This window comes from Treponema socranskii subsp. buccale, from assembly GCF_024181585.1.
GTDB classification, from domain to species: Bacteria; Spirochaetota; Spirochaetia; order Treponematales; family Treponemataceae; genus Treponema_D; species Treponema_D buccale.
This window is the reverse complement of the sequence record NZ_CP054258.1, coordinates 806,856-1,037,541: the sequence shown is the minus strand read 5'-3', so window position 1 is coordinate 1,037,541 and position 230,686 is coordinate 806,856. Positions and strand designations below refer to the sequence as shown.

The window sequence follows — 230,686 nt, the reverse complement described above, 5'->3', positions numbered from 1 at the left end:
CCCGTCGTCATATAGACGATAAAGCGGAAGGCTTCTTCGGCGTGCTTCGAATCTTTATTGATGCCGAAACTTTGTGCTCCGAAATTGTTCGCTTCCGTACCGTCGCCCGTCGGCGCAATTGCCGGCCATGCAAATTCTCCCCAGTTCATATCGGGCGCATTCCCTTTGATTTCATTCGGAAGCCATGTACCGTTGAGATACATCGCGGCCTTTCCCGTCGCAATATCTTCAACCTGTCCCGCAGGAAAAATATTCGATGCGGCTTTCGGAATGATATAGCCCTTTTTCGCCATGTTTTCCCAAATCTTTCCGAACTCAAGCACTTGCGGTCCGGTAAAATCGTTGTTTTTTACCATCGCAAGCGCGGCGTCTTTACCGACAAGCCTGTCCATGCAGTAGCCGAACAGAGCCGCCATATATGCGTCGTCGACGGTGATACCGTATACGCCGATCGCTTTCAACTTTGCGCACGCGTCGAGCATTTCATCCCATGTTGCAGGCGGAGAAGCGATGCCGGCTTTTGCAAAGAGGTCTTTGTTGTACAGAGTGACGAATGCCGACGGCTGGTACGGAATGTTTTTTACCGTACCGTCGCTCAAATCGCGAACGACGGAAAGCAGCATCGTATTGACGACATCCTTATACGCTTTGCCGCCCGTCGTCGGATAGCTTTTATCGATAAATGAATCCAGCGGTAAAAGGTATTTTCCCCATGACTTGGCGACTCGTTCGATATCTTCATCGAAAAGGTCGATCGTTTCTCCCGCGTCGAGCGCCGGTTGAAGCGTTTTTCTGATTTCCCTGCCGTTGAAATTGACGTCAATTTTGATGCCCGTTTCTTTTTCGAATTCCCGAGCCGCTTCGGCGATGACTTGCCCCTGCGGCTCCGCTTCGTTCCACATGCTCCAATACACAAGCTTTTCGTTTTTTTTGCCGCCGCAGCTTATAAAAAGCGCCGCGCACACAAAAATCGCACATACCGCTGCAATCGATTTTTTCATACATCCCCCTATTGCAAATCCTTAAAATTCGTGCCGGAATCAACGACTTCCACACAACACGACAGAAAACGTCGATATTCGAAGATACCGTATCGATAAAAGTGTATCATGTGAATTTCCCGTTGTATTTGCACAATACGGTGTAAAATTTGTTATTTTCGGAAAATCGATGTATAATCGAGTCATGAATACCGACAACACCGCATACTATACGCCGTTTTATCCGCAAAAATTGATTTCGATCGATGCGATCGTAACGGTTCATTATTTCGAATACCGAAGTACGTTTTCGTTTGCGGGAGAGCGTCACGATTTTTGGGAACTCGTCTGCGTCGACAAGGGCGAAATCGAAATATACGACGGAAAAGCATGGTCGATTCTTCGCCGCGGGCAGATCAGATTTCACAAGCCGAACGAATTCCATGCGCTGAAAGCGAACGGTATCGTTTCCCCGAACGTCATCGTCATTTCGTTTATCTGCGCGTCTTGTGCGATTGATTTTTTCAGAGACAAAACGCTTTCATATACGCAAAGCGAACAATCGCTGCTCGCCGAAATCATCGCGCACGCGAGGAATTTGTTTAACACGCCGCTCGACGATCCCTATGTGCCGAAGATGGAAGCGCGGACGGACGCTCTCCCGTGGGAAGCACAGCTCGTCGTAAGTAATCTCGAACTGCTGTTACTGTCGCTCTATCGGACGCATACCGAATACGCACCTGCCAAAAAGACACGCGTGAGCTCTTACGCACGCTTATCGTACGAAGACGAAATCGTCAAAGCGACGCTCGATTATTTTATGAAAAATATGTTTCGGATGCTCCGTTCCGACGAAGTCTGCGGAGTCGTACATGTCAGCTACGATTTACTCAAAAGCATTTTTTCCAAAAGGTTCGGCTGCGGCCCGATGAAATACTTTATGCGTATGCGCATCGATGAAATAAAGACGCTCATACGCAATTCGGTTATGAACGTTTCGGAACTCGCATCGCATTTCGGCTATTCGTCGATCCATTATCTTTCGCGCCAGTTTAAAAACGAAACGGGTATGTCGCCGACGGAATATGCGACATCGATTAAAGCGAAAACGGAAAAGAAATTCGGCTGAGCGTACCGTTTCAGCACCGTCCCGAGTGCACAGAGAGCCATCAATACGCTTCGATGCTCTCGTACACCGCCGTGTACCCTGCCTGCTTCCCGTTCCTGCCGAACGGTTTTACATCGTTTCGAGAAGCTCCATGCACTCCATATACATACGAGGAATGTGGAACGGTCCCTTATACATATTGCCTTTGACGTCGGTGGAAAGAGTGCCGTCGCGGTGAAAATAGCCGAAACATTCGCCGTATGTTTTGTCGGGGAAACGCTCGTGAAAATAATTATGCATGAGGACAAAGCGCTTTCGATATTCGGCGTCTCCGGTGATCTTATACGCGTACAGCGATGCGATCAATGCTTCGCACTGCGGCCACCAGAATTTCATATCGTGCCAATATTCGTTTCCGCTCTTTCCCTCGATGTCGCGGAAGTAGATGATGCCGCCGTATTTTTTATCCCAGCCGCGAGTCCACATCCAGTCGAACATTCGTACGCCGAGCGTTTTAAGCTTTTCGTCGCCGCGTAAAATCCCCTCTTTCATGATAAACCACGCGCCTTCGATCGCGTGTCCGGGATTGAGCAATCTGCCTTCGAAGTGTTCGCTCTGCACGCTCCCGTCGAGTGCGCACTGTTCAAGCACCGCCTGCAAGTCGGGACGGATAAAATACGTTTGAATCTCTTTTAAAAGCGCATCGATTTTTTTTTCACAAAACGATTTTTTTGCATTCGCTGCGAGACGGAGCTCGGAAAGCGTATTGAGCAAAATCATCGGCTCGCCGAAAGAACGTGCGCTCCGCGTTTTCGCATCGAACTTCGGAACGAGGACGCCGCTTTTTTTTATCGCTTCGATTCTATTGAAATAGGAAAACGCTTTTTCTTCGCAGTCGGCATTTTTTGCCGCACGCGCAAAAGCCGCAAAACCGATCGCGGCAAAGGTTTCGCTGAAATAATAGCGGATCCGTTTTATGACGGGCTTTCCGTCTTTTGCAACGCGGAAATACATACGCCCGTCGCTTTTATCCGTACCGAAACGTTCGATAAAATCCGAAAGCGAGCGGCACGCATCGATATATTCTTCACGTATTTCTCCGCGCGAGGCAAGCATTTCATAGGCACGTGCAAATGTCCACAGCGCGCGTCCCTGGAACCATATCGATTTATCCGTTTCGATGACGTTTCCTTTACGGTCGAGTCCCGTGCAGATGCCGCCGTACGTTTTATCGATACCGTGCAAAAGCCAAAATTCGAGCACATCGTTTACGAGAGTATCTTTGTATTCGGCCGCGAGAGCTGCGGGAGAAAATCTGTTCGTTATACGTTTTGTCACGGCACTATCCGCCTCGAGCGGCGAAGCCGCTCATAAAAATTACAGAATCGAATCTATTACGCAAAAAGCGATTTGATTTCCTTTGCGTAGATCTTCGTGATCTTATAGCGCATCATTTCGCCTTTTGCGTTGACTTCTTTGCCTGTTTCAAAACTGTTCGGAAGCAGTACGAAGCGGTTGATCCGCTCGCAGGTGCGGAAGCCCGTCTTTTCGTTTACGCGGCGTTCGATCTCTTCGCGGAAAAACATCTGCACTTCGTTCGATTCGAGAAGGCTTTCCCACGAACTGTACATGACTAGCGTTGTGTTCGCCCATTCGATGAGCGCGTCTTTTGCCGGAACGATGAGCGCTGCGATGTATTTTTTATCCTGCCCAACGATCATAACGCGTTCGATGTAGGGACTGTTCAAAAGAGAGGCTTCGATAACCGAGGGCTCGATATTTTCTCCGCCGAGCAATACGATCGTATCTTTTGCGCGGCCGGTGATTTTGATTTCGTTGTCCTGCGTCATCATGCCGATGTCGCCCGTGTTGAGCCAGCCGTCTTTATCGATAACCTGAGCCGTCAAATCGGGACGCTCGTAGTAGCCTTTCATGATTTGGCGGCCTCTCGCTTCGACGATACCTTTTTTGCCGGGCGGAAGCGCTTCGGTACCGAGAGAGCCGTCTTCGTTGATCGAAACGACGCGCACTTCGGCCGCAGGAAAGACGACGCCGACGCAGCCCGAACGCGGCTTTAAAGGATTGCGTACCGAAAGAACGGGAGCCGCTTCGGTAATGCCGTAGCCTTCGAGGAGATTGAAACCGATCGCATGGTAGAACGAATCGATATCGCTTTGCAGCGCCCCTCCTCCGGAAATCGCCGCGACCATGTGACCGCCGAGCACTGCGCGGATCTTTTTAAAGACGACGACTTTGCAAATCCCGTACCACGGGGCGAGCAGGATAAACGGAACGATGCCGTATAAAACGTCGAAGATGCGCGTGCCGTTTCTGTAGCGGCACACGCGGCCTCTCACGCGGTCGCTCGCCCACGAAAACGCTTTTCCGATTTTGATCGCAAGGTTGAACGAAAACTGCGTAACGCTGTTTTCTTTTTTCATCTGGCGGAAAATACCGTTTGCAAGCGATTCCCACAGGCGGGGGACACCGCACATCCACGTCGGATGAACTTTCGCCATATCGGAAAGCATGATAGCGGCCGACGGTTTCGAATACGCGATGCTGCTTTTGAGCGCGACGATAAAATATTGAAACGCGCGCTCGAAACTGTGCCATACGGGAAGTACCGACAGCCAGATGTCTTCATCCTTCGTCGTCGGAAGGGCGAGCTTTACCGCTTCGCACTGCGCGATATAGTTGTCGTGCGTAAGCATAACGCCTTTGGGAGTCCCTGTCGTTCCCGACGTAAAGATGATCGTCGCCGTTTCGTCGGCGCCCGTTTTATCCATTTCAGCTTCAACCGCTTTTCGCTCTTTTTCGGAAGCGTGGCGTCCTTTATCCTCAAGATCGATGTATTTCCAAATTTTGATTTCGCGCGCTTTCGCCTGTTTTTTTATCTCATCGTCCGTAGGCGAATCGATGAGGATAACGGTTTTCAGAGTCGGCACGTCCGTTCCGCAATCGAAGAGCTTTTGCAGCTGCTTTTGATTTTCAAAAATACAGATTTCGCATTTGACGAAATTCAATATAAAAGCCATTTCGGTTCCCGTCGAATCGAGCCCGCGGGGAATATCGGTTGCGCCGAGAGACAAAATCGCGTGATCGAGGATAAACCATTCGCGCCGATTGTCGCACATGAGGCCGATAAAAGCTCCGCGCGTTACGCCGATCTTTTGCAGCGCACACGCCGTTTCGACGACGCGGTTGTAAACGCGCTTGTAACTGTAGTGCTCGTATTCGCCGACTTCGTTTTTTACGATCTGCAGCGTATAGTCGGGATAAGCTTCGGCACGCGCGCGAAGCAAAAGCGGTATATTATGCGGCAGCTTTTCCGCCGCATCTTTTTCAAAAAGCGATTTAATCTTTTCAATCGTTTTACTCGTGTTCATCGGTTACTCCCATAAAAACTTTTGCAGATGCTTGCAGCGAAATTCCAAGCAAAGTGCAAGTTCCGAAAAAGTTTTTAGACGTGCGCCCGAACGGATATACCGTCCGCAAAAGCGCGTTTATGTGATTTTTTTTATTCTGACAAAAACGGTTGATTGTGTCAAGAATGATAGTTTTTTGTAATTATTTTATAAAAAAAATATGTCCAAAGTTGTTTTTTTCTCTAAAATCTTATATACTCTATAAGTATAAGTTTCTTATAACAATATACAATAAGAGGAAAAAATATGAACAAACTATGCACACACAAAAAAATTGCCGTACCGACTGCGGTATTCGCACTTGCCGCAGCGCTCATCCTTAGCGCATGTGCCAATCCGTCGGACAGTTCGAACGGAAACGGAGGTACACCCGAAACGCCGAAATATGAAATAAAATTTAAAACTGCCGCTTCGGTCGGAAAAATCATTGCAAAACTTGACAACGGAACCGAAATCAATAATGGCGATACGGTGGAAAAAGGACAAACCGTAACTTTTACGGCGGAAGTTACCGTAGCCTCTCCGAAATATCTCATTGCAGGGTGGCTGCAAGGCGGCGAACCCATAGCGGAAGCCGGAATAGAACGTTCTTACAGTATTATTATAACAAAGCCGGTTGACATTTCGGTCGTCTTCGAAAAAGCGCAACAGATCACGATAAAAGGCGATGAGCGCGTAGAGACCTCTTCAATCGATATACCGGAAAATACGGTATGGAAAGTGATAAAATCCGATGTATCGAAAAAATTGCAATTAAAGAGCGGATATCAAGCCGACGACTACGGAATTTACGAATGGAAAATAGCAGACAAAAACGGCGAAGCTATAACGGATGATCGTAAGCTTGCCGCAGGCGACACCGTCTACGCCGTTACGAATTATACGAAGTTTAATATTGACGCCGGCGCGCTTAAAGGCTATACGGGAGGCAAGCCGAAAGGAAATATAATTCTGCCGAGCGATATTACGAAAATCGATGAAAACGCTTTTAAAGAGTGTACCGAATTAACGGGAACATTGGATTTATCTAAATGCGTAAATTTGACCTTAATCAGGTATAACGCCTTTTATAAGTGCAGCGGTTTAACAGGATTGATTTTACCCGAAAATCTTACGACTATTGACATAAATGCTTTTGCCGAATGTGAAAATCTTACGGGAAAATTAAATCTGCCGGAAAGTCTCAAATCCGTTAACGACTATGCATTTAATAACTGCAAGAAATTAAACGGAGAACTCTCATTACCCCAAAATTTGGAAACTATCGGTAAGCTTGCTTTTAAGTTTTGTAACGGTATTACTTCGGTAAAAATACGTTCCGCTAAATTGAAGCTTATCGGAGAACAAGCTTTTGTTAATATGAAGCCCGGCATTCCTTTTACCGTTAAAACAGATGAGGTAAAAGGAATGCTTGAAAACAGCAACAGCAATATCACCGGCACACAAATAACGGTAGACTCCTCCATCTAAACCGCAGGTCCCGCTTTACGCGGGGAGAAGCCTGTTTACGCGGGGAGCGGCTGTTCGACACGGCGCTTCGGCGCTTTATGAACGCGAAACAAAACCGTTTCGTACAATTCAAACTGTTTCCGCACAGCGTTCTATGCGTTGTGCGGAAAGCCGCTTTAAATCTTCACCGTATTTTTTTATCAAAAGAGACGCTTTATCGTTTTCGCTTTCACAGCGCTTGAGTATTTCGAAAAGCGGAACGAGCACAAAGGCTCTTTCGCGCATTCTCGGGTGCGGAATCGTAAGAGTTTCGTCGTCAATTTCCATGTCGCCGAAAAGTTCGATATCGATGTCGAGGGAACGAGGTCCGAAGCGTACTTCTTTTTTCCGGTTGCGTCCGTACTTCGCTTCAATCTTGTGAATTTCGGCAAGGAGATCGTGCGGCGTAAGTCCTTCGCGGACGGCGCCTTGCACGACCATATTGTAAAAATCGCTTTGATCGGCAATGTAGAGCGCCTGTGTACGGTACAGCGAAGAAGCGGCAAACGAAACGAAAAGCGGGCGCAGTTCATTGCACGCAGCTTTTACGATATCGATCGGCGGCATGGAGCGGTACGGCATATTCGAGCCGATGCCGAGCGTCGCTTCACGCAATCAAAAAAGCTCCTCTTCGTTCGCAGCGGGTTTTGCACCCGCCTTCCCCCCGTCGCTTTTTTTCGCATCGGCGGCAGGGCGAGCATCCGCTTTTTGTGCGGCGGGTTTTGCCGCATCGGATTTTACGTCGGCTTTTCCCGCATCGCTCTTTGCCGCGCCGTCTTTCATCTTGAGCGCTTGCCCGGGAAACAGTTCGGCGCGCAATTTTTTTTCGATGTTTGCGGCATACTCTTTATTCGTTTCGAGGAACTGCACCGCGTTTTCTTTTCCCTGTCCGATTTTATCGTCTCCCGCCGAATACCACGCGCCTCTCTTTTCGATGAGACCGTGCTTTACCGCGGAATCAAGCAGGCTCGCCGCCGCGGACACGCCTTTTCCGAAATAGATGTCGAGTTCGACTTTGCGGAACGGAGGAGCGACTTTGTTTTTGACGACTTTTACGCGCACGCGGTTTCCCATCGCTTCTTCATCGCCCTTCCCTTCGATCGATTCGATGCGGCGGATTTCGAGGCGCACCGACGAATAAAATTTAAGCGCGTTGCCGCCCGTCGTCGTTTCGGGATTTCCGAACATGATGCCGATCTTCATGCGGATCTGGTTGATAAACACAAGGATCGCGTTCGACTTGCCGATGATCGCCGTAAGCTTTCTGAGCGCTTGGCTCATAAGGCGCGCCTGCAAACCCATGTGGCTGTCGCCCATATCGCCTTCGATTTCGGCCTGCGGAGTCAAAGCTGCGACCGAGTCGATGACGATGATATCGACCGCACCCGAGCGGATCAAATCCTCTGCGATTTCAAGCGCCTGTTCTCCCGTATCCGGCTGCGATACCCAAAGGTCGTCGATATTGACGCCGAGGCTTTTCGCATACTGAGGATCGAGGGCGTGCTCCGCGTCGATAAAAGCTGCGATGCCGCCGAGCTTTTGCGCTTCGGCGATCGCGTGGAGAGCGAGCGTCGTCTTTCCCGAAGACTCAGGTCCGTACATTTCGATGATACGCCCGCGAGGATAGCCTCCGATGCCGAGCGCTTCGTCAAGCAAAATCGAACCGGACGGAACCACGTCGAAACCCGCAGTGTCCGCTTTCGTGCCGAGCTTCATCAGAGAACCCGCGCCGTATTGCTTTTCGATCTGGAGCCGAGCGGCTTCCAAAGCCTTTAATTTTTCCGACTTATCCGCCATCTGGTTTACAGCTGCCGTTGCCATTACACACCTTCCTTTATCAATTTTTTTCCGCACCGCTTTCGCACAAAACGGGGCGCCGCAAAACTCGGACAGGCTCCAAAAACCGAATCGATTTTTTAGAGCTGCCCTCTATAATATCGCCGAAACTTTGCCATTTTACGCGGAAATCACATAAAAAACTACAGTCTACGGCGTTTCGAGAAAATCCTTTACGCTTTGATACACCGACCGTCCTTCCAGATTCATCTTTCCGTTTTCGAATACGATCTTTCCGAGCACTTTCACCGGAAGCGAGCTCGTAATTCCCGGATCGGATTGGAATTGCACCGGAACGATGCCGACGACTTTTTCCATCGTTTCGTAGCCGACAAGCAAATCGAAACGGTATGAAGTACCCTGCACGGCGGCATTTGAAACGCGCCCCGACCATGAGGCATAGCAGTCTTCGTAGAGCACGGGATTTTTCACCGCATCTTCATACGAGGGATTGTCGGTAATCGTGTCGAAAGTCGGAGGCGAAAGATAACTCATCAAAACGCGCGCTTTTTGTTTGATCGAAAGCGATGCGTTCGAATGTAAAATCCGGTTGATTTCGATCTGCGCCGCGTTGTCGCGGTAAGCTTGAAAATAGCGCTGAGAGCGCGCATAGCTTTCGGTTATCTCTTTGTTCGACAGGATAAACGCATAGGCGGAAGACGCCATATCCTTTTCCTGCGCGTATTTCGCTTCGTCGGAAGAAAGTGCGAGTGCCGACAAGTCCGCCCGCTCGCCCTGAGGCGAAGCGCGAGGTGTGCGGATAATGAGCAGAGCGAAAAGAACGCCGAGAACACAGGCAGCCGCGGGAACGGCAATTCCTAAAATCTTTCCGATATTCATGCCGATCGGCGGATAAAACCGTTCGATCTTTCCGTTGTCGATCCATCGGCAAATCGTATCGTAGTCGCCCTGCGTACGGATAAATTCGAGCGCATTTTTTGCGATTTTATTTTCGGGATCGCCGTCGAGCACTTCCAGATAATACTGCAGCGCGCGATCGGTATTGCCGCGGCGCAAAAAAAGCGCGGCTTGTCCCAAAAGCAAGCCCGTATCGGTGAGTTTTATCTCCCGCGCCTTTTGATAATACATCGAAGCCGTACCCGCGTCCCCCGCATAGAGGCACGCATTTGCGAGCAAAATGTAATAAGCAAAATTACCTTCGTAGATTTCGCTCCGCCCTTCGAGGAGTTTTATTGCAGACGGAAAATCCCTGCGCGAGAGCATTTTGGAAGCGACATCGAGAACATCGCGCGGCATAGTCTTACTGCCGCCTCAGCTGCGCGAGAATCACATCGAGCTCGGCGTTAAGCTCGGCAAGTTCATCCGCATCCGCATCGTAATCGCTCAAAGCATATATTCTTTGCAAAAGAGATGTAACGTATGCTTTGTTGAGTTTCCATTCGGGAACCGCCCTCTCGTCCGCAATCTTCGTTCCCGCATCATCGGACGGAAGCGTTTTATCGAAAGAAGCGATATACGCATCTCCCTTGGGTACGCCCCCGTCGGCGGAAAGCGCGATATAAAAAATAACGGCCGCTTCCGCTCCGCTTTCGAGCGTCGTTTCCGGCCAATGTACGGCGAGAGCGGAATTGTTGTAGGAAGTCACGCTGTCGAAAGAACGCGAAGGAACGAAAAGCGGACGCCGCATCGGCAGAGAAAGCAAATCTTTATTGCCGAGCGTCACCGATTCTATCTTTGTCGTATCCGCACCGTACAATAAAAACTGCACGGCGGCTCCCTGCCCTTGCGACAAAATCCAGCGGGATGCGCTCATATCGTAAAACTGCGTTTCGGAATTGATCGATTGTATATTTGCCGTCGAAAAATGTTTTTGCGTCTTTTCTCCGAGCACCGTGTCGAATACGCCCTCGAGCGCAAAGGTGTTCCGCTTTTTTCCTTTATTGACGACGGAAATGCGCACTTTTACGATATCGTCGAAATCGCTTCCGGGTGATTTCACAAACGAAAAATCGATCACGGCGTCCGCAATTTTATTAATTTTGTATACGAGCGACGCTTTGTCGGCGTTCAGAGCCGCACCCGTTGCGCCTCCTCCCGACGCGCTTAAACGATATTCTTTTTTTCCGGCAAAAAGCGAAAAATACGTAGATGTAAAAGCATCCGCTCCCGAAAAAACCGCCGTTTCCTTTCCGTCCGCGCTTCGGGCGTAAATCTGAAAAGTTCCCTTTTCGCCCCGAAGCACGAGCTTGACGCATCCTGAAGATACGGTGACGGTCTTCGCTTCAGGCCCCTCTTTTGCAAAAATATTTCCGGACAGGGATACAATGAAGCAGACTACAAAGGCGGCGGCGCGCAAAAAAAATCGTCTTTTCACTGTGTACCCTCCCTCATCAGCGCTTCTGCTTCCTTCGCTTTCGCTTTGAGGCGGAGTACGCGTTCGTTCGCTTCGGCTTTTTGGGCGGCAAGTTTATTTTGCAAATCGGAAACTTCGGTATGCAAGCGTTCGTTTTCCGCAGCAAGCGCTTCGTTTTTTTTCTGCAGATCGGCCGCTTTTTTTTCGCTTCCGGAAGAAGTGATGCTTACCGTATCGTACATGTGCAGCTGCTTTTCGTAATCTTCTTTTGCCGCCAAATACGCTTCTCCCGTTTTTTTCAGGAGGTACAATAATTTTTCTTCGCGTGTGCGCTGAGCGATCACTTCGATGCGCTGCTCGGCCGCCTTCGCTTTTGCATCCGACGGAAATTCGTTTACGATGCGTCTGTAAAGGACGAGCGCTTCATCGTAATTATAGCCGGCATAAAACGATTCGGCGATCCAAAAGAGAGACGACGCATACATTTCGTGATCGGCATATTGGTGACAAAAATCGCTCAAAAGTAAAACGGATTTTTCGTACTCACCGAGATAAAAAAATGCGCGTCCTTTTTGATATTGCACATAGGGCTCGTATATACCGCCCTGAAAATTCCTAAGATAATAATCGCAGTCGGCGACGGCTTCCGCGTATGCACCCGAATACATTTCAGCCGCGATGAGCATATAGCGCGTTTCGCCCGTATCATTTTCAGGATAGGTCGAAGCTTGGCGGAGCGAAATCATCGCCGAATACCAATCGCCCGATTTAAATGCGGTACAGCCCTGAGTGAAAGCGGCTTGCCCTTCACGGGATGCGGGAAAAAGCGCCGCCGCGCAAAAAACGAGAGCGGCAACTGCGGATGCAAAACGTTTTACGCTCGCAATCATACACACTCCAAATCGAACTCGCCTTTAAAAAACGCGGAACCCGACACGACGATATCGGCGCCCGCACCGATGACCAGGGGCGCCGTCGCTTTATTGACGCCGCCGTCGACGGAAATATCGAATGAAAGATTTTTTTCTTTTTTGATTGCAGCGAGCTCTTCGATTTTGTGAATACACGACGGAATAAAGGTTTGACCGCCGAAGCCGGGATTTACCGTCATGACGAGCACGAGGTCGACAAAGGGCAAAATCTCGGAAAGTGCGGAAACGGGTGTCGAAGGTACGAAAGCGATGCCCGCCTTTTTCCCGAGCGATTTTATATACTCGACGAGGCGATGAACGTGAATCGTCCCTTCGATATGAAACGTAATCCAATCGGCGCCGCAATCGACAAAAGAATCGACTTGCCTCTCGGGATGTTCAACCATGAGGTGTACATCGAAAGGCAGCTTCGTGCACGGTCTGAGAGAAGCGATAACCGGCTGCCCGTACGAAATTTGCGGCACAAAGCTTCCGTCCATCACGTCGATGTGCACGGAAGAAGCGCGTTTTTGTTCGATCAATTTGAACGCCGCTTCCAAATGTGCAAAATCGGCCGAAAGCAGCGACGGAGAAAGCCTAATCGTACTCATTTTATTCAGTATACCGAAATACGGCTAAGCTGTCTATTATCGATAATTATTCCTCCGGCTGATGCGAGGTAATTTACAAAATCCGCCGTTCATACTACTATGCTCCTATGATCGGAATCGTCGATTACAATGCGGGCAATATCAAAAGCGTCGAACACGCCCTCGAATCGCTGGGCTTTCCGTTTACGGTTTCCAAGCGTCCGAGCGAACTCGCGCACTGCAGCCGTCTCATCGTTCCGGGAGTCGGAGAAGCCGCTTATGCGATGCACGAGCTTTCGCGTACGGGCTTCGATTCTTTTTTAAAAGATTGGAGCGGTGCGAAAAAACCGATCCTCGGCATCTGTCTCGGCTCGCAGATCATCTTCGATTATTCCGAAGAAGGAGATACCGCCTGTCTCGGTCTCGTCAAAGGGAAAATTATTAAATTTTCATCGCTGTGGCAAGCCTCGCACGACGAAGTGCCGCGCCTCAAAGTGCCGCACATGGGATGGAACGATTTGACGTATGCAAACGGCGCTTCTCCCCTCCTTGACGGCGTCGCAGAGCACTCCGATTTTTATTTCGTACACTCCTATGTCATGCAGAGCGAGGATGCTTCCGTCGTCAAAGCTTACACGAACTACGGCGGCATCGTTCCCGCAGTCGTCGAAAGCGGCAGCGTCGCGGCTTTTCAATTTCATCCGGAAAAATCCGGAGCGCCCGGGCTTCGGCTCCTTGCAAATTACTGCCGCGGAGATGTGCCATGCTGAAAAAACGGATCATCGTCTGCCTCGACGTTAAAGACGGGCGTACGACAAAGGGTATCAAATTTCAAAACAACCGCGATATCGGAGACCCCGTTGCGATGTCCGCAGAATACTGGCGACAAGGCGCGGACGAACTCGTCTTTTACGATATCATGGCGTCGGCAAACGGGAGAGGCCCCATACTCGACCTCGTCGCGCGCGTTGCACGCGAAGTGTTTATTCCCTTTTGTGTCGGAGGCGGCATCGCGACGATCGACGACATACGCTCGACAATCCTTGCAGGAGCGGAAAAAGTGAGTCTCAATTCGCAAGCGGTAAAAAATCCCGACCTTATCCGGGAAGGCGCCCGCGTTTTCGGAAATCAGTGCATCGTACTCGGCATGGACGCTTCGCACGACGAGGCGATGCCGAGCGGCTACCGCGTATTCATCAACGGCGGAAGGACGAAGACGGATTTGGATGCAAAAGAATGGGCGCAAAAAGCCGTTTCGCTCGGAGCGGGCGAAATCGTTTTAAACGCGATCGATACCGACGGCGTACAAAACGGCTACGAACTTTCGCTCACGCGCATGATTTCCGAAAGCGTTTCCGTTCCGGTCATCGCATCGGGCGGCGCGGGATGCGTGCAGCACATCGCCGATGCGTTTACGGAAGGAAAAGCAGACGCGGCGCTCATCGCAACGATGGTGCATTCGGGAAACTATACGATCGCCCGCATCAAACGGGAACTCGATGCGCAGCATATTCCGGTGAGGTTATAATGAGCACACCCCGATGGCATGAACCGACTCCTGAGGACGCCGAACAATTATTTTTGGCGGCGTGCGGCGAAGACCTCATGAGCAGTACCGATTCGTACGCAAACATCATCTTATACCGCAAAAAATATAAAACGCAAGTGTGCTATTGCGGAGGAATCGTTTTGCGAAAATACGGTGCGCTCGAAGCGCCCGAACGCGATATCGCATCGACTCGAACGCTCTACGGTTTTCCGCTCGGAAAGGGCGATATGCGCAAAACGATCGATTTTTTAACAAAAGACGCCGAACAAAACGGCATGCCGCTCGCCTTCCCGCTTCTTACCGACAGACAAAAATTATATCTCGAAACGAAGATGCCGAACCGATTTACTTTTACCGAGCGGAGAGCCGACAGCGATTATCTTTATTTAACGAAATCCCTTGCCGAGCTTCCGGGCGGCAAATATCACAAAAAGAAAAATCACATTTCGCAGTTTATGAGAAAGCACCCCGATACGGAGTACCGCCCCCTTTCAAAAGAACTCGCTCCCGATGCGCTTTCGGTCGAAAACGAGTGGTTTAAAGCAAACGGCGGAGACGGCGACTACGACAAAGAAATCGAATCGGAAATTATTAAAGAAGCGCTCGATCTCTTCGATGAATTGAATCTTTCAGGCGGAATTTTATATGCCGACGGAAAGCCGGTCGCCATGACAATCGCTTCGGCCGTTACGGGATATACTGCAGACGTCCACTTTGAAAAGGCCGTACCCGAATACGATCGGGACGGCGCCTATGCGGTGATTAACAGGGAATTGGCAAAAGCGATGATACGATTCGATTATTTAAATCGGGAAGAAGATTTGGGAATCGAAGGATTGCGCAAAGCGAAACTTTCGTATCACCCCGATATACTTTTGGCAAAGTGGAGAGCCGAACAGTAAAAATTTCAAGGAAGCAAAACATGACGACATTCACATTTCATAATTTACCGATTTCCTCATGAATTATTCACACGAAGCGAAAAAGGCAACACGATAACGATGTTCGCGGCTTTTGACGATGAGACAAAAAAGATAACCGTTGTCGGAAAACAAAAAAACGCGACGTGCTTTGAAAGCGAATTGTATTATTAATTAATAGGAAGTAATGAGCAATTTAAAAGACTCGGAATTAAAGAGTCTTAATAAAATGCGCAGTGCAATAACACGGAGGAAAGTATGAAAGCATCTATCGGTGTCATCGGTCTTGCCGTAATGGGTGAAAATCTCGTATTGAATATGGAACGCAACGGTTTTACCGTCGCCGTCTTTAACAGAACTCCCGAACGGGTCGACGCTTTTGCAAGCGGCAGGGCAAAAGGAAAACGCATCATCCCTGCGCACAGCTTGGAAGATTTTATCGCATCCCTTGAAAGACCGCGAAAAGTCCTCATGATGATAAAAGCGGGAGAACCCGTCGACGCAATGATCCGCTCGCTCATTCCCCTTATGGAAAAAGGCGATATCATCATCGATGCGGGAAACTCATACTTCGAAGATACCGAACGCCGCGAAAAAGAAGCGGAGGCGAAGGGGCTGCTTTATATCGGTACGGGCGTTTCGGGCGGTGAAGAAGGTGCTCTCAACGGACCGTCCATTATGCCGGGCGGAAACGAAGCGGCATGGCCCGAAGTAAAAGCGCTTTTTCAAAGCATTGCGGCAAAAGCCGAAGACGGCGAGCCGTGCTGCGATTGGATCGGCAAAGGAGGAGCGGGACATTTTGTTAAGATGGTGCACAACGGCATCGAATACGGCGACATGCAGCTCATTTCCGAAGTGTACGACATCATGCGGAAATACGGCGGCATGGACGCTTCCGAAATAAGCGAAGTTTTTACCGGTTGGAACAAGGGAGACCTCGGCTCGTATTTGATAGAGATTACGGGAAAGCTTTTGGCATACAAAGACAAAGATTCAAGCTTCCTCGTCGACAATATTCTCGATGCGGCGGGACAAAAAGGTACCGGTAAGTGGACGGGCATTACCGCCCTCAACGAAAGCGTACCGCTCACGCTCATAACCGAATCGGTGTTCGCCCGCTGCCTGAGCGCGGAAAAAGACGAGCGCATACAGTGCGAAAAACTGTTCCCGTCACAAAAACTTCACACGCCGACTGCGGAAGAAAAAAGCGATATGATTACATCGCTGCACGATGCATTGTATGCGGCAAAGATAATTTCATACGCACAGGGCTTCGAGCTCATCCGAAAAACGGGATTACACCGCACATGGAATTTAAACCTCGGAAATATCGCAATGCTGTGGCGGGGCGGCTGCATTATTCGTTCGGTGTTTTTGGATAAAATCAAAAATGCCTACGCCCGAAACGGCAATCTGCAAAACCTCATCATGGATCCGTATTTCAGCACAATCTTAAACGATTCGCACGACGCATTGAGAAAGACGGTTGCGCTTGCGGCAATGAACGGCATCCCCGTTCCTTCCCTTTCAGCCGCTCTTTCGTGGTTCGACGGCATCCGCTGCAATAAGCTGCCGGCAAATCTGCTGCAGGCGCAGCGCGATTATTTCGGTGCTCACACCTATGAGCGCACGGATAAAGAGCGCGGTAATTTCTTTCACACGGATTGGACGGGACACGGCGGAAGTACGGCATCGACGACGTATTCCGTATGAAACTGCTCATCCTCGAATCGAGTACGACATCCGCAAAAGCGATGCTCTACGATGCAGAAAGCGATACGTGGCGCATCACAACGAAGCCGTACGGCTTTGCCCATGACTCAAACGGGACGCATGACGGAGAAGCGGTATTTTTAAAAACCGCGCAGGCGGCAAAAGAAATCGCAGACGGCATACAGGTCGATATCATTCTGCAAAGCACGACGTGGCACAGCCTAGCGCTCACCGACAAGGACGGCGCTCTTTTATCCCCCGTCGAATTATGGTCGTATACGGGTGCGGGCGAACTGTGCAAAAGACTTCGCGAAAACGGATTTGAAAAAACGTATTACCGAAAAACCGGCTGCCTTGTCAATTCTACGTATCCGTATTTTAAGCTCATGCACAAAAAGGAAAACGGAACGCTTTTATCGCATGTGAAAATCGGCGGACAGGGCGAATACAATACATACCGTCTAACAGGCGCATGGGTTACGACGCTTGCCATGGCGTCGGGAACGGGACTGGTCAATATCGATTCGCGCACATACGATGCCGAACTGCTCTCTTCACTCGATATCGATGAGTCGGTTTTGCCGAAAATCGTCGGCACGGAAAAAACGTTTCCGCTTTCAAAAGAAGGCGCGCTGCTTTTCGGACAAAAAGAAGGAACGCCCGTAGTCCCCGCATACCCCGACGGAGCGCTCAATCAAATCGGCGCGGGAGCGCTGAAAGAAGGCATTATGACTTTTTCCGTCGGCACGAGCGCGGCCATCCGCATGACGACAGAAGGGCCGCTCCTTCCCGAAACGCCCAGTTTGTGGAGCTATTTTACGCTTTCGTCTCACTTGCTCGGAGCTGCGGTGAGCGGCGCATGCAATTGCCAAGACTGGTGCAAAAAAACCTTTTTTCCGAACGATGCGCACTATACCGATATCGAAAAAGAATTGTCGCATACAAACGATACCCCCGTATTTTTACCGTTTTTATTCGGCGAACGATGCCCCGGCTGGAATGAAAAACGACACGGCGGATTTTTGTCCGTCAAACCGGAACACAGTGTCTATAACCTGTATCAATCCGTATTGGAAGGCGTATTGTTCAGCGTCTATCACTGTTATGAAATACTCGCCGATACGGCGGGCTATCCGAAATCAATAAAATTATCCGGTGGGATTCTACGTTCCGAATTTTGGATGCAAATATGCGCATCGCTTTTCGGCATGCCGATGACGATCGACGAATCGGAACAGAGCTCCGTTATGGGCTGCGCCGTAATCGGTTTGTATCTGCTCGGAAAAATCGATTCACCCCTGTCCTTTCAACCGCAAGTCCGGCACGTCGTAAAACCCGATCCTGCATTGACCGATATATATCGAAAAAAATATCGCGCATACAGGGAGTGCTATCGGAATTATTAAACACGGAAAACACGATGCGGTTTTTTAAATATGCGACATAAATATGCGATATGTTGAAAAAGCGCATATTTATCGCTACAATCGCTGTATCATGGAAAAACTCTTGTCACAGTTGCTGCTTTCTTTTGCGCACAAAGCGCTTGCAGCCGACGGGATCAGCCCCGTCGAAACAGTCGATATCATGAATATTCCGATCACGAATCTCGCATTCGATTCGCGCGATGTAAAAGAGGGTTCGCTTTTTTTTGCGCTTCCCGGAATACACCGCAATGGAAACGATTTTATATCCCAAGCGCTTGAAGCGGGCGCGAACGCAGTCGTCTATCAGGGAGATATTCCGTACGAAGTTCGGCGGGAGTGTGCAAACGTCATCGCGCGCCGTGCGATCGAAAGCGCCGTCGGTAAAACGAAACGATATCTTCCGGCCTTTTTGCGCGTGAGCGACGCGCGTTTTGCCATGGCGCCCGTTTCCGACGCTTTTTACGACTCCCCGTCGAAGCGCCTCATCGTCATAGGAGTGACGGGTACGGAAGGGAAAAGCAGCACGGTTTCGTTTATCTGGCAGCTCTTGCGCCTGTGCGGAGAAAAAGCGGGCTTTATTTCGACAGTCGAATATTCGCTCGGAGGGGATGCCCTCCCCAACCCCGAACATCAGACGACGCCGGAAGCACCGATTATCCAAAACCGTCTCAACGCAATGCTCGAAAACGGCTGTACGTATGCGGTCGTCGAAGCCTCTTCGCACGGGCTTTCCGTCCTGACAAACAGACTCGGCAATGTCCAATTCGACTGCGCGGTTTTTATGAACGTCACGCTCGAACACCTCGAATTTCACAAAACCTTCGAGCAGTACCGAAGCGATAAAGCGAATCTTTTCCGCGCGCTCGACAAGTGCGACCACGTAAAAACGATCGCCGGCACTCCGATGAAAATTCCTTCCATCGGCGTCGTCAACGCCGAAGATCCGTCGGCAGTCTATTGCATCAATTCGACAAAGCATCCCGTCTATGCGTTTACGACCGAAGGCCAGGCGGGAAAAGCCGCAGCGGAAACGGGAGCCGACGCGGTCGCTCTTCCGCCCGTACCCGAAGGAGTTCGCTGCATGACGGCTCGGAATATCGCAGCGGCGAGATTCGGCATTTCGTTTACGATCGACGCGGACGGAGAAGACGCCGTTTTCCGAGCGAACGACGATCCCGCCTTTCCGAGAAAGAGAGCCGTCATCCACGTTACGGCTCCGCTTCCCGGCGCGTTCAACGCATACAACCTCATGGCGTCCCTCATCGCGGTGAGCAGCGTTACGCAAAAAACCTTTGAAGAAGTCGCGCATCACTTTCCGTCACTCACTCCCGTCAAAGGGCGCATGACGGTCATCGACAGGGGGCAGCCCTTTGAAGTCATCGTCGACTACGCGCACACGCCTTCGTCGTTTGAAACGATATTTCCTCCGATTCGAAAAAGATGTACGGGAAGGCTTTTCGCCCTCTTCGGTTCGGGAGGAGAGCGCGATTTGACGAAGCGGCCGCTGCAGGGAGAAATCGCCGCAAAGTTCTGCGACGTCATCGTGCTCGCCGATGAAGATCCACGGGGAGAAGATCCCGTAGCGCTGCTCGAAATGATCGCAAAAGGCGCCGAAAAGCGCGGCAAAAAAAAAGGCGTCGATCTCTTTATCATCCACGAGCGGCCGAAAGCGATCCGCGAAACTTTTAAAATGGCGGCAAGCGGAGACATCGTGCTGCTCCTCGGAAAGTCGCATGAAAATTCGATCATCTACAAGGACAAAACCGTAGCCTACGATGAAATACGCGAAGCGCTCGCCGCCCTGTCCGAACTGGGCTACGCATAAACCGTGCGCTCCGCGTTTATCAGGTCGAATGCCGAGTTTGGAAAGTATCAGCTAATCGCGTCGTGTCTACGGCGAGGATGATCGACGTACAATCTTTATAGACCTATGCGAACGCGGCTCTCACAGCGGGTACCCCGTTTAAAAAGCACAACCGGTTCCGTACATGGATACCGCGAGTTTGCGTCGCAAACTCGTCAGTGAGGCGAAGCCGAACGTCGCTTCCGCAAGCTGAACGCACAAAGTCGCACGCGTGTCTTCCGCTGCTACGCCGCATCGTACACACGTCAAGATGTTTCGGTATACGGTCGGAACCTCGCCGTATGCATAATTGTATTTACTTTCCAAACTCGCCCTTATTAAATCTTCCAGCTGACGGCGAGCTTTCGCGCATCGACGAAGCGGCGGTATATGCCGTTTTTTCTCATAAGCGATGCGTGAGTTCCCTGCTCTGCGATTTTGCCCTGATCGACTACGACGATCTGATCCGCATCGCGCACCGTTTTTAATCGATGCGCTATCATCAAAATCGTCTTCTTTTTCGTCAGCGCGTCTATCGCTTCCATAAGCTCTTTTTCGTTTTCGGGATCGACGTTCGCAGTCGCTTCGTCGAGTACGATTATCGGAGCGTCTTTCATAATCGCACGCGCAATGGAAATACGCTGTTTTTCTCCGCCCGAAAGGCTCGCCCCTCCCTCGCCGATGACCGTATCGTAGCCGTCCGGGAGGGCTGAGATAAATTCGTGGCAGCACGCTTTTTTTGCCGCGGCGATAACTTTCGACATGGGCGCGTCGCTCTGCCCGAAACGTATATTGTTCGCGATCGTATCGTGAAAGAGGTAGACGTTTTGAAACACGAAACTGAAATTTTTCATAAGGCTGTCCATGCTGTACGCTTTTACGTCTTTGCCGCCCAAAAGCACGCGCCCTTCCTGCACGTCCCAAAAGCGCGAAATAAGGCTGCACAGCGTCGTCTTTCCGCCGCCCGAAGGTCCGACAAAAGCCGTCGTCGTTTTTTCGGGGATATGCAGCGACACGCCGTCGATGATCTTCCGCGTATCGTATGAAAAGCCGATATCTTCAACGTCGATATCGCATTTTTTCGGCGCAATGTCTTCCCCGCTCGTATCCATCGGCTGCAAATCGAGGATGGCTTTCGCTTTATCGATACTCGCGTCGATGATGCGAAGCAGTGCGGAATAATTTCCCGCCGAATCGAGATGTGCGTAGATCATAAACGAGCTTATGATCATGACAATCGCGACGAGCAGATCCATAGAGCCCGCGATATACAATGCGATCGAAAGCGCGCTCATCGCAACGCCGAGCGCTTTGGTGATAAAATTCTGCACGGTCATGTAGCCGATAAATTGCTTCTCCATCCGAATGTTGATATCGGCGTTGCCGTCGATCGCTTTGACGAGTTTTTTCGCGGTCGTTCCGGTGAGATTGTACGCTTTTACTTCCGCAATACCTTGAATATATTCGAGGATGCCTTCGACAAGGGCGGTATCGGCTCTCATCTTTTGCGGAGCAAGCATCGCCGCCCGGCGCTGCATCATCGAGTTTACGACGGAATAAAGCGCAAGCCCCAAAACGACGACGATGCCGATTCTCCAATCGTAAAACAGAATCATCGCCGCGACAAGCACCGTATTTAAAATACCCTGAGTCGTCATCATCACCACACGAGAGGCAATATCTCCGAGACTTTCCATCGTATTCGTCGTTACGGACGTGATGGAGCCGAGACTGTTATTGTTAAAATAGCCCATCGGAAGATAGCGCAAGTGCTCGGCGATTTCGATGCGCTTGTCCGCACATGCTGTATAGCCCGCTTCCGTTTGCAGCATCGTCGACGTATAGCGCACGAAAAAATTGACAACCATACTGCCGAGCATGATGGCGGTACAGGTAAAAATCGTCCGAACGGTAATCTCGCCCGAAATTATCGCCGAAATCATAACGGCAATTGCGGGAATTTTCATCGCGTCGCACATCGCCATGACGACGCCGAGCGCGATCGATATATGGAATTTCTTTTTATTGATACCGCCCGCAAAATCAAAAAACTTAAATAATATTTTAAACATCTGTCGTATCTCCTAGCCTTTTACCGCGCTCAAGCCGTCTTTGACCGATATGTGCGCTTCCCACATCTTCGCATACAAACCGCCGCGCGAAAGAAGTTCGCGGTGCGTCCCTTCGTCGTCGAGTGTTCCGTCTTTGATGACGAAGATTTTGTCCGAGTCTTTGATCGTCGAAAGGCGGTGCGCGATGACGAGCAGCGTTTTTCCTTTTACAAGCTTTGCAACCGACGACTGGATGACCGCTTCGTTTTCGGGGTCGGTGTACGACGTCGCTTCGTCGAGGATGACGACGGGCGCGTCTTTAAGCATGGCGCGCGCGATCGCGATGCGCTGCCGCTCGCCGCCTGAAAGGTGACCGCCGGAATCTCCGACGATCGTATCGTAGCCGTGTTCGAGGCTTTCGATGAATTCATGGCAGCCGCTTTTTTTCGCAGCTTCTTCGACTTCTTTATCGCTCGCGCCCTCTTTTCCCATGCGGATATTTTCGCGCACGCTTTCATTGAAAAGATAATTGTCCTGCGATACGAAAGCGATACGTCTGTTGTACGCTTCGAGCGGAATCTTCCGGATATCGACGCCGCCTAAAGAGATGCCTCCTTCATCGACGTCCCACAAAGACGCGATGAGCTTTGCGATCGTCGATTTACCGCTTCCCGAAGGCCCGACCAAAGCGCACACCGAACCGTCGGGAATTTCGAGGGAAATACCGTGCAGCACTTCTTTTTCGCGGTATGCGAAGCGAACGCCGTCGAGACGGATCGCATTTCCCCGAGGCTCTTCCGTTATTTTGTCCGGACGCGCCAGTTCTTTCCGTTCGAGAATATCCGAAACTTCACCGATAACGACGCTCACTTTTGCCATATCGTCGGTATACGACATTGCGGTGATGAGCGGCGTTATCAGTCCGATGCTCAAAATGATTATTTGAATAAAATCGCTCGCGGCAAGTGATCCGTTTTTAACAAAAAATCCTCCTGCGGGCAGAATAAATAAAAGCGTCGCGGGCGTGATCACCATCGTCAGCGTGAAAAATATATTGGCTCTCCTCATCCAATCGATAAAACAGGCCGCGCCCTCTTTCGCCGCAACGACAAAGCGGTCGTATGAACTTTTCACTTTGCCGAACACTTTGATAACTTCGATGCCGTTGATGTATTCGACAGCGGTATCGTTGAGCGCTTTCGTCTTATCGATAACCCGCTTCCATGAGGCTTCATAGCCTATCCACATGCACGAAGCGAAGATAATACCGATCGGGAGCGAGATGAGCGACACGAGCGCCATGCGCCAATCGATAAAGAAAATATAAACGAGCACACACAACGGCGCAAAGAGGTTTCCCGTAAACTCGGGCACGACATGCGCAAGCGTCGTTTCGATGCTGTCGATTCTTTCGACGAGCGTGTTTTTGAGAGAACCCGACGGGATATCGAGTACGCTGCCGAGCGGCAATCGAGCAAGTTTATCGCAGCAACGCGTTCTGATTTCGGCGAGCACGCGGAATGTCGCTTTATGAGAAAGAGAAGTCGATACGGCGTGCAGAACGACGCGCAGTGCCCAAAACAACATTATTAAAATAAGATCCGCGGCGAACACGCCGAAAACGCGTGTGCCCGCCAAAAGCTTTTTTATGATATCGGCGATAAAAAAATACGGAGCGATACCGCATAAAACACCGAGTACCGCCGTAAGCACGCTCAACGCATAGTACGTTTTCCGATCTTCCGCAAATTCTGCGATCCAAGAAACTGCGGAACGTTTTTTGTCTTTCATCGATTATACCTTTCCTTTGCGTATCGGTCTTCTGCCGGTACGCGCGCGGCAATGCCGTTTTAATTAGCTTAGGCTAACAAAAAAAATTATAGCGCATCGCATCGGAATCTGCAAGACGGACAAGACGGACGGCGTATTTGCACTTTATGCGTTTTTCTGTTACTCTTTATCGATTATGAATTTTAAAAATACAGAAAGCGCTCCTCACGTATATCCCGAAGGCTGCGTGTTTTCATCCCTCGCCGATATAAAAAACAAACACATCACCGTCATGGGACTCGGTTTAAACGGCGGCGGTGAAGCGGCCGTCAGATTTTTTTTGAAGTACGGAGCATACGTCGTTGCGACCGATATGAAAACCGCCCGCGAATTGAAACCGACCGTCGATTCGCTCAACAACGACCCCTCGCTCAATCGGACACGGCTTACCTATCGGCTCGGTGAACACAAGATCGACGATTTCCGCTTTGCGGACTGCATTATTAAAAATCCCGGAATAAAATATGAAGGCAATGCCTATCTCGCCTGTGCAAAAGCGATCGAAACCGATATGAGCGTCTTCCTCGCGTTTACGAAAGCGCCGATTATCGCGGTGACGGGCAGCAAAGGAAAATCTTCGACTGCAAGTGCGATCTATTTCGGTCTTTCGCAGGCGGGTCTCATGGCCTTCCTCGGCGGAAACATCACCGTGAGCCCGCTTTCGTTTTTGGAAAAGACGAATCAAACGACGCCTGTCGTACTCGAACTTTCGAGCTGGCAGCTCGCGGATCTGCGCGGAAGAAAATTATTAAAACCGCGCATTTCACTCATCACGAAGATCGTACCCGACCATCAAAACTGGTACGGCGACATGGCATCCTACGTCGCCGATAAGCGTCTCATCTACGCCGATCAGGGAAAAGACAGCTGTTCCATTTTCGATGCGGATCCCGACGATAAAGAAACGCCCGAACCCGAAGCGGGTCTTTCGTGGGGCGATTTTTTTGCACGCGAATCGAAAGCGACGGTCTTCCGCTACAGTACGAAAGCCCTTCCTTCTGGCGTATACGGCGTTTGGCAGGAGGCGGATGCGGACGGAAAATTTTTGGGAAAGGCGCGCCTTCCGGGAAACGATATGCCTGTAATCCTCCTCCGCTCGATATCCGTTCCGGGACTCCACATGAGAGCGAACGTTTTGAATGCGGCGCTCGTCATGGCGCTTTCGGGAATCAGAGCTGAAAATATTTCAAATATTTTAAGCCGATGGAAAGGCATACCGCACCGCTTGCAGTACTTCCACGTATGGAATCGAAACCGCATGAGATTTCACTTTTACAACGACTCGTGTGCGACCGTTCCCGAAGCCGCCGTCGCCGCCGTCAGGTCGTTTAAAGTGCCGGTGATTTTGATCGCAGGCGGAACCGACAAAGGTCTTTCTCAAAACTCGCTTTCCGAAGCGCTTTCGCACGATGCGCGAAAACGGGTAAAAGCGCTGTACTTGCTTTCGGGAACGGCAACCGATAAATTGACGGAATTGCTCCGTGCCGACGTTATCCCGTTTTACGGTCCCTACGATTCTCTCGGCGAACTGCTCGCTGCACTCAAAGCGAACGAATGCGCCGACGACGAGCGGGGCGGAAACGAAGTCGTCCTCTTTTCTCCCGGCGCGACATCGTTCGGTATGTTTACGAACGAATTCGAACGCGGTTCGAAATTTATGGAAGAAGTAAAACGCATATTTCCGTAAGTCCGAGCCTAAGCGCGGAACTCATGCCGCGAAGTACAAAGCGGCGATTGCAACAAATTAAACCTTGTCTTTTCTCAAAAATGATGTATAATATTATCGTATGATATCGCGAGTCCATACTGCAGTTAATCAGTGTTTTTCAAAAAAATATTCACAAAAGGCCGGTCAAGTACTTGACACGCTCAAACGCACTCCCATAATTACTCGCAACTCGCAACTCGCAACTCGCAACTCGCAACTCGCAACTCGCAACTCGCAACTCGCAACTCGCAACTCGCAACTCGCAACTCGCAACTCGCGCTAAAAGCGTCCTCCGCCCGTAAGCTCATTTTTTTAACTGTCGTCTCCGAACAAAACGGCGGCAATATGCAATCTATCTCTCTTAGAAAACGCACGAAAGGATGCCGCTTTCCGTGCGTTTTTTTATATACCCGCCCGTTTTTTATGACCGGTACTATACATAAAAAAATAATCGGATGTCTTACAAATTGAGACGAATCAATTCGCACAGATAAATTTACTTGGAGGACTGTAATGAACCTACGAAAGTCGAAAACAAATGTTCTTTTACGGATGGCGATAGTTGCCGTATCGGCAGCATCGATCGGGATTTTTACCGGATGTCCGAATCCGTCAGCGGAGGAACAGACACGAACAATAATAGTGGCTGTACAAAGAGACAGTCATGTAGAAAGTGTCGATCCGAAATTTCTATACGTTGACAGGGGTACACAATGGAGCGAGATAAAGAATAAGATCCGTGTAAACTATAAAGACGGATACGAATTCGACGCATGGCGACTTGACGATATATGGGGGGACAGACTTAGCGACGGTTACCGTTTTCAAATCAACACAACTGTTTTTGTCTCCTCAAAAGAAAAGGCAAAAGCTTTGTATAAGGTGCAGCATTTTCAGCAAAATCTTAGCGCTGACGGCTATGAGCTGAAAGACACGGAGTCTCTATACGGAATTATCGGAGAACAAACAAAAGCACAGGCAAAAACGTATGAAGGTTTTACGGAAAAACCCTTTACGCAACAAACAATAAAAAACGACGGATCTGTCGTAGTAAAAATCGAATACGACAGAAAAGAAATCACACTCACATTCGATCTTAAAGGCGGAACTACGGAAACGCCTCTTGAAGAAGGAACCAAACTGAAAGGCAGGTTCGGCGCGTCGTTCAGTATTAAAAATCCGACTCAAGAGGATATGATTTTTGAAAAATGGGAACCTGCTGTACCCGCATCCTTTCCTTCATCCGATGCCGTTTATACTGCAAAATTCCGAGCGCCCCGTCTTACAATAAAGGGCGACGAACGCATAAAAAATAAATCCGATAATTTTATCGAAGCGGGTAAAGGCAAAACATGGAAAGATATAAAGACTGAAGCCGCAAAAAAGGCGGTTTTTCAATTTTCTTGGGATACGGGTGATTACGGTATTCATGAGTGGCATCTCGACGATGAAAACGGGCACCTCTTAACCGACAATGACCGCTTTGCACAAGATACGACCGTCTACGCCGTAACAAACTATACGAAATTCAAGTGGAGCGGTACTAAGATCACAGGCGTCACCGGAAGCAAACCGAAAGGCAAAATCATTATTCCCGACGGATGCACCGAAATAGATGCATTTACTTTCGTGTGGTCGTACTTGACTCAGGTGAGTCTGCCCGCAAGTCTTATCTCAATCGGTGAAAGCGCTTTTGGAAACTGCAGCTCTTTACAACAGGTAAACTTTTCTGAAAATCTTATCTCTATCGGTAAAAGCGCTTTTGAAGGCTGCAGCTCTTTGCAACAGGTAAACTTTCCTGAAAATCTTACTGCAATCGGAATACGAGCCTTTCAGAATTGCAGCAATTTGAAACAGGTAGACCTTTCTACGTGTACCGCTCTTACCAAAATCAGTGAAAGAACTTTTTCAATGTGCAGCAAATTAGAAGAGGTTAAATTTCCTAAAAATCTTACGGTAATAGAAAAAGAAGCCTTTTTCTCTTGTACAAATTTGACACAGGCGGTTTTGGTCGGATGTACCGCGCTTTCCGAAATCGGAGTCAATGCTTTTAATAGCTGCCAAAATTTGACGTACGTAACTATGCCCGAAAATCTCAGTATAATCGGACACAATGCCTTTTCAAGCTGCTCCGGAGTAAGTGTGTTCGATTTTTATAGATGTACCGCCATTACCGCAATCGGACACGACGCTTTTTCATCCTGCGATAGTGCGCAGTTTAAGGTCAAATACATGACAACCGTAAAGGATAAACTTATAGCAGCAGGCGTTAATGCCGGAAAAATAGACGAAATATACTAAAAAAGGGGTAGAAAAGTCAGAGCGCCGAAAACGTCATCGCCCCGTCCCCGCACCGGAAAAGGAAAAAATCGTTTTCTTTATCTTCCCGAAAGCGATTTTTTCCAGCGGGCGACGGACTGCAGTGCGGCAAGAGGGGTCATATTGTCGGTGTCGGCTGAAAGTATTTCGTCGATTACGATCTCTTCGTCGCTGAAAAGACCGGGCGCATCGGAAGGGGTGTGAACATCGGGAACGGAATCGAGTACGGGTTTGTTCGCCGCAAGATTTTGGATATGCGCGAGGATGACGCTCGCGCGGTCGATCACCGACTGCGGAACGCCCGCCAAGCGCGCGACGTGGATGCCGTACGAGTTTTCGGCAGCGCCCTCTTTTACTTTCCGCAAAAACACAACCGTCCCGTTTTCTTCCGACACGTCCATACAGAGCATTTCGAGCGACGGATGTTCCATGCGGGTAAGCTCGTGGTAGTGCGTCGCAAAGAGCGTTTTGCATCCGATACTGTCGAGCAGATATTCCGACACCGCCTGAGCGATCGAAAGCCCGTCTTCCGTAGAAGTGCCGCGCCCGACTTCGTCCATAATGACAAGCGATTTTTTCGTCGCCGAACGGAGGATATTCGCGGTTTCAGTCATCTCCACGAGAAAGGTCGATTCTCCGCGTGCGAGGTTGTCCGTCGCACCGACGCGGCAAAAAATTCTGTCGACGATGCCGAGCTTCGCCTTTTTTGCCGGCACAAAGGAGCCCGTCTGCGCGAGCAGCGCGATGAGCGCGTTTTGCCTGAGAAATGTAGACTTACCGGCCATGTTCGGTCCCGTGATAAGCGCAAACGAAGGCGAACCGTCATCTCCGATCGTCAAATCGTTCGGTACGAACTCGCCCGCCCCCATGTGCGCTTCAACGACGGGATGCCTGCCCTGCTCCACTTCGAACGCGCATCCGTCGTTGATTTCAGGCTTCGTCCAAGCGTGCAAAACGGCGGCGTGCGCAAAAGAGGATGACGCATCGGTATAGGCGATTTCGCCTGCAAGCTGCATGAGATACGGTACGTATTCGTGCAGAGAGTTTCTGATTTTAATAAAAAGATCGCGTTCGAGCTCGAGCACTTTCGTATCGGATTCGGTAAGCTCGTGTTCGAGCTCCTGCAGCTTTTCGGTCGTATAGCGGTCGCCGTTTACGAGCGCACGGCGCATGATAAAGTGAGGCGGAACCGCCGAAAGCTTTCCCTTGCTCACTTCGATAAAATAGCCGAACGCATTCGTATATTTTATTTTCAGATTGGCGATCCCCGTGTTCCGCCGCTCTTCTTCTTCGTAGCGGGAAAGTATTTTGTCGAAATTGTCGTGAACGCTTCTCCAGTGATCGAGTTCTTCCGACCAAGCGCTTTTTATGATCTTCCCTTCAGTAAGAGTCGTCGGAGGATCGTCGTTTATCGCATTTTTAATAATTTCGATGATGCGCTCCGCACTTGAAAAATCGATGAGCGAAAAATCCCGCTCTTGGAGTATCGCGCGCGCATCCCGCCATCCCTCAAGACTTGCGCGAAGAGCCTGCAAATCTTTCGGATGCGCTCTGTCCATCGCGATGCGGCCGGCAAGCCGCTCGATGTCGAGTATGGGCTCGAGACGGTTCCGTATATCGCCGAGTAGTTTTCTGTCGTCCGTAAAAAGGGATACGTGCTCCTGCCGTGCGGAAATTTTTTTCAGATCGGTAAGCGGATACAAAAGCCACGATCGGAGCATACGGTTTCCCATCGCGGTTTTCGTATAGTTGACGCATTCGAGCAGACTGTACTGTGCGCTTCCGTCGCGGAGATTCGCCGTAACTTCGAGATTGCGCATAGAAGAGTCATCGATGACGACGTATTCGCTGTCCCGGTACACGCGTATGCCGTCCACGTGCGGAACGGCGGTGTTCGTCGTCTTTTCAAGGTAGTCGAGCAAAAAACCCGCAGGCGCGACTTCGGCAGAATCTTCGTTCAGTCCGAATGGCGCGAGGTTCGCCGTTTTAAATTGCGCCGTCAATTTTTTATACGCCGTATTCGCGTTGAAATGCCAATCGGGATAATACGAGAGTGAGAGAGAAGGAAACGCGGAAAGAGCTTCCCGGACGACGGAAGACGATTTCAGCGATTCGGGCAAAAGCAGTTCGCGCGGAGACGAGCGAGAAAGCTCTTTCGGAAAATGCTCCGCCATCTGTGACGCCGGCCAAGAGGTCGCGCTGAACGAAGAAGTCGTCACGTCGATAAACGCGAATCCCGCTTTGCCGTGAGACACGGAGAGGGCGGCCGCATAGTTCGCGACGCTTCCGTCGAGATATTCCGCTTCGACCGCCGTTCCCGGCGTGATGATTTCGACGACTTTGCGTTCGGTCAAGCCTTTGCCGTGCGCAACTTCCCCGACCTGTTCGCAGATGACGATTTTTTTTCCGAGCCGCAAAAGGCGGGCGATATACACTTTCGCCGCGTGATACGGGATGCCGCACATCGGAGCGTCTCCTCTGTGCGTCAGCGTCAGATTCAAAAGACGCGATACTTCTATCGCATCCTTGTTGAACATTTCGTAAAAATCGCCGAGCCGGAAAAACAGCACTTCGTTTTTATACTTCGATTTTATGGAAGCATATTGCGCCATGAGCGGCGTCGGCGAGTTTTCCGTCTTCATGCCGCTAATTTTTTCCGAGTTCCGAAATCACTTGGTCGGTAACATCGACCGAAGGGCTGTACCATAAAATTGCATTATTTTGCTGCAGACTTAAAATCATGCTGTAACCGCCGGCTTCCGCGATTTTGGCAAGCACGCCGTAAAGCTTGCGATAAAACGAATCGGAATCCTGCAGCGATTTCTGCATCGTCGCAAGTTCGATATTTTTCGCATTCGTGTATTCGCGGAGGTATTCCGTCTTTTGCGTAATTTGGCTTTCGATGCGCACCGCGTTCGATTCGTCGCCCGAATCTTCGTAGGAGAGCTTTTTCTGTTGCAATGCGCGGATCTCTTCCGTCCGTTTATTGATTTCTTCCTGATACTCGGCTTTTTTTCGTTCGTAATTGCGCACCGCCGAAGAATTGCGGAAATACGCGTTATACACTTTCGCCGTATCGACCACTCCGAATTTCGTAATCTGCTGTGCCGAAAGATATGCTGCGGAAAAAACGGTACAGAGTGAAGACGCTATCAGTATTTTTTGTAAACGATGCATCATTTTATTCTCCAAAATTATTAAAATATATCAACGGTTCGTTATGTTGAACGAAAGCACGAACACGCCGTTCGGATCGTTGAAATACCAGCCTTTGGCATCGCTGTGTTTAAACGTCCACGCGTACAAAAGGTGCAGCGGGAACTGCGGCAAAAGGAAGCGCAAGCCCGGGCCGAAGCTGAAATAAAAATCGTTTACCGACAGACTGTTGAACATCGTTTTTACGTCCGTCGTAACGGCGGCGGCATCGAAAAAGCCGTCCACGCCGACGATATTCGGAAATATCGGGATGCGCAGTTCGACTCGATTGCTGAGCATCGCTTTGCCGCGCACTTTGTTATAGATGCTCGTCCATCCGCGCCCGTTGAACATGCCGTCGATATAGGCTTTGTTCGAATCGCCGAGGAGCGTACCGGGAATGGGGAATATCGCCGTAAGTCCCGTATACGCGGCGAATACCGCTTTCAGCGACCAGGCTTTCGTAATGGGAATATTGAACAGTGTAAAATAACCTTCGAGTTTCGTATCGCTTTTAAGGAAAAACTCTTTTTCAAGACCGGGGATAAGGCCGTACCAGCCGATGCGCTGGCTGACGAACCAGCCGCGCGAGGGATCGTAGCTGATATTGCGATTGTCGAGCGATACGCTGCCCCACACGGAATTGGTTAAACCGAGCCGGTTCGCATTTTGATTGATGCTCGAATCGTGCGGTACATAAATTCCCTGATCGTATACGTTGCTGTTGAGCAGCGTCGAAAGCCCGCCGTTCAGCTGCAAAATTGCAAAATCGGGGAGCCAGCGGCGGCCGATCGAAGAGCTGAACGTAACGCCCCACGATTCAAACTGCATATAATATTCGTCGTCCGAAACCGTTCCGTCGTTGAGCACCTGCAGGCGCAGAGAAGATTCTTTGGAATGCGAAAACGAAATCGACTCGCTGATACCGATCGGCAAATCGAACAGCCAGTTTTGGCCGTAAGATGCGTTGACGGTTTGCGCCGTATTCGAAATATTCGTGCCCGTGGAAATCGATCGTCCTTCGCCCCGCAAATTCGAATTCTGCCAGCGCGCAAAAAGCGATATCGGAAAATCGTCGGGATCGGAAACACCCGAAAACGTCATGCCGAATTCGAGCGTCGTCGTCGATTGTTCTTCGACGGTAAACACCAAATCGACGAGATTGTTTTCACTCCCGGGCATCGGCTCGGGCACGACGCTCGAAAAATACTGGAGGTTGTACAGGTTTCGTATACCCTGCATGACTTTATCGCGCGAAAAAACGTCGCCCGGCTCGAGCGGAATTTCCCGTCTGATAACGTAATCCTTCGTTTTGGTATTGCCTTTGATGATAATATTTTCGATGTGGCTTCTCGGCCGCTCGACGATCGAAAGCGAAACGGAAATAGTGCGCCGCTCGACGTCTTTATTGACTGCAGGCGCGTATTGATTGGTCATATAGCCGTTTTCGGCATAGAGGCTCGTAATACCCTGCAAACCTTCCTGATACTTCGTCTGATTGAAGACGGCACCCGGTTTCAATTTGATATACGACAAAAGCGTTTCTTTTGAAAATATTTCGTTGCCGCTTATCGTCGTTCCGGCGTACGTGTACTGCGGTCCTTCCTGTACGACAAAGGTAAGCGTCAATTCGTTGCGGCCTTTTTTTTCGTTAAAAACCGATTCCTGTACGACGTCGAGCACGCGGGCATCCGCATAACCGCGGTCCTGATAATATAAAACGACAGCCTGTTTGTCCGCCTCAAGCGCTGAACGCTGAAACGCGCCGCCTTTCATAAAACCCGCTTCTTTGAGCGTCATTTTGCTTTTGAGCGTCCGCTCGGAAACGAGAGCGTTTCCGGAAAAACGTATCGCCGCGATTACAGTGCTTGCCCCTTCGTTTATGACAAAGGTAATGCGGATTCCGTCGGAAAGCTCTTCCGTCGTATGCGAAATCGTCGCATCGGTATAGCCTTTTTTCAAATACACGTCGCGGAGCGCGCGTTCATCGAGGAGCACTTTGCTTTCGACAAATATATCACCGGTCTTTACCGTGACGGCATCGCGCAGTTCTCCGTTTCTGATTTTCGAGTTACCCGAAAAGCGTATCGATTGGATGACGGGGCGCTCTTTTACCTGAAAGACGAGCAGAATTTTATCCGCCGTTTTCGGATCGTGTTTTGCAAACGGTGTAATATCGTCGAACATATCGAGCGCGTAAAGGCGGTCGGTCAAATCGGTATACACTTCTTCGGTAAACGGCCGTCCGACAAAAGCGTTCGTAATACCCGTAAGTTCGGAACGTTTGACGTTTTTTAATCCTTCAAATGAAATTTCGGAAATCGTTTTACCCCAAAACCAGCCGTCATCTTCACTTTCTTCGGCGGACACGGCTAAGGATGCACTGAGTGCAATGAAAAGCGAAAGCACGAAACGAATATACATCCTGCGGTTAAAACGCATATCATCTCCCATAAAAACTTTTGCAGAAAGCTGGAGCCTCCGGCTCGTTCTGCAAAGAACCGATTCTACGTGTCCGCTTTCGCGGACTTCGAATCGGCTTTCGAAAGGCTCAAAATGAAAATCGCCACGAAAGCGTCAGCGACGTCGAAGGAACAATGACATTATTGAGCATCGCAGTGATATCGGGTGCCATATCCCATCGAATGTTCGCAAACGGCGCTTCAAGTTCGAAACCGAATTCCGGCTGGAATGTAATCCCCTGCGCCGTCGAGCTGTCGTCAACCCTCGTCTTATCGTACACCAAATGCATGAGCGCATCGGCATACAATACGCTTCCGAAGTATTTACCAATATAAACAGTCGAATTGTCGAGAAAGTTACCTGCCGATAAATCTCTCCGGGTTAAATCGCCTGAAAAACCCATCCGCAGCGTATTCTGCAAAACGGTCGTTCTAATCGAAAATATATCAAATTTCAGCCAATCGCGCAACTTGTTTTCGACGGCGCGCCCGATCGTCGATTGAATGGCGTAATCGGTCGTCGCGATAAGGATGTCGCGCATGTTTCCCGAATCGGCGGCGACGATCTGCCCCAAAAGCGTACGGATTTCCGCCTCCGATTTTGCGGGAATCGATGAAAATTGCGGATTAAAATCGAGCAGGGGCTGATTTTCCGCCGAAAGGATGATTCGTATATCGCTTCCGTTCGAGTCGCGTTCTCTCGTTTCGGCTTTCACCGTAATGCGCGGATTGAATCGATCGTCCGTATCGCTGAAACGGATCGTTCCTTGCCGCAGATAAAAGCTGCGGTTCAAATACGCGATATCGCCGGAACGCAAGTGCATATCGCCGTCAATCGAATACGAATTGTCCGTCTGGTCGAATTTTACTTTGATTGCATCGCCGGGTGCAAAGACGCACCTGAGCAGCGGATCGAAGACGAGGCTGACGTGCGGACCGAAGACGACATCGACATTTGCCCTCGTCGGAACGATATAATTCATTTCGCGTTCTCCGAGCAATTCTGCCATACGGAATTTCGCTTTTACGTCTTCGACATATACTTTCCCGGTCACATCGAAAATTTTATCCTGAAGGATGAGATTCAAATCGACGCCCGCCCGTCCGCTGAAATCCGCCATATCGACATCCAAATCCGCAGGAACGGTTTTATTCGGCGGAGTGCGGACGGTCGCTTCAAGCCGGTCGAATGTCCAGCGATCAAGGTAAAGTGACGAAGCGACATCGAAAGTACTCCCGCGTATGTCCATCGTTACCGACGGAATCGTCATGACATTATGATCCATCAGCACAAAAAAACGCTCCGAAGTGATGTGATACGGGAGAACCTTAGTCAAACTGAAGTCGGGCTGCTCGACGGAAAAACCGGCATTGAATTCGGGATCGGAAAGGAGCCCCGTGATCTTCGCCGAACCGATAAGCGTACCGTTGTATATCGTGAGGAACTCATTCGAAACATGCGACATAAGAGCGGCCAAATCGGCACTGACATCGGAGATGCGTATGTCAAGATTTTTCGTTTCGATTTTTCCGCCGATACTGCAGTGAAACGGTCTTGTTTCCGAAATCTTCAAATCGATATCGCCTTTATCGGTGATAATTCCCGAAACGCCGAGTGACGAAGATGAAGAGATAAGCGCCTTTCCTTCGGCATACGAAAAGGAAAGCGAAAACGGAAACGGTCTTACAAAAAGCGACCCCGAAGCGCCTCGAGACGAAAGCGTCGCCGAAAAAAAAGCGGGATACCGTTTTTTTTCGGAAAACACCGTATCTGAGATTTTCAGCAGGAGCGGAAGCTTTACGTCTTTTTTCAGCACCCGTGTCGTTATGTCCGCCGATGCGCTCCCGGTAAAAGACTCAAGAGAAAAATCCGCCTTTACGTTATCGACAAGAAATCTGCCGTATGAGATGTGCATTTCATTTACGGAGAGATTGCGCTCTTCGAGTATGAGACTGCCCGTTGCCGAAAGCGGTATACCCGCAAACATCACATCGGCGTCATCTACGGAAACGATCACATAGGGATTTTCAAATGTACCGGTCGCGCTCACCGATGCGGCCATTCGATTGTTTTCGCTCTGCTCCGCCGCAAAGCGATTCAAATCGATATTAGCGCATAAAATCCGGGCGTTGAAGTACAGATTGTTTTTAAGCATTTCGACGGAAAACGGCGCTTCATCCGGATTGCTGATTTCAGCGCTCGCCGTTATCGATTCTTTTGAAATCGGATTTGTCATCGTCATATCGAAATGCGCGGAATCCAATCGTCCTTCACGCAAATTGACGGTACACTGAGAGGAACCCGTGAGCGCGGAAAACGAATCCGTATATGAAACGGAATCGAAAATCGCTCCGTACTTCGATACCGTTCCCGACAAAAACACACGAGGGGAAAAAGGAAATTTTCCGCCGGCATCTTCGGATTCGAATCGCGCGATGTGTACGGCAAAACCTTCGTCTTCGGTATATGCAAAACCGGTTTCGGCGGAAAGCGTCCATATCGTACCGGCTGCATGCAGCGGAAAATTTTTCATCGTAAACGAACCTTCCATGCTGCCGTTATCGTAGCGCCGGAACTCTGCGGCAAGGTTGTAATCGCCCGAAACGCTGATAAAATTATGCATGATGTTTCCGGTAAAATGATACGGAACCGATTTATATTGCACGTCAAACGTAAAAAACGATCCCGACGAATCGGGAGCGCGGTCGATTTCGGCCGAAGCGGAAAAGGTATCGCCTTTGTATACGACGTTGAGCTGCGACACTTGGAGAGAAGATTCGTTTCCGTCAAACGACAAAAAGAGCGCTTCGTTTTCTTTTTGCGTATTTACAAAAAGCGCATAGGGCGCGTTGTAGGAAACCGATTTCAAATCGGATGAAACGAAGAACTCGCCGGTGAACACGTAAGGCGCGAGGCGCGGCGAAAAAGAGGATAAGGTTGCGGAATTGTTTTTTGTCAAAAAGAACGCTCCCGCTTCCGCCGCGCTGTCGAGGTAAAAATTGTTGATATTGATTCCCGCCTGAATATAATTCGTACGGGTAAGCCAGCTTCCGTCTATGCGCAGCGAGCCGGGGGAATCGGCTTCGGCGTGCGCGTAGTCGAAAAGCTCGAAACTGTAATCGACGGAATTTCCGTTCGGCATTACGCGCGCTTCGAGTGCGGTAAAGGTTTTTTCTCCGAGGCGGACTTCGGGTGCAAAGCATACAAAACCCTTATCGAGCGGATCGAAATACAGTTCCGTCGAAAGCTCGTTTCCGTTCGGAAGGGCGACGCGGCGGGCATCGACGGTGCCCGAAAGACGCATACCGTTGAAGCGATATAAAAGCGAAGCTTCGGCATCGCAGTTTTTTCCCGAAGCGACGAGGCGCGGAATCGAAACTTCGTCTTTCGTTCCTGCAGCGTCGAAGCGCACGGAAAGAGAGCCTTTCACAAGCGTTTCGGGAACGAAAAGGCTGCCGCCGCTTGTATACGAAAGCGATTTTTGTTCGACATCGTATTCGGCGGATGCCCTCGCCGTAAGCGATACCGCTCCTATGCGCTGCATAATATCCGCACGGCTGCGGGATGTGATAAACGATGAAAGCGTAAAGTGTTCGGCGGCAAAAGACGCTTCGGCTTTTTTCGAATCGATGCCGTAGGAAGCCCTCACCATAAAGGGAAACGCAGATTGAAAAGTGCGCACGGAAATGACGCGGTCGTCGTAGGATGCGCGGAAGTTCAGTCTGCCGAATGAAAAATCACCGCCTGTCATATTCGAAAAGCGTGCGACAAAGGAGCTTCCGTTCAGGCCGTGACGGACGGAGCTCGAAAGCGAATACTTTCCCGAAATGCGTATGCCGTTTGCGCCGTGCAAAACGACGTCCGCACCGCCGCGCACATTCACGCCGAGCGATCGGGAAGCTTCATTATACACGGCATCCGCCGAGCGTATCGTAAACGATGCATCCGCTTTCGCGCTCCGATAGCGGATGCGCACGTTTTTTATTAAAAGCGAAAACGGCAAGTCGACGCTGATGCGCGAAAAGTCCGTCCGCCTTGCTCCGCCCTTCGCATTCGAAGTCTTTACAAAGGAAGCCAGTTTTTCGATAATCGCTCTGTCGACTTCATCGTCGTACTCGAGAGTGATCCCGTCTATTACAAGGCTTTTAAATGCGCTGTCTATATCGCCTCGGAGCAATTTCAGCAATCGATAGCGGAGCGTGATCCGCCTGATCGATGCGAGCGGTTTTCCGTCGGCGGCGGAACCGAGGACTATACCTTTTATATTGAAAACGGTTAAAATGGACGGCGACAGCGACGCATACGAAAAGGTAAGCCCCGTACGGTTTTCAAGCATTGTCCGTACCGTTTGCGCACGATGTGAAATATTTTCGGTGAGCGCCCTATATATCGGACGAACGCATGCGAACGACGCGAGCAGTATGGTGAGAAAAATCAAAATATATAAACCGCGGATAACCGATTTTTTACTCATGCAGCCGCCGAATCCTCAAAGCGAAATCACCGATGTCATCATATCAGAATATCGGAAAAAATGCAGGCGTTTTCTATGATATTGCATAATTTTATCGTTTTCGAAGGCATCGACGGGTCGGGCACGTCGACACAACTCGGTATCCTCAAAAAAAAGCTCGGCGATAAAATCTTTGCGACGGCGGAACCGACGGAACTCCCGACGGGGCTTTTTTTACGTCGTATGCTCAAAGGCGAATTTCCGGTCGATGAGCGGACGGCGGCCTTTCTCTTTGCCGCCGACAGGTGCGAACACATCTACGGAAAGGGCGGCATCACGGAGCACGTGCAAAACGGCAAAATCGCCGTAAGCGACCGCTACATCTTTTCGACGCTCGCCTATCAGTCGGCTTCGTTCGGAGACGACATCCCTCACCTCGTAAACAGCGCCTTTCCGCTTCCCGAAGCGCTTTTTTATTTCCGTATCGACCCTTCCCTTTCGTTCGAACGCGTCGTACATCGCGCAGGGCAAAAAGAAATCTACGAAAAAGCCGATTTTCAAAAAAATACCGCCCGCCGCTACGATGCGGTCATCGAAGAGTTTGCAAAAAAAGAAGCGATGAACATAATTACGCTCGACGCATCGCGTCCCATAGAAGAAACAGCGGAAAAGATATGGAGTTACTTTGAAAATCTGCCGATATTGAAATCGTGAAAAAGTATTTTCCGCATATCGTGCGCATCGTCGCCGTTTTGCTCCTCTTTTCCTTCGGCATACCTGTGCCCCTAAGCGCGTATATGGTCAAATATAAAGAGGATTTTTACCGCCTCTATCACATCCACTACCAGCAATATCCCGACGACTGCCTCGAAAATATCTATTGGCTTGAAAAAGCGGTACAAGCGGACTTTTGCAATCCGCTCTACGCCGGCTTAAAAATCGAAACGAAAAAAGAATGGGAAAAATACCGCTACCTCTTTCAAATGCATTTGAATCTCAAACTCATCGAACAGCACTTGAGACTCGGCAGAACCTACGATAAAAAAGCCGCATATTTTTACGACGCGCCGTGGAAAGACGAATACGTGCGTGATTTGGAAAAAGCGCTTTCGTGCTATACGGCCGGTCTCTATTATTGGAAAGAAGCCGAACTGTGGGCGGAAAAAGCGAATGCCGTTTCGTTCGATTTTTTATTTATCACCGAACGACAGTTTTGGGAAGACGAACGCGAACGCATAAAAAACGGCAGTCTCGATTACGGAAAAATGCTCGCACGGGAAATTGCGCGCGTGCAAAAAGTGCGCGACGCTTTTCTTGCAATGGACACGAAAAGCTATTAAAATATCTTCTATGGATACTATCGTACGCATCTCCTATCCGCCCGTTCACCCGGGAACGGATGCTACCGGCATCGTCTTTGCGGAAACAGCTCCCGACTTTATCGATCTCTTTAAGCCCGGAGAAAAAACGGGCCGCCGTCGCTTTTTCGTCACCGACGCAAAAGTCGCAACGCTCCCGCTCTTCGCGCCTTTTATCGCAAGGTTCGACGACGGAATCTGCGGAGACGACAGACTTGCCATACTCGGTTCGGGCGAAGGATACAAAACGATCGAAAGTGTCCTTACCATCGTAAAAAATGCGATCGATGCGGAATTTTCGCGAAAGGATAGTTTCGTCGCCGTCGGAGGAGGCGTCATTTCGGATATAACGGGTTTTGCGGCATCCCTTTTTAAACGGGGCGCATCGTGCGCGTTCGTGCCGACGACGCTGCTTTCGATGGTCGATGCGGCGATCGGCGGAAAAACCGGATGCGATTTCAACAATTATAAAAATATGATCGGTTCGTTTTACCCCGCCGAATCGATATACATTTTTCCCGAATTCGTACAATCGCTTTCCGAAGACCAGTATCGATCCGGACTCGCCGAAGCTTTAAAAACCGCGCTTTTGTACGACGCCGAACTCTACGACGTATTTAAAAACGAAAGCGAAAAGATATGTTCGCGCGATAAAGCGACGGTAAACTTTATTATTAAAAAATGCGCCGCGGCAAAGGCTTCCGTCGTCGAGCGGGATTTTACCGAACAAAATATCCGCACGTATTTGAATTACGGGCACACTTTCGGCCACGCACTCGAATCGCTTGCGGGTTTCGGGAGCGTCACGCACGGAGATGCGGTCGCGTGGGGCATATCGCGCGCCGTCACTCTCAGCTGCAACATCGGTTTGTGCAGCCGAGCGTATAAAGACGAAGTATTCTCCGTCCTCGAGCGCTACGGCTGGGAAACGGATCCCGTGCCTTCGATTATAAAAGGAGGTGCTGCGGGAACGAGGCTCCTTTCGATCATGCACAAAGACAAAAAAAATACCGGCGGCGGCATCCGCCTCGTTTTACAAAAAGGTCTGACCGAAACGGTTTCCGAAACCGTCGGCGACGATGTCATCTTGAACGTTTTAAAATAGTGCGTATGGAACAAAACGATATCGATCGGTATTTTGACTGGGCGGCAACCGCACCCTCCGATAAAGATATTTTGGAAGCCTCTCTTGCGGAAACTTTTTCGGCGTGGGGAAATCCTTCGAGCGTGCATTCCGTCGGAAAAGAAGCGAAACGGCTTTTGGAAAAAGCGCGCGCACTATGTGCCGCATCTTTGGGCGTACCGTCCGAAACGATTTACTTTACGTCGGGCGGAACCGAAAGCGACTGCATTCCCCTCCTTTCCGTATTGAACCGTCCGCAAAAAGGCACCGTACTCGTAAGTTCCATCGAGCATCCGGCAGTCCGCGAACAGGCGGAATCCTTGACAAAATGCGGATGGCGCGTCGTCCGCATTCCGGCGACAACGGGCGGCATCATAACGAAAGAAGCGGTGCTGTCAAAACTCACCGACGATACCGCCCTCGTCTGTGTTATGGCGGTCAACAACGAAACGGGCGCTATTCAGCCGATCAAAGACATAGCGGATGCGCTTGCAAAAGCGGCGGAAAACAAACGAAAAGCGAAACTGCACGTCGACTGCGTTCAGGCTGCAGGAAAAATTCCGCTCGATCTTTCGCATGCAGGGATTGCGAGCGCGGCTTTCAGCGCCCACAAAATCGGAGGCCCCAGGGGTATCGGCATACTCTACCTTGCCGACACGATCGAATCTTTTTTCCGCGGCGGCGGACAGGAAAAAAATATACGAAGCGGAACGGAAAACGTATACGGTGCGCTCGCATTTGCGCGCTGTCTCGAACGCTACTGCATTTCGAATACAAACGAAAAAGCACGCGCGCGTTTTGAAACGCAAAAAAAATTAACAAAATCTTTTATACAAAGCCTTTCCGAAATCGCAGGCTGTACGATTATCCCCGAAGCGCGGCTCGACGCCCGGCATGAAGACGAATATTCTCCGTGGATCGTGCAGGCGTCTTTTAAAAACATTCCGGGACAAGTGATGCTCCGCGCGCTCGACGCCGAAGGATTTTGCGTTTCGACCGGAAGCGCATGCTCTTCGCACAAGGGACAGCATACAGGCGGAAGCGCCGTTTTACGGGCGATGAACGTGAGCGCATCCGTCCGCGAAGGTGCGGTCCGCTTCAGCTTCGGCCCCCGTACGAGCGAAAGCGCGATGAAAGCGCTTGCAGTAAAGGCGGCCGAAATCGCCGCAAAATTCGCATAATCGACTGATGCCTGGAGTGCAGCCGATTTTTTTCGTTACACGTGATTTTTTAGAGAATACGGTTTCCGGCGCAGTTGCCCAAGCGCTCTTTTTATGATACTGTGAAGCCAACAGAGGACGGATTATGGGCGCACGCGGAGAACTCTTTACAACGCAAGTATATTTGGACAACCGGTCGTATTTTTTTAACGTCAAAGAAAACAGAACGGGCGATATATTTCTTCAAATCGTCGAAAGCAAAAGCCGCGACGGCGCGGACTTCGACCGGCATCAGATTGCGATTTTCGCCGAAGATATGCAGAAATTTTTACAGGGCATGGATAAATCGCTTTCGTTTATCGACAAAGCGCGCAGAGCCCGCGTCAAAGCCGCACGCGAAAAAAAAGCCGAAAAAGAAGCGAAGTACGCAAAAAAACTGTATTACGTAAAAGACGGCGAAAAAGAAGCGAAGCGCGACGACGGCATCAAGCGCACGGGCAGAGTTCACATCGTATCGAAGCGGAGCGATGCTGAAAAAGCGAACGATGCCGCGCGGACGAGCGGCGCAGAAATCGATTAATAATTATTAAAACCGAATCTTAATAATGAAAGGTCAGCCTCTGAATCGGAGAAGGACCGATTTCACGGCAAATGCGTCTGTGCTCGGCAGTCGGATAGCCTTTGTGGCGCGCGTATCCGTAAGCGGGGTATTTTTTATCCATTTCGATCATGATCGCATCTCTGTACGTTTTTGCGAGTATGCTCGCCGCCATGACGGGAGCGTATTTTGCGTCCGCTTTTACTTCGCTGCGGCATTCGCATCCGATATCGGGGCAAAACGTTCCGTCGGCAACGGCGCATATCGTTCTGCCCGAAAGGGCTGACGCCTTCAACCATACATCGAATTTTTCCGAAAGCGCTTCATACGCTTTTTTCATTGCAAGGAGGCTCGCTTCGAGGATATTGATTTCGTCGATGAGGGTATGAGAGACGATGCCGATACCCCAGCACGCTTTTTCTTTAATAATTTTTTCGGCAAGACCGCGTTTTTTTGCGGAAAGTTTTTTCGAATCATTTAAAATAGCTTGAGGAAAATCGTCCGGTAAAATCACGGCGGAAGCGACGACGGGACCTGCAAGCGGGCCTCTTCCGGCCTCGTCGAGGCCGCATAAAAAAACATCCGCCTTATTTTCCGCGGACGGCGCTGTCGAACAATTTGCAAGAGCCGGCATGAGCCCTTCTCCTAGTAGCCGCTTTCGGTATTGCCGCCGTATTCGAGGGAAATATTTTGCGCATCGGTATAGACCGCAGCGGCGGATCTTTCCGGATATCGCAGATCGGCGACAAACGAATTTTCGACGATTTTGCTTTTTCCGCCGAAGAGTTCGGCCGCTCTGCCGTAGCTTCCGGCAACCCTGCATGAAGACGAACGCATCTCAAATTCTCCGCCGTGCACGGAAAAATTTACGGCTGCGGAAGCCGCCGTCGAAATGCGCGAATCGCTTATCTTCAGTTTGGAGCCGACGGACGATATACACGACGAATAGCGTTTTGCCGAAGAGGTAATGCCGCAAAAGCGTATCGTAACGACGGATGTATCGGCGCTTACAACATTACCGCTTTCGGCAAACGATACGGCGATTTCACAGTTTTCCGAAGTAAGCACCGAATGTTCCAAGCGTATAAGAGGATTATTAATTTTATTGGGCGAATCCGTATCGTCGCGTTTGACGATAAGATTTATAAGGGAAAGACTTGCGCTCCGTACGGTAAAAAAACCGCCTGACGCAAAGACGAGGCGCGCATCATCTTCGCCTCGGATGACACAGTTCGAATCGATAAGCGTTTCTCCTTCGGGCATAACGAGCGTGCCTTTGATCGTAATATTCGCAAAGCGGTTTTCTTCGGCAGCGGCAAAGCATTCGGCGAGAGTCGTATAGGGATTGTCCCTCGTTCCGTCGGCGCTCTCTTTATCGGCGGATGCATCGACATAATAATTATATTTGTCGATCAAAACATCGTATGAAACAAGCGCACTTTTGTTACCGCTTCGATCGACCGCATAGGCGCAGATTTTATAATAAACCGCATCGTCGGAAGGCGAATCAAGGACAAGAGGAGCGGTGAACGGCAAAAACGAATCCGCATGCACGACGTCGAAAAGAGAAGCGGCGTCTTCTTTTGTCATCGTTCCGAACAGCATCACCGGATTGCTCACGGCGACAAAGAGATCGGACTCCCCGTCCCCAGAAAGCGAAAGTTCGACCGCCTTTCTCGAATAAAAAGATTTTGCCGACGAAACGAAAGTCGGCACCGAAGGAGAACGCCGGTCGACAGTGTACGGAAAAGAAAGCCGTCCCTGATACACCGAATCGTAATAGACGTCCGCATCAAATGTGCCCGACACTTCATCTCCGAAAAACGTATCGATTCCCGCCGCTTCAAAAAGCATCGTCTCCTCTCCGTTTTCAATTCTGCTGCCGAATCGGAAGCCTTCTCCCCGAAGCGCAAGCGAAATCGAACCGTCTTCACGCCGCTCGACAAGAGTTTCGGGTTTTGGCGGAAGCACAAAGGAGCTTACGGGATTGGCGGGAGCAAAGGCAACGCTCTGCCAAAAAATCGTGTGCGGCACGGTTCTGTCAAGGACGGCGCTTTCGTTTCCGCTCACCCAATATGCATCGTCAATGCGGTAAATCAGCGCATCGCTCGTAAAAGACAGCGTATCCCAATCGGTGATTTTAAACGGAACGTCGCGGACTGCAAAAGAACCGGAAAGAGAAGGTTTCGTTTTTATAATAAAACGCCACTTCGCAGTCCCGTCCGAGAGAACGCACGGAATAAAACGCGAGAGAATGCAATCGGCGCTGTATGAAATCGCGCGTCCCTTTTGAAAGGATTCGGGCAGACCGCCGAGACTGTATTCGAGTTCGGACGGAAGAGAGAGCACGTCCCCTGCAGTGTATTCCAAGATACCGTCCGAAACGGCATCGGCGATTTCACCTATCGAATACGCGGACGGAAACGGAACGGGCGCGACGGTATATGAAACGCGGTATTCACGAGAGAGTCCGCGTGAATCGACGGCAACGATACGAACTTCGACATCGCCTGAAACATCGAGCGCTACGGGACCGTCATATGCAAAACCCGAATCGAGCGGATCGGAGCCGTTGAGCGAATAGTATGCGTTTTCACCTTCGGAAAGTTCAAGCACGAGCAGCTGCTTATTCGCCCATACACCCTGTACGGGATTAATAATTTTCACAGTTGCCGAAGCGGCTGCCGAAATCAAAACCGCCAAAGCGATAAGGCATACGCGTTTTTTCATCGCCGGTTTTCCTGTTACATCAGACTTTCCCCAAAAGCGGCTCGAGCACGGGACGCAGTTCGGGATCATCTTTAAAATAATACTCTTCGAGTTCTTCTTTTGAAAGCCCGACGAGTTCATGGCTCAAATAGTGAATCCAGCGATCCTCTTCCGGCTTTGTGATTTCCAAAAGCCTGCACCAATAATCGGGCTGAATGGACTGCTGTTCTTTGTGATACGTAAAGCGCTTATAATCGTGCACGACGATTTTGATATTGCTGCGGGGAACTCCTCTCTGTAAAAATATTTCGACAAGCGAATTGATCGTACGGCCGGAATCGAAGATATCGTCGACGAGCATGATTTTATCGCCGGGACGAAGATATTCGGGCGCATACGTCCATCCGTCGACGTACACTTTTTCGTGCTGCTGAACGTCGGTATACGATCTTGCAACGACGGACGCATACAAGACGGGATGATAATCCTTCCGTACGAGTTTGTAATATTCGCTGATAACGTTTGCCATATACGCGCCTCCGCGCAGCGAACAATAAATCACATCCGGTACAAATCCGTCGGAGTGCATTTTATGCGCAATTTTAAGCGCATCGTTTCGAACAACATCGAACGGAAGAAATTCCTTTATCATCGTGATAACCTCATTTCGTCATTATAATCGTAATCAAAGGAATGCTCAACACGGAGAACACGAAAAAGAGGTATCCGTACATCGCTTCGGATAAAGCTTTCGGGAAAATATTTTATCTTTTAGAAGCCGGCTGTTTCCGCCCGTCTTGCGTCAGGGAATTAAAGTTTGATTTTTTTACCGTTGACGGTTAAAGATCCGTTCACATCATCATACTGAACGTTCGGAACTTTTGTCATATCGTCCGTATTCGAAGATGCCCCCGTAATGCAGATATGACAATTCTTTTTGCCCCGCACTATCTTTCCCGAAAGAACGGGTACCAAAACACACGGCGCCATACAGTTCAAATTAGGTGAAGGCATTACATACGACGCTTCCCTCTTGCCGGACGGATCGGCTATATAAGAAAAGCCCCACGGAAATATCAATGAAATATCGGATATTCCTTTTGACTCCGCAAATATAGGCAGTTCAGGATCGAAATCCTTGTAACGCGCAATCGCAAAGCCGCCCTCTTTTGTCAATAAATCCCTATCCGACATGATAATGTGAATCCGTATATGAAAATATCCTGCCGGTATCAGATAGGTACATATTTCCGTATCGTCATACGGCTTCCAAATGCTTTTACAGTAATCGGAATACATTTCGACGCTATCGCTCTTTCGCCTTTGCCGCCAATAGCCGTCTCCCGTCCCGATATAGAGCATGGAATCGCAGCCTGTTTTTTCGAAATCGTAATTACTCAGCGAACATGAAAAACCGAATTTTGCACTGTACGCAAATTTTGCATATTTATCGGCGGCATGATTCATCTGATAGTCGGGATACTGCCCTCCGTTGAGCAAAACCACATCTTCGGGAGTTCGGGAAAAAAGTATATGCGGAACCGGAAGACACACCGTTTCGGGCAAACCGGGCAGCGCTTGTTCTTCAGCCGTCCAAAACGGATGCTCGGAAGGCAGTGCAAGCATGAGATAGGTTTTACACGCCCAATAAGGAGAACCCTGTCCGTTATATTGTTCGGCGATCATAAGATTCGGATAACGATAACCGACTGTGAGCATACCGTCGCGATCGAAGATCGGCTGCCGGAACCACCACCGCATATTTCTCAAAACGATGCCTTTCATAATTCCCCACGGCAAAACTTCAATTCCGGCAAAAGCACAAGCTGAATAAAAACTTACCACGGCAAAACGATACGTCAGACTTCTTCCGTAGGGAACGAAAAGCCCGTCATTTGTGAAATAGTGAATATGCTGACGGGCAAACAGTTTTACCCGCCGTTCATATCGCTTGCAACGTTCCGTATCTTTGTCTTTTCTGAAACGGTAATAAATCATCGAATAGAACTGAATTGCAAAGGGATTGTAATTATCAAAAGGAACGGCATCTTTATACCAGCCGTCCTCTACATAAAAACTTTCAATAAGGGCAAGATCTTTTTCAAGTACGCTTTCATTCGGAGGACGCCCGACTTGTTCAAAAAAAAGATTCACCAAAATACGAAAAAATTTCCAATTGTTTTCGCTGAATGTACGATCATTTACCGAGTTCAGCCACGTATAAATTCTGTTCTGTTCCGTTTCGGTATATTGTTCCCACAGAACTTTTTTATTGAGTATCATAGCCAATGCGATTGCCGCAGTTTCAACGATACGCTGATCAAAATCCTTAATATCGCCCCAATAAAACGGAGAATCGGGATTCGTTCCGTTGGAGAGCCCCTCTTGATATATCGACAATCCTTCCCATACATAACCGCCGGCAAGCAAAGGTCCGATCCCCCACAAAAGCCTGCTCCACCCTTCAAAAAGTCCTACTCTGTCGCAATAGGTCGTGCTTCCGTTATAATTGAATAAGCCGGTATTACCCATGATAAATTTATCCGAACACGGCATGAGTAATTGAAAAAGACTTTGGGCAACATCATCGCGGGTTTTCAATGGATTTTCAGTTATTGCCGATTTATACGTTTGCATTTTCGCTTACCAAAAAAGCTTATGATGAAAAAGAATACGATCCAGCGCTTCCATATAAAAATAGTCACCCCAAATATTGCATTCGTCGACCCCTTTACCGAACGGCTTACCGTAAACCGCATGTTGCAAAATACCGTTCGATTTCAATCCCTCGGTAGTATAAGACGCGGCTAAAGATTCCATAATCACAAGCGCTGCAGCTTCATACACCGGTCTATCTTTATCGGCAAGGGGAAGCAGCGACGCAAGTTCCATTAAGCCGCATGCAGCGATTGCAGCCGCCGAGCTGTCCCGCTCTTCAGTTCCCGAAGTAAATATAAGATCCCAATAGCATACGGCATCTTGCGGCAAACGGTTAAGAAAATGATGAGCCAAACGCTTTGCCGACATAAGCAGAGAAAAATCGCCGGTATACCGATAATTCAAACAAAATCCGTAAATCCCCCATGCCTGCCCTCGTGCCCAACAGGAAGAATCGCTGAATCCTTGAGCCGTTTTTCCGCGAAGCGCTCTGCCGTCGGTAACATCAAAATAATATGTATGGAATGTCGTATCATCGTCTCGAATTAAAAAACGCTTCGATTTTTCGACATGACTTTTCGCAGCTTGCGCGTATGTATCCGATTGTGTTACTTCCGATGCCCAAAATAAAAGCGGAGTATTCATAAGACAGTCGATAATGATCCTGCCTCTGTTTTCGACGTCATCGGCACTGCCCCATGCTTGAATCACACCTGAAGCGGGATTATAGCGTTCCATCAGCAAATCGGCGGCTTTCAATGCAATCTTCAGAGCGTTTTTATTGCCCGTAGTCAGATACTCCGCCTTTGCCGAAAGTATATACAAAAAACCCAAATCATGCGTTTGTGTTTCTATGCGATTCCTAAGTCGGTTTTCATAGTCGGACAGCGTTGCTTCCGCTGCAATACGGAACGCATCGATTCCGGTCGCATTATATGCCTGCCAAAGCATTCCGTTCCAAAATCCGCTTGTCCATTCATCGTTGGGAATTTTCGGATATATCAAATCGACACTGGCAGGAGCCGGATAACCGTCCGTAAACGTTTTACTGTTCTCTTCCGTTTTCGCGATCGCATAATCCATTGCCCTTTGCCAAAAATCACGATCTTGAAGTGCGTGATTTAAAAAATCGTCTTTTTTTCGTATCTGCTGCACGGTACAACCTCATTTCGATAAATGTATATTTTTACAGCATACTACAAGGCACCTGAAATTCGGCCTTTTTAATCAATACCTGCATAATAATCCGCAACGACTTTAAAGGCCAATTTTCTTCTTTTGCGATCGGCGTCAATCAATCCTTTGCGATTAAAACCTTTTTGATACCGATTTTGTCTGCGCACGGCACGAAAATCATACAAAATCCACGGAGTCGTTCCTTGAATGAAATCGCTTCTTTTCATTACCGCAAATTGCTTTTTATACAGCGTTTCCTGATATTCTTCCGTCCAAAGCGTATTTTCCGTACCGTGATTCCCATATCCGGCGCCCGCACCGAATTCGGTGATAATGACCGGTTTTGTCAATTTTGTATTGCTAAGGATTGTAATCAAATCGTCGAAATTCGGTTCATACCAACCGTAATACTCGTTATTGCCGATAACATCCAATTCGTTCATAAGACGATCTTCAAGGCACATTTTTTCCCGATTGACAAGACAAGCCGCACTGACAAGCCGAGTCGGATCAAGCCGCTTTGCCGTCTGCACAAGATTACGCATAAATGACAACCTGTCGTCGGTATCGGCATTTTCATTTCCCACCGACCAAATGATCACGGATGCACGATTTTTATCTCGCACGATCAATTCCGAAAGCTGATTTTCCGCATCATCGTACGTATCGGGATTCGAAAAATCAATCGCCCAATAGACGGGAATTTCTTCCCATAACAGCACACCCGTTTCATCGGCAATTTTTGCAAAACGCCTCGTGTGAGGATAATGCGCCAAGCGCAAAAATATGCCGTGCATATCTTTCAGATCCCGTATTGTCGCACGTATTATCTCATCATCGGTAGTTTTGCCGAACTTTTCATGATCTTCATGTACGCATACGCCCTTCAGGTAACGTGCTTTTCCGTTAAGATAAATCTTTCCGTTTTCGACTTTAATTTCGCGGAAACCGATCCTATCCGATACGGCATCTTCTCCGAACGAAAGCGAAACATCGTATAACTTAGGATTTTCAGGACTCCACAATTCGGGTGAAACCTCGATTTCCGCACGGCCTTTTCCATCCGCAACCGAAATGACTTCATCGAGCTCCAATTCGGGAATACAAAATCGAGCCTCGCCTGTTTTTGTCCCCTCTATTTGAAAGTCAATCGCAATTTTTTTATAACCGGATCCGGGAACAAGCCGAACAAACCAATCCTTGATTAAAACTTGAGGCGTCCGTACAAAATAGACATCACGATATAATCCTCCGTAATTAAACCAATCCGTATTGCTCATCGGAACGCGGGAATCGGAGCGTGCAGCATCGACAAACACCATAATTTTATTAAAACGCTGCAACAGCCCCGTTGTCTCGACCGTAAACGGTGTCGATCCTCCGTCATGGAACGCAATCGGTTTATTATTTAAAAATACATAGGTACGGTATTGCGCTCCTTCAAACTGAATGAAAGTCCTCTCCCCTGCCTTCCTCTCGATATATGTAAACTCTCTATAATACACACCTATATTTTCATAATAAAAAAGCTCGGGTGAAATCATATTCCAGCACGAAGGCACCGCGATTGTCGGCCATGCCTGAAAATCGAAATCGCAGGGCATTTCGCGACCGTCCTCCGAAAAGCGTTTTTCGGCGTACCATCCGGCACGCAACGATGTTTCATACGGATCGACCGTAAAATGCCATGAGCCGTTAAGCGATTCCGTTTCTCGTCCGTCCATACAAATCGCATTTTGTACCGTTTTGCGAAGCGGAATAAATTTCGCCCGATAATCTTTTTCGTGAATTTCCGACTGGAAGTTGCCGCTTTGTTCTTTCATAATCCTACCCCTTTAATCCTGAAGAAGAGACTCCTTCAATAAAATATCTTTGTCCGAACATAAAAATTATTAAAACGGGAATAATAGAAATCAATGCGGCCGCCATCTGCGGTCCCCAGTATACATACTGTTCACGTACAAAATCCGTCATACCCAAAGGCAGCGTTTTCAGTTCCGGCGTTGTCAGATAAATGAGCGGAGTAAAAAAGTCGTTCCAAAAAAAACGAAATGACAGTACGGCTTGAGTGACCAAAACGGGTTTTGCCATCGGCAGCATAATATTAAAAAATATTGTCCATTCACGAGCGCCGTCGATACGTGCAGCTTCGAGATAGGTATCCGGTACGGATAAAAAATATTGTCGAATGAGAAAAGTTCCGAAAGCCGTAAACGTGCTCAAAAGGATAATAGCCGCATGCGTGTCATAAAGATTGAGATTCCGCATTATGATAAACTGCGGAATGGTAACGGCTTGTAATGGAATCATCATCGAGGCAAGGTATAAACCGAAGATAAAGTTCCGCCCCTTCCATTTCAGTTTGGAAAACACGTATCCGCCGGTTGACGCCGAAAAGAGCTGCAAAACCGCGATAATCGATGTCAGCTTAACGGAATTCCAGATATACAACGGAAAGTTCCGACTCAACCGGATAAAGTTGGAAAAAATAATTTGACGAGGAATCAAATGAAACGGAAAATCGAATATTTCGCTTTCATTTTTAAACGACGAAGACAAAACGAGCACTATCGGAAAAAGCGAAATTATCGTTATTATAATCAAAAAAATATATTTCCCTATTTTGATATTTTTATTAAACGATATCATAAACTACCCACTTTTTTTGACCGTAATTCTGAATCAAAGTGACGATAAGAATAATTATCAATAAGACGACGGATTCGGCGGATGCATAGCCCAAACGATAATGCGTAAACGCGTTTGTATAAATATCGAATGCCAATACATTTGTACTGCCGGCAGGCCCTCCCCCGAGCTGCCCGCCTGTCATAACGTAAATATAATCAAATGACTGAAACCCGCGTATTATCGCAAGTATAACGGCATAAAAAAGTACAGGCGAAATACCGGGAAGCGTAACGGCCAAAAATTGCTGCAATTTGCCGGCGCCGTCCATTTTCGCAGCCTCATACAGGGAACCGTTTACGTTTTGCAGCGCACCGATAAGCAGCACCATATAATAGCCTACATTTTGCCAAATCGAAACCAGCATTATAACAAGGAGAGAAGATTTTTCTCCTGCAAGCCACTTTGACGTCGGCAAACCTACCGCCTTCAAAAGCCCGTTCATAAAACCCGATGACGGTTCGAAGATAAACATAAACGCCAAACCGACAGCGACTGAAGAAAGTATATTCGGAATATAAAATGCACTTCGAAAAAACGTACTGCCGCGAAACGGTCGCGCAAGAAATAACGCAAAAAGCAGACCCAGTGCAATTTGAAAAAAGACAGTACAGATCATGTATTGAAATGTGAGAAAAAGACTTTTTAAAAAATTTTCATCTGCAAATGCTACTGTATAATTTTTCAATGCGACGAACCGAAATCTCGCGCCGCCCGAATAATTGGTAAAAGACAAAACGACGGCCATAACCAACGGAATAAGTATAAATATAAAAAAACCTATAAAGCTGGGAAACAGAAAAGACAAAACGGTCAGCCGCCGCATCCCCCCGTGTTTTCCGTTCATTTTCGCCTCCTGAATTCGCAGGGATACATTTTCATTGCAAAGCTCCTGCCCGAGCCGACAGGAGCTTTATTCATTTGATTACAGTGCAAGACTGTCAATACGACGTATCTACGATATTTTTCATCTCCTTTGCCCACTGCTCCCTGAACTGAGCATCTGTCAGTTTGTTCAGAAGATAAGCTTCCTGCATCGTATTGATAACAGTTTCAACACGCGAACCGTATTTTGAAAAGGTAGCCGTATTATTCGAAACCTTCGGTTCAAGATAATATTTTACCGAAGAAGCGTCGGGCAGGCTGCCGCTTAAGATTTTTTCCACTTCGGGAGAACTGACGGCAGGGAGAACACCGAACGAAGCGGCAAGAGATGCGGCTTCTGCACCGCCCATCCACGAAATAAATTCAAAAGCGGCATCTTTATTTTTTGAATATGAAGTTATGCTGTTAAAGGTAGGAAGTCCCATAGTCACATAACGCTGTTTATCGCACGGCAATCTTGTAATACCGTAATCGGCTTTTTTAAAACCTGCTGCAAGAAGTCCGTCCCGTTCACCGGTCGTCATCTGACCCGGAAACCATTCGCCGATTAAAAGCATACCGAGTTTTCCGTCGTAAAACTGTTTGGAATAGTGCGTCTTCGTAACTTTCATATCGATCAGAGACCACATGGCACCGACCGATTCAAGACGCTTCCGCATAGCAATCTGTTTCAAGAGATTATCCATCGCACCGATTTTTCCGGCATTGCTTATAAAAGTTTCTCCCGCCTGATTTGCCATATACGTTGCATTCGATCCCCAAAAATAGATGGAAGCCCCGATAAGAGAAGAATCGGCTGCATGGATCGCCCGTGCAAGTTCTTCAAATTTTGCCCATGTCCACTCTCCTCTTTCCGCATACCAATCGGGCGTTTTAAGTCCCGCTTTTTTAAATACATTTTTATTGAAATAGGTATAATACGCTCCTCCCCGCCATGGAATACCCATAATCTTTCCGTCATAGCTTAAAGATGTTTTATACGCTTCAACGGCCGTATTCGGTTTACCCGTCTTATCGATGTATTTATTGAGCGGCTCTATAAAACCGTTATCCATGCGAGTGAATGCATCCGTCTGACGCTTTTCCATAAAGCAATCCATTTCGGCACGGCCGGAAAGCAGCGTAGCGATTTTTGTTTCGTAATCCGCGGCGGGAAGTATTTTTCCCTCAACTCTGACATTTGAATGGGTTGCATTAAATTTTTCTATCAACGATTTATGCGCGGCGTCATCCCATGTATAATACGTAATAACGACAGGCCCCGCAGTTGCCGTATTTTTACTCGTCGTATCCGCATCGCCCATTGCAAACAAACTTTGAACGGCAAAAGATGCTGTGATAAACACTTTTAGAAATAATTTACTTCGTCTTTGCATAACAGTCCTCCCATAAAAACTTTTGCAGGAAATATGAATTTCCGAAAAAGTTTTTAGCCGTGCGCGTGTGCGCACACGTTCAATAGTCGAGTTTGCAAAACAAAACGTATCGTATTCATGCGATTTTTATCGAAATAACACGTATACACGTCTTCTGCAAACATCCAAGCAAACTCGAGATAAAAAGTGTCGGCGATATTTCAGACGGCGCTTTTTATCACACCTCCTTTTCGGTATTCGGATAAGAATATTATTAACCCGTTTTTTGATTTTGTCTTGATTTAAAATTCATATATCGATTTTGAAAAACAACGATTTACGATTTTGAAATTTAAATATTATTTTGTTTTACTATGAAGAATTCTGTAATGCGTCGGTGAAACACCGAATTTATTTTTAAAATACGTGCAAAAATATGAATAATTGGTAAAACCGGCTTCCTGCCGAATCTCATCGATTGTTTTATCGCTGTGCAGCAATAAATCCTCAACAAGCAAAAGGCGCATTTCACCTATAACATCATTAAAAGATTTTCCCGTTATTTGCCGATATAAAACTCTGGTATAATTCAAAGACATTCCGATATGATCGGCAATCATATCGGAATTGAGCATGGTATTTTTAATATTTGCTTTGATATAACGATTTATAGCGTTTACCGTTTCATAATTTTTAGCATTTTTACCGGCTTCTCTGCTATGCATTAGAATACGCTCGATACGAGCCGAGATTTCAAGCAAACCACGAATCTCTTCCAGTGCGGACATATCTTCAGCTAAGATATTTATTCCTCCCGGATAATACAAATCTATTTCATCATGTAAATATCGATTCAAAACATATACAAGATTTGCAATAAATAAATTAAAACTGAACCAAGACGGATTTTCCCGTATGGCCGCAACGGCTTTTTCCATACAAACTGCAAATTGTTTTGCATCTTTAGCGATCAGAACGGCTTCGAATTCCCTGATATTTATCACTGTCATTTTCATATCTTGCCTTACGGCATAATCGATACCGCCGCGGTTTACCAAATACAAATCTTTCATCATTTCTCTTAAACGCGATACTTCCTGAGGCAATTCAGCCATACCGACTGCGGCATCGGAAACAACAGCGGTGAGGTCCGCTTCGAATTTATCATGCACTACATCGACAAAATCACAAAGCTTCGTATACATATCTTTCGGACTCAACACTGAAAGCCAAATAAAAGAAAAATCATCAAACCCGATAATGCGGCTTTTTCTTTGTAAATATTGGAAAGCCGCAGTGTATATATTTTTTTTCAAATCGGTGTGATATTCTTTGGGTAGCGCCTTTAACTTTTTCGGAGTGATCCGAAAGAGTGAAATTCCGTATGCGGTCGTCTTTACAAGAGGATACTCGATCTTATCTCCCCTGCCTTGTATATAAGCAAGAAATCTTCTTTCATAACTTAAAGCCAAGTCGACTTTATGCGCAATAATTATTATTGCAATAACCGTCACGGTAAAAACCGCTATAGTAATCGTTATAATATTTTTAATAAAGGTATAAAAGCCTCGTATCAGTCGTGAATACGGAATAATATAAAACAGCCTCCATCCCATTATCTGTTGATCTTCATAACAGATAAAATATTTTTCTCCGTCGCTTTTCAAACATTTATATCCTCTTCCGTCTTCCCGAATGGAGGGAAACGAACATATCTTGTCATAGATCGAACCGGATTGTATCGGAGTATTGAAAAATGAAGGATCGGGATGCGACAAAAAATACTTACGGTTATCGATAATAAAAAATACAGGCGCAAGTTCCCCCGTTTTGCGCGTAAAGAGTTCTCTTGCTTCGGATTCCGACAGATTTACAATCAACGCATATGTTTTGGCGGGATTATCCGTTTTATGAGAAATCACCATAGTATACAAATTTTTTTCTATAAGTTCATCACTATTGGTATAGTCCGCTTTTGAAAAAAACCTCGCAGTTCGCATGGTAAAAATCATAGGCATTCGATCCGCCTGCATTAAAAACGTATCGAGACTTGCGTCACTGAAACATACGCCGCCCTCATAACCCGCATACGATGAAAAATATCCGTAAACTCCGTTATACAGGTAAATCGAATGAATATAATCGTTTCGCGTAACGGCGGCATCCGTCAAAGCCTGTACTTTTGTAAGCGTTTCATATTTTCGCTCCGTACCCGAATTGCAGAAAAGATAATCCTGTATATCTCCGTTTTCAAATAAATCATTCAATACGGGCATCGTATTCGTACGCATCTGCTGATACAGCGAACTCACCATCGTCAACGACAACCTGTATTGCACAGCGGTAGTTTTTTCATAATTTGATATATACACAATGGAAATTAACAACGTTACGATAACAACACATATCGTTGTGAGCGCGGTAACGGGTAAAAATATTTCTAAAAACTGCGATTTACTTTTTTTATAATTTGAAAATTTTCCTCTCATTTCCGTCCGTCTTGCGTCAGGGAATTTGCAAGCACCGTTTCGACCTTCTTCGGTTTAACGAATTTGACACTGAGTTTGTCGTTCACGCATTCGACAGAAACGCTGTTCGACTTTTCTCCCTCCCCCGAAAGGATTTCGACGGAAAGCGGATCTTCGATTTCACGGCGGATAAGGCGGCGCATCGGGCGGGCACCCGATTCCGGTTCGTACCCGTGTTCGATAAGGTATTCCCGTGCTTTAGGCTTTACGGAAATGGCAATATTTTGCTCGCGCATTCTGTCGTCAAGCTCTTTGATCTGTATGTCGAGTATCCGGCCGACTTCTTCTTTCGTAAGCGCGCCGAAAACGACGACGTCGTCGATGCGGTTTAAAAGCTCGGGACTCAGCATTTTTTTAAGCTCTCCGAGCGCGCTCGCTTTTATATCGTCGTACGACAAAAGTCCTTCGCCCGACGGCAAAAACCCGACACGGCTTCCGCTCGTAATCTGCCGCGCACCCGCATTGCTCGTCATGATGACGACGGTGTTCCGGAAGTTTACGGTGTGACCGAGGTTGTCGCTGAGTTCGCCTTCTTCGAGCAGCTGTAAAAGCAAATTGAATACGTCGGGATGCGCTTTTTCGATTTCGTCGAGGAGGACGACCGAATACGGCCGGCGGCGCACCGCTTCGGTGAGCACGCCGCCTTCTTCGTAGCCGACATAGCCCGGAGGCGCTCCGACGAGCCGGCTCGCGTTGTGCTTTTCCATATAGTCGGACATATCGATACGCACAAGCATATCTTCGCTGCCGAATAAAAATTTCGCGAGCGCTTTTGCAAGCTGTGTTTTTCCCACTCCCGTCGGGCCGAGAAAGATAAACGAGCCGAGCGGATGCTTCGGAGACGAAACGCCCGCCCTGCTTCTTCGAACCGCGCCCGCGATGAGGTGCACCGCCTCGTCCTGTCCGATAACGCTTTTGTGCATCTCTTCTTCCATGTGTACGAGGCGTTTCGTTTCGGACGAATCGAGCTGTTCGACGGGAATGCCGGTCATCGCTCCGATGATGCGGCAGATATCCTGTTCGGTAACGTGTCTTCTGTTTTGCAGATTGCTGTTCCGCCAATATTCGCTGTAGAGGTCGAGCTTTCTGCGCAGTTCGAGCACTTTGTCGCGCACGAGAGCAGCCCGTTCGTAATCCTGTTCTTCGACGAGCCTCCTTTTTTCCGCTGCAAGCTTTTCGATGCTTCGTTCCACTTCCGCGAGCTCTGCGGGTTTCGCTTCTTCCTGTATTTTTTTTGCCGCGCCCGCTTCGTCGAGTATATCGATCGCTTTGTCGGGAAGAAATCGTTCGGGGATATAGCGTCTGGAGAATTTAACGATCGCCGGGATAACGTCGTCGTCGAACACGATGCCGTGAAAATCTTCGTAGCGTTTTTTTATCCCTTCAAGGATGCCCACCGTGTCGTCGTCCGTCGGCTCTTCGACTTTCACCGTTTGGAAGCGGCGTTCGAGCGCGGAGTCCTTTTCGATATAACGGCTGTATTCCTTCGTCGTCGTCGCACCGATGATCTGTATCTCGCCTCTGCTCAACGCGGGCTTGAGCATGTTCGATGCGTCCATCGTCCCTTCAGGGCCTCCCGCACCGATGATCGTGTGCAGTTCGTCGATAAATAAAATGATGTTTTTATCGTCCCGAACTTCTTTCATCATTTTTTTCATGCGATCTTCGAACTCTCCGCGATATTTCGTACCCGCGATGAGAGCGGCCAAATCGAGGGAGAGGATACGCTTTTTGAGCAGATTGCGCGGCACGTTGCCCTTTGCGATTCTCTGCGCGAGACCTTCTACGATCGCCGTTTTACCGACACCCGGTTCTCCGATGAGCACGGGATTGTTTTTCGTGCGGCGCGAAAGCACTTGCACGATGCGCTGTATCTCCTTGCTCCGTCCGACGACGGGATCGTCTTTTTCTTCCCGCGCAATTTTTGTGATGTCTCGGCTGAACTCGCCGAGGAACGTCCGCTCGCTTCTGCTTTGACGCACTTGACTTTGCGCCGTCTGCATACCCGCATCCGACGAAGAAAGCGACGCGTTCGCCGGTGCCCCGAAGAAATTCTCGAGCGCGGTTTTCGAAAACGAACGGGACGCTTTTTCATTTACCGATGAAGGGGAATGCGCTTGGATTTCCGGAACGATGCGCCGCGCGTCTTCGATCGTCATGTCGGCATTTTCAAAAAACCGCGCCGTTGCGCTGCCCTCTTCTCTGATAGCCGAAAGCACGATATGCTCCGTGCCCACATAATCGTTTCCGAGGGCACGGGACTCCATGCCTGCGATGTCGAGCATCGCTTTTAAACGGCGGCTCGGCGGCAGATCCGCGAGGGCGACGGATACCGCATACGATTTGAATTGCCGTTCGAGAGCGCGCTGAAACGAAAGGAAATTGATATGAAGAGAGCGGAGCAGCGCATACCCGAGTCCGTCCGCACTTTTCAAAAGAGCGAGCAGCACGTGTTCCGGCAAAAGCTGATCCGCGCCGCTTTTCCGTCCTTCATCCTGCGCAAGGGCTGCGACAAGGCGCTGTGCACGCGGTGAAAATCCGATTCCGTTCATCATATCCCCCAAAAATTACAAATTAAACTGTACGGCTTCAAAGGTTTCCTGCACGATGAGTGCACGCAGCCGTTCGATTTTCAAGCGTACATCGTTTTGAATATCCGCTTCAAATGCAAAGCTGCCGTTTTTCAGCAAAAACTCAAGGTGCCCGTCCTGCACGCGGTAAAGCAGCCCGCAAAGCACTTTGTCGTCGACTCCTTTTAAAATACCCGAATCGAGTCCCCATTTGACGGCGGAAACGATCGAAACGCTTTGTCTGAGCGAAAGAAGTGCGCTGAACTTAGCTTCGGCGAAAGCTCGCAGTATAAGATTGCGCATCTGTGTCGGTTTATTTTCGGCACATCGCCTTCGAAACTTGCGTTCGGCTTCGGCGAGGTATTTCCCTGCGCTTTCGACACTCGCCGTCTGATCGAATTCGCTGCCGGAAAGCGACGACGAAGTCGCAATATCGTAATATGCGCCGAGCGATGCCCCGTACCCGTCGCCCGAACCGTACACCGAAAACACGTCGAGACCCTTTGCGCGCACACCGTTGAGAACGGCATCCGCTTCACCCGAAAATACGAGCGAAGGCAAGTGGACACGGATCGAAACTTTCATACCGCTTCCCGCATCGGAAAGGATCGACGTAAGATAGCCGAATTCGTAAGAGGCGGCGAACTGCAGCGTCTTTTGCATACCGTCGTCGCAAAGGCGGCACGCGTCGAATGCACCCGCGCAATTCAAGCCCGGCTCAAAAGACGCGATGCGCACGTGGTCGGTGCTGTTGACGCGGCACGAAAGGCGGCCGTCTCCCTTCATAACGATACCGGAAGCTCCGCTTCCGTCGAGCACGCCGCGCTCTTCCAAAATTTTTTTTCCGAGAGCGTCGAGCGTTTCCGTATTTACGACGCGATAATCGTCGGGATTTTCAAAATGCGAAAACGAATCGAACACGAGCGTCTGTACACGCTCGGCTTCATCTTTTTTCGCCGCCGACGGAAATAAAAAATCGGCGAGGTTTCGGGCAAGGCGCACACGGGTGGACACGACGACGTCGTTGTCGATTCCCGCACAGGAATACCACGGTACATCCGAAAGAGAATCCGCACTAGGCATCGGCCGCTCCCTTCCCACCCGAACCGTCGGCGACCGCCTTTTTTTCGAGAGCGCGAAGGTAATCGCGGTAAATCGCCGCTTTTTCGTAATCTTCGTTTTGTATCGACTGTTCGAGTTTCGCCTTCAAATCGATGCGGTCGGTCAGATGCGAGCGGAAAGTCGCGATCCGTCTCGGTATCGAACCGGTATACGTTCCCGTAATACCGTGCTTTGCCATAAGCTCAGGCAGTTCCGCCTTAAAGATTTCATAGCATTCGGAGCATCCGACCTTGCCTGTCTTTTTTATAGCGGCAAAACTCGTAGCGCATACGGGACAAAGCCTGCCCGCTTCCATCGTATCGGCTGCTTCCGTTTTTTCGACGGCGTCGAAAAGCGAACGAATCGATTTTTGAATATGATCAGGATCCGGAGAGAGTCCGTTTTTGACGGCGCACTCCATGCAGATATGGATTTTTTTTTGAGACGTTTTCGTTGTCTGTTCGATAAAGAACACCGCTTCGCGTTTACGGCAAAAATCACACAACATAGCGCATATACTATATCACACTTTGCGCAATGTTTCGAGCGGTTTTTCATGTCCCGCTTTCCAGGCCGGTATGACGGAGGCCGCGAGAGCCAAAAGCACCGTCGAAATGACGATAACCGCGGTATCGCGGAACGGAATGACGACGGGTATTTCCGGAAGATAATACTCGGGATCGAGGAGAGCGATATGCGCAAAGGAATGAATATCGTACCCCTTTATAATATACAAAAATTCCGCCGCAGCGTTTACGCCTTTTTCCAAAAAACCGATAATACGGTTTACGTTTACCGCACACGCAAGCCCTATGGGAAGACCGATGAGCACGCCGCCGAAACCGGCTGCCGTTCCCGCAGCGAGAAATGTGAGCGCAATACCGTGTGCGCTTCCGCCGAGACTTTTTATAACGGCGATTTCGCGCCGCTTTTCAGCAACGAGCATGACAAGCGATGAGGAAATATTTACCGATGCGACGAGTACGATGAGCAGCATGATAAAGACGAGCATGACTTTCGTCGACGCGAAATTTTCATACTTGTCCAGATTGAGTTCATCCCATCGATAAAAATCGGCGTCGAAGGGAAACTCATCGCGCAGCGAATTTTGAATGCGTACAAGTTCGGGAGAAAACGCGTTTTCGGTTTCGACAAGTACCGAATACTCGCCCGTTCCCGATCTGATGATGTCGAAACCCGTATCGAGCGGCACAAAGAGCCACGCCGCATCGAGTTCCCGATACCCCGAAGAGACGATTGCCGCAACGGAAAGCAAAGCCGCTTTCGGCAGCACCGTTCCCCTTTCGTTTACGGAAGCGCTTATCAGGCGGAACGTATCGCCCGAATGCAGCCCCAGACGACGAGCCGTCTCCTCTCCGATGACGGCGGCTTTTGTTCCCCTTTTAAAATTGCCGATATCGCCGTCCGTGACGCGGAAAAATGAAGCAAAAGATTTATTTTCCGTAAAGATTTCCGGAAGGACGGCGCGCACTTGCACGCCTATGCGAAACGAAGATGAAGCGGCAAGGGCTGCGCTTCCCGCTTCGGGATACGCGTTCGTAACGCCTTCTACCGCTTTGAGGCGGGATGCAAAATCTTCGAGTGAAGCGGCATCCGAAACGGCAGGTATACCTTTTTCGAGAACCGCTTCGATGTGGGAGCTTGAAAGGCCGATGATGCGTTCCGTCATACCCTGAATCATGCCGTTCGAAACGGCAAGCACGACGATGAGCGGTACGAGGCTTATGCCTATGCACAAAAGAGAACCCGAAAGGCTTTGACGGGCAGCCGATCTTTTAGCGGATTTCGGAAAGAGAATGCGGCATGCCAATAAAAGGGAACTTTTTACCGTCATGACCGATCCGCCGCCGCAAGCTTTCCGCCGGCAATCGAATATCGCACCGATCCCTTTGCGGCAAGATTTTGATCGTGCGTTACCATGATGAGCGTTTTACCGTATCTGTCGGCAATCGAAAAAAGCATATCGCCGACGATTTCGGCGTTTACGGGATCGAGGTTTCCCGTCGGTTCGTCGGCAAGGATGAGCTGCGGATCGTTGATAAGAGAGCGCGCAACCGCCGCCCTTTGTCGTTCGCCGCCCGACAGCTCCGACGGCAGATGATGCAGGCGGTCTTTCAGACCGACATCTTCGAGCAAACGCTCGGCACGGCTCATCGCTTCTTTTTTTGAAACGCCGGCCATATAGGCAGGAAGATAGACGTTTTCAAGCGCGGTAAAATCCTTTAATAAATAATGAAACTGAAATACGAATCCGAGAAAATGCGAGCGGTATTCTGCCTGATCGTCCTCGTCGAGAGCAGTGAGATCCCATCCGCCTGCGCGCACGATACCCGACGTCGCGGAATCGATTCCGCCGATGATATTGAGCAGTGTACTTTTGCCGCAGCCGCTTTCACCGGTGATAACGGTTTTACTGCCCGCTTCGACCGAAAGATCGAGCGCTTTTAAAACGGTAAGCGTTTCACCCGATGAAACATAGGTTTTTTCAAGATTTTCAATATGAACGATTTCACTCATCGTGAAGCACCTCCGCAACCGTCATTTTCAAAACGTCCCTGCTTGCAGCGTAGGAAGCGGCAAGAGGAGAAGCGATACCGAACAGAGCGATCATAAAAACTTCAAGCGGAAAGATACGTGCGGGAACGGACGCATAGAGCATAAACATCGGATTTTCGCGGACAAAAAGCGCGTTTTCGGGGGAAAATAAAAGGGTAAAAAAATACTGCGTCCAATACATCGCTCCCGATGCGAAGGAAAACACGCTTCCGATATTCACACAGAGCGCCAGTCCCAAAAGCACGCCGCCTGCAGCGCCGGCACAGCCGGTAAAAAATCCGCGCACGATAAAAATCGATTTCACTTCGCCGCTTTTTCCGCCGAGCGCCGCCAAAATCGAAATTTCGCTTCTCCGTTCGTACACAAGGCGGCGCATACCGCTGTAGATATTGATCGCAACGACGACAAAAATTAAAAGCACGAGGATCATGAGCATATTTTTTTCCACTCTAAGTACGCCGAAAAACGATCGGTTGTACTGTCTCCATGACACGACCGAAAGCTGCGGAAACAATTTATTAATTTTCCCGATAACGTGCGCATCGGACGATTCGCGCCGCAGTTTCAAACCGTACGCTTTTTCCGCGCTTCGTCCGAAATTCTTTTTTCCCGCTTCGAGATTGATAAACGCATACGATGCATTGATATCGGCATATCCCGAGTGAAAAATGCCCGAAACGCGGAACCGCCGCTCACGAGAGAGAAGCGCGACATCGCTTCCGCCCGAAAGCGCAAGAAGCGTCACTTCGCTTCCCGTCCGCGCTCCGAGCGAATCCGCAAGGGACGAGCCGAGCACGATTTCGTCTTCGTCTTCGATCGAAAAGCTGCCGGAAACCATGAGCACTTCCCGTGCAAACCCCGCATCCCTTTCAGCGATATCGTGAGGCAGTGCACGGATGAGAGCCGCCGCCTGTCCGCCCGAAGGACCGACCGTAAAGCTCTGCGCTTCGTAAAAAGGATTTACCGAAACGATATCTTTTTCGCCTTCGCACCACGACACAAAGCTCTTTTCCGTATCGTCCGTTATGCCGCGTACTTGAATGTGATACGATGAAATTTCCATGATCGCATCTTTGAATTCCATTTGAAAGCCGTTCATAACGCTCATGACTACGATGAGCGTCATAATGCCGAAACAGATTCCGAGAGAAGCGAAAAACGACGTAACGGCGGATCGCCCTTTTCTGTCCACGCGGGAAAAGCGACTCGACACGAATGCGATCCAGCGGAAACGGAATATATTATTAATTTTTCGAATCATATTTTTTTGTCCGCAGTATGCGGTCTCCGTGTTTTATCGTTTCGCGAATTTTTTCCCCTGCGGCATACTCCGAAATCACGGTATAGCCGTCATCGAAATAGAGCGTCGTTACGTATGCATCGTTTTGCGCGTATATCGTTTTTATGCGGAGTTTTCCGTCTTCATAAAAACAATAATTCGGATTTTCTCCGCCCGCGGCATAGTCGTATGTTTTTTTTTGCACGCGGATTGCCGAAAGCCGTGTTTTTTTTTCATCGGCGTATTCCCAGCGCGATTTTTCTTCTTCGAGGATTTTATTTCCGTCCGTATAGCGCCGAGTCATCTTCATATCGGGAATTCGCGCGCCTCCCTTATCGACAAAAAATTCCGTAAAGGAAATCGCCCTTCCCTCATCGTCATAGAGCGTTTCCGATCGGCGTCCTTCACTTTCCGCGACCGAAGATGCGGGATACGTTCTGTCGGCGTTATAATAAAACGTTTCGCTGCTTTCACGCACACTTTCTTTCGCCGTCGAAGCGATCTTCCATACATCGCGCTTGACAAGGCGCATAAGAGCGTCGTAGGTTTTCCGCACCGCTTTTTCTCCGGAAGCGTTTACGGTAACGCTCTCACCGTTTACATCCGAAAGCGTAAAGCGCTCCGCTTCGAATGCAAAGGCTTTGAGCTTTCCTTCGGCATCACGCGAAAACCTGTCGATCGCATCTCTTTCCGAACCGTCCGCATCCGGCGATTTTACGTCTGCCGTCTGCGCTGTATCCGGCATCTCTTTCGTTTCGGTTTTTTCATTCCCGCCTTCACTTGATGCGTTTTCGCCCGAAGCGGCGGATTGCAGCGCATCAGATCCCTGCACGGTACGCCCGCCCGAAGCGCTTCCGTCTTCCGCTGCGGTGCGTCCTCTCCCGTCTTCTTTTTTTTCTCCCGCAAAATTTTCTTTTACCGAAGCATCCGCCGTACTGCCGTTTTTTTCGGCCGGCAAAGCGGGTTTCCGCTCGGCGCTTCCCGCACCGAAAGCTCGGCCGGCACAAACGAGACAGCACAATATAAATGCGGCGCAAAACGGTTTCACGTCAATCCAGTCCTAAAAATTCTTTTACGTAGCGTTCGGCACTGAACGGCGCGATGTCGCCGTATTTTTCTCCGGTACACACAAAGGCGACCGGAAGGCCGAGCTCTTTGCCGACGGAAACGGCGACGCCGCCCTTTGCCGTCGAATCGTATTTTGTCAAAACAAGCGCGTCGACGGAAACGGCTTCTCCGAAAACTTCCGCTTGACGAAACGCGTTTTGACCCGTCGTCGCATCCACGACGAGAATACGCTTATAACAATTTTCATCCGCCTTTTGGAGACAGGTACGGTCAATCTTTCCGAGTTCGCGCACGAGATTTTCTTTATTGTGCAGGCGGCCTGCAGTATCGGCAAGTACGAGGCCTCCGCCCTTTGCACGGACGGCATCGACCGCATCGAAGACGACGGCAGCGGGATCCGATCCGTGCTGGTGACTTACGACGCGCACGCCGAGGTTTTTCCCGTGCAGAGCAAGCTGCTCGATCGCGGCGGCGCGGAAAGTATCGGCTGAAGCGAGCACCACTTCGCCCGAAATCGCATCTTTAAACGCGTTCGCAAGCTTTGCGCTCGTCGTCGTTTTTCCGACGCCGTTTACACCGAGAAGCATCCACACATTCGTTTTACCGGGAACGGGAGCAAGAGAAGTTTCTTTGACGCAGCGCAAAAGAATCGCTTCGAGTTCGTGCATGACTTCGTCTTTTCCGTGCGCATGATTTTTTTGACACGAAACTCTCAGCTCATCCGCAATTTCGACCGCCGCCTTTGCACCGACATCTCCCTCGATGAGCGCATCGGTTAAATCGTCGAACAACTCTTCATCGTCTTTATCGCGCCCCCCGAATAAATCGCGCATCCGCTGTGCAAAAGAAATCTTTGCCATAATATCTCCCATAAAAACTTTTGCAGAAAGTTGCAACTTTCGAAAAAGTTTTTAGCCGTGCGCAAACGCGCACACGCTCAATAATCGAGTTTGCAAAGCAAACTCGAGATAAAAAGCGACGGCGATATTTCAGACGGCGCTTTTTATCGTATCTCCGTTATCTTCCGGTCGAAATCGACGCGGCATCTCCCGCATCGTCAATTTTGCCGTCTTTTACGGCGCGGGCGGGAAGTACTTTGTCCGCGGCAATAAAGTACCGCACGAGCTCGTATATAAACCACGCACCGCATCCGACCGATACGCCGACACAAGCTTGAGAAGCGGTTTGCCATCCTTTTACGTTTCCGATATCGATATAGCCTTTTGCATACGCGGCGTTTTGCGCATAAAAATTGCCGTAGGTATAGAATGTCGCCAAAAGCGATGTGATGAGCACGCTGTATGACGTATACAACCAGCGCCGCCTCGTATCGATATATTTGCTTCGGTCAAAGGGCTCGGCGCGGAAAGCAAGCGAAGCGTTTTCTTTGAGCATTCGATAGGCGATATAAAACGGAGCTGCCGATCCGTCTTCCGTGATAAACTGACCGAGTACGGGTTCGTTATTGATTGTCAATTTCAACGGAAGATTTTCTTCATCCGTTTTACCCGCTTCCGCTCCGTTTGCAAAGAGCGTCCCGACGATCGGTTTTTTTAAACGGATAAAAAGCGACGACGGATTATCAGGCACGAGTTCGGCGGAAATCGCAAAAGTCCTCGCCCCTCGAAACGCATAGGATGTGCCCGCCTGTTTAAAACCGGGGGCGGAAAACAAAACGGAATGCACCCCCGCCTGCACGACAAGGCGGTCGGGGATTTCCCGGTACACGATATCGTCGACGCTGATCGTAATGTGTTCGGCCGCTTCCGGCGGCGAAACCGTAAAAAGCAATTCCACGGGCATGCCGTTCGTTATTTCAGGCGTAAGGCGTCTGGCAATACGCACGGCAAGGGAACGAATGTCGGACAAACTTCCGACATCGGTTACGGTACCGATAACTTTCGCGCCCGGATAGACGATGAGCGACACGCTTACGGAAACATAACCTCCGTAAGAGGTCATCGTACCGGTTAAAAGCGCGTTGATCTTTGCGGCGACAACGGCGTTTTCGAACGAGCGACTTTCATACCCCGTTTTTTTCGCCTCTTCTCCCGCATCGAAAAGTACGGAAAAATCGTCTTTATACAAACTCACGCGCTCGCTTGCAGGCGCTTCATCTTCATCGCGCCGAAATAAATTAATAAATCGCTCTCTGTCGCTGCGCTCCGCATCGGGTCTTTTTTCTTCCACGACCGCGCCCGCTTCGATGTTTTCCTTTCTCCGCTTTTCGCGTTCCATATCGGGAGCGGCTTTTTCGCGTTGTCTTTCCTCTTCGATAAGATTTTCTTCGATTTTTATTTTCAATTCCGCAATTTTTTTTCCCGCCTCCCGCACTTTCGCTGCAAGCTGCTTTTCGGTGTGATTGCCGAGCAAAAGAGAATCCCGCACTTGCACTTCCCGCGAAAGCTGTAAAAAGAGATCCGTTCTGCTTTTCGAAAGCGCATATTCGCTTCGGTCGAGCCGTTCTTCCGCCGTCGGCACACGCTCGAGGTTTTCCGCAAGCTGTTCGAGTATGAGAGAAGGAACGGTACGGGAAGCAGCATCGTCGGACGGAGAGACGTCTTTTTTATTTGCAAACGTAAATTTTTCAGCTCCGATAACCCAATCGAAACGTGCGGACGTATCGGCGGCGGGCGCAATCGAAATCAGACAGAAAAGATAAATAAAGCCGCAGAAAAAAAATTTAACGCTTGAACGGCGAAACGGTCGGAAAAATTCGATCTTTGGAAAACTCGAAATCAAATATTTACACTTCTTCGTCATCGTCTCCGCCGCCTTCCATCGGAAGACCTTTCCACCGGGCAATGAGAAATGCGTCCATAAACTGATCGATGTCGCCGTCCATAACCGCCTGGATATTGCCCGACTCGCACTTCGTACGGTGATCTTTGACCATCGTGTACGGCTGGAACACATAGGAGCGGATTTGATTGCCCCACGATATGTCTTTTTTTTCTCCGCTGTATTTGGAATTCTCTTTTTCTCTTTGTTCGCGGTAATACTCATACAAACGCGAGCGCAGAATATTCATCGCGATTTCGCGGTTCATAAGCTGACTGCGTTCGCTTTGACACGCGACGACGATGCCCGTCGGAATATGCGTAAAACGCACTGCCGATTCGGTTTTATTGACGTGCTGTCCTCCCTTGCCGCCCGCGCGGTATGTGTCCACGCGGAGGTCTTCCGGCCGGATATTCACTTCGATCGTATCGTCGAGAACGGGATACACGTACACCGAAGAAAAAGAGGTATGCCTTCTCGCGTTCGCGTCAAAGGGGCTGATACGCACGAGCCGATGGATTCCCGCTTCGCATTTCAAATAACCGTACGCGTAATCGCCCGAAATCTGCATCGTAACGGATTTCAGTCCGCCTTCCGCTTCTTCCTGATCGACGATTTCGATTTTAAATCCGTGCCGCTCCGCCCACCTCGTATACATGCGGCTCAGCATAAAAGTCCAGTCTTCCGCTTCCGTTCCTCCGGCTCCCGCGTGGATCGAAAGGAAAGCGTCGTTCGGATCGACTTCGCCTGAAAGCAGATTCAAGATGTTGAGCTTTTCGAATTCGGCTTTTGTCTCTTCATACATCTGCTCGACTTCCGCTTCTTCATCCGCACCGCCGCTTTCTTCGGCGAGCTCCAGCATCGCTTCCAAATCGTCCTGTTTTTTCAATAAAGCGCGCCACGGCTCGACGCGGTTTTTCAAGCGTTTGATTTCGTTCATGACGACGCCGGCTTTTTCGCTGTCGTCCCAAAAGCCGACAGATGCGGTGGACGCTTCTTTTTCGGCGATCTTTTTATCTATACTCGCAGCGTCAAAGACGCCCCCAAACGTTCATAATATCTTCGCGAAGGGCGGAAACGGGCATTTTTAAATCTTCTATCATATAGACACTCCAAAATTAATAATCGCATTTCATATCAACAACCGGCACCATTCAAAATCAATAACCGGTATCCGGATTAATAATATCGCTTTTTGAAATTACAATTTTCAGACATGTTCCTTCGACGGATTTATACCGCCTTCGTTTTCCGCATCGTCCGCTTTCAAAACGCATCTCCTCCATTTTTTACGATGGAGTTCCGTTATGGAAAACATGCCGCGCACGGGATACTGATACATGCGCACCGTATCGTAGTAATTCGTCACGCGATCGATTTCACGCTTGAGCTGCGAAAGCTGCAAAACGCCGACGTCGGCGCTTTCCCAGCATGCGCGCTGCACTTTGTGAAATCCGTAATGAGCGAGCACCGAAGCGAGCGACTGAGCCGTATCGACTCCGCCCGGATCGAGAACAACCGACACGAACATATCGCATAAGCATAAAAGAAAGAGCGAATTATGTCAAACGGCCACGCGCGAATTGATTTTCGCGCCGTTTCGCGCTATCATAATCACATGAAGCTCTTTCGACCGCTTGTCATCACGGCAGTCTTTATATCCGTATCTTTCGCCGCTTTTGCATCGGAGCGCCCCATCGTCACCGGGATAAAAGCCGAAGCCGGATCGGCAAAGCGCATTTCCGTGACGTGGACGCCGCCTGAAAATCCCGAACCCGCCGTCACTTCTCTCGTCGTATTCCGAACGGAAGAGCCGGCCGCCTCTTTTTCGCAGATAGCGTCCCTCGTACCCGTCGCGGAGCTTGTAAAAGACAGCGCGTCGTTTACCGACAACGTTCCCGATTATAAAGATTATTATTACACCGTCGTCGCCGTTACGGGAAAAGGGCGCTACGATATCGTCATTCCCTCGGTAAACGCAACGGTAAACGGCGTGCACGCTCGGATTCCCCGAAAAAATGCCGCAAAGGATACGAGCGCATCCGCACGGGAAAAGCTCTACCCCGAAGGCGTCATGCGCGAAACGCCGCTTCCCTACATCGATTTAATCGAAAGCGTAAACGAAAATAAACGGACGGCTATGAGCAAAAATGCGCTTATGCAGGCGCGCCTTCTCGCAGGTTCCGCGGAAACCGCACGTACGCCGCTTTCGCCCTATGTGTTCGAAGAGGATTTGATTTCGCCCGACGGAGGCGACGATTACCTTTTGTTCGACGTTTTGAAAACGACGTTTATCAAACGGAAATACAAGGATGCCGAAACCGAACTCTTGCGTCTGCTTGCAACGAACAGGAACGAAGCGGTTACGTCCCGAGCGCGTTTTTATTTGGGCGAATCGTATTACTTCAGCGGAAACTACGCCGATGCGGTCAACGCGTTTTTATACGTAATCGGCGACTACCCCGCCCTCGCAAAAAAATGGATCGATTCGTCCCTCGACTTCATGCAGCTGCCGAAAAATTAATAATTAATAAATGCTGCGGATGATATCGACGAGTGCTGGATTCCGCCGTTCGCCCAAATCGTTCGCGGAAATCGCTTTCGGTTTTTCCGATACGGCACCTCCCCTCGCACGGGCGGCAGGGGCGTTATCGACGACGCGGGAAGCGTTTCCCGCTTTGCTTTCCGCAGCTTTATCCGGCATCGAAACAAGAACAACTTCATCGCCCGTATTTACCCGATCGTAAAATCCGCTCTTTACGAACTCGCCTTCAGACACTTCTTCTCCCGCTTCGGTGATCGTAAGCGTACCGAGCACGTCCCTGTCGGCATACGTCAATCCGATATTCGAATCCGCCGTTTTGAGCGCGCCCTTCGGCACGACGGCGAACACCGCGCCTTTTTGCAGCAGTTCCGATCGTCCGACATCGATTAATAAATTCGTCCCGCTTCTGTCGAGGATTTTTCCGCGAACGGGCAAACTTGCAAGAACTGCGGAGCGAAACCTGCGCAGCACGTTCGTATAGCGCCCGCTTCCGGTACCGTAAAAGGACATGCGGCGGACTGCCGACCCCGTACGGCCGGAATACATCGTCGCATCGAGAACGATGTCGCGTTCGCCTTCGTCGAACGAAAGCATAATAAAATAATCTTCGCCCGCGCTTTGCGCTTTTCGATACGCTTCCCCGAAACCCGAAACGGGAGCGGATCTCGCGCGTACGAAAGTGGCGGAAACACCCGAAAACATATCGGCGGCGAACCGGGCGGTGATCATCGGAAAATCCGCGTGAACGAATTGCGCGGGAGCTTGCTCATGGTACAGGCCGATATGCCAGCGAATTTTATCGAGGTAAAAAGGTTCGACGTTCCACCGCTTTGCGAGCGAATCCTGTAAAAGCGAATCGTAAGCTTCGACGGTATCGTCCAAGCGCCTTTCGCTCGTACGGCGCGCTTCCGAAGAAACGCTTGAAAGGGGATCGCGGTTATCCTGTACGAATTTAAGCTGCTCGAGGCAGAGTTCGTGCAAACCGTTTATGTCGAGCATTTCGGCAAAGGCTCTGCGCGCGGCGGTATCCGTCGGATTTACTTTCAGCGCCCGCTGGTACTCGTAACTTGCGCCCGTACCGTCGAAGCGCTTCATATATTCGCCCGCATTTTTTATGTGCCACTTCGACCATTCCTTTCTCCGCGCATCTTCGATCGGGACGGTTTTATTGACCTCGAGTTCAAGTGCCGCGCGCATCACTTCGTCGAAGGGATCGACCGAAAGCCCCGTCGTCCACGTTGCGATCGCGGCCGCCGCATTTCCCTCGCGGTACCGGGAGAGGCCTTTTAAATACCACGCGCCGCCCGCGTTTCTCGACCTCGCTATTCTGAAATCCGAAACGTCGATCGCATCGGCATATTTTTTTTCCGAATACAATATAGAAGCGAGCAGTTCATAGGCTTTGTCGTAACGGCCGTTTATTTCAACCGCCGTTCGAGCCGCCTTTTCCGCGGCTGAAAGATTGCCCTGCATTGCGGCAAGCTTTGCGTTCATATAGTGCACTTCCGCTTCGCCCGAATGATAGCGCAGCGCCTGCGACATATAGCGGGCGGCAGCGGAGCTATTACCCCGCTCGGCTGAAACGAAAGCGAGGCTTAAAAGCGCTTTGCGGTTCGACGGATCACGCTCGAGCGCTTCGGCGTATTTTCCTTCGGCGGCGGAAATCCTTCCGCTGAAAAGATCGAGTTCCGCCATCCCGAATCTCGCGTTGACGTCGTTCGGATACTGTGCCAATATTCGCTCGAATATACGCCGCGCTTCGGAAAAATTTCCGAGCGCGATTTGACACATACCCCGAAGATTTTGCGCGGTCGTGCTGTTCCGCGCATATTTTTCGGCGGACGAAAGATAGCCGAGCGCCGTGTCGTATTGGCCGAGCTGATACGCACACTCGGCGAGGCGGAACCACGCATCTGCGTAAGCGGGATTTATGCGCACGGCTTCCAAAAAAAGTTCCGTCGCTTCGTACCACTCTTCGCTTCTCTGCCGTTCGACGCCGCGCGAATACAATTCGGCAGCCGTCGGAGGAGAAGCAAAAAGCGGAAACGTCAAAAGGAGAACGCACAGCACACAGAAAACGGTTTGTCGTTTTTTTTGCGCAGCCGGATCGATGACGCACTTCATCGATATGTGAAAACGGGAAAAGCGGTTTTTACCCGCATTCCGCTTATCTGTCATATTATTTGTCATCCTCGTTTTCATCTCCGCTTTTTCGAATTACTTTTATCATATTGATGCGGTGACCTTCCATATCCTGTACGATAAAATCGAATCCGCCCCACGACGTCTTCTCGTATTTTACCGGAATCTTTCCGAGTAAATCGAATACAAAGCCGCCGAGCGTATCGAAATCTTCTGTCGGAAACTCCGCGCCGATCGTTTCGTTCAAATCGTCCAAATCTATGCGCGCATCACACAGCCAAATATTGTTTCCGAGCGTGATGATATCTTCCCGCTCGTTGTCGAACTCGTCCTGAATGTCGCCGACGATCTCTTCGATGATATCTTCCATCGTGACGATGCCGGAAATGCCGCCGTACTCGTCGATCGCGATCGCGATGTGCAGGTGCCGACGTTTAAACTCGCGAAGGAGCGAATCGATACGCTTCGATTCGGGAATAAAATACGCTTTGCGCAGGATCTTTTCGAGATCGACCGTTTCGTGAGAAGCGAAAATGTGAATCAAATCTTTGACGTAGAGTATGCCGACGACATTGTCGATGGACTCGCTGTAGACCGGAATGCGCGAGTGACCGCTTTTGGCGATTTTTTCCATGAGCTCGTCGAGTTCGGTATCGACGGAAATAAAATCGACGTCGATGCGCGGAATCATCACTTCCTTTACCGTCGTGTGCGACAGATCTTCGATGCCGCGTATCATGCTCCGCTTTTCTTCGTTGATAATCTCCTGCTGTTCGGGACTGACCGCTTCCGCGTCGGAAGCCGCTTCTTCTTTTTTGTGTCCTAAACCGAATAATCCCATATACCACCTTACCGCATTTTCAAAGAACCTCTAAAAACCGAAGTGTTCAGAGGTTCCCGATTATTTTTTCGCCGCACAATTTCGCAAGCGCCTGTTCCTGTATGACGAGCATATCGCATTCGGGAGCTTTACCCGCTTCGATATGCTCTTTTCCGTGATCGTATCCGTTTAAATGCAAAAGACCGTGTACGATGAGACGCTTGAGCTCAGAGTCTTCATCCGTCTCGAACGCGGCCGCATTTTTCGAAAGCGTGTCGAGACTGATCGCGATATCGCCCGCGCACTTCCATGTCACGCCTTCCTCGTCGATATATGAAGCGCCGTTTTCAAACGAAAGCACATCGGTCGCTCCTTCGATGCCGCGGTATGTTTTGTTGAGAAACGACATATACGCATCGTCGCACAGCAAAATCGAAATCTCCTCCCCTGAAAAACCGAGCACATCGAGCGCCTTTTGCGTAAAGGGTGCGACGTTTTCAATCCATGACGGAAGCGCGGTATTTTCGGGAACGGTAACGACGACCCTGTCAGCCATTCGATTTTTCCGCATCCGATTTTTTATCATTCTTTTTATCACCTTGCTTTTTTTTCTTCTTTTTTATCGTTTATCTTATCGTCCCCTTTTTTATCGTCCTTTCCGGCGGAAGTTTTGTTTTCTCTGCCGTCATTTTTATCGTCGTCGGGATTTTTTTGATTCGGGTATTCGATTCTGTTGTGATAGTAGCCTGCGAGCAGTTGAACGAAAGCGCCCTTTATCTTTGCCATATCGCGGAACGTCAAATCGCAGTTGTCGAGCTGACCGTGCTCGACTTTGGCGTTGAACAGCGTTTGAATGAATTTATCGAGGCGCGATGCGGACGGGTTTTCAAGCGTGCGGCATGCGGCTTCGACGGTATCGGCGAGCATGACGACGGCGCTTTCACGGGTCGTCGGAGGAGTACCGGTATAACGGAATTCTTCTGGACTGACGTTCGGATCCTTTTCTTTTGCCGCATTGTAAAAATATGAAATGACGCTGTTTCCGTGATGCTCTGCGATGATGTCGATGATCTGCTGCGGCAAGTGCAGTTGGTGCGCTTTTTCGACGCCGCGCTTTACATGGCTTTTGATGACGGCAACGGAAAGGGAAGGATTGATATCGTCGTGCTTATTCGTACCCGTTTGGTTTTCGACGAAGTATTCGCTTTGATCCATTTTGCCGATGTCGTGATAATACGCGCCGACGCGGGCGACAAGCGAATTTGCACCGATTTCGCGGCACGCGCTTTCGGCAAGCTGCGCGACCATGAGCGAATGCGTATAGGTGCCGCTCGCGGTGAGCATGAGCCGGCGCATCGTCGGATTGTTGAGATCGCTTAAATCCATGAGACGGAATACCGATGCGGTATTCAACAGCAATTCAAGCGGAGTCAAAAAACCGAGCGCGAGAATGCCGGAGATAAATCCGTTGAATGCGGCGCCCGCGAGAGCGACCGGCATTTGCTGAAAGCTTTCGTTGTCGATGACGATGAGCACGATCATGCACACGATATCGACGAGGGCAAGCAAAAGAGACGCGACGACCATGTCGATCCGCCGCTCGATTCGCCGCACGATATTCGCCGCCGCAAGACATGAAAGTATCGTGTACAAAAACGGAATGAGCGCCCAGCCAGCTGCATTGTATACACCGAACGCGGCGAGAACGCAAAACAACACCGAAGGAAGCTGACCGTACAAAATCGCAACGAGCAGCGTACAGAATGCCGACGGGATGATCACCGGCAGCATATACGGTGAGGAAAAGGAAGCCGTTTTAAGCGCAAACGCGGCGGCGGCATAGATGAGCAGGAAAAAAACGACTTGCAGCACCAGTTCGTTTAAAAGGATTTTTCTGCCGAACGGAAGGAAGGCGAACAGCAAAAACCACACGACGCCGAGCACAAGCAAAAACAATTCGTTGTTGAGGAATTTGCGGTAATCGAAATATGCGGGCGATTCGGCGAGCTTTCGGAGTTTGTCGTAATTTTCCTGCTCGATCGCAAATCCCTTGTGGATGATCCGCTCGCCTTTTTGAATCACGATAGGGTTATCGAACGTCGCCGAAATATTTCGAGGGGCTATGATATCGCGGTCGGCGATCTGCCCTATTTCAAAATCGTCGAGTGAAAACGACGCAATCGTCTGGCTCGTTGCAATGTTTACGAAATTGAGAGCGGAAACGGCGATATAGCCGGCGACGATCAAAAGGATAACGCGCCAATGCTTTTTAATATATTCGGTACATACCGCCGCAAAACCGCGATTGTCATTGTCTTTCTTCATCTTCATACGCCTTTACTATCTTTTTTACGAGCTGAGCGCGGATCACGTCGTCCGCCGTCAGCTTCATCGTTCCGATTTCCGGAATCGATTTTAATAATCCGAGCGCGTGAACGAGCCCGCTTTCCGTGCGGCGCGGCAGATCGATCTGCGTGATGTCGCCGGTTACAAACACTTTCGTGTTTTCGCCCATGCGTGTCAAAAACATCTTCATCTGTTCGCGAGTCGTGTTTTGCGCTTCATCGAGGATGACCACGCTCGCTTCGAGCGTCCGCCCGCGCATATACGCAAGCGGCGCCGTTTCGACCGCGCCCGATTCGACAAGACGCCTCACCGTTTCGCGCGGTACGAGTGATTCCATAGCGTCGTAAAACGGACGCAGATAGGGATTGAGCTTTTGTTCCAAATCGCCGGGCAGATAGCCGAGGCTTTCTCCGGCTTCAACGACGGGACGCGTCACGACGAGTTTCGATGTATTGTGGGAAAGGAGCATTTTCAGCGCTTCGGCGACGGCGAGAAAGGTTTTGCCGCTGCCCGCGGCTCCCGTGCAGATGACCATGTCGAACGAGCGGAGCATATCGATATAGCGCGCCTGATTGTCCGAACGCGGATAGATTTTCCTGAAACCTCCGGGGATCGAAATCGCACAGCGCGAAATATCGAGGTGCGGCTGCGTATTTAAAACGGACGCGATGATGTTTTTACCGTCTTCGTCGCCGCTTTCTATTTCGTCGAGAATCCTGTCGATAATAAAGCGGAATTTCTCGCGGACGACAGGATCCTCTTCATCTACGGAAAGCTCATTCCCCCGCGTAAACACCGGCACGCCCAAATGCTCTTCGATGAGTTTCAAATTGCTGTCGTTCGTACCGCAGACGCAGGACAAAACATCGGCATCCGGCACGACTATCGTATAAGCGCTGTCCACAACCCTCCAACACCCGCTCTCCGATCACCACCGTCAAATATTGTATAAAATTATAAAGGCAGAGGATAATTTATGCAAGAGCGCGCAAATCCGAGCAATGCGGAGGATTTGCGCGCGTGTTGATAAAAGAAAAACGGCTCGGCCGTTTTTCGCCTTTCGACTTACAGAGCGATTTCGAGCAGTGCGGAGAAATCGCGAGCGTATTGATAAAAGAAAAACGCCGCAGGAGTTTTTCGCCTCCGGACTTAAAAGAGCAAATCCGAGCAATAGAACATGCGATAAGCGATAAGCGCTAAGTTGACAGCGCCTGAATATTTCTTTATACTCAAAAAATACGCGGACGATTAGCTCAGCCGGTTAGAGTACCTGGTTTACACCCAGGGTGTCGGGGGTCCGAATCCCTCATCGTCCAAACACACTCCGCGCATCGGCGCACGCGTTTCAATGATGTCAGATAAAGAAAAATACGCAAAACATTTTTTACTCGACGTACGGACGGCAATCGAATATGCGAGGGACAAACTCGGCTATTTTGACGCGGACGAAGAGCTCGGCTGCTCTGAAATCGGCGACGGCAATATCAACTATGTGTTCAAAGTGTTCGGTAAAACGAGCGGCAAGTCCCTCGTTATAAAACAGGCGGATACCCTGCTCCGCTCATCCGGACGTCCGCTCGATATGCACCGAAACAAAATCGAAGCGGAGATTTTGAAAATCGAAAAATCGCTTGCGCCCGGCTTCGTGCCCGAAATCTATCACTACGACGAAGCGATGTTCGCACTAGCCATGGAAGACATTTCGGCGTATAAGAATTTGCGCAAAGAGCTTGCCGCGGGGAAAATCTTTTCGGCATTGAGCGATGAGCTTTCGACCTTTCTTGCGGATACCCTGCTTCCGACGACGGATTTGGTTATCGGAAGGGCTGAAAAAAAAGAGCGCGTCAAGCTTTTTACGAATCCCGAACTCTGCGATATTTCCGAAGATTTGGTATTTACCGAACCGTACTGGGATTATAAAAAGCGGAACGTCGTCATACCGGAAAACGCAAGCTTTGTCGAAAAAGCGTTGTACGAGGACAAAGCGCTGCACGCGTGCGTCGCGCGACTCAGGGACGATTTTATGAATCACGCGCAGGCGCTCGTTCACGGAGACTTGCATACCGGTTCCATTTTCGTAAACGATGACGGCATAAAAGTCATCGATCCGGAATTCGCGTTTTACGGACCTATGGGCTACGATGTCGGAAACGTCATCGGAAATCTCTTTTTCGCGTATGCGAACGCGTATTGGACGAAGCCTGAAAATGCGGAATTTTTATCGTGGCTGCAAAAGACGATTGCGGACGTTTTCGATTCGTTCAAAACGAAGTTTGAAAAAAAATACGATGAGCTTGTCGAATTCCCTCTGTATAAAAACGAGCGCTTTAAAAATGCGTATACGGAAGGCGTGCTTGCCGATTCGGCAGGCTATGCGGGGACGGAAATCATCAGAAGAGTTGTCGGGGATGCGAAAGTGTCGGAAGTGACTTCCGTGACGGATATAGCGCTGAAAGTACCGCTCGAGAGGAGTCTCATCCTGCTCGGAAAAATCTTTATAAAGCGGACGGAGGATATGAAATCGGGAAGCGATCTTGTGCAGGCGGCAAACGATATCTTCAGCTGCGCGAAACGAGGTGAACTATGAAGCGGTGTGATTTCGACTTGCCCTTTTTGCTGAGATACGAAAACGTCGCGTGGTACGAAAACGGAAAAGTACGCATATTGGACAGACGCATCTATCCTACGGAAATAAAATTCGTCGAATGCGCTTCGTATCGGGAAGTTGCACAGGCGATCGCCGATATGGTTACGCAGAGCGCAGGCCCCTATACGGCGGCAGGTATGGGTATGGCGCTCGCGGCTTACGAAGTAAAAAATAAAAGCGCCGCTTCTCAGCTCGAGTTTTTGCGCCAAGCGGCGCACGACATATCGCATGCAAGACCGACGACGGCAAACAGGATGAGTATCGTCACGGATGGCTGCCTCAAAGCGGCCGAAAGCGCTCTTGCGGCCGGAAAAAACGTGTGTGAGGCGATCTTCGAGCGGACAATCGATTCGCTTGAGCGCCGCTACGGTACGATGGAAAAAGTCGGCGAATACCTCGCTTCTCTTTTTCCGAAAGGCGGAACGGTGCTTACGCAGTGTTTCGGCGAAACGATCGTCGGTATGATGCTGCGTGCGGCGAAAAAAAGCGGCAATGCGTTGAAACTCTACTGCGCGGAAACGCGGCCGTATCTGCAGGGTGCGCGCCTTACGTCGAGCTGCTGTTATGAAATGGGTTTCGATACGACGGTCATCACGGACAATATGGTCGCCTACGCGATGCAAAAAAAAGGCATCGACGTCTTTACGTCGGCGGCAGACACCATCGCCCGCGACGGTCACATTGCAAATAAAATCGGCACGTTTCAAATCGCGATTTTGGCAAAGCACTTCGGCATCCCGTATTTCGTGACGGGCATACCGGACGCGGATAAAATGACGATGCGCGATATCGTCATCGAAGAGAGAGACCCGTCCCTCGTGCTGAGTTCGGGCGGAAAGGCGAATACGCTTCCGGGCGTCAAAGGGATCTACCCTTCGTTCGACATCACGCCTCCGCATTTGATAAGCGGCGTCGTCACCGATAAAGGCGTCTTTACGCCCTATACGCTGAACGAATATTTCGACACAAAGGTCGATGAATATTATTGATGAAAAAGGTGCACGGAGGAGATGCCATATGTATGACAAAGAGCGCAAAGCCATCGTCGACTTCGGTAAGCGTTTGATTACGGAGCATCTCACATCGGGAACGAGCGGAAATATAAGTATTTTCGATCCGAAAAAAAAACTCATGATCATCAGTCCGTCGGGGATTCCGTATTTCGATACGAAAGAAAGCGACATCGTCGTAGTCGGCTTGGACGGAAAAACCGTCGAAGGGGACAGAAAGCCGTCGAGCGAATGGGCGCTGCATGCGGCGATGTACGAGGTAAAACCCGAAGCGAGGGCGGTCGTGCACACGCATTCGATGTACTGCACCGTACTTGCATGTCTCCGTGAGCCCATCCGCGCGGTGCACTATGTCGTCGCGGATGCGGGTGCTCCGGAAGTTCCTTGCGCTCCGTACCGAACCTTCGGCACGACCGAATTGGCAAAAGCTGCAAAAGACGCGATCGGAAAAAGCGACGCACTTCTTTTGGCAAATCACGGTATGCTCGCCGTCGGAAAAGATTTAGCTTCGGCCTTCGGTTTGGCGCGGGGTATGGAATTTTGTGCCGAAGTGCAGTACCGGGCGATGTGCGCGGGAAAACCCTTCGTGCTGCCGGATGACGAAATGGAGCGGGTAATCGAAAAATTTAAAAACTACGGACAGGTAAAAAACGGATAGATTCAAAGCTCTGTCCGAAAACGAAAACTTTCGAACGGAACCGGACAAAAACGGACGCGGGAAACGCGCGGTACGGACGCTTTCGTCCTAACCGGCGTTTTCCGATCACTCCATAGGATTTTTTACATCGCTTCGAAATAAAAACAGATCCTGTATTTTCAGTGAATAAGCGGTACTCGCTTCGTTACGCTGTTCCGCTTCGCTTATAAGCGGAATACTGAACGCGTGACTTGCAGGCGTATACCCCTTTGCGGCAACTGCCACCGTAAACGTAAAGTATTTGCTTTCGCCGACTTTGTCCGCTTTAAAAGGTTTAACCCAAAATGAATACGATCCGTTTGTCGCTGCGTATGTTTTGCACGGATTCGACCACGTTTTGTCGATCATATCCGCGTTGTCCTCACCGTATTTAAGCGTGATCGTACAGTCGATAAGCGGCTCGAAAGACGCGCCGTCGAAAACGCTTCCTGAAAAAATCGGGAAATTGAACGAAATCTCATGCTTTTCCGAATGTGCATTCGGTGCGACGTCTTTGTGATACGGACGCTTGGTCGAATTGATTGCGCGTACGGCTTCTATGACAAGCGCATCGATATCCGCTTTTATCTGCGGCGTCGGAACAAGCTTCATCGTATGCACGACGCCCCTGCCCGAAACGACATAGCGCGGAGGAATGCGATTGAGTACATAACTTACGACATCGAGCCGGCAATCTTCGCAGTCGCAGGTAAACCATGAGGGTTTCGCCTCATTGAGCCGCTCGTACATGAGATTGACGCGCGTTGTTATCAATTCTTCCATTACGTTGTGAACTTTCATATTTCTCCCGCACTTTCAAAAATCGTATTTTATTAATATTAATTTCCGCCCTTACGGGTATAGGATGCGAGTCCTCCGGCAAGCAGGATTAAGCGGCTGCGCTTGGCAAGCTCGTTCGTACCGCCGATTTTTTTTCCGTTGACGGATATTTCGAACGGACATCCCGTCTTCAGCGCTTCGGCGATATTTCCGATTTCAAGCACATCGTTTTGCCCGATCGCTTCATAATCGGCGGGGTTTGCAAATTCGATAGGAATGATACCGTAGTTTACGAGATTCGCTTTATGAATGCGCGCAAAGCTTTTTGCGATGACCGCACGCACGCCGAGATACATCGGGCCGAGAGCTGCATGTTCGCGTGAAGACCCCTGTCCGTAATTTTCGCCTGCGACGATAAAACAGCCGGCAAAACGCATTCGCTCCGCACGGTCGTAAAAAGTTTCATCGATGCGCGAAAAAGTGAATTTGCTTATCTCGGGGATATTCGAACGGAACGGAAGCACTTTCGTTCCCGCCGGCATGATATCGTCGGTCGAAATATTGTCGCCCGCTTTCAGCAGCACCGGCAATTTGAGGGACGACGCGCACGGCGGACAGGGCGGACATTTTTTGATATTCGGTCCGCGGATAACTTCGACTTTTTCCGCTTTTTCCTGCGGGAGCGGCGGGATGAGCATGCCTTCGTCTTTCGCAGCTTTTTTAATAATTTTTGCATCGAGCCGGGCGTCGTTTCCGTCGAGAAGACTCACGCGGCGAGAGCGCACGTATGCGCGGTCGGTATACGAAAGCGTTTCGGCTTCGGTGACGACGCCCGTAACCGCGGATGCGGCGGCCGTTTCGGGGGAAACAAGGTAAACCTTTGCATCGGCCGTTCCGCTTCTGCCTTTAAAATTGCGGTTGAACGTGCGAAGCGATACCCCTTCGCTGTTCGGCGCAAAGCCCATACCGATGCACGGACCGCACGCGCTTTCAAGGATGCGGAAGCCCGCTTCGATGAGCGTGCCGAGTATACCCGCTTTTTCCGCCATCATGAGCGTCGCCCGGCTTCCCGGCGCTATGCCCGCTTCGACTCCCGGCGCTATGTGTTTGCCTTTGACGATCGCAGCGACCGTTTCCAAATCGTCGAGGGAACTGTTCGTACACGAACCGATGACGACCTGCGTTACCGCTTTGCCCGAAAGATTTTTTACCGCAGTGACGGCATCCGGAGAATGCGGCTGAGCGGCGAGCGCCGACAGTTTTGTCAAATCGATTTGAATGATTTTATCGTATTCGGCGCCGATGTCGGCTTCCAGTTTCGTCCAGTCTTTTGCCCTCCCCATCGACGCGAGAAAGGTTTTCGTCTTTGCGTCCGACGGGAAAATAGAACAGGTTGCGCCGAGTTCCGCACCCATATTCGTAATCGTCGCGCGCTGCGGAACGGTGAGCGTTTCGACGCCCGACCCGAAATATTCGTAAACCGCGCCGACTCCTCCTTTTACCGTTTCACGCCTCAGCACTTCGAGGATGATGTCTTTTGCGCTGACGCCTTTGCGAAGGCAGCCGGTGAGCTGTACGCCGAAGACTTTCGGCATCGCCAAGTGAAAGGCGCCGCCGCCCATTGCGACGGCGACGTCGAGTCCGCCCGCTCCGATCGCGATCATACCGATACCGCCGCCGGTCGGCGTGTGGCTGTCGCTGCCGAGCAGCGTTTTACCCGGCTTTCCGAAACGTTCGAGGTGTACTTGATGACAGATGCCGTTTCCCGGCCGTGAAAAATAAAGGCCGTATTTTTCGGCAACGCTCTGCAGATAACGGTGATCGTCCATATTTTTAAAATCGGTTTGCAGCGTGTTGTGATCGACGTAAGAAACGGAGAGTTCCGTTTTGACGCGGGGGACGCCGATCGTTTCGAATTGGAGATAAGTCATCGTTCCCGTCGCATCCTGCGTCAATGTTTGATCGATGCGGATCGCGATATCGTCTCCTCTCCGTATCGGCTCTCCCGGTACGAATTTCGTGTCGGGACATGCGTCGGGAATGATGTGTGCCTGCAATAATTTTTCCGTGAGCGTTAAGGACATAGCGTTACCTCGATGTTTTACACGGGACGTATTTTAGCAAATTTCGTACTTCTTTTCAACGCGCGGGAATTTTCGTCATCACTTTTTAAAAACGACATATTTTTGTCCGAAAAAATTCATCGCGGTAAAAACGATACTCCCCAAAACCATCGCGGCGTTATCCTGTATCTGTTTTGCATACGGAGAAAAAAGCAGGCGAATTGCGGGACGCGCGATACCGTAGCTGACGGCATAACAAAAAGCGATACACAGCACAAAACGCAGCGCTTCTTTTACATTCAAACGTTTTGAACGGAACGTAAAATATTTATTCAAAAAAAAACTGCAAACGCTGCCGACGATATAATTTGCAGCCGACGACAGCCAATAGCCGGCATGAAACGCATTATACAACACGAACATCACTGCCCAGCCGACGGCTGTATTCACGATTCCGACGATGATGAATTTTATCGGCTGGGAAAATTTTTTATCGAGCATATTAAAATCCGTCGATAAACGCTTTTTTATTTTCGAATTCGAATACGCGATAAAAATCGTCCGAATAAACCTGTCTGCCGTTTTTAAATACAGTCCGTTTCGGCGAGTCGGCATATTCTTTTTGAGTTACAAGGAAAAAAATCGGTTCATCCGATTTGTAATCATCGCGATAAAAACGCTTCGGCGTCAACCATAAATGACATTGAAATTTTTCCGGAATATAATCGACGCCGTCTATCGTATCGGGATACAGATTTCCGAATTCAAGTCTGCCGTCCGTCATCATCGTAAAGATATTCGCATTCCAAAACGTCGCGTAGCCGAAATCGTAGTTGTCATCGAGAAAGCGGCACACCGCACGCTTATCACTATTTCCGTCGGAAGTCAAAATATCGATATAGGTAATGAATGCTCCCGCAATGAGGACAACGGAAAGCGACAGACCGACAAGGTATTTTTTCAGCACGGAAAGGGTTTGACTTTCGAGAAACAGTGCAAAACACGGCACACAATACACAAGAGACGGAATAAAATATCGTTCGCCGTATTCGATATGAATTATCGCAAACGAATTCAAAACGATCATAACCGCCGTTATGATAAAGAAAAATCGCTTATGGGCAGATTCGTATTTTTTTATGCAGACGATAAAACAGACGATGAAGAAGATAAACGCGATATAGAGCATGACATTGTTTATCCCCGCAGGGCCGAACACAAGGGCATCGCTATGATAACCGAAGATTTCGAATACTGCACGATACACATCGGAAAAGTTTACGTCACCGATCGCATTAAACTTTTTATCGTTATATTTCAAAAAATAAAATAATTTTGAAAGCACCGACGAGTTCACGATATATCCGAAAGCGCTTACAAAAATATTCATGACGGCATAAAATACCGGTCTGTCTTTTATAAAAAAACGGGAAAAAGCGAACGATTCCTTTTTGTTGACAAGACGATAAACGGCACAAGAGAGGATTGCAACGGCAATCGGAAGCTGGAAATTCAAAACGTATCGTATACCGGACGCACCTGAAATAAAGGCAAGCGCGAAAAACAGTATGCAAAACGTTTTTCGTTTTTTTTCCGAAAGCTCCGAATATGCGAGCGATAAAAAGAATCCTATGTAAACAAAGCTCATCGCAATATGCGGAATATAATAATTTCCGAATTGTACCATCCCCCACATCACACGCGACCAAGGTACAAAAACAAACAGCGTACACAAAAGCTTTATCCACAGAGTTTTTACGCCGAGCGTTCCGAGCAAAAACCACAGCGAAAGCGGCAGCGCAAAACAGAGGATAATCGCGGAAACGACTTTTACCGTAATCCAACTCGACGTAAATGCAAACAGGGGTGCTGCGATAAGCTGTGTGTTTAAAAGGCGGAATTCGGTTGAATAATACCACGAGCGCGGCCAAAATGTTTTATGCGTAAAACATTCTTTTGCAAGCATGATTTCCGAGGCCATATCGCTGTCCATGTTTTGTATGCAGCGCGAAAAAGCGCAGACTGCCGTCAAAAACGCCGCTGCGATAAAAAACTGCACGATCAAAATTATTTTCGTTTTTTTTGAAAATTTAACAAAAAACAAAGCATCGAAAAAAATAACCGTAAAAACGGGAAATCCGATGAACGGCGTAATTTTCTGACGGATCATTGCAGGATTCAACGGTCGATGCAAAACTTTCGTTTCGATAAGGTTTTGAATAAATGTAAAAATCTGCGGGGAATATGCGATCACAACGACGCTTGCGATAAAAGCCGCCGTCGATACGATCAAAAGCGTTACATCTTTTTTTTCGAAAAAGCGTTCATTTCCGTTTGCTCCCTTTATATTTCCGTTTTGCTGTCGTCAAGCACGGTTTCAATAATATAGCGCGGACGACGCTTCGTTTCCAAATAGATTTTTCCGATGTATTCGCCGAGTACACCGATCGACATTTGAATCAAGCCGCCGATAGCCCAAATCGAAACGGCAAGCGACGACCAGCCGACGATCGTTTTGCCGGTAAAGTGCCGAATTAAAAAATAGATGAGCATTCCGATGCTCGCCAAAAAGATAAAAAATCCGAGTGCAGTGATTATCCGCATCGGCTTTACTGAAAGAGACGTAATCCCCTGTACCGCAAAGGCTATCATCTTTTTCAGCGGATACTTACTGACACCGGCAACGCGCTCGTTCCGTCCGTAGTAAACCGAATCCTGACGATAGCCGATAGAAGGAATGATTCCGCGAAGATAAAGGTTTACTTCCGTGTATTCCGATAAACCGTACAATGCACGGCGGCTCATCAGGCGGTAATCGGCATGATTGAAAATAATATTTTTAGGATTGTCCGAAAAAAAGCGTAAAAACCTGTAAAAACTTTCGGCGGTAAATCGTTTGAAAAACGTATCCCGTTTCCGTTCCGATCGTACGCCGTATACGATATCCGCCCCGTCAAGAAATTTTAAAATCATTTCATCGGCGGCGTTTATATCATCCTGCAAATCCGCATCCATTGAAATAACCGCATCGGCTTTTTCTTTTGCGGTCATAAGCCCCGCCAACAGTGCATTTTGATGTCCTCTGTTTGCAGCAAGCTTTACACCGCAAAAAGTCGGATCTTCAGCTGCGAGATTTTGAATGATATGCCACGTATTATCGGATGAACCGTCGTCGACAAAATAAACTTTATAAAACGCAATCGATTTAAATCGGTCGTCGGCTTTAAGGGCTGCAAGTTTTTGTTTTAACGCATCGGCGGTTTTCGGAAGAGCGGCTTCTTCATTATAACAAGGCAGTACAAACGCCAACGTCATTTTTTTCATGGTACTGCATATGAGTATATATATATATATATATATATATATGTCAATGATACGCAGCGTTTGCCCCTGCACTTAGAAGCGAATCCGTGCTATACTCGCCGTCATGGAAAATTCCTCCGCGACGCGCAGCTTTGAAAGATGGCTCGATTCTTTTATCAATTTCGAAAAGCTTCCGCAAAAAAATATGTTTTGGCTCGACACGATGCGTTTTTTTTGCGAACGGCTCGGACATCCGGAAGCCTCATCTCCGTGCTTTCACGTCGCCGGTTCAAAGGGCAAAGGTTCGGTTTCAAAGATGATCGCATGCATTTTACAGGAAGCGGGTTTTTCCGTCGGCCTGTATACGTCTCCGCACGTACTCGATTTTCGTGAACGCATCTCACGCCCCGACGGCTTTTTCGACGATGCCGTATACGAAGGCGCAGCAGCGGAACTGATGCATGCGGTACAGTCGGCAGAAACCGAAAAAAAAATCCCGCGCCCCGTTACATGGTTCGAACTTGCGACGCTCTACGCGTTTTTGTGCTTTCGCCGCGCGCGCACCGATTGGAACGTATTTGAAGTCGGATTGGGCGGCAGGCTCGACGCGACAAACGTCGTCACGCCGAAACTCTGCTGCATCACGCCGATCGAACTCGAGCACACCGAATACCTCGGCGACACGCTTGAAAAAATCGCCGCCGAAAAAGCGGGCATCATAAAACCTTTCGTTCCCGTCATCGTTTCGCACCAAGCGACGCATTCTGTCTACCGAGTATTTCAAAAAACCGCCCGAAGCCTCGCTGCGCCGTGCACTTTTGTAGACGATATGATACGATTTCGAGAAATTTCTTACACGAATGATTACCGCCTGAATCTATGTTTCGAAAGTCCGCTGTTTTCCCGCCCCGTGCAAACAACGCTGCACATGCTCGGTCCGGTACAGGCGCAAAACGCAGCCCAAGCCGCCCTCGCGGTAAAAACGGCGCTTCCCTCGCTCGACGAAGCCCTTATCGAAAAGGGACTCGCAAAGGCAAGCCTTCCCGCCCGCTTTGAAATCGTGCCGTACCGCAATGCCGTCGTCGTCTTTGACGGAGCGCATACGGTTTCGAGCATGCAAAATACGCTTTCAGTCCTTACCGCACTCTTCCCGTCCCGCCCTCGCCGGCTGCTTTTTGCGCTTGCAGCCGACAAAAACGCCGAAGCGATTGCCCGTCTTTTTCGCGGCACATTTCATTCGATTACGCTGACAAAACCGGGGTTTACAAAACACGGCGACATAGAACGCGCAGAGGCCGCCTGTAAAAATGCCGGCCTTTCGTTTACCTGTGAAAGCGATTTTGAAAAAGCGGTACGAAGCGCATTTAAAGAAGCCGAAGCGGCTCCCGCCGTCCTGCTCGTTTCAGGCTCTTTTTACCTCGCCGCCGATGCGAAGCGCGTTATGCATTTTTGTTAATGTTCCGCGCGTCTTTGTAAAAACGCATGAGCACGCAAAACGTCATTCATCTTTGTTTGGTATTCCCTGCCCTGCGATTTGTACCATTCGAGAACATCGGTATCGATCTGCAAATGAATTTCCGTTTTTTTCGCTTCGCGCCATTCGGGATGAACTTCATACCATGGACGAAATTTTGCGAGTTCCTCTTTTGTCTGCTTCGGGCAATCAGGATCGTCTTCTGCAGTACCGGCACGAACCTGAGCTGCTGCGCGGCGGATAACATTCTTTTCTTCTTCGGTAAGCGGATTTTTTTTCACTTCATCGAGCGTCATAGTTATTAAAGTATTCATCGATTTCCTCCTTTTCCGCAAGGCGCGCAGAAATAATTCTGACTCTATTTTCATCCACTTCCGTATAAACAACAAAAAGAATATCATCAACCATACCGATTACATCCCATCTCTCTTCATCGAATGTTGAATGCTGTGAATCATATTTTTCAATACGTTTGTTGTCGGAAAAAACTTTAACCGCTATTCGGAACGAGATCCCGTTATGTTTTTCAATATTGCGCTTTTCTTTATCCGGATCCCACTCAAATGATAACACCTTCCGCATCCTCTGCCGCTATCAGTATACACCATAATCGTGTACGCAAACAAGATTTTCCGCGCTACACTTCCGTGCGAGGCACGCGCTTTGCGATGCCCGTCAAAATCTCATACGAAATCGTGCCGGAAGCCTTTGCGATGTCCGCCGCCGTTTGCAGCGCGCCGGAATTTTCAGGGCCGAATATGACGGCTTTATCCCAGCGATGCACTCCACCTGAGCCGACATCGACCATACATTGATCCATACAGATGCGCCCGACGACGGGATAATTTTTTCCGTTGATCGCAACGCACAAACCGGGAGACAAGCTCCGCGGCAATCCGTCGGCGTAACCGATCGGAAGCGTTGCGACGGCGGTATCGCATTCGGCAGTCCACGTGCGGTTATACGAAACCGCCTCCCCTTTTTTTATCGATTTGATCGCAACGACTTCGCTTTCAAGAGCCATCACGGGCTCAAGCGTACACGGCTTTCCCCGCTCGGCACAGTAAGCGCCGTCGATACTCCCGTCAAAATAGCCGTACATGGCGATTCCCGGCCGCACCATATCGAGCTGCATTTCCGGCCGATCGAGCAGCGCCGCAGACGCCGCGCAGTGCCGGATGCCCGGATCGATGCCTTCGTCTTCGATCGATTTGACGGCGCGCATAAAATGCGAAAATTGATCGTCCGTATACCGCCTTGCTTCATCATCCGTTTCATCCGCCGAAGAAAAATGCGTACACACACCTCCGAGTGTAAGGTGCGGCAAGTTTACGATGCGCTTTGCAAAACGCGAAGCTTCATCGACGGAACATCCGATGCGGCGCATACCGGTATCGACTGCAATGTGCACGGAAAATTTTCCCGAAGCGTATTTTCCGGCAGCGACATTGAAAAGTTCCGCATACGCTTCGTCGCACACGAGAGGGGTAAGCTTATACAAAACGGCGTCTTTCATTTCATCCGGCGTACACAGACTTAAAAGTAAAATCGGAGAGGCGATGCCGCTTTCGCGGAGTTCGATCCCTTCGTCTACGGTCGCGACCGCACAAAAGGATGCACCGCAAGCGAGCGCCGTCTTTGCGGCAAAAACCGCACCCGAACCGTAGCCGTTCGCTTTTACCGCAGCGCAGATTTTCACATCGTTTTTAAGAAAAGATTTAACGACGGAAAGATTGTGTATCAAATTGTTTTTATAAACGACCGCCCGCGTACTTCTCATAGTACGCCTATTTTAGATAGACAGCGCCTTTTGGGCAAGAGCGAAAAAATCCGAGCAGTGCGCAGGATTTTTTCGCGTCTCCTATGAGAGAAAAACGGCTTGGCCGTTTTTCCACTCCAGACTTCAAAAATAAATTCCGAGCAGTGCGCGACTTGCAACGAGCGCGGAGCGCGAAGTTCCCCGCGCAACTTGCAACGAGCGCGAAGCGCGAAGTTCCCCGCGCAGGATTTTTTCGCGTCTCCTATGAGAGAAAAACGGCTTGGCCGTTTTTCCACTCCAGACTTCAAAAATAAATTCCGAGCAGTGCGCCACTTGCAACGAGCGCGAAGCGCGAAGTTCCCCGCGCAACTTGCAACGAGCGCGGAGCGCGAAGTTCCCCGCGCAACTTGCAACGAGCGCGGAGCGCGAAGTTCCCCGCGCAGGATTTTTTCGCGTCTCCTATGAGAGAAAAACGGCTTGGCCGTTTTTCAACTCCCTGCTTAAAATCCAAATCATGGAAACTTGAGATTTTTTCGAAAAAACGATATACTGTCATTATAGGGAGCGAAACTGTCCGAAAACGTCGGTTTTCAGATGTATTGTGCATTCGATTTTTAAATTAATAATTTCAGCAAGGTATCGTATGATTAGTTTAAAGAACAGGCGCCGTCCGGTCACTTTGGCGGCATTGCTTTTTTCGGCGTTTTTATCGAGCGCGCATGCATCGGGCAAAGGCGCAAAATCGGCGGGCAAACAGCTTCCCGCACCGGCCGCGGAAGCGGCGGTCGAAACTCCGATCGAAGCACAGGAAACGCCGAGCCCCGACGTCATCGAACAAAACGAATTTTTAGCGAAAATTTCCGGCATCGCGTTAAATGTCGTTTCTTTTCCGAAGCAAACCGTAAAACACACCCCTTTTCTTTCAGCATATACGCTCCTCGTAAAAGACGCTGACGGAAAAGAAGTTTCCGGCATACCGATCACCGTTTCGTACCCCGCATCGCGTACGGACGATTCGATCGTCTACGACACAACCGTTTTGACGACCGACGAAAACGGACGGATTGAGTTTATGCCCGCCGTACCGACTTCATCGTTCGACGAAGTCGTAAGTTTTTATCCGACGCCCGTCAATTCGAACCCCGAAACCGTCGAAGCCGCCCGTGCCGTAAGCGTTACGGCGCCCTTCAAAGTCCGTACCGACTTGGTAAAAAAAAGCGGTATCCTCTACGTGTTCGATTTCGATGAAAAAGACCGCGCGCTTACCAATTCGCGTTACATTCTGAGAGACTTTATCAATTCCGGCGTCCGATCGGGAAACTCTCCCATCCCCTCTCCGAATTATCTGAACCGAAACATCGACGCTCTTTACAAAGCGACGCGCGCCATCGTCGGCGATTCGGCGAGCTTTATGGTATCGGGTTCGATAAAATTTGCCGCTCCTTTACAACGACAGGATAACGGTGCGTATGTGTGTACCCTCGTCGCGGACGTCGTATGCGTCAATATGAAAAACGGCGAAGTGTTGTATAAAACGCGGCAGACGGCATCGGAATCGGGGACATCGCAATATCTCGCCGCGGAAGCGTGCCGTAAAAAAATCGCATCGCAAACGGTGCACGCGATACTCTACGGAATGTAACGGTATTGAATGTCGCGTTTTAAAACCATGACCCAATAAAAAATGTGCTTACGGTAATTATTAATTTTCGGAAGGAGATGGTATGAAATACACCGATACGCGAGACGCAAGCATAAAAACCGATTTTCGAACCGCCGTCATGAGCGGCATGAATCCCTTAACCGGCGGTCTCTATATGCCCGAAGCGTTTCCGCACATCGATCGGGCGCTTATCAATAAAACGCCCGCCCCGTGTTTCCGCGATATCGCATTCAATATGGCAAAACCTTACGTCGAAGGTGAAATACCGGACGACGAACTCAAAGGCATTATCGAAGACGCGTATCCGTTTTCGCCGAAATTCATACCTCTCGATTCGATTACCTATGTACTCGAACTCTTTCACGGACCGACGTGCGCGTTTAAAGATTTCGGCGCCCGCTTTATGGCGCGTGTCATGTCGTTTTTTAATAAAACCGAAAAGGGTACGCTTCATATCCTCGTCGCGACTTCGGGCGATACGGGAAGCGCCGTGGGAAGCGCATTCCACAATGTGGCGGGTCTCGACGTGACGATCCTCTACCCCGAAGGAAAAGTGAGCGCCCTGCAGGAAAAACAGCTTTCAACCTTTACCGGAAACGTGCGAGCGCTCAAAGTGCGCGGTACTTTCGACGATTGCCAAAAGCTCGTCAAAAAAGCCTTTACCGATGCCGAATTGCGAAAAGATTTCCGGCTCTCTTCCGCAAATTCGATAAACATCGCGCGCCTTTTGCCGCAGAGTTTTTATTATATGTACGCTTCTCTCGCTTCTCGCGATCGGGCAAAGCTCGACAGCAAAATCGACGACCCTGCCGTCATCATGTCCGTCCCGTCGGGCAATTTCGGAAATCTCACGTCGGGACTCATCGCGCGCGAAATGGGAGCGCCGATCACCGGTTTCATCGCCGCGACAAATACGAATCACACCGTACCCGACTGGATCGCCACAGGAGAATACCGCGCCCGTGCGTCCGTCGAAACCTACGCAAACGCGATGGATGTCGGTGCGCCGAGCAATTACGAGCGCATCGCCGCAATGTATTCGCTCGAAGAAGTGCGAAGTCTCTTTGCGTCGTACTGGCTCGACAACAACGGCATCATGAACGCCGTCCGATCGTGCCACGCAAAAACGGGCTATATCACCGATCCGCACGGAGCTATCGCATGGAAAGCGTGGGACGACATCAAAAGCGGCTCCATGCAAAATCTCATGGGCGGCATCAAAGGCTCAAGCGAAAAGCCCGGCCTTACACCGAACGTCCCCGATTGGGCGCGCTTCGTCACTGAAAAAAAGAGCATCGGTATCATCCTCGAAACGGCCGATCCCGCAAAGTTCAGCAAGGTCGTCGCCGAAGCCTGCGGAAGAGAGCCTCCCATGCCCGACAGGCTCATGCAAGTGATGCAGCTCCCCGACAACGCCGTCCCGATGGAAAACGATTACGAAGCGTTCAAATCGTGGCTCACATCTCATTTGGCGTAAGAGACGAGGCTTTTGCGGAGTGAAGCGCCGCAGAGTACAGACGAAATGTTGTCCTGCAGTATCGGTGACGATTCGGCACACATAATCAATACGCGCCGTTGACACATTCCGCCGTTTTCGATATAGTGGTGTCGCTTTTGCGGTAGTCGTATAACGGCTCATTACCCCAGCCTTCCAAGCTGGAGACGAGGGTTCGACTCCCTTCTACCGCTTAGGAGACTGATTTGAAACTTTTCAAGTCAGTTTTTTTTACCGAATACATATCTAGCAAGCAAAGGGAGTCGAAGGCACAGTGCCGCGCGGCAGGCGCCGCGAAAAGACGGCATAGAACGTGACCGGTATAAAAATAAACACATTGCGGAACTCCGCAATAAATGATATTCTTATGTAAATACGCACGGTTATAAACTTTTTCGGAAATTGATTCGAAGTCTGCGAAAGCGGACACGTAGAATCAGTTCTTTGCAGAACGAGCCGAAGGCTCTAATTTCCTGCAAAAGTTTTATTGGAGCTAACTATGAAAGGAAAATTACTTATAAAACGGGTATATCTTCCGGCTGCGGACGACGACGGAGAGCGCTGTCTCGTAGATCGCCTGTGGCCGCGAGGACTGAAAAAAGAAGACGCCGCCATAGACGGCTGGTTCAAAGATATCGCGCCGTCGAACGAAATACGCAAAGATTTCAATCACGAACCGGAAAAATTTCCGGCATTTCGTGCCGCATACAAAAAGGAGCTTGCAAAAAACGATGAAGCGAAACAATTTGCACTCGAATGCGCACAAAAGCTTAAAACGAAAAACGTAACGTTGCTCTACGGCGCAAAGGATAGTGAAAACAATAACGCTGTCGTGCTTCGCGATTGGATTTTACAAAAAATTAAACAATAATATAAAATGCGCGCACTTTTATAAATCCGCTTTTTTCGCTACACTGCCGATATGAATTTTATTGCGCAAAAACTGCCTGAAGCGGGCGATACTGTCGTCGTTGGTCTTTCAGGCGGTGTCGATTCGACGGTTACAGCCCTGCTTCTCAAGCAAAAAGGCTGCAACGTCATCGGAGTGACGATGTCGCTGTGGAAAGGCGATGTACCCGAACTGCCCGACGGAAAAAAACTGCGTTCTTCCTGTTACGGTACCGATAAATCGGAAGATATAGCGGCGTGTGAAAAATTCTGTAATGAAAACGGCATTCCTTATCGCGTCATAGACGTAAAAGACGAATATCAAAAACAAGTGGTCGATTATTTTAAAGCGGAGTACCGCGCAGGCAGGACGCCGAATCCGTGCATCCGCTGCAACAGTTTTGTTAAATTCGGCGCGCTGCTCGAAGGCGTGCAAAAGCAGGGCATCGACTACGATTATTTTTGTACCGGTCACTATGCGCGCATCGTGCGGCCGGAGGCGGGACTTTGGCATACCGATACGAAACCCGCAATGATTGCGACCGCGCTCGACAGCGCAAAGGATCAAACGTATTTTTTATATCGGATCCCGTCGGCGACGCTTGAAAAAGTGCGCTTTCCGCTTGCGGAGATCGAAAAAAAAGATGTGTTTCGTATCGCGAGGGAAAATAATCTCGCGGCTTCGGAAAAGGCCGAAAGCCAGGATTTCATCTCGCCCGAATATTTCGATGCGTTGTTTTCCGATAAAGAATCGATACCGGGCGACATCATCGATCTTGACGGACACGTGCTCGGCTGTCACCGCGGCATCGAACACTATACAATAGGGCAAAGGCGGGGCCTCGGCGTATCATCGGTGAAGCCTCTGTACGTCCATTCGATCGACGCGGAAAACAATCTCGTTATCCTTTCGGGAAGCGAAGATTTGGATGTACGTTCTCTCATCGCCGATGATTTTGTGTGGCCGGGCAATGTCGTACCGAACGCTCCCTTCGACGCGTTCGTAAAGATCCGCCTCGCATCCCGTCCGATACGGGCACGAGTAGAACCTTATACGGCGCAAAACGGGGAATCATTTGCCGGCACGCCGTACCGCATCGCGTTCCGGGAAACCGCACACGCCGCAGCGCCGGGACAGTCCGCCGTGCTCTACATCGACGGCGTTATCGCAGGGGGCGGCATTATCCGCAGAGCCGACAAAGGCATATGATACAAAGGCATGTGAGCGGGCGATTTCGGGTTGGAATTGCCATTTAACTTATTGACAAAGTAGGAAATAATATATATAGTCGCCGCTATCGGCAACACCGGCGTTCCGGTGTGCTTCATTTTCATACGGTTAGGGAAAACTTCGAAAACGGAAGTTTCCCAATTTTTTATGGGAGAAATCATGAAAAAGAGTATTTTAGCCATTGCAGCGGCCGCCGCGGTATCGGTCGGCTGCTCGAAAAAATCGGAAGCGAAAGTGCTGACGGTCGGTGCAACGCCCGAACCGCACGCGGCGATCCTCAATCTGCTCGTCGACGATCTTGCAAAAGAAGGCATTACGCTGAAAGTGCAGGAATTCACCGATTACGTCGTGCCGAACGAAGCGGTCGAATCGGGACAGATCGATGCGAATTATTTTCAGCATCTTCCGTATATGGAGTCGTTCAACAAAGAGCGCGGCTTTCATCTCGTAAGCGTTGCGGGCATCCACATCGAACCGCTCGCATTGTATTCGCACAAAATAAAAAGCGCGGACGATCTGCAAAACGGAGCGGTAATCGCGATTCCGAACGATCCGACGAACGAAGGACGAGCGTTGCTTTTGCTGCAGTCAAAGGGACTGATCAAACTCGACGATAAAGCCGGCCTCACCGCCGTTCCCGCCGACATCATCGAAAACCGCTTGAATCTCAAATTCCGCGAAATCGAAGCGGCCTCTCTTCCGCGCACGCTCGACGACGTCGACGCTGCGGTCATCAACGGAAATTACGCGCTTCCCGCCGGCCTCACCGCTTCGAAAGACGGACTCCTCGTCGAAGGTGCGGATTCACCCTATGTCAATATACTCTGCGTCAAAGACGGCTCACAAAACGACGAACGCATTAAAGCGCTTGTCAAAGCGATGACGAGCCAAAAGGTAAAAGATTACATAGCCGAACATTATCCGAACGGAGAAGTCGTCGCGGTGTTTTAACATCGAAGGCATCGAAAGATTTCGGTTTTTCGATGCCTTTTTAAATTTATTGATAAATTATTTCGGTTTTAATAAATCGTCAAAGAATACGATGTCGCCGTCACTTCCCCCAATATATCGGTGAGAGCGATGCCGAGCGTGTTTTTTCCCGGAGTGAGCGTCGCCTCCCCCAAAAGCTGCAGGCGCGCATCGGGATAAAGCGCTTCTTTCGGATAATTTTTCCGTCCGACGGCATAGACGGAGACCCCGTTTTGAATAAGCTGGTCGTACGAGATTTCATCGGCGACGATGCCGTTTACGACGATGCGCGTTTTATACGGCATCGCAACGCTTTGCCGCTGGCGGTACACTCGGTACGAACCTGCAGGCAGCGTGCGCTGAACAAGCAAATCGTAGCGCACATCCTTGCCCTCAAGCGTGATACCTGAAAGCGAAAGCGAAAGTTCTTTACCGACTCTCGGCATGAGGACGCGAGGATTTACCGCGTTGCCGCTTGCCGTATCGATCGTTTGAAATTCGAGGCTCGAACGCCCCTGCTGCCAGCCGGCGTTTCCGCTCGATCCGAAAACGGTTCCCGTCACCGCTTTTTCCGACGTGTAGAGAGAAGCGGGGATCGTTTCTTTGTCGATATTCCCGTATACCGTCATGAGATCGTCTCCGTGCGCGAGTATGACGGCGTTTCCGAGCGCCGACGGAAAAAATACGGAATCGTCTTCGTATTCGTTTATGATCGCAACGACATATCCGTTGTCGGCCGCTTTTATGTCCGACGTATCGGCAAATATGAGAGACGTGCTGATTATGCCGCCGCGGAGCTGTCCGAAATACGAATAAAACGTATCCGACATCACTTCATCCTGCGGCCAGTCGAACGCAGTAAGCGGCAAAGCTGCAAGGAGCAGCAGTGCGAGCAGCGGTACGGTACATATCGATTTTCGCTTCATAGTTTTCCCGTTAATTTTTTATAATCGTCATTCGAGAGATTGTCGAATCTTTTCCGACAAAGAGGTTTTCGCCGTCCGTACGGATAAATGCGGTTTGCGCTTCAAACGAAAACGAGGCGCTCATCGTGTCGAATTTTTCAATTGCATATACCGTATATCGCGCATCGTCTTTTGTCAGCACGAACACGAGATCGCCGCACTCTTCAAGCGAAATCGCCTGTCCTCGGATCGGAAGATGAGAGGCTTTGCCGCCCTTCGTATCGACGATGCCGAGCGTGTCTTTATAATTGTACCACACGGTAGATCCGTCTTTGCTGAACTCGACGAGACGCTGGCGAGGGTCGCTTTGCGCGATGTATTCGTGAAAGACGATCTTCGTTTGCGCATCGTATTTTCTCATCAACACGAAACGCTGACGGTTTTGTCCCGCAACCAATGCGATCATGGAACCGTCGGAAGAAAGGGCTGCGCCGAGGATCACTTGAAAGTCGCTTCCGCCGGGCGAGAATTTCTGAATCATCGTTCCGTCGGATGAAAATTGCCTCACCGTCCCGTCGGCAAATCCCGCAACGCAGCCGGAAGGCGACGAATCGAAAGCGGTGATCGGAACCGTGCCGTTGTATTCCCACTTGCGTTTTCCGTCGGAATCGCACTCGACGAACGAAGCGCCGCCTGCCAAAAAGACGAAGATGCGGTCTTTATCGAAGAGGGGAAATCCGCTTTCCGTTATCGTGCCGGCCTTTTCTCCGTCGGGCGTAAAAAAATCGATCGACGAACCGAAAGTGTTGTACGGAGCATAATATCGTTCCGAAATCGCAGCTTTAAACGGAAACGTTTCGACCGATAAAAGCTTGCCGCTTTCGGTAAAATATCCTATCGTCTGTCCGAGTTTAAAATACAGCGGCTTTTCGCCTGCGGCATCCGCCTTTTCCATTTGCGCGTTCACATCGAGTTTCCATTGCGGTATAAACTGATGCTCTTTTGCAAGCGGTTCGGCGGCTAAAATGATATATACGATACTGAATACGATGCCCAAAAAGACATAAAAAGCGGCACCTTTTTTATGTTTCATGATGGAAAATATGCTATAATAATACGGAAAACAAGTCAATGACTTGATGCGTAGTTTTATTGGAGGCTTTATGACAATAGCCGATGAACAATTGCACTCTCTCTTTGAAAAAGCGCTCGAAGCTTCAAAGTATGCGTACATTCCTTATTCGCATTTTCCCGTCGGAGCCGCCCTGCTTACGGAAGACGGAAAAATCATCACCGGAGCAAATATCGAAAACCGATCTTTCGGGCTTACGAACTGCGCCGAGCGCAGCGCAATTTTTACCGCCGCCTCACAAGGCATACGCACTTTTATCGCGATCGCAATTGCGACGCCCGCATCCGATTATCCGGTCGGCCCCTGCGGCGCGTGCCGCCAAGTGCTCAGCGAATTCGCACCGGATGAAACGCCCGTCGTATTCGGCCCGGACTGGAAGCGCTGCATCAAAACAACGCTCGGCGTGCTGTATCCCTACGACAGTTTACACGAACTTGCATCGAACGGCGGCGGTCTCTGAAACCCGCTGTTTCGGCACCGACCGGCTGTAAAATAATACCGTTTTTATGAAAACAATGTAAATATTGACAAGATATCGCAAATAGTACAGAATTATTCAATTATGGAAGACACAATTCTCACCATCGAAGAAGTTGCAAATTATCTCCGCGTTTCCGACCGCACCGTCTACGATTGGGCGCAGCGCGGCGAAATCCCCGCAGGCAAAATCGGAACCGTGTGGCGATTTAAAAAATCGGAAGTCGAAAAGTGGGTCAACGATCGCCTCTCTTCTTCGGGCGGCCGCATAAAAGACGATGTCGTGCAGGTAAAAAACATCCTCGCGCCGAACCGCGTCATCTTTATTTCGCAAACTTCAAGGCACGACGCTCTCGTCGAACTTGCAAATACGCTTTCGAGCGCGCCGCAGGTAAAACGTTCCGATGAACTCGTCTCCGAAATCTTAAAGCGGGAAGAGCTTATGTCTACGGCGATCGGACGCGGCATCGCAATCCCGCACGTGCGCCTTTCGTCCGTCACCGATTTGGTCATGGCGGTCGGCGTGTGCAAAACGCCCGTCACCGATTTCCAGCCCATTGACGATATGCCCGTCTCCCTTTTATTTATGATAGCAGCGGCGTACAACCAGCATTCGTACTATCTGCAGACGCTTTCGTATTTTTCGGCAAAGCTCAAAAAAAAGGAGCTCCGCGACGGCCTTTTAAACGCCGCGACAACCGACGAAGTATATAAATTATTAATCGAAGCGTAAGCGCGATCGGCGATTTACGGGAGTTCCACTGCAATCCATTTTTTCGGATCGCTGAAATCCGAAGCGATTAAACCGAGGGACACGTGAGCCGTCGTTTCTCCGAGTAAAAAATCTTTTCCGCCCGAGCTCATGCGCGCATTTTCTTTCGGAGATACGGACGGAACGAGGGCGCCGAAAAGGGCGTGGCTGTAATCGCGCGATACGAAAAGCGCACACTTCGTTCCCGCGTTTTCGAGAAGAGCGCAGAGCAAAAGACTTCGCGTGTCGCAGTCCGATCCGCTTCCGGTGAGGGCGGCGGGAAGAGATGTAAAATCCGCGGCATTTATTTTGCGCTCATAGCGAAACCCCTGCACCCAAGTCAAAAGGAGCGATGCAAAAGCGGTATCGGGATGTTCGGGATTTACGGCCGCCGCATCTTCTTGAAGCGCGCTTTGCACATCGAAGGCCGTCCGCTTTAAACGGCCGCAACCGTCACGGAAAATCGCACGGTAATAGCGCTGCCACGCTCCTTTCCACAGCGGACTTGCCGCGTACATTTTTAAAACCGCGAATTCCATATCGATGACGAAATCGGATGCCTCTTCGTCTTCCGCACCGATGCTCGTACGAATCGTTCGTCCGTTGATCGAAAGTTCTATATCCTTTCGTTCGGCTGCGGGATACGCATAGCGCGCGACGATGCCTTCTTCCCTATAGCTTCCGCGGTCGACGGCGAGGGAGTTTAAAATCGATAAGATAAAAGGTTCGCAGTTTTTTTCACTCCGTTCATTCGCATAGCATAAAACTGCGATGTGCGCTCCGTTTAAAGGGAGTTCGACCGCGAGTGCCCAGCCCTTATAGCTTACTCCGCCGAGCTTCATCGAAAAGGTTCCGAGCGAGGAATCCGTACCGCGCCATTCGAACGATTCTTTTTCGCCTTTTCCGTCCGGCAATTTTCCGACGGCACCGTCGAAGGCCTGTGCGCTCGATTCATAGGTACCGCTTTTAGAGAGCTTTATCGCAGTGACGACCGGAACGTTCGCGTATGAAAAGAGGTAGGACGTGCCGTCGTCCGTCGCGTCCGAAAGTTTGAAACCTTCCGGCATGTCGAGCGCCCAGCCGTATGTGTTGTCGACGAGAGGTTCGGAAAAAAGAGGGCTTTCAATACACAGGGTGATAAAAAATACGCAGACTGCGGGAAAAAAACGCGCAAAGCTTCTTGTCATTTTACGGCACCTCGTCTATAGTTATCGAAATGAATGCGATCCCCATTGTATACGAAAACGAAGAGATCATCATTATAAACAAACCCGCAGGCGTTTCGGTACAGGGCGGCGAAGGTATCGCTCATCCGCTCGATAAAGAGCTTCCCGAACAAACGGGGTACGAAATTTTTCTCGTACACCGCCTCGATAAAGATACGTCGGGTCTTATGATCGCGGCAAAAACAAAGGCTGCCGCCGCCAAGTGGTCAAAACTCGTCGCTTCCCGCGCAGTAAAAAAAGAATACGATGCGATTTGCATCGGGACATTTGCTGAACGAAAAGGCGTGATAAGGGACGATGTCATGCAGCACGGAGAAATAAAACGGGCTGTTACGCAATATGCGGTAAGCGACATTTTCGAAATCGACTGCGGCGGAGAAACGCTTTCGCTTTCACTCGTCCATCTGACGCTCGAAACGGGGCGTATGCATCAAATACGTATCCACTTGGCAAAGAAAGGATGCCCCGTCGCGTTCGACGACAAACACGGAAACTTTGGAAAAAATAAATTATTAAAAAAATACTGCGGTACAAAACGGCTGCTCTTGTGCGCGTCGAAGCTTTCTTTTCCGCTTTCGGGAAAAGAAAAAATCGTGCGTATAGAATTGCCTAAAGCATTCGGTGCGATTTTAAATGATGTGCGAAAGATTTGAAAATTGACTTTTCCAATATTATTATTTCAATAGGCCCCCCCGCACCTCTCTTTGATGTGTCCCATGGGGGGGCATTTTTTATGCCTGATCCGATAAAAAATCCCACAACCTATGAACAACAACTCGCTAAATTAAAGTTGCGCGGATGCACGACAAAAGATGATGCATTTTGTATTGCTGTACTGAATACGGTAAATTATTATCGCCTGTCCGCATATTTTTTACCGTTCAAAAAGAGTGACGATACGTATGTTGAAGGCACAAGTTTTGAGCAGGTTTTTAATATTTATGAATTCGATCGAAAACTACGACGTATAATCTTTTCCGCAATAGAAGAAATAGAAGTGTTTGCGAGAGCCGCGTTCGCTTATTTTCATGCGCATAAATACGGAGCTGTCGGATATTTTAATGAGAAAAATTATTCTGCAAAACATCAACATGAAAAATTTAAAAAACTGATTGAGCAGAAAATACACAGCGATAGGAATCTTCCGTTTGTACGTCATCATACACAAAAATACAATGATATGTTTCCGATTCGGGTAATTGTTGAATTGTTTACGCTCGGGATACTGTCATTCTTTTTTGCCGATTTAAATACACAAGATCAAAAAGAGCGTGCGCGTGCCGTATTTCATTCTACCGCAAATAATATAAAAAGCTGGCTGCGTTGTTGTACCGATTTAAGGAATATTTGTGCACATTACGGACGGCTTTATTACCGGAATTTTTCCTTCCGTTCCCGCAGGATTTAAAACCGAAGGCAAAGACAAATATAGACTTTGGACAATAATACAGTCGGTAAAGGGATTGTATTATGATGCGGAAAAATGGAATACATCGATCCTAAAACCGATAGTAAATTTATTTAAAGAATATAAAGACGATATCAATTTGGCACATATCGCATTTCCTCTAAATTGGGTTGATTTGCTGACAAAAAAATAACAACTGATCGCCCCATAAAAGTACTTTCGTTAAATTATATTTCAACAGAATCTCAATATGAAAAAGCCTCAGTTTTGAATTTTTCAGCCGAGAGTAAATCTTGTTCTGCGCTATAATCTGTTCAGAGTTTTGCGTCCGTATACACTTTAGCACGGCGTTCCCGTAATCCGCTCCCTGCGCCGCTTATTTTACGATGACGCGGATGATCCGCTTTTTGCCCGCTTTCAAAATAAACTCGCCGTCCGCATCCGCTTCTTTTATCGTGATGAGCGCATGAACGTCTTTTACAACTCGGCCGTTTACCTGCGCGCCCCCCTGCTCGACGAGGCGGCGGTTATCGCTTTTTGAAGTGCCCGGCTGTGCGATTGCAAAGAGATCGACTACTCCGATCCCCTCTTCGATCGCCTGCTTTGCGATTTCCGCCGTCGGCATATGCGCTTTGTCACCTTCACCTCCGAATGCGGCCTTTGCACCCGAAAGCGCTTTGTCGGCTTCGGCTTTGCCGTGAATTACGGCGGTCGCTTCGTATGCGAGCCGCTCTTTCGCTTCGTTGATATTGCCTGCACAGATTTTATCGATTTCTTCGATACTCAAAAACGTAAAGAGCAAAAGGAATTTGCGCACGTCCGCATCGGCGACATTCCGCCAATATTGGAAAAAATCGTACACGCTCGTGAGCGAAGCGTCGAGGAATACCGCGCCGTGTTCGCTCTTGCCCATCTTTTGCCCGTCCGCGCGCATGATGAGCGGGAAGGTCAAACCGAAACATTCGTGTTCGATATTTTTTTCCGTCGTGCCGCCGAGCTTTCTCCGAATCAAATCGACACCCGCAGTGATATTGCCCCACTGGTCGTCGCCTCCGATCTGCAAAATACAGCCGTGTCGTTTGTGCAGCATGAGAAAGTCGTAACTCTGCAAAAGCTGATAATTGAATTCGATAAACGAAAGCCCCCGTTCGAGCCGCATTTTGTACGCTTCGAACGACAGCATTTTGTTGACGGAAAAACAGGAACCGATATCGCGTAAAAAATCGATATAGTTCAAATCCGCAAGCCAATTTTTATTGTTGTCCGAAAACGCCGTCTTGCCGTCAAAACCGATAAAGGCGTCGAGCTGCTTTTCTATGCGCGCGACGTTTTTGTCAAGCTCTTCATACGAAAGCATTTTGCGCATTTCCGTTTTGCCGCTCGGATCCCCTATACGCGCAGTTCCGCCGCCGATGAGCGCGATACCGACATTTCCCGCAGAACGCAGATGCCGCAGCGCAAAAAACGGAACCATGTGCCCGATGTGGAGACTCGGCCCCGTCGGATCGCAGCCGACGTAAAAAGTAATGGGACCCGAGTCCATGCGGGAAGAAAGAGAATCGATATCGGTACATTGAGAATAAAATCCCCGCGCTTTCAATTCGGCAAGCGTGCTGTTCATACGTCATCCTTAATTATTAAAATCACTTTTCCAAAAATACATTTTCGATTTTATATGATTGAGAGAATTAAGACAAGAGCTCGCGATTTCGAGCAGTGCGGAGAAATCGCGAGCGTGTTAATAAAAGAAAAACGCGCCAAGCGTTTTTCAACTCTCGACTTCATCAACCAAATCCGAGCAGTGCGCGACTTGCAACGAGCGCGTTAGCGCGAAGTTCCCCGCGCAGGATTTTTTCGCGTCTCCTATAAAAGAAAAACGGCTCGGCCGTTTTTCAACTCCAGACTTTAAAAAATAATTTCGAGCAGTGCGGAGAAATCGCGAGCGTGTTAGCGCGAAGTTCCCCGCGCAACTTGCAACGAGCACGAAGTGCGAAGTTCCCCGCGCGACTTGCGACAAGCGCGTCAGCGTGAAGTTCCCCGCGCAACTTGCAACGAGCACGAAGTGCGAAGTTCCCCGCGCAGGATTTTTTCGCGTCTCCTATCACAAAGCGCGCCGTAAACGTCGCGCTTTGTGTCCTCATAAGGAATCGCAGTCGGCTTTCATACCTTTTATTACATCCGAAAGAATAAGGAGCGTAAACTGCAAACTATCGTGCAGATCGGAGACGTATAACAATTTCAATTAAAAACGTCATATCGATCACAGCGGATAAAATTCAAATCCCGCTGTTCTGAGCTTATCGCCGATACTGCCGTCAGTTTCGTCAACCGCTACGATATAATACGTCGTGCCGCTCGCCCTCGTTTCCGTCGTCACGGCGGCAGTAAATCCTTTGTCTTTCAGAGCGGCGACAAGCCTGTCGGCATTCGCTTTTTCGCGGAACAAGCCGAGCTGCAATCTGCGAAGCGAAGTTTCACGTCCCTGCCCTTCCGCCGCGCTTTGCCCCTGTGCGACTCCCGTTCGCGTCCCCTGTACGCCGGCCGAGGCTCCCCGCTCGGAAGCGTTTTGTGCGGTCTGCGATTGACCGGCATTTTTTTTCGATTCCGTTTTTTGTACCGCAGCCGCTTCCGTATCTTTTTCAGTACTTGCAATTTTTTCAGTCCCGCTCGAATCGATTTCGGGAAGCGCCGCTTCTTTCCTCGGCAAAAAATACCAAAACGGTGCCGGAAGGATCTGCACGATACCTTTTACGATTCCCGTTTCAAGCGATGCCGGAAATTCTTTTTTCAATGCCGCAGCATAAGATGCGTCCCCCGTAAGATACCATAATGTCAAAAGGACTGCGGGTTTTACGCTTGCCATCGACTTGAGCGATATATACGCTTTCAGCATGACGACGCTTTCATCCAAATCGGCGCTCACGTTTGCACGGCAAAGGTCTGCCCAAAGCGCATAGAGTTTGATCCGCGCCTGAATCGCTTCGTCGTTCGAATTACGCACCGCCGAATTGAGATAGCGCTCCGCCGCCGCATAATCGCCTGAGCTGAGCGCACAGCGCACCGCATCGAGGACAAGCTGTTCCGACGACTTTTTCGGCATGCGGTCGGCATCGCCTGCGCTGATAGCGGCGGCGGCGGCATAAGATGCGCGCGCATCGTCGAAACGCGCAAGCTGTTCCTGAAGCGAGCCGAAAAACGCATAAAGCGCGCGCTTTTCTTTCGGATCGGAAACTTTCGGTAAGTTTTCGGCGATATATGCGATCGACGCGTCGACGTTCGGCTTTGCAGCAGCGGCGTCGGCGACGGTTCGGGCGGTAAGCGGCTGCGCTTCATCCGCCGCAAGAGGTGCAAAAAAAATCAATAATAATAAAACGGCAAATGAAGGGCATCGTCGCTTCATTTATTTTCCGTCATCCGATTTTCAGCCGGCGCTTTTCCGTCTGCGTTTTCGGCATTTTTCAGCGCGTCCTTTGCCGCCTTCGCTTTTATCTTATCGATTTTTTTCGCGGCGATGCTTTTGCCTTTGCCGAACGAAAACGGCAGCGCGACGACGATACCCGCGATAAACGATATGATAATCGTAATAAACACAGGTACTTTGTGAAACGTGTGGAAAATCACGTTGACGTCGCAGACATTTCCGAGATTAAAGCCGGTAAAAATCGCAATCAATACCGCTATCACTATAAAAATTATAAGTCCGATCATAGATCCTCACATGGATAATCGAATTTGAAAATTCGAAACCGAAAATAATTGTACTTTAAAAAGACGGCTTATGCAATTGCAAACGCACGTTTTTGCTTTTTTTTCTACAGTGCGGTATATTTACTGTATGCGCAAATTTCACGTAGTGTCTCCGTACGAACCGGCGGGCGACCAAAAACAGGCGATCGACGCGCTCGCCGAAGGTTTTTTACGCGGCGACAAGTACCAGACGCTCAAAGGCGTAACCGGAAGCGGCAAAACTTTTACGATGGCGAAAATCATCGAACGCGTGCAGCGTCCGACGCTCATCATCAGCCACAACAAAACCCTTTCGGCGCAGCTGTATCGCGAGTTTAAAAGTTTTTTTCCCGACAACGCCGTCGAATACTTCGTTTCGTACTACGATTATTATCAACCCGAAGCATACGTGCCCGCACGGGATTTATATATAGAAAAAGATGCGTCGATAAACGATGAAATCGACCGGATGCGCTTGGCTGCAACGTACAGCCTTATGGAGCGGCGCGACGTCGTCGTCGTTGCAACGGTGTCGTGTATCTACGGCCTCGGTATGCCGGACTTATACAAAGAGATGCGCGTACACATCGAAAAGGGAGAATCGCGCACTACGCATACGATCGCGGAAGAACTCATCGCGCTGCAGTACAAGCGCAACGACGCCGTATTGGAGCGGGGCAATTTCAGAATCCGCGGCGACGTCATGGAAATCTTTCCGGCATACATGGAAACGGACGAAGCGTATAAAATCGAATTCGATTGGGATGAAGTCGCAAAGATAAAGCGCTTCAACGTGATGACGGGAAAGACGATCGAAGATTTGGACGAAACGGTCATCTATCCCGCACGTCACTTTGTCGTGCCGCACGAACTGCTCGTCGCCGCAACCGAACGCATACAAAGGGAACTCGACGCTCGCCTCGCCGAACTTGAAGCGCAAAAAAAACCGCTCGAATACGAACGCCTCAAAACGCGCACGACGTATGATATCGAAATGATGAAAGAGATGGGCTACTGTCCCGGCATCGAAAACTATTCCGCACCGATCACGGGGCGGAAGACGGGAGAGCCTCCTGCGACGCTCCTCCACTATTTTCCCGACGATTTTTTGTGCATGCTCGACGAAGCACACGTCACCGTCCCGCAGCTCGGCGCAATGTACGAAGGAGATCGGAGCCGAAAACAAAACCTCGTCGATTTCGGTTTCCGCCTGCCGAGCGCGCTCGACAATCGCCCGCTCAAGTTTGCCGAATTTTCCGCAAAGCTCAACCAAGTCATCTACGTGAGCGCAACGCCCCGCAAAGAAGAGGTAAAACAGAGCACGCAAGTCGTCGAACAGCTCATCAGACCCACCGGTCTTCTCGATCCGATCGTCGAAGTGCGGCCGAGCGAAGGCCAGATGGAAGATATCTACAACGAAATCAAAAAGCGCATCGCAAAAAACGAACGCAGTCTCGTTTTGACGCTGACAAAAAAAATGGCCGAAGATTTGACCGACTACCTGCTCGGTCTTTCGCTCAAAGTAAAATACATCCACTCCGAAGTCGAAACCTTCGAGCGCGTCGAATTATTAAAAGGGCTGCGTGCGGGAGAGTTCGACGTGCTCATCGGCATCAACCTTTTGCGCGAAGGGATCGATTTGCCGGAAGTATCGTTTATCGCGATCCTCGATGCCGATAAAATCGGATTTTTGAGATCGGCGACGAGCTTGATCCAAATCATCGGGCGGGCGGCGCGCAATGCTGACGGGACGGTCGTCATGTATGCGGACAGAATGAGCGATGCGATGCAGGAAGCGCTGAACGAAACGAAGCACCGGCGGGAAATTCAGGAAGCGTACAACAAAGAACACGGCATTACGCCGAAAACGATCGCAAAAGCGGTCGAAGATATTTTAGTGCATGAAGAAAAAGAAGCCGAAGAAACGGCGGCGGTCGAACTGGCCGTCCTCAAAAAAAGCGCGAACCTCTTTGTGCCTTCGCAGCGTAAAAAGCTTATCGCCGCTCTTAAAAACGAAATGGCGGAAGCAGCCGACCGCCTCGAATACGAAAAGGCCGCCGTCATCCGCGATCAAATACGCGACATCGAAAATCAATACGGCTCGTAGCCTCCGGTTCGCGAAAAACCAACAGCCTTTTGAACCGGCCATTTTACGACGTTTACGCTTACGGAACACGGATCGTAAAATGTCCGATTCCTTGTCCCGTAAGCGTGCCGGTTTTTTCCGACGCTTTTATTCCTGCTCCAATTTTTGCGAAACGAATTTTCCCCAGATACGGTCTGCGCGCGCGATGTGCATTAAAACCCAGTTTACGATAAACGAATAAAGTTTGAGCGCATCATCCTGCGTACCGCCGTCGAGCCTTCGAATCTGTATTTCGACTTCGCGCACAAACGCATCGTGTGCAACCTTATGCGTGCTCGTCGCGGGATAACCGTATTTCGCCATAAATTTTTCTTCTTCGGTGAAGTGGTAAACGGTGTAATCGGTCAGCGATTTCAATACCTTCGACATCTTCAGTTTATAATCTTCGGGAGATCCCGTCGCAGCGTCATAGAGCTCGTTTGCAATAGCGAGCAGCCGTTTATGCTGAGCGTCTATCTCCGGTATATTCAAAAGATAGGAATCGTCCCACTGAACCTTTGCAACCTTTTCCATACCATACTCCCATTAATTTAAAGACCTTTAAAAACCGTACTCAACGCAAGCAAAGCGCCGCCCGCAAAAGTAAGCCAATAATAACAGCGCCCCTGCTGCAAAAAGCCGAGATTGACACGACCCATCAACATGACGCTGACAAAGCCGACGGCCAGTAAGATGACGGCGATCCACCACGTCGTCGTTTTGGGTGCATTCGTTTTCATATCTATACCTCTCAAGATGATTTTCAGCATAAGCTGATTTCTTATCATAACTGCATTTTCAAATCATGTCAAATATGTTTGCATATCAAACATATTCGTTTACGATGTCGCACACGGCGGAAAAATATGCCCTGCCGAAAAGGTTCAAGTGATTCAATAAATGATAGAGATTGTACAGATCGCGCCGCTCTTCCCTGCCTTCTTCAAACGCAAATGCTTCATTATACGCATCGTAAAATGCGCGCGGAAATCCGCCGAAAAGCTCGGTCATCGCAATATCCGCTTCCCGGTTTCCGCAATAGCATGCGGGATCGATGAGCATCGCTTTGCCGCGGGAATCGCACATAAGGTTCCCGCTCCACAGGTCGCCGTGCAAAAGCGAAGGAGACGCGGGTTCCGTGATAAAGCGTTCCAAACGGTCGAGCAGTGTAACGATTTTTCCGTTCATCGCCGTATCGAAATACCGAGCGGCTTTTTTAAACTGCGGAGCGAGACGACATTCACGAAAAAAATCGACCCATGAATCGGACGGCACATTTATCTGTTCGGACGCTCCGATAAAATTGTTTTCGATAAAGCCGAATTTTTTACCGGAAGAAAAAGAAGTGCAGTCCGCCCTATGCAGAGCTGCGAGCGAGCAGGCGAAAGTCTCCCAATATGAAGCGTTTTTTTCGCCGGAAACGATATGGTCGAGGAGCAAAAAAGAATAACCGGCTGTCTCTCCGTCGTCCGTACCCGCGCCCAAAACGTGCGGAACGGCGATCGTACCCGTCGATGCGATCGCAAAAAGACCTGCCGCTTCGGCGGTAAAAAAAGCGGCGTTTTCTTTTGCGTTCGCTTTCATAAAAACGCGCTTACCGTTTGAAAGGATGAGCGCGTACGCTTTGTTTATGTCGCCGCCCGAAAGCCGCTCGGTATGCAAAATCGAAATGCCGCGCCCGAAGATATCCGTGAGCGCATGCGCGAGCGACGTATAGCGTAAAAATGCTTCGTCCATACGGCAAGTATAGCAAAAATCGATCTTTTTTAATATATAGCGCGATTTTTTATATTTCACTTGACTAAAAACGCTATATCTGGTAGATTAATTAGCGATAAAGCGCTATATATAGTGTTAAAATTATAACAATATCAATTTTATATCGATTTCATCGAAAATATCGGGGAAATAAGGGGAATATATGAAAATCATAAAACGAAGCGGCGCGGAAGTTCCGTTCGACCGATCGAAAATAACGGTTGCAATTTCAAAAGCGAACGAACAGGTACCGGAAACCGAGCGGCTCACGCAAGCTCAAATCGATTCCGTCGCGGATGACATAGAAATCGAATGTGCGAAAAGCGGACACGCGCTCGACGTCGAAACGATTCAGGACCGCGTCGAAAACGGTATCATGAGGTGCGGCGCATACAATGTCGCAAAAACCTATATCACGTACCGCTATCGTCACGCGCTCATGAGAAAAGCGAATACGACGGACGCGCAGATTTTAAGTTTGCTCGATGAAAACAACGAAGAAGTCAAACAGGAAAACTCGAATAAAAACCCGACAGTCGTCAGCGTCCAGCGCGACTATATGGCAGGCGAAGTGAGCAAAGACATCACGAGACGATTTTTGCTCGACGAAGATATCGCCAAAGCGCATGCCGAAGGCATCATCCACTTTCACGACGCCGACTATTTTGCGCAGCACATGCACAACTGCGATCTCGTCAATCTCGAAGACATGCTGCAAAACGGCACGGTCATCAGCAATACGAAAATCGACCGGCCTCATTCGTTTTCGACCGCGTGCAATATCGCGACGCAGATCATCGCTCAAGTTGCAAGCTGTCAGTACGGCGGCCAGAGCATTTCGCTCGCACACCTCGCGCCCTTTGTAGACGTGAGCCGCAAAAAAATCGAAAAAGAAACGAAAGAGATGATCGCGACGACAAAGCTTTCCGTAACGGATGAACAGTTTTCGTACATCGTCGAAAACCGTCTGCGCGATGAAATAAAGCGGGGCGTGCAAACGATCCAATACCAAGTGATTACGCTGATGACGACGAACGGACAGGCGCCCTTCGTCACGGTCTTTATGTATCTGAACGAAGCGAAAAACGCGCAGGAAAAAGCGGACTTGGCGCTCATCATCGAAGAAACGCTCAAACAGCGCTATCAGGGCGTCAAAAACGAAGCGGGCGCATGGATCACGCCCGCCTTCCCGAAGCTCATCTACGTGCTCGAAGACGACAACGTCGCGCGCAATTCGAAATATTATTATCTCACCGAGCTTGCGGCGAAGTGTTCGGCCAGGCGTCTCGTGCCCGATTATATTTCCGAAAAGAAAATGCTCGAACTCAAAGAGGGCAACTGTTATCCGTGCATGGGCTGCCGCTCTTTTCTCACGGTTTATCGCGACGAAAACGGCAAGCCGAAATTTTACGGCCGCTTTAACCAAGGAGTTGTTACGCTGAACCTCGTCGACGTCGCCTGCTCTTCGGGCGGCGATACGGAAAAATTTTGGCGCATCATGGACGAGCGGCTTGAACTGTGCTATCGCGCACTCATGATCCGTCACAAACGCCTTCTCGGAACGAAAAGCGATGCGGCTCCGATCCTGTGGCAAAACGGAGCTATAGCGCGCCTCGCAAAGGGTGAAAAAATCGATAAGCTTTTGTTCAACGGCTATTCGACGATTTCGCTCGGATACGCGGGACTCTGCGAATGCGTGCGCTATATGACGGGAAAATCGCACACCGATCCCGAAGCGACGCCTTTTGCGCTTGCTATCATGCACCGCTTAAACGATGCGTGCGCCGAGTGGAAAAAAGAAACGACTATCGCCTTTTCGCTGTACGGCACGCCGCTTGAAAGCACGACGTATAAATTCGCCAAGTGTTTAAAACAGCGCTTCGGCATCATCCCCGGCGTCACCGATAAAAACTATATCACGAACAGCTACCACGTGCACGTCACCGAGCCGATAGACGCGTTTGCAAAGCTGACATTCGAATCGCAGTTCCAAGAGCTTTCTCCCGGAGGTGCGGTCAGCTATGTCGAAGTGCCGAATATGGAAAACAATATGGAAGCGGTTATGGCGCTTTTAAAACACATCTACAACAATATCATGTATGCCGAACTCAATACGAAAAGCGATTTTTGCCAAAGCTGCGGCTTTACCGGCGAAATCCGTATCGCTTCCGATACCGACGGCAAGCTCGTGTGGGAATGCCCCAACTGCGGCAACCGCGATCAGGCGAAGATGAACGTGGCACGCCGTACCTGCGGCTATATCGGCACGCAGTACTGGAATCAGGGACGCACGCAGGAAATAAAAGAGCGCGTGCTGCACTTGTAATGTACTACGGCGCCATAAAAAAAACGGATGTGGCCGACGGAGAAGGAGTACGCGTTTCGCTCTTCGTCTCCGGCTGCCGCAACTGCTGCAAGGGATGCTTTCAAAAAGAAACGTGGGATTTCCTCTACGGTAAGCAATTCACAAAAGAAACCGAAGACGAAATCCTGCGTGCCCTGGAACCCGATTATATCGCAGGTCTTACCGTACTCGGAGGAGAGCCCTTCGAAGAAGAAAACCAGCGGGATATCCTCCCCTTTTTGCGCCGCGTCAAAAAAGTCTTTCCGCACAAAACGATATGGTGCTACACGGGCTACGTGTACGAATCGGATTTGCTTTCCGGCGGACGGAAACACTGCGAAGCGACGGACGAAATGCTCTCCCTCATCGATGTACTCATCGACGGACCTTTTATCGAAGAAGAGCGGGACATAACGCTCGCGTTCCGAGGCTCACGGAACCAGCGCATCCTGTATTTGAAAAACCGCAGCCGGTAAATTGCCGTCCGCATATTTTTAGGCCGAATGTCGCGTTTTTCAAAATGCGTTGTTTTTACAACGTATTCCTTTTATAAAAAACGATATAATGTAACAAGATTGAATTATACCGATAAAACAACGTTCGCTTAAAAACGCGCGTTTATCACACGGAAACTTTTACGGAAAAATTATGAAACGGCAGATCATTCATATCGATCGGGAAAAATGCAACGGCTGCGGCGCCTGCGTGACCGCATGCCACGAAGGAGCTATCGCCATGGTAGACGGCAAAGCGCAACTCATCCGCGACGATTACTGCGACGGTATGGGAGACTGTCTCCCCGAATGCCCGACGGGGGCTATCACGTTTGAAGAACGGGAAGCCGCAGCCTACGATCAAAAAGCGGTCGAAGTTCACAAAGCCTCGCGCGCCGCTCTTCACGCGCGGCAGGGAGAGTGCAGCGGCGAAAGAAGTTTTCATCGTGCGGGAGGATGTCCCGGATCCGCTTCGCGCACCTTCGATCGAAATGCCGCATCTCCCCTGCATGCGTACCGTCCGACTGCCTGTCCGGGTTCCGCACTCCGATCGTTTGACCGGGAAGGAGCCGACGCTCCGCACTCCCCGTCTTTTCAAGCTATGCCCGTCCCCTCATCGCAGCTTCGGCAGTGGCCCGTACAGATCAAACTCGCCCCTCTCCGCGCTCCGTATTTCGACGGCGCGCACCTTTTGATCGCGGCGGACTGCACCGCTTACGCATACGGAAATTTTCACAACGATTTTATTAAAGGCAAAACGACGCTCATCGGCTGTCCGAAACTCGACGAAGGCGACTACACGGAAAAGCTTGCTGCGATTATCGGCGAAAACAATATCAAAAGCCTCACCGTCGTCCGCATGGAAGTGCCCTGCTGCGGCGGCATCGAAAGCGCTGCGGTAAACGCGCTTAAAGCGAGCGGAAAATTTATTCCGTGGCGAGTCGTCACCGTTTCATGCGACGGCCGTATTTTGGACGAGTGAAGCACGGCGGGTGCAAACGCTGAGCGCTTCGCGCATAATGTCAGCGGGCGCATCGCTTTACGGATCGGTTTCAGCTGTATAAATATACTTTAATATCGCATATTTATACAATTAAATCGCCGGGCGAAAATCGCACCGCCCGTCTCAAAACAGGTCGATTTTCCGTACTTTTTTGCAAATTTCGGAAAAAAATTATTAATTTTTGCTGTCCGCGTCATTGCATAAATATACGGTTTATTGCTCGACAACCGGCTCCCGCTCATTCTTCCCGCACGCGGTACACGCCCTTCGTTTCGCACACAAAGCGTTCTTCGAGCAAACGAAGGGCGGCTTTTTCCAAGCGCGAAAGAGAGATGCCCTCCGAGCGCGCAATTTCAGAAAGCGTGGTCGATTTTTTTTCGGTAAGTTGCCGAACGATGGCGCCGCGCGCTTCGCGGAGAGAGCCGCGGAAAGGGGACTGCCGCACGTAGTGAGCACTTTTTTGCGACGGATTTTGCACGCGTTTTTTAAGCTCGGCTCCGTAATCCATGAGCGCCCAGTACCATTCGCGTACATTCGTTTTGTCGAGCGTCAGTTCGACGAGAGGAAGAATTTCCGCATCGGATACTTTTTCGTTTGTGTTTCCGAAAAAGAAAAAAATAAACACCGAGCGGATATTCGTTTCGATAAAGACTTCGGCTTTGTTAAACGCAAAGGCCGCTACGGCGCCCGCCGTATACGGTCCGATCCCGGGAAGAGATTCGAGGAGTTTTCTCTCGCGCGGAAATTTTCCGCCGTAAGAAGCGCATACTTCTCTGCACGCTTCCTGCAGATACTTCGCCCGCCTGTTGTAGCCGAGTCCGTTCCAATGCGCAAGCACATCCGAAAAAGGCGCCGAAGCGAGAGAGGGCGCATCGGGAAACGCTTCGATCCACGCTTCGTATTTCGGAACGACGCGAAGCGTCTGTGTCTGCTGCAGCATCATTTCCGAAACGAGTATTTTGTACGCGTCGCGCGTTTTCCGCCACGGAAAAACCCTCGCTCGCTCTTTATAATTTTTAATAATCACCGCTCGAAAATCGTCGACCGCGTCTTGAGTTAATGTCATGCGTTTTTCGTCCCGCAGCCGCTCAATCGATTTTTTCGACAAAGCCGCGCGATACCAGCTCTGCAAGGATATCGTCCGCGATCTCTTCAGGAGTTTTACGTTCGGTGTCGATAACGATATCGGCGACTTTTTCGTAGGCGTCGTTGTCGATACCGTAGGTTTTTTTATAGCGTCTCGTATCCTCTCTGTCGCGCATCGCAGTAAAATCGGCGATGCTCTGCAAATCGCCTCCTTCGCGTTTGAAGATGCGCCGAGAACGCGCGAGGTCGCTCGCTTTGAGATAGACTTTTATGTCGGCTTTTTCGAGCATCCAAATCGCAAGGCGAGAGCCGAGTACGCAGGATTCTTTTTCGGCGAGTTCCACTTGATGCGTATCGATATATCTGTCATAGCCGTCGTCGTTTTTCGCGTTTTCGATAACCTGTTCGAGCGTAAGCCCTCTTTCTTCGGCGAGCTGACGGAACGTATAATTGACAAGTTTGATGCCGAGAGAACGCGCAAGGAGAGAACTCACCGTCGTATTGCCGCAGCCGGATTTTCCCGAAACCGCAATGCGGAGTTCCCTGCCGTCTTTAATTTTATACCGTGCCATACATTTCCTTATATTTTCCTTTTGTCGATTATTAATTTATTCGACGTTTCGAGCCTGTTCGCGTATGTTTTCGAGGGCGTCTTTTGCGGCGATTACTTGGGCGCTGACGTCGGCGAATTGGCTTTTGCTGCCGATCGTATTGATTTCACGGTTTATCTCCTGACACAAAAAATCGATTTTTTTGCCGGGAGCGTCGTTCGTCAACATTTCGTTTTTAAGCGCTTCGAGATGGCTTTGCAGGCGGACGACTTCTTCGTTTATCGTATACTTTACGATCATGGCGGCGGTTTCGGTCATGATGCGCTGCTCGTCGGCAGCGTCTCCCAAAAGTTCGTTGAATTTTTGCGCAATCTGCTCTTTAAAAAGAGACTCCATTTCGCCCTGGCGCTTTTTAAAAAAATCCGCGGCTTGGAAAAGCGTTTCGAGTTTTTCTTCTATGTCGCAGGCGAGGTTTTCTCCTTCCCGTTTTCGGTCATCGCAAAAGGATTCGAGAGCGTCGGTAAAGACCGGAAAAATCATATTCCGATATTTTTCCATGTCATAGGTCATTTCGGTTTTGAGTACGCCGGGCTGCGAGGCGACGATGGAAAGGATGTCATTCTTTTGCGCACCGACAGCCGATGCAATATCTAAAATCGCACGGGCATAAAACTTCGCGGCGGGAATGTCGGCGGTAACGGTACAGTCGGCGTTCGTTTCTTTTACGCGGATAAAGACATCGACTTTTCCGCGCACGACTTTTTCGGCGATCGCTTCGCGGAAACGCTTTTCGAGTCGATTCAAATACGGCGGGAGATTTATCGTCACGTCCGAAAAACGCGCGTTTACGGATTTTATTTCGACCGAAACGGAAGCGTCTCCGCTATCCGCTTCACTGTAAGCATAACCGGTCATGCTCGTCATAGCGCAGTCCTCATTTTTTTGCCGCATCCTTGCACGCGGCAAAAAGAGCGGTGCCGAGTTTCCAGTTGTCACCCGCGCCCATCGTTACGAAAAGACAGCCGTTCGGAAAATCGGCTGAAAGCGGTTTTGCCAATTCTGAAAGCGCAAAGTCTTTCGCGTCGAGCACTTCTTCAAAATAATGAACGTTTCCGCGATGCGCTTTTGTTTTTTCGAAAAGCGTTTTTCCGGTAACGCTCATCCCTTCGGCGCTTTCACGCGCGGAAGCGTATATTTTATGCAGGATCACTTCGTCGGCATCGGAAAAAGCCGAAGCGAATTCTTCGAGGAGAGCTGAAGTGCGCGTATAGGTGTGCGACATAAAATCGACGATGATTTTTCTGCCGCCGTAAAATTCACGGAAACCTTTGAGCGTCGTTTTGATCGCCGTCGGGTGATGACCGTAATCGTCGATAAAGACGACGGAGTTTTTGCCCGCGAACGCTTTTCCGATAACTTCGCTCCGCCGCTTTCCGCCTCTGAAATTTGCAAGGCCGCGTACGATCCGTTCGCGGTAGAGATCGGGATCTTTTCCGTCGCTTTTAATAATTTCCCGCACGAGGGCGGAAGCCGCGCACGCGTCGAGCACTTCGTGTTTTCCGGGAACGTAAAGAGAAGCCTCTCCCAAAAAGCCGATCGAAAAATGCTGCGCTTCGTTTTCGGTTTTACCGATCGTCAAGCGGTAATCGCCCTGCGCCTTTTCCCCGTAGGGGATCATTTCGATGTCGCCCCTCTTTTTATATGCCGCTTCGGCCGCGGAGGCGGCGCCCCTGTCGTCCGCGCAGTAGATGAGGGTGCCGCCTGACGGCAGCTTGCAGATAAAATCGATAAAGGCATTTTTGATGTCTTCATAGGTCGGATAATAATCCTGATGATCGCTTTCGACGCTCGTCAAAATTATCTTTTGAGGATGGAAGGACATAAAGTGGCGCCGGTATTCGCAGGTTTCCGCGACAAAATAATTGCGAGATTTTTTTATGTCGTAGTTTTCGCTTGTCATCGTGCAGCTTCCGCCGAAAGAGGCGATGGCGGAGCCCGCAAGCACTTGCACGGGGATATCCGTTTCTTCGAAAATCGTTCCGACGATTCCGGTCGTGCTCGTTTTACCGTGGACGCCCGAAACGGCGGCGCTGTAAGACTGCGCGGAAACTGCTCCGAGCGCTTCGGTGTATAAAAGACAGGGGATACCGCGAGAGCGCGCTTCGATTAAGTCGGGATTTTTTTCAGGATCGTACGCCGACGAATAGATGACGTAATCGATATCGTCTGTGATGTTTTTTTCCGAAAACGCTTGGGCGCGTATGCCGAGCTTTTCGAGGACGGCGTCGGTGTAAAACCTTTCCGCAACATCGCTTCCGGTTATAAGGGCGCCGCGTTTTTTGAGGATTTCGACGAGGGCTGCCATACCGGTGCCTTTGATGCCGACGAAGTGAACGCGAACGCCGGTAAAATCTTTCGGAAGAGAGATTTGTGACATGGCGCTATTTTAGCACAAGCGCAAAAAACGCACAATGCGGAGATTTTATATTACCGAGCAATGAAAATATCGAAAAAATTACGCCTGCACGTTGAGCTGTAAGTACACTTGATCCGCCAAACCGAAACCGGCGTTTTTTGTAAGCTGTGTCGCGTATTCGTCATACATCATGTCTTCGTACATTTGAGAAGCAAAACTGTCGCCGCCGAAAAGAGAAGTCTTCGTAACGGTGCTGCGCATCGACGACACCATGATTTTGACGATGTAGGATTCGAGTTCGAGCGATTTTTCGTAGAGTTTGCTCGTCCTGTCGATCGTCGCGCTTTTTGCGTGAACACCCGCGCCGTTTGCCGCAGCTCCGACGGGAAGCGCTTTTTTATCGCTTTCGTTCGTAAACGTATTTGCAAAGCCCGAAGCGAAATCTCCGTTTAACCGCCCGTCTTCGACAACCCGTTCGGATGCGACGGATGCGCTTTGAAAGGAAGCGGATGCGCGTATGCGTTTTACCAAATCGGAAAAAGAAGCGCCCTCTCCCGCTTCCCGCGCTTTTTGCATCGTTTCCGTTCCGTTCAATAACGACGAGTTGACGCTGCTTATCTTCATCTTCCCTCCAAAAAACTTTTGCAGAAAACTTCAGTTTTCGAAAAAGTTTTTTGACGTGCGCATAAGCGCACACGTCGAATAATCGAGTTTGCCTTGCAAACTCGAGATAAAAAGCGGCGGCGATATCTTAGACACCGCTTTTTATCGTTCCTCCAAAAAACTTTTGCGCAAAGTACGAATATCCCACGTCTTATGCATGAGACACACGACCCTCTAAAAATAACGTGTAACGTAAAAAATCGGCTACACTCCCGGCAGCGACACTGCCGTTCACCGCGGCAGACCGTAATCGGAATCGGACTGCGCAAAATTTCTTCGAAATTTTGCTTGCCATCGGTCTGAGCGGCTCGGCGGCATTGCCGCTGCCTCGCGTTCCGCCTTTTTTTATGTATATACGCTTCTTTTCTATGTACACATTTCTCATACGTAACCCATCACGGATATCCCACGTCTTACGCATAAGACACGCTATTTTCTAAAAATAACGTGTAACATAAAAAATCAACTACATTCCCGGCAGCAACACTGCCGTTTGCTCGGGGAACTTCGCGCTCCGCGCTCGTTCAAGTGACGCGGTTTAGCGCTTTAAGCTCACCGCAGTGCCGAGCATGGTGTCGGACGTTTGAATCGCTTTGCTGTTAAACTCGTACGCTCTCTGCGCGACGATCATCGCGACCATTTCGTTGACGACGGATACGTTGCTCATTTCAAGGAATTTGTGTTCGAGTTTTCCCATACCCTCAAAGCCCGGGCGGCTTGCGATCGGAGCGCCGGACGCATTCGACACTTTAAAGAGGTTGTCGCCGTCGGCTTCGAGTCCGATTTCGTTCGGAAAGCGGTAGAGTTCGAGCTGTCCTACTTCCGTCGGCTCCGTCTCTCCGTTTATCTTTACGCCGACCCTTCCGTCCTGACTGATGACGAGGGTCTGCACGTCGTAGCCTTCCGGTAAAATGATCTCCGGCATAACGCGGTTACCGTCGGATGTGAGGAGCTGGCCGGTCGAATCGACTTGAAACGAACCGTCCCTCGTATAGGCGTAGCTGCCGTCGTATTTTTGCACGCGGAAAAATCCGTCTCCGACGATGGCGACGTCTGTGGAAACTCCGGTGTGCTGGAGCGAGCCCTGATGCATGATGCGTTGCGTCGCGCCGACTCTGACGCCGTGCCCCTGCTGGATGCCGACGGGCGTCACCGTGTCTTCGGTCGCGGGCGTACCTGCGAGCTTTGCCGTTTGATATATCAAATCTTCGAATTCGACGCGCTGCTGTTTGTAGCCGGTCGTATTGACGTTTGAGAGGTTGTGAGAAATCGCATCGATATTCGTCTGCTGACCGTTCATACCCGTCGCAGCCGTCCATAAACTTCTGACCATATCGTCCTCGCTGTCCTTATTAAATCATCCTATTTTATCCGTGCTGATAGAGCGCAACGCGCGACCACAGCGTTTCCATCATCGAGTCTTCGCTTTGAATCGTCTTTTGATTCGCTTCGTACGCGCGGTTCACTTCGATCATCCGCACCATTTCGTTGACGACGTTTACGTTCGACGTTTCAACGTATTCCTGCAAAACACGCGGGCGTTCGTTTCCTTCGGCGATATGGGCGGGACCTGCGATATCGTTCGTGTTGTACAGGCTCTCTCCCATCTTTTTCAAATAGCGCTCGTTGTCGAAGCGCACGATTTTCAGCCTGTCGATTTCGTTGCCCTCTTCGTCGATGATCTTCCCGTCTTCCCGCACGGTAAACCGATCGTTTTCAAGCGTGATGATGCCTTTTTCACCCATAACGGGATAACCGTCTTTCGTTTCGAGGATGCGCTCTTTACCGATAAAAAAATTTCCGTTCCGCGTATAGCGCTCGCCGATCGGCGTCTGCACGGTAAAAAATCCCTTGCCTCCGAGCGCAAAATCGGTTTTCGTACCCGTCGTTTTAAATGAACCCTGTTCGAAATCGGTAAACTGTTCGTTCGTTTCGATACCGAGTCCGAGCTTTCCGATAATCGGAGCGGCGTCCGCGCTGCCGAAGGGCGTTTCGTAAACACCGTCGGCGTTCGTCCGCCGTAAAAGGAGTTCCGAAAACGATTTGCTCACGCGGACATCCCGTTTGTAGCCCGTCGTATCCACGTTTGCAAGGTTGTTCGAAATCGCATCGAGTCTGTTCTGCTCGCCGTTCATGCCGCTTGCACCTATATACCAACCGCGTATCATAACTGCCTCTCATAAAAACTTTTGCAGGAAGTTGCAACTTCCGAAAAAGTTTTTAGCCGTGCGCGAGAGCGCACATGTTAAATAATCGAGTTTGCAATGCAAACTCGAGATAAAAAGCGACGGCGATATTTCAGACGGTGCTTTTTATCATTCCTCTTATTATTGTATCGGCGAAGAAAAACGCCGTGTTTAGCAAAAATAATTTGCAAAATACGCAGTCATGCTTTATACTGAATTACAGATATGCTTTGATTTTACAGCGATTCAAAGCACGGGAGGTATGATGCCCGATAAAGAAAAAGATTTATGCGTTCTTTCGATCATTCTCGGAGGCGGAAAAGGAACGCGGCTTTTTCCGCTCACAAAAGTCCGCTCGAAGCCGGCCGTTCCGTTCGGCGGAAAATTCCGCATCGTCGACGTGCCGATTTCAAACTGTATCAATTCAGGCTACAAAAAAATATACCTGCTCACGCAGTTCAATTCGTTTTCGCTGCACATGCACATAAGCAATTCGTACAACTTCGACCGCTTTTCACACGGCTTTGTCGAAATACTGGCCGCAGAACAGACGCTCGAACACACCGGCTGGTACGAAGGAACCGCCGACGCGGTGCGGAAAAATTTTCCGCACTTTAAACCGCAAAAACCGACGCACTATATCATCCTTTCAGGCGATCAGCTGTACCGCATGGACTTGCGCACGTTTATGACATCTCACCTCGAAAGCGGTGCCGACGTAACGATTGCGACGACGGCGGTAAACAGGAGCGACGCGTCGGGCTTCGGCATTATGAAGATCGACGGCGAAAACCGCATCACGGAATTCATGGAAAAGCCCGCACGGGACATGAATATCGACGATTGGAAAATTCCCGAAAGCTCGCGCGGCAATCTGCCTCCGGAAAAAGAATACCTCGCATCGATGGGTATCTATATCTTCAACGCTCCCGTCATGGATGAAATGCTCGACAACGATATGACCGATTTCGGAAAAGAGATAATTCCCGCGGCGATAAAAACGAAAAAGATCAATTCGTACATCTTCGACGGCTATTGGGAAGATATCGGAACGATCGGCAGTTTTTACGAAGCGAATATCAATTTGACCGAAACGACTCCGCAGTTCAATATCTACGATGAAAACGAGCCGATCTATACGCATATTCCGAACCTTCCGCCGTCGAAAATCAATAAAGCCGATATAAACGCTTCGATCACGGCGGAAGGATGTATCATCACCGAAAGCCGCCTCAATCACTGTGTCATCGGCATCCGCTCGATCATCGAAGCGGGAAGTTCTCTCGACGGGGTGATTATGATGGGCGCCGATGCCTACGAAACCGAAGCGTCCAAACGCTGGAATGCAGAACACAATATACCGGATCTCGGCATCGGAAAAAACTGCCGCATCGCTCGTACCATAATCGATAAAGACGTGCACATCGGCGACAACTGCTCCATCAACGTAAGCGGAAATCAGTATGAAGAAGGCGACCACGGCTTGTTTTATTACGCGGACGGTATCATCGTCATCAGAAAGGGCGCGGTCATCCCTTCGAATACGGTGATTTAAGGCGGGCGTTTTCGTGACGGATTCGATGTACGATAAGCTCGGCGATTTGCTCAAAGCCGCCCTCGAAAAAGGAGAGATTCCGAAGCGCGGTGAAAAAAAAGCCGAAGCGAATGCAGGTACGAACGAGCGCCCGCACGGGTTCGAAACGCGGAGCAAATCCGGAGAAGCGGATATGCTTCATGCGTCAAACGGCGGAGAGCGGATAAAAAACAAAACTAAAGCGCAGCGTACGGCAATGCACGGCGGAAAAAGGGGCGGCACAAAGCTCAAAATTGAAAATATCTTACATACAAAAGATAAAAAAAATATCGGCCAAGTGCTCAAAAGCGAAAACGGAGCCGAGAGGGCATTTCCTTTCGAATCGCTGCCCGCTCACATCCAAAAAGCCTATGAAGCGCTCGGCGTAAAAGCGGGTGCGGACGAAAGCGAAATACGGAGCGCGTACCGTAAAAAGCTCAAACTCTTTCATCCCGATTCGAACAGCGAAAACGAAACGGTACAGCGTGTCGCACACAAAAAGACCGAAGAAATCGTCGAAGCGTATAAAGCGATACTCGCGTATAAAAATTCGATCCGTTAAACGCGACGATTTTGCCATCGAGTAAAAAAATACAAAGCGATACGATATGCGCGCGCAGGAATTTAATCAGGTGTAAAAACACGCTTTCGTACTCTTTGCTAAAACTCGCACGAATGACGAGCCGCTTAAACTCCGCTTTCCCCTACGCCGTATTCCTGCAGTTTTCGATGCAGTGTTTTCCGGCCTATGCCGAGAATGTCCGCCGTTTTGCTTTTGTTTCCCTTGTTCGCGGCGAGGTTTTCGCAGATGATCGCTTTTTCCGCATCGTCGAGCGTCGTACCGACCGGTATCGTAATCGATGGCGCGGCGATCGATGCGCTCACCGTCGGCGGTAAATCTTCCGGAGTGATTTCGTTTCCGCCGCACATAACGACAGCGCTTTCGATGCAGTTGCGGAGCTCTCGGATATTGCCCGGCCAATCGTACTTGTACAGGAGGGCACGCGCACGGTTATCGATGCCCGTAACGTTTTTGCCGTTTTCTTTTGCATATTCTTTTAAAAACGCATTCAATAAAAGCGGAATATCGTCACGCCGTTCGCGAAGCGGAGGCACGGCTATGTGTACGACGTTGAGCCGGTAATACAAATCTTCACGGAATCTTCCCTCTTTTACTTCTTTTTCCATATCGCGGTTCGTCGCAACGATGACGCGCACGTCGATGTCGATCGTCTTTTCTCCGCCGACACGGATGATTTTATGATCCTGCAGCACGCGCAAAAGTTTTACCTGCACGCTCGCGTTGACTTCGCCGATTTCGTCGAGAAAAATCGTGCTTTCGTGCGCGAGTTCGAAACGCCCCTTTTGCATTTTTTCGGCGCCGGTGTACGCGCCTTTTTCGTGACCGAACAGTTCGCTTTCGAGCAGCGTTTCGCTCAAAGCCGCACAGTGCACTTTTATCATTTCGTGAGCGCTTCGCGGAGAGAGATTGTGGATCGCATCTGCGACGAGTTCTTTTCCCACGCCGCTTTCGCCGGTTATCAAAACGGACGCTTTCGTCGGTGCGACTTTTTTGATAAGCGTAAACACTTTTTGCATCTCAGCACTTTTGCCGATCATATTGTCGAGCGTATGAGCGCTTGAAACTTCGGCTTTCAGCTGCGTGTGCTGCAGCGAAAGCTCTCTCCGTTCGAGAGCGCGCTTGACAAGCATCGAAAGCCGGTCGAGGTTGAGCGGCTTTGTCAAAAAATCGTAAGCGCCGTTTCTCATCGCATCGACGGCCGCGTCGATACTTCCGTGTCCCGTAAGCACGATGACCGGTATGCCGGGCGTTTCCGTCGTCACGCGGCGGAGCACTTCTTCGCCTGAAATACCATCCATGCGGAGATCGGTGATAACCAAATCGATGTCGCCCTTTGCGATACAATCGAGCCCTTCTTTTCCGTTTGCCGCAAGGCGCACTTCATAGCCTTCCATTTCGAAAGCGGCGCCGAGCCCTTCGCGGATATTTTTTTCATCGTCGATGATAAGGATCGTGAATTTCATTTTTTCGCCATCTTGTCCGCAATCTTTGCCGAATCGTCTTTGATCCGCTGCGTTTTATGTTCGCCGAGCAATTTTCTGTCCGTCTGCGGCACGGGAAGCGTTATCGTAAAAACGGTGCCTTCGCCCGCGACGGATGAAACTTGAATATCGCCTGAAAATTCCTTAATAATTTTATACGCGATCGTCATGCCGAGCCCCGTCCCCTTCGCTTTCGTCGTAAAATAGGGTTCGAAGATGTGAGAAGCGGTTTCTTCGCTCATGCCGATTCCGTTGTCCGAAATCGTTATGATGTAAGCGTCGTCCTTTACAAAGGTTTCGACGGCGAAGAGTCCCGGACACTGAGCGTCCGATCTTGCTGCCGTGCAGTCGGAATATTTTTCCCGTATCGCCGAAAGAGCGTTTTGCGCCATATTGATAAACACATCTTTAAAAAGTTTTTCGTCGATAAGAAGGCGCACCGTTTTTTCGTTTACGCGCACACTGACCGTAATGCAGCTGTCGTGAAATTCCGGCGCGATAAAAGCGGTCGTCTCTTTAATAAGCTTTCCGATATCGACGAGCTCGAGCTTTGCGTTCACCGGACGGACGGCCATGAGAAAGTCCATCACTTTTTTATTGAGGTTATCGATTTCTTCGTTTACGGTATCGAGATGCGCTTCGAGGAATTTTTTATCGGGCAGTATGCCGCTTCCCTCTCTCGCTTTTTTTACCGCTTTTTGCACAAGCTGTACGTGAATACCGATGGCGCCGAGCGGATTTTTGATTTCATGCGCCATGCCCGCCGCAAGGTTCGTCAAGCCCGCAAGATTTTCCATGCGGCGAAGCAGTATTTCCCGATTGCGTTTTTCGGTGATGTCGCGCACGGTAACGATGGAGCCGGATACTTCTCTCTTTTTAACAAGAGGCAAAACCGTAAGCGTTATAAAGCGCACGCTGCCGCCTGCCGTCTCGGTCGTAAATTCGTCGGAAACGTTCGATCGGTTGTGTTCTCTGCAGTCATTTAAAAAATCTGCGATTTCGGCATTGTCGACGAGGCGCGGGAGCGGAATGCTTTCCGCTTTCGGATCGTCGGGGCGGATCGAAAAGGGTACATAGCGTTCGGCCGCTTTATTCGTCAAAATCAATTTCCAATCTTTATCGACGATGACGAGCCCCGTCGAAAGAGATTCCAAAACCGAATCGAAAATTTCATTTTCGCTGCATACGTCTTTTAGGAATTCTTTTACCTGCTCGGAAGGAAGCTTTGCGATTTTTTCGCTGACGCGTCTGAAATAATCACTCATAGGCGGCCTTAAAGACGAAATCGTGCGTTTTGTTGATTTTAAAAAACGTCCGCGTGAGGTTTTCCAATGCGGCAAGGGGAGACTCGTTGTAGACGGAAACGGCGAGCCAACACTCCCTGAGAGATGCCATACATTCGGCAGAACTTTCGGCGCCCGAAGCGCTTTTTGCAAGCGGCTTTTGCGCGCGCGCGATGCCGTCGAGGAAGATGCGGAACATGAGACGCGGTTCGAAAGAAGCGCAGTCTTTTAAGATCTTTGCGCAGTCGGGTATCGCGTTCGATGCGACGCTCTTGAAAAAAGATGCCGCACAATCTCTGATTTTTTCGGGAGCCACGGGAAGGAAGGTTTCAAAGTATTCGCCGAGAGTTCCGTTCCACGCATCGTCGTGAAAAATACGGCGTACGACTTCAAGCTGTTCGGAAGCCGTCCGCTCGCGGAATCGATACGGTCTTACGCGGGAAAGGATCGTCGGCATGACGGACGAACGTTTTTCCGTCGTCAAAATAAAAACCGCGTCTTCCGGCGGCTCTTCGAGAATTTTCAACAGCGCGTTCCGCGCGCTTTCGTTCATGCGCTCGGCGTTTTCCAAAACGACCGTCTTTTTTCCTTCGGACGATTTTATATGCGCCCATGCGGAAACGGCACGTATGTGTTTGATCGGAATCGCATCCGGCAAAAAATCGGATTCGAGTTTTCGGCACAGTTTTTGTATTTCGCCGCACGTCTTTTCAAGCGTTTCGACATCCGGCAATTCGTGCGGAAAATCGATCGTTTCCATATATTCGTCTACGGAAGCGATGATGGGTGCGATCTTCGAAAGCTTGTCGTCGTCCTGCAGCACGACGGGATTAAATCGCATCGTCAATTTTCTCACGCTGCGCAAAAAAAGATAGCGGGCGCTTCGTTCATAGGGCGCGCGCTTTTTGTGCGCCGAAAGAAAAACCGAAAGACACGAAGCGATTTCAAGCGTGCAGTCGCGTGGGCCTGCGAGTATCGTATTTTGATGGACGAGGGCTTTATGACGGAGACACGAAGGACACGTACACTGCCACGCGCCTTTTTCTTCCCCCGTGCACGAAAGAACGCGGGCACACTCAAGCGCGCACGAAAGTTTTCCCGAAGAGGCGGGGCCGTAAAAAAGAAGAGCGCCCGGAAGGGACGATGAACGTATGTCATTTTCAAGAAGCGAAGATGCTTCCTGCAGGATAATGTTTTCAAACATCAGGCAGGCAGCTCCTGAAGCTTCGTTTCCGAAACTCTGATAACGCCGTCGAGCAGCCGGTAAAAGATGCTCGAATCGAAGAGCGGACGGGTGTCGAACCACGGCTGCACTTTGAGTGCGACGATGATGAGGGAGATGACTGCAAACCCTTCGACGATACCGAACACAAATCCGAGCGCACGGTCGAGTCCCTGCAAAATCTCTCCCGAAAAGATGCGGCTGACGATTTCCTGAACGATCTTTACGACGAGAAAGGCGATAACGAAAATCAATAAAAACGAAACGACTTTTGCCAAAAGCGCGTTAGGGATGCCGTCGCGGACAAAGGGTTCGAGAAGCGGCGTACACAAAACCGCAGCGACGATGCCTGCGACAAAGGCGGCTTTGCCGAAAAATTCTTTTATCAAACCGCGGGAAGCCGCCGTTATGACGAAAAAAAGCAAAATCAATAAAAAAACGATATCGACCGGCGCATAGGAATACGGCATCGCTCATGATCCTCCGAATATCGCAGTATACACGATTTCGGCAATCTTTTCACTAGGCTTTCCGCATCCGACAAGGGCGGCGCAGTTTTCGCTCATGAGACGCCTCTCTTCGCTCGACGAAAGTTTTTCAAGCGCACGCAAAAGTTCTTCCGAATTCGCTTTTTCCCGCGAAAGCACGATCGCCGCCCCCCTCTCCTCAAAATAGCGCGCGTTGTCTTCCTGATCGCCTCTCGTACCGGAACCGGTAAGCGGGATGAGCACGAGCGGCTTTTTTAAAACGGCGCATTCCCAAATCGAATTCGCTCCCGCGCGGGAAAGCACGATATCGCTCGATGCGATCACATCGCTCATTTCGGAATACAAAAACGGATACTGAGCGTAGTCCGCGTGCCGGACAGTGTCGGCGTTTTTTACTCCCGTTTGATGTACGACGAAAAATGACGCGCACAAGCGGTCGAGATTTTCTCTGACAAGTTCGTTTATCTGCACGGCTCCGGAACTTCCGCCGAGAACGAGGAGAACGGGCTTTGTATTGCCGGAGCTATTTAAAAACGCGCGGCCGCGTTCGGGTGAAGCGCGGTAAAAAGCTTCCCTGACGGGATTCCCCGTTACGATTATCTTTTTGCGATATGCCGCCTTAAAAAATCTTTCGGTTTCTTTGTATGACACGAGGATGCGCTTTGCCGCGATGCTGTTGATTTTCGTCGCAAGTCCCGGAGTAAAATCGCATTCGTGCGTATACACCGGAATGCCGAGCAGCTTTGCGGCTGCGCACGGCGGGACGCTCACAAAACCGCCTTTGGAAAAGAGGACGGCGGGTTTTAATTTTATTAAAATCGCAAGAGAGGCAAAAAAACCTCCGACGATTTTAAACATATCGGAAACGGTTTTCAGAGAAAAATAGCGGCGAAGTTTTCCCGCAGGAATTCCGTAAAACGCGTCCGCACTTTTCCGCCCCGCTTCGTCGACGTTTTTTTCAACGACAGTTTTATCCATGCCGGAAGAAGATCCTATCCAGCAGATGGTAAGGGCAGCTCCTCGCGCCGCAGCCTTTTTGCGCAGTTCGTCTGCAACTGCAAGTCCCGGATAGATGTGGCCGCCCGTGCCGCCGCCCGTAAATACCGCTGTGATCGATGTATCGTTTTTCATATAGTTTAAAAATAAAAAAACGGCAGCTGTGCTGCCGTTCGTATGCCACCAGTTGGAATCGGACCAACGACACATGGATTTTCAGTCCATTGCTCTACCAACTGAGCTATAGCGGCATATCGCTTACTTTACCCGATTTGCGTTTTTATGTCAAGCAGTCAAAAGGGCATTATCAAAAAGGCATGGGGATAAAAAAAAGCCCGGCAGCTACCTACTTTCCCGCTTGGAAGCAGTATCATCGGCGCAAGGGAGCTTGACTTCCGTGTTCGGAATGGGAACGGGTATTTCCTCCCCGCCATGGCCACCGGGCAATAATTGCCGTAAAAAAAGAAAAGGAAGAAGGGGCAGGGGTAAAACAAAGCACCTGCCGTCGTTTCACACGAGCTTTTATGTGCTGTATGTATAGTGTTTCGCGCTATAGCACGGGAACGATAATATGGTCAAGCCTCACGACCTATTAGTACTGCTCGGCTGTGCACGTCGCCGTGCCTGCACCTGCAGCCTATCAACCGGATAGTGTCTCCGGGGTCTTTAGGAGGGTTATACCCTCAGGGATGTCTCATCTTGAGGCGGGCTTCCCGCTTAGATGCTTTCAGCGGTTATCCCTTCCGAACGTAGCCACCCGGCACTTACCCTTGGCAGGATAACCGGTATACCAGAGGTTCGTCCGCTTCGGTCCTCTCGTACTAAAAGCAGCTCCTCTCAAACTTCCAACGCCCGTAACAGATAGGGACCGAACTGTCTCGCGACGTTCTGAACCCAGCTCACGTACCGCTTTAATTGGCGAACAGCCAAACCCTTGGGACCTGCTCCAGCCCCAGGATGCGATGAGCCGACATCGAGGTGCCAAACTTTCCCGTCGATGTGAACTCTTGGGGAAAATCAGCCTGTTATCCCCGGAGTACCTTTTGTCCGTTAAGTGACGGCGCTTCCACTTGCCGCCGCCAGATCACTAAGACCTGCTTTCGCACCTGCTCGTGATGTCTCACTCGCAGTCAAGCCTCCTTGTGCCTTTACACTCGTACGATGATTTCCAACCACCGCGAGGAGACCTTCGCGCGCCTCCGTTACCCTTTAGGAGGCGACCGCCCCAGTCAAACCGCCCGCCAATCACTGTCCCCCTTCCGGCTTCACGGACCGGAGTTAGAAATCCCATCCGCCAGGGCCGGTATTTCACCAACGGCTCCACGCACGCTGACGCGCACGCTTCACAGCCTCCCGGCTATCCTACACATGGCGGATAGAATCCCAGTGATAAGCTGCGGTGAAGGTTCACGGGGTCTTTCCGTCTAATTACGGGTATCCGGCTTCTTTACCGGAATATAAGTTTCACCGAGTCCCGCGTTGAGACAGCGCCCAGAATCGTTACACCATTCGTGCGGGTCGGAACTTACCCGACAAGGAATTTCGCTACCTTAGGACCGTTATAGTTACGGCCGCCGTTTGCCGGGGCTTCGGTTCGGAGCTTCGCATTGCTGCTAACCCCTCCCCTTAACCTTCCGGTACCGGGCAGGTGTCACCACCTATACGTCCCGTTGCCGGTTCGCAGATGGCTGTGTTTTTGGTAAACAGTCGCCTGGGCCTGCTTTCTGCCGCTCACATCCTTATCAGCGTGAGCCACACTTCTTCCGAAGTTACGTGTGCTTTTTGCCGAGTTCCTTAACGCGGGGTCGCTCGTGCGCCTTAGATTACTCATCCTGCCTGCGTGTGTCCGTTTCCGGTACGGTCCGACTCAGCCTAGCTTTAGACAGTATTTCCCGGCACCTTGATTACATCCGCTTCGCTTCGCCTGCGCTCCGCTCCCCGTAACGGCTCAGCTCAAGGGCTCTTTTAACCGCCCTCTCAACACCTTACCGCTTGGACAGAAACTACCGTTCTTCTGCCGGATTTCACCTCATGCGTCCTGCCTTCAAAACTGAGCCGGGTATCGGATTTTGAACCGATTTCCCATCGACTACGACTTTCGTCCTCGCCTTAGGGGCCGACTTACCCCGGGCAGATTGCCTTTACCCGGGAATCCTCAGGCTTTCGGCGGACGGGAATCTCACCCGTCTTTTCGTTACTTGTGCCTGCATTCTCTCTTCCGCTTCCTCCAGCGCCCCTCACAGGTACGCCTTCTTCGGTTAGCGCAATGCTCCCCTACCGCCCGCATCTCTTACAATGCGGGCCCGCGGCTTCGGTATAACGCTTAGCCCCGTTACATTGTCTGCGCACGCCTGCTCGACCAGTGAGCTGTTACGCACTCTTTTAAGGAATGGCTGCTTCTGAGCCAACCTCCTGGCTGTCTGTGCAGACGCACCTCATTTCACACTGAGCGTTATTTTGGGACCTTTGCCGTCGGTCCGGGCTGTTTCCCTCTCGACTATGAACCTTGGAGCACACAGTCTCACTCCCATGCGTTGGCGGATGGCATTCTGAGTTCGATTGGTGTCGGTAGACTGTGACGCCCCCTATCCCATCCGGTGCTTTACCTCCTTCCGCTTTGCATGAGGCTGTCCCTAAAGGCATTTCGGGGAGAGCCAGCTATTTCCAGGTTTGTTTAGCCTTTCACTCCTAATCACAGGTCATCACTACCTTTTTTAACAGATTACTGTTCGGCCCTCCAACAGGTTTCACCCTGCCTTCAGCCTGCCCATAATTAGATCACCTTGGCTTCGGGTCTGCGTCACGCGACTTTTCGCACTTTTCACACTCGCTTTCGCTCCGGCTCCGGATCTTCCAACCCTTAGCCTCGCCGCGCAGCGCAACTCGCAGGTTTATTCTACAAAAGACACGCCACAACGCTCGCGCGCCGTGACATCTTGTCGGTTTGCGGTTTCAGGTTCTCTTTCACTCCCCTCACCGGGGTTCTTTTCGCCGTTCCCTCACGGTACTCTTCGCTGTCGGTAGCTGTCTCGTATTTAGCCTTGGATCGTGGTCGACCCGGATTCAAACAGGGTTTCTCGTGCCCCGCCCTACTTAGGTACCGCACCATGGAGTCCGATATCTTTCGCATACGCGGCTTTCACGCTGTCTCGCGCGCCTTTCCAGACGCTTCCGCTAAATATCGGTTTTTTCACCAACTCCACGGGTCATCCCCGTGCGGCCCTGCAACACCCTACAAAAGGGTTTAGGCTCCTGCGCGTTCGCTCGCCGCTACTTGCGCAATCTCTTTTGATTTCTCTTCCCGCGTTACTTAGATGGTTCACTTCACGCAGTATCGCTCCGCCGCAGTATCTTCTTCCCGCGCGCGGTGTATGCCTTACGACATACGGGTTACCCCATTCGGCTATCTGCGGATCTCAGGATGTGTGCTCCTCCCCGCAGCTTTTCGCAGCTTACCGCGGCCTTCTTCGCCGGACAGCTCCCAGGCATCCGCCGCAAACCTCTTCTCGCTTGACCATATTCTCTTTCCCGCGCCTAAAGCTTCCAACCGCTCCAGCGCTCAAACCTTCTTCCCTTCCCTATATTTTCAAAGAGCATAAGGCTGTCGAAAAAGTAATCGACTTTTGAGACGGCCCTCTCACATCTGTCCTTTTTGAATCTGGGACAGAATAGAGTTGAACTATTGACCCCCGCCTTATCAGAGCGGTGCTCTAACCAACTGAGCTACTGTCCCGTGTTTGATAATAGCCGCACGTGCTTGCTGCTCAAGGGGCACAGGGAAAGAAAGAAAGCGAATGCTGTTCAAACCGATACGGCTCGAACAGCCTGACGCATGCGGGTTGCGCGCGTACACTGCGCGCTCCTCTTCCCTTGGAAAAGGAGGTGATCCAGCCGCACCTTCCGGTACGACTACCTTGTTACGACTTCACCCCCCTCACAAAGCGTACCTTCGACAGCGTCCCCCTTGCGGTTGGACTGCCGGCTTCGGGTACCCCCTGCTCGGATGGTGTGACGGGCGGTGTGTACAAGGCCCGGGAACGTATTCACCGCGCCGTGCTGATGTGCGGTTACTAGCGATTCCAGCTTCATGAAGTCGAGTTTCAGACTTCAATCCGGACTACGACCGCTTTTCTGCGTTCTGCTCCGCCTCTCGGCTTCGCCCCGCTCTGTGGCGGCCATTGTAGCACGTGTGTAGCCCTGGACATAAGGGCCATGATGACTTGACGTCGTCCCCGCCTTCCTCCTGCTTGTCGCAGGCAGTTCCGCCTGAGTCCTCAGCTCTACCTGTTAGTAACCGGCAGTAGGGGTTGCGCTCGTTGCGGGACTTAACCCAACACCTCACGGCACGAGCTGACGACAGCCATGCAGCACCTGTCAAGAGCCGTATTGCTACGCTCACATATCTCTATATGATCCCTCTTGATGTCAAACCCAGGTAAGGTTCCTCGCGTACCATCGAATTAAACCACATGCTCCACCGCTTGTGCGGGCCCCCGTCAATTCCTTTGAGTTTCACCCTTGCGGGCATACTCCCCAGGCGGTACACTTATCGCGTTTGCTTCGGCACGCACGCTCTTGCGCACACGCCCAGTGTACATCGTTGACTGTGCGGACTACCAGGGTATCTAATCCTGTTTGCTCCCCGCACCTTCGCACCTCAGCGTCAGTCGTCCGCCGGTATCCTGCCTTCGCCATCGGTGTTCTTCCGCATATCTACAGATTTCACCCCTTCACGCGGAATTCCGGATACCCTTCGGCAACTCCAGCTCGCCAGTTCTCAATATAGCTCCGGAGTTGAGCCCCGGTATTTCTTACCAAGCTTGGCGACCCGCCTGCATGCCCTTTACGCCCAATAATTCCGAACAACGCTCGCACCTTACGTGTTACCGCGGCTGCTGGCACGTAATTAGCCGGTGCTTATTCCTGCCCTACCGTCACCATGCAGGCATTTCCTCCTACACTTATTCCTCGGACAGAAAAGAACTTTACAACCTTCCGGCCTTCTTCGTTCACGCGGCGTCGCTCCGTCAGGGTTCCCCCCATTGCGGAATATTCTTACCTGCTGCCTCCCGTAGGAGTCTGGGCCGTATCTCAGTCCCAATGTGTCCGTCCGCCCTCTCAGGCCGGATACCCGTCCTCGCCACGGCGGGCCGTTACCCCGCCGTCCAGCTGATGGGCCGCAGACCGTTCCCGGCGCGGAGCCGAAGCTCCTTTCCCGCTGTCTACCTTCCGTATACAGTGATCTATCCGGTATCACCCTCTATTTCTACAGGCTGTCCCGGGCATCGGGGTACGTTATCCACGTGTTACTCACCAGTCCGCCGCTCTCGGCATTGCTGCCTGCCGCTCGACTTGCATGGTTAAGACGCGCCGCCAGCGTTCGTTCTGAGCCAGGATCAAACTCTCCATCATTATTTTTCCCGGATTGCTCCGGGGCTAATTACGTTTCGTTTGTCCCCGCTTGCTCTCGCTTAATTCGGGAGACTTTTATATCTCCGCATGCGTCTTGCTTTCTTTCCTTCCCTTTGCCTGTCAAACAGCGCACCCGCGGTTTGAGCGGGTAGCTTGTAATTTACTACTTTTTCCCACTCCCTGTCAAGTACTTCACCCCAACACTTTGCAAACATTTTTCAGAGTTTTTCCTCAGTTCCCGTCCCCCGACAGGACGGCTGTTCCCCATTCGGCAGGCAGCGCATGTACATTGTACCGCACAACCGCGGGCGCAGCGCGGCTCTGCAGCAGCTGATATACACAACGGCAGCCGCGTTTTATGACAAGGGGATTTTCGCTGCAATAGGCAGCAGCCCCAGAAAGCGTTCGAACGAAACCGGCTTGTAAAAATTTATTAATTATTAATATCGCTTTTCGCCCTTTTCATCATAGCTTTTACGATCTTCTTCCAATCATCCACAAACCACTGCGGACTTCGGGGGACGGCATTTGCTCCCTGCGCTAAAATCCATTCCATAACTTTCAGGACTTGCGTTGAAGAAAATTCTATCCGTGTTTTTTCTTCATCTTCAAAATCAGTAAGTTTCTGATTGTCCGCCCAAAGACGCTCTTTTACATACGGCCGAGCGTCTCCGTAAAAATCGATTATAAAATCGACGGGATCTTCCGACACAAATGCGCCGAACTTTCCGCCGCCGCAATAGACAGAAAATTCAAAATCATCGGGGATTTCAAAATGCTCGTCCGTAACAACATAGTTCTTCATTCGGTTCAGAGCGAAAAGGCGCACAGCTTTTTTATTCAAATCATAGCCGAATAAAAAACAAAGCCCCTCATCCATAAGGATCTGATACGGCGCGACGCGGCGCCGTGCGGATTTCGGGTTCCACCTGCCGCTATACTCAAAATCGACAACTGCGTTTTCCTGCAAAGAACGTATAACTTTTTTCCAAACATCTTCATTTGTTACGACTTTCGGAACGGGCGGAATGGCGATTCTCTTTAAAAGAGAACTTTTGCTCAAGCCCTGTGTGTCCGTTACAAAATCAATAACTTCGGAAATCGATTTATAAATAGGACTTCCTTCAAAACTTGAGAGTAATGTCTTTGCTGCCGAAAGATAAAAAACATCCTCTGCGGAAATATCATTCAAAGGGAATTCAAAGGCATTGCTGTAATAATAGCCGCCTTTGTGTCTGTCAAATTCCAGAGGTGCGTGAAAATAAGTACGAAGCATATCGATATCGCGGTTAATTGTAGCTTCGCCGACTTTGCTGTAGCCTGTCGTCTCGCAGTAAAGCCGCTGTAACTTCAGATTATCGGGATAAGTTCCGGATTTAATTGCTCTATGGATGATATTTATCCGTTCAAGTATTTTTCTGTTCAGCTGCCGTGTCTGTTGTTTTTTGTTTTCTTGCTTCATAATGATATTATAACATAAATTACTATCATTCGGTGATAGTGAATAATTTTTATTTTTTTTGAAACTATCGTGATATGATAGAGAATGTGTGGTATAATTTAAACAAGAGGTAAAAGACTATGCTTTCAACATTTGAATATTCAGAATTTGAAAAACGAAAAAACTTTAAATTGGACAAGTTAATGAACGAATGGATAGAACAGTTATCAAAGAATAAAACTCCCATTGATAACGGAAATAAGGAAACAACAACCCCTCAAGATTGTTTTGCAAAAGACGGTTTTTTCCCCGGATATTTCGATCAAAAAAGAAAAACGGTTTTTATAGGTCGTGAAACGAGAAACATCGGAGGTTATGACTTTAGAGATACGACAAAAGAATTTTTTGACAAGGATTTTAGCAACAAAAATTCATGGTGGCGCCATATTCTTTATATCGTATACGGCATTAAAACCGAGGGGGAATTCCCATTCGAAAATATTCCGACAGCCTTGGAAATACTGAATAAAATGCGTGAAACTAATGATTTCGGATTCGCCTGTATAAATATTTCAAAATACAGTAATGACGATCCTGATAATTGGGAGACTAATACAGACTTGGTTGATCGTTTCTTAAAAGATTCGGAGTTGGAAAAAACAAACTTTTTTCAAGAGCAATTAAAAATATTGGACCCCGATATAATCATAACAGCCAATTTATGGGACGGTACGATTGCTGAAAACTACATAAATTTATGCTTCCCCGGTGAATTTTCAAAAAATAAAACACTTACTCATAACAAAGAAGGCGTCGCCGCATACGGCAAATATAATCTGAACGGCAAAGAAATAGATTATATCGATTTGTTTCACTTCTCCGCAAACAAGAGCGACGAGTACTGTTATTACAATCCCGTTATGAAGATTTTGTTTAATAAAGCCAGAAAATAATTTTTCCGCTATCGTGATCTGATATTCTCCCCTGTTACTATATCTGTAAATCTTAACAGGGGAATCAACTCTCTGTTCATTAAGACAAAATTCGAATGGCGGAATATCAGTATATAAATTGTCGAAATCTGCTTTCTCTTCCGAATGAGATTGCATCCGTTTTCAGTACTCTCGGAGTTCCGCCAAGGTTATACGCTCATTCGCTGCTTGTTCACGATGTTGCAAATAAATTGCTTGAAAAGCTAAACGGTACGTGGAAAAATCTGAACATCAATAAAGATCTCGTCTTATTCGGTGCAGCCGGTCACGACATAGGAAAAAGCGTTTACATCAACGAACTTTCGGAAGAAGGGCATAGGCACGAACGGGAAGGTTTTCGCCTTTTACGGTCTCTCGGTTTTTCCGAAGAAAAATCACAATTTGCCGCCTCTCATGCTTTGTGGTCCGAAAGTTCAACGCTTGAAGAACTTGCGGTTTCACTTGCCGATAAAATCTGGAAGGGCAGTCGTGTGCCGGATTTGGAAGATTTGGCGGTCGCAAAAATCGCAGCCGTAACAAACCGTGAACGCTGGGAAGTTTTCCGTTCCTTGGATACTGTCATTCAAGCAATCGCAAGAGATTCCGACAAACGATTATTTTTTCAAAATAATTTTTCCGCTATCACGCTATGATAGCCGCCTGTGTTATATTTTTTATAAACAGTCAGCCGCTGAAGGAGATAAAAATGACATTATTAACTCGTGAGGAAACAGTATTGTTCGCTGTACCGTCTTTATTTAGAGAACTATTTTCAATAAAAGAAATATTTCTGGGCGAAATAGACCAAAGTCTGATAGCCTACAAACGGGACAGTACAACCAAAAAGGCAGATGAATATGGCGCCGGTTTTTATTATACTTACAAATCAAATAATTTCTTTATAGGATTTAGCCCCTGCTGTGAAAAAGAATTTTTTCTTTCCCTTGCGATCGAGGGGAATCGAAATAATAGCAAACTGGGCAAAAAACTGTATTTTCGGAAAGGGTGGTACTACATACCTCTACAAAATTCTTCAATAAGCGTTTGTGATAAAAAAGTTCTTTCTGAAGTAAGAAAGCGTTTATGTAAAATTGATTGGTCTCTGCCGAATCACATATATCGATCTCTTCCGGCTTTTTTTTCAATGGAAAATAAAATAATTCGTCTTATTGAAGAAAGTAATTGCCGGAATGAATATAATAAATTTAACTGTTGTGAATGGTTTTATTATTTTGAAAATCAAACAAAATTCGACACTGACGAGTTTAAGTCGTTTTTATTTGCGGATTCATATCAGCAGCAGTTAGATGCTTTTAAGGAATGGATTAAATTGCTATGAAAATATTTTAAGGGGAAAACCATGAATCGATTTTTGTATATTTTAAAGTCGTTGTTCGCGATTGCGCTGGTCATAATTTTTCCGTTATCGCTTTTGTTGGTTGCCTATCCGAAATTGCCGATAGAAATCTTGTCGGCAGGATTTTATTTGTTTTCAATTGCTGTGTGTTTTTTGATTCGGAACAGAAAAACAAAGATAAATCGGATAGAATTTTGTGCAATATTTTCTTTAATTTTCTACGTTCAGTTGATACATATTTCGCTTTTAGCACAAGAATCCGATGAACATCTTTTTATTGTAAGGTTGTTTCAAAAGTCGCTTGAATTGGAGGGAGAAGCTCTAGTGATGTTTTCACAATTTATTATGATTATCTATATCGCACTTTTCATTATGAAGAACACAGCTGAAATCTCGGAAGCAAAGAGCAGATTTTCATCAAATACAATGAATACAAAATTTTTTGACATTGATACTAAATTGACTAAAAAAGAGATTACGAAAAGTGAAGCAGAAAAGTTACGGCAGCAAGTCGGCGCGGAAGCGGATTTTTATTCCAAGCGAAAAGAATATTTTACCGTGCTTTTTAAATGTATGGAGGCGTTTGTCGTTTTGACTTGCATTCACCTTGCTGTCGGAATCGGAACGGACATATTTTTGCGAGATGAATTGTTAAAAACGGCAATTTTTTCAAATATTCCTATCGTCGTAGGAATAAGTTTTCCGTTCATTGTTTTATATGTAGTATTCGGAATTACCGTTGGGACTAAAAAATCATTGTAAAACAATCGAAAATGAAAGGGGAAAAATTATTTTTTTAGACGAAAAGTCGTACAAAGTGAAACGGAAAAAAGATACTGCAGCGGAATACTTTTTATTCTATAATGTTGACAACACCTCGCCCACGCGTTGACCAGTTTTTCCATACGCTATAAAATTACCGCTATGGCACATTCGGCTCAAGACGCCTCCGCGTTTTTTTCCGTCACGCAGATCACAAATCTCATCAAAGAAACGATCGAAGGTTCGTTCGGTACCGTCATAGTCGAAGGTGAAATTTCCAACTGCAAACTGACGAGCGCCGGCCACATCTATTTGACACTGAAAGATTCCGGTGCGCAGCTCGGATGTGCGATGTGGCGGAGCGCGACGCCCTCTCTTTCGTTTTCGCCGAAAGACGGTATGCTCGTGCGCTGTACCGGATGCCTTACGGTGTACCCGCCGCACGGCAAATACCAGCTCGTCATTTCGCGCATGGAAATGGCGGGCACGGGAAATATTTTACAGATGCTCGAAGAGCGCAAAAAGCGCCTCGCCGCCGAAGGCATATTCGACGAAGCGCACAAAAAACCGCTGCCGCTTTTTCCGAAAACGGTCGGTATCGTTACGAGCGCGACGGGAGCCGCCCTGCGCGATATTTTGCAGATTATGAAGCGGCGGAATCCCTGCGTATCGGCGGTCATTTTGCCCGCAACGGTGCAGGGAGAAGGCGCGGCGGAAACGATCGTGCGGCAGATAAAAGTCGCAAATTATTTCAGGCTTTGCGACGTGCTCATCGTCGGGCGCGGAGGCGGCTCCCTCGAAGATCTGCTTCCCTTCAGCGACGAAGCGGTAGTACGTGCCGTCTACGAATCGAACATACCGGTGATTTCCGCCGTCGGACACGAAATCGATTGGGCGCTTTCCGATTACGCAGCCGATTTTCGAGCCTCGACTCCGTCGGCCGCAGCGGAAGCCGCAGTTCCGCTCAAAAGCGATATCATTCGTACGCTGCAAACCTATGCCGATATCTTCCATACGGAAATAAAACGCAAAGTCGAAAACATGAAACTCATCGTGCGCACATTCAATCCCGAAAATCTCGAACTGCAGTTTAGAACTATCGAACAGCCGCTCCTTGCGCGCTTTGACGGCGCAAAAGTCGCGCTGCTGCAAAACATCGATGAAAAATTAAAAGACGCGAAGCACCGCATCGCCCTGTGTACACACGTACTCGAAAGCGCAAGTCCCGAAAAAATTTTTGCACGAGGCTATTCGATGGTACGCGACACGGCAAGCGGAGAAGTCGTGCGGGATGCATCGCTCGTCGCAGTCGGAGCGGAACTTGAAATCGTTCCGGCAAAAGGTCAACTTACGGCGACCGTCAAAAGCGTATGCACAGAGGCAAAGCACATTATTAATTAATAATTTTACAAGGAGTCCGTCATGAAAAATTTTGCAAAAAACCTTGAAACGCTTGAAAAGCTTACCGCCGACATCAAGCGCGACGACATATCGCTCGAAGATGCGCTCAAAGATTTCGAAACGGGTATAAAACTCGCGCGCGGCATGGAAGCCGAAATCGACAGAATCGAAGGAAAAATTCAAATGCTCATGAACGAGCCCGCACCCGAAAGCGCGGATACGCCCGAACTCGATCTCTTTTCGGGCGCCGACGAAGCGACGGGAACGGCGGGCGCTCCGCAGGAGGGTACGCGTCAATGAGCGATGCAAAACCGGTACACAAGCTTTCCGCCGAAGTCGCAAGGAAAATCGCGGCGGGTGAAGTCATCGACCGGCCGAATGCGGTTCTGCGCGAACTCATGGACAACGCGGTCGATTCGGGTGCCGACAGCATCGCCGTCGAAATCGATTCGGGCGGCATCGAAAAAGTGCGCGTCGTCGACAACGGTTCGGGCATGACGAAAAGCGATCTGCAAAACTGTGCGCGGCCGCACGCGACGAGCAAAATCGAAACGGAAACCGACTTGTTGCATCTTTCGACGCTCGGCTTCAGAGGAGAAGCGCTTTCGTCGATCGCCGCCGTATGCCGCCTTTCGATCATATCGGGCGGCTGGAAAATGCGGGCATCGGTAACGGAAGATCACATCATCGAAAGGAGTGCATCGACTGCGGGTACGATCGTGCAGGCGGAAGGTCTTTTTGAAAACTTTCCCGCGCGGAGAAGATTTTTAAAACGCCCGGCAGCCGAAGCGCTCATGTGCAAAAACACGTTTATCGAAAAGACGCTTGCGAGACCGGACATCGCCTTTACGTTTACCGCGGACGGCGAGCGGCGCATAACGCTCGAAGCGGGCACGAGTTTAAAAAAGCGATTCGTAGAAGCGGCGCTCCCTTCCGAAAACGCTTCTCTCTTTTACGAAATCTCAGGCTCTTCGGGCGGAAAAGATCCCGACTGGAGTTTTACCTGCGTCATCGGAGAACCGGGCGTATCGCGCGCAAATAAAAAAGACATATACATCTTCGTAAACGGCAGAAGGATTACCGAGTATTCGCTCGTACAGGCGATCGAGTACGGCGGTCAAGGTTATTTTCCGAACGGTACCTATCCCGCTGCAGCCCTCTTCGTCACGATGAAAAGCGATCTCGTCGACTTCAATATTCACCCGGCAAAAAAAGAAGCGCGCTTCCGCGACATCGCAAGCCTGCACCACGGCGTAAGCGGAGCTTTGCGGAACTTTTTTCATCAATACACTCTGCGCGAAATGAAAAACGACCGCGACGATACAATTAACAATTTTCAATCTTTCGATTTCGATGCGGAAAACGCGTCCGCCGAAAGTACGGGCGGCAAAGGAAGCGGAAATTTATACGCGCTTCGAAAAAACGATGAACTCGGTGTGCATACGAGCGCCGGCAGAAAGGACGCTTTCGATGCGGCCGGAGGAAAAAGCATATCGTACGGGAAAAATAAAGACTCGATCCGGCATGCGAAAGATTTTTCACGCATCGTCATGCACCGGGGTGCAGGCGACTTTACAAATCCCTATGCCCGCGAATATAAAACCGATGCATATAAAGCGCGCTATTCGATAAACCACGAAGCGCGGGACGTACCGCTCGAACTTGCAAAAAAAGCGCTTTCGTTCGGCGAAACGGGAGATGATTCGGCAAGAGAGGCGGCAGATAAAACAAAACTGTACGACGCCGAAAACGCAGCCGAAAAAATCAAAACGCTAAACGGAGACTTTCACTTTCTCGGAAGCGCGCTCGGCACTTTTTTGGTCGCGGAAAAAGGCGATACGCTTTATATCATCGATCAGCACGCGGCTCACGAACGGCTCCTCTACGACGTCATTATGCAAAATCAGGGAAAAAGTCAAAAACTCCTCGTGCCCTATGAAATCATCACGCAAAATGCCGCGGACGATATTTATTTGACACGCATACGGGATGAGATGAAAAAAGCGGGCATTGCGGCAAAAAACAAAGGAAACGGAGTGTGGGAGATAAGATCGGTGCCGGAGCGCTGGAAAGGAAGCGAAAACGATCTGTACCGCGCCCTCCTCGAAAAAAGAGTCGCCCCGGAAGACGTCATTTCCGAGATCGCCGCAATGACCGCGTGCAAAGCGGCAGTCAAAGACGGCTATGTACTTGACGATGCGACCGCTTCGGATTTGGCGGAAAAAGCTCTCGCCCTCCCCGACCCGCACTGTCCGCACGGAAGACCCGTGTGGGCGGCGGTTACGAGGGCGGAGCTTTTCGCCCTCGTAAAGCGCACCTAAGGAAACACTGATTAATTCGAATGCGAATTAATCAGTGTTAACATTGAAATTCCTTGTTTCGTAATAAGTCTATATATTATGGGTAATTAAAGACTTATAAGAAACAAAAAGGAAGTGTTGATTAAATGCGCACCTCGCTTTTATCAGCACTTCCCTAAATGCCCGCTTGCTATTTTGCCTGAAAACCGCCGCTTCGAAGCGCCGACAAAAGCTCCGTCACTTCGGCACGGCGGTGATTCGGCCTCTTAGTCTGCACTTCGCTCAAATAGCGTTCCGCACCCGCAACGTCTCCCGTCGACATACATACTTTTCCAAGCTCCACATAGGCATCCCAATTCGTTCCGTCGCGCCTGATCAACTCGGTATACGTCGTTTTCGCGTTGTCGAACTGACCGTCGCTTGCATAGGTTTGCGCGAGATTCGAGCGCACCGTATTGTTTGACGGATCGAGACGCAGCGCATTTTGATAAAACTTAATCGCATTTTTATAATCTTTTTTTGCGAGATATGCGCTTCCGAGATTATTGTTCGCTTCGAAACTTTTATTGTCCGCATCGTACGCCTGCTTGAAAAGCCGGAGCGCCGTATCGACGTCGGGCGGATTCATTTCGAGGTACATTCTTCCGAGATTGATTTTCGATTTTTCGTGATCGGGATTCAATCGCAGCGCTTCAAGGTAGAGCGGAATCGCTTCTTCGGATTTTCCCGATTCCTGCAGCATAAGCGCGTAATTGTATACGACATTCGCTTGCGCGGTATTGCCGAGCGACGACTTCGAAGCGTACGCGCGTTTTGCATAGGTGATAGCTTCGGCATCTTTACGCTCCGCATACAGCGTCGCCGAAAGATTGTAATACGTCGTCGGGTCTTCTTCCGTCGGACTCAAAAGCGCGAGGGCGCGGCGGTAACAGTTTTCGGATGCGGCATAACTTTCCATCGCGTAGTATTCGGAGCCGAGTTCGCGCAGCGCGTTGCCGTTCACATCGTTAATACGGAGTACGGCGTTGTAGGCTTTGACGGCACCGTTTCGATCGCCTTGTTTTGAAAGAAGGCGTGCTTCTTCGAGATAGGCTTTTTCGTAATTCGGATCGGTCGTCCGTGCGCGGCGGAATGACGACAGCGCTTCGGCTTCGTTTCCGATTCTCAAATTTGCAAGACCGAGATTGTATTGCGCCGGCGCAAAGCGTCCGTCCAAATCGACGCTCTTCTGAAACGACGAACGCGCGTCGCTGTAGCGGCGTGAAAGGTACTGCACCCGTCCGAGATTATAGTGATAGAGGGCATTCGATGGATCGTTCTGCACCGCTTTGGAAAGTTCGTCGAGCGCTTTCGGATAATTTTTTACATCCATCGCCGTCATACCGAGCACGTAGTGAGCTGCGGCATCGTTCGGCGTTTTTCGGATCGCTTCTTCGGCGTAGCGTACGGCCGCATCACGGAGTCTTTTTTTATCGGCATCCGATGCCGCGTTTTGTAAAGCTTCGTAAAGGGCGCTTGCCATTTCGGAATTTTTGCTGCCTGAAAAAAGCGGTTCGCCTGCGGAAATCGGCAGCATCTTTTGCGCTTTGCCGAAATGATTGAGGGCGGAGTCGATTTTATTTGCCGTCAAATCGGATTTGCCCTGCGCGATTTCGCCGTTTACGCCGTCGATTTCTCTTTGAATCGCGCGATTTTTGCGCGCAAGTTCTTCTTCGGCTGCTTTGCGTGCGGCCGCTTCTCTTTGCTTTTGCGCTGCAAGCGCTTGAGCGGCTTTTTCGGCTTCGGCTTTCCGTTCGCGCGCCGTCGCGTCAGCCGCCGCTTTTTCCGCAGCGATTTCCGCTTCCCGTGCACGCCGGGCAGCCTCTTCGGCATCTCGCAATTTTTGCTGCGCCGCAATTTTGTCGGACGAAGTCTCTGCCGATGAAGTACGCTCTCCTGCCCGCTGCACGGAACCGGGAGCCGCATTCTGCGGGGACGTGGAATTTGATCCGCGCGCAATCAATTCTTCGAGTTCTTTTTGCGCCCGCCGGGCTTCCGCCGTACTTCGTGAAAGCTCGTCCTGCACCGCCCCGTCGCCGGATTTTGAATCCTTCAATGTACGCAGTTCGTCGAGCAGCCGCTGAGCTTCGGCATCACCGGGATTTTTTTTAAGCAGCTTTTCGAGCAGATCCAGCGCGCGGTCGTAGTCGCCTGCGTCCATGTAGAGCTGAACGGAAGAGAGCGTATCGCTCCGGACGTTCGAGGTCGAACCCGGTAAACCGGATTTATTTAAAAAAAAACCGCGATAAGGGCGATGATGACTGCCGCACAGACAATTGCGATAACGATTTTTTTATTCAATTTTTTTTCGGATTCGTTTTCGGAAACGGATCGACTTACCGGCTTGCTTCCTCCGGAAAAATCCGTAAACGATATTTTTTCGGAAACCGGCTTTTGTTCGTCCGTATACGATGAAGCCGTGCTTACATCCGAAAAGAGAGGTTTTGAAGCGGGAACTTTCACCGCATCGATACTTTCGGTTATTTTTGCGGAAAGTGTTTTTTCACTTATGAGAGATTTTTCCGCTGCAGTTTTTTCTGCGGCGGACTTCGAACGCGCGCTTTCGCCGCCCGTCTTTACACGCTGCGTTTTTACGGCCGTCTTTACCGCAGATTTTCCGGAAGCCTTTACGGCATTTTTTTTAACAGCCGGTTTCGGTGCGTTTTTTACAGCCGTTTTTGTATCGGCTTTTTTTACGCCCGCTTTCGCCGCCGTTTTCACATCGGCTTTTCTTGCAACCGCTTTTTCCGCAGTTTTTACGCTTTTCTTTTTTTCAACCGCTTTTTCCGCGGTTTTTGAAACGGCTTTTTTTGCAGCCGGTTTTTCGGCCGTTTTTTTGACGGCGGACTTTACCTTTTTTTCCGCCGGCGCCTTTTTCGCCGTTTTAGCGCTTGCCGCTTTTTCAGGAGTCTTTGTCTTAGCCATATCCCTTTCCTTTGCTGAAAATATACCGCACTCGCAACAATATTAATCGAGTTCCGGTTCCGATTCATAGTCGAGCGTATCTTCCGCTCCGCCCGACATATTTTCCGTATTTGTCGCTCGAAGCGAATTCGCTACGTCTTCGAGCAGCTTTTTTTTGCGCGCTTCTTCGGCCGCCTTCGCTTCGGCTTCACGCCTGGCCTTATCGGCGGCAATCCTCTCCTGTTCCGCACGCATACGCGCTTCCTCCGCTTTCATCGCCTGCTCGAGAGCCGCGGCAGCTCTCGCTTCTTCTTCCTTTCTGGCAAGTTCGGCTCGAAGCAGCGCAATGACGCGCTCTATTTCCGCACGCTGCGGATCACCGGGCACTCGAGCGATATAAGTTTCATAATCGCCGAGCGCATCCCGAAGACGCATCTGATTGAGTCTCGCGTTCGCGCGGTTTAAAAGCGCTTTTACAAAATCGGGAGATGCTGCAAGAGCGAGCGAATAACACTCGTCGGCTTTCGCATAATTTCCCGCGGCAAAAGCGGAATTTCCCGCATTGTATGCGAGCACTTTTTTATCGGTACCCGGTACGGAAAGTCCCTTTTCAAATACCGCGACCGATTTATCGTACTGCCCCGTTTGATAATACGAAAGCCCGAGATAATTATACGCCGCGCTCGACAGCGTTCCCGACGAAAGCTCCCGCTCGAGCAGCGGAATGGCGGCCGCCGGGTTATTCGATTTAAAGAGACGTTCGCCTTCGCTTTCGGCAAAAAGCGATATTGCGAAAAACAATAAAAAAAATACAGCGCCGTTCATCCGCTTCACTCTACCGCTCCCATATCCGATATTCCCTCTCTATTATCGGATGTTTGACAGAGTTTAATAAATCTACTAATCTAGTATACAGTAATTTACGTTTTTACAAAAGACCGTTTATACATATTTTTTCGGATGCGTTTTTGTACACTGATGCGGTATTTTCGAAAATCGATATGTTCCGCAGTCCCGCATGCCGTACGGAGGATTGATTTATTTATGGAGCCGATTCAAATTGCCGTTATCGCAGCGCTCACAGCCTTTATCGCGGAGCTGATCCTGTTTCTCAAAAAATCGGGTATATAATGAAAATACTTTGCGTTTCGGATATGATCGATCCTCTCATTTACAATCAAAACGCTTCGTCGTTTTTTTCCGATGTCGATATGATTTTATGCGCCGGCGATCTTCCGATGGATTATGTGGATTTTATCGTTTCGGTTTTTAATAAGCCGACGTACTTCGTTTTCGGTAATCACAACTTAAACGAATTTCATTATTATCATTCGGGTGTATCGGCACCGTCGGAAAAAAGAGAAGATGCACACGGACACGGTGCCGCGTACTGCGGTTTCCGCGTCATCCGCGATAAAGCGCTTTCGTTTACCGATCCCGCGACGGGGAAAAAGACGCCGCTCCTTATCGCGGGAGTTTCCGGCTCTCGGAAATACAACAACGGTCTCAACCAGTACAGCGAAGGAGAAATGAAGCGCCGTCTCATTGCGATGATCCCTTCTCTTCTGTGGAACAAGCTGCGCTACGGCAGATATCTCGACATATTTTTGACGCACGCGTCCCCGAGGGGCATCCACGACAGGGAGGATCCGTGTCACGTCGGTTTCGAATGCTTTAACTGGTTTATAAAAAAATTTTCACCCGCCTACCTCGTACACGGACACATTCATCTCTACGACATACGCACGAAGCGCGTTACGGAAACGGGCGCGACGACGGTCGTAAACGCATACGCGCACTGGCTCATCGACTTTCCGAAAACGGGAGGAACACAATGAGCGGAGGATTGTTTTCGCTGCAGACGGATGAAGATTTCAACAAAGCTCACAGCAAAGCGCTCTTCAACGAAATACAGCATTTTTTAAATCCCGAAGAAGCGTCCCTCATTTCGTTTTCCGAAATAAAATCGATTTTAAAACCGAAAGACGAAATCTACGTCGGCTTACAGACGATTCCGATCGACAAGATCGTCGGGAGCGAAGGCCGCTATAAAGATTTCGACAACCGTTTTTTTCCGAAAAGCGGATTTTTGCGCGAACGATGGAAACACGTCGATGAAGCGCAGTACGAATCGATCATTCTTCCTCCGATAAAAGTATACGAACTCGGAGGCCTGTATTTTGTGCGCGACGGCAATCATCGGGTTTCGGTCGCAAAAGCGCGCGGTATAGAATTCATCGATGCGGAAATCGTTTCGCTGCAGAGCGAAATAAAATTGAAGCCCGCCTATACGTTGAAATCGATGATAAAAGGAATCATCTCGTATGAAAAACGCGTCTTTTATACCGAAACGAATTTCGGAGATATCACCGACTTTTGGACGCTCGATTTTACGTCGACCGGGCAGTACGATATCGTCTACAACCACATCCTGACGCATAAAGCATACGTCGAAAAAAAAGAAAATACCGATATGACGATTGCAGATGCGATCACTTCGTGGTTTAACGCAGTCTATCTCCCGATCATCAAAGCGATAGACGACGGACACGTCATGCGTTATTTCAGAGCGCATACGAAAAGCGATCTGTATGTGTGGATCATGCTGTACTGGGAAGAGCTTCGGAAAAAATTCGGAGAAGACGTGGAGCTCAACGATGCGGTGCGCTCCTTTACACGCAGTAAGGGCACGAGTTTCGTCTCCCGCATAAAAAACGGAATCGAGCGCATCATATTTAAATGGAAAATAAAATCTTCTTGACCTCTTAGGCCTTCGATGATAAAATAGTAAAATAATTGCAGCTTTACGTGGAGTTAAAAATTGTATTCTATCGAGTCGTTTATACACATTCCGATTATAGGGGCGGCGGTGCTGCTCGCAATTTTATTCGCGCTGCTGGTCGTCATACGCTGTCGAAATACTGCAAAAGCAAGTTTTGTACTCTATATCGCTCTCGGCATCCTTTTTGCGGGTCTCATCCGTATGTTCCGTTCGTCAAGCGGCCTCTATTTCGTTTCGGCTTTTTTTGCTTCGGAACTCCTTATCCTGCCTTACTTTATCATCCTTGCATTCGGCGATTCGAAAAAACGGGAAAAAAAACAAGCTTCCGAAGTGCACGAAAAAGTCGAACACGAGTCGCTTGCAAACATATCGTATGAAAAAAAAATCGGGGCAAACGAAGAATTCGCCGCAAAAGCCGCCGAGCTTTTTTCGCATGACGACAGCTTAAATCAATTTCTCGACTACTTCAATGCAAAGCTCACCGAAGCGGTCAAAGCCGACGGCTGCGTCATTCTCCTGTCGGACGAATTCGACAACTTTCTCACCGTCCGTTCCATGAAAGGCTCTTTTCCGCCTCCGTATAAACTGCCGGATACGCTGCCGCACAAACCGGTACGGGTGGAAGCGAATTTCCGCTATATGCAATTCCAGCTTTCCGAAAACATTTTCGGAGAAGTCGCGTCTTCGGGCGAAGCGGTGCTTATAAAAAATTCCGTCCAAGACCCGCGCATCTATCAAAACGGACCGGAAGACTTTCTCGCTTGCGGCAGCTATATCTGCGTTCCGATCCGCGTACAAGGCAGAATCGTCGGTGTTTCGGCGCTGTCGCGGGATCCGAAAAAAGAAGGCTTTTCGGAACTCGATTTCGAACACGCGAAGACGCTCACCGAAGCGGCCGCTTCGGCGCTCCGTACGCTTTTAAGCTTTCTCGACTACAGCGAAAAACGCAGTTTCACGGAAGAAGGCAATACTGCGGCGAAATTCCAAAAGAAATTCATCCTTGAAAAAATTCCGGAAATGACCGGCATATCGCTCGGAGCATGGTCGGTACAAAACGAAAACGTGTGCGGTGACTACTACGATATCCTCGCAGTACGCAAAGACCGTACGCTTTTCGTCATGTCGGATGTTGTCGGAAAAGGTATGAACTCGTTCAGCGTCATGGTGATGATTCGCACGATGCTGCGCATGACAGCCGCGACTCCCCAAAGCCCTGCCGCTATTTTAAAATGGATCAACCGCGGACTGTGTGCGGAAAACGGCATAGAAGATCACTTTGCAAGTATCGCGCTCATCGACTATAATCCATTGACAAGAGAAACCAAAATTTCGACGAGCGGCATCAATCCCGTACTCGTCTACCGGGCGAAAACCGGCGAAGTGTCGCAGCTGTCAAAACAAAACGAACCGCTCGGCGTCGAAAAAACCTCGGATTTTGCCGATGAACTATTACAGCTCGAAAGAGGTGACATCCTCGTAACCTGTACGGACGGATTGCTTGAATGCTTAAGCGAATCCGGTGTACAATATTCCGCGTCGCGCCTCATGCAAGTCATCAAAGAAAATCACGCGCTTGCAGGGACGGAGATTGCCGAACGCGTAAAAGCGGATGTGAAGCGGCATTCGGAAGGGGCGCAGCAATACGACGATCAAAGCCTTTTGGTCATAAAAATTAAATGAATTAGGAAGGAGCGTATTTTATGGAACTGAAAATCCGAAAAAACGGCGACATCTATATCATTGACGTAAATGGAGAGATGGATCTGTACAATTCCTATAAGCTCAAAGAGCTTGTCATGAAAATGCTGGAAAAAAACGTCAAGTTTTTCATCATCAATTTGGAACAGGTCGATTATATCGATTCGTCGGGAATCGGAGCGCTCATCTATATTTGCTCTACGATAAAAAAGATGAACCTGCGCCTTTCAATTGCGAATATCCACGGGTCCGTAAAAAAAGTCATCGAACTGACAAAGCTGACAGGATATTTTCCGATCGCAAACAGCATCGAAGACGCGTTGCAGATGGTGAAGGAATAACGTTTATCTTGCGAAAATACGACACAAGAGCGGAAGGTTGATAATTGCGCTTCCGCTCGTCTTTCATAAGTCATTGAATAATACCGTTACACGAACTTATTGCAAAACGAAAATTAAAAAAGGAGTTTACACTATGGCACGCGAAGAAGCGATAAAAGAACTTCATTCGGATGACAATGATCCCCTATTCAATACGGAAAATATGCTCGTAAAAACGTTTCCGTCGGATTTCAGACAGATCAGGTATTTTACGCTCCTCATCGTTCAGTCCGCGCCGACGGAAATCAGAGAGCTGAATCTGCTTGAACAGCAGATAAGCGAAGTGATCAAAAACGCCGTCAAACACGGCAACCGCTGCGACATGAACAAAAAGGTAACCGTCTGGTATTCGTTCAGTCCCGGCCATGCCCATCTCATCGTGCAGGACGAAGGCGAAGGCTTTAAAAATCTTGAGGCATGGAACGAATTCAACCGCAAAAGAATCGAATGCCTGCGCACGCAGAATTTCGAAGACCTCGCAAACTACGTTTCGTTCCGAACGGCATCGAGCGACGAACACGACGGCGGAAATGCCCTCTTTGCGGCGGTCGAATACTGGAACGGCGGCTTTGTCTTTAACGGTAAACGGAACGCCGTCGCAATGCTGAAAAAGTTCAAACAAAAACACTTCGCCATTCGCTGACGTATTCGGAATTTTTGTCTGCCGCATATTTCACACGCTTTTGAAAATACAGCGTGTTCCGAAGCGTTTATAATTTATCGATAAGCATGGAACATTTGCCGGACGGAATGGGCAGCGTCTTTTTCTTTTGATCGAGGATATTGATCGTAAAGTAGTAGAGCTTTTCGCTTTCCATTTGGATTTCCCAGCCGCGGCTGCTTTTGTTGCTCAATATCGTTATGAGATTTCGCTTGAGCGACAGGTTTTCGATGCCCATGATTTCGAGGTTCGGGATAATCCAGTCGACCGTTTTGCGCGGAAGACTTATCGAAAGGCCGATGACGTTTTCTATCATCAGCGCTATCGTCGAAAGACCGACGGTGATGAGATAGTGCGGACGCGGAAAGCCCGAATCTTTCGACATGGACGCTTTGCCTTCTTTCGTCGGCAGATACGCTTCGTACACGTCGCCCTTTTCTTTCGGGTCGTTCGGCATAAGCCCTTCGAGTATGTAGTAGAGATGGCGTATGGAACACTCGCGCGCAAGTTCGTAGTGGCGGTATTTTTCGAGTCCTTTGATGACCATAAAATTGAACGCGGGAAACACGCTGCCGCAAAATCCTTCACCCGATTTTTTAAACGATCTGCTGTCGGCCGAAAGCGTCGGAAACGGATGATCGGTACCGAAAGTTTCGGGATTGCTCAAGTGGGAGATGAGCAGTTCCGCTTTATCGGCGTTCGGGATTTCGGCGAGAAGCGGCCAAAAACCCGCTATCGTTTTTTCGCTTAAACGGTTCCCGTCTTTATTGAGATCGTGGTAAAAACGCGTCGCGTCGTCCCACATAAGCGAATTGATCCGCGTTTTGATCGAAAAGTACATGCGCCGATATTGGAAGCTCAAATCCTTATCGTTGAGGATATCACCGAGAGCGGACATGTGAGACGCGTTGATCGCCATAGCCGCATTGAAATCGACGGGGTATACGCTTTTTTCGCGCGGAGCGTTGAACATCGTGCCTGCAGTAAAGGGGACGGCATATAAGCCGTTTTCCCGCTTAAACGTTTCGTCGAGCCATGTCATGTATTTTTGCAGTTTCGGCATGACCTCTTTTATACGCCGCTTGTTCGCGGATTTGTGGTAGAGATTGAATTCCGCCCAAGCAAAAAGCGGCATACCCGCGCCCTGGGGATTCGTTTTCGGCAGAACGGGTTTTCCGGTTTTCGCGTCGTATCTCCAGCGGATCGCGCCGTTTTTTTCCTGCTTGTTGTAAAAGTAATCGATATTTTGACTCGCATTGAAATTGCGGTTCGAATATACGAGAAAAAAAGAAGAGAAAATCGATTCGAATTGATCGATGATACACTTTCCGCTTTCGGGATATAAAAAGCAGCCTGTCGGCGAGTCTTTTGACGTCGCAGGGTCGATCCAAAAATCTGCAAGCATCGACCACGTTTTATTATAAATATCTACAAAATCCTGATCGTAAAAATGAATTTTCGGAAAATCATGCTTATTCACTTGTGCTCCTGCAACTGCTGTACGAAAGTAGTCCTTACCAGTATACCACATTTTTATAAAAACGCAAAATATTTTTTATAAAAACGGAGTTTTTTTTACCGCACGGCATCGTTCCGCGATTTTAAAAGGCGGAAATGCCGGAGAAAATCAAAACGGCAACCGAAAGCGCCGCGTTAAAACCCGCACGGAAAGCGGCGTTCGGTGCCGTTCTCCGAATATGCGATATCGCATGAATACGTGAGGAAGTCGACAAAAAGGTACGCATAGTCGGCGCACCGTCACTCTGCGGATTCGGGAGACGCGTTGCCCGTCGACATCGGAATATTGCCTTCGGGAAGCGCGCTTGCCGGAAGCCGCGGTTCGGGAGGAGGAGCGATGACGTTGCCTGCCGCATCGGTTTCGGTAAGCGTCCGCCGCTCGGCCGCTTCGCGCGCCGCATCCGAATAGATAAAGCGTATCGTCTCTATCTGCGATTTGTGACGCGACTTTAAAAGCAGCGTATTCGTGTCGGCGCGGTATACATAGCCCGAAGAATTATACGTTTCGAAGCGCGGATCGGTACGGAACGCCAAATCGTAAATATAGATGGTTCTGAACCGTTGTATGCCGTTTATGATAACGTAATGCGTATAGGACTGCGGGAAATCGATCGTAACCGTAACCGTTCCCCTGCCGTCGTTCGCATAAGTCATATTCGCCGCACAGGTCCACGCCCACACCGCATTGCCGCCGTCGAAACCGAGAAGTGCAAAGTGCGGATAATAGGGATTATCGTGTACGACGATCGGATACAAAGAAGCAAGCGTTCGAAGATCGAACGAAGCGCTTTCGGCAAGATACGAATTCAAAATGACGTAGCCGCCCCGCTCGAGCGACACCTGTCCCGATGCGCGCCCGTAACGCACGAGGGCATCTCCGACTTCCGCCGCCTGGATAACCGAAACGAAAGCGCCGTTTTCGGAAATCGTAATCTTTTCGTTTTCAGCCGAACAGGCTTCGGTAATTTTATCGATACAGACTTGTGCTGCCGGATGAAGGATCGACGCAAACTCGGCATTTTTGGCGAGGAGCGAATCGTAGGCCGAAAGAATGGAAGCGGCCTGTGAAACGGTAATCGAGTTCGCACTGACCGCCGCCCCTGTCGAAAGCAGCGTTCTGACCGCATTTGAGCCCGGATGCATACACATATAATCGACGATGCCGGAAACGGTAAACGCGTCGATCGTATTCTGAGCGACGATATCGCGGAAGCCCGACATCTGCTGTTCGAGCGAACGGTTCATCGTTGCAAGCGAATCGAAATACGGAGATGAAAGATAGGTACGTTGTACGCCGCGCCTGAACGAAGAAGGCACCGCGTTGATCGCATCGTTGTAACGGCCGCGCTCGGACATAGCCGCGACATACGAAACGGCTTCCTGCTCGGTGATATCCTGCTGAGAAGTGAAAGCCGTTATTAAATTTTGTTTGAACGAAGCGATCGTCGTCGAATACGCGCCGGGCTCCGCAGACGCGAAACGAGCCGTATTGTCAAACGAGAATTTTTTCGTCGCATCGTAATACGAATACGAAGCCACGGTTCCTCGTCCGCTGAACGAAACAGTCCCGCCCGATATTTCCGCAGCTTCGAATTCCCATCGGCTGTTTCTGATATCGAGCTGTACGTGCGTATCCGTTTCCGAAACGACGGCCGCACCCGAAACGATTTCATAATGCAGACGCACGTCGTCCGCATTTTCCGGAAGAACGGCGTGCACGGTCAAACGTTCCGCATCTTCGCTTCCGCCTACGGCAAACGAAAGCGACACGCCTTCGCTGAACGCAAATTCACAGGAACGGGAATTCGGCTTTTTCCATGACACGAGCGCAAGATTCCGGCGGCCGCGTTCGCCGCGCACGGAAAGGGTGAGAGGATGAGCATCGTCGACCGTAAAGGCGATACCGTTAAACGATGCGGTCATCCGATTTTTCAAAACAGTACCGCCGTCATCGCCCTTCGTTTCGGCAAGCGATATGCGGAGATTTCCGATCCTTTCGGATATAACGGAATCGCTTCTAAATTGCAGCATAAAAATGCCGACAATTATAACGATATACGTAAAAAGGAGCCCAAGTGACTTCCGGACAATATTCCTATACATTGACGACAGTTTAACCAATGGTGCAAGGAATTGCAACCGGTGTAATTTTCCTCTTTTTTATGTATTATAACTACGAGAAACAATTAAGGAACACACGATGAAAAAATCCCTCAGCCGCCCTATAGCCGGCATATTCCTGACCGTACTCATCATATCGTTCGTGTCGTGCGCAAGTACGCCGAAAAGCGGACAGAGCGCAAACGTCGTGCAGGCAAACGCACAGACGCTCCCTTCCGTCCCGCAAAATACGCAAGTCGTTCCCGCCGAAAAGACGGAGCAATCCGCAGAAACGTCATCCGATGCGGCAAAAGCAAAAGCGATTCTTCCGGAACGCGAAACGGAAACGGGCGGCACGGAAAGCAAAGCCGAAATTACCGATGCGCGGGAGGCTCTCTCCCCATCCGCAGCTGAAAAATCGCCCGCAGCGCAGGAGACTCCTTCCGATGCGGCAAAAGCATCCGTAGTGCAGAGCGAAGAACCTCCCGCTCCGGCGCAGGAAGCCCCCCCCGTTTCCGCGGATGTCGCATTCGTTCGGGAGCTGCAAGCGCTTCTTTCGGCAAACGATATCGCCGGAGCGCTCGCGTCGTTTGAAAATCTTCCCGATGAGCTCAAAGAAAACATACAGCTGGAAATCCTCCGCGCATCGCTCCTCCTTTCGGCGGGGCGTACGGAAGAAGCGAAAAAGGCGGGAGAGGCGCTGCTCGCACGGGATGCGGACAATATCGACGTGCTCGAACTCAATATGCGCACGGCTCTTGCGTCGGGCGACAGAAAAAAAGCGGATTCTCTTATCAAACGCCTTCTCGCTTCCGATCCGAACAATGCGGCGGCGAACATCGCGCTTGCAGAACAATACGCTCTCTCCCGTAAATTCAAACTCGCAAACGCCGCGTACAAAAGAGCGCTGCGAAGCGAAAGCGGCAATATCGACGCGCTTTTCGGTTTCGCGCAGACGGCGTTTTACATCGGCGACACGGACGAAGCGAAAAAATCTTTCGAAGCGATTCTCGCAAAGGATCCTTCTCACGCGCTCGCTCTCTCGTATTTGGGCAAGATCGCAGCAGACGATAAAAATTATCTTCGCGCATCGACATACATAGAAAAGGCGATTGCAGTCGACGATTCGGATTACGATTTTTACCTCGATTGGGGAACATACCTGCGCTACCGCGGCAAATTCCAAGAAGCGGAGGCGGCGTGGACAAAAGCGATAGCGCTCGATCCGTCGTACTTTCTCGCGTACGTATATCGGGCCGAACTCTACGACGAACAAAAAAAATACAAAGAAGCGCTCGTCGATTTTTACAAAGTCGTCGAAACGAAACCCGATTATTTTTTCGCATACAAAGATATCGGACTGCTCGAATGGCACGAAGGGAATTGGGCGAAAGCGCGGGCTGCATTTCAAAAAGCGTACTCGTACGATAAAAGCGACTTTTCCTACGCGCTCATGACGGCAGCCTCCTTTCTCAAAGAAAAAAACGTCATCGACTGTAAAAAATTTTTAGCACAGGCGATGCGTCCCTTGGATCGCAGTTCTCTCGCCTACGAAATGATGCGTCTCTATCACGATCAGGGCGGATTCAACGCGGAAAATTCGCTCCGCCTGAAAATCGATAAAATCGACAAACCGTCCGATCGCGGCAGGATGTGGTACTACATGGGATTGTTCTACGAGCTCAAAGGTTCGACGAAGCTCGCAAACGAATATTATTCGAAAATTATTAAAATGCAGGCACCGATGTTTTTCGAATACCGGCTTGCCGAATGGAGCCTCGGAAAGTGAGCAACACACAAAAAACGATTTCACTGAACGGACGGACGATTACGCTGCTCGGAACGGCGCACGTTTCAGACGAAAGCATCAAAGAAGTGACGGACGCGATCAGGGAACAAAAACCCGACTGCGTCGCTATCGAACTCGACGAAAAGCGCAGCCGCTCCATGACCGATCCCGAAAGCTACCGCAAGCTCGACATCATCGCAGTGTTGAAGCGCAAAGAGGGATTTTTACTGTTGGCGAATTTGGTGCTCGCATCTTTTCAAAAGCGGCTCGGAGAAAACGTCGGCGTAAAACCCGGAGACGAAATGCTCGCCGCGATGAACACTGCCGCAGAACTCGGTATTCCGTCGGTCATGGTCGACCGGCCGATAGCCGTGACGCTGAGGCGCGCATGGGTAAAAAATTCGCTGTGGGGAAAAAGCAAATTGATTTCCGCGCTTATCGCAAGCGCATTCGACAAAGAAAAAATATCGCCCGAACAAATCGAAGCGTTAAAAAAATCGAATGAAATGGATTCGATGATGACGGAGCTTGCAGAATATTTGCCTGCGATAAAAGAAGTGCTCATAAACGAACGCGACCGCTACCTCGCTTCTCGCATTTGGGAAGCGAACGGCGAAAGAGTGCTTGCAGTCCTCGGAGCAGGGCACCTTCCCGGCGTGGAAGCGTACCTCAAAAAAATCGCAGCCGGAGACGAAACGACCGATACGAGCGATATCGATCAAGTGCCGCCGAAAACGGGGCTTTCAAAATACGCCGGTTGGCTCATCCCGATCGCGATAATCGCCCTCGTCGCCCTCGGCTTTGCGCTCGGCGGAAAACGCATCGGAAGCGAAATGATCGGAAGCTGGATTTTTTGGAACGCTTCTCTTGCGGCGCTCGGTACGCTTGCAGCCGGCGGACATCCGATCACGATCGTCTCTGCAGCCGTAGGAGCTCCGGTCACGTCTCTCACTCCGGTCATCGGTGTCGGACTCGTCACGGGCGTCGTACAGGCGTATTTTTGCAAACCGAAAGTGTCCGATATGGAAAATCTCCAAGCCGATGCGACAAGCATAAAAGGCTGGTACCGCAACCGCCTCCTTCGCGTGCTCCTCGTGTTTTTGCTTTCGACACTCGGAAGTTCGACCGGTACCTTTATCGCAGGCGCCGACATCGTAAAATCGTTCGGCGCTTTTTTTGCCGCGCACTGAGCATCGCCGAAAAAGCACTCGGCTTTTTCGGCAGTCTTTATATTCCGAACATCAATCAAAACCTTCACCCCCCGCTCTCGCGGCAGCTCGATAACGCCCGCGAAAACACAGCTTTTTTACGGCATCTCTTGACGGAATAATTAAACATCGTTAAATTATCATTGTTTACGAAAGTCTTACAAGGAGGCGACATGCGGAACGCGAATCCGGAAATCGTTCCGGCGATAAAGACGAAAACGCTTGAACTGCTCATGCACAAAAACCCCGACGAGATCGTCATGCGCGATATTGCCTCGAATTGCGGAATTACGGCGGCAAATATCTACCACTATTACAAAGACAAAGACGAACTCTTTCAAGCGATCAGTCTCGATTGCTTAAACGAGCTCAACGCCCGAATCGCAGACGGGGCGAAAGGTTCGCGGCCCGGCAAAAAACGGCTGTACGGCGCGATCGATGCGTTCCGCACATGGTGCTTTGAAAATCCGCGGAGAGCGCTGCTGGTCATGCAGGGTATCGAATCGGCATCGGATGCGGGCGATAAAATTATCGAACAGTATTATGTGTGCAACAGAACCGGAGCCGCCCTGCTCAAAGAATGCGTTCAAAGCGGCATCGCGCATTCCGCAAATCCCGACCTCGACGTCGGCGTTCTCGTTTCGGGATTGTGGGGCTGCATCGAATCGGTCATCTTAAAAAAATGCGATAAAAAATATTGGAATAACGGAAAGCGGCATACGGATCGCTTTATCGCTATATGGATGAATGCAATTTTTGGAGGTATACAATGAAAAAAGCATGTGCGTTTATGGGAATCCTGCTTTTGGGTACGGCGCTTTTCGCAAGAGAAGCGACAGTCAGTATCGGAGCCGGTAAAAATTGGAAAGAAAAGATGGCGTCTCAATGCGCCGTTTGGCTTGAAGATGCGAACGGAAATTACGTGCGCACGCTTTACGTCACGCAGCGCGCAAGCAAGCGTAATTGGATCGTCGGTCCGAAAGCCGGCCGGCCGGAATCGCTTCCGGTATGGTACCATGCGGCGCACTACGAAAGCGCGAAAGGCGCTCCGCTCAATTCCGACGTGGACGCCGTAACGGCCGCAACGCCGAAAGGAGGTGTCGTGTTTACCGCCGAAATCGGCGACGGAACATACGTTATCAAAGCGGAGTTCAACACGAGTTTCGACTACAACGATTTTTATACGAAGAAAAATTCCGGCGTCAACGGTCAGCCTTCCGTCGTATACGAAGCGAAGATTCCTTCGGGTGCCGGCGGTGAAATCGCGCTTTCGCTTACGGGAACGGGATCCGAAGACGGCAGCGACGGAAAGATTTACACAGACGTTTCAAAATTGACGACGGCGAAAACGATAGTCGATAAAGTCATCGTAACCGTGCGATAAACGGCATCGGCTCTTTTTGCAAAACGAAAGCAAAGCGTGTCCGATAACAAAAATAAAAAAAATCGGCATCCCTCGTCTGCACTTCAGCAGATGCGGGATGCCGACAGCATTTAATTTCGCGAGTACTAGTTTCGCAAAGCGTACTGCGCCGCATTGCGTCCGGACATATATCCGCGCGTACTCGCTACCGTAAGACCGCTCGCGCCCAAGTATGCACCGCCGTAAAATGCGCGATTGGAAGCATCGCCCGCCGCATACAAACCGGGTATAACGGCACCGTTTTGCGATATGACTTCACTGTTGACGTTCGTCACGATGCCGCCGACCGTACTGCGGTCGCAGGAATATCCCTTGATCGCATAGAACGGCCCCTTATCGATCTTTTCAAGCAGCTGCGGCGATTTACCCCAGTCGCTGTCGACACCGCGATCGCACAGATCGTTGTAGTGTTCGACGGTTTTAAGAAACAGCGTCGGAATAACGCCGATCTTTTCCGCAAGCTCTGCAAGCGTATCGGCCTTATACACTTCGTATAAGCCGTTTTTATTTGCAAGAATTTCGTCGGCGCCGATAGTATACATATCGGTACGGATCGCGATGGAATCGATAGCGTCACTATCGATTATATCCCACACAAAGGTCGGCTCGCCGTAAATATTGTACATCGCCGTAGCGGAATACGCGTGTCCGTCTTCCTTAAAGCGCCGATCGCCGTATTTTGAAACGTAAAGCGTGTTCGGAATCGTATCGCTGTATGCGTAACCGCCGCGGTACACATCGCGCGGATTAAATACAAAATATCCGCCGAATACGACTTGATTATCATAGACTTGCGCACCGACCGCTTCTCCCATCGTGATGGCATCTCCGGTATTTCCGATCGCGCTCGCGGAATAATTGCCCGCCGAAATCGGCATATATTTTTTCATCATCGCTTCGTTTTGATGATAGCCTCCGGTACAGAGAATAACAGCCTTCGCTTTAAACGTTTTCGTTCCGCGCTTTGTTTCCGAAACGACGCCTGCAACGGAACCGTCGCCGTTCATCAAAAGCTTCGTACCCGGCGTATTCAAAAAGACGGCAATATTTTCTTTGACAAGATAATCATTGAGCACTTCGCATATTTTCCAGCCGCGCTTCGTATCCTGCACATCGGGGATAACGTAGGTTGTAGACGCGATACTGCCGGACGCTTTGCTGCCGCCGGCTGTATTTAGCGCCGTTTTATCGAGACCGATTTGATGACGCACCGTATAATTCAAACCGATACTTTTCAAAAACAAAATCGAATCGCAGCTGATATCGGCTGTCGCGCGTATCATTTCCTCTTTCGGGAAACCGACGGCCGTTACTTCGTTTTGCGAATTGAGCCACGCTTTGATCCAGAGCTCTTTCGCATCATCGCTGTTATCGGGATTTCCCTGCCATACGCCGCTTGTATTGACCGAGCTTCCGCCGAGCAGCCCTTCCTTTTCGATCAATGCAACAGTTGCACCCTGCTCGTGCGCTTTTGCAGCCGCCATCATACCGGCGATGCCGCCGCCGACAACGACGACATCGTAGTCGTAGGTTTCGTCTTTCGCCTTTTCCGCTGCGGGCACGATTTTATACAACGCTTCGGGATCCGCGCCCGCTTGTTTTGCACACGCGGCGACGGCAGCCTTTATCGCAGCCGACGTAACCGTCGCGCCGGCAACGACGTCTACGCCGAGTCCCTGCGCTGCAATAATTTTTCCGGGCATCTCGTTCAGCGCAACCTCTCCGACGCGCTTCGTTTCGTGAGCATCCGTTACGACGATATCCTTTATCGCCGAATTATCGAATGTCACCGAAACGGTGATATCGGCATTGTGGCCTCTGACTGTCGCCTCGTATGTGCCGGCGGTATATGAAAGCTTTTTCGTTCCGCAAGCCGATACAAAAACCGCCGCCGATATGATAAGCGTTACGATCAACATCTTTTTCATAACGATATTAAACTCCTTGACAGAATTATTAATCCGTCAAGAACAGTATACACGCTTTTCCATATCTGTCTATAGGAAAATGAAATGCGGGATTCGGTAAAATCCGCCGCACAGACTGCCGATCAATATCCGTCCGACATCGCGCGGTTGTTATCTTTGATGCACAACTCGTCGTACACGAGGCTCCGTTTCCTAAGCTCTTCTTTGAGCGGCTGCGGAAACGGCATATTGCGCCAAAAGATGCCGCGCACTTCTTTATCGAGGCGCTGTACGCCGGAGGATTCTTTCGTCATCCACAAAACGTAATCTTCGATAAAAAATTGTTTGAGATCGCCTTTTAATTTTTGCCGGTCGATGTATTGATAATATTGACCGGTAAGCCCTTCTTCCATCCAATAATACGACGCTTTTTCTTTTGCGACCTGCCAGCGGAGGTCCGCGACGGCGGTCAGCACGGCGATCAGCAGATCGCGAGGATACATCGGAATGACGATGCGCCCGCGGCTCGTCACGAGATTGTAACGGTCGAAGGGCTGCCAGCAAAAACCGCGGTCGCCGTACGTCGGCACGAGCAGCGTATACGGAATGATTCTGTTCGGCACGCTTTTGTGAATGCGGCAAAACGCGCCCGGATCGATCGACTCGACCCAGCGCATAACTTCGAGCACGTTTTCACGCGTACCCGTCCCCTTTTCGGTGCAGTGAAAAAACTCGCGCGTAAAAATGGGAAACTGATTTCCCTGCCTGCCGACCGTCATCTTCGCCATCTGACGCACCGTATCGAATTCGGTTTTCAGGTCGCCCGTATTCATTTCGACGATCTCGGGCCCCGCGGCGAGCTTTTCCTGTACGCTGTCGAAGATGCCCTTCGCTTCTTCAAACTCGCGCAAATTTTTTGTAAGTTCTTTATCGTTCCGCGAAAGGTTTCGCAGTTTGTCGCTTATCTCGGAAAAATCGTGCTTTTGCGCGTCGGTGTACGGAGCGAGATGCGGCTCGAGCCCGAAACAGGGCTGGTGTTCACATATAGTGTCGACGAGGCGCTTCAATTCGATTTCAAGCATTTCGCGCTCGTGCTCTTTCATCGTAAGCATGCTTTCCGCGCTCTGCAGTTTACCGGAATTTTTCGACTGCAGCTGCATGAGCCGCGTCTGTTCCTGCATCTGAGCTTCATCGGGATTTTTACTGATCCTGCGCGAAGAGGCGGGTTCGTCCGTCATCGAAATATTCATGCGCCCCGAGAGGACTTCTTTAAACCATTCGTCCATGTAGAGAATCGGTTCGTTCGTAAGGTTTTCAAATATGATGCGCGAAAAAAATTCTTTTTGTTCCGGTTTGAAAAGCGACGGAAGCAAAACGCCGAAACGCATGAGCATGCGCTTGGGCATCGGCAAATGCATATTGCCCGATTTTTCCGCCATACCGCGCAAAAGTTCCCAATACGCCGAAATAATATTTTGCCGGAAAACAGCACGGTCTTTCGGATCCTGACTCGTAAGATATTTTGAAAGCTGTACGTGTACGCGCTGTGCCGATTCGTTTTCGCCGGAAAGCGCCGTTTTATAATACTGCGGATCGTCGAAAACATCGGACGGAACATCGTTCAGCGATTTTCCCGGAGGACCGAAGCCTTTGACACCCAAATCGACATCGTGAATTCCTTTCGGCAATCTCCGTTCGGCATCTCTGTCCGTTTTCGCTTCGGGCGAGGCATCCGCCCGCCCCGTATCGATTTCCGCTTCGCCGATTCGGTGCGACTTTTCCGCTTCCGCAAGCAATGCTGCGATCGACGGATCCAATTCCTGCTCGTCCATACCACGCTCCGTTTTTTGTTGTCGATTACAGTATACCATGCAGTCGGTATTATCGCAATCGGATTTACGCGTTGAATCTTGCCAAAAACGCTTTCGTGCGCGCTTCTCTCGGATTGTCGATGACGTCTTTCGGAGACCCCTGTTCGACGATGACGCCTCCGTCCATAAATATGATATGGCTGCTCGTGTCGCGGGCGAACGCCATTTCGTGAGTGACGACGACCATCGTCATCTTTTCCGCGGCAAGCGTTTTGATAACGGAAAGTATTTCACCGGTCAATTCCGGATCGAGGGCGCTCGTCGGTTCGTCGAAAAGCAGCACTTCCGGATTGAGCGCAAGCGCACGCGCAATGCCGACACGCTGCTGCTGTCCGCCCGAAAGTTCGAAAGGATAATTTTCGATTTTATCGGCAAGCCCCATGCGCGAAAGAAGATCGACCGCAAGCGCGTTCGCTTCTTCCGCAGTTTTTCCGAGAACGCGGCGGGGAGCGTCCGCGACGTTCTGCAAAACCGAATAGTGCGGAAATAAATTGAAATTCTGAAAGACGAGTCCCGTTTTCAGCGCTATCGATCGAAGAGCGGTTTTATCCGCATAGATGCCGTCTTTGACGAGGTTTTGCCCGCATATCGAAACGGAACCGCCGCTTACGGTTTCAAGCTGCGTAATGCAGCGGAGGATCGTAGACTTGCCGCTTCCCGAGGGGCCGATGATACCGAGCACTTCGCCCCTGTATACGGAAAACGAAATATTTTTAATAATTTCCGTCGTACCGAACGATTTCGAAAGGTTTTCTATTTTAATAATCTCTTCGCTTTGCCGCATCGTTATTGATCCCGCTGTATGTACGTGTCTTTCGGGCGCACGGTGATGACGACGCGCCGATTTTGTCTGCGGCCTTCTTCGGTATCGTTCGGAGCGGCGGGAAGCGTGCCGCCGTAACCGCGGTAGCTGAAAAGAGAAGCGGGTATACCGTATGCGATGAGCGCGTGCATGATCGTTTTCGTACGTTCGATCGAAAGGTTCATCTGCCCTTCCGGTTTTCCGACATCGGCCGTATGGCCTTCGACGAATATCGTATAGCCGTCATTGTTTTTAATAATTTCTTTGAGCGACGATGCGATGCGTTCTATGCGCGCTCTTTCCGCCGGCAAAAGTTCAGGCGAATCGGGAATAAACTTTACGTTCGCAACCGATATGACGATGCCTCTCACCCCGTCGTCGACTTTTGTATCGGGAACGCCGCCGCTTGAGCCGTTTTGAGTTTCAGCCGCACTCTCTCCTCCGGTAATCTCTCGGCGGAGTGTATCGTAGGCGGCGTAGTATGAATCGTCTTTGAGAGGTGCGCTCACATCGTGCACAAGCTCGTCTTTGTCGAGGATGACGACGACTTTGCCTTCTTTTAAAAGCGCCCGGTTTTGCGCTACGGTGAGAATGCGAAGCGCATCGCTTGAGCGGATGACGGGATCGGTGCGATTTTTTCCGTACACTTTATACGCTTTGATGTACAGCGGATCATAGCCCGTGCGTTCGTGATATGCACGCGTATCGTCGGACTCTCCGTAGAGGACGATACCTCTCGCTTTTGCCGCATCGAATGATGCCATATCGCGTTCGTAAATCAAATCCATATTTTCATCCCAAATGCGCGGAAAAAAGCAGGGCGATACGACGCTTTCGACGTATTCGCCGTGCACGGGCAGCTTGCCCCGCGCATCTATGACGATACCCGAATACGCGCGGGAGGCGGCCGATGCAATCGGAACGAGGGGCGCGTAGGGCGTGCGCTGCTTGAGCAGCATACCGCTTATCGACGGGATGGAAATCGTATCGGTAAAGGAAAGCGTGAGTTTTCCGCCTTTAAAAACCGCACTCGTCATTTTGCCGCCGTAAACGATGTCGGTGATCTCTTTCAACGTAAGCGTGCCGTCGAGTATCAAATCTCCGAGCTGCTTTGCGTTATCGACGTAGAGCGATAAAAGCGGATCTTTAATCAATGCGGGAAGCTTTACGTACATCGATTCCGCAGCGGCGTTTTTGCCCGAAGGCAGCGATATGCCTGCCCTTTCCGTATCGAATGAAACGGACGAAACGAACTGCTGTTTTGTCCAGTCGACGCGGCTTACGGACGTCATAGCTCCGCTTTGCGAAAACGCGCTCACCATTGAAACGAAAAAAATACAGACAGACAGTATAATTTTTTTTTGCATACGCACTCACATAAAAATATCGGCTTATTTTACGGGTATATAGAGAATTTTTCCGATCCGCAAAACCGCATTCGATTTTACGTTGTTCGCATCGCACAGGGCGTCAACCGTCGTGCCGAAACGCTTGGCGACGCTCCACAGCGAATCGCCCTCATGTACCGTATAACGCGTTTGAAAACGATAGGGTTCGATCGCGGCGATCGCATCCTGTGCCGAGCGCGCCATACCTTCGGGTACGCGGATGCGCCATGCGGATGAAGGCGGTGTGATGCCGCGAAAGAGCGCCGAATTGAGGGAAGAAAGCGTGTCTTCGTCGATCTTCAATTCGTACGCAAGCCGCTTGACCGAAATCGCACCCTTCGTTTCGGCGTAATCGAAAAAACCGGCACGGGGATTGACGGGCCCGCCACTTTCGTCTTTTGCCGACGGAAGGGCGACCGCATAGTACGCGGCGTTTTCCGCAGCGTCCGCGACGGCGAGGAGCTTGGGCACGTATTCGGCCGTTTGATCGCGCAGCTGTTTGTGTTCCGCCAAATACCAAAAATCTTTGCCGGGATTTTTTGCAAGCGCTCTCGCCATGGCGCCCGCACCGCAGTTGTACGCGGCGATCGCGAGAAGCCAGTCGTGAAACATATTGAAATTTTCCTGCAGCTTTGCGAGCGCCGCGTCGGTCGATTTCCACGGGTCGAGCCGCTCGTCGACAAAATCGTTTCTGACGAGAAAGGGTTTTGTGCTGTTTGCCATAAACTGCCAGAGGCCGACCGCTCCGCTCCTCGATTTTGCATTTGTCGTATAGCCCGATTCGACGACGGGAAGATATTCGAGAACGGACGGCATACCGCGCTCTTTGAGCTTTTCGCGCACGTAGAGTCGATACTGTTCTCCGTTTTCGAGAACGACGGAAAGCCATTTGACCGCTTTTTCCGAAAGATAATAATCGCGGTATTTTTGCACTGACGGTCTGTCCGCTCCGGGAATGTCGAGCTCCTTATATGCGACGGAAAGCGGCATTTCCTCTCGTACGACAGGTTTGACTTCGACCTCCTCCGGCGTGCCGTTTGAGGCGTGCACACTTTGCGGAAGTTCGACATCGCTTGAAGGGGGATTCGGGCTTCCGTCGGCATCGGCCGTATCGAGCGTTTGTACGAGCGGAAGAGAAGCGAGTTCGTCTTCGAGCGATGCGGAATCGGAAACGGTTCGATTTGCCGAAGCTTCAAGCGATGTGCGCTCTTCAGCGGCGGCACCTGCGGCATCCGGCGGACGTTTAGCGGAATTGTCGAGTGATGCGAGACCTTCAGCGGCGGCATCGGATGCGAACGAAAAAACGAAAACCGCGCATACAAGAGCCGAACGGAGGGAGCGCGTCATAAGAGCCGTTCGCCCATGTAAATGCCCGCCCATTCCCAGTTGCCGTTTATGTCGGGATCGATCGGAAAATCGACTTTGCGAAAATATAAGTACCACGCAGGCGAATAGGGTGTCCATCCCCATGTACGCAGATACGCTTCGTTCGGCGTCGTTCCCTGCTCGATTTTATCACTGAACGAAATACGCTGCCCGCGCATATACACGCGCAGAGAAAATTCTTTTTGCGAATTCGGATCGTTTTCGTCCTGCGTCCACGACATATAAAAAAAGTTGATCTTTGCGCAATAGCTGTCGAGCGCTCTCCAATCGTAGCGCGTGATCGCAGTTTTGACTGCGGTAACGAGGGCGTCGAGGCTTTCAAATGTCCAGTCTTTGGAAGAATTATTAAAATCGACCAGGCGGCGGGCATCGCTGTATGCGTTCGGCTCTCCCGCAATCTGGATCGTCGGAGCGTCGGGCTGTTCGAGAAACTGCGCAAAAGAACGCAAAGCCGCTTCCCACTCGCTGTCCTTTTCGTATTCAAGCGCACGGCGGTAATACAGTTCCGTAACGCTGACTTCTGACGGAAACCGGTTTATCATTTCGTTAAAATAGGCGATACGCGTAGAAGACGTTTTGCTTATGCGGATAAGATTTTTAAGACACAAAAAGTGGACGGAACGCCCCTTTACGAGCAAATCGGGATAATGGCGCAAAATGCGGTCGAAATAATATTCCGCAAAGGGCTCCGCACTCATCGAAAGGTATGCGTACCCGGTCATCAAAAGCCAATACGAATTGTATGCGTCGTCGGGATGTTTTTGTACCCAATCGGTTAAAAACAAAACGGCGGATTGATAGTCATTCGCCGAAAGCATATTGTTTGCGATTTGATTGACGATCGCGTACCGGCTGCCCTCTGCAAGACCGGGTCTTTTGAGAAGGGTTATAAGCTGCATCTGCTCTCTGCGTTTGGGCTCCGCAGTCGACACCGACGACGGAAACGCAAAAATACAGGCGAGCAGTACGGCGATCCCCGCCGCATACGAAACCTTTTTCAACATACGGTACTGTAGCACGAGCGGGACTTATTGGCAAGACGCCGTATAAAGTGTATTCTATAAAATACCATGAAAAGACACAGTATGCGCTTTTACAATATGATTCTCGCGTTGGGGATATTTTTGATCACTGCCGGATTTATCATGTTTATTCTGTCACCCGGCGGGACGGACAGCCTCGTCATGACCGCATGGCCCATCGTAGGCATCATCTTCGGAGCCGTCTTTTTATACTTTACGTTGTCTTTTACGCATAATTCGTTCCATCTTTTTCTCGGCATATTCTGCTCTCTTTCGGGAATCTTTTTCGGCCTCGTTACGGGAGGCGTCATTCCGAAAACGATACACGAATGGTGGCCGGCTTCGGTCGTCTTCGCTTCCATTGCGCTTTTAGCGGCGGGATTTTATAAAGCACACAAACTGCGCATCGCCTATACCTTTCCGGCGGTAACGCTGCTTTTATTCGGTATCGTGTTTTTGCTGTTTTCGTTCCGCATCATTCCCGGCTCGTTCAAAAGTTTTGTCCTCACGTTCATCCCATTCTTTATTATCAGTTCCGGAATCTTTATGGTTGTCCTCTTTTTGCTGCAGCAAAAATACAATCAATTTTACGTCGAAGAAGAAAGTGAAGAAATCGATATAGACGAAGAAGAACTTTTCGACAAAGGATTATAATCGGTGCGTATATATTTCCGAAGCGGAATAAAATTAATAATTCTCGTTACGGTAATATGTACGTTTTGTGCCGCTCCTCCGTGCGCGGCATCGAAAAAAAAGGCTCCGTCCGTGCAAAGCGCGGCAAAAAATTACGAAAACGAAACGACAGACGATAAAAAAACGGCGATCGCAATAGAAGTACCCAAGCGGACGCGCCGTACGTTTTTTTTTCGCATCGCCCCCGATGCGATGGCGGCTGCAGAAAACGCTTCCCCCGCTTCCATACGGAGCGCCGTCTCTCTTTTGCGGAAATCGGGAGAGGATTATACAGAAGCGGAAAAAGTGCTTTTAAACGTCCTTTCGGGTATCATGAAAATCGCATGGCCTTCCGAACGCGTTGATTGGGAAACGCCGCCGGTAACCGAAGCGACCGCGTATCTCGGAGCGATCGAATCGGCGCAAAAGGGCATCTACGATTTAAGTACCGGAAACGTCGATTTTTTTACGCTCGTCCTTCCCTCTCTCGTCGTCATTAAAGCGGACGATGTTTCTTCTTATGCGTCGATTGCGGAGCAGGCGCTCACGGCTTCTCTTGCGCTTCGTCCCGACTCCGCCCTCGCTCATTACCTTATCGGCGTGCTGTATATAAAAACGATGCAAACGGAAAAAGCGCTCGATCATTTTTCGCGTGCCGCAAAATCCGCACTTTCATGTAAAGAAATCGCATACGCCGAAGCGGATTGCTTAAAGCGGCTGGGCAGAATGCAGGAAGCGCAGACTGCAGCGCTCTCTCTTTTACAGCGCTATCCTGCGGACATCGCCGTATTGAAGCTCTGCGCCGAAACATCGTTTGCGCTTAACGATTTTTCTGCAGCCGAAGAATACGTCGGCCGCGTGCTCCAGCAGGAACCGAACGATTTGGATTACGTTTTGTTCCGTGCGCGCATTTTAGCCGGCAGAGGCGATTACATCAGGGCGGCATCCCTCCTCGACGTGTACGCGAGGCAGGATACGTCTTCCCGTGCCTATCTTTTGCTCCGCGCCCGCCTGCAGTACGAGTGGAGTAAAAACTTTGCAGCCGCATCAGAAACGATCGAGCGCGCGCTTTCGCTGTATCCGAACGATTTGGACGTCCTCCTCTTTGCCGCGCGTCTGGCTTCTTCGACGTCCGCTCCGCTTGCGGGTTTTACCGCCGAAGAATTTGCAAAGCGCGCACTTGAAATCGATCCTGCAAATACGGAAGCGAAACGTTATGAAATTGACGGATTGATGCACGACGGAAAATGGAAGAGCGCATACGATTCGAGCAAAGCGCTCGTCGCTTCAAGCGAGGCGATTCGAAGCGACATATTCGTACATATCCGCATCTGCCTCGAACTCGGAAGGAACGATGAAGCGTGGAATCTCATCTCGCCGCTGTACGCCGAAAATCCCGACGACGACGATATAGTGCAGTCATACATCGTCGTGCTGAGTAAAACCGGCCGGAGTGCACAGGCGCTTTCGCTTATCAATTCCCGCCTGCCGGCATCTTCTTCGCGAATGCGGAGTTTTTTTTATTACCGAAGGAGTTTTTTGGATACGGCGGAAGAAGATTCTCTTACCGATTTGCGTTCGAGCCTCATCGCAAACCCGAGAAATGCGGACGCGCTTTTCAGACTCTATGAAATCTACTATGAAAAACGCGACTACCGTAAAGCGCAGTATTATCTCAAACAGGTCGTCGCCTTAGACCCGAACAATGCCGAAATGCGGAAACTGAACGAGGAGCTGTCAAAATTAATAAAATGATGTATCCCAAGAAAATACGAGCGATTTTTTTTGCTCTCGCATCGCTTTTTTTTATCGCTCTCGCCCTAAGAGCATTCCGTCCTGCAAGACTTTTCGTCCGCGTGTCGGATGCGCTCTACGAATCCTACAAAGCGGAATTCGAAGCGGTGCAAAGCGAAAAGCCTTCGTTCCGCTTTATAAAAGAAAGCGAAAACATGCGCCCCTCGTTTTTCGGCGCCGTTCCCGTTACGATAGGACGAATTTCGGAAAGGACAGAAGTGCCGATCGCAAAAGAAGCACGAAGCGAAAACGAAGTCTATTATCTGTTATCCGAAACGGAACTGCTTCCTTCGGTAAAAGCGGATTTTACAAACGACGGAACGCCGCAAGCATCGCTCCTTTCTCCCGATGCGAGCGTCTCTTTTTCCGAGGCGGCTTCAATGCCGGAGGGTAATCGCGCGCTTCCGGTTGACGGCGTCTATGCCGGAAGCGAAGGCTATGCACTTTCCGTAAAGCGCTACGCCGTGTGCGTCTCATACGATAAAAGATATGCGGAAAAATTCACCGCACTCTGCAAAGCCCTCTTTGCGCCGAAAAACGCATCCGCATGTAAAACGATTTTCGTTGCAAGCGTCGGCGACATCATGGTTGCGCGCGGTGTACAGGAAATTTTAATCGATCGTCCGGACGGCCTCGAAACGGTATTCGGAAATACGCTTTCGGTTTTGCAAAAAAACGATATTACGATCGGAAATCTCGAAGGCGTCGTAACGTCTTCAAAAAACAATGCGGTAAAAACTTATACGTTCCGTTTCGACGAAAGAGTGCTGCCGCACTTAAAAGACGCGGGATTCGATTATCTCATGCAGGCGAATAATCACTCGTACGATTTCGGAGAAGAAGGTTTTAAGGACACGCTCGCCGCTTTTGAAAAGTACGGCATACCGACAAGCGGAGCGGGACGCAATGCGGACGAGGCAAAAAAGTTTTATCATAAAACCGTCGGAGACACGACGTTCGCGATCATCTCATGCGGCGCCTTTCCCGTCGAACGCTCGGGCTTTAACGGCAAAACGACTGCAACTGCGACCGACACGCGGGCGGGTATTTTGTGGCAGAGCGACGAGCTTTTGGAAAGCATCAAAAAAGAAAAAGATGCGGGCGCTTTCGTCATCGTAAACGTGCACGGCGGAGAAGAATACCGCTTTACGCCGACACAAAGTCAGCGCCGCTTGTACGAAGCTTTGTGCAGCGCGGGCGCCGACGTCGTATTCGGAAGTCACCCGCACGTCCTCCAGAGCGTCGAATGGTACGGCAAAAGCCTCATCGTCTACAGCCTCGGAAATTTTTTATTCAACGGTATGGAAGGAATGCCGGGCGCGACCGAAAGCGAAATCGTGAGGCTCGGCATCGTAGATAAACGCATCGCTTACTGCGAAATCTACAAAGCCGAACTCAAAGGAAAAACGGTTACGCTCAAGCGGCGCACGGATGCCGTAAAGTGAAAATTAATAAAAGTCCGAATGCCGAGTGCGAACGTATTTTAAAATAAAAGTATGCTTTCGGCGAGGATGGCCGTCGTACAATCTTTGCAGACGTATGAGAACGCGGCTCTCACAGCGAAATCCCCGCTTACGCTCCGGTTGTGCTTTTAAGCACCGCTTTTCGACCTTATCGCTTTATGAGCAGTTCGGCGTACGCTTTGAGGTTCGCTTCCATTTTATTTTCGAGCACCGCATTCGCAAGTTTTTTGCCGAGCTGTACGCCTTCCTGATCGAAACTGTTGATATTCCATAAAAATCCTTGAAACATCACTTTGTTTTCGTAGTGCGAAAGGAGCGCACCGAGCGCTTCGGGCGTGAGTTTTTCACCGTAGATGACGGAGGACGGCCGCTCTCCTGCAAAATATTTATTCGGATTATCGTCGTCTTTGCCGCATGCAAACGCGATGATCTGCGCGGCTACGTTCGCACCGAGTTTTTTTTGGCTCGTCGAACCTTTGACGACGATGTCTTTGCCGGCTTGGCTTTCTCTGAAAGCGATAAACTGGAGCGGCACGATATTCGTTCCCTGATGTAAAAGCTGATAAAACGAATGCTGTCCGTTCGTACCCGGCTCGCCGAATATGACGGGTCCCGTCACATAATTGATTTTTTTGCCGAAGCGGTTGACGCTTTTGCCGTTCGATTCCATATCGAGCTGCTGCAAATGAGCGGGAAAGCGCACGAGCGCCTGCGAATAAGGGAGCACCGCCGTCATCGGATAGCCCTGCACGTTACGCTCATACACTCCGATGAGCGCGTCCATGAGAGCTGCGTTTTTTGAGAGGTCGGTTTCCGTTGCAAGCTTGTCTTCAGCCGCCATGCCTTTAAGAATTTTTTCGAATACGTCAGCGCCGAACGCGAGGCTCAGCACCGCTCCTCCGACGGCGCTCGACGACGAATAACGTCCGCCGATATAATCGTCCATAAAAAATGCCGCGAGAAAATCCCTGCTCTTTGCAAGCGGACTCGTTTCGCTCGTTACGGCGATCATGTGTTTTGCCGGATCGCAGCCGGCTTTTTTAATAAAATCGGCGACGAACATTTGATTCGTAAGCGTTTCAAGCGTCGTACCGCTTTTCGAAACGAGGATAAAAATCGTACGGGAAGGATCGAGAGACGCGATGACGGCAGCTCCGTCGTCCGGATCGACATTCGAAATAAAATGCGCTTTCATTTTGAACTTATCGTTCGCCGTCGCCCAATTTTCAAGAGCGAGGTAGAGCGCTCTCGGCCCCAAATCGCTTCCGCCGATGCCGATTTGGCACACTGCCGTATAAGGCTCGCCTTTTTCATTTACGAGTTTTCCCGAATGCACGCGCTCGGCGAAGTCCGCGATCGCTTTTTGCTGTGCGGTATAAAAATCGCGCTTGTTTACATTTCCGTCGAATACGTCTTTGCCGAGTCTGCCCCGCGTCAAATGATGGAGCACCATGCGCCCTTCTCCCGTGTTGACGACTTCTCCGTTGTAGAGCGCGGAAAACTTTTCGATGAGCGACGCTTCTTTGACAAGCGATTTGAAAATCGAAAGGATTTGCCGGTTCACTTCTTTTGCCGCATAGTTATAAGTGAGGCCGGAACTCATCGGAATCGAAAAGTCCGCGATGCGCTTTGCACCCGCCGCTCCTTTTAAAGCGTTTTTGACGGAAACGGCTCCTTTCAGCGAAAGAAGTTTTTTGTAGCTTTCCAGTTTGTTGAGATTGCACCATTCGACAGTTTTCATAAAATACCTCGGAATCGATACGATAAATGTAAAGCGTTTGCAAAGCGGCTGTGCGCCGGCGCTTATGCCCATTACTTTAACAAAAATACGAAAAAAAAGATAGTCAAGCGAGGGGCGATGATTGCGTTCGAAGCGAAGGGATCGCCTTGTATGAATGCTGAAGCGGATGAGCGATATCGCCTTCATATGATTTTTTCAGGCAATTCAGAGCGAAAAGAATTGTGCGAAAACCGTATATTTATGCAATAGCGCGGGTATTGAAAATTAATAATTTTTATTGTAAATTTGCAAAAAAGTGCGGAAAATCGGCCTGTTTTGAGAGGTTCCGGACGATTTTTGCCGAATGATGTGATTGTATAAATATGCGATATTATAACATATTTATGCGGTCTGGTGCGGTGCTTTCATATTATTTGCGCCGGGCGGCGTATTGATCGGCTGCTCTCTCTCAGTAAATATCCCGACATCATAGAACAGGGCTTACGCATGAGAATCTATATTCCTCAAAAAATAACCATTACCGTAAAAAATCGGCTGCACTCCCGGCAGCAGCCCTGCCGTTCGCCGCGGCAGACCGTGATTGGAATCGGACTGCGCGAACTTTTTTACCAAAAAGTTCGCTTGCCATCGGTCTGAGCGGCTCGGCGGCATTGCCGCTGCCTCGCGTTCCGCCTTTTTTATTTTATATTATGTCTCTTTTCTATGTATACATTTTTCATGCGGAATCCCTGCATCATAGAATTGCAATCTTGATTGTGCGCGCCTCTTGTGATATAGTTCGTCTATGAAAGTCGCAATCTTTTTCGGCTCGAAATCCGATACGGCAAAAATGACAAAGGCTGCCGACGTGTTAAAAGACTTCGGCGTCGAATACGAAGCGTTTATCATCTCCGCGCACCGTGCGGCAAGCCTGCTCCGTGCGACGGTCGAAAAAGTCGAACGTGAAGGCGCCGACGTGATCATCGCGGGCGCCGGCCTTGCAGCCGCCCTTCCCGGTGTGATCGCAGGTATGACGGTGCTTCCGGTTATCGGCGTACCCCTTGAAAGCGTATCGGAAGGATCGAACGGTCTTGCAGGTTTCGACGCGCTCCTTTCCATCGTGCAGATGCCGCCGCAAATTCCGGTCGCAACCGTCGGCATCGGAAACGCGAAAAACGCCGCCTACCTCGCTCTCGAAATTATTGCATTGAAATACCCCGAAATAAAAACAAAGCTTATCGAATTTCGCAAAAAGCTTGCGGAAGAGGCCGCGCAGCAAGGCGGCAATGGAGTATCGCTATGAACGAAAACGTCGTTAAAAAAGAACAGCTCTACGAAGGCAAAGCGAAAAAAATTTTTGCAACTTCCGATCCCGACCTCGTCATCATGGAATACAAAGATTCCGCGACGGCGTTCAACGGCGCAAAAAAAGGCACGATCGAAGACAAGGGCATCATGAACAACGAAATCTCGGCAAAGCTCTACGAGCTGCTCAATTCGTGGGACGTGCCGACGCATTTTATTAAAAAACTTTCCGACCGCGAAGTGCTTTGCAAAAAAGTGAAAATCATTCCGCTCGAAGTGATCGTGCGGAACGTCGCCGCAGGCTCGTTCAGCAAACGGCTCGGAGTGCCCGAAGGTACGGCGCTCAAAACGACGGTTTTTGAAATATCGTACAAGTGCGACGAACTCGACGATCCGCTCATCAACGACTGCCACGCGGTCGCTATCGGAGCCGCAACATGGGATGAGCTCCATCGCGTTTACGAAATCACGGCTCAAGTCAACACGATCCTCACGCATTTCTTTTTGCGCTGCGGAGTGCGCCTTATCGACTTTAAGCTCGAATTCGGCAAGGACAAAGACGGCGTCATATTTCTCGCCGACGAAATTTCGCCAGATACGTGCCGTTTTTGGGACGCAAAGACGAACGAAAAGCTCGACAAAGACCGCTTTCGCCGCGATCTCGGTAACGTCAAAGAAGCCTATGTCGAAATGCTCGGCCGCATCGAAAAAGAACTCTGATCAACAGGTCGATAATTATTAATTGATAATTTTACGGACGGCGGCGGTATGAACGATTTAACCGATGAAGAAGATGTTCTCCACGACGAATGCGGCGTCGTCGGCGTGTATTTGAACGCCGACCCGATCGATACGTCGGCAATGAGCGCTTCTTCCCTCGCCTACTACGGCATGTATTCGCTGCAGCACCGCGGACAGGAAAGCGCGGGAATTGCCGTGTCGGACGGAAGCGACGTCAAAGTGCATAAGCTTATGGGTCTCGTCGCCGATGTCTTTAAACGCGAAAACCTCGATTCACTTTCGGGAAGGATCGCCGTCGCCCACGTCCGCTATGCGACCGCCGGCGGCTGTACGATCGAAAACGCACAGCCCATGGTCTACCGCTTTAAGCTCGGCACCGTCGCCGTCGCGCACAACGGTCAGCTTGTCAATTACGAACAGCTTCGCGAAATGCTCGAAGAAAGCGGCTCGTCGTTCAATTCGACGAGCGATACGGAAGTGATCGTCAAATTCATCGCAAAAAGCTATAAAAAGGGACTCGAACGCGCACTCACCGATACGATTCAGCTTATCAAAGGTTCGTTCGCGCTCTGCGTTATGACGCAGGACTGCCTCATCGGTGCGCGCGATCCGAACGGTATCCGCCCGCTCTGTCTCGGAAAGCTTGCAGGCGGCTGGGTACTCGCAAGCGAAAGCTGCGCTATCGACGCGATGGGAGCCGACTTCGTGCGCGATATCCGTCCCGGCGAAATCGTCATCATCAACGGCGACGGTGTGCTTTCGTTCGAGTTCGGTGAAAAGACGTCGAAGCGTTCGTGTATTTTCGAATACGTGTACTTCGCTCGCCCGGACTCGGTACTCGACGAAATCCCCGTGCAGGAAGCGCGGCTTCGCATGGGCGCCATGCTTGCAAAAGAAAATCCCGTATCGGCGGACGTCGTCATCGGTGTGCCCGACAGCGGACTCGGAGCCGCACTCGGCTATTCGCGGGCGGCGGGTATCCCCTATGCGACGGGTATCGTCAAAAATAAATACATCGGCAGATCGTTTATCGCGCCGACGCAAAAAGAGCGGGAAAATACCGTATTCGTCAAACTCAACACGATCAAAAACGAAATAAACGGAAAGCGTGTCATAGTCATAGACGATTCGATCGTGCGGGGTACGACGAGCAGACGCCTCATTCAAATACTGCGCAAAGCGGGTGCAAAAGAAGTGCACTTCCGCGTTTCAAGCCCGCCGGTAAAATTTCCGTGTTATTTCGGAATCGATACGCCGCGCAGAGCGGAACTCATCTCATCGGATCACGATGTCGAAGCGATATGCAAAGAGATCGGTGCCGATTCGCTCGCGTTTTTGAGTATGGACGGCATGCTCGAAGCGCTTCGTTCGTGCAATCCCGAACAATACGGTTACTGCAAAGGCTGCTTTACCGGCGAATATCCCGTAGCGGTGCCCGGAGAAATCCGAAGCGCACAGCTGCGGTGCTAGTTAAAATTATTAATTAATAATATCGGACTGACGTTTTTACGGGGGCGATATGGCGAAAACCATCGATTACAAAAAAAGCGGCGTCGACGTCGGCGAAGGATATAAAGCGGTCGACGAATACAAAAAATCGGCGGCAAAAACCGCGATCCCGGGACTTTTGACGGGTATCGGAAGCTTCAACGGTATGTTCGCCGTGCCGAAACACATCAAAGAACCCGTCATGGTAAGCGGTACGGACGGCGTCGGCACAAAACTCGACATCGCCTTTAAGATGAAAAAATACGATACCGTCGGCATCGACTGCGTTGCAATGAGCGTCAACGATATCCTCTGTTCCGGTGTACCGACGCTTTTTTTTCTCGACTACATCGCCTGCGGTTCGCTCGACGCGAAGATCGCGGGTAAAATCGTAGAAGGAATCGCCGCAGGCTGTAAAGATGCGGGCTGCGCGCTGCTCGGAGGCGAAACCGCTGAAATGCCGGGCTTTTACGACAAGGGCAAATACGACGTTGCGGGTTTCGGCGTAGGCATCGGTGAAAAAAAAGAGCTTATAACCGGCGGCAAAATACGAGCGGGAGACGTACTCATCGGTCTTTCGTCGACAGGCGTTCATTCGAACGGCTATTCGCTCGTGCGAAAACTCGTTACCGATTTCAACGAACCTTTTTGTTCGGACGGAAAGCATGGTCGAAAAACGATCGGGGATGTGCTTTTGACGCCGACGCGCATCTACGTGCGGCCGGTTATGGACGTGCTCAAAACGTACCGGACTTCGATACACGGCATGGTACACATCACGGGCGGCGGCTTTTATGAAAATCTCCCGCGCATGTATCCCCGTGCAAAGGAAAATCAAAAACAGCTCATATCGATTATTAAAAACGGAAGCTGGGACGTGCCCCCTATTTTTGCGGAGCTCGTAAGGCGGGGAGCCGACGAAAAGCGCATGTTCGAAACGTTCAATATGGGAATCGGCTTTGTGCTTGCAGTAAAAAAAAGCGACGCCTGCGCGATCGTCGACCGGTTCAACAAACACGCAAAGCGCTTTTCGGTCAAAGGCATCCCCGACATGAAAGCCTATACGATAGGGCGCGTCGCCGCATCCGAAAAAGAAATCCGCGGAAACGTCAAAGGCAATAAAGCGATGACGCTCTTTGAGGGGTGAAATGCTTTCGATCGCAGTGTTCGTTTCGGGAAGCGGCACGAATTTGCAGGCGCTCATCGATTATGAAAAATCCCGCGCTTCGTGCCCATACCGCATCCGTCTTGTCGTAAGCGACAGAAAAGACGCTTATGCGCTCGAACGTGCAAAAAAAGCCGGAATCGCGACGGAGCTCGTAAGCGCGTACGCGGTACTCGGAAAAGAAAAAGCGGAGGCCGCATCGCGCGATGAAAAGCGCCTCGCCGTTTCGAACGCGGCTCTCGCCGCATGCAAAAAACACAAAGCGGACGCGATCGTGCTTGCGGGCTGGCTCACGGTTTTATGCGGCCCCATAATAGGCGAGTACGGCGGAAAGATCATCAATCTGCATCCCGCCCTGCTTCCGAAATTCGGAGGAGTGGGTATGTGGGGTCGGCGCGTACACGAAACGGTCATCGCCGAAGGCGAAAGGGAAAGCGGCTGCACCGTACATTTTGTGGATTCGGGCTGCGACACGGGGGCGATCCTCGTGCAAAAAAAAGTAGACGTCATGCCCGGCGATACGCCCGACACATTATACGCGCGGATAGCGCCGGTCGAACACGAAGCGATAGTCGAAGGCGCCTGCATCCTCGCGAAAAAGCTCTCGGGGAAGGTCGATTAGAGGGCGGGGCACAGACTTATTCTCTTTCGCTTCCGCTCTTACCGCACCCCGCTGAAATCAAGCCGGTATTTCGTTCACGGCTTTTTCGCCGTTACATATCCTGCAAAGCACCAGCCTTCCTTCCCGTCCGATAAGCGTACCTTTATCCACGGAGCCGTGATTCCGTTTATCGTTTCCCTTTTCCCCTCTTCAAGTACCGTAAGCGGACTCCCCTTTGCTGCCAATACGACTTTTTCCGCCCGCAAATTCGGAGCCGCGCGAATATTTAAGTTATCCGTTGCATATACTCTCTTACCCGCCGAATAACGGCTGCCGAAAAGTCCCGGCCGGATTTTGGAAACTTCCGCTACGCTTCGAACCAGCCGAAATCCGTGCGTTGAATAACGGATTCTAAGCGGATAAAATGAAGACCGCCAGAGCATGGAAGATTCAGCTATACTGAAATTATAAGACGACCCTTTTGTAGCCCTATAATAGTCTTTCCTCTCCTCGGGAGTCTCAGCCAAATCCCAACACCACTCGAACATATTGCCCAGCATATCATACAAACCCAACGCATTCGGCTTTTTCAGCCCGACCGGATGGAATTCAAAGTTTGCATTTTCATACAACCACGCTTCATCGAGTACACTCGGACTCTTTGCCGAACCGTAATCGAAATTCGTCCCCCGCGCCGACGCCGCATACTCCCATTCGGCTACCGTCGCCAAGCGATACCCGTCCGCTTCTTTATCCCATTTTACCAGGGCATCAGCCGGATAATCGGCCTTATCTTTCAGGTAATTGCCTTTTTTCTTTTCCGCGCAAATCTCGTATACAGGCCGGTATCCCCTCTTTTTACTCAGCCAATTACAATACTCCAGCGCATCGAACCACGTTATATACCCCATTGGAAATGAGACAGTAACGGGTTGTTCGTAATTGCGTCCCAGTTTTTCCATATTAAGATATTCGGAACTCGGATCCGTTTCTTTAAGATACGCCTGATAATCGCCGACGGTAACCTGCACTGCCGATATATAAAAATCGGCCAGCTTAACACGTTTTGTTTCCCCGCTGCCGAGAGGATTCGTATACGTTCCGCCTTTTACCAATACCATCCTGTCTGCCGCATCTTCGCCGAATACGCGGCAGGCGCTCAACAATATAATTATTCCTAAAAATAGTCTTTTCATATTAATAAACCTTCTTCCATTTTGCCGAATACGATCCAGCATATAACCGCGACGAACAGCGAAACGATAACCCATATCGTCAGCGACAGTTCTTTCGGCTCTCTGTACAGCAATATTTCCTGACTGTATTCGAGCCGATCCAATGTATACAGCGTTACGGGTTCTTTCATACAAAACTTTCCTGCCCGTTCACGGCTTTTTCGTCGCTACATATCCCGCAAAGCACCAGCCTTCCGTGCCGTCCCGTAAGCGCACCTTTACCTATGACATCCTGCTCGTTTTAGCTAAAAATTGATTTCCGCGATCACTTGCCGTATTTTCAAGAAAAAGAGTTACCTTTAAAAACCTTTTCAATATTTCTTGTTCCCCTTTACTCAGCTTGTCACGTGTTATCGGTTGATTGTACATCCGCAGCCAAACCTTTTTAGACGATACTTTTATATCCGGTATAAAATCAAAACGTTCTTTCAAGGGGTCTAAAACAAACAATTCCAAATCCGGACAAAAAGAAAAATCCAAGCCTTCGGAACGTATCTTTTCAATACTTTCTTTCGGCATATAACCATTATGTTCCACTTTTTTTAATTTTGTCATACCGGATAAAACGGAAAAATCTGAAAAATGTACCGAACCGAAATATAACTCTTCTACAGTCGATACTTCTTTAAGGAAGTCATAATTTTTAAGGAAAGGTAAAGTTTGAAATACCAAAACTTTTAAGTGCTTTAATTTTTCCAAACCCCGAATATCCTGTGTTCTATACCCGTTACTATCCGAATCAAAAATAACCAGACTTTCAATATCTGCAGAATAGTATTCGGCAACTTCCGTGCCGTCGGTCATCATCCTTATGATTTTTACATCCTCGGCAAATGACCATACTGTCATCATAAGTAAAAACAACAATATCGTATTTTTTTTCATATACTACTCCTGTTATTGCCGATTGAGCGGCACAAAATTGCGGTCGTCTCGGAGTTCTCCTCCCGTTAGAATCCCGTTGTCAATTTTTTTTATAATTAAAAGCCGAGCGTTTCTCCGACGAGAACGACTTTGATCCTTCCCGCAGGTTTGCACAAGCGCGTGCGCACGATGTACGAGCAGATGCTGTCGGTGCTTTTGCAGTCGGCGCAGCTTCCCGTCGTTTTGCAGGGCGTGCATATATCGAAGCGCTGCGCATTGACGGGAGCCGCCGTATTGCGCGCGCGGGAAGTCGCGTCTTCGGCGGTCTTTACGACTTTGTTCATACCGCACGCGACGATGACGCTTCTCGGGCCGAAAGTCATCGCTGCAACTCGGTTACCGTTTCCGTCGACGTTGACGATTTCGCCGTCTTCCGAAATCGCGTTCGCGCCCGTCAAATACGTATCGCACAAAAGGGCGCGCCTCATGATTTCGATTTTCTCTTCCTGCGACTGTGCCGTGCTGCGGTCGATGACGCGCCATCCGCCTTTTTTTACGCGATCTATGACACCGAGCGCTTCCATCGTCATGGAGCCGCCCCAGGATACGACATCCGTTTTCGGTATGAGCGAGAGAATTTTTTCGGCCGCCTCCGAAGACGACGCACAATAATAAGCGTCGAAGTGCCGAAGCGAAAGCGCTTTTATGAGGCCTGCTCCGAGTTTTTCGTTTCTGATCCGTTCCGCCTTATCCATAAGCTCCTCCGCTTACGCGTCGATTTCGGAAGCGAGGTGATGTACGATAAAGTTTCTGCGTTCGGGCGTATTTTTTCCCATATAAAACTGCAGCACTTTCGGCACGTTTTTCAGCGATTCGATCGACACCGGAGTCAAATGCATACCGCGGTCTTCACCGTCGCCTTCTTTTCGCGGACGGATAAACTGTCCGAATTCGTTCGGGCTGATTTCGCCCAAACCTTTAAATCGCGTCACTTCCGCGCCCGCTCCGAGCGCTTTCAATTCTTTGTCGCGGGACGCTTCGCTGTAGCAGTAGCGCGTCGTCGTTTTATTTCTCACGCGGAACAGCGGCGTTTCAAGGATGTACACGTGACCGCGCAAAACTATCTCTTCGAAATACAGCAAAAAATACGTGAGCACGAGGTTTCGAATATGGAAACCGTCGTTATCGGCATCGGTTGCAATGACGATCTTATCGTAACGAAGGTCTTCGATATCTTTTTGAATGCCGAGCGAAAAAGTCAGATTTTTCAGTTCTTCGTTTTCATAGAGCGCCGACTTCCGCCTGCCGTACATATTTTCGGGCTTTCCGCGGAGTGAAAAAATCGCCTGCGTTGCAACGTCGCGGCAGCCGACCATAGAGCCGGTTGCCGAATCGCCTTCCGTTATAAAGATCATCGACTCCGCGCCTTCTTCTCCGTCCTGCACGTGATAACGGCAGTCTTTGAGTTTGGGGATTTTGAGCGTAACGCTCTTTGCCGCTTCGCGGATCTGCTTGTCGGTAACGTTATTGATTTCGGCGTGCGCTTTTTGATTTTTAATAATTTTTTCTTCGATCGCGCCTGCGACGTCGGGATTGTGACGCAGCCAATCGTCGATCGCGAACTGCGTTTCTTTCATGATCGGCGAGCGCACTTCGACGTTGCCGAGCTTGTTTTTCGTCTGGCTCGTAAACATGGGATTGTCGATGCCGATTTTGAGCGCGACGAAAAGTCCCCCCGCCGCATCGCGTACGTCGTATTCTTTTTTATAAAAGGCGCTGATACCCTTCGTAAAGCCGTCGAGAAAAGACGTTACGTGGGTACCGCCGTCTTCGGTGCTCTGTCCGTTTACGAACGAATAAACGAATTTGTCGAGGCTGTTCGTATGCGTGAGGACGAATTGAATCGCTTTGCCGTTATACGAAAACATAGGATAGAGCGGCTTGCTCTTTCCCATTTCGTTTAAAAGCAAATCTTCCAATCCTTTTTCGCTTTTATATTCTTTACCGTTGCAGCTGATGAGGAGCCCCGGATTGAGGTAAGCGTAATTCCACAAACGCTTTTCGATCATGTCCATATTGAACGTGTACGGGCCGAAAATTTCTTCGTCGGGAACGAATTCGAGGTAGGTGCCGTTTTTGACGCCGTCTTTCGCTTTGCCGAGTTTTTCGCCCGTCTTTTCGCCGTGCGCGTATTCGACGACGGCCATTTTGCCGTCGCGCACCGACGCTGCACGGAAATACGAAGAGAGCGCGTTCGTCGCTTTGATGCCGACGCCGTTCATGCCGATCGCCTGCTTGAACACCGTATTGTTGTACTTTGCGCCGGTGTTTACGTTCGATACGCAGTCGTCGAGTTTGCCGAGCGGAATGCCGCGCCCGTAATCGCGGATTTTTACGCGCCCGTCGCGGATATCGATATCGATCCGCTTTCCGAAGCCTTGAGAAAATTCGTCGACCGCATTGTCGATACCTTCTTTTAATAAAATATAGATGCCGTCGTTTTCGTTCGATCCGTCGCCGAGACTGCCGATATACATGCCGGGCCGGAGCCGTATGTGTTCGAGCCCTTCGAGGTGTAAAATGCTGTCTTCGTCGTATACACCGTGTTTCGGAGTCGGTCGTTTGGCAATGTCGGAAAGTCTTTTCGCAGCCGACGAACGCGTTCCGCCGGAAGCGGTTTTTGCTGCTTCTCGCGAAGTTCCGGCTGAAGTTTTCGCCGCGTTTTTTTCCGCAGCGCTCCGAGTCATTTTCGTCTCTTTTGCCGCGCTCTTTTTGCCTACGGCGGAAGCCGTTTTTTTCGCTGCCGTTTTCGGCTTTGCGCTCTTCGATTTTGCGGATTCTGCGCGCTTTTCTTTCGCTTGAGTTTTTTTCACCGCGGACGCTTTCGCACCGCCCTTCACATCGGTTTTTTTTGCGGCTGCCGCAAGCAGTCCGCCTTTTTTTTGAATACCACCCATATAATCAGTATATAACAATTTTTCGCACGGAGCAAGGACACGCATACCACACAAACCAAACGGCAATAAGCAAAAAAGAACCGATGATGTACGGCAGTCGTGAAGTTTTATTCATGGTTTTATCTTCATTTTACGAAGTCGCAATTCCTATTTTCAATTTATATTTACTTGCTAATATTTCTTTAATAGCTCCTATTTGTCAAGAACGCTATTACAGCGAATGCCCCGCGTGCTCGCTTTCTGCACTCGCTTTCGTACAAATTGGACAAAGGCGTAAAAGCGCGGTACGGTAAAAATCATGACGCGTGACGGCAACAACGGCACATCCGCTTTCATCCTCACATGACCGGTATGGCGCTCGCTCCTTTCGTTTTTTTCCCGATTCTGCTCGGCGCTAAAGTACAAGCTCCGCTTCCGCTTCGAGTTCATCGCCCCGCCGTATCGCATCGATACACGGCGTGAGGATGCGCACGCGGATGGCGGCACCCGGACGCGGCACGGGAAGTTCCGCACAGCTGACCTTACAGTGAATGAAATTTTCGGTTACCGCTCGGATATGAAAAACTCCGTCGCCTTCTTTTGCGTTTTCCGCGATCGCGCGCACGGTCGTGCCGCAAATCGATTCGATATAGGCCGTTTTACTTTGCAGGGCGAAATCGGAAAGCAGACGCACCCGCTCGCGCACGGCCGCCGAAGGGACTTTCGGTTTCATCAAAAAAGCGCGGGTTCCCGGGCGCGGGGAAAACGGAAAGACGTGAACGTATGCAAAACCGCACGCGCGGCAGAGTTCGATCGTCTTTTCAAAATCTTCATCCGTTTCGCCGGGAAAACCTGCGATGATGTCGCATGCAAAAAATGCGTTGCCTTTCGCCCGCCTCAACATTGAAACCGATCGGAGAATATCGTCCGCGCGATAGCTTCTGTTCATGGCGGCGAGAATCGCATCGCTTCCGCTCTGCACCGAAAGGTGAAAATGAGGGCGCACGAGCTCGTCTTTGACGATGCGGCAAAAGCGGTCGTCGACGAGTTCGGGATACATACTCGATATGCGAAATGCAAGGCCGCTCGTTTCATCGAGCGCTTTTTCGAGGAGGTCGGCGAAAGTATAATACGCGCCGTCGTATTCTCCGCGGTACTGGGCGATATTGACCGCCGTAAAAACGATTTCGTTTTGTCCCTCCGCTTTGAGAGAAGCGATCCGGGAAAGCACGTCGCGCACCGGAAGCGAAACCGATTTTCCCCGAGCGATTCGGATCGCACAGTACGAGCAGGCGCTCGAGCAGCCGTCCTGTATTTTAAGGGATGAACGCGAATGCGCAAGAAAGGTATCGGTCGCCAAACGGAAAGACGCTTCGGCTTTTCCCGAATGCGATTTCGTATCGGCAAAAAGCGTCGATGCAAGGAGAGTCGAAAAATCTTCCGCGGAAAATATTTCGTGCGTTTCGATAAAATCCGAAAGGAGAGACGGAACGTCTGCGAGCCTGTCTTTGCAGAGCCCCGGAAGGACTGCGACTCGGGGAGCAAGTTCGGCGATTTTATCCGCGGCGAGCTGGGCATAGCAGCCCGTGACGATGACGGAAGATGACGGACACTTTTGCAAAAGCAATCGGATTTCGCGCCGCGCTTTTTGCTCCGCCTTTTGCGTTACCGCACACGTATTTACGACGCACACAAGCACATCTCGAAGAACTTCACTTGCAGCCGTCGGCGGTATCATGGAAACGGAAAATCCCGTATCGACAAAAAAACGCGCCGCCGACTCGCTTTCGATTTGATTGAGGCGGCAGCCCAAAGTTTCAAAGATGATTTGCGGCAACGTGCACCTTATTGCAGACGGGAAGCGACGCGGGCTTTGCCGCTTTGCGCGTCGGAAGAAGCGGCATTGAGCAGGAGCGCTTCGTCGTAAGCTTCGGCCGCTTCGTAATAATTGCCCGCCATTTCGCGCGCGTAGCCCAGCCGTGTCCACCAGCGGTCGAGCAGCGGCTCCTTTTTTACCGCAGCCGAAAAAGAGATATCCGCGTGCTGATAGCGCGCTTGGCGGATATAGATTTCACCCATAAAATAATACGCCGCTCCGACGCGTGAACCGCTTTCGGGAGCGTTTGCAACATAGCGCTGAAACTGTTCGAGCGCGCCGTTATTTTTTCCGAGATAATATTTTGCTTCTCCCAGTATTTCAATGAGGCGCAGATCGTAGGGGCTCACTTTCAGTCCGTCCGTCGCACGCTGCTCCGCTTCCGCGTATTGCCGGTTTCGAACGAGCGACCAGCACAAAACCACATAAGATTCGATGCGTGACGGATTGCGCGCGATTTCCGTTTCGCAGATTTGAATCGCCGCCGCATAGTCTCCGTTTTGATAGAGAACAAGCGCATCCCGCCGCTGTGCGCTTTGCCTGCGCTGAGGAGATGCGGGAGGTGCCGCCTGAGGGGAAGGAGTCTGCGGCGGAGCGGCTTGCACAGAAGGAATCTGCGGCGATTGCGGAGCGGGCGTTTGACCTTGCGCTTGAGGCGCGGGAACAAGCGCGTCTCCGGGTACGGCTTGTGCTGCAGGCGTTTGCGAAGAAGGAGCCGTTTGAGGCGAAGGAGTCTGCTCGGCTTCGCCCGACGTTTGAGAAAAAAGCGGAAAGGCAAAGGCGATCGCCAATGCCCAGATAATCGACTGTCGTAAAAATCGCTGCATATTATTTTACCATTGTACATTTGCCGGTAAAGGTGCTGCCCGGCTCAAGCACCACCTGTTCGGCCGTAATATCTCCGTCAATCGAGCCCGAAGCCGTAACGAATACCATTTTTTTTGCGGCAACGTTGCCCTTCACTTTTCCTTTAACAAGCACGCGGAGCGCCTTTATATCCGCTTCGACGGATGCGCCGCTGTCTATAACCAAATCGCTCGTCGCATCGATGCTGCCTTTGACCTTGCCGCGTATCATAAACGGTTTTGCAAAGCGGATGCTTCCCGTAAACGCGATATCGCTTTCTATGACGGTATCGAACGCTTCTTCTTCGAGATCGAACAGATCCATATCTTTTACATCGAACATGACTACACTTTAACGTGAAAAAATTGCTCGGTCAATACGGCGGGGAATGACATACAGAGACAACCGCATAAGAAACTATATTTTCTAAGAAATACTGAGTAAAGTAAAAAAGCGGCTGCACTCCCGGCAGCAGCCCTGTAGTTCGCCGCGGCAGACCGTGAACGGAATCGGACTGCGCAAACTTTTATTAAAAAGTTTGCTTGCCATCGGTCTGAGCGGCTCGGCGACAGTGCCGCTGCCTCGCGTTCCGCCTTTTCTCATTTAATCATACGTTCTTTTTTGGGACGTACATTTCTGATAAGGTTACCACCGACAATCCCCTCCCCTTATTAACAAAATTGACTATCCCTTGCTATTTTATCTACGAGGGTTTATTATAAAAGCGTACACATCGTACATTCGATCAATTGTGGCAAAACCGAAGCGACGCTCTTTGCTGTAAGGGCGTATGGAGGATGAAATATGGCTGTTGTGAAAAAATCCGCCGTAAAAAAAACGGCGGTAAAAAAGACAAGCGCCGGTAAAGCGGCAAAAAAATCGGCTGTTAAAAAAACCGCTTCGAAAACGGCAAAAAAGACGGCTGAAAAAAAAGCGACCGTAAAAAAAACGGTAAAAAAACTTTCCGCTAAAAAATCCGTCGCAAAAAAAGCGGTACAGGCAAAAGCCGCCGTAAAACCGGCAGCGAAAAAAAATGCGGCAAAGAGCGGTATCGATTTTACCGCGGAAATGATCAAAAAGGCGAAAGCGTATCAAAAGTCGCTCGTGCTTCCCGAAGGCGATGAAGAGCGCACGATCAAAGCCGCCGCGAAGATTGTCGCCAAAAAAATCGCAAAAAAAGTGATCCTGCTCGGCTCCCGCGAAAAAATCGAAAGCGCGGCACAGGCGCTTAAAGTTTCGCTCGCAGGCATCGACATCATCGACCCTGTATCCTCTCCGTGGCTCGACGATTTCGGTCAAACCTATTTTGAACTCAGGCAGGGAAAAATCAATAAAAAGACGAATCTTCCCGAAGTGAGCGACGCTGCGGCGGGAAAAGCGTATATGCTTTCCGATTATTTGAGCTTCGGTGCGATGATGGTGAGAAAAGGTTATGCCGACGCTATGGTAAGCGGCGCGCGCTCGTCGACGGCAGCCCTCCTCCGCGCAGGATTAAAAGTTATCGGCACGGAAAGCAAAACGGCATCTTCGTGCTTCGTCATGGATATGCACGATTCGGCGTGGGGCTATAAGGGCTTGATGATTTTTTCCGACTGCGCGGTCGTCCCCGAACCGGATGCCGAACAGCTTTCCGACATCGCAGTCGCGGCGGGAAAATCGTGCAAAGCGCTTTTGGGCTGCGATCCGTGCATCGCACTCCTTTCCTTTTCGACAAAGGGTTCGGGCGGCGCTCAGCCTTCCGTCCTCACGGTGCAGGAAGCGGTGCAAAAAGCGCACGCAAAAGCGCCTTCTCTTTTACTCGACGGAGAGCTGCAGGCGGATGCGGCTCTTATCCCGTCCGTCACCGACAAAAAAGCTCCCGGCTCTCCTGTCAAAGGCAAAGTGAATACGATCGTATTCCCGAACCTTTCGGCCGGAAATATCGGCTATAAACTCGTGCAGCGCCTCGCCCATGCGGATGCGTACGGCCCGATCCTGCAGGGATTTGCCAAGCCGATAAGCGATCTTTCACGCGGCTGTTCGGTCGACGATATCGTCATAACGGCGGCGATCACACTCGTACAGGCGGGAAGCGCCGCATAAATGAAGAGTCGGAACAGTTTTCACCTGCTTTTTTTCATCATCGTCCTCGCTTCGTGTAAAGCTGTTCCGAAGCAAGGGGCCGAAACGGAAGCGCCTCAAACGCCGAGCGGACAAAGCGTTTCCGTTTTAAACGAAGAAAATGGGACATCTTCGCTTGAAAGCGAAAAAAAAGCATCCGAGACGCTGCAGCACAACCTTACGCTTTTGTTCGCAGGCGATATCATGGCGCATAAGCCGAACTATTCGATGAGCGATTATTCACTCATCTGGAAAGATATCGCACCTCTCGCCCGCTCGTGCGATTTTTCGTTTGCGAATATCGAAGCTCCCGTCGATGACAGCATCCCCTATGCAACCTATCCGCGTTTCAATATGCACCACGAATATCCGGAAGCTGCGATCAGCGCGGGCTTCAACGTCTTTTCTCTCGTAAACAATCATTCGAACGATCAGGGACTCTCGGGCATAAAGCATACGCGCGAGTGGGCGGAAAAAACGGAGAAGATATACAAGGGCAAAGAGCGTGAAGTCTTTTTTTCGGGATTGAAAGAATCGGGCGGAGAAGCGATCGGATATAAAATTATTAAAAAAAACGGATGGACGATCATCTTTTGCGCGGTAACGGAATTGCTGAATGAAAAAAAATATACCGAATATATGGACTACGTGCCGCCGGCAGCGCGGGAAGCGTTGGAAAACCGCATACGGCAAATCAGAGCGGAAAACCCGTGCGATATTTTTATCCTTTCGATTCACGCAAACGTCCCTGAATACATCCGAAGCGTCTCCGCTTCGCAGCGCGCGTATTATTACAAACTGCTCGACTGCGGAGCCGACATCATTTGGGCGAATCACCCGCACGTCGTACAGGAACGCGAGTTTATCGGAAAAAAATCGGAGCGGCGTTTTTCGAAGCTCATACTTTACGCGAACGGCAATACGATAAGCGCTCAGCGCTATAAACCCGCCTTCGATACGCCCGATGCACCGCACGAATATACGGGCGACGGGCTTTTATACAAAGTGCTCTATTATAAAAAAGAAGAAGGCGGCATTGCAATCCTGCACGAAACGGAAGCGCACTACATAACGACCTATATCACGACGGCATATCAATTCGTCATAAAATATCTCGACGACGATTTTATCGATTATTTACGAGATGCGGAACGGATCGATTGGATGCGCTATATCGCCGCGCGGAAAACCGTCATGGAAAACACACGGGTACGAAAAACATGGCTATAGACTATAAATCGCTTCCGGTATACGAACAAAAGCGGCGCATTTTGGACACGCTCGCACACAACCAAGTGATCGTCGTGCAGAGCCCGACCGGCAGCGGTAAAACGACGCAGATCCCGGTCATCCTTTACGAAGCGGGTTACGCCGAAACGGGTGTCGTCGCGGTGACGCAGCCGAGACGGATCGCCGCCCTTTCCGTAAGCGAATTCATTGCAAAGCAGCTCGGCACAAGCTACCCCGGACTCGTCGGATACAAAATGCGCTTCGAAGATAAAACCGACGCGACGACGAGGATTAAAATAATGACCGACGGCATTTTGCTGCAGGAGATGAAGCTCGACCCGTGGATGTCGAAGTATTCGGTCGTTATGGTAGACGAAGCGCACGAGCGCAGTTTGAACATCGACTTCGTACTCGGATTGTTAAAACGCGTTTTGGCCGAACGCAAAGATTTCAAAGTCATCGTTTCGTCGGCGACGATGAACGCCGAAGCCTTTTCGTCCTACTTCGACGGATGCCCCATCGTCACGATCGATACGGTTACCTTTCCCGTCACCCTCGTTTACGATCCGCCGGCCGTCTCCGCAAGCACCGTATCGGACGCCGCGTGCGACGCGCTTTTGACGAAAATCGAAAACACGGTCGGGCGCGTCCTCGACAACAGAATCGACGGCGGTATCTTGATTTTTTTGCCGGGAGAAAAAATTATTAAAGACTGCCTTTTCCGCCTCGACCGTTCGCCCTTCGCTCGGAAAATCCACACGCTGCCGCTCTACGGCAGGCTTCCGAAAGAAGAGCAGGAGCGCGTTTTCGCCCCTCCCCCGTTCGGGAAAAAGAAAATAATAATTTCCACGAATATCGCCGAAACGTCCGTCACGATAAGCGACATCACGACCGTCATCGATTCGGGACTGGCAAAGCTCAATTTTTACAATCCGCATACGTACACGTCGAGCCTCGTCGAAACGCCCGTTTCAAAAGCGTCGTGCAATCAGCGCAAAGGAAGGGCGGGACGCACGTGCCCCGGAACCTGTTACCGCCTCTATCCGCGCAAAGATTACGAAACGCGTGAAATGTATACGACCGAAGAGATCTACCGCACCGATTTGAGCGAAGTCGTTTTGCGCATGGCCGAACTCGGTATTACGAATTTTTACGATTTCAATTTCCTCTCCCCGCCTTCCCGCGAAGGAATCGCAGGCGCGGTCGATACGCTCGTTATGCTGAAAGCGATAACGAAAGACAATACGCTCTCTTCGATCGGAAAACTTATGGTCGAATTTCCGCTCGAACCGAGGATAAGCCGCATCATCGTCGAAGCGATCATGAAATATCCCTCCGTTCTCGAAGAAGCGCTCGTCGCAGCCTCTTTTCTTTCGACAAACTCGCCGTTCGTGCTTCCTCCCGGAGAAGAGATGGAAGCGCGTCGTGCGCATCACGCGTTCCGCGACGTACAGGGCGACTTCGTTTCCTACCTGCACATCTTCCGCGCGTACCGCGGCGCTTCGAATAAAGCGCGCTTTTGCAAAAACAGTTTTCTTGACGAACGCGTTATGGCGGAAATCGAAAACATAGACATACAGCTTTCGCAGATCGTCGCCGACATGCAGATCCCGATCACCGGAGGAGGAGCGATGAGCGATTATCTGTGCTGCATAGCCGCGGGTATGATGCAGTTCGTGTGCGTGCGCGAAGGGAAAGACAATTACAAAACGCTGACAACCGAACACATCTGTATCCATCCGGGAAGCAGTATGTTCCGAACCGATCCGCTGTACATCGTCGCAGGGGAAATCGTGCGCACATCGCGCATGTTTGCCATGAGCGTCTCTCCCTTGACGAGGACACTGCTCGACGCGATCGATCCCTCACTGCGCGAAAAACTTGAAAAAAAATGCACGCGGAAAAGCAAAGCGCGTGAAACAGATATCATTCCCCCGAAACAAAAGGCGAAAGACGAAAACGAAAAAGCGAAAAAAATTATTAAAGCGATAAAAGACGAAGAGTATATTTCGTTCGGCGGGAAAACGTTCGAACTGAAAAAAATCAAAGGCAAAAAAACCGCGCTCCTGCCCTACGAAAATTTTATAAAGGCGGCAAAAAGCGAAACCGACGAAAGCCTTGTAAAACAGGTCGGAGGGCTCCGCTGCAAAATACTCTTCGAAAACGGCTATACGCTCCTCGACGGCGAAAAGCTCGAACTTGCTTTAAAGCTTGCAAAATCGATTTCGCTTTCTCCGATGCCGGAAAATAAATTCGACAAAAAGCTCAACATAAGCCTCGCCGACGAAGGTGCGTCCGCGCGCCTTTCCGATGCGCTCGACATCGTGCTGGGCGTGGCGGTCGCAAAACAAAAGAGCAAAGAGTACGGCTTCGTGTGCCTCTTTACCGACGGTAACGGCACCTATTGGTTTAAAGTATCGCGCGGCTTTACCACAGCGCTCAACGAAAGCCTTTCATCGCTCGAATTGTTAAGCGACGACGTAAACGCCGACTTTACCGAAGCGCAAAAAGAAAAAGCGAACCGCGTATACCGCGCCCTCCACTCGCTGTACGAAAGCTGAGGCATCCGTACCGCAATTTACAAAACGCTCCGTTCGGGTTATGATGGATTGCAGGAAAGAATATTCCCGAACAATTAATAATTATACTGCTACGGAGGTACAAACAATGACTTGCAATGAGGCTCAATCGAGAGAGAACACACACGCAGAGATGAAAGCAAAGCGAAAACTGATTTTGGATGCGTTTGACAACAAAGCCGTCGAGCGCGTCCCCGTAGGATTTTGGTGGCACTTCGCCGACGAATACCGGCAATTCCGCGGACTCATGGATGACGGAATCATTCAAGCGACGATCGACGGCACGAAAAAAATGTATGACGATCTCAAGCCCGATATGGCAAAGGTTATGTCCGACGGTTTTTTCGGGCATCCGTCGATCATGGAAAACGATATCAACACTATCGACGACATAAAAAAAATCAAATCGATAGGTATGTCTTCTCCGTGGTACGATAAGCAAGTCGATATGCTCAACGAAATTCTCAAACATTTCAACGGAGAAATCGCAGCCTTTTACAATATCTTCGCCCCGCTCAATTATATCCGCTTATATACCGAGTGCTACAAAAAGCGCCCCGAATTATTTGCCGAGTTGTTTATCGAAGACCCCGATGCGATGCTCGCAGCTTCTTTGGAAATCGCGAAAGACCTCGAAGTTCTCGCCGATAAAATCAAACGGAATACCGCCGTCGACGGTATCTATTACAGCGTGCAAAGCGTACAGGCAAAGCAAGTCGATATAAACTTCCACAAGCATTACGTGGAAAAATCGGATCTCCAAGTTTTACATAAAATAAATACGTTATGGGATAACAATATTTTGCATATATGCGGTTACGGAAGTACGACAAACAATTTATCATTCTATACCGACTACAAAGCCAAAGTATACAACTGGTCGATACACGCGGAAAAAATGTCGCTTTCGGAAGGGAAAAAATATTTCGGCGGCGCTTGCGTTTTAGGCGGCTTTCCCAACAGCAAAGGCACGCTGCTCGATATCGGCCCCGATACCGAAATCGAAAATCGCGTAAAGCAGCTCATAGCGGATGTCGGAACCGTCGGCGTCATTATCGGAGCCGATTGCACTATTCCTCCGCAGGTAGGATACAAACGACTTGACGAAGTAAGACGTTACGCCGAAAAATACAGCAAAAAATAATATCGCATAGTAAAAAAGCTGTCCGAAAACTACAGCAAAAAAATAACGGAGCTTATCAAAAAAGGGAAACTGTCCAAAGGCTGAAGTTTTTGGACAGCCCTTGCATACCTGTACACATAATCGGCAATACCGAATCGTAACATCGGAAAGCCGCTCTTACTATCGCCTCATCGATGAGGCCAATTACCCCAGCAACAATCAAGTTCAAGTCAATCGCTTGCCCCTGTAGCACGCGCACGCCGGCCGCCCCTACTGTTCGCTCATGCCGAGAATCTTCCGAGCACGTTCTCCGTTCGCTCCCGATTTTTTATCGTTCGCAAGAGAGGAGACGACGGCGGCGGCCGAAGCGTATTTCGCTTTCGCATACATATCGAGACCGAGGCTCACCGTCGCCGCATCTTTTGAAAGCAAAAAATCGCGGCAGATATCCGCATAGCCCGCTCTCGCGTACTTTGCGAACAGTTTTCCGAGCGCGTAGCGGAGCTGCTTTCGCTTATCGTCTTTGAGCGTTGCTCCGGCGAGGGCGAGTATCTCTTTTTCACCGACCGAGCCTTGAGAAACGAGCGCTTTCGCCGCGTCCGCCTTTGCAGTATCGCCGGACTTCGGATCGGAGACGATCTCTATGAGGCAGCCGTTTCCGTCTTTTGTGCCGAGGGAAGCGAGCGCATCGTAGCACGCGGTTTTGACGACTTTTTCTTTATCGTTTTTTGCACGGTAGACGAGGTACGGAGACGCTTCGGTAAGTTTGAGTTTTTTTACCGCGGCTATCGCTTCGAGTCTCACTTTATAGTGTTCGTCGCGGATGCCCTGCATGATGACTTCTTTTGCCTCTCCGCTTTCGGGATAGTACGACAAGCCTTTGATGACGTACTGGCGGAAATTCGGGTCGGATGATTCGTAGAGTTCGGCAAGGATAGGAATCGATTCGCTCTTTTGCATCGCGCCGATCGCTTCCGCCGCGTACATACGCACAAAAGCGTTTTCGTCTTCATTTTGCGCAATCGAAACGAGCTTCGCCCACGTTTCAGTTGCATGCAGTTTTCCGAGCACGCGAGCGAGCGCTTGTTTTTGAGGCACGGTCAAATCATCGCGGTCGATATAGCCTGCAAGGTACTGCGCTTCTTCCGGCCCGCCGATCTCTCCGATCGTCGTAAGCGCGGCTTGAAAATACGCGTCGCTGTCCGTATCCAAAAGGGCGAGAACTGCCGGAAGCGCTTCTTTGCACTTTACCGCGGAAACGTAGCGGAACACCGCTTCGACCGTAGTGTTTTTCGTATCGTAGGGATCGTCCAAAACGCCGACGGCATAATCTTCCAAACACGGATCTTTCAGATGCGTAAAATATTCGAGAATTTTTTCACGCACTTGCGAAGAGCGCGTCGTATGAAATAAATCGTACGCGTCGTCCGAAAAGCGGGGATCGTCGTTGTCGATGCACTTTTGCAAAAGCGACGTGATTTCGGGCGACACGCCGTAGCGGAACGTATCGCGATATTCTTTTACGGTGTCTGGGCTTTTATCGGAAAGAGCGGCTTTTTCGCTCTTTTCTTTATCGGGAGCTGCAGGGCGCTTCGCTTGAGGTATCGTGACGGCTTTTTTGATTTGAGAAACCCCTCCGATCGAAGTTCCGACCGGTGCCGCGCTTTGCGCCGACGCGTTTTGCGCAGAAGCGGACGAAGCGCTTTGGGCAAAAACCGAAGCGCTTTTGCCGGCGGGAACACGGCAAAAGGGCTGCAGTACAAAAAAAGTCAGAGCAACTGTGGCATAGTGTATCTTCATAGACAATCCTCGATCCGTCGATCATATTATTTGGTTCAAGGGGCTGTCCAAAAACTTCAGTTTTTGGACAGCCCCTTGATTTTATATGCGATGTTTAAAATTAAGTCCTTGCAATATAAAGACTTAATTTTAAACTCGACGGGCTGTCGAAAAAGTAACCGACTTTTGAGACAGCCCCTTTTCCATCCGTTTCGTTCACCAACGGAATGGCGAGTTTGGAAAATAAATAAAATTATGTTTACGGCGAGGTTCCGGCTGCGTGCCGTTTCGAGCGTTAGACTCATGAAAGCCCACCCTAAAAGCTCGACCGCGGCATACACGGCGAGTTTGCAGAGCAAACTCGGTAGTGAGCGCAGCGAACGAAGTTCTCGCCGTAAACACAGCGCTATTAGCTGATACTTTCCAAACTCGCCATTCGACCTATCGGATGGTTCCGGCGCCGAATCGCGCAAGAAAATCGCGCTTATACTCTAAAAACCTGTTCTCTTCGATTGCGTTACGGATTTCACCCATCATCGCGTGAAGAAAATAGAGATTGTGATACGATGAAAGCATCGCGCTGAGTATTTCCTGCTCTTTGAAGAGGTGACGGAGATAGGCGCGGGAATAGGTGCGGCACACTTTGCACGTGCACTCGGCATCTATCGGAGAAAAATCGTGCGCAAAGCGTTCCTGTTTTATCGACAGCATACCGTCGTGCGTAAAGTACGAACCGTTGCGCGCGTTGCGCGTCGGAAGCACGCAGTCGAACATATCGATGCCGGAGGCGACCGCTTCGAGTATGTATTCGGGCGTACCGATTCCCATAACGTATTTCGGTTTCGCTTCGGGTAAGTATTGCACCGTATACTGCAAAAAGCGCACGAACTCTTCAGCGGGTTCTCCGACGGAAAGACCGCCGATCGCGATGCCCGCCGTATCGAGAGACGAAACGAAGAGAGCGCTTTCTTTGCGGAGATCTTCAAAAAAATTACCCTGAACGATCGGAAAGAGAAAACCGCGATAGCCGCGCTCGGTCTCCCGCTTCCACTCCGAAAGCGCCCGCTTCGCCCAATCCGTCGTAATCACCAGAGCGCGCTCGGCTTCTTTTCTGCCTTCATTCCAGCCCGTGCACACGTCGAGCTGCATTTGAATATCGCTGTTGAATTTCGCCTGCGTTTCAACGACGTTTTCGGGAGTAAAAAAGTGCCGCGAACCGTCGATGTGACTTTGGAACGAAACGCCTTCAGCGCCGATCTTCCGAAGCTTTGCGAGCGAAAACACTTGGAAACCGCCCGAATCGGTGAGAAAATTTTTTTGCCACTTCGAAAAGCCGTGCAGCCCGCCAGCTTCTTTTATCAAATCGGGACCGGGGCGCAAAAAGAGGTGGTAGGTATTGGCGAGGATGATTTCAAAGCCGATCTCTTCGAGCGATTCTTTCGACACGGCTTTGACCGTCGCATTCGTTCCGACCGGCATAAAGACGGGAGTTCGGACAGTGCCGTGCGGCAGCGTCAACAGCCCCGTCCGCGCCGAGCCGTCGGAACTCGTATGGTGCACTTCAAAAATATTCACTTTTATGTCCTCGTAAAGCGCAAAAGGAGAGCGCTCGCTATGATAAACAGGATAACCGGAAACCACGCTCCGGAAAAGGCGGTTATATAGCCGAACTTTGCAAGGAGCATCGTAATCATCTGCGTCACGTAAAACAAAACCGCAGCTCCTATCGAAAGCGCGAGACTTATGAGCATGACGTTTTTTCTCGATCGCCCGGAAAGGCCGATTGAAAGGAAGACGACGATAAACACGATAAACGGAAACGCGAACTTTTTGTAGTACAGCGAAAGCGCTTCTCCGAACGGCAGCCCCGTCCGCATCAAGTGTTCGATATATTCTTTCGCTTCGCGCACCGTAACCTCTTCGACCGAAACGACGTTGTTCCGAAACGTTTCAAAAGGCTCTGTGAGGCGGGAAGTAAAAGCGTCGTCGGGAACACTGCGCGTAACCGTCCCGCCTGCAAGCGAAAACTGCACCGCGTTTTGCAGTCTCCAGCGATCCGTATCCCACAGCGCGGAATCGGCGTGAATGACGGCTTCAAGTTTTTTATCGTCGCCTCGAAAAATACAATACAGATCGTAAAGCCGCTTTTGCGCATCGTCGTAGACGGCGGCCTTATAGATGAGATTGCCCCCTTCGGCGAGGATGACTATCACATCGTTATCGAGCGTTTTTTCCTGATTTAAAACGGTGCTTTGCAGCTTTTGCTTTTGCGCATAGGTAGTGACGGCGAGCGCGTCGTCGAGAAAAAACAGGGCGAAACTCAAAACGAGCGACAAAAGCAAAAGCGGAGCTGTAAAACGAAAAAGCGAGACGCCCGACGCAAAAATTGCCGTAAGCTCGTTATTCGCATAGAGGGCGCTCAGCGTATACGATGAAGCGAAGAGGATACCCATGGGGACGGCGTACCAAATCGTTTTCGGCGTGTAGAGCGCCATAATTTTAAACACGACGGAAGCCGGCACTTGATTTTGAATATAGCGCCACAAGTTCATCAAAAGATCGACGAGATTTAAAACGATCGCCGAAAAAAATACGGCGCCTAAAAAGACGGGTAAAAACCGTTTAAATAAATATTTTACGAGCATCATCGCTTTTTCAGCGCGATATAAAACGCCGCCCCCGCCGCGCCCGTCACGATATTCGGAATCCACATGCTCCAAAATCCGTTAAAGCCGTTTCTGCTCGACGCATACTGTCCGAGTATCATCATCGTCCAATACAAAAAGCTGATGATGATTCCGACGATCATGCCTATCGTCTGTCCGTTTTGTCTGCCGAACAAAAACGCAAGCGGCAGCGCGAGGAGCGCGAAAAAGAAAGAGCCGAACGGCAGCGAAAATTTTTTATTGTATTCGAGCGTATAGTTGTTGAGCGTGCGTTTATCGGTATCGGCGTTTTTTTTCATATCGCGCAGCGCCCTTCCCAAATCGTAAGACGTCATTTCGCGCGGACTCGTGTTTCCGCCGTCGCTGAAAAAAGCGCTTTCAAAAAGATTGAACGTCACCGTATCCGATGCAAGCCGGTCGTAATCGGAAAACGAACCCGTGTTAAAAAAAAGCGCGAGGGCATCGGTCATCGTAAGCTGCATGAGCACACCCTCTTTGCGCACCGATTTCAGTTCCGACTCTCCGGCAGAGATGATTCGCATTTTTCCGTCGCTTCCCGTATCGATGATGACGAGGTCGGAAACTTTCGTGTCGGAAACATCTCCGGTAACGAGCGTCGCCGTGTTGAGCCGCTTTACCGAATGAGAGGCGAGGGCGACGGCGGGGTTCGACGACAAAATCATACGGCGCAGACGGTTGTAGCGGATCGTGCCGAGCGGCAAAAGATAATCGTTTACGAAAAAGGACGCGATCGAAATAGCGAGCCCCATGACGAGCACCGGAGTCAAAATGTGAGCGTAGCTGAAGCCCGACGCTCTGAAAATAATAATTTCGTTGTCGCTCATAAATCGTCCCAAACACATGAGAAAGCCGACGAGAGTGGCAAAGGGGGAAGACTGCGCGACGATAAACGGAAGACTGTAGGTCATAAGCTTTACGACGTCCCACACGGGAGCGCCCTGCCTTAAAATATTTTCCGCGATGAGTAAAATCTGATTGACGAAAAAAATCGTAAAGAAAAATAAAAATGCGACGGAAAAATACAGCAAAAGCTCGCGCACGAGATAGCGCGTAAGAACGTGAGGGCGGAGAGAAGCGCCGAAAAGCTTTGTCCGAACGGATTGCGCACAATCGGTAAAACGATTTTTCAAGACGGAAAGATACCTTCGAAACGCGGAAAAATACCTGCGAAGTGCGGCGCAATACGAGCCGCCCGAATCGGCGCCCCCGCGCTTCATACGTTCACTCCGGTAGAACCGAAGCCGCCCTCCCCGCGTACGGTTTTATCGAGAAAATCCGCTTTGACGAAATTCGCCTGCGTAACGGATGCAATAACGATTTGCGCGATGCGGTCGCCGTTTTGCACGACAAAGGGTTTTTCTCCGAAATTGACGAGGATGACTTTCACTTCGCCGCGGTAGTCGCTGTCGATCGTACCGGGCGCATTTAAAACCGTAACGCCGGACTTCGCCGCAAGCCCCGAACGCGGCCTCACTTGCGCTTCAAAGCCTTCGGGAATTGCAAAGCATAAGCCCGTCGGGATGAGCGCAAAGGCGCCGCGCTCTATCGTTACGGGAGACGGGAGAAACGCGGATATATCCGCGCCCGCAGCTCCTTCCGTTTTGTATTCGGGAAGAAGAGCGCCCGGAAGCGCGGTACACGCAACGGCGACCGGTTTTATCACGACTCTTTCCTCGTTCGTTATTTCGCCTGTTCGTCGAGCGCGTCTATGTACGAAAGGTTCAGCCGTCCCATCTTATCGACTTCGAGCAGCTTTACGGGAATCTGCTGGCCTTCTTTCAGCACATCGGTAACTTTTTCGACGCGGGAATGCGAAAGCTTTGAAATATGGCAAAGCCCTTCTTTTCCCGGAAGAATTTCGACGAAGGCGCCGAAGTCCATAATGCGCTTGACGGTTCCGTTGTAGATCGTTCCCGGTTCCGGATCTTCGGTGATGCCTTTGACGGCTTTTTTCGCTTCTTCGGCGGCAGTACCCGTCTTTCCGTAAATCGTAACCGTTCCGTCGTCGTCGGTATTGATCGTAACGTCGTAGTCGGCACAGAGCGCTTTGATATTTTTTCCGCCCGGTCCGATGAGCGCACCGATTTTATCGACGGGGATTTTCATGGAAATAATCTTCGGCGCATAGCGGCTGATCGGCTGCGGCTTATCGATCGTTTTTTCCATAATCGACAAAATATGCAAGCGGCCGGCTTTTGCCTGTGCGAGAGCTTCGCGCATGATTTCGGTCGAAACGCCCGCAATCTTTATGTCCATCTGGAAACCGGTGATGCCGTCTTTTGTTCCCGCGACTTTAAAATCCATATCGCCCAAGTGATCTTCTTCGCCGAGGATATCGGAAAGGATTTTATACTTTTCGTATTTCGGTCCATCGGTGATGAGCCCCATCGCGACGCCCGCGACCATCTTTTTCATCGGCACACCGGCGGCAAGCAGAGAAAGACAACCGCCGCAAGTAGACGCTTGTGATGACGAGCCGTTCGATTCCATGATTTCCGAAACGACGCGGATCGTATACGGGAATTCGTCTCTGCCCGGCACCATCGGCGCGAGCGAGCGGCGGGCGAGGTTTCCGTGTCCGATTTCGCGGCGGCCGGTCATAAGCCTGCCGACTTCTCCGACCGAATACGGCGGGAAATTGTAGTGCAGGATAAAGTGTTCGCTTCTGTTTCCGTCGATATCGTCGTACGCCTGTTCGTCGAGCGTCGTACCGAGCGTCGTTACCGCGAGCGACTGCGTTTCGCCGCGCGTAAAGAGTGCCGAACCGTGCGGACGCGGCAGCACGTTGATTTCGCACGTGATCGGACGGATTTCGTCGCACTTGCGTCCGTCTATGCGCACGCCTTCGTCGAGAATCGCTTTACGCAGCAGCTTATATTGAATATCGTCCATGAGCGCGCCGAAGAGCTTTTTCTGCACTTCGTCCGAAAGCTGTTCGGCGTATTTTTCGGCGATTTTATTTTTGACCGCTTTGACTGCGGCGCTCCGCTCCATTTTGCCGTCGCGGAAACACGCTTCTTTCATGAGCGGCGTCGCTTCGGCTTCGATCGCTTCCGCATTTTCAAGCGTCACCGAAAGAGGCGCGAGCGGGAGCTTTTCTTTACCGCACAATTTTTGCAGCTCTTCCTGCAGGCGGCACATCTCCGTGATAAAGCCCTGCGCTTTTTCGAGCGCGCCGAGCATCACGTCTTCCGACGCTTCGTTCGCGCCGCCTTCGACCATCGTAAAGCCTTCGGCTGTACCCGCGACGACGATTTCCAAATCGGCCTTTTCGATTTGCGCAAACGTCGGGTTGACGACGTATTCGCCGTTCAAATATGCGACGCGGCAGGCGGCAACGGGTCCGTGAAACGGAATGTCCGAAATCGTCACCGCGGCGCTCGCCGCGATAACCGCAATGATATCCTGCGTATGAACGCCGTCGGCGGAAACGCAGGTCGGCACGATTTGAATTTCGCGTCCGAACGCCATTTCGAACAGCGGCCGCATCGGCCGGTCGATAAGGCGCGAGACGAGAATCTCTTTATCTTTCGGCCGCCCTTCCCGCTTTACAAAGCCGCCGGGTATCTTTCCCGCAGCGTAAAATTTCTCGTTGTAATCGACGGTGACCGGAACGTAATCCATACCCTCAACCGCATCGTGCGATGCGCACACCGTCGCAATGACCGCCGCTCCGCCCCACTGAGCGAATACGCAGCCGTTTGCCTGTTTGCCGATTCTTCCCGTTTCCAAAATCAAGTCGGCGTCTCCGACTCTCACAGTTACTCTTTGTACCATCTTGTCCTTCCTAAAAATGCGGCATTGCAGGAAGTGTCAACTTCCGAAGATGTCGCATTCGTGCGCGGGACTCGCAACAAGCGCGTAAGCGCGAAGTTTCGAGCGGCGCACACGTATATCACGAGTTTTCAAAAGAAAACTCGAAGTAAAACGAGACGCGCTATTTCAACGTTTCGTTTTACCGTTCTCAATTCTTTGTCGTTCTTTTCCGAAATTAATAATTAATAAAATTCATAATGGACGGCATACGGTCGGAATTCCGCATCCGCACAATTCGGCTTATTTTCAAAATTCAATCGACGCATAAAATGACCGAAATTGAAATCAATAACCGATCGATGCTATAAAAAAAGCCTGCGCCGCCGGAGCAAGCGGTCATGCAGGCTTTTTTGCTTGCGTTATTTACGGATACCGAGCTCTTTGATAAGAGAGCGGTACGCTTCGAGATTCGTCCGCTCGAAATATTTCAAGAGCTTTCTCCTCGCGCCGACGATTTTCAGCAGCGCGCGCTTTGCGCTTTTATCTTTCGGAAAAGCGCGTTCGTGCTCCGTGAGCTGCTGGATGCGTTCGGTGAGCAGGGCGACCTGCACTTTTGTGTTGCCGGTGTCGTGTTCGTTCGCACCGTATTTTGCGATAACGGCGGATGCCGCTTCTTTCGAGAGTGCCATTCGTATACTCCTATTCTTTTATCGTTCTTATAAATTCTACAGCCTTTATATGCCGCACGTCTTTTTGCAAATTCTCAAGGCAAAGGATATGAGATTTTGCCGTAAAGCGGGCTTCCGAAACGCATCCGTCGGTTATGACGCGAACGCCGTAAGTACCGTGTTCGGGCAGCACTTGCACAAAAGCGCTGCGTTCCGCCGTAAGCGCGCCTCCGTCCCTTTTCCAAACGGAAGTGGAACAGTCGAGCGCGTATTTTCTGCCGAGCATGGCTTCGGCCGAACGGATGTCGCCTTTGAAAACGCGCATGCGGATAAGCGAAGAGCTTACACGCTCTCCCTCATACAGCGTCGGCTCCGGAAACTCCGAAACGATGCCGCTTTTACGTGAAAACGCGCGGATTTCCTTCATGCCGTACGCACCGCGGTAACCGCAGCGAAAATCCCAGCCTTCCGCAATGAATTTCATGCCGCAGCCGCGCACAAGCATCGATAAAAAACTGTGTCCATCCATTTTACCGAATTTATCGGAAAAGTCAATGACTATCGCGAACGCCATGCCCCTCGCTTCGATGACCGAAAGCCGCTGTGCGAGCGTCGAAAGATCGCCTTCGTAAAATCCCTCGGATTTGAAAGCACCGAGCGATTGCTTAAACGCGACGACGCCGGGGGTAAGATCGTCTTTTTTCGCTTCCGCCCTGACGAGGGCGAACAGCGAATCGTGCCCGATATGAGGGCCGTCGAAGTTTCCGACCGTGAGCGCCGTACCGCGCGCAAACACGTCGGGAAGCGCAGTTTTTCCTGCGACAATGCTTTCGATCTCTTCCCACGTAAAACGTATCATGACGGCATACTCTATCACATTTCAAAAAAAATGTCGCGCAAAAAAGATACGGACAGATAATGTACTGCAGATATACGTATTGAAAAAAATATCCGTGCGCGTTAGAATATATTAATTTTTATTAACACGTCCGCAGCGGCAAAGCTGCGGTGCATTTTGGAGCGTGGATATGGCAACGATAAAAGCGGTAAAAAAACCGGCAAAGGCCGGTATGAAAAAGGCGACGGCGGCAAAAACGGTAAAGCGTGCGGCAAACAAAACGGCAAAAGCGCAGGCAAAGACCGCTTTGAAAAAAACGTTCGAAAAGAAAACGGCAAAAAAATCCGCAGCGGTAAAAAAGAGCGTTAAAAAGCCGGCGGCAAAAACCGCGGCGAAAAAATCGATCAAAAAAATCGACTGGGCAAATCTCCCCTTCGGCTACATGAAAACGGACAAGCGCTTCGTCGCCGAATTCAAAAACGGCAAATGGAACGCCGGCAAACTCGTTTCCGACGATACGGTTTCCCTTTCCGAATGCGCGGGTGTCCTTCAGTATGCACAGACCTGTTTCGAAGGTCTCAAAGCATACACGACCGAAGACGGCCGCATCGTTACGTTCCGACCGAATTTAAACGGTGAGCGTATGGAGCGTTCGTGCGAGCGGCTCGAAATGCCCGTATTTCCGAAAGAACGCTTCGTCGAAGCCGTTCTCGCCGTCGTCAAAGCGAATAAATCCTACGTGCCGCCCTACGGAAGCGGTGCGACGCTGTACATCCGTCCCTATATGTTCGGTGCGAATCCCGTCATCGGCGTAAAGCCCGCCGACGAATACCAATTCCGCATCTTCGTCACTCCCGTCGGCCCGTATTTTAAAGGCGGCGTCAAATCGATCGCCGTACGCATTTCCGATTCCGACCGCGCAGCTCCCCGCGGAACGGGCGATATCAAAGCGGGTATCAATTACGCGATGAGTTTGCACAACATCGTCGACGCGCATAAAAACGGATTTGCCGAAAACATCTACCTCGATCCCGCGACACACACGTTTATCGAAGAGACGGGCGGCGCCAATGTTCTGTTCATTACGCACGACGGCAAAATCGTTACTCCGAAATCCGACACGATCCTTCCGTCGATCACTCGCCGCTCGCTCGTGTACATCGCGGAAAATATTCTGCACGTCCCCGTCGAAGAGCGCAAAATCGATAAGCGGGAGCTTGCATCGTTCGCCGAATGCGGTTTGTGCGGAACGGCGGCGGTCATCTCCCCCGTGTGCGGCATATACGATCACGGCAGGGACATACGCTTTTCCGCCTGCGAAAACGGCATGGGCCCCGTGCTCCAAAAACTGTACGACACGCTCACGGGCATACAGATGGGACACATCCCCGCGCCGAAAGGCTGGATATACGAAGTAAAATAATCGCCATCGATAAAAAAAGACCGCCTCGGACGAGGCGGCTTTTTAATAATTATTAATCAATGTACAGTCCGCACGAAATCAGCGGATTTTCCGAACAAACGCATCTTTGTAACCGTACAACTTAAACCGCTCCAAAACGACCGCGTATTCGTCGACGGAAAGCGGTCCGATCATAACCTGCGTCGCGCCCCCCGATGCGAGAGGTACGAGCGTTACGGGATAATCGCGGCCGTACTTGCCGAGCGTTTCGCGGATATTGGACGGAGCCGAAAAAGCCGCTATCTGCACGTAATAGGTTCCTTTGTCGAGCGACGAAAGATTTTCCGCCGTACGTACGCCGTATTCGCGCGCTATCGATGCGGCACTTCCCAAGTCGCGCGATGGGGAAACGGTGCTTTGTGCGGTGCTCACATCGCTTTCGCTGACGGATTCGGCTTGTAGGCTTTCGGTCGTGCGGGTTTCTGCGGAAGCTTCAGCCGCACTCTCCGTTTTACTCTCCGAATCGTCCGCATCCGTAAGCACGATCGCTTTATAGGAATTATCGTCCGCCGGAGGCGCACTTTCGACGGGTTCTGCGATGAGCTCTTCCGCCCCCCCTTTTTCATCCTCCGGCGCTTTATCGCTTTCAGGCAGCGTATCGCCTGCGATATCCCGCTCTTCTTCAGGCGGAACATCGGCGATCTTTTCATCGGCTGCTTCGGCGGACGGCACACTTTCGGCGGACGGCACACTTTCGGCGGACGGCACACTTTCGGCAGACGGTACGCTTTCGGCAGACGGTACGCTTTCGGAAGACACCCTTTCTTCCGCCTCAGCGGGCATTTCATCCGATTCGGCTTCCGTTACGACCGGTTCGTCCGTCACGCGCTCATCGGAAATCGCCTCCGATTCCGCCGGTATATCTTCCGCTGCCGCTTCCGACTTTTCCCGCACATCTTCGGGCACGTCCTCTGCGATGACTTTTTCATCGGGCAAAGCTTCTTCTTCGGTCGCACCTATCGTTTCGGGCACGGCTTCGCCTTCATCGGAAGCTTCCTCTTGTGCGTCCGTTTTCTCAGCAATGCGCTCTCCTTCTTCACCTTCCGCTTCCGTTACGACCGGTTCGTCCGTTACGCGCTCATCGGAAATCGCTTCCGCATCATCGCTTCCCGCCTTATCGACTTCGCTTTCGTCGTTTTGAACGTCGGCTTCAGCCGGTGCGGCATCATCTGCGCTTTCGGAAATCAAAGTCTCATCACCCGAAACAGGCGGCGTTTCTTCTCCGCTTTTATCTTCACTTTCAGCCGAGTCCGTTCCTTTAACCCCGCTGTCTGCCGCAGCGCTTTCCGTATTTTCTTCCGCGGAAAGAAGCGTCTCCCCTTGTGCGATAACGGCAGTTCCCGATACCGCTTCGTCGAGCTCGCCGCTCCGCTTTGTGATCTTTACGATGACGTTCGAATCTTTTACGATACCGAGTTCCGCGGCCGCTTCAGGTGACAAAAGGATCGCAACACCTTCGGATTGGTCGAGAGAGCCGACGACAAGAATATCGAGCGTTTTTCCCGCGGCGAAGTTCGACACGATAATGCTGTCGCCCGGAAGATAACCGACGGTTTTTGCAAAATACCCCTCGGGCAGCACACCGGGATCGGCGACGACAGCCCTGCCGTCAAGCGAAGGACTGAACGAAGTAAAGAGCAGACAGCTTATCAGCAGGAAAAATAAATTGATTTTTTTCGACATGGCATATCCCCGTCTCTTGTCAGCGTTTGGATTTTTTATCGATTTCTTTATACAGCTCTTTTCTTATCGCATCGGCAACGGAAGCGGCGTATTCTTTTACGCCTTCGACATCGGTTCTGCCCGACGCGGGTTTCCGGACTTTCGATTTTACCTCGGCAATCTTTTTACCGCTTGCCGCCTCCGTGATCGTCCACTGCACGTACACAAGATTTTTAAGCGATATGTTTGCAGAATTCTTCGATCTTTTTCCGCTGTAAAAAAGCCTGAGCTGTATAAAATATTCGGCGCCGCCCGATGCTGCAATCGCGTACGCCGTCTTCCGCAAGCCCTCGGCATCTTCGACGACAGCCGCAAGAGCCGGTTCGTTCGTAACGATATCGCCGAAATTGAAAAAATAATCGAGAATCTGATCTTCGATGACGAGCGTCTCTTCACTCACCGTATCGAGCGCATCGTTGTGCTGAACGACTTGAAACGAAAGCTCCGTCGCCCAAGAGCAGACTGTGCCGAAAAACACAACACACAGTGCAAGCGATATTTTTTTCACGGATTCCTCCCTTACCTATACATATTCACACTACTATAATCGGAATAAAAGAAAGGCGTGTTTAGATTTTTTTACAAGGGGGGAAGTCTCCCCCTCGCTCCAAAGTCCTCGCGCAGAGCGCTCCGGTCTTTTGCGCTACCCCCTCTTCCGAATGTAAAATCGTCGTTTTCCGCCCGCTCCGTTCATGCACTCGTCCGCGTACCCTGCCTGCGCCTGTGCAGGCTGCGTTATCGAATTGTAAAACGCGGACGGCTGTGCTATAATAAAAAACTGTGAACAGATCCGACAAGCATTTGTACATAATCGGCGCGGGATTTGCAGGCATTTCCATCGCTTCGGACATCAAGCGCAAAAAAATATTCGGCAAAGTCGCAGCCTTTCTCGACGACGACAAATCGCTCATCGGGCAGGAGTTCGACGGCATTCCGATATTCGGTCCGGTCGCCGACATCGCAAAAATTCTGCGATGTACCGACAGCGACGAAGCGATCATCGCGATTCCGAGCGCAAGCGTCGAACGGATAAAAGAGATTTACGAAACGCTCAAATCGGGCGGCTTTAAGCATATCAAAATTCTTCCGAGCGTGAGCCAGATCGTAAACGGTACGGCGCATTTGGTACAGGCGCGCGACATCGATCCGCTGGACATACTCGGACGTACGCCCGTAACGATTTCGCTGAAAGAAAGCCTTTCATACTTGCGCGGAAAGCGCGTGTGCATCACGGGAGCCGGAGGTTCCATCGGCTCGGAGCTTTCGCGTCAGCTTTTGTCGGGAGGAGCCGAGCGTTTATACCTCTTCGGACACGGCGAAAATTCCATCTATCAAATAGACCGCGAACTGCATCTTTTGCAAAAAGAAGGCGTCGGCGAAAAAGCGACGGTCGTGCCTATCATCGGCGACATGAAAGACAAAGACTATGTCGACTACATCGTTTCGCATACGAAATGCGACGTCGTCTTTCACTGTGCGGCTTATAAACACGTTCCGCTCATGGAAGAAAATCCCGTCGCCGCAATCGAAAACAACGTATTCGGCACGAAAAATCTTCTCGATGCGTGCATCGCTCACGGCGTCCGCCGCTTCGTACTCATTTCGACCGACAAAGCCGTCAGTCCCGTTTCCGTCTACGGCGTATCGAAAATGCTGTGCGAAAAACTCGTACTCTCCTATGCCGATAAAGCGCGGGACGGAACATCGTTTATGTTCGTCCGCTTCGGCAATGTACTCGGTTCGCGCGGTTCCATTTTACCGCTCTTTATGGAACAGATTAAAAACGGAGGCCCCGTTACCGTCACCGACAAAGCTATGGAACGCTATTTTATGACGATACCCGAAGCGTGCTCCCTCGTCTTGCGTACGGGCGGCGTCGGCGAAAACGGTTCGTCCTACCTCCTCGATATGGGGCAGCCCGTAAAGATAACGGAGCTCGCCGAACAGATCATCCGTTTCAGCGGTTTCGAACCGTACAAAGACATCGACATCGTATTTACCGGAGCGAGAAAAGGAGAGCGGGCCATCGAACCCTTACGGCTTCCCGAAGAAGAAGCGCAAAAAACTTCGTACAAAAAAATCATGCGTTTGAAAAACACGCCGTATGCCGAAGCGCACTTGCGCTCTCTCCTTGAAAAACTCCATCCCGTGTGCTTCCGCACTTCGGGTGAAGAAGAAAAATATCGCAATAAAAATTATCTGCTTGCGGTGCTTTCGGACGACGTCCCCTCTCTCAAAGCCTTTTACGCGGAGGCAAACCGTGGCTGACATACACGTTCCTTTTTCCCGCCCCGCTATAGGCATCGAAGAAGAGCGGGCGGTGCTCGAAGTGCTTAAAAACGGCTGGCTTACGACGGGAAAATACGCGCTGCGTTTTGAAAGCGATTTTTCCGACATGATGAACGCTGTAGGAAGCGATGTACGGGACGCAAGAGAAGCGCTTTCACTCGATGTGCGGAACGTCCAAAGCTTTGCCGTAAACAGCAATACGAGCGGTATGATCCTCGCGATGGATGCATGCGGCGTTACAAAGGGAAGCGCCGTGATCACGACGCCCTATACTTTCGTATCGACCGCCGCATGCGCGCGGCATTTGGGAGCGGACGTGTTTTTTGCCGACATCGAAAAAGATTCCTACAATATCGACGTGCAAAACATCGAAGCCGTATTGAAAAGTGAAAAGGGAAAGCGAGTAAAAGCGATCGTGCCGGTACACATCGCCGGAAACGTGTGCCGTATGGAAAAAATATGCGCCCTTGCAAAAGCGTACGATGTCCGCGTCATAGAAGATGCGGCGCACTCCTTCCCTTCTCCGACAAAGCTCGGTTACGCGGGTACGATCGGGGATGCGGGTGTATTTTCGTTTTATGCGACAAAGACCATAACGACGGGCGAAGGCGGTATGGTATGCGTGCGCGATGAAGAGCTTGCAAAGCGCATCGCGCTCATGCGTATGCACGGCATGGACAGAGCCGCATGGGATCGCTATACGTCCCCCCGCGCTTCGTGGGAATACGATATCGCCGAATGCGGCTGGAAATTCAATTTACCCGATATCCTCGCCGCGATCGGCATCGAACAGTTGAAAAAAGCCCGCGCGTTTTTGGAAGCGCGGAAAGCTGTTGCAAAAAAATACGACGATGCGTTTTCAAAACTCGACTTTATCGAAGTCCCGCCCGACGGAGAGGGAAACGCATGGCATCTCTATCTCATGCGCATAAAACCGGATGCGCTCACGATTTCCCGCGACGACTTTGCAAAAGAACTGCAGTCGCGCGGCATCGGCATTTCGGTGCACTTTATACCCCTCTTTCATTTTACGTACTGGAAAAAATTATATCCCGAATTCCGTGCAGAACATTTTCCGAATGCGCAAAAGCGTTTCGCATCGACGATTTCGATTCCGCTGTGGCCCGGCATGACAAGCGATATGACGGACAGCGTCATCGAAGCGGTTTTATCCATAGGAGCGGCACACCATGCCTGACAAAGCGAAAAAGAAAAGCGACAAAAAAGGAAAAAAAGAGCCGCTCGTCGTCCACGAATACTACACCGATTGCACGAAACCCGACATGCTCTACGGCGCGCTCGTGAGAGGTCCCGTGTCGTCGGGTACGATCGTCGGCATATCCGTTCCCGATCTTCCCGAAGGCTACGCGTTTTTTACCGCGCGCGACATTCCCGGAAAAAACGCGATGCGCACGCTCGCATCCGACACTCCGGTATTCTGTACCGAGCGCGTTTCGTATTTCGGAGAGCCCGTCGGTATCATCGTCGGGCCGGACGAAGAGACGGTGTACGAGCTCACGAGCAAAATCGAAATAGAGTTCGACAGCGCGACGGTCGAATCGGCGCTGCGCTCGGTCGCAAAGGGTTATGCGCTGCCTGCGGTGACGCTGCCGAAAGAAAAGAGCGAATCGAAAAAGCTTTTAAAAATCGCCCGAGCGATGCACATCGACGATCCGGCGGATACGTCCGTTGCGCTCACACAGACCGGCTCCGATGCGAGCGAAAAAACGGAAGAAGCCGTCACGGAGCGTACGGCGAAGACGAGCGAAGGAGAGAGCGAAGCCCTTGTCGAAGAACGTACGGTACAGATAAGCGAAATCGTTGCCGAACGCACGGTGAAAACGGGCTGTTTTCTCTCGGAAGACAAAGCGAAAGCACTGTTCAAAAATGCCGATTATATCGTGTCGGGTACATGGGTGCAAAATACCGTACAGCCGTCGTGGCCCGAAACGAACGGCGCGTTTTGTTTTATGGAAAACGGCACACTCACGGTTTTTGCACCGACGCAGTGGCCGCTCTATCTTAAAAGCGCTCTTTCCGCATCGCTCAAAATCGCAGAAGACCGTATCGTCATAAAGGGAACGAACACGTCGGGGCACGATGCGAACGGTATGTGGCGGAACGCGACGCTCGTCATCCAAGCTTCTCTGGCCTCATATTTGACGGGAAAGCCGGTAAAACTTTCACTCTCCCGCGAAGAACACAAAACTTTTATGAAGCCCGGAGTCGCCGCTTCCGTCACGTGCGAAAGCGCCGTTTCAAAAGAGGGCGACATATCGGCAACGAAGATTTCGATCGAAGCCGACGTCGGATACTGCAATCCCTTCGCTCAGGAAATCGTCGACCGCCTCGCAATCGCTTCGTGCGGCGCATACGATATCCCGAATATTTCAATAAGCGTGAAAGCCCGAACCTCTCCGTCTTCTCCGACATCCGTGTTCGCCGACATTATCGACGCGCAGGCTTTTTTCGCAATCGAAAATCACGTACAGCAAATAGCCGAACGCCTCAACATGCTGCCGCCCGAACTCCGCATAAAAAATATGCGCTCGTCTTCCAAAGAGAACTCGATGCCCTTTACGTTCCGCACGGGAAAAGCGGACGGGGTAATCGCGCATGCCGTCAAAATGAGCGATTACAATCGCAAATACGCCGCATTTAAAATCGATGCGGCCGAAAAGTCCGATTCGCCCGATACGTTTTTTGCCCTCCCCATACGCGGTATCGGCATGGCTTGCGCCTTCGGCGGTTCGGGCTATCTGAACAACGATCTCGTTACGGAAAAGCAAAAGGTATCGGTGACGCTCGAAGAAGACGGAACGGTGACGATTCACTCTCCCGTCCCGTCCGCGGCGATTTCGGATATTTGGATAAAGCTCGTATCAACCCTGCTCAAAGTACCGTCCTCCGCCGTATCGATATCGCCTGAAGAACAGGGCGGAAGCGATTTGCCGACGCCGAGCAGCATCTACGGCAGTTTGAGCATCACGACGCAGCTTTTGCATCAGTGCTGCACCGAACTCGAAAAAAAGAAAGCGGCAAAGGCGTCTCTCCCGATCACCGCAAAAAAAGGTCTTCCGCCCGCAATCAAAAAGCTGTGGAACAAAGAAAATTTTTCGGGCATACCCTTTTATACGGCTTCGTTCGGATGCGCCGTCGTCGAAATCGAACTCGATCCCTACACGTATAAAGAGCACATCAAAGGAATTTGGATAACGATCGATTGCGGACAAGTACTCGAACTGCATGCCGCCGAAAATACGATCCGCATCGCGATCCAACAGGAACTCGCGCAGCTTGTCAAAGGAGAATCGATTTTGTGCGACAGCGTACACATTTCGTTCGTGCAGTCGGACTCTCCTCCGTCTCAAATCGGAAATCTCGTACACAGTATTATACCGGCGGCCTTTTCGGCAGCTCTTTCACAGGCGCTCGGCTTTTGCATACGCGAATTGCCGTATAACGCCGAAACGATGCATCCTAAAACGCAAAATCTTTCCGGAGAAAACGCATGAAAATACCTGTGACGCTCGACGGTAAAAAAACCGTACTCGAAGCTTTTCCGTACGAAAAATTAATAAACGTATTGAGGAGAAACGGACGGCTTTCGGCAAAGTGCGGCTGCGGCGAAGGCGTATGCGGCGCATGTACCGTCTGTCTCAACGGCAAAGCCGTTCCGAGCTGCATCGTTCCCGTCGCCCTCGCACGGGATGCCGACATCGTGACGCTCGACGCTTTTACGAAAACAGAAGATTACGGCGATATCGCAAAGGGATTCAATAAAGCCGGCATACGCTTGTGCGGCTATTGCAATGCGGGGAAGATATTTGCGGCACGGACTGTTTTGAATACCGCCGTAAAGCCCGCGAGAAAGATGATCGCGGAACAGGTTTCGCATCTTTCGCCGTGCTGTACGAATACCGACATGCTCATCGACGGCATACTCTACGCCTTCGACTTTAAAGTGCAGCGCATGGGAGCGCAAAAAAATGCAAAATAGCGATCACACGTTTTTCTTTGCAAAGACGATAGCCGAATTGTTCTATCAACTCACATCGGTATCGGGTCTCGAAGTCGTCGGCGGCTGCACGTCCCTTGAGCGCATGCCGCAAAAAGCGATTTCCGTTCACGGCATCCCGGAGCTCGCTTCCATAACGATGCACGAACGCTATCTCGATTGCGGACCGGCCGTCGCACTTTCCGATATTCTATCGCTTGCGAGCGCGCGCATCCCCGAAGCGCTTACCGAATCGGTCAAAAGCATAGCAAATCCTTTTGTGCGGAATATCGCAACGATAGGCGGCAATATATGCGCCGGCGGAATACGGCGGACGCTTTACGCCCCGCTTCTCGCCCTCGACGCAAGGCTTGAATTGAAAAGTGCGCTCGATACCGTCTATGTACCGCTCCTCAATTTTACCGCCATACCGCACGGTTCGATTTTATCGAATATCCGCATACCGCTCGGAGACTGGGACATAACGGTGTTTCGCCGCCTCGGAGCCGACAGCAAAATCACCGAGTCAAGCGCTTCGTTTACGTTTCTTGCGGACAACGAAAAAAACATGATAACGAATATCAAACTCGCGTTTTCAGGTGTCGTCACGTTCCGCTGTATCGAACTCGAAAACAGACTTATCGGAACGCGCTTGCCGCTTGCAGCTAAAGACATCGCGCTCTTTACGGAAACGGCAGCTTTGCAGTTCGACGAAGCGGCAAAAGACGTTTCGTACAATCCGATTTTGCGGACGCAGTTTATCAATTTGACGCGTTATTCGCTCGAACAGCTGACGTAAGTTCTTACGAAGCGAATGCCTTATTTTAAAGACGGTAAAAAGCATGGCCGAAACGGCGTGTCGCTTTTTAGATATCGAAATATTTTGTAAAAAATTTTATGGGAGATTGTCATGAAAGAGATCTTATATCCGATTCTCGAACACATCGAATTTGTTATAAGCGTTATAAGCATCGCCGTCGTCATCTACGGTGCACTCATCGCCGTCGTGCAATTTATTAAAGGAGAAGTGCTGCATTTCAGCGGCAAAGAAAAGATGCGTACGATTATGATCATCCGTTCGGATTTGGGCGTTTACCTTTTGCTCGGTCTCGAACTCCTCATCGCAGCCGATATCATAAAGACGATTTTAAATCCCGCGCTCATCGAACTTTTGACGCTCGGCGGCATCGTGCTCTTGCGGACGATTTTATCGGTGTTCCTCGAGCGTGAAATGAAGGGCTTAAAAGAGCTGAGCGAATAAACCGTCCGATTTAGGAACTGTGCAATTGGTGCACGCGCCCGGCAAAAGCGCGTAAGCGCTAAGTTTCGAGCGCGCAGAATATACAAAAAGGGGCTGTCTCAAAAGTCGGTTACTTTCTCGACAGCCTGTCGAGTTTAAAATTAAGTCTTTATATTATAATGACTTAATTTTAAACGTCGCACATAAAATCAAGGAAGCTGTCCAAAAACTGAAGTTTTTGGACAGCCCCTTTGTCCGTATTTTTTCGCTTACAGAATCATTCGGCTTTGCCCCGAAAAGTAAAGCCGAATCGTATTAAACGTATTTCAGTCGCCGCGCTTTACTAAGCGAAGCCCTGTGTATACAAGCGGTTCCCAGACATTCGGACTGGGCGAACGCATGGCGATACGGCAGGATTTCGTATTAAAAAACCAGTCGCCGCCGCGCATGGAACGATTATCCCTGTCATCGACAGGCTTTTCCGCTCCCGTAGGATCGGTAAGACCGTCCGGCGGAGTTGTATTTTCATAAACGTCCCAGCATACTTCGCCGACGTTTCCGCTCATATCGTATAAGCCGTAGCCGTTCGGTTTTTTCTTTTTCACTTCGTGTGTTCTTTCTCCCGAATCTCCTCCGGTTTTGTCGTTATACCATGCGTAATATTTGAGCGCCGTCATTTTATTCGTACCCGCCCATGCGATATTGCCTTTTCCTCCCTTGGCGGCCCATTCCCATTCCGCTTCGGTCGGGAGACGGAAGCCGTTTTTACTCATATCCACTTCGACTCCCAGCCAGCGTTCATCCTTATCAGTAGGAATTTTGCTCACGTCGAAAGTTTCAAACTTGATAGGTTGGTCGCCGTTGTCTTTGTCCTTTACCGTATAACAGGGCTGAAGACCGAGTTTGATGCTCAGCTTATTGCAAAAAGCGATCATCTGGAAAAAACTTACATTTTCGACGGGGCGCTTTTCCTGCTCTTCCCCTAATGCGACCTTCGTATTAACCAGATACTCACCATCCATGCCCGGAAGCTGTTTGTTTCCGCTATTGTCGAAAAAGCTCGGATTGCTTCCCATAACTTCCTTCCACAGCTCCTGCGTCACTTCGGTTTCTCCTATGGAATAAGCCGAAAGATTTGCGGTATAGGGCATATTGTCCGAAAAATCCATAAAGCCGGTTACATCTTTGTATCCCAACTGTGCGCCTTTTACGGCGGGGATCTGCCTCATGGTAAACTCTACGCTTCCGACCTCATAGGTTTTGCTCGGAAGATCGGTAATGTCGTCGTCTTTTGAATATTCGCCTTCATAAGGTCTCCCTTTCACTACAGGCAAAAAATCCGCAATGCCTGCCATCGGGATGATATTCGGTTCGCAGGTAAAAGGAATGTTTGTCGTATCGAATAAAAGCCGTACGTGCTTTGAAAGCTCGTTATTTTTCATCTCTTTTTCTTCGCCTTCGCTGTAACAGTTTACGAGCCATTTTCCGTCACCGACATCTTTGTACGAAATGAGGGGATAAGAAAAGCTCATAAACGTACTGTTCAAATCGATTTTGTCGGCTTGAACGACAAGGCACATATCGGCATTTATAGAACCGACAAAGAGATGACCCCAGTACGAACCGTAGAGATCTTCCTTGGTCAGATCGTCGCTTGACGGTGCATTGTTGCAGCTTAAAAACACCGTTCCCGCAGCCGCCAACAGCGCACACACACAAAAAGTATATAACTTTTTCATAAAACCTCCATAAAAACTTTTGCAGGATGTTTAAACATCCGAAAAAGTTTTTAGCCGTGCGCGTAAGCGCACATGTTCAATAATCGAGTTTGCGAAAATATAATGTATCGCATCCATTCAATTTTTATCAAAACAATACGTATACCTATCTTCCGCAAACATCCGCGCAAACTCGAGATAAAAAGCGACGGCGCTATTTCAGACGGGGCTTTTTATCATACCTCCGTAAAATTTTTTTTATTAGTTAGCATAAACTAATATTAATTATCTAATGCTAACTCAAAAGCGGAGGTTTGTCAACCTTTTTTATCAAATTTTTTATTTTTTATTTAAAATGAGTTTTACCGCTTCGCTCACCGTAATGCCCGCAGACGTCTCCCTCGTCGAAAGATTTTTGAGATCGAACGTACCGTCTTTTTCGTAAGTTTTTCCGACAAAGATTCCCCACGGGATTTTTTTCGCATCGGTGAGCGCATACTGCTGAATGATTTTTTTCGCGTCGGGAAACACTTCGACGGCAAGACCTTGTGCGCGCAAAGATGCGGCGGCTTTTTGATAGAGGAGCGCATCCTTTGCATCGAGGCAGAAAATTTCCGCGTCGACGTAGCTTGCGCGGCTTGACGTGATGCCGAGTTCGGACATGGCCGCAATGAGGCGGTCGAGTCCTATCGAAGTCCCTACTCCGGGGAGCTTTTCTTTCATATACAAGCCTGCAAGGTTATCGTAGCGGCCGCCCGAACACACGGAGCCGATCTCGGGCAAATCGTTCAAAAACGTTTCGTAGACGACGCCCGTATAATAATCGAGGCCGCGCGTAATGCTCGGATCGAGAGTATAATTTTTTTCGATGCCGGCCGCCTCGAGCATTTCGTATATATCGCGCATGCGCTCGCTGTCGCTATCTTTTCCGCCTGCCATCGCTTCGATTTTTTTTAATGTCGCACTGAAGTCCCCCGCCCCCTCGGTGTAGGAAAGGATTTCCGCCGCCCGATCTTTGCTTCCGGTAATTTCCGAAAGCTCTTTTTCAGTTTCGTCCCGGCCGATCTTCGCAAGCTTGTCGACCGTGCGCAAAATATCGTCGCTTTTTTCATTTACGCCGAGCTTTGTCAAAAAGCGGTTGAAAATGCCGCGATGATTGACGCGCACGGTGATCCCCGAAACTCCTATCGCGGCAAAGGCTTTTTGTATGACAAGCAGTATTTCGAAATCGCTTGCCGTGCTGTCACTCCCGACCGTATCGACGTCGCACTGAACGAATTCGCGGTAGCGGCCCGCCTGCGGTTTTTCGCCGCGCCACACTTTTGCGATGTGATAACGCTTAAACGGAAAATACAGTTCGCTTTTGTGTTCCGCCGTAAAGCGCGCAAACGGAACGGTTAAATCGAAACGCATCGCGACATCGCGCCCGCCGTTGTCTTCAAAGCGGAACACTTGTTTTTCCGTTTCGCCGTTACTTTTGCGAAGCAGTATCTCGGTATATTCGAGCACCGGCGTGTCGATCGGCACGAACCCGAACGATCGATACACCGCAGTTATTTTTTCAATTAAATCCGCGCGCGCGATTTCCGAAGCGGGCAAAAAATCGCGGAAACCTTTGAGCACGCGCGGTTGAATGATCGATTCCATAGCGCTATACTAACTGAAACGGGGGAAAATTACAATGATGCTCTGTTTCGATATCGGCAACACGAACTGCAAAACCGCACTCTTCGACGGAGAAAAACTCGTCCACGTGTGGCGGATCAGCTCCGACGTAAAACGCACCGGCGACGAATACTTTTCGACGATACGGACGCTTATCCGCGACGCTTCCGTCTCCCTTTCCGACATCGATTCGGCAGTCATAAGTTCCGTCGTACCGAATTTAACCGGCCCCTTCGTAAACGTCACGCAGCACATCATCGGCAAAAAGCCGCTCATCATCGGACCCGACATGTACGCCTCTCTCCCCGTAAAAATTCCCGAAAGCGCCGTCCATGAAATCGGAACCGACCTCTTGTGCGATGCGCTCGAAGCGTGGGAGCGCAACAAGTGCGCGTGCATCGTTTCGGATTTCGGCACCGCGCTTTCTTTCGTCGTCGTCGACGCAAACGCGAATATCGCCGGAGTGGCGATAGCGCCGGGCATCGGCACCGCGTTCAAATCGCTTTTTACGAATACCGCGCAGCTTCCGGCGGTACCCCTCGAAATTCCTGCGACGAGTCTCGGCACGAATACGACGGTCGCGATTCAGTCGGGCATCATGCTCGGCTACAAAAGCCTTACCGAAGGTCTCATCGAGAGGATGAAGCGCGATTTGGAAAAATCGACGGGTATCAGGCAAGCCGACATAAAAACTATCGCAACGGGCGGCCTCAACAGCATGATAAAACCGATCACCGACGTGTTCGACGAAGCGGACAAAGAGCTTACGCTCTCAGGCATCCGCCGCGCCGCACTGTACGCAGGACTCTGACGTAAAAACGGGCGGCATACATTAATAACGCGCCGATAAGTCATTACAATGCAAAGACTTAATTTTAAACTCGAGGAGCTGTCGAAAAAGTAAGCGACTTTTGAGACAGCTCCGTTCTATCGCCGTTTTCCGATTGCGCCGATCCGAGAAGGCGGCCAAAAGCGGAAGAGCGTCGTGCCGAGTATGTATTTTTTTCCGACATACTGCGGACTCATATTCGATTCGTAAGTTACAGAGTAGGCGTCGAGTTTTGTAAGCGGGGTGAGCGTCTTCGTATACGAATGGCGCATATCGGCGGAATTGAAGCGGTTGTCTCCCATCATAAAATAAGAGCCCTCGGGAATATACTGAGGCCGTCCGTTTTTGTTTTCGGGAAAGACCGGCATATTGCGCTGATCGAGGAGCATCACGTACAGGTTGAGCATTTCAGCCCTTTCCATAAGCGAGCGGATTTCACCGTCGCTTCTGCGCGCATCGGAGGAAGAGGCCGCTTTTATCAATTCGGCATTCCGCACGACGAGGTTTCCGACGCATTCCTTTATCATGATATTGAGCCTGTAATTCGCATCGCTGTAGATATCGCCTCCTGCATAGCTTCCCGCCTCCGGCTTCGACGCGATCCAATCGGTCATAAAGGACGAAAACCACGCAGTCCCTCCGTCCGCGCTCATGAGACGCTGCGTGAGGGCATCGAAATTGACAAAGAGATTGTATTCGTGCATCGAAGAGGCATCCATCGTAAAGGTTCCGCTGCGATCGGGAACTGCACGTCTGAAGCGTTCGACGAGAGCGCGGCACGAACGAGATGCCGCATCGATATCGTATTCGCGCCGCCTTTTTTCACACTCGATCATGAGATCGTATTCGCTTTGCGAAAGCGGAAATTCCCGTATGCCGCGCTTCGCTTTTGGGGCAACGTCGTTTAAATTCCACGCGGCAAAACGCGCATCTTTTTCGACCGGTTTGAAATCGCTCCCGTCTTTTGTGCGCGCATAGAGGACTCCGTCCTGCATCACCAGCTGCTCTCCCGGCACGCCCGCAACGCGCTTTACGAGCGGATCGGGTTTCGGTCTGCCGTTTTCATCTTTGTTGAGATTTACCGCCATAAAGGTGAGGAGGTAGACGAGCTGACTCGTAACGGTTTTCACTTCCGATTTTCTGTCCATGCTGTAATGCGGATTTCGAAACACGACGATGTCTCCCCGCTCGTAGGTTTTAAGCGACGGAACGCCGACGTCGGAGAGCGGAAACTTCGGACCGCTCGCCGTTTTAAAAACGACGACACGATCGCCGACGAGAAATTCCGGCACCATCGATTCCGACGGAATCATATACAACTGCACGATAAAAATTTGAATGAGCAAAACCATAAAGATAGCCTGCACGAGCGCGTCCGCCCAATCGAGGGCTTCAAAAGCGGCACGCGCAAAACCGCGCGGTTTTACGGAAGGATTTTTTTCGCGGTATTTTTTCCACTCGGGAGACAGAGCATATACGCGCTTTTCGTTCAGAAAATACAGCGCCGCGAGCGACGAAACGAAGACGATGCACCACAGAGAGACCGTCGCTATATCGTACCAAAACGGCGTTCCGTTTTTGCCCGCCCTTCGAAGCACAAAGGACGCGAGGAGCACGTACGGGAGATACTGCATCATTTTCCGCACGACGGGGATAGCGGAAGCATCTCCCCGCTTGAGCCGTATCGATTTATAAAAGACGATCGCCGTAAACGCGAACGAAATCGGAAAAGCTAAAATCGATATGTCGGCGGAAAGGGGTATGCAAAAAAACGCAAAGAAAAAAGAAGATGCAATAGAGATGAATAGCAAAATAAACAATGTTTCGGTTTTTGATTCTGTCATAACGCCAGTATAGCAAAAATACCGCCCTTGGTGTATACTGCGAACACTAAGATTGGAGCAAGGGCATCGGAAATGTGCACACGGAAAAGAAGTGTATAATTAAATAAAAAAAGGCGGAACGCGAGGCAGCGGAACTGCCGCCGAGCCGCTCAGACCGATGGCAAGCAAACTTTTTATTAAAAAGTTTGCGCAGTCCGATTCCGATCACGGTCTGCCGCGGCGAACGGCAGGGCTGCTGCCGGGAGTGCAGCCGATTTTTATGATACACGCTATTTTTCTAGAGGATATAGTTTCCGGTGTCCTTGCCCTAAGATTAAGGTAGGTAAGGTCATGCCGCGTTCGATTTTAAATACGGTTTCCGGTCTCGATATGGTTTCGGGCGATACGGAACTGTACGAAACGCTCGTCGATTCTTTTTTAGAAGAAAATGTAAACGACAAGGCGCATTTTGCGTCTCTTGCGGAAAACGCAGCACAAGACAAAGGCTTCGTTTCATTCGTGCACAAGACGAAGGGATCGGCCGGACAAATCGGATGCGAAGCGCTTTACGATGCCGCCCTCTCACTCGAAAACGTACTGCGCGGAAAAGAAGCGGGAAACGCGACGGCGCTGACACGGGTATTTTTTAAAATATACGATGAAACGATTTCCGCCCTTAGGCAATACCGTAAGCGGATTTAAAATTATTAAAAATCGCATCGGAGAACATTTGGATTTTTTCCTTTGCGCAGCTTTCCTCTCCGTATCGAAGAAAAAATGCCCTTTCATATACGCGAGCGATCGCACTCATTTTCGTTTCGGTCTCTCCCCGCATCGTCTGGTACGGCGCATCCGTTTCCATGAGGAGCCGCCCGGCATCGAGTTTTTGCACGCAGCCGATCGCACTCTTATCGCCGAAGGTGATCGGATTTCCGAAACTGAAATACGCGTTTACGCCGCGCTTTAAAAGAGAAGACGCGTCCTGTACGCTTCCCGTAAACGAATGAAACACGACGGCCGGAATTTTCGAAAGCGCTTTCGAGTCGCGGAACATTTTATCGAGCGCTTTGCGGCAGTGTACGACGAGCGGAACGCCGTACAGAGCTGCAAGTTCACACGAAATACGCCACGCCTCTTCCTGCCGCGCGATATCGGCTTTGAATTCCTTTGTAAATAAATCGAATCCCGCCTCCCCGATCGCACCGATGCGCCGCTCTTTGAGAAGCGTTTCCATAAAGCTTGCGTTTTCGACGAGCGGAAGCTGCGGGTGCATACCGAAGGCGCACATGACCTGCGTATTTTCGTTTTCGTTGAGCTTTGCCGAAAGCGTTTCCTGTTTTAAAAACTCGTCCCTGTCGTGAGCGCAGGAAACGCCGTAATAGGATATGGATTCAAGTCCGCGAAACGAATCTTCAAGCGAGTTTTCGGCGCAGCAGGCGAGATGAAAATGAGCATCCGTCAATACAGAAAACGCTAACATCCGCATTACATTGTACCGAAAATAAAAAAGCAATGCAAACATCGGGAGGTTGGAATTGAAAAGCTACACTTTAAAAAGCATCGGAAACTCATCGGACTATATGACGATTGTACGAGAAATGGAAGACGGATACGTCGTGCGCATCGTACGCGACAGAGACGGATACGACGAAGTGAAAACCGATTACATCGGCAAAGAACTCTTTGAAACCTGCATCCGCACGGGATACCTCGTCGAAATCGCGGAACCGGTAAAAATCGCCGTCAACGCGTAGCGCGGAAAATAAACGCGCCGTTTTTGCCTTCAAGCAAATTTCACGCGGTACGCATCGGGCAATGTAAACTCAACGCATAACAACGTACTCATCGACTAACGAAAGCGCGGCATGTACGCGCACATCAGTGTCGGAAACGCAGGGAAGCCAATGAATCGAGCTTCCCTGCATTTTCATTTTACGCTCCATGCCGCGAAACCACGTTTCCTGCCGCTTCGCAAATCTCCGTATAGCGACAACGAGTTTTTCGTACAGTTCGCCGCGGGAGGCGATTTTCCCCTGTAAATATTCGGCGACGAATCCGTACTCGAGACCGAGCGTTTCAAGCCGCTCCCACGATGCGCCGCTTTTGTGCAAATTTTCCACTTCTTCTATCATGCCCGAATCGAGGCGGGCTTTGAGACGCTTTGCAATGCGCTCACGCAGCTCTTCCCTCAAAAGCGTCGTACCGATAACAAGCGGACGGATGTCGGGACGGATCGTCATCGTCTTTCGCATGATGTCCGCTTCAGGGCACATCCGATACTCCGCTATCTCTATCGCGCGTATGCAGCGCGCTTTATCGCGGAGATATTCGCGCGTGTGGAAATCCGGTTTCAGCGAAAGCAAAAGACGGGAAAGCCCTTCGAGGGATTTCGCCTCAAGTTCCACTCTCCGCTTTTCGTTTTCAGGCACTTCGATCAAATCGTAATTTCTGATAATCGAGTCGAGGTACATACCGGTACCGCCGACGACGACGGGTAATTTTTTCCGACCGACGATATCCGGAAAGACGCGGTAAAAATCTTTTTGATATTGAAATACACTGTATTCGCTTTTGAGATCGGTTATGTCGATAAGGTGATAGGGAACGGGAATTCCGCCCGAAGCGTATTCGTCCAAGTCTTTTCCCGAACCGATGTCGAGACCCTTGTACACTTGCCGCGAATCCGCCGAAACGATTTCACCGTTTCGCTCCCGCGCGATCGCAACTCCTATCGCCGTTTTGCCGCAGGCGGTCGGGCCCAAAAGGATGACGCAGTTGCAGTTCTTTTCGCTTCCTTCCACTCACAGCACCCGCGCAATCGCGCACTTCAAATATTCCGAGCGCTCATAACCGAGAAGAATCGGATGATCCTCTCCCGCTCCCCGCTTTTCCAATATCTGTACACGGCGGCCGCTTGAGGCGGCTGCGTGCATGAGCATATCGTAAAACGTATTCGCGTCGAAAAATGCGGAACACGAACAGCTTATTAATATGCCGCCTTTTCCGAGCAGGCGCATCGCACGCAAATTGATTTCTTTATAACCGCCGTACGCCTTTTGAATGTTTTTCGCGCTCTTCGTAAAGGCCGGAGGATCGAGAACGATCACGTCGAAAGTTTCGCCCGATTCTTCATATTTTTTTAATAAATCGAAAACGTCGGCGAGCACGGGTTTGACTATATTCTCTTTTTTATTGAGTGCGATATTCTTTTCGATCATCGAAAGCGCGTCTTCCGAAATTTCCGCAGCGACTACTTCACGCGCACCGGCAAAAGCTGCCGCGAGCGCAAATGCTCCCGTATGCGAAAATGCGTCGAGCACACGCTTTCCGTGACAAAACGGCATAATCGCTTTACGGTTATCCTTTTGATCGAGAAAAAAACCGGTCTTTTGGCCTTTTGCGATATCGACATAAAAGAGGATGCCGTTTTCGTTTATCGTAATCACGTCGCCGCCGCTTCCGTATATCCAGCCCGTCCTTTCTTCGAGCCCTTCTTTTTCGCGGACGGCGGCATCGCTCCGCTCGTATATGCCCTGGGGATTGCACGTTTTAATAAGAGCTGCCGTAATTTCTTCGCGGAAAACTTCACACGCGAGCGCAAGGAACTGAACGACAAGATACACGGAACCCTCGACGGATGCAAATCGTTCGACGATGAGACCGGGAAGCAAATCGGCTTCGGCAAAAACGAGACGGTACGAATCGAGTTCTCCGTAACGGATGCGCCGCATATTCGCCGCATCGCGGATGCGCGCATCGATAAACGCTTTCGTATTTTCAAACACTTTGTCCGCATAAGCCGAAGAGAGCATGCGCACGCATATCTTCGATTTTCGGTTGATAATGCCCGTACCGATAAATCCGCCTGCAGCCGTAAACACTTCGCACGCGCTTCCGTCGGCACTTTCGCATTCGGAAAGCGGCGCATCTTTTCGGCCGCTCCCGTCGGATGCAAAGTATTTTACATGAGAGATTTCGTTGTCGAATACCCACGGAAAGCCCTGTACGACTTCCCTTTCTTCTTTCGGTTTTAAAAAGATACGAAGCGCATCATTCATAGCAAAAGCATACTAGTGCGAATGCCGAGTTTTGTAAATGACCCGATATACGCCTGCCAGGACTTACGCATAAGAATCTATATTCCAAGAAAATAACAGTTACCGTAAAAAATCGGCTGCACTCCCGGCAGCAGCCCTGCCGTTCGCCGCGGCAGACCGTGATTGGAATCGGACTGCGCAAAATTTCTTCGAAATTTTGCTTGCCATTCCTTATAGTACGGCATTGCAGAAAATGTCAATTTTCGAAAATGCCGTACTCGTGTGCGAAAGCGCACACGTATATACACAAGTTTGCCTCGCAAACTTGCAGTTAAACGGGACGCGCTATTTTAGCGTTCCGTTTAACCTCGGTCAGAGCGGCTCGGCGGCAGTTCCGCTGCCTCGCGTTCCGCCTTTTTTATTTTATATTTTTCTGTGTATATATTTTTCATGCATAATCCCTGATGCGCCTGCCGTCAATTCAAAAAATTTCCGCTCCCGTGAGGATGTGTCAGAGCCAAGGGCGCACTTCGTTTCGAAGATCGTCCGCGTTTGTAAAACGGAAGGTACGGATGCCGAGCGATGAAGAAGCCGCGCAGTTCGCTTCATTGTCGTCGGTAAAAAAGATATCCTCAGGTGCAACACCTTCTGCGAGCATGATGCGCTTCCAAAATTCGACGTCGGGCTTCGACGCGCCGATCATATTCGACGCATAGGTTTTATCGAAGAACGCATAATCGCTTCTCGCAAGGTGAATATCGTAATGGCTTTGAATCGTATTCGTTCCGCACACGACGCGGTATTTTTTTCGGAGCGCTTTGACGATATCGACCACGCCGTCGTCGAGTACCGGATTAAAAAAGAGACCGAGGTAGTCCATCGGTACGCGCACTCCCGTCCGCTTCTCAAACTCGCTCCAAAACTCCTCGGTCGTCAGTTCTCCGTTCGAAAGCATCGTCATGATATCGGCATCGCGTACATCGTTTTTTTTATTAATAATTTTTCCGCGAGCCGCCCTGTCGTATTTGCAGGCTTTATAGAATTCCCCTTCGCTCATGCCGACGGCTTTTGCGACGGCACCTTCAACCGCAACGTTGTGAGCGACGACGCCGCCCATGTCAAATATAAAAAGCTTCATGGATAACGAGTATAGCGTATTCGGGAAAAAGAAACAAATGCGCGGCAAAGATCGCTCGAAGAAAAGCACATTGCGCGCATCACGAGACAAAATTTTTTACGTGTATCACGCACATGCGAAAAACACATCGGAAACGGAAAAACTCGCGGATATACGTGTGCGCGCACGCGCACCAATGCGGCATTTTCGAAAATCGACATTTTCTGCAATGCCGCATTTATAGGAACGCGACTAAGTTCACGTCGCTTCGTCGAGCGCCGACGGATTTTCACGGGCGATCTGTACATACGAGTGAAGCGTCAAAACCGCTTCCCACGCGATGCAGATATCGAAATATCCCTGCGCGTGATCTTTTCTGTCGAAATAATCCCAATCGGTATGGTTGATCTGTTCGGGCTGCCAGCCCGCAAACTTCGCTCCTTTTCCGAGCGGCTCTTTTTCGGACGCGACGAGCGCAAGGCAGGCGCGCATCATACAAAGCGCCGCATCGCGATAAAACGGATCTCCGCACAATGCATGCAAGCGCAAAAAATCGCGGGCTATATACATGCCGTAAAAATCGAGATGATGATGCGCGACCGAAACGGACGTCATGCCGCGCGTTTTAAAATGCAGACGGTCAAGCGGCGTTCCCTTCGGAAAGCGGACGTCGTACTGCCACATCCACGTGTACGCGAAATTCGCCGCAGCTTTCGCGTCTTCCAAAAAAATCGTATCGCCGGTAAACGCGTAGAGGTCGAGACTTTCGCGGAGGAGAACGGCGGCGGACTCTTTGTCAAATGCGTCGGCGTCGAGCGTATCCCCGTAATAGTCGGCGTTTCGTATCATGCGGTGATAGTATTCGCCCGAAAGCGCGAGCGCGGTTTTGATTTCTTTTTGCAGTTCTTCGTCCGCATGCGGATAGAGCGCTGTCAAAAAAATAACGATGTACGCGCCGTTCGTTCCGCTGCCGTTGACGACTTTCCCGTCTTCGCGCCGCCATCTGCCGAAATTGCCCGAGTCCGCTTTTTCTTTATCGCGCACACAGTGCGAAAGATAAAAGCGGGCAACCCTCTTCGGAAGCTCTATAAATTCGTCGATGCGAGACCCGAGTTCGAGCAGCGCTTCATAGAGCTCGATGTACGCACTCATCGCTTCTCCGTTACAGCGGGCATTTATCAATTTCGCATAATCGGAATGCTCGGATACGCCGAGGTAGCCGCCCCACTCGTCCCTCGCGATGCTGTAATTGTCGCGGTAGATACCGCTTTTTTCGGGATGTTCCGCGCGTAAAAAATACCGCCCGATCGCTTCGGCAAGCCGAGCATTGCCGCTCTTTGCAAACACGACGGCGCCTTCGACGCTTTTTACGAGAAAGGACGCCGCAGTAAATTCGTATATAGACTGCAGATCGCCGTTACCTTTCCCCATGCGGATAAAAGCACTACCGTCGTCCGCCGCATCCGTAAGAAATTCGAGATGGGCGAGCTTACGGGAAAACCACTCGTCCCACACTGCGCGCGGCGAAGAGCGAGCGGAAACTGCAGACGGCACCGCACCGACGGCGGATTCGAAATCCGCGGAGCAGCGTTCGACCGCCGCACACGCAGAATCCGCATGCACCGGCGTCTTTTGTGTTTTCGAAAAAACGTTTTCACCGCAACAAAAATTATTAATTTTCTTTTGCGCCGAGACGAGCGATGAAAATTCCCGATAAACCGAAAAAAGCGTATTCGCGCAAAGTTCGCTCACCGATGTCGTAAAAACAAACTGTACTCTCCGTATGACAAGAGGCTTTTCGGGTGAACAGTCGTCGGCGCGGAAGTGCGTGTTTTTCGAAGCGTGAGGCACCGTACGCGTTTTGCCGCAGTAGGAAAACGGATATTCGGAAGGCGGAAGGCGCATTTCGATTACAACCCTGTTTTCCGCTTCATACGCGCACACGTGCGCCGTTTCGGAAGGATCGCTCGCAGGAGAAATGCAAAAGGCGGTAAAATCGCATCCGTCGCGTATCACGACGCAGCCCGGAAGAGGGGTACGATCTTCGCGAAATGCAAACGCCCGCTCTATGCCGCCTTTGGGAAAAGCGCCCCGCCCGCAGTTGTTTTTTCGGTACAGCACGGCTGGAATAAAAAGCTCGAGCTTTCCGGATTTTTTCGAAAAGGAAATACGGGAAGCAAGCTCATAGCTTCCGCTTTCCGTGATCGTCCATTCGGTTTCAACGGCGGCAAAGCGCGAATCCTGAAAAACGACGCGTATCTTTCCGCTGCAGCCGGCACTGCAGGAAATGCTCATCGCCGCGCCGAGCACCGAAAGGATTTCCGTTTTTTCCATACGGTGTTAACCCTTTATGCCCGTCATCACGAGACCCGCGACGATCTGTCTTCGAAAAAGCGCGTAAAATACAAACTGCGGAATCGAAGCGATGAGGGCGCCCGCCATGATCATCGCGTATTCGGTTCCGTGCGTTCCTTGAAAATTGGCAATGCCGACGGTGATCGTATACTTCGCCGATTCGCTTACGGCGATAAGCGGCCACAAAAAATCATTCCACGCGTTGATAAACGAAATGATGACCGTCGTTATCATCGCGGCTTTGCCGACCGGCAGCATCACCTGCATAAACGTCGTAAAGCGGCTCGCCCCGTCGATAAAGGCGGCTTCTTCGAGCGCATAGGGTATGCCTTCATAAAATTGTTTGATGATAAAGACGCCGATCGGAAGCGCAAGGCGCGGCAGCAAAACGGCGGCGAGCGTGTCGAGGATGCCGTATGCGTTGAACTGCATATACAGCGGTATGATGAGCACTTGAAACGGAATCATCATCGCAGCCATAACCGTCCAAAAGACGATGCGCCTTCCCTTAAAGCGTATGCGGGCAAGCGCGTATGCGATCGGCACGTCCAAAACCAGCGTACCCGCAGTGACGGAAAACGAAACGATAAACGAATTCAAAAGCCAGCGGAATATATCGGTCGATAAAAACGCTTTTTGATAATTGACAAGCGTCGGGCGCAGCGGAATTAACGTAATGATGTCGGACATAACGTCCTGTTCGGTTTTGAGCGACGTAACGACGAGCCAAAAAAGCGGAAAAAGCCACAGCGTCAAAAGCAGCACCGTCAAAAAAATTAAAATATATTTTTTCATTCTTCGCCTGCCGAAATCGCTTTATACTGAAACAGCGAAATTATTAAAATGATAAAAAACAATACGTAAGCCATCGCGGACGAATATCCCATTTTAAAATATTTGAATCCCGTTTCATAAATATACTGCACGAGTACGCGCGTCGAACCGTGCGGCCCGCCTCCGGTCATCACGTACACTTGTCCGAAAATATTGAACGACGCGATAATCTGAAGAATGAGACACAGAGCGGTCGTCGGACGGACGAGCGGCAGCGTTATATGAAACACCGTCTGCACATAGTTCGCCCCGTCGATTTTCACGGCATCGTATATCTCCGATGAAATCTGTTTGATGCCTGCGGAAAAGAGTATCATATTGAAGCCCGCAGTCCACCACACCGTCGTCGCGATTATCGAAGTCATCGCGTATTTCGTATCGGTAAGCCAGCCGACGGGTTCTCCGCCGAAAAGCTTGATGAATTGATTGACAATGCCGTAATTTTTTTGCAGCAGCCACGCCCACAGTGTGCCGATGACGGTGATCGAAAGGATGTACGGCAGAAAAAAAATATTTTCCGCAACATCTTTTAACGGAGAACGGGAAGTGACGAGGAGCGCCATAAAAAAGCCCGTTACCAGCAGGAGCGGCGTCGAAACGAGCACGAACACGAGCGTGTGACCGAGGCTCGAATAAAAAGTTGCGTCTTTAAAAAGTTTTACATAATTTCCGAACCCCGTCCACGTGCGAGTCGAAAGGATATCCCAATCGAAAAAGCCGATAAAAAGACCGAACAGCATCGGGAAGAGGAGAAAAAGTGCAAACACGATCATAAACGGAAGGCAAAACAAAATGCCGTCTTTCAAATCCGAATTTCCGGGAATCATAATTTTCCAAAAAAAATATTATTAATTAATAATTATCGCACGCAAAGGGCGGACGCGGCGGTGCTTTTAAAATCGCTGCCCGGCTGCTGTGCGAAACGGTCAAACCTATCAATCGGTTCAAGGGGCCGCGTCAAAAGTTTCTGCTTTTTCGACAGCCCCTTTACGCAACCTCAATAACTTGCGAGTATTTCGTTTACTTTCTTTTCCATGCCGGCGACGGCCTGCACGCCGTTTTGATTTTGCGCGACGGCAGCTTCAAGCATATCGGAAAGATTGTCGTAGATTTCCTGCCATGCGCCCGTGTTCGGAGCGGCGATAACCGATTCGGCCGCGGCGACGTATCCCGCGCGGTACGGCAGCGCTTTGAACTCGCGCTTTTCGCGGACGGAAAGCATCGTCGGGATATGTCCCGCCTTTGCCCACATTTCGCCGTGCTGCGTCATCCAGATAATAAATTTCGCGGCGGCTTCTACTTTTTTGGGATCCGTTTTTCTTTGTACCGGAATCGCAAGCGTATGAGAACCCGCCCATGCGCCGGCTTTTCCCATCAATGCGGGAAACGGCACTGCGGCAAAGTTCAACCCCGCCTGCTTTTCGAGCGCGCCGGTTGCCCACACGCCGTTGATATAGAACGCCGTTTTTCCGAGACGGAAATCCGTCATCGCCGAATCGTAATCGTATCCTTTCGGAGTGATGCCGTATCTGTTGACGGAATCGACGAGCCCCTGAACGACTTCCGCGCCGTCTTTGTTGTTGAACGCCGCTTTTTTGCAGTCGGCGGTAAGAACGCTTCCGCCTTTTTGTCCCATGCCCGACACGAATATGCGTGCAAGCGTATAGGCCTTATAAGTGGCGGTCGTGTTGTCCACGCCCAATCCCACGGCACCGGTTTTTTCCTGCACCGTCTTTGCAGCCCTCACAAGTTCGTCGTACGACTCGGGAACCTTTGCGATGCCCGCCTTTGCGAGCAGGTCTTTGTTGTAATACATGATGATCGGATGCACGTCGAGCGGAATCGAATAGAGCTTGCCGTTGAAGCGGCACGCGTTCAGCGGCGCGGGAACGAAATCGTTCATCGGAGCGTTGATCTTTTTCATCACATCGTCGAGCGCGTAGAGCGTACCGCTTTTGACGAAGGGCAGCATGCTGTCGCGGTGCACGACGACGATATCGGGTGCTTTTTTGCTTGCAAGCGCCGTCGTCAGCTTCGTATAATAATCGGTATACTTTGCGGGATCGCTTTTCAGCTGAATATCCTTGTGCGTGCGGTTGAATTCGGCGATCATCGCGTTGAAGAATTCTCCGTCACCTCCGGTAAACAGCGACCAAAACGTCAGCACGACGGGCTTTTCCGCGGCGTGCACGGACGGTACGCTGAACGCCGCAGCGACAGCGATACAAAAAACGGCACATAATTTTTTCATAAAACCTCCATAAAAACTTTTGCGGAATGCTTCAGCATCTCCCAAAGATTTAACCGTGCGCGAACGGCGCACGACTATCCCCTTTTGCAGAGCACAAATCGATTTCCCGTTTCGCTCCGTTCGGAGTCTTTTTTTTCGTAGACTCCCGGAATATGATGCGCGCATCGAGATGCCGCGTTTCATACGGCAGCTCCCGATCTTTAATATGGCGCAGCAATTCAAGCACCGCTTCCCGTCCGAGTTTGTACTTCGGCACATCGATCGTACTCAAGCGGGGCTGCATATACTGCGATATGTTTAAATTATCGCAGCCGAACACTTCGACGTCGTCGGGCACGATCCGGTTGTTTTCATACAGCGATTTGAGTACGCCCATCGCAACCAAATCGTTGAAACAGACTACCGCGGTAAAATCCGTCTGCAAGTGCAGCGCATGATTTATGGACGCATAACCGTCGTCGATGTGCCCCGCAGTCTTCACTATGAGCGCAGGGTCGGCTTTTTTGCCCGCGCGTTCGAAAGCGCGCACATAACCGCAGAGCCGGTCGAGCGAATTGCTGATCGTGTCGGGGCCTGCGATATACAGAATACGCTCGTGTCCGTTTGCGAGCAAATGCGTAACGACTTCTTCCGTACTCTCTCTGTCGCGGTGCAAAAGCGAATGATCTTCGAGCCCCCGCACTTTTCTTCCCGCAAACACGAAAGGTACCGAAAGCTCCGTATACAGTTTACGAAGCGCATCGTTGTCGTACAGCGGCACGCTGATGATCCCGTCGACGCTTCTGCCCTGCAGCGTCCTGAGCGCCGCGCATTCGTTTTCGACCTTTTCTTCCGTGTTCATCAGTAAAATATGATAGCCGTGCCGCTTCGCCGTATCTTCGATACCGAGGATGACTTCGGCAAAAAACGGATTCGACGAATCCGCCGACACCACTCCGAGCACTTTCGTCTTATGCGAACGCATACTCGATGCGGCGTAATTCGGCGTATAGCCGAGATCGGATGCGGCGCTTTTTATCTTTGCGCTCGTACTTTCGCTGATGCGCGTATCTCCGCGCAGCACGCGGGAAACGGTATTGACGGAAAAGCCGGTTTGCGCTGCAATCTGTGAAAGCGTCACATTCATCAAATAACGTTACCCCGAAAATACGGATTTGTCAAATATTTTTTTATTTTCAACGGAAATAGACGGTTTTTATTTAATTTTACTTAATTTATTTAGTATTTATTTAAAAAGCACTGCGATAATGGGATAACGATAACCCGACAATCTGCAATATCGCTTTTCAATAAGCGTATGCGATCAACCTGCGATTTCCCCGCCCCACCATTCCTCGAGCATCGCGCGGGCTTGCGCCTGTAATGCGGGCGCGACACAGACTTCGAGCTGCTTCAAATTATCGGCATAGTATGCGCGGCCTAAAGCTTTTACGGCTTCACGTATATCGCTTCCGACAGCGGGATGATCGTCCAAGTAGGAAAGAATGATCGTAAATACCGAAGAAGCCGAACACACTTTTTGCCATGAAGCGAGATCGGTGATTTTGCGGCGGGAAGAAATACCGGTATTGATGCGGTAGTTGTACACGGCGTCGCGTATACCGATATATGTACACGCGCTTCGAGTACACCCGTCCGCCGGCACGTCGGTAAACTTCGATGCCGTCAATGCGATAAAAAAATAGAGGAGCAGGTCTTCCGCCATCGTACAATAGGTAAACGGAATTTCGCCGTACGCTTTTTGAACGAGAGCCTTTCTAAAAAGCTTACCCCACACAAAGCCGTTATATGCGCTTTCAACGATAAACTTACGGAGGATTTCGCCGCCCGCTAAAACACCCTCATATACGTTTTGCGTTTTTCGCGCAAAGGCGGCAATACGTGCATCAGGCTCACCTTCCATGCCGCATACCGCACCCGCACCGTGCACG

At 50.1% G+C, this 230,686-nt stretch carries 187 protein-coding genes, 4 tRNA genes and 3 rRNA genes (2 of these 194 only partly in view); 75 read left to right on the top strand and 119 right to left on the bottom strand.

Annotated elements, in window-relative coordinates; all coding sequences use genetic code 11:
• Positions 1 to 1,001: the 5' portion of an ABC transporter substrate-binding protein gene (locus HRI97_RS04545; protein ID WP_253726923.1), read on the bottom strand. 238 nt of this gene lie to the left of the window's left edge; only the first 1,001 of its 1,239 coding nucleotides appear in the window; the start codon lies at positions 999 to 1,001; its stop codon lies off the left edge, out of view.
• Positions 1,002 to 1,185: 184 nt separating this feature from the next.
• Here HRI97_RS04545 and HRI97_RS04540 point away from each other — a divergent pair, with 184 nt between their 5' ends.
• Positions 1,186 to 2,109 (top strand): AraC family transcriptional regulator, encoded by a 924-nt coding sequence (locus HRI97_RS04540; RefSeq protein ID WP_253726921.1) that lies wholly within the window; start codon positions 1,186 to 1,188, stop codon positions 2,107 to 2,109.
• A 108-nt stretch (positions 2,110 to 2,217) separates the two neighbouring features.
• Here the strand turns inward: HRI97_RS04540 and HRI97_RS04535 are convergent, their stop codons facing one another.
• Both HRI97_RS04535 and HRI97_RS04530 read right to left on the bottom strand, forming a co-directional pair.
• On the bottom strand, positions 2,218 to 3,426 hold the full coding sequence (locus HRI97_RS04535) for an AGE family epimerase/isomerase (protein WP_197927098.1): 1,209 nt from the start codon (positions 3,424 to 3,426) through the stop codon (positions 2,218 to 2,220).
• Between the two features lie 56 nt (positions 3,427 to 3,482).
• Positions 3,483 to 5,477 (bottom strand): AMP-dependent synthetase/ligase, encoded by a 1,995-nt coding sequence (locus tag HRI97_RS04530; protein WP_253726919.1) that lies wholly within the window; start codon positions 5,475 to 5,477, stop codon positions 3,483 to 3,485.
• A 285-nt stretch (positions 5,478 to 5,762) separates the two neighbouring features.
• Here HRI97_RS04530 and HRI97_RS04525 point away from each other — a divergent pair, with 285 nt between their 5' ends.
• Entirely contained in the window at positions 5,763 to 6,986 is a 1,224-nt protein-coding gene (locus tag HRI97_RS04525; protein WP_253726917.1) for a leucine-rich repeat domain-containing protein, read from the top strand.
• 108 nt (positions 6,987 to 7,094) lie between these two features.
• Here HRI97_RS04525 and folK read toward each other — a convergent pair whose 3' ends face one another.
• The 6 genes from folK to rpe all read right to left on the bottom strand — a co-directional run bounded on the left by folK (position 7,095) and on the right by rpe (position 12,676).
• The gene (folK, locus tag HRI97_RS04520) at positions 7,095 to 7,619 is read right to left on the bottom strand and encodes a 2-amino-4-hydroxy-6-hydroxymethyldihydropteridine diphosphokinase (protein WP_253726915.1); all 525 of its coding nucleotides are present in this window, start codon (positions 7,617 to 7,619) and stop codon (positions 7,095 to 7,097) included.
• Complete coding sequence (gene recA, locus HRI97_RS04515; RefSeq protein WP_301338905.1) at positions 7,620 to 8,825, bottom strand: recombinase RecA; 1,206 nt, start codon at positions 8,823 to 8,825, stop codon at positions 7,620 to 7,622. It abuts the gene before it with no gap.
• Positions 8,826 to 8,990: 165 nt separating this feature from the next.
• Positions 8,991 to 10,097 carry a tetratricopeptide repeat protein gene (locus tag HRI97_RS04510; RefSeq protein ID WP_253726913.1) on the bottom strand — a complete coding sequence of 369 codons (1,107 nt, stop codon included), beginning with the start codon at positions 10,095 to 10,097 and terminating at the stop codon, positions 8,991 to 8,993.
• A 4-nt stretch (positions 10,098 to 10,101) separates the two neighbouring features.
• Positions 10,102 to 11,175, bottom strand: coding sequence for a hypothetical protein (locus HRI97_RS04505; protein ID WP_253726911.1), 1,074 nt, complete (start codon positions 11,173 to 11,175; stop codon positions 10,102 to 10,104).
• Positions 11,172 to 12,044, bottom strand: coding sequence for a tetratricopeptide repeat protein (locus HRI97_RS04500; RefSeq protein WP_253726909.1), 873 nt, complete (start codon positions 12,042 to 12,044; stop codon positions 11,172 to 11,174). The genes HRI97_RS04505 and HRI97_RS04500 overlap by 4 nt, the downstream gene beginning before the upstream one ends.
• Entirely contained in the window at positions 12,041 to 12,676 is a 636-nt protein-coding gene (rpe, locus tag HRI97_RS04495; protein WP_253726907.1) for a ribulose-phosphate 3-epimerase, read from the bottom strand. Before rpe ends, HRI97_RS04500 begins: the two co-directional genes overlap by 4 nt.
• 107 nt (positions 12,677 to 12,783) lie before the next feature.
• On the opposite strand from rpe, the gene hisH reads away from it, so the two are divergent.
• The 6 genes from hisH to murE all read left to right on the top strand — a co-directional run bounded on the left by hisH (position 12,784) and on the right by murE (position 20,089).
• On the top strand, positions 12,784 to 13,425 hold the full coding sequence (gene hisH / locus HRI97_RS04490; protein WP_253726905.1) for an imidazole glycerol phosphate synthase subunit HisH: 642 nt from the start codon (positions 12,784 to 12,786) through the stop codon (positions 13,423 to 13,425).
• On the top strand, positions 13,419 to 14,183 hold the full coding sequence (gene hisF, locus HRI97_RS04485; RefSeq protein ID WP_253726903.1) for an imidazole glycerol phosphate synthase subunit HisF: 765 nt from the start codon (positions 13,419 to 13,421) through the stop codon (positions 14,181 to 14,183). The genes hisH and hisF overlap by 7 nt, the downstream gene beginning before the upstream one ends.
• Positions 14,183 to 15,106: a DUF2156 domain-containing protein gene (locus HRI97_RS04480; protein WP_253726901.1), complete on the top strand. Its 924-nt coding sequence runs from the start codon at positions 14,183 to 14,185 to the stop codon at positions 15,104 to 15,106. The genes hisF and HRI97_RS04480 overlap by 1 nt, the downstream gene beginning before the upstream one ends.
• A gap of 276 nt (positions 15,107 to 15,382) precedes the next feature.
• Positions 15,383 to 16,837, top strand: a complete 1,455-nt coding sequence (gnd, locus tag HRI97_RS04475; protein ID WP_253726898.1) for a decarboxylating NADP(+)-dependent phosphogluconate dehydrogenase — start codon at positions 15,383 to 15,385, stop codon at positions 16,835 to 16,837.
• Positions 16,834 to 18,243: a gluconokinase gene (locus HRI97_RS04470; RefSeq protein WP_253726896.1), complete on the top strand. Its 1,410-nt coding sequence runs from the start codon at positions 16,834 to 16,836 to the stop codon at positions 18,241 to 18,243. The genes gnd and HRI97_RS04470 overlap by 4 nt, the downstream gene beginning before the upstream one ends.
• A 91-nt stretch (positions 18,244 to 18,334) precedes the next feature.
• Complete coding sequence (gene murE, locus HRI97_RS04465) at positions 18,335 to 20,089, top strand: UDP-N-acetylmuramyl-tripeptide synthetase (RefSeq protein WP_253726894.1); 1,755 nt, start codon at positions 18,335 to 18,337, stop codon at positions 20,087 to 20,089.
• Positions 20,090 to 20,445: 356 nt separating this feature from the next.
• Here murE and HRI97_RS04460 read toward each other — a convergent pair whose 3' ends face one another.
• Entirely contained in the window at positions 20,446 to 22,179 is a 1,734-nt protein-coding gene (locus tag HRI97_RS04460; protein ID WP_253726892.1) for an ABC transporter ATP-binding protein, read from the bottom strand.
• Between the two features lie 12 nt (positions 22,180 to 22,191).
• The gene (locus HRI97_RS04455) at positions 22,192 to 23,949 is read right to left on the bottom strand and encodes an ABC transporter ATP-binding protein (protein ID WP_253726890.1); all 1,758 of its coding nucleotides are present in this window, start codon (positions 23,947 to 23,949) and stop codon (positions 22,192 to 22,194) included.
• A gap of 175 nt (positions 23,950 to 24,124) precedes the next feature.
• On the opposite strand from HRI97_RS04455, the gene murD reads away from it, so the two are divergent.
• Together murD and HRI97_RS04445 are read left to right on the top strand one after the other, a co-directional pair.
• Complete coding sequence (gene murD / locus HRI97_RS04450; protein ID WP_253726888.1) at positions 24,125 to 25,675, top strand: UDP-N-acetylmuramoyl-L-alanine--D-glutamate ligase; 1,551 nt, start codon at positions 24,125 to 24,127, stop codon at positions 25,673 to 25,675.
• 663 nt (positions 25,676 to 26,338) lie between these two features.
• Positions 26,339 to 27,997 carry a leucine-rich repeat domain-containing protein gene (locus tag HRI97_RS04445; protein WP_253726886.1) on the top strand — a complete coding sequence of 553 codons (1,659 nt, stop codon included), beginning with the start codon at positions 26,339 to 26,341 and terminating at the stop codon, positions 27,995 to 27,997.
• 77 nt (positions 27,998 to 28,074) lie between these two features.
• Here HRI97_RS04445 and mutS read toward each other — a convergent pair whose 3' ends face one another.
• The 4 genes from mutS to HRI97_RS04425 form a co-directional block, all read right to left on the bottom strand.
• Positions 28,075 to 30,657: a DNA mismatch repair protein MutS gene (gene mutS, locus HRI97_RS04440; RefSeq protein WP_253726884.1), complete on the bottom strand. Its 2,583-nt coding sequence runs from the start codon at positions 30,655 to 30,657 to the stop codon at positions 28,075 to 28,077.
• Between the two features lie 4 nt (positions 30,658 to 30,661).
• Positions 30,662 to 31,192: an OmpH/Skp family outer membrane protein gene (locus HRI97_RS04435; protein WP_180487638.1), complete on the bottom strand. Its 531-nt coding sequence runs from the start codon at positions 31,190 to 31,192 to the stop codon at positions 30,662 to 30,664.
• A 30-nt stretch (positions 31,193 to 31,222) separates the two neighbouring features.
• Positions 31,223 to 33,664: an outer membrane protein assembly factor BamA gene (gene bamA, locus HRI97_RS04430; protein ID WP_253726882.1), complete on the bottom strand. Its 2,442-nt coding sequence runs from the start codon at positions 33,662 to 33,664 to the stop codon at positions 31,223 to 31,225.
• A 97-nt stretch (positions 33,665 to 33,761) separates the two neighbouring features.
• Positions 33,762 to 38,147 (bottom strand): translocation/assembly module TamB domain-containing protein, encoded by a 4,386-nt coding sequence (locus tag HRI97_RS04425; protein WP_253726880.1) that lies wholly within the window; start codon positions 38,145 to 38,147, stop codon positions 33,762 to 33,764.
• Positions 38,148 to 38,222: 75 nt separating this feature from the next.
• Between HRI97_RS04425 and tmk the strand changes: the two genes are divergently transcribed.
• The 5 genes from tmk to HRI97_RS04400 all read left to right on the top strand — a co-directional run bounded on the left by tmk (position 38,223) and on the right by HRI97_RS04400 (position 42,347).
• Entirely contained in the window at positions 38,223 to 38,840 is a 618-nt protein-coding gene (gene tmk / locus HRI97_RS04420) for a dTMP kinase (protein WP_180485851.1), read from the top strand.
• Between the two features lie 20 nt (positions 38,841 to 38,860).
• Positions 38,861 to 39,466, top strand: a complete 606-nt coding sequence (locus HRI97_RS04415; RefSeq protein ID WP_495574009.1) for a DUF8513 domain-containing protein — start codon at positions 38,861 to 38,863, stop codon at positions 39,464 to 39,466.
• A 10-nt stretch (positions 39,467 to 39,476) separates the two neighbouring features.
• Positions 39,477 to 40,589, top strand: coding sequence for a 3-dehydroquinate synthase (locus tag HRI97_RS04410; protein ID WP_253726876.1), 1,113 nt, complete (start codon positions 39,477 to 39,479; stop codon positions 40,587 to 40,589).
• A gap of 5 nt (positions 40,590 to 40,594) precedes the next feature.
• Complete coding sequence (locus HRI97_RS04405) at positions 40,595 to 41,788, top strand: cysteine desulfurase family protein (protein WP_253726874.1); 1,194 nt, start codon at positions 40,595 to 40,597, stop codon at positions 41,786 to 41,788.
• 124 nt (positions 41,789 to 41,912) lie between these two features.
• Complete coding sequence (locus tag HRI97_RS04400; RefSeq protein WP_253726872.1) at positions 41,913 to 42,347, top strand: DUF3276 family protein; 435 nt, start codon at positions 41,913 to 41,915, stop codon at positions 42,345 to 42,347.
• 19 nt (positions 42,348 to 42,366) lie between these two features.
• Here HRI97_RS04400 and rnhB read toward each other — a convergent pair whose 3' ends face one another.
• The 21 genes from rnhB to HRI97_RS04295 form a co-directional block, all read right to left on the bottom strand.
• Positions 42,367 to 42,999, bottom strand: a complete 633-nt coding sequence (rnhB, locus tag HRI97_RS04395) for a ribonuclease HII (protein ID WP_180485842.1) — start codon at positions 42,997 to 42,999, stop codon at positions 42,367 to 42,369.
• 11 nt (positions 43,000 to 43,010) lie between these two features.
• On the bottom strand, positions 43,011 to 45,095 hold the full coding sequence (locus HRI97_RS04390) for a chitobiase/beta-hexosaminidase C-terminal domain-containing protein (RefSeq protein ID WP_253726870.1): 2,085 nt from the start codon (positions 45,093 to 45,095) through the stop codon (positions 43,011 to 43,013).
• Positions 45,096 to 45,114: 19 nt separating this feature from the next.
• Positions 45,115 to 45,726, bottom strand: a complete 612-nt coding sequence (locus HRI97_RS04385) for a phosphoribosyltransferase (protein WP_180485838.1) — start codon at positions 45,724 to 45,726, stop codon at positions 45,115 to 45,117.
• A 158-nt stretch (positions 45,727 to 45,884) separates the two neighbouring features.
• Positions 45,885 to 47,711: a DUF2264 domain-containing protein gene (locus tag HRI97_RS04380; protein WP_301338904.1), complete on the bottom strand. Its 1,827-nt coding sequence runs from the start codon at positions 47,709 to 47,711 to the stop codon at positions 45,885 to 45,887.
• Positions 47,712 to 47,717: 6 nt separating this feature from the next.
• Positions 47,718 to 48,815 carry a glycoside hydrolase family 88 protein gene (locus HRI97_RS04375; protein ID WP_253726866.1) on the bottom strand — a complete coding sequence of 366 codons (1,098 nt, stop codon included), beginning with the start codon at positions 48,813 to 48,815 and terminating at the stop codon, positions 47,718 to 47,720.
• 140 nt (positions 48,816 to 48,955) lie between these two features.
• The gene (locus HRI97_RS04370; RefSeq protein ID WP_253726864.1) at positions 48,956 to 50,731 is read right to left on the bottom strand and encodes a glycoside hydrolase family 2 protein; all 1,776 of its coding nucleotides are present in this window, start codon (positions 50,729 to 50,731) and stop codon (positions 48,956 to 48,958) included.
• Positions 50,732 to 50,735: 4 nt separating this feature from the next.
• Complete coding sequence (locus HRI97_RS04365) at positions 50,736 to 51,512, bottom strand: carbohydrate ABC transporter permease (RefSeq protein WP_253726862.1); 777 nt, start codon at positions 51,510 to 51,512, stop codon at positions 50,736 to 50,738.
• 31 nt (positions 51,513 to 51,543) lie between these two features.
• On the bottom strand, positions 51,544 to 52,215 hold the full coding sequence (locus HRI97_RS04360) for a carbohydrate ABC transporter permease (RefSeq protein WP_253727291.1): 672 nt from the start codon (positions 52,213 to 52,215) through the stop codon (positions 51,544 to 51,546).
• Positions 52,216 to 52,537: 322 nt separating this feature from the next.
• Positions 52,538 to 53,857, bottom strand: coding sequence for an ABC transporter substrate-binding protein (locus HRI97_RS04355; protein ID WP_253726860.1), 1,320 nt, complete (start codon positions 53,855 to 53,857; stop codon positions 52,538 to 52,540).
• Positions 53,858 to 54,195: 338 nt separating this feature from the next.
• Positions 54,196 to 55,854 carry a helix-turn-helix domain-containing protein gene (locus HRI97_RS04350; protein WP_253726858.1) on the bottom strand — a complete coding sequence of 553 codons (1,659 nt, stop codon included), beginning with the start codon at positions 55,852 to 55,854 and terminating at the stop codon, positions 54,196 to 54,198.
• Positions 55,855 to 56,321: 467 nt separating this feature from the next.
• Positions 56,322 to 58,919 carry an ATP-dependent Clp protease ATP-binding subunit gene (locus HRI97_RS04345; RefSeq protein ID WP_253726856.1) on the bottom strand — a complete coding sequence of 866 codons (2,598 nt, stop codon included), beginning with the start codon at positions 58,917 to 58,919 and terminating at the stop codon, positions 56,322 to 56,324.
• 12 nt (positions 58,920 to 58,931) lie between these two features.
• Entirely contained in the window at positions 58,932 to 60,017 is a 1,086-nt protein-coding gene (locus tag HRI97_RS04340; RefSeq protein ID WP_253726854.1) for a hypothetical protein, read from the bottom strand.
• Positions 60,010 to 60,543, bottom strand: coding sequence for a UvrB/UvrC motif-containing protein (locus HRI97_RS04335; protein ID WP_180485835.1), 534 nt, complete (start codon positions 60,541 to 60,543; stop codon positions 60,010 to 60,012). Before HRI97_RS04335 ends, HRI97_RS04340 begins: the two co-directional genes overlap by 8 nt.
• A gap of 15 nt (positions 60,544 to 60,558) precedes the next feature.
• A complete protein-coding gene (locus HRI97_RS04330) occupies positions 60,559 to 61,890 on the bottom strand; it encodes an ABC transporter permease (RefSeq protein ID WP_253726852.1) in 1,332 nt (443 codons plus the stop codon).
• A complete protein-coding gene (locus HRI97_RS04325; RefSeq protein ID WP_253726851.1) occupies positions 61,887 to 62,573 on the bottom strand; it encodes an ABC transporter ATP-binding protein in 687 nt (228 codons plus the stop codon). Before HRI97_RS04325 ends, HRI97_RS04330 begins: the two co-directional genes overlap by 4 nt.
• The gene (locus tag HRI97_RS04320) at positions 62,566 to 63,873 is read right to left on the bottom strand and encodes an ABC transporter permease (RefSeq protein WP_253726849.1); all 1,308 of its coding nucleotides are present in this window, start codon (positions 63,871 to 63,873) and stop codon (positions 62,566 to 62,568) included. The genes HRI97_RS04325 and HRI97_RS04320 overlap by 8 nt, the downstream gene beginning before the upstream one ends.
• Complete coding sequence (locus HRI97_RS04315) at positions 63,857 to 64,849, bottom strand: hypothetical protein (protein ID WP_253726847.1); 993 nt, start codon at positions 64,847 to 64,849, stop codon at positions 63,857 to 63,859. The genes HRI97_RS04320 and HRI97_RS04315 overlap by 17 nt, the downstream gene beginning before the upstream one ends.
• 91 nt (positions 64,850 to 64,940) lie before the next feature.
• A complete protein-coding gene (ftsY, locus tag HRI97_RS04310; protein WP_253726845.1) occupies positions 64,941 to 65,819 on the bottom strand; it encodes a signal recognition particle-docking protein FtsY in 879 nt (292 codons plus the stop codon).
• A 157-nt stretch (positions 65,820 to 65,976) separates the two neighbouring features.
• Positions 65,977 to 67,722, bottom strand: a complete 1,746-nt coding sequence (locus HRI97_RS04305) for a DUF8525 domain-containing protein (RefSeq protein ID WP_253726843.1) — start codon at positions 67,720 to 67,722, stop codon at positions 65,977 to 65,979.
• Positions 67,706 to 68,843 (bottom strand): peptide chain release factor 2 gene (gene prfB / locus HRI97_RS04300; RefSeq protein WP_253726841.1). Its coding sequence is split into 2 segments (ribosomal slippage): positions 67,706 to 68,773 and positions 68,775 to 68,843, totalling 1,137 coding nucleotides; the frame shifts between segments, so codons are not numbered across the junction. The genes HRI97_RS04305 and prfB overlap by 17 nt, the downstream gene beginning before the upstream one ends.
• Before the next feature lie 107 nt (positions 68,844 to 68,950).
• A complete protein-coding gene (locus HRI97_RS04295; protein ID WP_180485820.1) occupies positions 68,951 to 69,271 on the bottom strand; it encodes a CRISPR-associated endonuclease Cas2 in 321 nt (106 codons plus the stop codon).
• An 87-nt stretch (positions 69,272 to 69,358) separates the two neighbouring features.
• Here HRI97_RS04295 and HRI97_RS04290 point away from each other — a divergent pair, with 87 nt between their 5' ends.
• A complete protein-coding gene (locus HRI97_RS04290) occupies positions 69,359 to 70,264 on the top strand; it encodes a tetratricopeptide repeat protein (RefSeq protein WP_253726839.1) in 906 nt (301 codons plus the stop codon).
• Between the two features lie 3 nt (positions 70,265 to 70,267).
• Here HRI97_RS04290 and HRI97_RS04285 read toward each other — a convergent pair whose 3' ends face one another.
• From HRI97_RS04285 to HRI97_RS04265, 5 genes are read right to left on the bottom strand one after another with little or no spacing between them, the layout of a single operon-like run.
• Positions 70,268 to 72,463, bottom strand: coding sequence for a tetratricopeptide repeat protein (locus tag HRI97_RS04285; RefSeq protein ID WP_253726838.1), 2,196 nt, complete (start codon positions 72,461 to 72,463; stop codon positions 70,268 to 70,270).
• 1 nt (position 72,464) lies between these two features.
• Positions 72,465 to 73,268 carry a hemolysin family protein gene (locus HRI97_RS04280; protein WP_180485814.1) on the bottom strand — a complete coding sequence of 268 codons (804 nt, stop codon included), beginning with the start codon at positions 73,266 to 73,268 and terminating at the stop codon, positions 72,465 to 72,467.
• A 46-nt stretch (positions 73,269 to 73,314) separates the two neighbouring features.
• The gene (gene ybeY / locus HRI97_RS04275) at positions 73,315 to 73,803 is read right to left on the bottom strand and encodes an rRNA maturation RNase YbeY (protein ID WP_253726836.1); all 489 of its coding nucleotides are present in this window, start codon (positions 73,801 to 73,803) and stop codon (positions 73,315 to 73,317) included.
• A 38-nt stretch (positions 73,804 to 73,841) separates the two neighbouring features.
• Positions 73,842 to 75,578, bottom strand: coding sequence for an HD family phosphohydrolase (locus HRI97_RS04270; protein ID WP_253726834.1), 1,737 nt, complete (start codon positions 75,576 to 75,578; stop codon positions 73,842 to 73,844).
• A complete protein-coding gene (locus HRI97_RS04265; RefSeq protein WP_180485808.1) occupies positions 75,556 to 76,497 on the bottom strand; it encodes a PhoH family protein in 942 nt (313 codons plus the stop codon). The genes HRI97_RS04270 and HRI97_RS04265 overlap by 23 nt, the downstream gene beginning before the upstream one ends.
• 338 nt (positions 76,498 to 76,835) lie before the next feature.
• Between HRI97_RS04265 and HRI97_RS04260 the strand changes: the two genes are divergently transcribed.
• The 4 genes from HRI97_RS04260 (at position 76,836) to HRI97_RS04245 (ending at position 79,908) form a co-directional block, all read left to right on the top strand.
• Positions 76,836 to 76,909: transfer RNA gene (locus HRI97_RS04260), tRNA-Val, on the top strand.
• A 32-nt stretch (positions 76,910 to 76,941) separates the two neighbouring features.
• On the top strand, positions 76,942 to 78,180 hold the full coding sequence (mtnK, locus tag HRI97_RS04255; protein WP_253726832.1) for an S-methyl-5-thioribose kinase: 1,239 nt from the start codon (positions 76,942 to 76,944) through the stop codon (positions 78,178 to 78,180).
• Positions 78,177 to 79,229, top strand: coding sequence for an S-methyl-5-thioribose-1-phosphate isomerase (locus HRI97_RS04250; RefSeq protein WP_253726831.1), 1,053 nt, complete (start codon positions 78,177 to 78,179; stop codon positions 79,227 to 79,229). The genes mtnK and HRI97_RS04250 overlap by 4 nt, the downstream gene beginning before the upstream one ends.
• Positions 79,230 to 79,257: 28 nt before the next feature.
• Positions 79,258 to 79,908, top strand: coding sequence for an L-fuculose-phosphate aldolase (locus tag HRI97_RS04245; protein ID WP_253726829.1), 651 nt, complete (start codon positions 79,258 to 79,260; stop codon positions 79,906 to 79,908).
• A 105-nt stretch (positions 79,909 to 80,013) separates the two neighbouring features.
• Here the strand turns inward: HRI97_RS04245 and HRI97_RS04240 are convergent, their stop codons facing one another.
• The 5 genes from HRI97_RS04240 to HRI97_RS04220 form a co-directional block, all read right to left on the bottom strand.
• Positions 80,014 to 80,727 carry a late competence development ComFB family protein gene (locus HRI97_RS04240; protein ID WP_253726827.1) on the bottom strand — a complete coding sequence of 238 codons (714 nt, stop codon included), beginning with the start codon at positions 80,725 to 80,727 and terminating at the stop codon, positions 80,014 to 80,016.
• Between the two features lie 38 nt (positions 80,728 to 80,765).
• Positions 80,766 to 82,790: an aconitate hydratase gene (locus tag HRI97_RS04235; RefSeq protein ID WP_253726825.1), complete on the bottom strand. Its 2,025-nt coding sequence runs from the start codon at positions 82,788 to 82,790 to the stop codon at positions 80,766 to 80,768.
• Between the two features lie 78 nt (positions 82,791 to 82,868).
• The gene (locus HRI97_RS04230; protein ID WP_253726823.1) at positions 82,869 to 83,270 is read right to left on the bottom strand and encodes a GtrA family protein; all 402 of its coding nucleotides are present in this window, start codon (positions 83,268 to 83,270) and stop codon (positions 82,869 to 82,871) included.
• Between the two features lies 1 nt (position 83,271).
• A complete protein-coding gene (locus tag HRI97_RS04225) occupies positions 83,272 to 85,062 on the bottom strand; it encodes a hypothetical protein (RefSeq protein WP_253726821.1) in 1,791 nt (596 codons plus the stop codon).
• 50 nt (positions 85,063 to 85,112) lie between these two features.
• A complete protein-coding gene (locus HRI97_RS04220; RefSeq protein ID WP_253726819.1) occupies positions 85,113 to 86,093 on the bottom strand; it encodes a glycosyltransferase family 2 protein in 981 nt (326 codons plus the stop codon).
• Between the two features lie 103 nt (positions 86,094 to 86,196).
• On the opposite strand from HRI97_RS04220, the gene HRI97_RS04215 reads away from it, so the two are divergent.
• Entirely contained in the window at positions 86,197 to 87,528 is a 1,332-nt protein-coding gene (locus tag HRI97_RS04215; protein WP_253726817.1) for a bifunctional folylpolyglutamate synthase/dihydrofolate synthase, read from the top strand.
• Here the strand turns inward: HRI97_RS04215 and HRI97_RS04210 are convergent.
• From HRI97_RS04210 to alr, 3 genes are read right to left on the bottom strand one after another with little or no spacing between them, the layout of a single operon-like run.
• Entirely contained in the window at positions 87,525 to 87,860 is a 336-nt protein-coding gene (locus HRI97_RS04210; protein ID WP_016519678.1) for a BrnA antitoxin family protein, read from the bottom strand. The two genes, HRI97_RS04215 and HRI97_RS04210, sit on opposite strands and share 4 nt — an antisense overlap.
• The gene (locus HRI97_RS04205) at positions 87,829 to 88,128 is read right to left on the bottom strand and encodes a BrnT family toxin (RefSeq protein ID WP_180485720.1); all 300 of its coding nucleotides are present in this window, start codon (positions 88,126 to 88,128) and stop codon (positions 87,829 to 87,831) included. Before HRI97_RS04205 ends, HRI97_RS04210 begins: the two co-directional genes overlap by 32 nt.
• Before the next feature lie 55 nt (positions 88,129 to 88,183).
• Positions 88,184 to 89,326, bottom strand: coding sequence for an alanine racemase (alr, locus tag HRI97_RS04200; protein WP_253726815.1), 1,143 nt, complete (start codon positions 89,324 to 89,326; stop codon positions 88,184 to 88,186).
• Positions 89,327 to 89,948: 622 nt separating this feature from the next.
• On the opposite strand from alr, the gene HRI97_RS04195 reads away from it, so the two are divergent.
• The 6 genes from HRI97_RS04195 to HRI97_RS04170 all read left to right on the top strand — a co-directional run bounded on the left by HRI97_RS04195 (position 89,949) and on the right by HRI97_RS04170 (position 95,533).
• Complete coding sequence (locus HRI97_RS04195; protein ID WP_253726813.1) at positions 89,949 to 90,947, top strand: hypothetical protein; 999 nt, start codon at positions 89,949 to 89,951, stop codon at positions 90,945 to 90,947.
• 82 nt (positions 90,948 to 91,029) lie between these two features.
• Positions 91,030 to 92,445, top strand: coding sequence for a threonine synthase (gene thrC, locus HRI97_RS04190; RefSeq protein ID WP_253726811.1), 1,416 nt, complete (start codon positions 91,030 to 91,032; stop codon positions 92,443 to 92,445).
• 139 nt (positions 92,446 to 92,584) lie between these two features.
• Positions 92,585 to 92,657: transfer RNA gene (locus HRI97_RS04185), tRNA-Gly, on the top strand.
• 305 nt (positions 92,658 to 92,962) lie between these two features.
• The gene (locus HRI97_RS04180; RefSeq protein WP_253726809.1) at positions 92,963 to 93,334 is read left to right on the top strand and encodes a DUF488 domain-containing protein; all 372 of its coding nucleotides are present in this window, start codon (positions 92,963 to 92,965) and stop codon (positions 93,332 to 93,334) included.
• A gap of 51 nt (positions 93,335 to 93,385) precedes the next feature.
• Complete coding sequence (gene mnmA, locus HRI97_RS04175) at positions 93,386 to 94,561, top strand: tRNA 2-thiouridine(34) synthase MnmA (protein ID WP_253726807.1); 1,176 nt, start codon at positions 93,386 to 93,388, stop codon at positions 94,559 to 94,561.
• A 180-nt stretch (positions 94,562 to 94,741) separates the two neighbouring features.
• A complete protein-coding gene (locus tag HRI97_RS04170; protein ID WP_253726805.1) occupies positions 94,742 to 95,533 on the top strand; it encodes a MetQ/NlpA family ABC transporter substrate-binding protein in 792 nt (263 codons plus the stop codon).
• Positions 95,534 to 95,601: 68 nt separating this feature from the next.
• On the opposite strand, the gene HRI97_RS04165 is transcribed toward HRI97_RS04170, so the two are convergent.
• Both HRI97_RS04165 and HRI97_RS04160 read right to left on the bottom strand, forming a co-directional pair.
• Positions 95,602 to 96,477, bottom strand: a complete 876-nt coding sequence (locus HRI97_RS04165; RefSeq protein ID WP_253726803.1) for a peptidoglycan DD-metalloendopeptidase family protein — start codon at positions 96,475 to 96,477, stop codon at positions 95,602 to 95,604.
• Positions 96,478 to 96,487: 10 nt separating this feature from the next.
• Positions 96,488 to 97,549: a WD40 repeat domain-containing protein gene (locus HRI97_RS04160; RefSeq protein WP_253726801.1), complete on the bottom strand. Its 1,062-nt coding sequence runs from the start codon at positions 97,547 to 97,549 to the stop codon at positions 96,488 to 96,490.
• Positions 97,550 to 97,619: 70 nt separating this feature from the next.
• Here HRI97_RS04160 and HRI97_RS04155 point away from each other — a divergent pair, with 70 nt between their 5' ends.
• On the top strand, positions 97,620 to 98,048 hold the full coding sequence (locus HRI97_RS04155) for a cytidine deaminase (RefSeq protein WP_253726799.1): 429 nt from the start codon (positions 97,620 to 97,622) through the stop codon (positions 98,046 to 98,048).
• Positions 98,049 to 98,150: 102 nt separating this feature from the next.
• Positions 98,151 to 98,798: a PTS sugar transporter subunit IIA gene (locus tag HRI97_RS04150; RefSeq protein ID WP_253726797.1), complete on the top strand. Its 648-nt coding sequence runs from the start codon at positions 98,151 to 98,153 to the stop codon at positions 98,796 to 98,798.
• A 14-nt stretch (positions 98,799 to 98,812) separates the two neighbouring features.
• Here HRI97_RS04150 and HRI97_RS04145 read toward each other — a convergent pair whose 3' ends face one another.
• Positions 98,813 to 100,003 carry a hypothetical protein gene (locus tag HRI97_RS04145; RefSeq protein WP_253726795.1) on the bottom strand — a complete coding sequence of 397 codons (1,191 nt, stop codon included), beginning with the start codon at positions 100,001 to 100,003 and terminating at the stop codon, positions 98,813 to 98,815.
• A gap of 29 nt (positions 100,004 to 100,032) precedes the next feature.
• Between HRI97_RS04145 and HRI97_RS04140 the strand changes: the two genes are divergently transcribed.
• Both HRI97_RS04140 and HRI97_RS04135 read left to right on the top strand, forming a co-directional pair.
• Positions 100,033 to 100,695 (top strand): RluA family pseudouridine synthase, encoded by a 663-nt coding sequence (locus HRI97_RS04140; RefSeq protein ID WP_253726793.1) that lies wholly within the window; start codon positions 100,033 to 100,035, stop codon positions 100,693 to 100,695.
• Positions 100,696 to 100,775: 80 nt separating this feature from the next.
• The gene (locus tag HRI97_RS04135; protein WP_253726791.1) at positions 100,776 to 101,450 is read left to right on the top strand and encodes an Abi family protein; all 675 of its coding nucleotides are present in this window, start codon (positions 100,776 to 100,778) and stop codon (positions 101,448 to 101,450) included.
• 376 nt (positions 101,451 to 101,826) lie between these two features.
• Here HRI97_RS04135 and tyrS read toward each other — a convergent pair whose 3' ends face one another.
• From tyrS to HRI97_RS04120, 3 genes are all read right to left on the bottom strand, one after another.
• A complete protein-coding gene (gene tyrS / locus HRI97_RS04130; RefSeq protein WP_253726789.1) occupies positions 101,827 to 103,071 on the bottom strand; it encodes a tyrosine--tRNA ligase in 1,245 nt (414 codons plus the stop codon).
• A gap of 639 nt (positions 103,072 to 103,710) precedes the next feature.
• Positions 103,711 to 104,850 (bottom strand): SPOR domain-containing protein, encoded by a 1,140-nt coding sequence (locus tag HRI97_RS04125; protein WP_253726787.1) that lies wholly within the window; start codon positions 104,848 to 104,850, stop codon positions 103,711 to 103,713.
• Complete coding sequence (locus HRI97_RS04120) at positions 104,847 to 105,158, bottom strand: LapA family protein (protein WP_253726785.1); 312 nt, start codon at positions 105,156 to 105,158, stop codon at positions 104,847 to 104,849. The genes HRI97_RS04125 and HRI97_RS04120 overlap by 4 nt, the downstream gene beginning before the upstream one ends.
• Positions 105,159 to 105,285: 127 nt before the next feature.
• Here HRI97_RS04120 and uvrB point away from each other — a divergent pair, with 127 nt between their 5' ends.
• Complete coding sequence (gene uvrB / locus HRI97_RS04115; RefSeq protein WP_253726783.1) at positions 105,286 to 107,283, top strand: excinuclease ABC subunit UvrB; 1,998 nt, start codon at positions 105,286 to 105,288, stop codon at positions 107,281 to 107,283.
• 126 nt (positions 107,284 to 107,409) lie between these two features.
• Here uvrB and HRI97_RS04110 read toward each other — a convergent pair whose 3' ends face one another.
• The 3 genes from HRI97_RS04110 to HRI97_RS04100 are packed head-to-tail and all read right to left on the bottom strand — an operon-like array spanning position 107,410 to position 109,038.
• Complete coding sequence (locus HRI97_RS04110; RefSeq protein WP_180486597.1) at positions 107,410 to 107,835, bottom strand: bacteriohemerythrin; 426 nt, start codon at positions 107,833 to 107,835, stop codon at positions 107,410 to 107,412.
• Between the two features lie 17 nt (positions 107,836 to 107,852).
• On the bottom strand, positions 107,853 to 108,089 hold the full coding sequence (locus tag HRI97_RS04105; protein WP_253726781.1) for a hypothetical protein: 237 nt from the start codon (positions 108,087 to 108,089) through the stop codon (positions 107,853 to 107,855).
• A 37-nt stretch (positions 108,090 to 108,126) separates the two neighbouring features.
• Positions 108,127 to 109,038 carry a fructosamine kinase family protein gene (locus HRI97_RS04100; protein ID WP_253726779.1) on the bottom strand — a complete coding sequence of 304 codons (912 nt, stop codon included), beginning with the start codon at positions 109,036 to 109,038 and terminating at the stop codon, positions 108,127 to 108,129.
• 184 nt (positions 109,039 to 109,222) lie between these two features.
• On the opposite strand from HRI97_RS04100, the gene nrdD reads away from it, so the two are divergent.
• The 3 genes from nrdD (at position 109,223) to HRI97_RS04085 (ending at position 112,879) form a co-directional block, all read left to right on the top strand.
• Positions 109,223 to 111,385: an anaerobic ribonucleoside-triphosphate reductase gene (gene nrdD, locus HRI97_RS04095; RefSeq protein WP_253726777.1), complete on the top strand. Its 2,163-nt coding sequence runs from the start codon at positions 109,223 to 109,225 to the stop codon at positions 111,383 to 111,385.
• Positions 111,385 to 111,879, top strand: coding sequence for an anaerobic ribonucleoside-triphosphate reductase activating protein (gene nrdG, locus HRI97_RS04090; RefSeq protein WP_301338903.1), 495 nt, complete (start codon positions 111,385 to 111,387; stop codon positions 111,877 to 111,879). The genes nrdD and nrdG overlap by 1 nt, the downstream gene beginning before the upstream one ends.
• Positions 111,880 to 112,051: 172 nt before the next feature.
• Entirely contained in the window at positions 112,052 to 112,879 is an 828-nt protein-coding gene (locus HRI97_RS04085; protein ID WP_253726774.1) for an ATP-binding protein, read from the top strand.
• A gap of 259 nt (positions 112,880 to 113,138) precedes the next feature.
• Here HRI97_RS04085 and HRI97_RS04080 read toward each other — a convergent pair whose 3' ends face one another.
• The 7 genes from HRI97_RS04080 to flgF form a co-directional block, all read right to left on the bottom strand.
• Positions 113,139 to 113,966, bottom strand: coding sequence for an HhH-GPD family protein (locus HRI97_RS04080; RefSeq protein ID WP_253726772.1), 828 nt, complete (start codon positions 113,964 to 113,966; stop codon positions 113,139 to 113,141).
• Positions 113,967 to 113,988: 22 nt separating this feature from the next.
• On the bottom strand, positions 113,989 to 114,558 hold the full coding sequence (gene cmk / locus HRI97_RS04075) for a (d)CMP kinase (RefSeq protein ID WP_253726770.1): 570 nt from the start codon (positions 114,556 to 114,558) through the stop codon (positions 113,989 to 113,991).
• A 36-nt stretch (positions 114,559 to 114,594) separates the two neighbouring features.
• Complete coding sequence (locus tag HRI97_RS04070) at positions 114,595 to 115,461, bottom strand: YicC/YloC family endoribonuclease (protein WP_253726768.1); 867 nt, start codon at positions 115,459 to 115,461, stop codon at positions 114,595 to 114,597.
• A 10-nt stretch (positions 115,462 to 115,471) separates the two neighbouring features.
• Positions 115,472 to 116,974 carry a UDP-N-acetylmuramate--L-alanine ligase gene (gene murC / locus HRI97_RS04065; protein ID WP_253726766.1) on the bottom strand — a complete coding sequence of 501 codons (1,503 nt, stop codon included), beginning with the start codon at positions 116,972 to 116,974 and terminating at the stop codon, positions 115,472 to 115,474.
• A 78-nt stretch (positions 116,975 to 117,052) separates the two neighbouring features.
• Complete coding sequence (locus HRI97_RS04060) at positions 117,053 to 117,577, bottom strand: rod-binding protein (protein WP_253726764.1); 525 nt, start codon at positions 117,575 to 117,577, stop codon at positions 117,053 to 117,055.
• A 577-nt stretch (positions 117,578 to 118,154) separates the two neighbouring features.
• Entirely contained in the window at positions 118,155 to 118,949 is a 795-nt protein-coding gene (flgG, locus tag HRI97_RS04055; RefSeq protein ID WP_016520395.1) for a flagellar basal-body rod protein FlgG, read from the bottom strand.
• Between the two features lie 34 nt (positions 118,950 to 118,983).
• Entirely contained in the window at positions 118,984 to 119,784 is an 801-nt protein-coding gene (gene flgF, locus HRI97_RS04050; RefSeq protein WP_253726762.1) for a flagellar basal-body rod protein FlgF, read from the bottom strand.
• A 283-nt stretch (positions 119,785 to 120,067) separates the two neighbouring features.
• Between flgF and HRI97_RS04045 the strand changes: the two genes are divergently transcribed.
• Entirely contained in the window at positions 120,068 to 121,357 is a 1,290-nt protein-coding gene (locus HRI97_RS04045; protein ID WP_253727289.1) for a glucose-1-phosphate adenylyltransferase, read from the top strand.
• 13 nt (positions 121,358 to 121,370) lie between these two features.
• Positions 121,371 to 121,937 (top strand): J domain-containing protein, encoded by a 567-nt coding sequence (locus tag HRI97_RS04040; protein ID WP_253726761.1) that lies wholly within the window; start codon positions 121,371 to 121,373, stop codon positions 121,935 to 121,937.
• Between the two features lie 125 nt (positions 121,938 to 122,062).
• Here HRI97_RS04040 and HRI97_RS04035 read toward each other — a convergent pair whose 3' ends face one another.
• The 11 genes from HRI97_RS04035 to HRI97_RS03985 form a co-directional block, all read right to left on the bottom strand.
• Complete coding sequence (locus HRI97_RS04035; protein WP_253726759.1) at positions 122,063 to 123,421, bottom strand: sigma-54-dependent transcriptional regulator; 1,359 nt, start codon at positions 123,419 to 123,421, stop codon at positions 122,063 to 122,065.
• Positions 123,418 to 124,704, bottom strand: coding sequence for a two-component system sensor histidine kinase NtrB (locus HRI97_RS04030; protein WP_253726757.1), 1,287 nt, complete (start codon positions 124,702 to 124,704; stop codon positions 123,418 to 123,420). The genes HRI97_RS04035 and HRI97_RS04030 overlap by 4 nt, the downstream gene beginning before the upstream one ends.
• Entirely contained in the window at positions 124,697 to 125,926 is a 1,230-nt protein-coding gene (locus tag HRI97_RS04025; protein ID WP_253726755.1) for a DNA polymerase III delta subunit-related protein, read from the bottom strand. The genes HRI97_RS04030 and HRI97_RS04025 overlap by 8 nt, the downstream gene beginning before the upstream one ends.
• Entirely contained in the window at positions 125,926 to 126,414 is a 489-nt protein-coding gene (locus HRI97_RS04020; protein ID WP_253726753.1) for a CvpA family protein, read from the bottom strand. Before HRI97_RS04020 ends, HRI97_RS04025 begins: the two co-directional genes overlap by 1 nt.
• Before the next feature lie 3 nt (positions 126,415 to 126,417).
• Positions 126,418 to 127,563 (bottom strand): undecaprenyldiphospho-muramoylpentapeptide beta-N-acetylglucosaminyltransferase, encoded by a 1,146-nt coding sequence (gene murG, locus HRI97_RS04015; RefSeq protein ID WP_253726751.1) that lies wholly within the window; start codon positions 127,561 to 127,563, stop codon positions 126,418 to 126,420.
• A gap of 43 nt (positions 127,564 to 127,606) precedes the next feature.
• Positions 127,607 to 127,679, bottom strand: a tRNA-Phe gene (locus tag HRI97_RS04010).
• 82 nt (positions 127,680 to 127,761) lie between these two features.
• Positions 127,762 to 127,872 (bottom strand): 5S ribosomal RNA (gene rrf, locus HRI97_RS04005).
• Positions 127,873 to 127,999: 127 nt separating this feature from the next.
• A 23S ribosomal RNA gene (locus tag HRI97_RS04000) occupies positions 128,000 to 130,944 on the bottom strand.
• A gap of 143 nt (positions 130,945 to 131,087) precedes the next feature.
• Positions 131,088 to 131,161, bottom strand: a tRNA-Ile gene (locus HRI97_RS03995).
• A gap of 142 nt (positions 131,162 to 131,303) precedes the next feature.
• A 16S ribosomal RNA gene (locus tag HRI97_RS03990) occupies positions 131,304 to 132,840 on the bottom strand.
• Together the 16S, 23S and 5S rRNA genes with 2 tRNA genes alongside form the textbook arrangement of a ribosomal RNA operon.
• Positions 132,841 to 133,273: 433 nt before the next feature.
• Positions 133,274 to 134,302, bottom strand: coding sequence for a helix-turn-helix transcriptional regulator (locus HRI97_RS03985; protein ID WP_253726749.1), 1,029 nt, complete (start codon positions 134,300 to 134,302; stop codon positions 133,274 to 133,276).
• 119 nt (positions 134,303 to 134,421) lie between these two features.
• Between HRI97_RS03985 and HRI97_RS03980 the strand changes: the two genes are divergently transcribed.
• The 7 genes from HRI97_RS03980 to mutL all read left to right on the top strand — a co-directional run bounded on the left by HRI97_RS03980 (position 134,422) and on the right by mutL (position 141,093).
• Positions 134,422 to 135,234: a hypothetical protein gene (locus HRI97_RS03980; protein ID WP_253726747.1), complete on the top strand. Its 813-nt coding sequence runs from the start codon at positions 134,422 to 134,424 to the stop codon at positions 135,232 to 135,234.
• A gap of 95 nt (positions 135,235 to 135,329) precedes the next feature.
• A complete protein-coding gene (locus HRI97_RS03975) occupies positions 135,330 to 135,905 on the top strand; it encodes an HD domain-containing protein (protein WP_253726745.1) in 576 nt (191 codons plus the stop codon).
• Positions 135,906 to 135,958: 53 nt separating this feature from the next.
• Positions 135,959 to 136,591 (top strand): hypothetical protein, encoded by a 633-nt coding sequence (locus tag HRI97_RS03970; RefSeq protein WP_253726743.1) that lies wholly within the window; start codon positions 135,959 to 135,961, stop codon positions 136,589 to 136,591.
• 21 nt (positions 136,592 to 136,612) lie between these two features.
• A complete protein-coding gene (locus HRI97_RS03965) occupies positions 136,613 to 137,371 on the top strand; it encodes an FHIPEP family type III secretion protein (RefSeq protein WP_253726741.1) in 759 nt (252 codons plus the stop codon).
• Positions 137,372 to 137,533: 162 nt separating this feature from the next.
• Positions 137,534 to 138,772, top strand: a complete 1,239-nt coding sequence (gene xseA, locus HRI97_RS03960; RefSeq protein ID WP_253726739.1) for an exodeoxyribonuclease VII large subunit — start codon at positions 137,534 to 137,536, stop codon at positions 138,770 to 138,772.
• A 21-nt stretch (positions 138,773 to 138,793) separates the two neighbouring features.
• Positions 138,794 to 139,072: an exodeoxyribonuclease VII small subunit gene (xseB, locus tag HRI97_RS03955; RefSeq protein ID WP_180485692.1), complete on the top strand. Its 279-nt coding sequence runs from the start codon at positions 138,794 to 138,796 to the stop codon at positions 139,070 to 139,072.
• Positions 139,069 to 141,093 (top strand): DNA mismatch repair endonuclease MutL, encoded by a 2,025-nt coding sequence (gene mutL / locus HRI97_RS03950; RefSeq protein WP_253726737.1) that lies wholly within the window; start codon positions 139,069 to 139,071, stop codon positions 141,091 to 141,093. The genes xseB and mutL overlap by 4 nt, the downstream gene beginning before the upstream one ends.
• A gap of 169 nt (positions 141,094 to 141,262) precedes the next feature.
• On the opposite strand, the gene HRI97_RS03945 is transcribed toward mutL, so the two are convergent.
• The 3 genes from HRI97_RS03945 to HRI97_RS03935 all read right to left on the bottom strand — a co-directional run bounded on the left by HRI97_RS03945 (position 141,263) and on the right by HRI97_RS03935 (position 144,840).
• Positions 141,263 to 143,272: a tetratricopeptide repeat protein gene (locus tag HRI97_RS03945; protein WP_253726735.1), complete on the bottom strand. Its 2,010-nt coding sequence runs from the start codon at positions 143,270 to 143,272 to the stop codon at positions 141,263 to 141,265.
• A gap of 68 nt (positions 143,273 to 143,340) precedes the next feature.
• On the bottom strand, positions 143,341 to 144,036 hold the full coding sequence (locus tag HRI97_RS03940) for a hypothetical protein (RefSeq protein ID WP_253726733.1): 696 nt from the start codon (positions 144,034 to 144,036) through the stop codon (positions 143,341 to 143,343).
• A 42-nt stretch (positions 144,037 to 144,078) separates the two neighbouring features.
• A complete protein-coding gene (locus HRI97_RS03935) occupies positions 144,079 to 144,840 on the bottom strand; it encodes a tetratricopeptide repeat protein (protein ID WP_253727288.1) in 762 nt (253 codons plus the stop codon).
• Between the two features lie 305 nt (positions 144,841 to 145,145).
• On the opposite strand from HRI97_RS03935, the gene HRI97_RS03930 reads away from it, so the two are divergent.
• The 5 genes from HRI97_RS03930 (at position 145,146) to HRI97_RS03910 (ending at position 149,518) form a co-directional block, all read left to right on the top strand.
• On the top strand, positions 145,146 to 145,853 hold the full coding sequence (locus tag HRI97_RS03930; protein ID WP_253726731.1) for a metallophosphoesterase family protein: 708 nt from the start codon (positions 145,146 to 145,148) through the stop codon (positions 145,851 to 145,853).
• Positions 145,850 to 146,776: a transcriptional regulator gene (locus HRI97_RS03925; RefSeq protein WP_253726729.1), complete on the top strand. Its 927-nt coding sequence runs from the start codon at positions 145,850 to 145,852 to the stop codon at positions 146,774 to 146,776. Before HRI97_RS03930 ends, HRI97_RS03925 begins: the two co-directional genes overlap by 4 nt.
• Positions 146,777 to 146,836: 60 nt before the next feature.
• Positions 146,837 to 148,477, top strand: coding sequence for a GAF domain-containing SpoIIE family protein phosphatase (locus HRI97_RS03920; protein ID WP_253726727.1), 1,641 nt, complete (start codon positions 146,837 to 146,839; stop codon positions 148,475 to 148,477).
• A 20-nt stretch (positions 148,478 to 148,497) separates the two neighbouring features.
• Positions 148,498 to 148,836 (top strand): anti-sigma factor antagonist, encoded by a 339-nt coding sequence (locus HRI97_RS03915; protein WP_180485678.1) that lies wholly within the window; start codon positions 148,498 to 148,500, stop codon positions 148,834 to 148,836.
• Positions 148,837 to 148,969: 133 nt separating this feature from the next.
• Positions 148,970 to 149,518, top strand: coding sequence for an ATP-binding protein (locus tag HRI97_RS03910; RefSeq protein ID WP_253726725.1), 549 nt, complete (start codon positions 148,970 to 148,972; stop codon positions 149,516 to 149,518).
• A 67-nt stretch (positions 149,519 to 149,585) separates the two neighbouring features.
• Here HRI97_RS03910 and HRI97_RS03905 read toward each other — a convergent pair whose 3' ends face one another.
• Positions 149,586 to 151,016, bottom strand: coding sequence for an MGH1-like glycoside hydrolase domain-containing protein (locus HRI97_RS03905; RefSeq protein ID WP_253726723.1), 1,431 nt, complete (start codon positions 151,014 to 151,016; stop codon positions 149,586 to 149,588).
• 278 nt (positions 151,017 to 151,294) lie between these two features.
• Entirely contained in the window at positions 151,295 to 153,085 is a 1,791-nt protein-coding gene (locus tag HRI97_RS03900) for a hypothetical protein (RefSeq protein WP_253726721.1), read from the bottom strand.
• Positions 153,086 to 153,254: 169 nt separating this feature from the next.
• Between HRI97_RS03900 and HRI97_RS03895 the strand changes: the two genes are divergently transcribed.
• From HRI97_RS03895 to HRI97_RS03880, 4 genes are all read left to right on the top strand, one after another.
• On the top strand, positions 153,255 to 154,943 hold the full coding sequence (locus tag HRI97_RS03895; protein WP_253726719.1) for a tetratricopeptide repeat protein: 1,689 nt from the start codon (positions 153,255 to 153,257) through the stop codon (positions 154,941 to 154,943).
• Positions 154,940 to 156,133: a TraB/GumN family protein gene (locus HRI97_RS03890; RefSeq protein WP_253726717.1), complete on the top strand. Its 1,194-nt coding sequence runs from the start codon at positions 154,940 to 154,942 to the stop codon at positions 156,131 to 156,133. The genes HRI97_RS03895 and HRI97_RS03890 overlap by 4 nt, the downstream gene beginning before the upstream one ends.
• Positions 156,134 to 156,324: 191 nt before the next feature.
• Positions 156,325 to 156,924: a TetR/AcrR family transcriptional regulator gene (locus tag HRI97_RS03885; RefSeq protein ID WP_253726715.1), complete on the top strand. Its 600-nt coding sequence runs from the start codon at positions 156,325 to 156,327 to the stop codon at positions 156,922 to 156,924.
• Entirely contained in the window at positions 156,921 to 157,535 is a 615-nt protein-coding gene (locus HRI97_RS03880; RefSeq protein ID WP_253726713.1) for a DUF2271 domain-containing protein, read from the top strand. The genes HRI97_RS03885 and HRI97_RS03880 overlap by 4 nt, the downstream gene beginning before the upstream one ends.
• Before the next feature lie 125 nt (positions 157,536 to 157,660).
• Here the strand turns inward: HRI97_RS03880 and HRI97_RS03875 are convergent, their stop codons facing one another.
• The 6 genes from HRI97_RS03875 to HRI97_RS03845 form a co-directional block, all read right to left on the bottom strand.
• Positions 157,661 to 159,502 (bottom strand): FAD-dependent oxidoreductase, encoded by a 1,842-nt coding sequence (locus HRI97_RS03875; RefSeq protein ID WP_301338902.1) that lies wholly within the window; start codon positions 159,500 to 159,502, stop codon positions 157,661 to 157,663.
• A 122-nt stretch (positions 159,503 to 159,624) separates the two neighbouring features.
• Positions 159,625 to 161,313 (bottom strand): DUF8510 domain-containing protein, encoded by a 1,689-nt coding sequence (locus HRI97_RS03865; protein WP_180485652.1) that lies wholly within the window; start codon positions 161,311 to 161,313, stop codon positions 159,625 to 159,627.
• 64 nt (positions 161,314 to 161,377) lie between these two features.
• Positions 161,378 to 162,136, bottom strand: a complete 759-nt coding sequence (locus HRI97_RS03860) for an amino acid ABC transporter ATP-binding protein (protein WP_301338901.1) — start codon at positions 162,134 to 162,136, stop codon at positions 161,378 to 161,380.
• Positions 162,137 to 162,138: 2 nt separating this feature from the next.
• On the bottom strand, positions 162,139 to 163,521 hold the full coding sequence (locus HRI97_RS03855; RefSeq protein WP_253726711.1) for an OmpA family protein: 1,383 nt from the start codon (positions 163,519 to 163,521) through the stop codon (positions 162,139 to 162,141).
• Positions 163,522 to 163,545: 24 nt separating this feature from the next.
• On the bottom strand, positions 163,546 to 164,889 hold the full coding sequence (locus HRI97_RS03850) for a lytic transglycosylase domain-containing protein (protein WP_253726709.1): 1,344 nt from the start codon (positions 164,887 to 164,889) through the stop codon (positions 163,546 to 163,548).
• Positions 164,886 to 165,932, bottom strand: coding sequence for an outer membrane protein assembly factor BamD (locus HRI97_RS03845; protein WP_253726707.1), 1,047 nt, complete (start codon positions 165,930 to 165,932; stop codon positions 164,886 to 164,888). The genes HRI97_RS03850 and HRI97_RS03845 overlap by 4 nt, the downstream gene beginning before the upstream one ends.
• A 66-nt stretch (positions 165,933 to 165,998) precedes the next feature.
• Between HRI97_RS03845 and HRI97_RS03840 the strand changes: the two genes are divergently transcribed.
• From HRI97_RS03840 to HRI97_RS03830, 3 genes are read left to right on the top strand one after another with little or no spacing between them, the layout of a single operon-like run.
• Positions 165,999 to 166,604, top strand: a complete 606-nt coding sequence (locus HRI97_RS03840) for a hypothetical protein (protein ID WP_180486655.1) — start codon at positions 165,999 to 166,001, stop codon at positions 166,602 to 166,604.
• Positions 166,605 to 166,607: 3 nt separating this feature from the next.
• A complete protein-coding gene (locus HRI97_RS03835) occupies positions 166,608 to 168,377 on the top strand; it encodes a tetratricopeptide repeat protein (protein WP_253726705.1) in 1,770 nt (589 codons plus the stop codon).
• Positions 168,374 to 169,861, top strand: coding sequence for a CapA family protein (locus HRI97_RS03830; protein ID WP_253726703.1), 1,488 nt, complete (start codon positions 168,374 to 168,376; stop codon positions 169,859 to 169,861). Before HRI97_RS03835 ends, HRI97_RS03830 begins: the two co-directional genes overlap by 4 nt.
• A gap of 166 nt (positions 169,862 to 170,027) precedes the next feature.
• On the opposite strand, the gene HRI97_RS03825 is transcribed toward HRI97_RS03830, so the two are convergent.
• Complete coding sequence (locus HRI97_RS03825) at positions 170,028 to 171,620, bottom strand: glucose-6-phosphate isomerase (protein ID WP_253726701.1); 1,593 nt, start codon at positions 171,618 to 171,620, stop codon at positions 170,028 to 170,030.
• Between the two features lie 784 nt (positions 171,621 to 172,404).
• Between HRI97_RS03825 and purE the strand changes: the two genes are divergently transcribed.
• The 5 genes from purE to purN are packed head-to-tail and all read left to right on the top strand — an operon-like array spanning position 172,405 to position 176,920.
• Positions 172,405 to 172,902: a 5-(carboxyamino)imidazole ribonucleotide mutase gene (purE, locus tag HRI97_RS03820; RefSeq protein WP_253726699.1), complete on the top strand. Its 498-nt coding sequence runs from the start codon at positions 172,405 to 172,407 to the stop codon at positions 172,900 to 172,902.
• Complete coding sequence (gene purC / locus HRI97_RS03815; RefSeq protein WP_253726697.1) at positions 172,899 to 173,624, top strand: phosphoribosylaminoimidazolesuccinocarboxamide synthase; 726 nt, start codon at positions 172,899 to 172,901, stop codon at positions 173,622 to 173,624. Before purE ends, purC begins: the two co-directional genes overlap by 4 nt.
• Positions 173,625 to 173,672: 48 nt before the next feature.
• Positions 173,673 to 175,115 (top strand): amidophosphoribosyltransferase, encoded by a 1,443-nt coding sequence (gene purF, locus HRI97_RS03810; protein WP_253726695.1) that lies wholly within the window; start codon positions 173,673 to 173,675, stop codon positions 175,113 to 175,115.
• A gap of 49 nt (positions 175,116 to 175,164) precedes the next feature.
• Positions 175,165 to 176,280 (top strand): phosphoribosylformylglycinamidine cyclo-ligase, encoded by a 1,116-nt coding sequence (purM, locus tag HRI97_RS03805; RefSeq protein ID WP_253726693.1) that lies wholly within the window; start codon positions 175,165 to 175,167, stop codon positions 176,278 to 176,280.
• Between the two features lies 1 nt (position 176,281).
• Entirely contained in the window at positions 176,282 to 176,920 is a 639-nt protein-coding gene (purN, locus tag HRI97_RS03800; RefSeq protein ID WP_253726691.1) for a phosphoribosylglycinamide formyltransferase, read from the top strand.
• Between the two features lie 74 nt (positions 176,921 to 176,994).
• On the opposite strand, the gene HRI97_RS03795 is transcribed toward purN, so the two are convergent.
• From HRI97_RS03795 to HRI97_RS03760, 8 genes are all read right to left on the bottom strand, one after another.
• Entirely contained in the window at positions 176,995 to 178,095 is a 1,101-nt protein-coding gene (locus tag HRI97_RS03795) for an SUMF1/EgtB/PvdO family nonheme iron enzyme (protein ID WP_253726689.1), read from the bottom strand.
• A complete protein-coding gene (locus HRI97_RS03790) occupies positions 178,092 to 178,265 on the bottom strand; it encodes a hypothetical protein (protein WP_253726687.1) in 174 nt (57 codons plus the stop codon). The genes HRI97_RS03795 and HRI97_RS03790 overlap by 4 nt, the downstream gene beginning before the upstream one ends.
• Positions 178,266 to 178,356: 91 nt before the next feature.
• Entirely contained in the window at positions 178,357 to 179,019 is a 663-nt protein-coding gene (locus HRI97_RS03785; RefSeq protein ID WP_253726685.1) for a hypothetical protein, read from the bottom strand.
• A gap of 95 nt (positions 179,020 to 179,114) precedes the next feature.
• Positions 179,115 to 179,753 (bottom strand): lactate utilization protein, encoded by a 639-nt coding sequence (locus tag HRI97_RS03780; RefSeq protein ID WP_253726683.1) that lies wholly within the window; start codon positions 179,751 to 179,753, stop codon positions 179,115 to 179,117.
• A 12-nt stretch (positions 179,754 to 179,765) separates the two neighbouring features.
• The gene (locus HRI97_RS03775; protein WP_253726681.1) at positions 179,766 to 181,955 is read right to left on the bottom strand and encodes a toprim domain-containing protein; all 2,190 of its coding nucleotides are present in this window, start codon (positions 181,953 to 181,955) and stop codon (positions 179,766 to 179,768) included.
• 394 nt (positions 181,956 to 182,349) lie between these two features.
• Positions 182,350 to 183,771, bottom strand: a complete 1,422-nt coding sequence (gene mtaB / locus HRI97_RS03770; protein ID WP_253726679.1) for a tRNA (N(6)-L-threonylcarbamoyladenosine(37)-C(2))-methylthiotransferase MtaB — start codon at positions 183,769 to 183,771, stop codon at positions 182,350 to 182,352.
• Positions 183,772 to 183,779: 8 nt separating this feature from the next.
• Positions 183,780 to 184,637 (bottom strand): tetratricopeptide repeat protein, encoded by an 858-nt coding sequence (locus tag HRI97_RS03765; protein WP_253726677.1) that lies wholly within the window; start codon positions 184,635 to 184,637, stop codon positions 183,780 to 183,782.
• 1 nt (position 184,638) lies between these two features.
• On the bottom strand, positions 184,639 to 184,998 hold the full coding sequence (locus HRI97_RS03760) for a bactofilin family protein (protein ID WP_180486668.1): 360 nt from the start codon (positions 184,996 to 184,998) through the stop codon (positions 184,639 to 184,641).
• Positions 184,999 to 185,706: 708 nt separating this feature from the next.
• Here HRI97_RS03760 and pta point away from each other — a divergent pair.
• The 4 genes from pta (at position 185,707) to HRI97_RS03740 (ending at position 191,709) form a co-directional block, all read left to right on the top strand.
• Positions 185,707 to 186,738 carry a phosphate acetyltransferase gene (pta, locus tag HRI97_RS03755; protein ID WP_253727283.1) on the top strand — a complete coding sequence of 344 codons (1,032 nt, stop codon included), beginning with the start codon at positions 185,707 to 185,709 and terminating at the stop codon, positions 186,736 to 186,738.
• Positions 186,739 to 187,986: a CapA family protein gene (locus tag HRI97_RS03750; RefSeq protein ID WP_253726675.1), complete on the top strand. Its 1,248-nt coding sequence runs from the start codon at positions 186,739 to 186,741 to the stop codon at positions 187,984 to 187,986.
• Positions 187,977 to 190,547 carry a helicase-related protein gene (locus HRI97_RS03745; RefSeq protein ID WP_253727282.1) on the top strand — a complete coding sequence of 857 codons (2,571 nt, stop codon included), beginning with the start codon at positions 187,977 to 187,979 and terminating at the stop codon, positions 190,545 to 190,547. The genes HRI97_RS03750 and HRI97_RS03745 overlap by 10 nt, the downstream gene beginning before the upstream one ends.
• Before the next feature lie 106 nt (positions 190,548 to 190,653).
• A complete protein-coding gene (locus tag HRI97_RS03740) occupies positions 190,654 to 191,709 on the top strand; it encodes a uroporphyrinogen decarboxylase/cobalamine-independent methonine synthase family protein (RefSeq protein WP_253726673.1) in 1,056 nt (351 codons plus the stop codon).
• A gap of 249 nt (positions 191,710 to 191,958) precedes the next feature.
• Here HRI97_RS03740 and HRI97_RS03735 read toward each other — a convergent pair whose 3' ends face one another.
• The 8 genes from HRI97_RS03735 to HRI97_RS03700 all read right to left on the bottom strand — a co-directional run bounded on the left by HRI97_RS03735 (position 191,959) and on the right by HRI97_RS03700 (position 201,437).
• The gene (locus HRI97_RS03735) at positions 191,959 to 193,488 is read right to left on the bottom strand and encodes a HEAT repeat domain-containing protein (RefSeq protein ID WP_253726671.1); all 1,530 of its coding nucleotides are present in this window, start codon (positions 193,486 to 193,488) and stop codon (positions 191,959 to 191,961) included.
• A 420-nt stretch (positions 193,489 to 193,908) separates the two neighbouring features.
• Positions 193,909 to 195,042: a tRNA guanosine(34) transglycosylase Tgt gene (gene tgt / locus HRI97_RS03730; RefSeq protein ID WP_436411270.1), complete on the bottom strand. Its 1,134-nt coding sequence runs from the start codon at positions 195,040 to 195,042 to the stop codon at positions 193,909 to 193,911.
• 2 nt (positions 195,043 to 195,044) lie between these two features.
• Positions 195,045 to 196,115, bottom strand: coding sequence for an LptF/LptG family permease (locus HRI97_RS03725; RefSeq protein ID WP_253726669.1), 1,071 nt, complete (start codon positions 196,113 to 196,115; stop codon positions 195,045 to 195,047).
• Positions 196,112 to 197,371, bottom strand: a complete 1,260-nt coding sequence (locus HRI97_RS03720; protein ID WP_253726667.1) for an LptF/LptG family permease — start codon at positions 197,369 to 197,371, stop codon at positions 196,112 to 196,114. The genes HRI97_RS03725 and HRI97_RS03720 overlap by 4 nt, the downstream gene beginning before the upstream one ends.
• Positions 197,368 to 197,817 carry a dUTP diphosphatase gene (gene dut / locus HRI97_RS03715; RefSeq protein ID WP_253726665.1) on the bottom strand — a complete coding sequence of 150 codons (450 nt, stop codon included), beginning with the start codon at positions 197,815 to 197,817 and terminating at the stop codon, positions 197,368 to 197,370. The genes HRI97_RS03720 and dut overlap by 4 nt, the downstream gene beginning before the upstream one ends.
• Positions 197,818 to 197,834: 17 nt before the next feature.
• Complete coding sequence (pnp, locus tag HRI97_RS03710; protein WP_253726663.1) at positions 197,835 to 199,931, bottom strand: polyribonucleotide nucleotidyltransferase; 2,097 nt, start codon at positions 199,929 to 199,931, stop codon at positions 197,835 to 197,837.
• Between the two features lie 398 nt (positions 199,932 to 200,329).
• Positions 200,330 to 200,599, bottom strand: a complete 270-nt coding sequence (rpsO, locus tag HRI97_RS03705) for a 30S ribosomal protein S15 (protein WP_180486678.1) — start codon at positions 200,597 to 200,599, stop codon at positions 200,330 to 200,332.
• Positions 200,600 to 200,609: 10 nt separating this feature from the next.
• Positions 200,610 to 201,437: an FAD synthetase family protein gene (locus tag HRI97_RS03700; RefSeq protein ID WP_253726661.1), complete on the bottom strand. Its 828-nt coding sequence runs from the start codon at positions 201,435 to 201,437 to the stop codon at positions 200,610 to 200,612.
• Positions 201,438 to 201,606: 169 nt separating this feature from the next.
• Here HRI97_RS03700 and HRI97_RS03695 point away from each other — a divergent pair, with 169 nt between their 5' ends.
• The gene (locus HRI97_RS03695) at positions 201,607 to 202,839 is read left to right on the top strand and encodes a branched-chain amino acid aminotransferase (RefSeq protein WP_253726660.1); all 1,233 of its coding nucleotides are present in this window, start codon (positions 201,607 to 201,609) and stop codon (positions 202,837 to 202,839) included.
• Positions 202,840 to 202,917: 78 nt separating this feature from the next.
• On the opposite strand, the gene HRI97_RS03690 is transcribed toward HRI97_RS03695, so the two are convergent.
• Positions 202,918 to 204,561, bottom strand: coding sequence for an SPOR domain-containing protein (locus HRI97_RS03690; RefSeq protein ID WP_253726658.1), 1,644 nt, complete (start codon positions 204,559 to 204,561; stop codon positions 202,918 to 202,920).
• A 19-nt stretch (positions 204,562 to 204,580) separates the two neighbouring features.
• Positions 204,581 to 205,108, bottom strand: coding sequence for a hypothetical protein (locus tag HRI97_RS03685; protein ID WP_180486683.1), 528 nt, complete (start codon positions 205,106 to 205,108; stop codon positions 204,581 to 204,583).
• Positions 205,109 to 205,380: 272 nt separating this feature from the next.
• Here HRI97_RS03685 and HRI97_RS03680 point away from each other — a divergent pair, with 272 nt between their 5' ends.
• The 6 genes from HRI97_RS03680 (at position 205,381) to HRI97_RS03655 (ending at position 212,147) form a co-directional block, all read left to right on the top strand.
• Positions 205,381 to 206,868, top strand: coding sequence for a polysaccharide biosynthesis protein (locus HRI97_RS03680; protein ID WP_253726656.1), 1,488 nt, complete (start codon positions 205,381 to 205,383; stop codon positions 206,866 to 206,868).
• Positions 206,861 to 208,087, top strand: coding sequence for a DegT/DnrJ/EryC1/StrS family aminotransferase (locus HRI97_RS03675; RefSeq protein ID WP_253726654.1), 1,227 nt, complete (start codon positions 206,861 to 206,863; stop codon positions 208,085 to 208,087). The genes HRI97_RS03680 and HRI97_RS03675 overlap by 8 nt, the downstream gene beginning before the upstream one ends.
• On the top strand, positions 208,080 to 210,404 hold the full coding sequence (locus HRI97_RS03670; RefSeq protein ID WP_253726652.1) for a xanthine dehydrogenase family protein molybdopterin-binding subunit: 2,325 nt from the start codon (positions 208,080 to 208,082) through the stop codon (positions 210,402 to 210,404). The genes HRI97_RS03675 and HRI97_RS03670 overlap by 8 nt, the downstream gene beginning before the upstream one ends.
• The gene (locus tag HRI97_RS03665) at positions 210,401 to 210,889 is read left to right on the top strand and encodes a (2Fe-2S)-binding protein (RefSeq protein WP_180486688.1); all 489 of its coding nucleotides are present in this window, start codon (positions 210,401 to 210,403) and stop codon (positions 210,887 to 210,889) included. The genes HRI97_RS03670 and HRI97_RS03665 overlap by 4 nt, the downstream gene beginning before the upstream one ends.
• Positions 210,879 to 211,685 (top strand): FAD binding domain-containing protein, encoded by an 807-nt coding sequence (locus tag HRI97_RS03660; protein WP_253726650.1) that lies wholly within the window; start codon positions 210,879 to 210,881, stop codon positions 211,683 to 211,685. Before HRI97_RS03665 ends, HRI97_RS03660 begins: the two co-directional genes overlap by 11 nt.
• 111 nt (positions 211,686 to 211,796) lie before the next feature.
• Entirely contained in the window at positions 211,797 to 212,147 is a 351-nt protein-coding gene (locus tag HRI97_RS03655; RefSeq protein WP_253726648.1) for a DUF1622 domain-containing protein, read from the top strand.
• 305 nt (positions 212,148 to 212,452) lie between these two features.
• On the opposite strand, the gene HRI97_RS03650 is transcribed toward HRI97_RS03655, so the two are convergent.
• On the bottom strand, positions 212,453 to 213,865 hold the full coding sequence (locus HRI97_RS03650; RefSeq protein ID WP_253726646.1) for a formylglycine-generating enzyme family protein: 1,413 nt from the start codon (positions 213,863 to 213,865) through the stop codon (positions 212,453 to 212,455).
• 318 nt (positions 213,866 to 214,183) lie between these two features.
• Positions 214,184 to 215,491, bottom strand: a complete 1,308-nt coding sequence (gene hisS, locus HRI97_RS03645) for a histidine--tRNA ligase (RefSeq protein ID WP_253726644.1) — start codon at positions 215,489 to 215,491, stop codon at positions 214,184 to 214,186.
• A gap of 34 nt (positions 215,492 to 215,525) precedes the next feature.
• On the opposite strand from hisS, the gene HRI97_RS03640 reads away from it, so the two are divergent.
• On the top strand, positions 215,526 to 216,320 hold the full coding sequence (locus HRI97_RS03640; protein WP_180486692.1) for a type III pantothenate kinase: 795 nt from the start codon (positions 215,526 to 215,528) through the stop codon (positions 216,318 to 216,320).
• 116 nt (positions 216,321 to 216,436) lie between these two features.
• Here HRI97_RS03640 and lepB read toward each other — a convergent pair whose 3' ends face one another.
• Positions 216,437 to 218,182, bottom strand: coding sequence for a signal peptidase I (gene lepB / locus HRI97_RS03635; protein WP_253726642.1), 1,746 nt, complete (start codon positions 218,180 to 218,182; stop codon positions 216,437 to 216,439).
• A 330-nt stretch (positions 218,183 to 218,512) separates the two neighbouring features.
• On the opposite strand from lepB, the gene HRI97_RS03630 reads away from it, so the two are divergent.
• The gene (locus tag HRI97_RS03630; protein WP_253726640.1) at positions 218,513 to 218,863 is read left to right on the top strand and encodes an Hpt domain-containing protein; all 351 of its coding nucleotides are present in this window, start codon (positions 218,513 to 218,515) and stop codon (positions 218,861 to 218,863) included.
• Here the strand turns inward: HRI97_RS03630 and HRI97_RS03625 are convergent.
• On the bottom strand, positions 218,838 to 219,641 hold the full coding sequence (locus HRI97_RS03625) for a TatD family hydrolase (RefSeq protein ID WP_253726638.1): 804 nt from the start codon (positions 219,639 to 219,641) through the stop codon (positions 218,838 to 218,840). The two genes, HRI97_RS03630 and HRI97_RS03625, sit on opposite strands and share 26 nt — an antisense overlap.
• 55 nt (positions 219,642 to 219,696) lie before the next feature.
• Here HRI97_RS03625 and HRI97_RS03620 point away from each other — a divergent pair, with 55 nt between their 5' ends.
• Positions 219,697 to 219,915 carry a hypothetical protein gene (locus HRI97_RS03620; RefSeq protein ID WP_180486696.1) on the top strand — a complete coding sequence of 73 codons (219 nt, stop codon included), beginning with the start codon at positions 219,697 to 219,699 and terminating at the stop codon, positions 219,913 to 219,915.
• A 69-nt stretch (positions 219,916 to 219,984) separates the two neighbouring features.
• Here the strand turns inward: HRI97_RS03620 and miaA are convergent, their stop codons facing one another.
• The 9 genes from miaA to HRI97_RS03575 form a co-directional block, all read right to left on the bottom strand.
• A complete protein-coding gene (miaA, locus tag HRI97_RS03615; protein WP_253726636.1) occupies positions 219,985 to 220,962 on the bottom strand; it encodes a tRNA (adenosine(37)-N6)-dimethylallyltransferase MiaA in 978 nt (325 codons plus the stop codon).
• The gene (locus tag HRI97_RS03610) at positions 220,963 to 222,219 is read right to left on the bottom strand and encodes a class I SAM-dependent rRNA methyltransferase (RefSeq protein ID WP_253726634.1); all 1,257 of its coding nucleotides are present in this window, start codon (positions 222,217 to 222,219) and stop codon (positions 220,963 to 220,965) included.
• A gap of 490 nt (positions 222,220 to 222,709) precedes the next feature.
• The gene (locus tag HRI97_RS03605) at positions 222,710 to 223,336 is read right to left on the bottom strand and encodes an HAD family hydrolase (RefSeq protein ID WP_253726632.1); all 627 of its coding nucleotides are present in this window, start codon (positions 223,334 to 223,336) and stop codon (positions 222,710 to 222,712) included.
• 237 nt (positions 223,337 to 223,573) lie between these two features.
• Complete coding sequence (locus tag HRI97_RS03600) at positions 223,574 to 225,649, bottom strand: hypothetical protein (RefSeq protein WP_253726630.1); 2,076 nt, start codon at positions 225,647 to 225,649, stop codon at positions 223,574 to 223,576.
• 6 nt (positions 225,650 to 225,655) lie between these two features.
• Positions 225,656 to 226,465 carry a carbohydrate ABC transporter permease gene (locus tag HRI97_RS03595; protein ID WP_016520507.1) on the bottom strand — a complete coding sequence of 270 codons (810 nt, stop codon included), beginning with the start codon at positions 226,463 to 226,465 and terminating at the stop codon, positions 225,656 to 225,658.
• Positions 226,462 to 227,331, bottom strand: coding sequence for a carbohydrate ABC transporter permease (locus tag HRI97_RS03590; RefSeq protein WP_253726628.1), 870 nt, complete (start codon positions 227,329 to 227,331; stop codon positions 226,462 to 226,464). The genes HRI97_RS03595 and HRI97_RS03590 overlap by 4 nt, the downstream gene beginning before the upstream one ends.
• 170 nt (positions 227,332 to 227,501) lie before the next feature.
• A complete protein-coding gene (locus HRI97_RS03585; RefSeq protein ID WP_253726626.1) occupies positions 227,502 to 228,755 on the bottom strand; it encodes an ABC transporter substrate-binding protein in 1,254 nt (417 codons plus the stop codon).
• Between the two features lie 49 nt (positions 228,756 to 228,804).
• The gene (locus HRI97_RS03580; protein ID WP_253726624.1) at positions 228,805 to 229,881 is read right to left on the bottom strand and encodes a LacI family DNA-binding transcriptional regulator; all 1,077 of its coding nucleotides are present in this window, start codon (positions 229,879 to 229,881) and stop codon (positions 228,805 to 228,807) included.
• A gap of 177 nt (positions 229,882 to 230,058) precedes the next feature.
• Positions 230,059 to 230,686, bottom strand: the 3' portion of a protein-coding gene (locus HRI97_RS03575) for a glycosyltransferase family 2 protein (RefSeq protein WP_253726622.1). The gene runs 410 nt beyond the window's last position; the window shows 628 of its 1,038 coding nt (coding positions 411-1,038); its start codon lies beyond the right edge, outside the window — the gene reads right to left on this strand; it ends in the stop codon at positions 230,059 to 230,061.

Coding starts and splice junctions, on each gene's coding strand:
- HRI97_RS04540 (WP_253726921.1), top strand. CDS start 1,186: ATGAATACCGACAACACCGCATACTATACGCCGTTTTATCCGCAAAAA.
- HRI97_RS04530 (WP_253726919.1), bottom strand. CDS start 5,477: ATGAACACGAGTAAAACGATTGAAAAGATTAAATCGCTTTTTGAAAAA.
- HRI97_RS04525 (WP_253726917.1), top strand. CDS start 5,763: ATGAACAAACTATGCACACACAAAAAAATTGCCGTACCGACTGCGGTA.
- recA (WP_301338905.1), bottom strand. CDS start 8,825: ATGGCAACGGCAGCTGTAAACCAGATGGCGGATAAGTCGGAAAAATTA.
- HRI97_RS04510 (WP_253726913.1), bottom strand. CDS start 10,097: ATGCCGCGCGATGTTCTCGATGTCGCTTCCAAAATGCTCTCGCGCAGG.
- HRI97_RS04500 (WP_253726909.1), bottom strand. CDS start 12,044: ATGATTGCGAGCGTAAAACGTTTTGCATCCGCAGTTGCCGCTCTCGTT.
- rpe (WP_253726907.1), bottom strand. CDS start 12,676: ATGAGTACGATTAGGCTTTCTCCGTCGCTGCTTTCGGCCGATTTTGCA.
- hisH (WP_253726905.1), top strand. CDS start 12,784: ATGATCGGAATCGTCGATTACAATGCGGGCAATATCAAAAGCGTCGAA.
- hisF (WP_253726903.1), top strand. CDS start 13,419: ATGCTGAAAAAACGGATCATCGTCTGCCTCGACGTTAAAGACGGGCGT.
- HRI97_RS04480 (WP_253726901.1), top strand. CDS start 14,183: ATGAGCACACCCCGATGGCATGAACCGACTCCTGAGGACGCCGAACAA.
- gnd (WP_253726898.1), top strand. CDS start 15,383: ATGAAAGCATCTATCGGTGTCATCGGTCTTGCCGTAATGGGTGAAAAT.
- HRI97_RS04470 (WP_253726896.1), top strand. CDS start 16,834: ATGAAACTGCTCATCCTCGAATCGAGTACGACATCCGCAAAAGCGATG.
- murE (WP_253726894.1), top strand. CDS start 18,335: ATGGAAAAACTCTTGTCACAGTTGCTGCTTTCTTTTGCGCACAAAGCG.
- HRI97_RS04460 (WP_253726892.1), bottom strand. CDS start 22,179: ATGTTTAAAATATTATTTAAGTTTTTTGATTTTGCGGGCGGTATCAAT.
- HRI97_RS04455 (WP_253726890.1), bottom strand. CDS start 23,949: ATGAAAGACAAAAAACGTTCCGCAGTTTCTTGGATCGCAGAATTTGCG.
- murD (WP_253726888.1), top strand. CDS start 24,125: ATGAATTTTAAAAATACAGAAAGCGCTCCTCACGTATATCCCGAAGGC.
- mutS (WP_253726884.1), bottom strand. CDS start 30,657: ATGAAGACGGAAAACTCGCCGACGCCGCTCATGGCGCAATATGCTTCC.
- HRI97_RS04435 (WP_180487638.1), bottom strand. CDS start 31,192: ATGCATCGTTTACAAAAAATACTGATAGCGTCTTCACTCTGTACCGTT.
- bamA (WP_253726882.1), bottom strand. CDS start 33,664: ATGGGAGATGATATGCGTTTTAACCGCAGGATGTATATTCGTTTCGTG.
- HRI97_RS04425 (WP_253726880.1), bottom strand. CDS start 38,147: ATGAGTAAAAAATCGGTTATCCGCGGTTTATATATTTTGATTTTTCTC.
- tmk (WP_180485851.1), top strand. CDS start 38,223: ATGATATTGCATAATTTTATCGTTTTCGAAGGCATCGACGGGTCGGGC.
- HRI97_RS04410 (WP_253726876.1), top strand. CDS start 39,477: ATGGATACTATCGTACGCATCTCCTATCCGCCCGTTCACCCGGGAACG.
- HRI97_RS04405 (WP_253726874.1), top strand. CDS start 40,595: ATGGAACAAAACGATATCGATCGGTATTTTGACTGGGCGGCAACCGCA.
- HRI97_RS04400 (WP_253726872.1), top strand. CDS start 41,913: ATGGGCGCACGCGGAGAACTCTTTACAACGCAAGTATATTTGGACAAC.
- rnhB (WP_180485842.1), bottom strand. CDS start 42,999: ATGCCGGCTCTTGCAAATTGTTCGACAGCGCCGTCCGCGGAAAATAAG.
- HRI97_RS04390 (WP_253726870.1), bottom strand. CDS start 45,095: ATGAAAAAACGCGTATGCCTTATCGCTTTGGCGGTTTTGATTTCGGCA.
- HRI97_RS04385 (WP_180485838.1), bottom strand. CDS start 45,726: ATGATAAAGGAATTTCTTCCGTTCGATGTTGTTCGAAACGATGCGCTT.
- HRI97_RS04380 (WP_301338904.1), bottom strand. CDS start 47,711: ATGCAAACGTATAAATCGGCAATAACTGAAAATCCATTGAAAACCCGC.
- HRI97_RS04375 (WP_253726866.1), bottom strand. CDS start 48,815: ATGGATTATGCGATCGCGAAAACGGAAGAGAACAGTAAAACGTTTACG.
- HRI97_RS04370 (WP_253726864.1), bottom strand. CDS start 50,731: ATGAAAGAACAAAGCGGCAACTTCCAGTCGGAAATTCACGAAAAAGAT.
- HRI97_RS04360 (WP_253727291.1), bottom strand. CDS start 52,215: ATGATCTGTACTGTCTTTTTTCAAATTGCACTGGGTCTGCTTTTTGCG.
- HRI97_RS04355 (WP_253726860.1), bottom strand. CDS start 53,857: ATGCAAAGACGAAGTAAATTATTTCTAAAAGTGTTTATCACAGCATCT.
- HRI97_RS04350 (WP_253726858.1), bottom strand. CDS start 55,854: ATGCCTATGATTTTTACCATGCGAACTGCGAGGTTTTTTTCAAAAGCG.
- HRI97_RS04345 (WP_253726856.1), bottom strand. CDS start 58,919: ATGATGAACGGAATCGGATTTTCACCGCGTGCACAGCGCCTTGTCGCA.
- HRI97_RS04340 (WP_253726854.1), bottom strand. CDS start 60,017: ATGCCTAGTGCGGATTCTCTTTCGGATGTACCGTGGTATTCCTGTGCG.
- HRI97_RS04335 (WP_180485835.1), bottom strand. CDS start 60,543: ATGTTGTGTGATTTTTGCCGTAAACGCGAAGCGGTGTTCTTTATCGAA.
- HRI97_RS04330 (WP_253726852.1), bottom strand. CDS start 61,890: ATGACGGTAAAAAGTTCCCTTTTATTGGCATGCCGCATTCTCTTTCCG.
- HRI97_RS04325 (WP_253726851.1), bottom strand. CDS start 62,573: ATGAGTGAAATCGTTCATATTGAAAATCTTGAAAAAACCTATGTTTCA.
- HRI97_RS04320 (WP_253726849.1), bottom strand. CDS start 63,873: ATGATTCGAAAAATTAATAATATATTCCGTTTCCGCTGGATCGCATTC.
- ftsY (WP_253726845.1), bottom strand. CDS start 65,819: ATGGCAAAGATTTCTTTTGCACAGCGGATGCGCGATTTATTCGGGGGG.
- HRI97_RS04305 (WP_253726843.1), bottom strand. CDS start 67,722: ATGACGAAGAAGTGTAAATATTTGATTTCGAGTTTTCCAAAGATCGAA.
- HRI97_RS04295 (WP_180485820.1), bottom strand. CDS start 69,271: ATGTTCGTGTCGGTTGTTCTCGATCCGGGCGGAGTCGATACGGCTCAG.
- HRI97_RS04290 (WP_253726839.1), top strand. CDS start 69,359: ATGAAGCTCTTTCGACCGCTTGTCATCACGGCAGTCTTTATATCCGTA.
- HRI97_RS04285 (WP_253726838.1), bottom strand. CDS start 72,463: ATGACAGATAAGCGGAATGCGGGTAAAAACCGCTTTTCCCGTTTTCAC.
- HRI97_RS04280 (WP_180485814.1), bottom strand. CDS start 73,268: ATGGGATTATTCGGTTTAGGACACAAAAAAGAAGAAGCGGCTTCCGAC.
- ybeY (WP_253726836.1), bottom strand. CDS start 73,803: ATGGCTGACAGGGTCGTCGTTACCGTTCCCGAAAATACCGCGCTTCCG.
- HRI97_RS04270 (WP_253726834.1), bottom strand. CDS start 75,578: ATGAAGATGAAGAAAGACAATGACAATCGCGGTTTTGCGGCGGTATGT.
- mtnK (WP_253726832.1), top strand. CDS start 76,942: ATGATGTCAGATAAAGAAAAATACGCAAAACATTTTTTACTCGACGTA.
- HRI97_RS04250 (WP_253726831.1), top strand. CDS start 78,177: ATGAAGCGGTGTGATTTCGACTTGCCCTTTTTGCTGAGATACGAAAAC.
- HRI97_RS04245 (WP_253726829.1), top strand. CDS start 79,258: ATGTATGACAAAGAGCGCAAAGCCATCGTCGACTTCGGTAAGCGTTTG.
- HRI97_RS04240 (WP_253726827.1), bottom strand. CDS start 80,727: ATGAAAGTTCACAACGTAATGGAAGAATTGATAACAACGCGCGTCAAT.
- HRI97_RS04235 (WP_253726825.1), bottom strand. CDS start 82,790: ATGTCCTTAACGCTCACGGAAAAATTATTGCAGGCACACATCATTCCC.
- HRI97_RS04230 (WP_253726823.1), bottom strand. CDS start 83,270: ATGCTCGATAAAAAATTTTCCCAGCCGATAAAATTCATCATCGTCGGA.
- HRI97_RS04220 (WP_253726819.1), bottom strand. CDS start 86,093: ATGAAAAAAATGACGTTGGCGTTTGTACTGCCTTGTTATAATGAAGAA.
- HRI97_RS04215 (WP_253726817.1), top strand. CDS start 86,197: ATGGAAAATTCCTCCGCGACGCGCAGCTTTGAAAGATGGCTCGATTCT.
- HRI97_RS04210 (WP_016519678.1), bottom strand. CDS start 87,860: ATGAATACTTTAATAACTATGACGCTCGATGAAGTGAAAAAAAATCCG.
- HRI97_RS04205 (WP_180485720.1), bottom strand. CDS start 88,128: ATGCGGAAGGTGTTATCATTTGAGTGGGATCCGGATAAAGAAAAGCGC.
- alr (WP_253726815.1), bottom strand. CDS start 89,326: ATGAGAAGTACGCGGGCGGTCGTTTATAAAAACAATTTGATACACAAT.
- HRI97_RS04195 (WP_253726813.1), top strand. CDS start 89,949: ATGATTAGTTTAAAGAACAGGCGCCGTCCGGTCACTTTGGCGGCATTG.
- thrC (WP_253726811.1), top strand. CDS start 91,030: ATGAAATACACCGATACGCGAGACGCAAGCATAAAAACCGATTTTCGA.
- HRI97_RS04180 (WP_253726809.1), top strand. CDS start 92,963: ATGAAAGGAAAATTACTTATAAAACGGGTATATCTTCCGGCTGCGGAC.
- mnmA (WP_253726807.1), top strand. CDS start 93,386: ATGAATTTTATTGCGCAAAAACTGCCTGAAGCGGGCGATACTGTCGTC.
- HRI97_RS04170 (WP_253726805.1), top strand. CDS start 94,742: ATGAAAAAGAGTATTTTAGCCATTGCAGCGGCCGCCGCGGTATCGGTC.
- HRI97_RS04165 (WP_253726803.1), bottom strand. CDS start 96,477: ATGAAGCGAAAATCGATATGTACCGTACCGCTGCTCGCACTGCTGCTC.
- HRI97_RS04160 (WP_253726801.1), bottom strand. CDS start 97,549: ATGAAACATAAAAAAGGTGCCGCTTTTTATGTCTTTTTGGGCATCGTA.
- HRI97_RS04155 (WP_253726799.1), top strand. CDS start 97,620: ATGACAATAGCCGATGAACAATTGCACTCTCTCTTTGAAAAAGCGCTC.
- HRI97_RS04150 (WP_253726797.1), top strand. CDS start 98,151: ATGGAAGACACAATTCTCACCATCGAAGAAGTTGCAAATTATCTCCGC.
- HRI97_RS04145 (WP_253726795.1), bottom strand. CDS start 100,003: ATGACAAGAAGCTTTGCGCGTTTTTTTCCCGCAGTCTGCGTATTTTTT.
- HRI97_RS04140 (WP_253726793.1), top strand. CDS start 100,033: ATGAATGCGATCCCCATTGTATACGAAAACGAAGAGATCATCATTATA.
- HRI97_RS04135 (WP_253726791.1), top strand. CDS start 100,776: ATGCCTGATCCGATAAAAAATCCCACAACCTATGAACAACAACTCGCT.
- tyrS (WP_253726789.1), bottom strand. CDS start 103,071: ATGAACAGCACGCTTGCCGAATTGAAAGCGCGGGGATTTTATTCTCAA.
- HRI97_RS04125 (WP_253726787.1), bottom strand. CDS start 104,850: ATGAAGCGACGATGCCCTTCATTTGCCGTTTTATTATTATTGATTTTT.
- HRI97_RS04120 (WP_253726785.1), bottom strand. CDS start 105,158: ATGATCGGACTTATAATTTTTATAGTGATAGCGGTATTGATTGCGATT.
- uvrB (WP_253726783.1), top strand. CDS start 105,286: ATGCGCAAATTTCACGTAGTGTCTCCGTACGAACCGGCGGGCGACCAA.
- HRI97_RS04110 (WP_180486597.1), bottom strand. CDS start 107,835: ATGGAAAAGGTTGCAAAGGTTCAGTGGGACGATTCCTATCTTTTGAAT.
- HRI97_RS04105 (WP_253726781.1), bottom strand. CDS start 108,089: ATGATAAGAAATCAGCTTATGCTGAAAATCATCTTGAGAGGTATAGAT.
- HRI97_RS04100 (WP_253726779.1), bottom strand. CDS start 109,038: ATGGACGAAGCATTTTTACGCTATACGTCGCTCGCGCATGCGCTCACG.
- nrdD (WP_253726777.1), top strand. CDS start 109,223: ATGAAAATCATAAAACGAAGCGGCGCGGAAGTTCCGTTCGACCGATCG.
- nrdG (WP_301338903.1), top strand. CDS start 111,385: ATGTACTACGGCGCCATAAAAAAAACGGATGTGGCCGACGGAGAAGGA.
- HRI97_RS04085 (WP_253726774.1), top strand. CDS start 112,052: ATGAAACGGCAGATCATTCATATCGATCGGGAAAAATGCAACGGCTGC.
- HRI97_RS04080 (WP_253726772.1), bottom strand. CDS start 113,966: ATGACATTAACTCAAGACGCGGTCGACGATTTTCGAGCGGTGATTATT.
- cmk (WP_253726770.1), bottom strand. CDS start 114,558: ATGGCACGGTATAAAATTAAAGACGGCAGGGAACTCCGCATTGCGGTT.
- HRI97_RS04070 (WP_253726768.1), bottom strand. CDS start 115,461: ATGACGAGCATGACCGGTTATGCTTACAGTGAAGCGGATAGCGGAGAC.
- murC (WP_253726766.1), bottom strand. CDS start 116,974: ATGTCACAAATCTCTCTTCCGAAAGATTTTACCGGCGTTCGCGTTCAC.
- HRI97_RS04060 (WP_253726764.1), bottom strand. CDS start 117,577: ATGAAGATAAGCAGCGTCAACTCGTCGTTATTGAACGGAACGGAAACG.
- flgG (WP_016520395.1), bottom strand. CDS start 118,949: ATGGTCAGAAGTTTATGGACGGCTGCGACGGGTATGAACGGTCAGCAG.
- flgF (WP_253726762.1), bottom strand. CDS start 119,784: ATGATACGCGGTTGGTATATAGGTGCAAGCGGCATGAACGGCGAGCAG.
- HRI97_RS04045 (WP_253727289.1), top strand. CDS start 120,068: ATGCCCGATAAAGAAAAAGATTTATGCGTTCTTTCGATCATTCTCGGA.
- HRI97_RS04035 (WP_253726759.1), bottom strand. CDS start 123,421: ATGAAATTCACGATCCTTATCATCGACGATGAAAAAAATATCCGCGAA.
- HRI97_RS04030 (WP_253726757.1), bottom strand. CDS start 124,704: ATGAGTGATTATTTCAGACGCGTCAGCGAAAAAATCGCAAAGCTTCCT.
- HRI97_RS04025 (WP_253726755.1), bottom strand. CDS start 125,926: ATGTTTGAAAACATTATCCTGCAGGAAGCATCTTCGCTTCTTGAAAAT.
- HRI97_RS04020 (WP_253726753.1), bottom strand. CDS start 126,414: ATGCCGTATTCCTATGCGCCGGTCGATATCGTTTTTTTATTGATTTTG.
- murG (WP_253726751.1), bottom strand. CDS start 127,563: ATGAAAAACGATACATCGATCACAGCGGTATTTACGGGCGGCGGCACG.
- HRI97_RS03985 (WP_253726749.1), bottom strand. CDS start 134,302: ATGAAGCAAGAAAACAAAAAACAACAGACACGGCAGCTGAACAGAAAA.
- HRI97_RS03980 (WP_253726747.1), top strand. CDS start 134,422: ATGCTTTCAACATTTGAATATTCAGAATTTGAAAAACGAAAAAACTTT.
- HRI97_RS03975 (WP_253726745.1), top strand. CDS start 135,330: ATGGCGGAATATCAGTATATAAATTGTCGAAATCTGCTTTCTCTTCCG.
- HRI97_RS03970 (WP_253726743.1), top strand. CDS start 135,959: ATGACATTATTAACTCGTGAGGAAACAGTATTGTTCGCTGTACCGTCT.
- HRI97_RS03965 (WP_253726741.1), top strand. CDS start 136,613: ATGAATCGATTTTTGTATATTTTAAAGTCGTTGTTCGCGATTGCGCTG.
- xseA (WP_253726739.1), top strand. CDS start 137,534: ATGGCACATTCGGCTCAAGACGCCTCCGCGTTTTTTTCCGTCACGCAG.
- xseB (WP_180485692.1), top strand. CDS start 138,794: ATGAAAAATTTTGCAAAAAACCTTGAAACGCTTGAAAAGCTTACCGCC.
- mutL (WP_253726737.1), top strand. CDS start 139,069: ATGAGCGATGCAAAACCGGTACACAAGCTTTCCGCCGAAGTCGCAAGG.
- HRI97_RS03945 (WP_253726735.1), bottom strand. CDS start 143,272: ATGGACGCAGGCGACTACGACCGCGCGCTGGATCTGCTCGAAAAGCTG.
- HRI97_RS03940 (WP_253726733.1), bottom strand. CDS start 144,036: ATGGCTAAGACAAAGACTCCTGAAAAAGCGGCAAGCGCTAAAACGGCG.
- HRI97_RS03935 (WP_253727288.1), bottom strand. CDS start 144,840: ATGAACGGCGCTGTATTTTTTTTATTGTTTTTCGCAATATCGCTTTTT.
- HRI97_RS03930 (WP_253726731.1), top strand. CDS start 145,146: ATGAAAATACTTTGCGTTTCGGATATGATCGATCCTCTCATTTACAAT.
- HRI97_RS03925 (WP_253726729.1), top strand. CDS start 145,850: ATGAGCGGAGGATTGTTTTCGCTGCAGACGGATGAAGATTTCAACAAA.
- HRI97_RS03915 (WP_180485678.1), top strand. CDS start 148,498: ATGGAACTGAAAATCCGAAAAAACGGCGACATCTATATCATTGACGTA.
- HRI97_RS03910 (WP_253726725.1), top strand. CDS start 148,970: ATGGCACGCGAAGAAGCGATAAAAGAACTTCATTCGGATGACAATGAT.
- HRI97_RS03900 (WP_253726721.1), bottom strand. CDS start 153,085: ATGCTGCAATTTAGAAGCGATTCCGTTATATCCGAAAGGATCGGAAAT.
- HRI97_RS03895 (WP_253726719.1), top strand. CDS start 153,255: ATGAAAAAATCCCTCAGCCGCCCTATAGCCGGCATATTCCTGACCGTA.
- HRI97_RS03885 (WP_253726715.1), top strand. CDS start 156,325: ATGCGGAACGCGAATCCGGAAATCGTTCCGGCGATAAAGACGAAAACG.
- HRI97_RS03880 (WP_253726713.1), top strand. CDS start 156,921: ATGAAAAAAGCATGTGCGTTTATGGGAATCCTGCTTTTGGGTACGGCG.
- HRI97_RS03875 (WP_301338902.1), bottom strand. CDS start 159,502: ATGAAAAAGATGTTGATCGTAACGCTTATCATATCGGCGGCGGTTTTT.
- HRI97_RS03865 (WP_180485652.1), bottom strand. CDS start 161,313: ATGGACGAGCAGGAATTGGATCCGTCGATCGCAGCATTGCTTGCGGAA.
- HRI97_RS03860 (WP_301338901.1), bottom strand. CDS start 162,136: ATGCGGCAAAGCGAAGAGATTATTAAAATAGAAAACCTTTCGAAATCG.
- HRI97_RS03855 (WP_253726711.1), bottom strand. CDS start 163,521: ATGCAAAAAAAAATTATACTGTCTGTCTGTATTTTTTTCGTTTCAATG.
- HRI97_RS03850 (WP_253726709.1), bottom strand. CDS start 164,889: ATGACGCGCTCCCTCCGTTCGGCTCTTGTATGCGCGGTTTTCGTTTTT.
- HRI97_RS03845 (WP_253726707.1), bottom strand. CDS start 165,932: ATGTTGAAAAAGGTTTCGTATGCGGCGGGGATCGCCGTACTGCTCGCC.
- HRI97_RS03840 (WP_180486655.1), top strand. CDS start 165,999: ATGAAAAGACACAGTATGCGCTTTTACAATATGATTCTCGCGTTGGGG.
- HRI97_RS03830 (WP_253726703.1), top strand. CDS start 168,374: ATGATGTATCCCAAGAAAATACGAGCGATTTTTTTTGCTCTCGCATCG.
- HRI97_RS03825 (WP_253726701.1), bottom strand. CDS start 171,620: ATGAAAACTGTCGAATGGTGCAATCTCAACAAACTGGAAAGCTACAAA.
- purE (WP_253726699.1), top strand. CDS start 172,405: ATGAAAGTCGCAATCTTTTTCGGCTCGAAATCCGATACGGCAAAAATG.
- purC (WP_253726697.1), top strand. CDS start 172,899: ATGAACGAAAACGTCGTTAAAAAAGAACAGCTCTACGAAGGCAAAGCG.
- purF (WP_253726695.1), top strand. CDS start 173,673: ATGAACGATTTAACCGATGAAGAAGATGTTCTCCACGACGAATGCGGC.
- purM (WP_253726693.1), top strand. CDS start 175,165: ATGGCGAAAACCATCGATTACAAAAAAAGCGGCGTCGACGTCGGCGAA.
- purN (WP_253726691.1), top strand. CDS start 176,282: ATGCTTTCGATCGCAGTGTTCGTTTCGGGAAGCGGCACGAATTTGCAG.
- HRI97_RS03795 (WP_253726689.1), bottom strand. CDS start 178,095: ATGAAAAGACTATTTTTAGGAATAATTATATTGTTGAGCGCCTGCCGC.
- HRI97_RS03790 (WP_253726687.1), bottom strand. CDS start 178,265: ATGAAAGAACCCGTAACGCTGTATACATTGGATCGGCTCGAATACAGT.
- HRI97_RS03785 (WP_253726685.1), bottom strand. CDS start 179,019: ATGAAAAAAAATACGATATTGTTGTTTTTACTTATGATGACAGTATGG.
- HRI97_RS03780 (WP_253726683.1), bottom strand. CDS start 179,753: ATGGATAAGGCGGAACGGATCAGAAACGAAAAACTCGGAGCAGGCCTC.
- HRI97_RS03775 (WP_253726681.1), bottom strand. CDS start 181,955: ATGGGTGGTATTCAAAAAAAAGGCGGACTGCTTGCGGCAGCCGCAAAA.
- HRI97_RS03765 (WP_253726677.1), bottom strand. CDS start 184,637: ATGCAGCGATTTTTACGACAGTCGATTATCTGGGCATTGGCGATCGCC.
- HRI97_RS03760 (WP_180486668.1), bottom strand. CDS start 184,998: ATGTTCGATGTAAAAGATATGGATCTGTTCGATCTCGAAGAAGAAGCG.
- HRI97_RS03750 (WP_253726675.1), top strand. CDS start 186,739: ATGAAGAGTCGGAACAGTTTTCACCTGCTTTTTTTCATCATCGTCCTC.
- HRI97_RS03745 (WP_253727282.1), top strand. CDS start 187,977: ATGGCTATAGACTATAAATCGCTTCCGGTATACGAACAAAAGCGGCGC.
- HRI97_RS03740 (WP_253726673.1), top strand. CDS start 190,654: ATGACTTGCAATGAGGCTCAATCGAGAGAGAACACACACGCAGAGATG.
- HRI97_RS03735 (WP_253726671.1), bottom strand. CDS start 193,488: ATGAAGATACACTATGCCACAGTTGCTCTGACTTTTTTTGTACTGCAG.
- HRI97_RS03725 (WP_253726669.1), bottom strand. CDS start 196,115: ATGATGCTCGTAAAATATTTATTTAAACGGTTTTTACCCGTCTTTTTA.
- HRI97_RS03720 (WP_253726667.1), bottom strand. CDS start 197,371: ATGAAGCGCGGGGGCGCCGATTCGGGCGGCTCGTATTGCGCCGCACTT.
- pnp (WP_253726663.1), bottom strand. CDS start 199,931: ATGGTACAAAGAGTAACTGTGAGAGTCGGAGACGCCGACTTGATTTTG.
- rpsO (WP_180486678.1), bottom strand. CDS start 200,599: ATGGCACTCTCGAAAGAAGCGGCATCCGCCGTTATCGCAAAATACGGT.
- HRI97_RS03700 (WP_253726661.1), bottom strand. CDS start 201,437: ATGATACGTTTTACGTGGGAAGAGATCGAAAGCATTGTCGCAGGAAAA.
- HRI97_RS03695 (WP_253726660.1), top strand. CDS start 201,607: ATGGCAACGATAAAAGCGGTAAAAAAACCGGCAAAGGCCGGTATGAAA.
- HRI97_RS03690 (WP_253726658.1), bottom strand. CDS start 204,561: ATGTCGAAAAAAATCAATTTATTTTTCCTGCTGATAAGCTGTCTGCTC.
- HRI97_RS03670 (WP_253726652.1), top strand. CDS start 208,080: ATGCCTGACAAAGCGAAAAAGAAAAGCGACAAAAAAGGAAAAAAAGAG.
- HRI97_RS03665 (WP_180486688.1), top strand. CDS start 210,401: ATGAAAATACCTGTGACGCTCGACGGTAAAAAAACCGTACTCGAAGCT.
- HRI97_RS03660 (WP_253726650.1), top strand. CDS start 210,879: ATGCAAAATAGCGATCACACGTTTTTCTTTGCAAAGACGATAGCCGAA.
- HRI97_RS03655 (WP_253726648.1), top strand. CDS start 211,797: ATGAAAGAGATCTTATATCCGATTCTCGAACACATCGAATTTGTTATA.
- HRI97_RS03650 (WP_253726646.1), bottom strand. CDS start 213,865: ATGAAAAAGTTATATACTTTTTGTGTGTGTGCGCTGTTGGCGGCTGCG.
- hisS (WP_253726644.1), bottom strand. CDS start 215,491: ATGGAATCGATCATTCAACCGCGCGTGCTCAAAGGTTTCCGCGATTTT.
- HRI97_RS03640 (WP_180486692.1), top strand. CDS start 215,526: ATGATGCTCTGTTTCGATATCGGCAACACGAACTGCAAAACCGCACTC.
- lepB (WP_253726642.1), bottom strand. CDS start 218,182: ATGACAGAATCAAAAACCGAAACATTGTTTATTTTGCTATTCATCTCT.
- HRI97_RS03630 (WP_253726640.1), top strand. CDS start 218,513: ATGCCGCGTTCGATTTTAAATACGGTTTCCGGTCTCGATATGGTTTCG.
- HRI97_RS03625 (WP_253726638.1), bottom strand. CDS start 219,641: ATGTTAGCGTTTTCTGTATTGACGGATGCTCATTTTCATCTCGCCTGC.
- HRI97_RS03610 (WP_253726634.1), bottom strand. CDS start 222,219: ATGAATGATGCGCTTCGTATCTTTTTAAAACCGAAAGAAGAAAGGGAA.
- HRI97_RS03605 (WP_253726632.1), bottom strand. CDS start 223,336: ATGAAGCTTTTTATATTTGACATGGGCGGCGTCGTCGCTCACAACGTT.
- HRI97_RS03600 (WP_253726630.1), bottom strand. CDS start 225,649: ATGGAAAAAACGGAAATCCTTTCGGTGCTCGGCGCGGCGATGAGCATT.
- HRI97_RS03595 (WP_016520507.1), bottom strand. CDS start 226,465: ATGAAAAAATATATTTTAATTTTTTTGACGGTGCTGCTTTTGACGCTG.
- HRI97_RS03590 (WP_253726628.1), bottom strand. CDS start 227,331: ATGATTCCCGGAAATTCGGATTTGAAAGACGGCATTTTGTTTTGCCTT.
- HRI97_RS03585 (WP_253726626.1), bottom strand. CDS start 228,755: ATGAAAAAATTATGTGCCGTTTTTTGTATCGCTGTCGCTGCGGCGTTC.
- HRI97_RS03580 (WP_253726624.1), bottom strand. CDS start 229,881: ATGAATGTGACGCTTTCACAGATTGCAGCGCAAACCGGCTTTTCCGTC.